Genomic DNA, 228,828 nt, shown 5'->3' with positions numbered 1-228,828 from the left:
TGCACTACCAGCGGGAAATACATCGTCATCGGGTGGAAACCCTCGTCGATCAGCGCCTTGGCGAGGTCGAGCGTGGAGATGTCCTCGGCCAGCGTCTTATCGCTCAGCAGCGCCTCGTGCATGCACGGCCCGCTGCCGCCGAAGGGCGCGTCGAGCACGTCCTCGACGCTGCGCAGCACGTAGTTCGCATTCAGCACCGCGTCTTCCGCAACCTGCGCCAGCCCGTCCGCGCCGTGGCTGAGCATGTAGGTCAGCGCGCGAGTGAACATCCCCATCTGCCCGTGGAACGCGGTCATCCGGCCAAAGGCGTCGCGGTGGTCGAATTCCTCCGCATTCTCCTCCTCGACCAGATGAACCACCCCGTCTTCAGTCCTCGCGGTGAAGGGCAGCGGACCGTAGGGGCACAACGCTTTCGACAGCACCACCGGGCCCGAACCGGGACCGCCGCCGCCATGCGGGGTGGAGAAGGTCTTGTGCAGGTTGATATGCATCGCATCGACGCCAAGGTCGCCGGGACGCACCTTACCCACGATCGCGTTGAAGTTCGCCCCGTCGCAATAGACGAAGCCGCCCGCCGCGTGCACCGCGTCCGACATCGCCTTCATGTGCCGCTCGAACAGGCCGCAGGTGTTGGGGTTGGTGATCATCACCGCCGCCACATCCGGCCCCAGGCGCGCTTTCAGCTTGTCAAGATCGACCCGGCCGTCCTCGGTCGCGGGAATGTCCTCCACCTCGTAGCCCGCAAAGGCAGCGGTGGCGGGGTTGGTGCCGTGCGCGCTTTCGGGCACCAGCACGACCTTGCGCGCATCGCCGCGCGCTTCGAGGGCGGCGCGGATGCACAATATGCCGCACAGCTCGCCATGCGCGCCCGCCTTGGGGCTCATCGCGACACCTTCCATGCCGGTCAGCTTGATCAGCCAGTGTGCGAGCTCGTTGATGACCTCCAGCGCGCCGGGTACGGTCGAGACAGGCTGGAGCGGATGCACGTCGGCGAAGCCCGGCATGCGCGCGACCTTCTCGTTCAGCCGCGGATTGTGCTTCATCGTGCAGGATCCGAGCGGGAAAAGCCCGAGGTCGATGGCGTAGTTCTGGCGACTAAGGCGGGTGTAGTGGCGCACCGCCTCGGGCTCCGACAGGCCCGGCAGGCTGATGGTTTCGGAGCGCGCGAAACCGCCGAGGCGCGAGGAGACCTCGCCGCTCTCTTCGGGCAGATCGACGCCGGTCGTCTCTGTCGTGCCGATCTCGAAGATCAGTGGTTCTTCCAGCATCAGTGCGCGGTTGCCGGTCACGGTCGGCGGGCCGTCATGCGCGCCCTCATGCTGCGCGGGGCTCTGTGGTTTCCAGCCGGATGCGTTGGGATTGCTCATGCCAGTTCCTCCGCCAGCGCGGTGGCGAGGGTCTCGATGTCCTCCTCGCTGGTCGTCTCGGTCAGCGCGATCACCAGCCCGCCCTTCAACTCGTCGTGCGACGGGAAGAGCCGCCCGAGCGACACGCCCGCGAGCACGCCCTTGTCCGCGAGCGAGCGCACGACGGCGCGTGCGTCCGTGCCTGCCCCGGACCCCGATCCGGGGTCGAGCAGGATCGTGAACTCGTTGAAGAAGGTATCGTTCAGGATCGTCACCCCCGGTACCTGCGCCAGCCGGTCGGCCACCTTACAGGCCAGCCGGTGGTTCTCCGCCGCTAGCTGCCGCAGGCCCCGCTCGCCCAGCAGCGTCATGTGGATGGAGAAGGCGAGCGCACACAGGCCGCTATTGGTGCAGATATTGCTCGTCGCCTTCTCGCGCCGGATATGCTGCTCGCGGGTGGAGAGCGTCAGCACGTAGCCGCGCTTGCCCTCGGCATCGACCGTCTCGCCGCACAGGCGACCGGGCATCTGGCGAACGTGCTTGCTGTCGCGCACCGCGAACAGGCCGAGATACGGCCCGCCGAATTGCAGGCCGACGCCCAGCGCCTGCCCCTCGCCGACCACGATGTCCGCGCCCAGCTCGCCCGGCGATTTGATCGCTCCGAGAGCCACCGGCTCGGTATTGACCGCGATCAGTAGCGCGCCCTTCGCATGCGCAGCCTCGGCGATCTCGGCGAGATCGGGAATGCGCCCGAGGATATCGGGATATTGGACCACGACGCAGCTCGTCCGATCGTCGATCCGCGCGATCAGCCCGGCATTGTCGGGCTGCGCCTGGAGCGCCGGGGCGGCACCGGCGATCTCGTCATCGGTGAACTTCGCCATGGTCCGCACGACCTCGGCGTAATGCGGATGGAGCGCGCCCGAGAGCACCACGCGCTTCTTCTTCGTGATCCGCGCCGCCATCGCCACCGCTTCCCAGCACGCGGTCGAGCCATCGTACATCGACGCATTGGCCACCGCGCAACCATACAGGCGCGCGACCTGGCTCTGGAACTCGAACAGCATCTGCAGCGTGCCCTGTGCGATCTCGGGCTGATAGGGCGTGTAGGCGGTCAGGAACTCGCCGCGCTGGATGATGTGGTCGACCGTAGCGGGCACATGGTGGCGATAGGCTCCCGCCCCGATAAAGAACGGCGCATCGGCCGCCGCGAGATTCTTCTTCGAAAGCGCGCGCATGTGGCGCTCGACCGCCATCTCGCCCGCATGCATCGGAAGGCCTTCGATCGGGCCGGACAGCCGCGCCGCCTCGGGCACGTCGGCGAACAGATCGTCGATGGTCTCCGCGCCGCATTTTGCCAGCATCGCGGCGCGGTCGCTATCGGTCAGGGGAAGGTAGCGCATTCGTTCTCCTTATCCCCTCCCGCTGGCGGGAGGAGCAGTGAGACCAAGGTCTGCCCAGCAGACCCTAGTCGCAACGGGGGGGCAACCGGGGGGCAACCCCCGGCCCCACCCGCACGCGGCGAGGGAGGCAGGGATCACAGCCCGTCGCAGAAGCTCTTGTAGGCGGTCTCGTCCATCAGACCGTCGAGCTCGCCCTTGTCGGCGATCGAAAGCTTGAAGAACCAGCCCGCTTCCTCGGGGCTCGAATTGACCAGCGAGGGGTCATCGTCGAGCGCACCGTTCGCCTCGGTCACTTCGCCGCTGATCGGGGCGTAGACGTCGCTCGCCGCCTTGACGCTCTCGACCACCGCGGCGTCCTTGCCCTTGGTCAGTTCCGCGCCGCTGTCGGGCAGTTCGACGAACACGATGTCGCCGAGCTGACTTTGCGCATAATCGGTGATGCCGACCGTGGCGGTGTCGCCATCGACGTCGATCCATTCGTGTTCGTCGGTGAAATAACGGGCCATCGAAATCAGCTCCCTCGGTAATAGTTGTGGGGGACGAAAGGCATTGAGGTGACGCGCGCGGGCAGGCGCTTGTTCCGCACCTCGACCTCCAGCCCTGTCCCCTCATCGGCATGGGCAGCATCGACATAGCCCATCGCGATCGGGTGGCCGAGCGTGGGCGAGAAGCCGCCGCTGGTGACGACGCCGATCTGGTCGTCGCCGGCGAAGATCGGTGCGCCCTCGCGCGCGGGCAAGCGCCCGTCGAGCGTGAGGCCCACGCGGAAGCGTGCCGAACCACCGTCGAGCGCCTTCATCACCGGCGCGTGGCCCATCCAGCCACCGCTCTCGCGGCGTTTCTTAGACAGCGCGAACGTCAGATTGGCGCTGACCGGGTCGATCTCCGCCGTCAGGTCGTGGCCGTAGAGCGGAAGACCCGCTTCCAGCCGCAGCGAGTCCCGCGCGCCGAGCCCGGCGGGCCGTACCTCGATCTCCGCGCAAAGACGATTGGCGAGAATTTCCGCCTGCTCGGCGGGCACCGAAATCTCGAACCCGTCCTCGCCGGTATAGCCGCAGCGCGAGATGCGCAGCGGCAGTTCGCCGAAATCGTAAGTCATCGACTGCATGAAGGTGAGCTCTTCGGGCACGCCGCGCATCGCCCGGCCCAGCGCGTTGGTGGCCGCGGGGCCTTGCAGCGCGATCAACGCCTGGTCTTCCAGGTGGGTTAGCGTGACATCGTCGGGCAGGTGTTCGCGCAGATAGGCGATGTCGTCCCACTTCATCGCGCCGTTGACGACGACGTAATAGGCGGGATCGCCCCATCGGCCCTCGACCACGACGTTGCCATCCTCGTCTTCTTCCGCCGGAATCCACGGCGTGGCGTTGGTGACCATCAGATCGTCCAGCACGCCGCCATCTTCCGCCATCAGCAGGGAGTAGCGGACGCGGCCCGGCTTCAGGCTGGTGATATCGCCCGGCAACACCGCTTCCAGCGCGGACGCGGCATTTTCGCCGGTGACCATCAGCTGGCCCATATGGCTGACGTCGAACAGCCCCGCGTGCTGGCGGGTCCATTCGTGTTCGGCCACGATCCCCTGATACTGGATCGGCATCTGGTATCCGGCGAAGGGCACCATGCGCGCGCCCTGTCGGCGATGCCAGGCGTCCAGCGGCAGCGTTTCGGTGTTGTTATCGTCGCTCATTCAGCGGGTCCCCGACACGGCAGCGCGGCGGCTCCGGGATGAAGCGCCTGCACCTGCCCCCTCTGTCAGGAAACCTGAGAGCATCGCGCGGATTCTCGCCCGCGCTTCCCCCTTCGGTGGCCCGACACGCCGACAGGCATAGCGGACGCTTTCCAGAGTGTCTGCCGTGCCGCGGTCCGCTTGCCTGAGAGATTCCGGGGCGGTTGCTCCTTCGGCGCCGTGCAGTTTCCTGCACGAACTCTCCCGCTGGCACGGCCGGGAATCGCTTCCCGGCGACGTGGCCCGGCACTTGCGCGATTCCGCCGGTCCGGTCAATCCGGCGCGGCGGCTCAACGCATGTTGAGCCACAGGAGATAGCAGGCGGACAAGACGATCCAGGTCCCGTCGAGCGTCTTGAGCCGCTTCGCGCCGAGCTTTATCGCGATCGGACGCGCGAGAAAGCCGCCCAGCGCCGCGCCCGGCCCGGCCAGCAACACGACCTCCCACTGCATGGTGCCCGCCTCGATATGCCAGAGGCTGCCCGCGATCACGCTGACCGAGGAGATGACGCACGCCGCCCCGGTGCACAGCAGGACGGGGTAATGGCGGATAAAGAGATAGAGCGCGACGAGTTCTCCCACACCGACGGAGAAAAGCGCGGTCAGCGCCCCGCCCGGTATCGCCAGCATCATCACCACCGCGAGATCGACAGGCAGCAGCCGACCCTGCTCCGCCCGGACGCGGTTGACCGTCCAGGTGCTGGCGATCAGCGCCAGGCCGAGCGCGATCGAGAACGCCTTGTACGCCATCAGAACGACATGCGGGTCGAATGCCACGGCGCGCTGGACCAGCAGCATGGTCGGCAGCGAAAACGCGAGAGTCGCGACGACCACGGTGGCGTAATCGCGCGGCCTTACCGCCGCTTCGACAGCCTGCGGCGCGATGGCTGGCTGATGCAGCAACCGGTCGGTCCAGCGCAGCGCCCCCATGGTCATGCCGAAACTCTGGATGCCCATCGAGACGCCGACGATCTGGAGCGGGTCGAGCCCCATGACCCCCTGGTCGCGCAAGGCATTGAAGACCGGGACAAAGACGACGCCGCCGCCCGTGCCCGAGGTGTTGGCGATGATCGCGCCGAGCACGCCGATCCCGGGCAGGAACCACAGCGCGCGCAGCAGGTCGAAATCGACCGGGACGATCGCCCACAAGACGAGGTAAAGTACGAGCAGCCCGATCCCACCGAGCCATGGCAGGCGATGCGCCGGTAGCGCGCTCAGTCGAGGTTGGGCCGCAGCCATCGTTCGGCCGTCGCCATATCGACCCCGCGCCGCGCGGCATAGTCCTCCAGCTGGTCGCGGCCGATGCGGGCGACACCGAAATACTGCGACTCCGGGTGCCCGAAATAGAACCCGCTGACGGCCGCGGTCGGCAGCATGGCGAAGTTCTCGGTCAGCGTCAGACCGGTATTCTCCGGCGCATCGAGCAGGTCGAACAGGATCGGCTTGAGCGAGTGATCGGGACAGGCGGGATAGCCCGGCGCGGGGCGGATGCCCCGATATTCCTCCTTGATCAGCGCGGCATTGGTCAGCTGCTCGCCCGGCGCATAGCCCCACAGATCGGTCCGCACATGCTGGTGCAGCCGTTCGGCGAAAGCCTCGGCAAAGCGATCGGCCAGCGCCTTGAGCAGGATATCGGAGTAATCGTCCTTGTCCGCCAGGAAGCGCTGCGAAGGCCCCTCGATCCCGTGGATCGCGACCGAGAAGCCGCCGATCCAGTCGCCCGCCGGGTCGATGAAGTCGGCGAGGCAGAAATCGGCCCGCCCGCGGCTTTTCTTCACCTGCTGGCGCAGGAAGGGGACGCGCGCGCTTTCCTCGTTCGTGCGGTCGAGATCGGGAACCGGCTGGTTGCCGTAGGTCCCGCCATCGGCGCTGACCCGGTCCTGCGTGTGGCGATGGTGGATCACCACGTCGTCGCCATCGCGGTGGCATGGCCACAGTCCCGCGACGCCGCGCGCGGTCAGCCATTTTTCCTCCACGATCCGTTCCAGCATCGCCTGCGCGTCCTTAAACAGGCTGCTTGCTGCCTCGCCCACCACCTCGTCTTCCAGGATCGCGGGGTAGTTGCCGTGCAGCTCCCACGCGCGGAAGAACGGGGTCCAGTCGATGTAATCGACGAGCTCGGCCAGCGACCAGTCGTCATAGACATGCAGGCCCGGCTGCTTCGGGGCCGCGGGCTTGTACGCCAGATTGATCGTCGCCGCGTTCTCGCGCGCCTGATCCAGGGTCAGGAGTTCGGACTGCCCCTTGCCCTCGCGCGCGTCGCGGACCTTGGCATATTCGCCCGCCGTGTCGGACACGAAGCCGTCGCGCTGGGTATCGCTCAGCAGGCGGCTGGCGACGCCGACGGCGCGGCTGGCGTCGAGCACGTGGATCACGGGGCCATCGTACGCCGGGTCGATGCGCAGCGCGGTGTGAACCTTGCTGGTGGTCGCGCCGCCGATCAGCAGCGGCATCGACATCTCCGCCGTCTTCATCTCTTCGGCAACGGTCACCATTTCGTCCAGCGAAGGGGTGATGAGACCCGACAGGCCGATCATGTCGGCCTGGTTCTCGTTCGCCGCCTCCAGGATGGTCGCCCACGGCACCATGACGCCGAGGTCGATCACGTCGTAGCCGTTGCACTGCAAGACCACGCCGACGATGTTCTTGCCGATATCGTGGACGTCGCCCTTCACGGTCGCCATCACGATCTTGCCCTTGGCCTTGCGCTCTTCGGGCGCGAGCTTGTCCTTCTCCGCTTCGATGAAGGGGATCAGATGGGCGACCGCCTTCTTCATCACGCGCGCGGATTTCACCACCTGGGGCAGGAACATCTTGCCGCTGCCGAACAGGTCGCCGACGACGTTCATGCCGTCCATCAGCGGGCCCTCGATGACTTCGATCGGGCGTCCGCCGCTGTCGGCCAGGGCCTGGCGCGCTTCCTCGGTATCGTCGACGACATGCGCGTCGATGCCCTTGACCAGCGCATGCTCCAGCCGCCGCTCGACCGGCCAGCCGCGCCATTCCTGCGCTTCCTTCTCGGCGCGCGGATCCTTGCCCTTGTAGCTTTCGGCCAGCGCGATCAGCCGCTCGGTCGCGTCCGGGCGGCGCATCAGGATCACGTCCTCGCAGGCTTCGCGCAATTTCGGGTCGATCTGGTCGTACACGTCGAGCTGGCCCGCATTGACGATCGCCATGTCGAGCCCGGCGGGGATCGCGTGATAGAGAAACACCGAATGCATCGCGCGGCGCACGGTCTCGTTGCCGCGGAAACTGAAGGACAGGTTGGAAAGGCCGCCACTGGTCTTGGCATGCGGGCAGGCGGCCTTGATCTCTTCCACCGCTTCCAGGAAATCGAGGCCGTAGCGGTCGTGTTCCTCGATCCCCGTCGCCACCGCGAAGATATTCGGATCGAAGATGATGTCCTCAGCGGGGAAGCCGATACCCGTCAGCAGCTCGTAGGCCCGCTTGCAGATTTCGACCTTCCGGTCCTTCGTATCGGCCTGGCCCGTCTCGTCGAAGGCCATCACGACCACCGCGGCGCCGTAGTCCAGGCATTTGCGCGCGTGTTGCAGGAAAGGCTCCTCGCCTTCCTTCATGCTGATCGAATTGACGATCGGCTTGCCGCTCACGCATTTGAGCCCCGCCTCGATCACTTCCCATTTCGAGCTGTCGATCATCACCGGCACGCGCGCGATGTCGGGTTCCGCCGCGATCAGCTTCAGGAAGGTGGTCATCGCGTGTTTCGCGTCGAGCAGCCCCTCGTCCATGTTGACGTCGATCACCTGCGCGCCGTTCTCGACCTGGTCGCGCGCGACCTCCACCGCGGTCGCATAGTCGTCCGCCATGATCAGTTTCTTGAACCGGGCCGAGCCGGTCACATTGGTACGCTCGCCGATATTGACGAAGCGCGAGGAGGCGGATTGGTCGGTCATTCTATCCAGCAAGTCAGGCGGCGATCGTGAAGGGTTCAAGGCCGGCGAGGCGCATGCGGTCCTGCCGCTCCGGGACCTGACGCGGCGCCAGACCCTCGACCGCTTTCGCGATCGCGGCGATGTGTTCGGGCGTATTGCCGCAGCACCCGCCAAGAATGTTGGCGCGCCCGTTTTCCGCCCACTGGCGCACCAGCGCGGCGGTGGTCTCCGGCTCCTCGTCGTATTCGCCCAGCTCGTTTGGCAGGCCCGCGTTCGGATAGGCCATCAGGAGCGTATCGGCGATCTGGCTGAGCAGCTGGACATGGGGGCGCAACTGGTCCGCGCCGAAGCTGCAATTGAGCCCCATGGTTACGGGGTCGGCATGGCGCACGACGTTCCAGAACGCCTCCACCGTATGGCCCGACAGGTTGCGCCCCGACAGGTCGGTCAGGGTCAGCGAGATCATCATCGGCACGTCCTGCCCCAGGTCGCGCGCCAGTTCCTTCACCGCCATGATCGCCGCCTTGCAGTTCAGCGTGTCGAACACGGTCTCGATCAGGATCGTGTCCGCCCCGCCCTCGATCAGCGCCTCGGCCTGCTCGCGATAGACCGACTTCATCGTGTCGAAATCGACTTCGCGAAAACCGGGGTCCTCGACATCGGGGCTCAGCGACAGGGTCTTGTTGGTCGGGCCGACCGCGCCCGCGACGAAGCGCGGCAGGCCGTCCTTCGCCGTTGCCTCGTCGCACACCTCGCGGATGATCCGCGCGGCGGCGCGGTTGATGTCGCCGACCAGATGCTCCGCCCCGTAATCGGCCTGGCTGATGCGGTTCGCGTTGAAGGTGTTGGTCGCCAGCACCCGCGCCCCGGCATCGACGTAGCTGCGACAGATGTCGGCGATCAGCTGACCTTGCGTCAGATTGACGAGGTCGTTGTTGCCCTTCTGGTCGCGGTTCAGGTCGTAGGTGCCGCGATACCCCTCCTCGCCCAGCTTCGCGCGCTGGATCGCGGTGCCGTATGGCCCGTCCTTGATCAGGATCGCCTTGGCCGCTTCGGCCAGCAGGGTCTCGCGAACGGTGGTCATGCCGCTTCCTTCGGACGCAGGCCGAGCATGTGGCAGATCGCGTAGCTCAGCTCGGCACGGTTGAGGGTGTAGAAATGGAATTGCCGCTCGCCCCCTGCATACAGGCGGCGGCACAGTTCGGCGGCGATGGTGGCGGACACCAGCTGGCGCGCAGCGGGACGCTCGTCCAGCCCGTCGAACAGGCCCGCCATCCAGCCGGGGATCGCGGTACCGCACAGCCCGGCCATGCGCTCGACCGCGGCGAAGCTCATCACTGGCATGATGCCGGGCACGATTTCCCCGTCGATACCCGCCGCGGCGGCACGGTCGCGGAAGCGGAAGAAGCAGTCGGGTTCGAAGAAGAACTGCGTGATCGCGCGCGTCGCCCCCGCATCGAACTTGCGCTTCAGATTGTCGAGATCGGCCTGCTCGTCGGCGGAGTCCGGGTGAACCTCGGGATAGGCACCGACCGAAATCTCGAACGGGGCGACTTCCTTCAGGCCCGCGATCAGCTCCGCCGCATTGGCATAGCCACCCGGATGGGGAGTATATCTGCTTCCCCCGTCGGGCGGATCGCCGCGCAGCGCCACGATGTGGCGGATGCCGCTTTCCCAGTAATGGCGCGCGACCTCGTCCACCTCCTCGCGCGTCGCCTCCACGCAGGTGAGATGCGCGGCGGCGGGAATGCCGGTCTCGCGGTTGAGGCGCACGACCTGCTCGTGCGTGCGCTCGCGCGTGGAACCGCCCGCGCCGTAGGTGACCGAGACGAAGCGCGGGCCGAGGGGTGCCAGCGTCTCGACGCTTTCCCACAAGGTCTGCGCCATTTTCTCGGTCTTGGGCGGGAAGAACTCGAACGACACCTCGATATCGCCGGGCAGCCCGGAGAACAGCGGATCGCCATGCGCCGTATCGGTTTCGTGCACGGGATCGAGCGGAGCTGGCGCGCGGGCGGTCATCGTGTGGCTACCTTCCTGTCATGCGGCGCGGCGACCGGCCCGCCCCGGCGGGTGCCGAGCCAGATCTTCACCACCAGCGCGCCGTCTTCCAGCGCCATCGGTTCGGCGGGCTGGAACCCGGCCTGCTTCAGCATCTCGCGCACGACGCGGTCGGTGAAGCCGAGCCGGGCGTGCTGGAACCGCTCGCGCAAGTCCTCCTGACCGTGCGCGGCGAAATCGACGATCGCGATCCGCCCGCCGGGGCGCAAAACCCGCGCCGCTTCCGCCAGCGCGACCTCCGGCTCCTGCGCGAAATGCAGCACCTGATGCAGCAGGACGGTATCGAAACTGCGCGCGGCAAAGGGCAGTGCGGCGAAGTCGCCCTGCACCAGCTCGACGCTTTCGGCGGGCAGATGCTGCAGCTTCGCGCGCGCGACGCGCAGCATCTCGAGGCTCTTGTCAAGCGCGACCATCCGCTCTGCCTCGGGCGCGAAGATTTCGGCCATGCGGCCCGTACCGGTACCGATATCCAGCACTTCGCCCAGCGGTGCGTCGGCGAGCGCGTCGGCCAGCGCGGCCTCGACCGTCGCGTCGTCGCTGTGCCGGCGGCGAAGCTCGTCCCACTCTTTGGCGTAGCTTTCGAACCAGGTCTGCGCCGCATCCTCGCGCGCGGCGCGGATCGCGGCCAGTTGCCGGCGATCCTCTTCGCATTGCACGGCAAAGGCCTCGTCCTCGCGCTCGGCGGTCGCGAGCAGGCGGGCCACGGCGGAACCGAGCGGGAAATCCCCGCTATCGGCAAGCCGCGCACGCAGGAACACCCAACTGCCCTCGCGCCGCCTTTCGGCCAGGCCGCTGTCGCACAGGATCGCCACATGGCGCGAAACGCGCGGCTGGCTCTGCCCCAGCACCTGCGCCAGCTCGCCCACCGCGAGTTCCATCGTGCCGAGCAGTCGCATGGTCCGCAATCGGGTAAGATCGCCCAGCGCGCGCATGATGGCCTCGATCCGCATTCAACGGCACATATAAAGATATCGTTATATGTGCAAGCGAACTTGTCGCCGTGCAGCCAGGCGCGAACACTTCAGGCAGCGGATTTTGTCACGGTCCTGTCACCGGGCGGCGATACGCCATCGCCGTCAGAGGGGCCGGATGATGCGTACCGTCAATATCTTCGTTACCGGGCCGCTGGCCTCCGTCGCGAACGATTTCGAGAGCGACGATGCGCGGTTCCATTTCGCCCCGCTCGACGGGGATGGTCCGCGCCAGCTCGCCGACGGTCCCGTCTTCGCCTTCATCGACTGGGTCCTGCCGACCATGTCCGGCCTGGAGCTGTGCCGCCGGGTCCGCGCCGACCGGCGCCTGCGCGACGCGCACGTCACCATGGTGCTGGAACAGGACGACGAGAACGACCGGCGCAGGGCGTTGGCTGCGGGGGCCGACGACTACGTGGTCGGGCCGCTCGACCGAAACGGGGTGCTGGACCGAATCCTTGCCCTGCAATCGGCGCGGCCCCATCGCTCGGGCAACGAGATCGTGGAGCTCGGGCCGCTAACCATCGACCGGGTCGCGATGATGGCCCGCTGGAACGACACGCGACTGGCGCTGCGGCCCAACGAGTTCCGCCTGCTGCGCTTCTTCGCCGAGAACGCCGACCGGGTACTGACCCGGCGCGAGCTGATAGAGGGGCTGGGCAAGCAGGAACAGCCGCTGGACGAACGCACCGTTGATGTCTGGATCGGGCGGCTGCGTAAGGCGCTTAAGGCAGCCGGTGCGGGCGATCCGCTGCGCACCATCCGTTCGGTCGGGTACGTCTTCGACGCCAGCTAGCCAGGCGTCGCGATCGACCGGGCCTGAGCGGGGAAAGAACCCACTCCGGCGCCGGTCGATGCGCCGGTTTCAGAACTTGGCCGACAGGGACAACGCAAGCCGTGTGCCCACGTCCCAAGAGTTGTACTCTATCCGTGCATCATCGGACTTCTGGAACTCTTCGTGGTCCGTGCCGAAGATGTTGCGTGCCTCGAATTTCGCCTCCAGCTCGGTGCCGAACACGCTGAAGCCTTCGCGCCATACGAAATCGACTTGCAGGCCCGGCTTCTCGATCACGTCGGGCTGGGGCGTGCTGCCGTTCAGCCCGCGCGCAACCACGCGGTTGCTGGCATAGGACAACAGGATCGTCTGCTGAGACAGCCGGTCCTCGTCCTCTAGCCCGAGCTGGAAGTTCACGATGTGATCGGACTGGCCCGTCAGCGGCGAGCCGTCGCGGAAATAGTCCGTCGCATTGCTCGACGCAGCACCGTAAATCGCGGTCGTATCTCCGGCCTCAACCGAGATGTTCGACTGCGTATAGGTGTAGTTGCCGATCACCACCGCACGCCGGGTCGAGAGCATTCCGCCCATCTCGCTGAGGTCGAAATACTTCACCAGCTCCAGCTCGGCCCCGTACAGGTCGGCACTGGGTGCATTGGCGTAAGAGACGACGAAATCCCCGCCGAAGAAGCTGACATAGGCCTCGATCGGGTTCTCGATCCGCTTGTAGAAACCGGACACCGACAATCGCTGCTCCGGCGCGTAATACCATTCGAACCGTGCCTCGGCATTGTAGAGCTGGCTGTCCACCAGCAGCGGGTTGCCGAGATAGGGCTGGTTCGATTCCGGATCGTAGTAGGGCTGCGCGATCAGTTCGCGGAATTGCGGACGGGCGATCGTCTTCGACGCATTGAGACGGATTTGCTTGCCGCCGTCTAGGTCGAAGGTCAACGTCGCGGCCGGCAACCAATAACTGCGATCGAGCTGCGTCGGCGGGATCGAAGGCGGAACCGAAACGAAGGTCTCGACCGGTGTGGTGGTCTGCGTCGCGTCTTCGTAGCGCACGCCGGCGTCGAGCGAGATCGTATCGCCGAACAGGAAGTTGCCCTTCAGGTAACCGGCCGCGATTTCCAGCTCCGCATCGAAGACGGGCGTCCCCGGATCGGTCTCGATCAGTTCCAGCCCGTTCCCGTTATTCGCATCGACGAAGGCGGGATCTGTCAGTGTCGCGACCAGCAGATCGGGCCGCAGCAGCCCGATACCGCTGATGACGTTCGCATCGCCAAGGAAGGTGTTGGGCGCGAGGAGCAGGAAATTGCGGCGCGAGCTGCGGCGCTTCGTATCGGAATAAGCACCGCCCGCCGTGATGGTGACGCTCGGCGCGAGGTTGTAGGTTAGGTCGAGGCCGCCGGAATATAGATCCTCGTTGAGGTCGGAGAAGGCGATCTCGCCATCGCCGCCATTTCCGTTGTTCAACCGGTTAACGAAATACTGCCCGAACGGATCGGCCTCGGCATTCGAACGGTCGTATTCGAAGGTGATCTCGTCCGGCGCTTCGCGCTGCGTGTTAGCGTAGCCGCCGCGAACCTCGAGGCCGAAAATCTCCGAGAGGCGGAATTCGCCGACCAGCTGGGTGTCGATCAGCTGACGCTCGTACCATGCCGTGCGCTGGCGCAGGAAATCGGTGTCGCCGCGCTGGGCCGGTCGCTGGCCGAGGGATAGGCCCGCCTTCTTGATGGTGTCGTGAATATAGAGATTGGTCCAGCGAACGCGGCTGTCGCCGAATTCCAGACCGAAGCCGAGCAGGCCGTTGACCGTCGTCTTCTGATCGGTCGTGACGTTCAGGAAATCGCTTTCGATCGAGGCGAGGTTCGCGCTCGAGGAACGCTGCTGCCGGATCGTACGGGTAAGGAAGGAATTGCTGTATCCCGCAGCCGCGATCACACCGAGGTCCATCGCCCCGACCGGGAAAGTCTTGCCCGCCGACAGGCTGGCGGAGACGTTGACCGGGGTATCGTTCATCTTCTGAACGACGGTATTCTTGAAGGTGATCAGCTGGCGCGCGATGGCGGTGGAATCGACCGGATCGGTGCCGAACAGCAGCCCTTGGTCGAAATAGTCCTGCAAGCCCGGCGGAACCTTGCGGTTGCCGTTGTCGTACCCGGTCCAGTCGCTGTCGCTACCGTAATAGGTATAGCCGAGATTGCCGGTCGTGTAGGTGTCGCCCGATATGCCGCCGCCGATGGTGAGGAAGGGTTCGTCGGGTGTAGCCTTGGTCGTCAGGTTGATGACGCCGCCGCCGAATTCTCCCGGAAAGTTCGCCGAATAGCTCTTCTGCACGAGGGAGGACGCGACGATCCCGGTGGGGAACAGATCGAGCGGGACGACGCGCTTGAGCGGCTCGGGGCTCGGCAGGGGCGAACCGTTGAGCAGGGCCAGCGAATACCGATCGCCCAGGCCACGGACGTAGACGAAGCCGCTGCCGACAACGCTGAGGCCGGTCACGCGGCTGAGCGCGCCCGCGATGTCGCCCTCGCCGGTTCGCGCGATATCCGCACTGGAAAGGATCGAGACCACCTGGTCCGACGAGCGCATGACGTTGCGGTCGCGGCGACCGGTCACGACGATAACGTTACTCTGACCGGGTACGGAAACCTCGACTTCCTCGTCCTGCGGGACAGGCTCGGGCTGGTCGCCCTGATCGGTCGGAATGTCCGCCTGCGGGGCGGAGCTGGTGGTGGCCGGATCGGTCTGCGCGTGCGCAAGAGCCGGACACGTCAAGGCAGTGGTCAGCAGCAGCACGCCCGCGACCCGCGATGTGGTGGACATCTGGTTTCCCCTCATTCGATACGAAAACCGGGGGCAGCCACGCTGGCGGCCGCCCCCGGGGTCAGTGGCGGCTGCCTCAGGTGGTGGGCAGCGAGGTGCAGGCGCTCGAGCTCGTCCCGAAATTCGCGTAGGACGAGCTGCAGGTCCAGCCGGTGTACCAGCTGTTGTTCTCGGCCCAGGCGACACCAATCCGGTACGGAGTCGGCGTGGCGGAGAAGAAGCTCGACCCGCTGAGCGTGGTGTTGAGGGCGGCGGGATCGGTGGTAGTCACGCCGTTTTCGGTCGCGCCGTTCACGAACCCTGTCAGCGAGTTGGTGAAGTCCGAATTGTTGTTGTTCGAACCCGAACCGAATGCCGCTGCCACCTGCGCTGCGGTGTACGGCGCAGCACCGCTGCCATCGCCGATGAACTTGGCGTCACCGGTGCCCGAGCATTGCAGGACCACGGAACGCGCAGTCAGAGTCGCCCGGTTCGCCGCACTGGTGTTCGACGTCAGCCGGATGCACTCGTTGTTCGGCGTGATGATCGCACCGTTGTAAAGCGTCACGTCCGCATTGCCGCGGAACAGCACGCTCGCCTTGTCCGCGCCTTCGTTATTGGCACTCGTCTGCGGTTGGTAGGCGAGGAAGTTCGAGACCCTGAGATCGGTGCGCGGCGTGTCGCCTTCGAGCCCGTTGGAGTCGATTTCCATCAGCGCGTCGCCCTGGCCGGGGCGCTGCCACAGCAGCACGTATTGCAGGTTGGCGCGTGCGCCCGTGTCGACGTCGAGGCTGTCGTCGTCGGCACCGGTGGCCACATAGTACTTCATGTTGACGACGCCGCCGAAGAACTCGGTGCCATCGTCGGAGCTGTTGTGCGACTGGAAGTGGTCGAGCTGCGTGCCCGAGCCGATACCCGACGGGGTCAGCGACTGCAGTTCCTTATCCGCCGACAGGACGAAGCCCGAATAGCGGATCTGGAAGTAGCTCATGGTGCCGGCGTTGTAGGTATCGTCGTTGCCGCCGAAGAGGGCCGGGTTGACCGCACCCTCGGTGCCGCGCTCGCAGGTATTCGAAGCCACCGAACCTTGCGTACAGTCGGTGATTCGACCGCGACCGAGCAGCACCACACCGCCCCACTGGCCGATCGAGGAATCGATGTTGAGACCGGCCACGTTGTCCTGGCTGGTGAAGACGATCGGCTGGGTCGCGGTGCCCACGGCGTTGATCTTGTTGCCGCGGTTGACGGCGATCCACGCCTGGCCGCTGCTGGCGTAAAGGACCACGCCCGGATCGATCGTCAGAGTGACGTTGGTGTCGGCCGTAAGCGGCGCCTGGGTGCAGCCGATCGTGGTCGAGGTGTAGGGCGCAGTCGCGGTCGGAGCGCTGAATCCGCCGTCGCAACCAACATCGACGCGGCCGGGGATCACGTAGAGCAGGCCGTTGATCTTGGGCAGCGTTACGCTCTTCCCGATACGGCTCGGCAGCTCGCACTTGCGATATTCGCCGGTCGGGCCGGTGATCGTGCCGGTATTGGCCAGGACCACGCTGCCATCGTTGGTCAGCGTCGGGCAGGCACCTGCCGGTGTCACCAGCGTGCTGGTGGGCGGCGGCGGCGGCGGCGGCGGTGCGGGCGTGGTAATGTCGATGTCGACATTGCCGGAGGTGCCGGGCGAGGCGACTTCGTCGGCCCCGCACGCGGTCAGGACAGCGAGGCCGCAGCCGAGCACGATAGTGCGTTTGATATGCTTCACGGTTGGATTCCCCTCAATTGGTCGAAGGACTCGACAGGCGCAGCGCTCGCGCCGCATCTCCGTGAACTAGGCGCGGCTTGTGACAGTTTATTTTCCGAATGGACCACACCGCCGAAGATTTTTCCGGCAAAAACATGACATTCGTGACACGCCCGAGTTTCAGCGGGATGGCCGTTACGACCCCGATATTCGGAACGCCCCCGCCAAGTTGCTGGAAACCAAAGCCGAGCCCAGGCGCCATCAATGACGTATTTATGACATCATGACGTTTTTGTTGCAGTTGCGGGTCAGGAGAGTCATTTTCGCTTTCGATAAAGCATGGGAGAAAGATGATGATCACTTCTGTTGTAGCTACGATGCTGCTGGCACAGGCGGCCGGCAGCGGATCCGACCGTATCGAAGTCGCGTATGACGAACTGTCCGCGAACCGGAACGCCACCGCTATCAGAAAGATGGAACGCACCGACGACGGGATGGAAGATAGCGCCGCGCGGCTCATCAACCTCGGCATCGCCTATGCCCGTGCCGGGGATACCGACCGTGCTCGCGACCTGTTCACCCGCGCTGCGCGAGCCGAGCGGTATGATCTGGAAACCGCGGATGGCGAATGGGTCGATTCGCGCAAGCTGGCGCTTCAGGCCCTGGCCTCGCTCGACCGGGGCGATTTTCATACGGTCCGAACCGCGTCGCGCTAATTTGCATTCGCGTGGGCGGTTAACCCGGCGCGCGGCAAATGTGCGCTTTCGGGACTGATACTCGTTTGCTGGTGACGGTCGAGGTACGTATGTGTACCGAACCGGCCCATGCCCGACGCAAGTTTTCCGCGGCCATGACCGCGATCCGGCCGCTCACGCATCTCGAACGCCTCGAAGCTGAGGCGATCCATATCATCCGCGAAGTCGCCGCCGAGGCGGAACGGCCGGTGATGCTGTATTCCGTGGGCAAGGACAGCGCGGTGATGCTGCATCTCGCGCGCAAGGCCTTCTACCCCGCCCCGCCGCCGTTCCCGCTGCTGCATGTCGACACGACCTGGAAGTTCCAGGCGATGTACGAATTGCGCGACCGGATGGCCGAAAAGACCGGGATGGAATTGCTGGTGCACCAGAACCCGGAAGCGAAGGAGCGGGGGATCAACCCGTTCGACCACGGTTCGCTGCATACGGACATGTGGAAGACCGAAGGGCTGAAGCAGGCGCTGAGCATGCATGGCTTCGATGCGGCCTTCGGCGGCGCGCGGCGCGATGAAGAGAAGAGCCGCGCGAAGGAGCGCATCTTTTCCTTCCGTACAGCCAGCCACGGCTGGGACCCCAAAAGCCAGCGCCCCGAATTGTGGAACCTCTACAACGCGCGCAAGAACAAGGGGGAGAGCATCCGCGTCTTCCCGATCAGCAACTGGACCGAGCTGGACGTGTGGCAATACATCCAGCTCGAAGGGATAGAGATCGTGCCGCTCTATTTCGCGGCGGAGCGTCCCACGGTGGAGCGCGACGGCATGCTGCTGATGGTGGACGACGATCGCTTCCCGCTAAACGATGGCGAGGAGCCCGTGATGCGTTCGGTCCGCTTCCGCACGCTCGGATGCTATCCCCTGACCGGTGCTGTCGAAAGCACCGCCGCCACGCTGTCCGAAGTCATTCAGGAAACCCTGCTGACCACCACCAGCGAGCGACAGGGCCGCGCGATCGACAAGGATGCAGGCGGTGCCGGCATGGAAGTGAAGAAGCAGCAGGGTTATTTCTGACATGAGCGAGCCGATCTACCGGACCGACGCGCTGATCGCGGAGGACATCGATTCCTACCTCGAGCGACACCAGCACAAGACCATGCTGCGCTTCATCACCTGCGGCAGCGTGGACGACGGCAAGTCGACCCTGATCGGTCGCCTGCTCTACGATTCGAAGATGATCTTCGAGGATCAGCTCGCCGCGTTGGAGGACGACAGCAAGCGGGTCGGTACGCAGGGACAGGAAATCGACTTCGCCCTGCTGGTCGACGGCCTCGCCGCCGAGCGCGAACAGGGTATCACGATCGACGTCGCCTATCGGTTCTTCAATACGGAGAACCGCAAGTTCATCGTCGCCGACTGCCCGGGACACGAACAGTACACGCGCAACATGGTTACCGGTGCGTCGACCGCGGACCTGGCGGTGATCCTGATCGATGCGCGCAAGGGCGTGCTGGTCCAGACCCGGCGCCACAGCTATCTTTGCCACCTGCTGGGCATTCGCCACATCGTGCTGGCGGTCAACAAGATGGACCTGGTCGACTATTCGCAGGAAACCTTCGAACAGATCCGCGCCGATTACGCCGAATTCGCGCAAGGCATCGGGATCGAGAATTTTACCGCAATCCCGATCTCCGGTTTCCGCGGCGACAACATCACTACCGCACCATCGGACAACACCCCCTGGTATGATGGCCCGAGCCTGATCGAGCATCTCGAAGCGGTGGAGGTCAGTTCCGAGGTGGAAGGGGCGAAGCCATTCCGCATGCCGGTTCAATGGGTAAACCGACCCAATCTCGACTTCCGCGGTTTCGCCGGCCTCGTCGCCTCCGGCACCGTCGCGCCGGGCGACAGGGTACGCGTGCTTCCGTCGGGCAAGACCACCACGGTCGCGCGCGTGGTGGCGATGCCCGATGCCGACAGCTCGGAAGACCGTGACGGAGCGATGGCGGGGGAATCGACCACCATCACCTTCGCCGACGAGATCGACTGTTCGCGCGGCGACGTGATCGCGGATGCGGACGATCCGCCCCAGACCGCCGACCAGTTCGAATCCACTTTCGTCTGGCTGTCGGACGAGGATTTGCATGTCGGGCGCGCCTATTGGCTGAAGCTCGGCACACAGACCGTCTCGGCCACGGTGCAGGAGCCGAAATACGAGATCAACGTCAACACGATGGCGCAACTGGCCGCCAAGACGCTGTCTCTCAATGCGATCGGCGTGGCGGAGATGCATACCGACCGGTCGATCGTGTTCGAGCCTTATCAGGACAATCCGGCGCTCGGCGGCTTCATCCTGATCGACAAGATCACCAATGCGACAGTCGCGGCGGGCATGATCAATTTCAGCCTTCGCCGCGCGCAGAACGTGCACTGGCAGCCGACCGACGTTACCCGGCGCGAGCGCGCCAGCCTGAAGAACCAGACGCCCAAGGTCCTCTGGTTCACCGGTCTTTCGGGCTCGGGCAAGTCGACCATCGCCAACGAGGTCGAGAAGAAGCTCGCGTTGATGAACCGGCACACCTTCCTGCTCGACGGCGACAATATCCGCCACGGGCTGAACAAGGACCTCGGTTTCACCGAGGCGGACCGGATCGAGAACATCCGGCGGATCGGCGAGGTGTCGAAGCTGATGGCCGATGCCGGGTTGATCGTCCTGACCGCCTTCATCAGCCCGTTCCGTGCGGAGCGCGAGATGGTGCGCGACATGCTGCCCGATGGCGAGTTCGTCGAAATCTTCGTCGACACGCCACTGGAAGTGGCCGAGGCGCGCGACGAGAAGGGCCTGTACAAAAAGGCCCGGAGCGGGACGTTGAAGAATTTCACCGGCATAGACAGTTCGTATGAGGAGCCACAGACCCCCGATATCACGGTAAACACGGTCGAGATGTCGGCTGAAGAAGCCGCAGACTACATCGTGCAGCGGCTCATGCCGCTAAAATAGCGGCCGATCACAGGGGGCGACATGTTTCTTTTCAAAGGTAGGGAAGCCCATTCCCGCTCACTGGTCAAGGCGATCAGCTGGCGGTTGCTCGGCAGTCTCGACACCTTCATCCTGGGGTTCATCTTCACCGGCAGCGCACGTGCCGCAGGGGCCATCGCAGGGACCGAGGTGCTGACCAAGATGGTGCTCTACTATCTGCACGAGCGAGCCTGGGCCGGGGTCAATTGGGGGTTCCAGAAACCGGTCGAAGAGGCACCCCCTGCCGATCGCCAGGCGACGCTCCAAGAGGGAACCGGACTGCGATGACCGATGCCGAACTGGCCGCCCATCTCGCGCGCGAGGCGGGTCGCATTCTCCTGACGGTGCGCGAAAGCGGGATGTTCGAAGGCAAGGCGCTGGGCAAGGCGGGCGACCAGACCGCGAACCAGTTCCTGGTCCATGCTTTGCGGCAGCAGCGGCCCGACGACGGACTGCTATCCGAAGAAAGCAAGGATACGCCCGAACGGCTGGATATCGAACGTGTGTGGATCGTCGATCCGGTGGACGGCACGCGCGAATACGGTGAGAAGCGCGCCGACTGGGCGGTGCATGTCGGCCTTTCCATCAACGGTGTAGCAAGCGTCGGCGCGGTCGCGCTGCCGGGTTGCGACGCGGTGCTGCGCAGCGATCAACCGGCGGTGGTTCCATCTGCACCCGAGCGCCTGCGTATGGTCGTCAGCCGGACCCGACCTGCCGCCGAAGCGACGGCGGTGGCCGAACGCCTGAGCGCGGAACTGGTACCGATGGGCAGCGCGGGAGCGAAGGCGATGGCCATCATTCGCGGGGAGGCGGACATTTACCTCCATTCGGGCGGTCAGTTCGAATGGGACAGCTGCGCGCCGGTCGCCGTGGCGCTGGCGCACGGTCTGCACTGTTCGCGTATCGACGGCAGCCCGCTGGTCTACAACCAGCGCGATACTTACCTGCCGGACCTGCTCATCTGCCGCCCCGAACATGCCGAGCGGGTGCTTGGCGAAGTTGCGGGTTTGCCGGCGGACAAGCGCACGGCGTAGCCCCGCGCCGGCGGCTCGACCGGCAACGCCCCACTGCCCTCACTCGGCGTCGGCTGCCTCTCCAGTCACGCGCACCCAATCGACATACATCGCTATGTCGCCATTCTTGATCCGCTCGACCGTCTCCACCGGCAGCCCGTTATAGGGCCGCTCGATGCCGTTGATCTTGGAGGGGTAGGCCCCGCCGAGCGCGAAGTTCAGGATGATATATTCGGGCCGGTCGTAGACCCATTTGCCGTAATGTTCGACCATCGGGCGCGTCACGCGGTAGATCGGCCTGCCATCGATCTTGAACAGCAGCTGGTCGGGCGACCGTTCGACCGAATAGACATGCCAGTCCGTCACGTCGGTGTCGTCGGGAAAGTAGTATTTGTTCACCAGCGGCGTTTCGCCGGAATAGCCAGGTCCGTGCATTGCCACGCCGACCCAGTCCTTCTCGCCGACATATTCCATGATGTCGGTCTCGCCCGAGGCGGGCCAATCGCCATATCCCAGCAACCAGAAGGCCGGCCAAACCCCCGCCGCGTCCGGCATCTTTATCCGCGCTGATGCCGTCCCGTAGGTGAAGTCGAACTTGTCCCGGGTATTGATGCGGCCCGACACGAAATCCGCCGTGCGGCCCGACGGCGTGCGAAACCCCTTGCGGAACTGCGGCTTCAGGACCAGCACCCCGTCCTCGGCTCCGGATATCGCGCCAGCCGGCAGAAGCTGGATCGTATCGGGCGCATCGACATAGGCCTGCTGTTCGTTGTTCACCCAGAACTCCGGCCCCTCGACGTTCCACTTGCTCGGATCGAGCGCGGGGCCGTCGAACTGGTCGACGAACAGAATATCCGCAGCCGAAGCCTCAGCGTCGGCGCGTTGCTGCACAGTCGTGCAACCCGCCACCAGCAATATCGATGCGAGAGACAACGCGGCCCTGCGCAAAGGAGGCACGGTTTCGCTGCACGCTGCGGCGCTCATGGTACCGCCACCGGACAGGCGAGGTCTTCACCCACCGCTTCGACCTTCGCCCCCGCCAGGGTCATGGCGAATCCGCTGTCCGCGGTGATCCGCAGCGCATTGCCGACCTGCGAAAGATCAGCACCGGCATCGGCGAAGCAGCGCAGCGGGATCTTCAACGTCATCGGCTGGCCAATCGGCATGCGTGCCAGCAGGTCGGTAACGTCGAAATTACGGTTACCCAGCGCCACCAGCACGCGCCCGGGCCCCCGCTTGTCGATCCTTCCGTCGATCCGCACCGCGAACGCGTTGTTGAGCTGTCGCGACAGATCCGCCGCGGGCCCGTCGATACTGACTGCCCCCTCGCCCGACCATACGATCGCCTTCGCATCTTCCTGCGCCGCGAAATCGACTGGGCTGGCGACCAAGCTATTGCGGGCACTGGTGGTCGTACCCGGCCCCACCGCGCGCGCGCCACCGGCATCGGTCAGGGTCATGCTCCATGGATCCTGTGCTCGGCCTGCTGCGAAGAAATTGGCGACGTTCAGCGCGGCGGCCACGTCCATTCCGGGGTCTTCCGAAAGTTGGGGAAGGCTGTTCTTCGCAGCGTAATCGAGCCCGTACCCCATGGCGAATAGCGGCTTGTCGATCGGCGAACGAGCGTCGGCGGGCCAAGGAAAGGACAGCCGACCGGTGAAGTCGCGTGCCGCCGTGCCGTCCGCGCGCGCCACCAGCACGTCCGCGACACCCGCGCCCTGCGACCCGGGGAGCCACGCCGCCACGAACGCATCCGAAGCGTTGATTTCCGGGCTGGTGAACATCGGGCGACCGGACAGGAAGACCGAGACGACAGGTATTCCCGCGTCCTTCAGCCTCTTGAGCAGGGCGAGATCGCCAGCCTTTCCGGGCTGATAATCGAGGGTCGGAACGTCGCCCTGGAATTCCGCATAGGGTGCTTCGCCGAGCACGACGATCGCGACATCGGGGGCCTGCTCGAAGCTGCCGTCGGCGGACAGTTTCGCGGTGCCCCCTGCCTGCTTCACGGCCGCGCTAATGCCTTCCCAGATGGTCTGGCCATTGGTGAAGTCGGCATGCGTGACGTCGGTCCCCTGCCAGCTGATCGTCCAGCCGCCAGCCTGCGCCGCCATGTCATCCGCGCCCGGCCCCGCGACCAGTACCCGCGCACCGGGCTTGATCGGCAGAACCGATCCATTGTTTTTCAGGAGAACGAGGGATTTCGCCACTGCCTCGCGCGCCAGTGCGAGATGGTCGGGCGCACCAATAGCGGAATAGTCGCGCCGCTGCGCTGGCGGATTGTCGAGCAGCCCAAGTTTCGCCTTCACGCGCAGGATACGACGAACCGCGTCGTCGAGCCGCTCCGTCGGAATTTCGCCCGCCTGCACCTCGCGCAGGGTGGTGTCGAACAGACCCTTCCAGCTGTCGGGCGCCATGAACAGGTCCAGCCCGGCTTCCAGCGCCTTCGGACAGTCGGTCACGGTGCAGCCGTCCACTTGGCCGTGCCCATTCCAGTCGCCGACAACCAGGCCTTGGAAGCCCATGCGGCCCTTCAGCACGTCCGTCAGCAGCGACCGGTTGCCGTGGTTCTTTACCCCGTTCCAGCTCGAGAAACTGGCCATGACGGTCAATGCCCCAGCATCGATCGCGGCGGGATAGCCCTGCGCATGGGTCGCAATCAGCTCCGCTTCCGAAATCTTTGCATCGCCCTGGTCGCGCCCTCCCTGCGTACCCCCATCGGCCAAGAAATGCTTGGCCGTCGCGGCGACACGGTCACGGGCCAGCTCCTGCCCTTCGCGCAGTTCGCCCTGCAAACCCAGCACCATGGCCCTCGCATAGGAGGCGACGAGCGCGGGATCGGATGAGTAGCCTTCGTAAGCACGGCCCCAGCGCAGGTCCTGCGGAACCGCGAGGGTCGGAGCGAAGGTCCATTCGATTCCGCTGCCGGCAATCTCCGCCGCCGTCGCCGCGCCTATGCGGCGGATCATCTCCGGATCGTGCGCCGCCCCCAGGCCGACATTGTGAGGAAACAGGGTCGCGTTGGGGATATTGTTGTGCCCGTGCACGGCATCGACCCCGAACAGGATCGGAACGGCCACGCCGTCGGCGCGCGGTGCCATGGAGGCGGCGCGGAATTCTCTCACCAAACGATCCCAGTCGGCGGCGCTGGAGCGTTCGTTTTCATACGGGCCGCTGTTTCCGCCGGCGAGGATCGAGCCGAGGGGATAGTCCGCCAGATCAGCCGGTTTGATGGTACTGATATCGGCCTGGATCACCTGTCCGACCTTCTGCCGCACGGTCATCGCGCGCAGGATGCGGTCGATCTTCGCTTCGGTCTCTGGACTGGTGATCGCTTGCGGACTGTGGGCGGCGGGCCATAGTTCCGCGTTCGCCCCAGCCCCGCCCATCGCTTCCTGGGAAGCGCTGGATACAGGGGTTAGCTGGGTGCATCCAGTGGTGGCGAGCAACAGCAGGGCTGCCCCGCCCAATGCCTTACCGATCGTTCGCATGGCCTCTCCCGCCTCTTGCAGTGAACGTTATCATTCACGAAGTTGCACGCGCCGCCGCAAAGTTCAAGCGGATTTAGGAAGGGCTTCGATGCTCATCATCAGGAATGTCGCGAGCCCTGCGAGAAGCGCGAGCAGCCAGAGCAGCGGCGCGAAACCATAGGCGGGGACGATCGCGATCGTCAGCCACGGCATGATCAGCGAGGGGACTGTATTGGCCAAATTGAAGAGTCCGATATCGCGCCCGCGCCGGGTCGGACTGGGCAGAACCCGCAGGGTCTGACTGCTGTGGAGCGCGAGGAACACAGCTGCCGCCACGCCGAACAGGATATATCCGGAAAGCGCGGTGGCGATGCTGTCCGACACCGCCATCAGCGCCAGGCTGGCCGCACCGATACCTGCACTGAGGCGCAGCGGCCGGATCGCTCGACCGCTCTGGTCGGCCCATCGTCCCGCAAACAGCGACAGGGGTATGGAAAGGATGAGTACGGCGCTGGTGATCCGCGCGATATCGACCGCCCGGAAGGACGGGTCGAGCGACTGGAAATAATACAGCAGATAGGCGAACAACGTCGCTTCCGCGATCTGGACCGCGAGGCGCGCAAGCCACATCCGCACGATGGCGCGATCGAGACGGCGCGGTTCGCGGGTTCGTTCGGTTGAGCCTCCGGTCGACACGGGAACGGGACGCGGCTTGCCGAAAAGGAGAAGCGGTCCGACGCAAGCCACGATCATCACTGCGACGATCGACATCTGATCCTGCAGCGGCATGCCACCGCGCGGAATGATGCCGATGAAAGTCGCGAGGGCGCCCGCAGCCGCGCCGGCAGCCGGGGCGAAGGCAAGGAGCCCGCCCAACAGCCCTTTCTGATGGTCGGGCACGCAATCGCCGGCCAGCGCGGCGAGTGGAGATAGCATCATGTTGAGGCCCAATTGCCATATCAGCAATGTCGCCATCAGTAGCCACAGGGTTTCGATCCGGGCCATGACAAGCAAGAGGACGACATTGACTACCACCCCAGCGCGGATCCAACCCCACCGCTTCCCATACAGGTCGCTTAGCCAGCCGAACGCCACACCCCCGATGCTGGCGGCGACCGCTCCGCCGAATGCCATGTAACCCAGCCATTGGACCGCCGCGGAGCCCGAGATCTCGGCCACGCGAACGGGCAGGAACAGGGTGAGGAAGGGAACGTAGGCCACTGCCCCGCCAGCCCAGGCGAGCGCGTAAAGCAACAGGAAACGCAGCGATTGGGCCGGTTCGGCTGCCCTTGTCGGATCAGCTGCCATTCGGGCTGGTCGCTGGCGCTCGCGTGGTGGAATCGCGCTGGACGAGCGATCCAGGGATCACGACCGGCATCTCCGGCAAATCCTTCCGACCCTGTGCCGCGATGATCAGTTCCACGGCGCGCGCGACGGTCTTGGCAACCGGCTGGTCTATCGCGGTGAGAGGCGGGTGGGTAAAGCGCGCGATCGGAGTGTTGTCGAAACTGATGAGCGACAAGTCTTTGGGTACCTCGAGGCCCATCGCTCGCGCGGTTTCCAGGGTCGCCAGCGTCATCTTGTCGCTGCTGGCCACGATCGCGCTCGGCGGCTGAGCCCCCTCCAGCAATTTGCGAGCCGCGACGACACCGGTCTCGAACCCGAAATCACCGGCTTCCAGCAGACCTTCGGTGGGCAATCCGGCAGCGGTCATGGCCTGTCGCCAGCCGTCGATACGCCACGCGCTGAGGCCGTACTCCGGCGGCCCCGCGATCAACCCGATCCGGCGATGGCCCAGTTCGATGAGATGCTCCGTCGCCATCCTCGCGGACCCGGTGTCATCCATGGTCAGCGTGATACCCGTCTCGGTATCGGCCGATCCGATCCGGGCAAACGGAATCTTGCCGTCCTCCAGCAGGCGCAGGATAAGCGGATTGTCCGAGTGCGGCGGTGTCAGGATTACGCCGTCGGGTTGCAAAGCCGCGAGTGCCGCGTCGAGCTCTCGCTCCACATGGTCGCTGTGCGTGTCGACCAGTTCGAACATCAGCCGATAGCCGTGTTCGGCGCATTTCAGCATTCCGCCGAGCAGCATCTGGTCGACCCAGTCGGCACCCTGCCGCTCCTGCCAGTCGGAAATGGTACGTTCGCGGTCGTTCAGCGCCAGGATAATGTAGGACCGGTGGCCGCGCATGCGTTGCGCCGCGATCGAGGGCACGTAGCCCAGCCGGTCGATGGACGCCTGAACCTTTTGCGCGGTGACAGGCCGGACGCTGGGTTCCTTGTTGATGACGCGGCTGACCGTCTGGAGCGAGACACCCGCATCCGCCGCGACATGCTTGATGGTAACCGCGTCCCGCCGCCGGGCCATAATTCAATCCTTAATTCCAGTGCCGCAGCCTCTAGCCGTCTACACCGTCATCCGCCAAGCGCATCTGCATGTGAGCCCGGCGCGGAATCCTGCGCGCCGCAATAGCGCCTGACGTAACTGTCGTGCGAAGGCAGCGAGGCGACCGTTTTCGAAACCCCGGTGCGAAGGGTCTGCAACAGGCGATCGACTTCGTCGTCGGTCAGCTTGCCCGCGATGGGGTGATGGTTCTGCGGCACGATGCCCTGCCCCATCATCACCTGCACCCAGCTGTTCTCGGCGAACAGTTCCTCGTTCTTGCGGAAAACGCGGCCCGTCTCGCGAAACAGGCCGATGCGCTGCACCAGGCTGTCGGGCACGTCCATCGCCCGGCAATAGCGCCAGAAGGCGCTGTCGGTGCGCTCGGTCGCCTTGTAATGCAGGATCAGGAAATCGCGGATCTGCACCATATCCGTCATCTGCTGATCGTTGAATTCGGCGATGTCGCGCTCGCTCACCTCGCGCGCGGGCAGCATCCGGATGAGCCGCAGCACCGCGCGCTGGATCAGATGGATGCTGGTCGATTCCAGTGGCTCCATGAACCCGGCGGAAAGTCCGATCGCCACGCAGTTGCGATACCATTGCCGCCGCCGCGCGCCGGTGAGGAAGCGCAACATGTTGGGCTCGTTCAGGACCTCGCCCTCGACCGTCGATAGCAGCCGGTCGAGCGCCGCGTCCCGCTCCAGATACCGGCTGCAATAGACGATGCCGTTGCCGCCGCGATGCTGCAACGGAATGCGCCATTGCCACCCTGAATCGTGCGCGATCGCCCGCGTGAAGGGCGGCGGGGGGCGAACCGAGCGAGTCTGCACCGCGATCGCCGCATCGCAAGGCAGGTAATGCGACCAGTCGTCGTAGCCCGCGTGTAGCGCCCCCTCGATCAGCAGGGCGCGAAACCCGGTGCAATCGAGGAACAGGTCGCCCTCCACACGCTCGCCACCTTCCATCAAAAGCGCGTGGATGTCGCCGTTTTCGGAATCGAGCTCCACTTGCGCGATCCGCCCTTCGCGCCGGTGCGTCCCGTCCGCTTCCGCCATTCTCCGGAGAAACGCGGCGTACCGTGCGCTGTCGAGCTGATAGGCGTAGTTCATGCGGTCGTCGGGCAGATGCGCGAACTTGCCCGCGTGGGCGGCCATAAGTTCCAAACAATAGTCATCGTAGGGCTCGGAATGGCCGCGCTCGCGCCCTTCCAGCCAGAAGTGCTGGAACCCCGCGGCCCAGTGATCCTTGCCGGTGAGGCCGAAGGAATGGAAATAGCCCTCGCCCTCGCGCAGCCAGTTGTCGAACTGGATACCCAGCTTGAAGGTCGCGCGCGTCTCGCGCATGAAATCGGCTTCGTTGATGCCGAGCAGGCGGTTGTAGGTGACGAGCGGCGGAATGGTGCTTTCGCCAACGCCAACGGTGCCGATCATGTCGGATTCGACCAGCGTCACCTCGGCCGCGCGACCCATGGTCCGCGCAATGGCGGCAGCCGCCATCCAGCCTGCGGTGCCGCCGCCGGCAATCACGATGCGGATAGGCCGGTCGCCCTCGATCTTCATATGCCTCGGACCTTCATCGGCTCAGCGACCGCAGCAGGAACGCCCGGAGCCGCCCTGCGTTCTCCGCGGTCAGCGGATTCAGCACGCTGCGCGCATCCGGCGGGATATGGTCGGTGACCTCCGGTCCGTTCTCAAACACGTAATACGCGAACAGCTGTCGCCACAAATCCTTTTCGGCATCGGGCAAGTCACGCACCGCCAAGATCGCATGGTTGAGTGCGTCCTGCGGCTGCCCCATCCAGCGCGGCGTATCGCGCCACCAGAAATTCACCAGCACGTTGAAGTCGTCCAGCCCCTCGACATGGTGCCACCACATGGAAGGGATGTAGAGCGCGTCGCCCGCTTCCAGTTCCGCCACTACCGCGTGCTTCAGCGCTTCCCGAAATCGCGAGTGTGCGCCGAAATCGGGATCGTGCAAATCGACCATGCTGATCGCTCGGCCCGCCGGGGTGTTGTCGATCGGGCCGAGATAGAGATTGGCGAACTGATCGGGTGGGAACAGCGTGAACCGACGGCGACCGACGGCGCAGCAGGCCAGATTGTGGGGAAAATCGTTGTGCGCCGCGATGCGCGTGCGGGTGCCGATCCAGATGCTGGAGATCAGGGACCGGTCGCCCAGATCGATATGATTGTCTTCGTACAGGCCATCGAAGAATTCATGCATGTCGATCGAGGAGAGATAGACCGTGGCGGCGTCCGGCTTCCCCTCCGCCGCGTCGATTCCTTGAAACACCTCCGGCAAGAGCGCGCGACCGCTCTGGAAATTCATCCGCATCCGCTCGTCGTAGAACAGCCGCCCGCCGTCACCCGGCGCGCCGACCGACACGACGAAGGGCCGGTCCTTTGCCCGGGCGAGCAGATATTCGCGCGCCGCACGGTTCGATTCCCTCCCCGCCGCGACCAGCGGCCACGGAGACGCCAGGCCGCGCACCACGAAGGGCTCGCGGCTGTCCTGCAACAGCCAATCCAGTTCCGCCGCCGTTTCCACGCTGCGCTCCGCGATGGCAGGCAGGCGGTCGTGCAGGCGGGGATCGGCATCAGCCATGATCGATCCGCTGGTTCTTGCGATCGACCAGCGCGCCGATCTGCGCCAGCGATGCGAGAGCCATGAAGATCGGCAGCAAATGGTCCTGCGCGTGCAGTTCCTCCAGCGTCGCCGCATCGAGAGCCCGCAACCGATCTTCATCGATTACGTGGAAGCCGACTAGCCGGTTCTTCGATCCATCCTCCAGTTCCACTTCGAGCGAGAAGGGTTCGAGCAGTTCGTACCGCTGAAGCGCCTCGAAAAACGCTCCGCTTGCGCGATAGCCCTCGTCCAGCGCCCCGAGCAGCTCCGACATTCGCTCCAGATAGGGCGTCGGTTGCCGATCCTCGTCGAACACCCGCACGCCGTCGCCATAGGACACCCGCGGGTGCGCCATGTCGATATGACCTGGGCCGCGTCCCCCTCGGGCGAACGTCCGATCAGGAAAGGTTGCACCGCCATTGCCAAAGGCCGGTAACGCACATCCCAATTGCCCTCGTCCAAGAACAGGTTCTCTCCGGTATCGAACCCGAACAGCGCATGTGCGGTAAAGCTTCGACGTTCGGTATCGAGGCGGAACAGGATGGGATAATGCGCCTGCACCTGCCGGAACTCGTTCGGCATCACCGGGCATGACATGATCGCATCGCCCAACTCGCCTGATGCGTCGGTACGGATGCGCAAATCCGCATGGGTCGCGCTGTCGAGGATTGCGTGACTGCTCATCGATCCGCTCCCGCTACTGCGGCCTCCCTCGGTTCCGCATCGCGGAGCGCGTCGAGATAGGCCCGGTTGGTCGGAAGGGCCGAGGCAAGCGCCCTTCCCCGCTGATGGATTTGCTGCATGGTCCCTTCCATCGCCGCGCCGGCTGGAGTGTGCAAGGTTCGATCGTTCTCCGGGCGCCCGCGCATCCCGTAGAGCACGTACTGATGACTGGCTGCCGGGAAGACTTCGTCCCGTTGGGGAAAGTCGTAACCCGAAGGCGGCTGCTCCCGCCAGAGCACCACGAGGTCGGCTAGACTGGACGTTGTGCTCGCCGGATCACAATGATCGCGCCAATAGGGCTCTTCCCGGCGGCTGAGCACGTAATGCAGCTTCAGGAAATCGACGATCCGGTCCCAGCGATAGCGGAACAGGCGATTGAACCGTTCGGCATGAAGCGACAGCGAAGCGTCGGTCGCGGGGAAATTGTCGAGCAGCATGTCGAGCGAGAGTTCGATCATCACGATGGCCGACGCCTCGAGCGGCTCCATGAAACCGGCCGACTGGCCGATGGCGAGGCAATTGCCTTGCCAGAAACGCCCGCGATGCCCGCTGGAAAAGGTGAGTTGCCTTACGCCCTCAGGCCTAAACGCGACGTCCGGGAGCGCTTGCGCGACATATCGGCGAAGCTGCGCGAGGGCATTGTCGTCGCTCATATGGCGCGAGGAATACACGCAGCCGATCCCGCGCCGCGTGGGCAGGCCGATGTCCCAGGTCCACCCGGCGCTGTGGGCGATCGCCACGGTTTGCGAGGCGATGGGACTACCATCGGACACCGGCACCTGAACGGCGAGCGCGCGGTCGTTGAAGAGCACGTCGCCGCGATCGATCCATGGGACCTGCAAGGCGAAACCAATCAATCGCGCGCTCTGCCCGGTACAATCGATGAACAGGTCGCCCTCGATCGGACCGTTCGCCTTCGTCTCGACGCGCGAGATACCGCCGCTTGCGTCGCATACCACATCGGTCACCCGGTCGCGCACATGCTGCACCCCGAGATCGTCGACGGCCCGCTGCCGCAGCATGGTCGCGAGTTTGCCTGCATCGAGGTGATAGGCGTAGTTCAGCGCGCCGGCGTAGTCGGGCATTCCCGGCTGACGGGGCGCACAATCCAGCCGACAGATGCGCGCCTGCGCGGTCATCGCCTCCGCAAAGGAACGGTCCGGCACGGCGCTCCAGCCTGCGAGGACATCGTCCGCTACGCCATCGGGAGGAGCGGTGAAGGGATGGAGATAGCTGTCGTCGGGTGCGCCCGTCACCCAGCCCTCGAAACGAGAGCCTTGCTTGAACGAGCCATCGCAGGCGCGGAGGAATTCCGCTTCACCGATACCGATCCGGGCAAGCGTACCCCGCATGGTGGGCCAGGTGCCCTCGCCCACGCCGAGTGGGGCGATATCCGGTGCCTCGATCAGCGTCACGGCCGGTGCGGCTTCGCGCCAGGGATGCGCGGCGATCCGGCAGGCGGCCAGCCATCCGGCTGTGCCGCCCCCGACGATTACGATCTGCCGGATCGATCTGGCCAAATCATCACCCCTCGCGTGCGGCGCAGCCGGTGCGGATCGCTCTCACACCGGACGCGCTGAAACCGTTCCGCGTCTTCGGCAGGGAGGGTCGCGCCTCCCTGGTCAGAAGGTGAAACGTACGCCCCCCGAGTAGCGCGCGTAGCCAGGCTGCGCAAAGGTCACGAAGTTGTCCGACCGCCGATGGCCGCGCCGACCCTCCCCGGTCAGGTTGATCGCCTCGAGGAATACCGACAGACCGTTCGTGAATTCGTAACTCGCGCTCGCATCGATCTGCCCATAGGCCTCGACATAGGTCGGATCGAACGAGCCGCCGGCGTAGAATTCGTCGCGCCAATTGTAAGCGACGCGAGCCTGCAACCCATACTTGTCGAAGAACGCGACCGCGTTGGCGCTATCGCTCAGCCCGGTCAGCGCGAACTGCCCGATATTCGGGTTGAGAGCGTTGTCGTAATCGGTATCGCCATCGACGATCGTGTAGTTCAGGATGACGCCGAAGCCCGTATCCCAGAACTGGTGCTGGATCGCGAATTCCCAGCCATGGATATTGGCAGTCCGATCATTGTTGAAGGGTTGCGCGATCTGGAAGTTGAACAGGTCGTCCTCTGGCAGCCCAAAGATGTCGCCCTGCAGGTAGGTTACCCCGTCAATCACAGTCGATCCCGTGACGGTCGATGAGCCCGGATAATTGCGCAGGATGTAATCACGGACTTGGGTAGCATCCGTGGTGCCCAGGGCCGCTACCGCTGCCTGGTAACGCGGCCCATCGGCCGGATTACGCAGGTCGAACGCGGTCCGATTGATCTGGTCGACGCTGATGAAATTCTTCACGTCCTTGTTGAAGAAGCCCACCGAGAGGTAACTGGCACGCCCGTAGTACCATTCGGCCGAGAGATCGATGTTCTTCGACTTGAACGGAACGAGATTGGGATTGCCGAGACTGCCCGTGCCCTGCGAAATGGTAGGGTTCGTGGCCAGTTCCAGCCCACCCTGCAAATCAGCGTAATTGGCGCGTGTAATAGTGTGGCTATAGGATGCGCGCAGCTTCACATTGCGTATCGGTTCAATGTCGAAATCGATATTCGGCAGCCAGTTCTGGTAACTGCCCTTGCTCGTCAGCGTCTGGGTATCGCCAAGAATCAACGCGAATTCGTTGTTGCCCGTCCAGCGCGTTCCTACCGGGATCGGCAGGAGCGAAGACGAAGCGACGGTCGTCTGGTCGTAGCGAAGACCTGCGATGATATGCGCGGGCCGGTCGAAGACGTCGAAGGCGAAATTCGCTTGCACAAACGGGGAGATCGTCTTCTCGCTGATCGTCCGGTCCGTCGTATAGTCGGCCAGACAGGTTCCGGGCTGGACCGATCCCGTCTGCGATTGGCTGCAAACCTGATATAGGCTCTCCAGCAAGTCAGCGTAGTTCGCGAAGTCGAACTGGTACAATGCCGGGATGATGCCGGCATCCGCGCCACTCACCCCGTCGAACTTGTCGGGAATGGTGACAAGGGTGAAGAGATCGTCGGGAATATCCGAAGCCGGTCCGACGCCGCCCCACGTCTCGTTCTGGATGAACCCGTAGGCGGAACGCACCTTGTTATCGACGAAGGAGAATCCGGCGTCGATGCTGTCGAGGATATCGCCCCCGTGGTCGTAATGCCCGGTCAACTGGACCTGGTTGATTTCGTCGCGGAAATAGGCGTTCCGGAACGAGTTGCCGGTCGGAGTGATGAGCGAGGCGTCGAGCGGATCGATGCCCGGATACATGTTGTAGGACAGTACGGGCAGGTCGTTCTCGAAATTGATCGTCTGCGATTGCACGCCAAAGATGGCGTTGCCGATCGACGTGCTGGAGCCGTATTTGTTGGTCGGCTTCGATTCCGCGGTGGAGTGGTGCGCGTCCAGCACCACCGTCACGTTACCGGGCGCTTCCCAGACCAGATTTCCGCCGAGCGACTTGTTCTCGCTCTGGTTCGCGGACAGCGCGCCGCTGTAGGAAAGATCCTTCCCCGGTGCGAAATTCTCCGAATAGAACACCGGACCGGCCACGGGGCCATCGGTCCACTCGCTCGATGTGTCGCCGAAATTGAACCAGATACCCACGCTGCTGTCGCGCACTTCGATCTTGTTGCGCGAATAGGTGTAATCGACCGTGGCGGTCAGGGTATCGGTCGGCCGCGCCTGCAGCACCAACTGGCCGTTGATGCGTTCGCGGTCGATATCGATCAGGTCGTAAGCGGCGCTCTGGGGAATTTCATAGACGTCGTCCGGCCCCGGCCGATTGGTGACGTTTTGCGCCCCCGGCGTGCCGGGCTGCGGCAGCGTCCCCCAATTGTTTTCCGAGCCGATAAATCCGTCGCGAAAGCCCACGCTACCGGAGTTGTTGCTCGCCTTGCGGCGCTGATACGAACCGGTCAGCAGAACGCCGAAGCGCTCGTCGGCAAAGGTATCGGAAATGATCCCCGAAAATTCGGGCGTGACCTCGTCCTTCCCGTTGCGCGAGGTGTCGAGCACGGCCTTGGCGGCGACGCTGCCGCGCAAGCCCATGGTATCGAGCGGGCGCGGGGTCTTGATGTTGATGGTCGAGCCGATGCCGCCCGAGGGAACGGACGCGCGCCCGGTCTTGTAGACCTCCACCCCGGCAACGCCCTCGGACGCGAGGTTGGCGAAATCGAACGATCGCGTGGACGGGGCACTGGCACCATCGCCCAGCGTCGACGTCGGCATCTGCCGACCGTTGAGCAGTACGAGGTTATATTCCGGGCCGAACCCGCGGACCGTGACCGTCGAACCTTCACCGTTCTGCCGATCGATGGAAACGCCGGTGATGCGCTGCAGCGACTCGGCGAGGTTGGTGTCGGGGAACTTGCCGATATCCTCGGCCGAAATCGCATCGACGACGCCCTGCGCGTCACGCTTGATCCGCTGCGACTCGGCGAGGCTCGCGCGAATTCCGGTAACGACGATGACGTTGTCTTCGTTTAGCCCAACTTCGGACGGATCGCCCGCGTCCGCGCCGTTGGGAATGACCTCCTGCGCAAAGGCGGCCTGAGAAAGCCCGAGCAAGGCGAGCGCGGATACGCCGCTCAAGAAGCGGACGGACGCAATTTTCCCGGTGCCAGTCATAGTATCCTCCCTGCAAATCGCCGCCGGTTGTCCGGCGTACGTCAAAATGTGAACGTTCGCTTCACGCTTTCGAGCAAGTTTGTCAAGTCGAATTGGACGGGCTGGAACACGGGAGCCGCATCTGCACGAAGTTTCGCACTATCGATCGGCAGAACTTCTTGGTCCGGCACTCCAGGACGGCCTGGCATCCGGTTTCTACGTCCTTACCGGCTAATTGTGCGGCAAGTCCTAGACCCGCTCGCCTGGCGACTATGATCTCGTAAAGCGGTCGATCCGGTAACGCGGTGCCGGTCGTGTCTCGTCCTGCGCCCAAGGGGCGGCGGTGCGGAAAATTTCCACGGCGTGGCGCCCGTCCACCGGCAAGTCGTTCGGCCCCGTCCAATTGACCAGCAGGCACATGCCCTGCGCGTCCAGGGTCCGATGGGCGAGGCGGGAGACTTCCGCGATCTCCTCTGCACTGAGAAAGTAAAGGACTTCCGAGAAGACCATGAGGTCCCAAGTGCCCTCGGGCCAGTCACCGGGTACCTCCCCGCGCATAAGCCGAACGTTGGGTGTCTCCGCGAGCCGAGCGCGAGCATGGGCTAGCGCCGTTTCCGACAGGTCGAGCCCAAGCAATTCGTCGCAAACGGTCGCCAACTGTGCAGTCAACGCGCCGGTGGCGCAACCGATCTCGACCGCCCTGCCGAAGCGGCGCTGCCCCAGCGCCCGCATCGTGGCCTCGCGCTTGTCATGCTCGTATCGGCTGGTGTCGAAGCGCCATGGATCGGCATCGTCTGTAAACAGCCTCTCGAACCCGCGGCGGCGCTCGGACATGGCTTCAGCCACGGATGAATATCTCAGGATGCGTGGCGAAATGATCGAGTAGCGCAGGCGGCATGATGAAACCGTTCGGATCATCGTCGATGAGAGCGGTCGTCTGCGACGCGTACACGGCCATCGCCGCCCGCTTGCGCATATTCATATCCGGGTCGGCGAAGGTCACCATCCGCTCCGGCAGGCCACGCTCGCCAAAGCGGCCCCATACGGGAAACGACCATGAGGGTATGTCGAGCCGCCGGGCGACCTCCGCCGCAAGGTCGCCCGCGACCTCGTGATCGCAATGGGGGTCCAGCGCCCAGGTTGCCCAGATAGCCCGAACATCGTGCTGGCGCGCGAGCGCGGTCAAACTGTCCAGTGTGCCGGTATCGATCCGGCTGCTCCCGTCGGGAAGGTGCAGCCGCTCGACCGAGACCTGCTGATCGGGGACCAGGATACGCAACGCCTCGGCAAATTCGCGCGCCCGCAAGTCGACCAGGCTGTCGCGCGGAAAGAGCCGCGAGGTGGGGTGCGATCCTTCGCCGTCCGTCAGCAACGCGACGACGATCCGGCGTCTGCTGTCTCCCGCCGCCGCCAGCGCCATACCGCAACCGAACGTCTCGTCATCGGGATGAGGCACCACCACCAGCAGCGCCCCGGGAGGTGCCAGCCGGGCGATGTCGACACGCGACGCATTCGCTGCATGACGCAACAGGGCGCCCTCGGCAGTGGCCGGAACGCTCATAGCGCCTCGATCCGCCTGCACCCGTCGATCAGGGCGCCTGCCGCGCGGGCGCGCTTCGCATCGGGGGCGGCCTGGCACAGGAACAGCGACAGATCCCGGCCGATGCGCTCGACCGGCGTACCCTCGACATGGGCGGCCATGCCCAGCGCCGCATCTACCTCGTGCAGAACGGTGCGGCAGGCAGTCGCGGTGACCTCACGCGCGAGCAGCGACAGGTTGGCCTTGTCCGCACCGGCGCCGGAGGCTTCCACCTCCTCCGCGCAACGTGCGAGCCACAGCCGCGCGGTTTCGATTGCGGTGGCGGCGGAAACCACCCGCACCTGCTGATGCGGATCGTCCGCCCGGTCGCGCGCTACCAGTGCCTCGCACATGGCATGGTACAGCGCCTCCGCCCCGCCCAGGTGCGCGGCGCAATAGCGCCATATGCCCCCTTCGAAGAGCGGCTCGCGCTCGAAGTCACCGGCGTTACCGACCAGGCGGGAACCGGACACCCGCACTCCGCTGAATTCATACCGTCCCGAGCGTGTCGCCCGCATCCCCGCCATCGTCCAGTCGCTGGCGTCGGCGCGCGCGGGATCGTCCACATCGACGACGAGCAATTGCGTAGGCTCGCCGGGCCCACCTGCGGTGACCAGAGCCGCCCCGACCACACCCAGGCCGGACGCGAACCGTTTGGCCCCTTCGAGCAGCAGGCCATCGGCAGTGAAGGTGAAGCGCAAGGCGCAGGCCGGGTCGTCCGCGCCCCATACGCCCAGCAGCAATCCTTCGCCCACCCGTTGCGCAATCTGCGCGCGCAATGCGTTCGAGCCGTAGGCCTCTATCAGCTTGACCGCATTCATGTGCCCTTCGAACAGGCGCGCGACGGAAAGATTGGCACGCCCTATCGCACGCAAGGCCACCAGAGCCGGCAAGGCGCCCGCCGGTTCGCTGCCCCATCCCTGCCCACCGGACGAGCGGGGCAGGCAGGCGACGAGCCAGCCGAGCTTGTGCAAGATCGCGATGTCCGGTGCCAGATCGCCATCCGGCCGGTCCTCTCCCGCCGCGCGCCGCGCAATCGCTTCGAGCGGAGTATTCGGGTCAGGCATCGGCACCCACGTTGTCTGGCATACGCAACATCGTCAGCGCGAGTTCGAGCTCACTTTCAAGCTCACTTGCCCGCATCGGTCGCGAACGGTCGTGGCTGGGCCTGGAGTTCCCCGCAGGATGCAGCCGGGACTCGAGCGATTGGGAGGTCCAGCAAGTGAATGCCAGCGCGCGCTTGCGCAGCGTCGCGATCGGGACGAGCGCTGCATCGCATGGTGGATCTGCCAATCGGGCCCTTTGCGCCAGCGCATCGCCACATCCGCGCGTGGTCCGCCCTTCCAGCCGAGCCGATGTGCGCGTGCCGATATCGGCGAGGCATTCCACTGATAGACCGGCGGCGAGCATGGCGGCGCACAAAGCGCTGTCTTCGCCGCTGACCGGCGTCGGCAGCCGCCCTACTGCCAGATAGGCGGCGGTGCGCATCGCCATGCTCGCTCCCGATGCGCGAATGGCGAAGGGGCCGGCACGGCCCCCGGTCCAGCGATGCCACAGTTGCTCGCTGGCATTGAAATAGGCCCGTTCGATCTCCCCGACGCGGCGAACGGAGTCGGGCAAGCGGGTGAGCTCGTCCTCGTCCAGTCGCACATCTTCGCATACGAAATCGGCCCCCATGGCGAGACGAGTGAGATAGGTATCGACCCACCCGGGCCCGACATGGCTATCGGCGTCGGTCGTCAATAGCATACCTTCGGGGGCGACATAGGCCGCGAGGTCGAGAGCCAGGCGGCGGGCATGGGGTGCATTGCGAATTTCGGGCGCGAATACGGTGTCGACCAGTGCAATCGATATCGCATGCGAACGCGCCCATTGCGTGATCAAGCTTACGGAATCGTCCTGCGTATCGTTTACTACGAATACAGCCGCACCGCGCTGCGGTGCCTGCCTCATCGCGCCGCCCAGCGCCGACAACATCCTGCCGAGCAATGCCGCCTCGTTGCGAACGGGTACCGCCACGGCATAGTCGAACGATCCGGCCAGCGTACAGATCTGCCGTAGGCAGAGAGCCCGGTTCGCAAAAGGAGCCGCTTGCAGGAGTTCGGGGAGTATGGGGAGAGCCGCGACGGCCTCTCCCCTGATCATCTGGGACGATGCCATGAGCGTCGGACCGGATTACCGCGCCTCTAGATTGGCGCTGCGTTCGGCAAGATCGGACATGTTCTCATCCGCGTCGTAGATCGACTCGGTGATCTTATCGAGCTTGGCGACATGATCGCTCTTGCCCAGCGCCTCGGCGAAAGCCTTGGCCGTGCCGAAGCCGCAAATGCCGTAATGGCACATCCGCTGATACTGGGCGATGATCACCACGTCGCGAACGTCGTCGTCCTCGATGTCGGCGTCGAGCGCATGTTTGCGCGCCTCCTTCACGAGGCCCTCCATGCCCTTGCAGTGCTCCTTCTCGTCCTCGCCGCACTCTTCGAGCAGCTTGCGGATCGTCTCGGTGTGCTTCTGGATGCCGTCGGCGGACCTGGACAGGCGGTCGGCCAGCTTCTGGTCCCCGGCTTTTTCAGCAAGGTCGCGCACGACCTTCTCCATCTGGTCGTTCGCCGACCACAGATCGGAAAGCTCTTCGGTGTAGCAGTCCGTGAGATTGGCAGGCGCAGACATATCGGTCTCCCTCGCGAATGTGCGATATCGCATCGCCCGGCGACAGTGACGGGCATTTCCAGAAAGTCCGGTACGGCAAGACGGTTCCGACTAATTCTTCGCGATCACGTTAACTTACGTTAGTTTTACTGCGAAGCGTCATAGCTATTATTCACTTTAGCCGCTCGACCAGGAAGGGGCAGAACTGATGCGTTTGACTTCTACTTCGCCCACCCTCCTGCTCCATTTCTTCGCGAAGATAACATCTGTTAACAAAGGGCTTGATTGGCGGATTCTTTTTCGATGCCATGCAACAAAACTGGAAGTCGCGCCGTTGGGTGATCATCCCCTCGAACGCGGAGCGACCTCATGGCGAAAGAATTTGAACTATCCGAAGGCGGAGCCAACCACCAGAAGCCCAAGGGTGACGACGACATCATGACGACGGCGCAAGGCGCGCCGATCGCGGACGACCAGAACTGGCTCACCGCCGGTCCTCGCGGCCCGCAGCTCCTCGAAGATCACATCGCGCGCGAGAAGATTTTCCACTTCGATCACGAACGGATTCCCGAACGGGTGGTGCATGCGCGCGGCTATGGCGTACACGGCCACTTCGAGTTGAAGAAAGCAATCCCGCAATTTTCGCGCGCGGCGATCTTCAACGAGGTGGGTGAGAAGACGCCGACATTCACCCGTTTCTCCACCGTCGCGGGTAACAAGGGCTCTCCCGATCTCGCGCGCGATGTGCGCGGCTTCGCCACGAAGTTCTATACCAAGGAAGGAAACTGGGATCTCGTCGGCAACAACATCCCCGTGTTCTTCATCCAGGACGCGATCAAGTTTCCCGACCTCATTCATGCCGCCAAACCCGCTCCAGACCGCGGTTTTCCGCAGGCCCAGACGGCACATGACAATTTCTGGGATTTCGTGAGCCTTACGCCGGAATCGATGAACATGATCATGTGGATCATGTCCGACCGCACGATCCCGCGCTCCTTTCGCTTCATGGAGGGTTTCGGGGTCCACACGTTCAAACTTGTGAACGAGAAGTCCAAGGCGACCTTCGTGAAGTTTCACTGGAAGCCCAGTCTCGGGATGCAGTCGGTGGTCTGGAACGAGGCGCTGAAGATCAACGGCGCGGATCCCGACTTCCACCGCCGCGACATGTGGGACGCGATCGACGCCGGCGACTTCCCGCAATGGGATTTGGGCATCCAGACCTTCGACGAGGATTTCGCCGACCAGTTCGAATTCGACGTCCTCGACGCGACCAAGATCATTCCCGAAGAGCAGGTCCCGGTGGAGATCATCGGGACGCTGACGCTCGACGCCAATGTCGACAACTTCTTCGCCGAAACGGAGCAGGTGGCCTTCTGCACCCAGAACATCGTGCCCGGCATCGACTTCACCGACGATCCGCTGCTGCAGGGGCGCAACTTCTCGTATCTGGATACGCAGCTCAAGCGCCTGGGCGGGCCGAACTTCACGCATATCCCGATTAATGCGCCCAAGTGCCCCGTTCGCCATTTCCAGCAGGATGGGCACATGGCGATGACCAATCCCAAGGGCCGCGCCAATTACGAGCCCAATTCCTGGGGTGATGGCACGGGAGAGGATCGCGGTCCGCGCGCCTGCCCGATGAACGGCTTTACCAGCTACGAGGCACCGGTAACCGGGCCGAAGGTGCGCACGCGTTCCGAAACCTTTGCCGACCATTATAGCCAGGCGCGCCAGTTCTATGTCTCGCAAACCCCGGTCGAGCAGACGCATATGGCGAATGCGCTCACCTTCGAACTGTCCAAGGTGGAACGGGCGGACATTCGCGAGCGCATGGTGGGTCACCTCCTGCGGATCGACGAAGGTCTGGCGAAGGAGGTGGCCGACGGTCTCGGCCTGACCGAGATGCCGGACAAGGTCCCGGCCGCGCGCGAGACGATTATGGACCTGCCCGAAAGCCCGGCCCTGTCGATCATCAAGAACGGGCCCGACGGGTTCAAGGGCCGCAAGCTGGGCATTTACATCGCCGAAGGCGCCGACGCCGGTGTGGTGGCGGCGCTGAAGGACGCGGCCGAGGGAGCGGGCGCGATGGCGGAAATCATCGCTCCGCACGTCTCGGGGGCCAAGCTGTCCGATGGCAAGATGATGAAGGCCGACGAGAAGATCGATGGCGGGCCGTCCGTCGCATACGACGCGGTCGCGGTGGTGATGAGCGAGGATTCCGCCAAGCGGTACAATACCGACAAGCCCAGCATCGACTTCGTCAACGACGCCTTCGCCCATGCGAAATTCGTCGCCTACGTCCCGGCGGTGCAGCCGCTGTTCGAAACCGCCGGCGTCTGGAACTGGATGGACGACGGCTTCGTCGATGTGTCGGGTGGCGCTTCCGCGGCGAAGGACTTCATCGAGAAATGCGGCGCGCTGCGTTTCTGGGACCGCGAGAGCGTGAAGCAGGATTGAGGCGCAAAGCTCGAAAGGAACATGCCATGACACGACACGCAAAATCCGGAATTGCCGGTACCCTGGCCGGGGTGGGCCTGACCGTCGGGGGTGTCGCCCTGGGCGCATTGCTGGCGCAGCGCCGCTCCGGCGGTGGAGACGATGCGCCCCGGCGCACGCGCAGGCAGTCCGGGGCGGAGAACGCACTGGTGGGTCGCACCGTGACGATCGGGAAACCGCGCGACGAGCTCTACCGTTTTTGGAAGGATTTCCAGAACCTGCCCCAGGTGATGGAAAACGTCGAACGGATCCGCGCCGAGGGCGATCACCACATCTGGACCATAAAGGCGCCCGCGGGCACGACCGTCGATCTGAAAACGGAGATTGCCGACGATCAACCGGGCAAACGCATCGCGTGGCGCTCGGTCGAGGGATCGGACATCGATACCACCGGCTTTGTCGAATTCGCGGACGCTCCGGGCGATCGCGGAACGCGCGTCTCGCTGGTGATCGAGTATGATCCGCCGATGGGCGAACTCGGGCGGCTCGCCGCCAAGCTGTTCCTGCGCGAACCGGAGGTACAGGCGCGCCATGATCTCAAGCGATTCAAGATGCTGATGGAAACGGGCGAAATCGCCACTTCGGCGCACCGTCGGGATAACACCCGGGCGGCGAAGCAACAGGAGAAGAACTGATGAGAGCCCTTACCTGGCACGGCACCCACGATGTGCGCGTCGATACCGTCGACGATCCTGAAATCATCAACCCGCGCGACGCGATCCTGAAAATCACCTCGACCGCGATCTGCGGCAGCGACCTCCATCTTTACGACGGAGTGATTCCCGGCGTGCAGGCCGGCGATGTCCTGGGCCATGAATTCATGGGCGAGGTGGTCGAGACGGGCAAGGACAGTACGTTGAAGAAGGGGCAGCGCGTCGTCGTTCCCTTCACGATCAGCTGCGGCGGCTGCTTTCACTGCAAGATCCAGCAATATTCCTGCTGCGAGAACTCCAACCCGGTGGAGAAGCAGGACATGTCCGCCACGCTCTACGGCCATCCCATGGCCGGGCTGTTCGGGTACTCTCACCTGACCGGCGGGTATTCGGGCGGACAGGCGGAATATGTCCGCGTGCCGTTTTCCGATGTCGGGCCGATCGTGATCCCCGACCATCTGGAGGACGACAAGGTCCTGTTCCTGTCCGACATCCTCCCGACCGGATGGATGGGGGCGGAGAACGCCGAAATTCAGCCCGACGATACCGTGGCGGTGTGGGGCTGCGGCCCGGTGGGCCTGTTCGCGGTGCAATCCGCCATTGTCATGGGCGCGGGCAAGGTGATTGCGATCGATCACTACCCCAACCGGCTCGCACTCGCGAAGCAGATGGGCGCGGAAGTGATCGATTTCCGCAAGACCGACGTGCGCGAGGCGCTGATGGAAATGTCCGGCGGGATCGGCGTCGATGCCGTGATCGACGCGGTCGGGATGGAGGCGCATGGCTTCGCGCCGGACAACATCCTCGATTATGCGAAGCAGACCATCGGTATCGGTGCCGACCGGGCGGCGGCGCTGCGCCAGGCACTGCTCGCGGTGCGTCCCGGCGGGCGCGTGTCGATCCCCGGCGTCTATGGCGGCATGGCGGACAAGTTCCCGCTGGGCGCGATGATGGAAAAGGCGTTGCAGGTGCGCGCGGGACAGACGCACGTCCAGCGCTATACCAAGCCGCTGCTGGAGAAGATCGAGGACGGCACTCTCGATACCACCTTCCTCATCTCGCACCGCCTTCCGCTCGAAGACGCGGCGCGCGGGTACAAGTGTTTCCACGACGAACAGGACGAATGGACCAAGGTGGTCCTCAAGCCAGGCCAGGATATGCAGGAGAAGGCAGCATGAGCAAGAACCCGATCGACAAACTCTCCGGCTTCTGCATCGTCACCGGTGCATCGAGCGGGATCGGTCTCGAACTCGCCAAGCTGGCAGCAGCCGACGGATGCAACCTGTTGCTGGTCGCCGATCGCGACCTTTCGACGGCTAGGAGCGCGGTGGAAGCGTGCGGCGCGGCTTCGGTCGAAACGCTCGAAGTGGACCTCGGGACCAAGCACGGGATCGATACCGTCGCTGGAACGGTGGGCGAGCGGCAGGTCGATACGCTGATCGCCAATGCCGGACACGGGCTGGGCCATGCCTTCTTCGAACAGGAATGGAACGAGATCGCCCATGTCATCGATACGAATGTGAAGGGCACCGTCTCGCTCGTGCACAAGATCGGCGCGCAGATGGTCCTGCGCGATGCGGGCCGGATTCTCGTCACCGGCTCGATCGCCGGGGATATGCCCGGTGCGTATCAGCTGGTCTACAATTCGACCAAGGCGTTCGTGAACGATTTCTGCGTCGGGCTCGCGAACGAGCTCAAGGGCACGCAGGTGGTCGTATCCTGCCTCATGCCCGGCGTCACCGACACCGAGTTCTTCGACCGGGCCGGAATGGAAGATACCGCTGCGGGCCAGTCCGACAGCAAGGCCGATCCGGCCAAGGTCGCGCGCGACGGATACGACGCGCTGCTGAAGGGCGAAACGCAGGAAGTCAGCGGCTTCATGAACAAGGTGCAGGACGTGTTTGCCGGTATCCTGCCGGACGAACTGGTCGCCCAGATGCACCGCCGCCTTGCCAAGCCGGAGAGGTAGGCGGCGCGGTCCGACACCATCAGAAACGCCTGCGGCGCGATCGATAATCTCGAAGAGAGTCGATTGCGCCGCTATCGGCCAGCCCACGCGAACGACTCTTCGCAGAGACGCGCCCGTCCGACGAGCCGACCAGTATCCGAGCTTTTCGATGCCGAGGTTGAGAATCACCTTTCCGGCGATCTCATAGAATGGTGCCAGAAGAGGCATCACATTCGGTCTCATTTTTTACCTTTTTTCAGATGTTTAGGTAATTCGGTTTGTGCGAAGAGCCCGCAAAAGGCCCGCAAATGCCGTCTAATGCATTGGTTCGATGCCTTTTTGGGGACTCTAGAATGCATTTTTGCGCCCGGGAAACCAGCCAAGATTGATGTCCGCTAAGCGCCCTCCTTTCCGCCATTCAACGGGCTGTGCTCTCTCTCCGAGAGCCGTCGTTCGTTAGGCTCACTTTTAATGTTCGGAATTCGCTCCAGCGTCTCTTCTCCCAGCCCGATAGTCTGGGAGAGGAGGATCTGATGTCATTCCCCTGACCTCGACATCTTCGATTTTCTCTCTGACAGGCCCGAGGTCGCGACTGAGTCCGCGAAAGACCGCTTCCCCTTCGATCAGAGAATTTTCGATCGCCGGAATGCCGCTCTTTGCCTGGGAAAGCTTATTCTCAGCGTTCTGTACCCCTTCGCGGAATTGGCGAAGACGTCTTCGCGCGCTGGTGGAAGCGCTTCCGTCGGAAATTCGGCGATCTGCGTCTCGAAGATCATTTCCCCATCCACCGACCCGTTGCCGCAAGTCCGACAGTCTTCCTTTTGTTGAGGCCAAATCTTCGTCCCATCCTTCCGCGTCCGATGCCAGATCGGCCGTCGTGACTCGAAGCCGGGCAAGATCCGAGGTGATCGCCCGCTGCTTTTCTGGTTCCAGTCCTTCGTTCAAAGCGCGGACACTGTTTGCCACGCTCTCGACGGTAGCGGTCGCATTCCCCCCAAAAAGTCCGGTTCCGTCCGAGGCCGGGATGATCTTCCTTCCTGAATTGTCGGCGTATATGCCTTGACGGCCCCTTCGACCCTCGAGCACCAGCGCGGCCTCGCCGGTTATCAGGTTGGTACTGATTGTCGCTTCAAGGCCGTCAACTTTCGCTGCATCAGGATCGAGAGTCAGCACAACGAGAACGTTTCCCGGTCCATTTTCCGCCAGGCGGACCGATGTTACCCGACCCACAGGAACACCCGACAATGTTACGGTCGACCCCGGCTGAAGGCCTTCCACGGAGCGATCAAACCTGACGAGATATGTTTCCTGATTGGGCGTGGGATCGAGAAGCCACACCGCAAAAGCGATGGTGGCAAGCATCAGAATGCCAACGATCCACCCCACTAAGGAAAAGTTTGCGTTAGTTTCCATCTTGCACGCAAACAGGGATTTTTCCGTCCGGCAGAGGTGCCGAAACATTGAAAGTTCGCGCCCCGCGTGCTCCTAGGGTGTCCGCCACAGTACCTGACCGAGGTTGGCCTTGTGGCGCAATCATTAGGGTCACAGTTTTACAGGGTGAGTTTCGACCAGGAAACGCTGTACTGCGTCGCCGAACGCATCGTTCTCGTCGCCCGCGACCATATGCGACGCACCAGCGATATCGCTGAATTTTGCATGGGGAACCAGTTTCCGGAATTCAGCGGCGCCTTCGGGAGAAACAAGGTCGCTAGATCCACCGCGCACGAGATGGACCGGGAGCGACAGCGCCGACGCAGCCTGAACAAGCTCGGTCGACCCGGCGGAAACGTCGTCGGTAATGGTGCGTCGGCGCGTAACGTTCTCGACGAATGCCGGATCCCAGTGCCAATAATACCGCCCGTCCCGTGCCTTTCGAAGGTAACTCTTCAATCCCGAGGAACTTTGCCGTCTCTCGCGGTGCGGCAGATATGCTGCGATTGAAGCGGAAGCGTGCTCGGGCGATTCGAACCCTTCTCGGGCGTGCTGCGCCATGAAGCCGAGGACCCGCGCGACCCCGTTCGCTTCCATTTGCGGCGTAATGTCTACGAGGGTTAGCGAGGCGAACGTGCCGGGCGCGATCGTGCCCTCGGCCACAAGGCCCGCCAATCCTCCCAGCGACGCACCGATCAGCGCCGGATTGCGCTCGAAACTCTGCGCAACTGCAACGAGATCCCGGCCGAAATCGTGCACATCATAAGCGCCGGTCGGGGACCATGGACTTTCGCCATGCCCTCTGAGATCGAGGGCAATCGCTCGGTATCCGGCCCGGCCCAGGCGAGTGCCGACCTTTCTCCAGGCGCGCCGTGTCTGTCCGCCTCCATGAGCCAGAAGCACAGGGAAACCGTCAGCCGGTCCGAATGTACTTGCGACAAGCGTCAGGCCGTCGGCACCAGGAAGCAACAGGCGATCCTCGTTCACGAGCGCGGCCTCCGGGCAAGAAAAAAGAATGTCAGCGCCGCCAAGGCACAGCCAATGGCTGCAATTATCGATAGGTCTGCCAGGATAGCTGCCGATACGATGAGCGCTGCCGCAATCAGGTCGCTGGAACGCATGGGCGCCGCACCTGACGGCCTTTCCAGTCGCGCAAGATCCTGAGGATCCAACCGGATCGGCAGCTGTCCGCGGCGAGCGATCGACGCCAGGTTCTCGACGATCTCCGGGGTGCCGAGAAGCGCGCGTATCAGCGTCGATGCTGTCCGCCGGGCATTTCCGCGCAGGTTTGCCAGGCTGGCGCGCTCCATCAGCAGTTGTTTGCCGATCGGAGCAAGTTCGGACGTTATGTCGAAGCGCGGGTCAAGACGGCGTACGAACCCCTCGGCGGTGAGCAGCGTGCGCAGCATCAAGGCGAGGTCGCCGGGTAGGGCCAGTTGGTAAGTCCGCAGAAGATCGAATACATCGGCGAAAATGCCAGACAGGTCGATCTGGTCGAGAAGCGTGTTGCGAAACTTGCCGACCAATTGATTAAGCGATGCCTTCAGCGCCTCACGATCGACCGCCGGATTGCCTGCCCACTGAAGGAGAACATCGACCAGATCGTCGATATCTTCTCCGGCGATCGCCAGTGACAGGCGCACCAGTTCGTCCCGCCGCTCTGGCAGCAGAGTGCCTACCGCGCCAAAGTCGATGAACACCAAGGTCCCGTCGGGGCGGATCAGCACATTGCCCGGATGCGGATCGGCGTGGAAGCGACCGTTGAAGATTATCATGCTCAGCACCGCGCGTGAATAGCCGCGCGCGACGGACGTAAAATCCACGCCGGCGTCCCTCAGTGTGGCCAAGTCGGTCGCCGGGATCGCGTCGACCCGCTCCTGGACATTGAGACTGCGCCCGCTCACCTCGTTGTCGAAGTGGGCTGTCTCGATCCCGAACCGTGCAAGATAGCTGCCGATCTCCGCACTCGCGCGTGCTTCAGCGCCCAGATCCATCTCACGATCGAGGCTTTCGGCGAAGAACCGCAACAGCTCATCGGGCCTCTGTCTTTCGACAAGGGGACTGGCGCGTTGTGCCAATCGGGCAATGCGCCGCAGTAAACGCATGTCGGCATCCACGACACTTTCGATTCCCGGTCGCCGGATCTTGACGATGACCGGTACGCCGTCGCTCCGTATTCCTGCGTGCACCTGCGCTATAGAGCCCGCCGCGATCGGCTCCCGATCCAGCTCACGAAAATACTGGCCGGAGTCTTCCCCGAGAGCATGGGTGAGCGGAGCCTCGACACGCTCGAACGGTACACCCGGAACGCGATCGTGCAGCTGCGATAGCGCTGCCGTCCAATCCGGCCCCAAGAGATCGCTTCGCATCGCGAGGATCTGGCCAAGCTTGGTCGCGACTGGTCCCAGTTCGCGCAGTGCCTCGACCAGGGCTTCCGGGCGCGTCGGATGTGCATTGGTTTGAGATCGGCCGGATCCCAACGCGGACACGATGCCGCCCAGCCCGTGACGGCCGAGAATTGCTATGACCTGCGCAAGCCGCTTCCGGTCACTCATGCGCGAAGGCGGCATGTCTGCCATCAGAGAGCATCCCGCCGTACGTTTTCGCTGACCATCTCCAAAAGCGAATGCAAAGTACTCTTCTGTTGCGGCGTCATTCCGCTCCATATTCGCAGGTGGGTCGCGTCTGCGGCCCGTCTGAGGTCAGGGAGTATTTCCTCAACCCGTCTCGTCAGGCCGAGACTCCAAGACCGCCCGTCCGCCGGGTCACGGCGGCGCTCGATAAAGCCTTTCTGGGTCAAGGCGGTGACCGCCAAGCCAATGGTGGCGGATTCGAGTTCGAGGCGCCTGGCGATGTCGGTCTGGTTCAGGGCAGGATCTTTGATGAGCTGCGCCAGCACACGCCACTGCGTACGATTGAGGCCAAGCGGCTGTGCCCGGTCATCGAATGCCTTGCGCGCGGCGCGACTGATCTCGTCCATCATGAAGATCGCTCGATCATCGTCGGTGATGACATTGTCGAGTGCGAGAGTGTCCTCGTCTTCCGTCATGAGTGGGTCCTATCGATCAGGAAAAAATAGTAAAGGACTTTCGTATTTTATTTTGACCGCTATATCGCTCGTGCAACGGGCCAAACGATGGCGAGGAGCGAAATTACCATGGCGGACGAGACAGCAGGCGATAGCGATCAAGGCGAACGTCCGAAGGGGTTGTCCAGTCCGCGGGTCCGGCTTGGTCTGCTGATCGCCGTCATTCTGGTCCTGCTCGCCGGGGGCTACTGGTATTACAATCATCAGACGTACGGCCGATTCCAGCAGTCCACCGACAACGCTTATATCGCCGCCGACAGCGTCATCATCTCCCCCAAAATTGCCGGCTATGTCGAGCGCGTACTGGTGACCGAGAATCAAACGGTTGCGTCGGGCGATGCACTTGTGCAGCTGGACGTGCGGGATTATCGCGCCCAGACCAGCCAGGTCGAAGCCCAGATCGCGGCGTCGCTCGCCGGAGCTGATACGGTTCGCGCACAACAGCGAGAGCAGGATGCGGCTATCGAGCAGGCCCGTGCCCAACTTGCCGCGGCATCTGCGCAGGCCGGTCTGGCTGCGGAGCAGGTTGCGCGTTATCGCCCCCTTGCCGCTTCCGGAGCGGAGCCGCGCGAAAGGCTCGACCAGCTGCAGGCCCAGGCCAGAGAAGCGCAAGCCCAGGTCGCGGCGGCGCGCGCCGCGCTCACGGCTGCACAGCGGCGGCAAGGCACGCTGGGCGAACAGATAGACCAGGCCAATTCGCAAGCCAACGCAGCTCGTGCGCAGCTTGAGGCGGCCCGCCTGAACCTGTCGTCGACCACGCTCAGGGCGAGCATTTCCGGGCGGGTGGGTGACCTCACGGTCCGGCCCGGACAATTTGTCCAGCCCGGCCAGCGCCTGATGAGCGTGGTTCCCACCGACCGTCTTTATGTGACGGCGAATTTTAAGGAAACGCAGCTCGGCCTCGTCCGCCCCGGGCAACCCGTCACCCTGGAAATCGACGCGCTGCCCGATCTCGAGTTATCGGGGAGAGTGGAAAGCATCGCCCCCGGGACCGGGGCGGAATTCTCGATCCTGCCTCCGCAAAACGCGACGGGCAATTTCACCAAGATCGTTCAGCGCGTCCCGGTCCGCATATCCATTCAGGCTTCTTCCGAAGTCCTGCGTCTGCTGGTGCCGGGCATGTCCGTTGTCGCCAGCGTTGATACCCGCGGCGCCAGAGACGAACTCGATTCGATCCGCAACGCGGCCAGAGACTGACCGATGGCAGGTGCCTCTGCTGCGGTTGCTCCGCCGGTCGAGAAGGCCGATGCCACGGCCTGGATCGCCGTAGCCGCCGGTGCACTCGGCGCGATGCTGGCAACGCTCGACATCTCGATCGTCAATTCCGCGCTGCCGACGATACAGGGAGAAATCGGCGCGACCGGAACCGAGGGCACGTGGATTGCGACAGCTTTCCTTGTAGCCGAAATCATCATCATCCCTCTGAGTGCATGGCTGGAAAGACTGCTCGGCCTTCGAACTCTGCTCATCGTCGCCGTTTCCGCCTTTACGGCCTTTTCGGTGTTGTGCGGCATTGCCACCGATTTGACGACCATGATCATCGGCCGCACCGGTCAAGGATTCATGGGAGGCGCGCTGATTCCCACCGCCATGACCATCGTGGCGAAGCGGCTGCCTCCATCGCAGCAACCCATCGGAATGGCGCTGTTCGGGATGACGGTGGTCCTTGGTCCGGTCATGGGGCCGCTCGTCGGGGGCTGGCTTACGGAGAACCTGAGCTGGCACTACGCTTTCTTCGTCAACGTGCCCGTCTGCGCCTTGCTCCTGGCTCTGCTCTTCATCGGGCTGCCCCACGAAAAACCTGACTGGGTCTACCTGCGCGAGGCGGATTGGGCAGGCATCGTGGGTATGATCCTTGGCCTTGGCGGGCTGACCGTCGTTCTGGAAGAAGGTCACCGTGAGGAATGGTTCGAATCCACACTGATCGTGCAGCTCACGTTGATGACGATCGTCGGCTTCGCGCTTCTGACTTACGGACAGCTGTATGCACGCAAGCCAGTGCTCAAATTGCGCCTGATGCTCAGCAGGCAGTTTGCCAGCGTCGTGGTCATGGCGCTGGCACTCGGCATGGTCATGTATGGCTCGACCTACGTGATCCCGCAATTTCTTGCGATAATCTCCGACTACAATGCCTTGCAGACTGGGTTCGTAATCTTCTGGATGGGTGTTCCGGCCTTCCTGCTGATGCCTGTGCTGCCCTTCATGATACGAAGGATTCACATCCGGATTGCGGTCGGCGTGGGCATGTTCATCATGGCGCTAAGCTGCTTCGTCAGCATCAATCTGACAGCGGCATCGGGAGGTGGAGTGTTCACCGAAAGCCAATTCCTGCGAGGCATCGGCATGATCCTCACGATGATGTTCCTCAATCAGGCGACGGTAGCTTCGGTTGCCAAGGAGGATGCCGGCGATGCTTCCGGGATTTTCAACGCTGCGCGAAACCTCGGCGGTTCGTTCGCGCTCGCGGGGCTTGCCTCGTTCCAGGATCAGCGCCTGTGGCATCATAGTCGGCGCATGGAAGAAACCCTCAACGCCAACAGCCCCCGGCTACAGGAATACCTGGACGGCATGACGGCGTCGCTGGGCAGCCCACAGGCCGCGCTGGAGATGCTTTCCGGCATCATTCAGCGCGATGCGTTCGTAATGACCTACAACGATGTGTTTTTCGCCATGGGCGCGATTACCCTGGCCACGGTGCCGCTGGTACTGTTCCTCAAGCCTCTCCCGAAGAACGTATCCCTTTCGATGCACTGAGAACTCTATGCGCAAGACCCTAACTCTCCTCGCTCCCATGGCGCTCCTCACGGGTTGCATGTCCGGTCCCGACTATGCCGGTCCCCCGCAACTTGCGACCGCCGCAAGCGACGCGTTCGCACGGGCCGGCCCCGAAATCGATCCGTCAGCGCCGATTGCCGGCGACTGGTGGACGCTGCTCGGCGATCCGGTCCTCAATGATCTGGAAGCACGCGCGCTGGCCGGCAATCCGGGCGTGGCCGCGGCGCGCGCTCGCATCGAACAGGCAAGGGCTTCTGTCCGCCAGGAGCGCGCCAACCGGCTGCCCGCCGTGGCTGCGCAGGCGACTGCGATCCAGGCGAAGATTCCAGGTCTGGATATCGGCAGCGGCCCGCCCGCGGGATCGCCCGGCGCTCCTGCAGACACCGAAGAGCAGGACAGCCTCAGCGTTTACAACGTCGGGCTCAATGCAAACTGGGAGATCGATTTCGCAGGGGGGCAGGCACGGCGTGTCGAGATGGTCAACGCTCAGGCTGCGGCCTCGGTGGCGAACGCCGAGGATTCGAAAGTTCAGCTCGCCGCTGAAGTCGCGCGGGCTTATGTGAGCCTGCGGGAAGCGCAGGGGCGGCTCGAGCTCGTCCAGCGCGAGCGTGAGTTGCAGCAGCAAACTCTCGAATTGACCTATCAGCGCTATACGCAGGGCGCTCTCGCGCTATTCCCGGTCGGCAACGCGAACGCCGAGCTCGAATTGCTCAACTCGCAGATCGCGGAAGCGCAAGCGGACATCGATGTGTTCAAGGACACGCTCGCGGTGCTTACGGGCGAAGCGCCCGGAGCACTCGACGGGCTCCTGACGGCTCAGGCCGAAATTCCGCTTCCCCCCGAACGGGTCGCGGTGGGTGATCCCGCCGCGCTGATAGCGCGGCGGCCGGATGTTCGTGCCGCGGAACGAACGCTCGCGGCGGCGAATGCGCGCATCGGAGTGGCGGAGGCCGCTCGCTTCCCCAAGCTTTCATTCATGGGCATACTCGGTTTGGGCGGATCGCAGCCGGATGACATCTTTGATCTCGGCAATCTGTCAGCGATCGCCTTGCCGAGGCTACAGTGGAACCTGCTTGATTTCGGCCGCACGGCAGCATCGATCGATCAGGCCGAGAGTGCGCGCGACGAGGCCGAAGCACGCTATGTTGAAGTGGTCCTCGGCGCACTGCGCGATGCCGAACAATCGCTTGCCCGGTTCGGGCAGCAACGAGCCAACGTAGCCGCGCTGGCGCAAATCAGTCGACAGGCCGACACGGCTGCGGAGCTTAACGAGCAACGCCGCGCAGCGGGGGTAATCTCGCAGGGCGAGCTCAACACTTCGATCCGCCAGCGCGAACAGGCCAGAGCAAATCTCGATCGGGCGATCGCCGCCATGACAAATGGCTGGATCGCGATCCAGAAGTCCTTGGGACTGGGATGGGCCAATTTGCCTGCAGGCCAGACCACGGTGGTTGAGTCGGCCACAGTCGATCGAGATAGGGCTGGGCGATCGAACTCAAATTGAGTTCGTCGGTTTGCTTTGGTAGATCTCGGGCGCGCGGTTTCCAAGCCTAGCTGCGGCGAATAGTTATGCTGGTGGTGATGGCGCATTCATCCGATCGTAACGACTGCTATCTGTCTACCTCTTGAGTTGGCTCTTGACCCAAGCAATTATGTCTTCCTCCCCCCATGCGACCGCATAGCCACCCAACTGCACCGGCTTTGGAAACTTACCCTCGCTCATCCAGCGATAGATCGTCGAACGGCCGAGGCCGACACGGTGCTGTACTTCGGGCAGACGAATGAGACGGGTGACCCGGCGGGTTTCGGTCGCTCCCTTGTCGATCTCCTCACCCACGATGGCCTCCTTCGACACCGGCAAAGACATCGCCAAGCAGCGCATCCTTGCGTTCGAGCTCATCGATGTGATCGGAAAGCAGGCGGGCGACACGATGCGCGGTGCCCTTGGCCCAACGCGGCTTCACGTCGTGGACCTGGTTACCCAGGACACGCTCGAGAGCCGAGGGCAGCTCACCGGAAAAGTCCTCGAAGAATTGCGCGAGGTCAGATTGCAGCCACGCGATTGCGTGATCGCCGCTACTGACCAGAAACAGGAGCAAGTGCGCGTGCGGCGCGACGCCGCTTGCGGCGAGAATGCGCAAGGTTTCGCCGAGGCTGGCCGAGCGTTCGCCGGCAAGGACGCGGCGCAGGGCATCCTTATGGATCTGCGCGTCACGCGCGATATCGCAGCGGGCACGGCCGCTGGCTTCGACAGCGGCCAGAAGAAGCCGGGCGAGGTCCGCGCGAACCTGTTGTTCGGCAAAGAGCGCCATGTTGGTCATCGACGAATCCTTATCTCTAGAAGTGAACGACTCACCGGCTAACCGCTAAGGAAGCCTGTAGGAAAACGAAAAGAACATTAAGAGAACATAGAGGAAGGAACGAATCACCTTCCTTCGACGATTCGCGCGAATTCCGGCCGCCGGCGCGCGTATCGAGGCTCGCTTCGCGCAGAAGCCGGCACAGTCGGCGCTGCTCCGCGATCAGCCTGCGCGGATCCCGTCCATCACACCTTCCGATGTCGCATTTCGCTTGGTCGGTAGCCCCAAAATCCAATTCCCGATTTCCTACAGCCCGGCTCCGGGGAGAGGAAAGAACATACAGCGAACGCATCGCTGGCTGATGTTCAATCCCTCGGAGTTTCCATCCATGACCACCAAGACTGCCCTTCCGGCCCAGCAGCGCACGCCCAATCGGGCCCGTGGCCGCGACTACATTCTTCCTGCCTGCGTGGCGCTGGCCTGCGCCGGTGCCGCCTTCGCCGGCGCCGACACCACCTTTGATCCCGCGCTCACCAAGTTCACCGACTTCCTCGAAGGCTCGGGCGGCAAGATCATCACCGTGCTCAGCCTTGCAGGCGGTCTGATCGGTCTCGCCTCCGGACGCTTCTCGCTCGGCCAGGTCGCCGTGCCGGTCGGCGTCGGGATCGGTGTCGGCACCGGCGTTCCGATCGTCACCTCGGTCGTGACCGCGGTCATCTGATCAGCGGATCCGGTCACGACAGGAGGGCGGCATCATGGCTGACAGGTACCTCGTTCCACGGCGGCTCGACGACCCGGAGCTCATCGGCTTCTGGACCATCGACGAGTTTGCAGGGATTCTCATTCCCTTCGCCTGGGGCATCCTCTCGCAGCATATCTTTATCGGTATCGGCCTGGCCGCCGGGGCCTGGCTTGCCTTGCGGAAGGCAAAGGCACGCGGCGCCGGTTCGGCACTGGTGCATGCTGCGTACTGGTACCTGCCCGGGAGCTTTCTCGGGCTGAAAGCCACGCCGCCCTCCCACTGCCGCCTGTTGGCGGGCTGAGGGAGGCGACCCATGCGAGCAGAAATCGCGCACAAACAGGCGCAGACTTACCTTCGGCAACGCAATCGCTTTGCCGTGCTGGCAGGCGTCCTTGGCCTCACCACGCTGGTCAGCCTTGGCGCCGCCGTGACCCGCGACGAGCAGCTTGTGCTGGTGCCGATCACTGCCGAGCGGATCACCGTTTCGAGCGGCGGGATCGACGCGCCCTATCTCGAGCTCGTCACCCGCGACACGGCGCTGATGCTCCTCAACCGGGCACCCGAAAGCCTCGACTACTGGATGGCGAACATTCTGAAGCTCGCCGATCCCGCCGCGCACGGCCGCCTCAAGGCCGAGCTCGTCCAAATCGTCGAGGAACAGCGCGGCTCGGACATCAGCCAGGCCTTCGTGATCGCGGAAATGCATCTCGATCCCAAGGCCCTGACCTCGACCGTCACCGGCACGCTCAAGACCTTCGTCGGCGCGCAGGTGATCGCGAGCCAGCGCCGCTCTTTCCGTTTCCGCTGGTCGAAGCGTGGCCTCAGCCTCGCGCTCGCCGGCTTCGAGCAACTTCCCACCGACAAGGAGGAAACCGGCCAATGAGCCTTCTCCCATCTCCCCTCGCTGCTGCGCTTGCCGGAACCGGCCTTGCCTGTTTCGCGATTGGCGCGACAAGGCGTCCCGATCCCGGGCTCAAGCTGACCGGCCTCGCCGTGCTTGTCTTCGCGCTCGCGCCGGTCCCGGCGCATGCCGACCAGTTCGTCGAAGCGGCCGACAACGCGACCATCGACTGCGAACTCGCCCGCGGCGAACTCACCCGGATCGCGCTCATCGATGACGGCTTTGCCAATGTCTCGAAGATCGCGAGCGGCTTTCCCTACAACGACTTCCAGGTGACGCATGAGCCGGTGCGCGGAGACATCTATATCTCCGTGCCTCCGCAGTTTGCCGCTGCCCGGGTCAGCTTCTTTGCGACCAGCAAGGCGGGCTACGTCTACAAGTTCGCCTGCCGCCTTAGCGGCGAGGAAGCGACCCAGCTTTTCATTACCAATCCGGCGCTGGCTAAAGCCGCGGCTACCGAATGGGAAACCGAGACCGGGCCCGAGGACGCCGCGATCCGCCTGATAGAGGGGATGGCAAGCGATGCCGTCCTGCCCGGCTTCACTGCCCGCGCCCAACTTTCGGCTCCACGCCGTACCGGCGGGATCGAGGTCCAGCTGGTCGCCGAATACCAGGGCGATGAACTCACCGGACAGCGCTTCCTCGTACGCAACCTCGGCCAGGAGAGCCTTGCGCTTGGCTCCGAGCGCGAAGGTCCCGCAGGCGCGCTCGCCTTCGCCTATGGCCGCGATGCACTCGCTCCCGGTGAAGCGACCAGTGCCTTCCTTGTCTTTGCCAAGGGAGGGCTCGACTGATGTCCGAGGCAACACAGAAGGACGCCGAAAAGAGGCCTCTGCCGGGCTCGCCGGAAGCGCGCGAGAGCGGACGGCGCAACCTCAATTCGCAGATCGCGCAGCGCCAGAAGATGCTGCTCGCCGGGATCGGGGCCATCGCGCTCATCGGCGGCGGGATGTTCATTTTCGGCGGCGATGGCGACGAGGGCGGCACCGATGCCAATGGTGCGGCGACAATCGACACCGGCGGCCTCGTCAATCGCAACCTGTCGCAGCGCGAATTCGTCGCGAGCTACGGCAACCGGCTCGATGCACAGGGCCGCGCGATCAAGGATCTGCAGCAGGCCCAGCTGCCACGCCCCGAGATCGAGCAGGAGCTCGAAGCCTTGCGCAGCGAGAACGCGCAGATGCGCTCCGACGGCCAGGCGGCGATCAACGCGATTTCGGCCGAGAACGCCAATCTGCGGTCACAACTGAGCGACGCTGCGAAGGCAACTGCAACCGCTCCACCCTTGCCGCCGCCACCGGCCTATGGTCCCGGCGTCGGCACCGGCGTCAGCACCGGCGGGGCTGTCCAGCCACCGCAAGGAGTGCCGGAAGCGCAGGGCGACCAGCTCAGCCTGATGAGTTTCAGCACGGAGGCAGGCAAGGACGGCAAGCCGCGTGCGGCTGAGACTGCGCCAGCCTTGTTGCTGGAAGCGAGCCGCGATTACCTGCCGCCCAATAGCTACGCACCGGCAACGGTCATCGTGGGTGTCGATGCCTCGACCGGCGTTGCCAGCCAGAGCGATCCGCTTCCCGTGGTGCTCCGGATCACCGGACCGGCCCGCTCGGTGATGCGCGGCAACAAGCTGCTCACCACCGACATTACCGGCTGCCTCGTCAATGGCGCGGCGCGCGGCGATCTCTCGGCCGAGAAGGTCTACGTCAAGCTGGTGCGCATGACCTGCGCGCAGCCCGGTGGCCGCTTCGCAGTGAGCGAGGTCAAGGGGTTCATCTCCTTCGCCGGAAAGTCGGGCGTGCGCGGCCGCGTGGTCAGCCGCGAAGGCAGCCTGGTCAGCCAGGCACTGCTGGCCGGGATCGTTGGCGGCTTCGGTCGCGGATTTTCCGCCAACGCCAACGGCATCTTCACCGGTCAGGTCGGCGCCAACGGTCAGCGCGAAGCGCTGTCGCCGACCGACATCCTCGCCGGTGGCTTCGGGCAGGGTGCCGGCGAAGCCGCCGACACCGTCAGCCGATATCTCATCGAACGCGCCGAACAATACCAACCCGTCGTCGAGATGCCGACCGGCATCGAGGTCGAGATCGTCTTTCTCGACGGCGTCCACGTCAGGAGCCCCTCCAAATGAACTACAATGACTCGCCGCCAAGCCTGAAGGCCCGCGCCGCCCACCTTGCCCTTGCCCTTTCGAGCGCCGCCGCCGTGTTGACGCTCGGAGTCTCTGCCGTCACCGCCATGCCTGCAAGTGCTGCCGGCATGGCAAGCGATGTCGCGCAAGCACTGAAACTGCGGCTGCCCAAGACCCCGATCGATGCGATCAGCTGCGACACGCTCGGCCCCTGGTGCGAAGTCGTCTCGGGCGACACGCTGTTCTACATCGACGAGACCGCCCGCTATCTCTTCGTGGGCCGTCTCTACGACATGGAAGAGCGGCGCGACGTGACCGCCGCCCGCTTGCTCGAACTCAATCCCGACCTGCTCGCGGCCGGTGCGGCGCGCGTAGCCAGTGACGCGCCGGCGGGACGCGACGAAGCGCCTGTCCAGGCGGCCGCCAGCCATGTCGACCTCTCGTCGCTTCCGGCTGCAGGCGCGATCCACTGGGGCAACCCCAAGGGCGAACGCCTGGTCGTCTTCTCCGATTTCCAGTGCGGCTATTGCCAGCGCCTGACCGCCGAACTCGCCAAGGCCAGGGTCCATGTCGAAGAGCGACCGATCTCGATCTTCGGCGCGGCAAGCCGCAAGATTTCCGAGGCGGTACTGTGCGCGAAGGATCCGGCAAAGGCGCTGCATGCGGCCTATGCCGGGCAAGCTCCGGCGAGTGCCAAGACCTGCAAGGACGCCAAGGCGCTCGATGCCAACGAAGCCTTCGCGAAGGCCAACGGGTTTGCCGGTACCCCGGTCATCGTGCGCGCCCGCGATGGGGCGGTGCTTCATGGCTACCGCGATGCCGCGGCGATCCGCCGCTTCGTCGCCGAGGGCAAGGGAGAGGCGCAATGAGCCGGCTTCCTATCCTTCGCGCCGTGGTGCTCGCCGCGCCGCTCCTTTTGGCCAGTGGCTGCGCCAGCCTCGGCGGCAACGTCAAAGGCAGCTTTGCCTGCCGTGCTCCGGAAGGAACCTGCGCGCCGACCTCCGCGATCGATGCCGGGGCGACCGGCATCGAGAAGGCTGCCACGTCAGACGCACATCGGACAGTGCCCCCGACCGGAGAAGCGGTCCGCCGCCTGCAGGTCGTGTTGACGCCCTACCGCGATGCGGCCGGCCGCGACCATGAGGCGCGCGTCGTTCACCTGACGCTGCCCGAACAGGCGGGGACAGGCTGGCGTGCCCCGCAGGGCCGCCGCGAAGTCCTGCGCTCGCTGGCATCGACCATTGCCGCGACGCGCGAGGGCAACCCCGCACCTGAATTCCAAGCGACAGACACATTGCCGGAACAGCTGTTTATCCCCTCGCAGCCCGTTCCGGCGATGCCCGGCGCTGACGCGCCGGAACCCGGGGGACCTGGCTCGTTTTCCCCTCCCCGCGAGCCGGTCCCCCACCCTGAAACACCTGAAGGAGAGAGCCAGTGACGCTATCCCTTTCTGCCGCGCGCGACGCGCTCTCGCGGGGCCTGTTTGCCGACACGGCCCGTCCTGAAAAGCCGCAGGCGCATTTCGGGCTCGACATGCTCTCGGACTGGCTGCCCTACCGGGTCTATGACGAGGGGGCGAAGCTCTACCGCAACGCCCGCTCGAAGGGCTTCGTGCTCGAAGTCACCCCGCTGATCGGGGCCGACGAACGGACCGGCGAGATCCTCGGGCAGTTCTTCTCCGAAGGCCTGCCGCAGGGCGCCTGCCTCCAGGTCCTAAACTTTGCATCGCCGCGGATCGGCAGCGTGGTCGGCCCCTGGTTCGCTCCGCGCTATGAGCAGGGCGGGATCTACGAGGCGATCGCGAGGGCGCGCACCAAACGCCTTTACGATCTCGTCTGGAATTCGGGCTCGGCGCATGCGCCCTTCCACGCGCGCAACGTCCGGCTGATCGTCTCGCTCGGCGTGCCGGTGCCCGGAAGCGTGACCGATGCGGAACTCTCCGAATGCCGCGAAGGGCTGATGGGCATGCTCCATTCGCTCGGCCTCCACACGCAAGAGCTGCGTCCGGGCGGATTGCTGGCGCTGATCGACGAGCTGACCTCGCCGACCACCGCGCACGAGACCGATATCCATGCGTGGAACCCGCACGATACGCTCGACGTCCAGGCCATCCGCCGCGACATCGAGCTCGAGGTCGGCGACGATCGCCTGATCCTCAGGACCGAGCGCTTTCGCGAGACGGGCCGCGACGAGGAGGGCAATCCTGAAGTCGGCGAATGCTATCCCGACCATTTCGATGTGCGGCACTATGCCGTGCGCTCTACCCCTGAGCGCTGGGCACCTTGGGAATGCGCGCGGCTCATCGGCGACATGTTCACCGACAAGCTGCGTTTCCCCTGTCCGACGGCAACCATGCTGTGCCTGGTCTACCCCGACCAGGAAGCTGCTTCGGCGCGCGCGGGCTTCAAGTTCATGCGCACGACCAGTCTCAGCCAGACCAAGAGCGCGCGTTTCTTGCCCAAGCTTGCCGAACAGTCGGCCGAGTGGCGCCACGTCCAGGCCGAACTCCAGGCTGGCAAGAAGCTCGTGAAGCTGTTCTACGGGCTCACCAGCATCTCGCCGCTCGGCCAGGGCGACGCGCATGAACGCATCATCAAGGCGATCTACAAGGCGGCGGGCTGGGACCTTGCCGACGAGCGCTTCCTCCAGCTCCAAGGCCTCGTCGCTGCCTTTCCCCTGTGCCTCGCCGATGGCCTCGCCGACGACATGGCGCGGTTGAAGCGTCTCAAGACCATGCTCTCGACGACAGCGGCACATATCGCGCCGATGCAGGGCGAATATCTCGGCGGCGTAATCCCGCACCTCCTGCTCGTTGGCCGCCGCGGCCAGCCCTTCTGGTGGTCGCCATTCGAGAACGGTGCCGGCAACCACAATATCGCGATCTGCGGCAAGTCGGGTTCGGGCAAGTCGGTGCTGCTGCAGGAACTCTGCGCCGCCCTGCGCGGCGCCGGTGCCAAGGTCGTGGTGATCGACGACGGCCGCAGCTTCGAGCATTCGGTCAAACTGCAGGGCGGACGCTTCGTTGAGTTCACGCTCGCCTCGGGCTTTTCCCTGAACCCCTTCTCGATGGTCGACGATGCCCGCGCACACGAAGACGAGGACTACCGCCTCGACTGCTTCGCCATGATCAAGGCAATCATTGGCCAGATGGCGCGTCCCGGCACCGCGCCGAGCGATACCGAGCGCGGGCTCATCGATCGGGCCGTGACCGCGACCTGGGAGGCACTCGGCAGCGGCGCATCGGTCGACGATGTCGCGCATGCGCTCCATGGATCGGAAAGCGAGGCGGGCCGCGATCTCGCCACCGCGATCGCGCCCTTCTGCCGCGGCGGCAGCTACGGCGGGTTCTTTGCAGGCAAGGCGAGCTTCGCGCTCGACGATGATTTTACCGTCTTCGAGATGAGCGATCTCGCAAGCCGCGAGGAACTGCGCAGCGTCGTCCTTTCGGCGATCATGTTCATGACCAGCCAGGCGATGACCCGCTCGTCGCGAGCAACCAAGAAGCTGCTGCTGATCGACGAGGCCTGGGCCATGCTCAAGGGCGGGTCGATGGGCGAGTTCGTCGAAACCTATGCCCGCACTGCCCGCAAGTACGGCGGCGCGCTCGCCACCGCGACCCAGTCCCTCAATGATTATTACAAGTCCGACGGCGCGCGCGCCGCGCTCGAGAATAGCGACTGGATGCTGGTACTTCAGCAGAAGGCCGAGACGATCGCCGATTTCAGGGCGAACGCGCGGCTCGACATGGACGACCGCACCGAGACGCTGATCCGCAGCCTCAAGCGTTCGGGGACCGAGTACAGCGAGGTCTTCATCAAAGGCCCCGAGACCGAGGCGGTCGGTCGGCTCGTGCTCGATCCCTTCTCGGCGACGATCTACTCCTCCGATCCCGACACCTATGCGGCGATCCAGGACTGCGAGCGGCGCGGGCACAGCCTCGCCGATGCCATCCGGATCGTGGCGGGAGGCGGACAATGATGGTCTCGCATCTCGTCGACCGGACCCCTCCGGCCAATCTCCGCAGCCTGCTGCCGTTCCTGCAAGGGAGCTGTTTCGTCCTCATCGAGACCGCGCGCTTTGCCGCGACTTCACTGCTGATCGTGCTGGGATTGCCGCTCGCGCTGTTCCTGTTCGTTGCGGGCTGGGACCTTGGCGGCCTCTTCACCCAGCTCGCCAATCTGTCGGACCGATATCTCGAAGCCGACGGGCTGCGCCGCAGCCTGTTCAGCCAGGACCTCAAGGGCTGCTTCCTCGCCCTCGCTGGCGCTGTGACGCTGTTTCGCATGCCCCGCTTCCTGAGGCGGCTTGCGGCCGATCTCGACAACCATCCGGCCCGGGAGGCTAAACGTGACTGAGACGCGCAGACTACCATCCTTCAATCGCCCGCTGTTGCTGAGAATTCTCGGCGTGCTCGCGCTCGTGGTCGCATTACTCTGGGCAGCCTGGGTCAGCCGCGAACTGTCCGAGCCGCGCCAGCAGATCGTCACTGTCCGGCTTGCCGAGACCATCGCGGGTTTCGTCGATGCCGAAGCGCGTGGAGCACAGGATCCCGAAGCCAGCCAGGCGCGCGTGCTCGCCTTCCTTCAGGCGTCCCAGCGCGCTGTTGCGGAAATGGGGGCCGATGGCCGCGTGGTGCTGGTCGGCGAAGCAGTGCTCGCGGGCGATGCCCCCGATGCTACCGATGAACTGCGCGTGCGGATCGCTCGCCAGCTTGGGCAGGGAGGCGGCCAGTGACGCGCTTTGCCTCTCGTTTTGTCCGCACGCTCAAACGACCGCTCGTCCTGACCGGTCTGGTGCTGCTGCCACTTGGATGGGGCGCGGTCGACGCCTTCGCGAAAGACCATGCCTTCCTCATCAATGCCAGCCCGAGCCTGCCCAACTGGGCCTTCTGGCTCGACAAGCATGCGCGGATCGAGCGCGGCAGCCTGATCTTCTTCGAGCCGCCGGCGAGCAGACTCGTCGAAGCGCATTTCGGAGAAGGCGCGCAGCTCTTCGGCAAGCGGGTGTTGGGCGTGCCGGGCGATGTCGTGAGCCACCGTGGCCACGAGGTCTTCATCAACGGCCGCAAGATCGCCGCGCGGCTCGATGAGACCCGTCTCGCATTGCGCTTCACAAGGGCCCCGAAGGCCCGATCCCCGACGGCTGCTTCTACACCGGGACCAGCCATCAGCGCGGCCTCGACAGCCGCTACGCCGAGATCGGCTTCGTCTGCCGCGGCCAGATCCTGGGCAGCGGGAGGGCGATCCTGTGAGCAAGCTCAAGGGTCTGACGGACGGCTCGGCAATGACCTGGTCGAGGTCAAGACAATCACGCCATTCAAGAGCAATGACCGGGTCACGCTGAACCTGAAACGGAACTTCAGCATGGTATTTCTGGTCAAGATTACATCTGACTTCGAAGTGCGCGGGAAGCTCATTCCACGCAGGGCCTTGCCCCGTGTGAAGGGTGACAAGCTGGTTCTTGAGTGGACTGATGTTGGGTGCGGGTGAACCCCGAATTCAGCTGTTCTTGTCCTTTAAGGTGCGAGATGCAGAGGGTATCCGGCCAAGTCCGAAAATTGACGAGCGACTGCTTTCGCCTTGGCCTCATCGACATTCATTTCTGCGATGAAGGCCAACTGGACCGCCGGTGCAATCTCTGAGAAGAAAGCGAAAGCAGCGGCATTGTGTGCGTGCGCGCTTGAAGGGTCTGCGATAAGCGCTGCGAGCTGCTGAGCGGATTGCTTGGTCCGATAGGGACCGTTCACCGCTGCCAACACCTGTGCAGTTAGTTTGCTCATCGCAACTCTCACCCAATTTATCCCATAAAGGAAGATGCATCCGGTTGGACCGTCAAGGCAAGGATGGTCCATGAAGTGTGGTTCCAAAGGGCATTTATCCCGCGTTTATTGAAAATTGGAGATTTGCGGGATAAAACTCGCGTATGGCCATCATCCAACCCTTCTCCGCTGAGCAGGAACGAGCGCTCATCAACATGCGCCAGCGCTACGATGTGTGGATCGAAGCCGAGCGCGAACTCTTCGCGATGCCGTACGACCTGAAGCGCAAGAAGATCGGAGAGTACGAGTACCTCTATGAGGTTTTTGATCGCGTAGGAAACGGCAAAAGTCTCGGCGCGTGGGACGACGAAAAGGAAGTCCAGTTTGAGGATTACAAGGCTGCAAAAGCTTCCTTGAAGGAGCGCCGCGACGGCGCACGGGATGCTCTTAATGAGAGCAGCCGGATTGCTCGCGCACTGCGCTTGCCGATGCTTTCAGCGGACGCCGGACCCATTCTCCGTGAGGCGGACAGACGGTCGCTTCTCGGTAGTCACCTGCTTGTTGTCGGCACCAACGCAATGGCAGCCTATGCCATCGAAGCGGCAGGCACGTTTCGCGATGTGCCGGACGAAACAGAGGACTTCGATCTCGCTTGGACGGCTGACGAACCGGAAGACGGAACGCAGCTTTGGGACATGCTCAAAGCGGTTGATCCGACTTTCACGATCAATACCGAACGGGAATTTCAGGCGCGCAACGCGAAAGCCTATGAAGTCGAATTGCTGGTCGCTCCATCGCGTGTCGAAACGCTCGCCGGAAAGGATAGGCCACGACCTGTTCCTCTACCCGAACAGGAATGGCTCTTGCCCGGTCGGCGGGTAGACCAGGTCGTCCCGTGCCGTGATGGCAGCCCGGCACGTATCGTGGCACCTGACCCTCGCTGGTTCGCGCTCCACAAACTCTGGTTGGGTGCTCAGGCAAAGCGGAACCCGCTCAAGCGGCGCAAGGACACGGTGCAGGGAGCGGCACTGCTCGACGCGGTTGCCGAGGCGATGCCTCATTATTCGTTTGGCCACGAGTTTGTGGAAAGCCTGCCTGATGAGCTAGTGCCCTATTGGGAGGAGTGGGCGAAGGCGCGCGGATAGCTCCTGAATTCAGTCACTCGGTTGGGGCAAAATGGCTGGTCTTTCCCGTAAATTTGCTGTAAAGAACGGGCATTGAAATCATTAGATTTTTTCGAGGATGGGACCCAAATCCTCTGGTAAAAATGCAATCTGGGGGCACCGACGGGGGCCTCACTTAAGTAACCAAGGTCAAGATTCTCGCAGTTTTGCGACATTCTGAGAGCGGTTCGAGTCCTCTTCTGGGCACCATTTGTTCTTCTCACGTTCTCCCAAATAATCTATAAAACCCGCAGAAATCCTAGGGATTTGGCCCTTGGATCGTTCCGGATCGTCCCGCCTGTTCTCGGGGGTTCCAGACACTTTTGTGGGCCTTTTGAGGCCGTTTCGCAAAGGCCCAGATGAAAAGGCCCCCACATGCCTCTGACAGATACTCGCCTCCGCGCACTCAAGCCCAAGGATAAGCCGTACAAGGTAACGGATGAGCGTGGCCTGTATGTTGAGGTCACGCCGACCGGCGGCAAGCTTTGGCGATTCCGATACCGGATCGGCGGTGCGCAAAAGAAGCTCTGCATCGGCAGCTATCCCGAAATCAGCCTCAAGCAAGCGCGAGACGCAGCCTACGAGGCACGACGAGCTGTTGCCTCTGGCGGCGACCCGGCCTTTGAGAAGCGGAAGCGGAAAATCCGCGCCGAGTTCCTTTCTGCGCAGACGTTCGAGGCAGTTGCACGTGAGTATATTGAACAGATGATGGTCCAGAATGGCCGTGCCGATGGCACGATCGTCAAGGCCAATTATTTCCTAGACAAGCTTGCGCCTGCCATCGGGAACCGACCCATCAACGAGATCGAGCCGTTCGAAGTCCTGGCTCCTCTTAAACGACTAGAAGCCACGGGTAAGCACGAGACTGCGAAGAAATGCCGCTCGTTCGCAGGCCGCGTGTTTCGCTATGGTGTCGCAACGACCCGTTGCAAATCCGATCCGACCAGTATGCTGAAGGGTGCACTCGTAACGCCGCGAGCCAAGCATTATGCAGCAATTCTCGAGCCCACCGAGCTAGGCGGGTTGCTCCGCGCCATCGACGACTTCACTGGCTACATGGTGACGAAGTTGGCTTTGCAGATCGCGCCGCACGTGTTTGTGCGCCCCGGCGAACTCCGGCACGCCGAATGGCATGAGATCGACCTCGTCGATGGGGTCTGGAAGATCCCTGCCGGTAAAATGAAAGCGCGCCGAGCGCATGCCGTCCCGCTTTCCAAGCAGGTTAGAGGCTATCTCACTGATCTGGCCGAGATGCTCGGCCGCGAAGGATATGTTTTCCCGTCTGCGCGCAGCTCCAAGCGTCCCATGAGTGAAAACACGCTCAATGCCGCATTCCGTCGCATGGGATACTCGAAGGAAGAAGTCACCGCTCATGGACTCCGGGCGACAGCATCGACATTCCTGAACGAGTCGGGCCTTTGGAATCCTGATGCGATTGAGCGTGCCTTGGCACATGGCGACAGCAATGTTGAAGGCTTCGACGCGATCTCGCTTTTCTCTGGGTCTACGACTGCTGACCTTCCCGAGCCGGCCAGCACGCGCAAACCCTCGGCGGCGGCGCTACGGATCTGGCGCGATGCACAGCCACTGCGTGCCAGTCCGGCAAAGGCATACCTTGAGAGCCGCGGCATCCTCGCTGCATCGCAGGCGCTGCGCTTCCATCCACGAACGCCGCTTGGTCCGAAGGGACGCACTCGCTTTTTGACCGCCATGATCGCGGCGGTCAGCCTCGACGAGGGGCCGATCGCCATCCATCGCACGTTCCTTTCGGGCAATGCCAAGGCCGATTTCGAAAAGCCGAAGCGCGCGCTCGGCGCGCTCGGTGAAGCTGCTGTCCGCCTCTTCGCTCCGGTTTCCGGCAAGCTTGGCCTTGCCGAAGGGATCGAGAGCGCGATGTCGGCCTATGCTCTCACCGGCATCCCCGCCTGGAGGTTGGCGATGCTGGTCGTCTTCTGCGGGAAGCGCGTCCAGACATTGCCGAGGCTGTAATAGCCCGCCGACTGTCCTTCGAATGCGCTCGGCCCGGTGACATTGGCCGCAGCGCCCATGTCGTCCATGAAGCGGTCCATGCTGTCGCCGACGTTTGCGGCGACGGGGGACGCGACCATGCTGGCGGCAGCTATGGTGAGCGCCGCATTGCGGATGCTAGTAATCATGTCCGGCTTGCGGCCCTGGCTCTGGTACGAACGCCCGGTCCGCGAGCGGTTTGAGGGGCAAGATTGTTGCCTCACTGTCGAGGGCCCGATTTACAGGAGCCGAGACGGGACCGGGTATCCGCTTGGCAGCCAGCTTCGCACCGAATTCGGGTGGCTGGACCTCACGCCAGAAGAGACCAACCAGCTTGCAGATGATCTTCGATCAGGGATCGACCTAGCCTTGCTTCGCTGGTTTACGCGCTCCGATATGGCGGACCGGCAGTTACCTTCCCGCCAGTCCCGCAACCGTTACTTTGACGACGATGTCGCCCATAATCTGATCCTGTCTGCGACGCCTCCAACGGCAAGCATGGAGCAAGACGCCCATGCCAGTTGACCGGAGAAAAGCTGGAGAAGGAAGGGGCCACGATACTGCGTATCGGACCCGTAATTTTCATACACACCCCACGCACGTGTGCATCAAGGATTTCTGCGGTTTCTGGAGCGCGCGGATAGCGCGCTCCCTGAAACGAAGCGTTCAGACCCTCGCAATTCTGCCATTTCTGGAGCGCGCTTCGAGCGCGCGCGGGAGGTGGTGATGGCGAGCCACATAAAGCGCACCATCCGCCTCAATCCTTCGCAGGCACGGTCGCTGTCCGGCATCGCCGACCGGCGTGGATTGTCGGAGTATGCGATGCTCCTGAAGGTGATCGACGCGGGCTTCCTTTCGGTCCTGCACGGCACCGACAAAGAGACTGATCTTGCCGAACTGGCGCGCGAGATCGGGGCAATATCGGAGCGCCTGGCCGAGGCTGAACGGGTACTCGACCGGACCCTGTTCACTGCCTGTGCGGCCTACGCTTACGCCCGCCATGCCGCGCTGGGCACGAAGAAATCCGACGAGACAATTGCAGCCGAAGCGCGCGCCGCTTTCGAGCGCCAGCGCTCGCTTGCCTTGGAGATTGAGCCATGAACTCCAACATCGATTTTGTCACCCGCGCCCATGCCTTGTGGCGTGTGCGCATGGCGCAATGGCAGCAGCGTTTTCGCTTCTTTTCGACGATCACTCTTGGTGCAGCAGGGGTCGGAGCATTCATCGCCCCGCAGTTCCTGCTGCATGGCCCTGCGATAACAACAGCGGTGCAGTATGCGTGGGCCAACGTACTGACCCTGCGACAGGCTGATTGGTGAAGCGAGAGAGCGAGTTAAAGCCAGCGAAGCTACCGCCAGCCCGGAATTGCTGGCTAGGCAGGCGGTGGCTTGGGCCGCTGCCAAGCTGTCAGAGCGAGAGGCGGTATTCCCGGCCAGCACGCTCGCGCGTGAGGCCGGGGACTTTGCTTTCGGCAAGGCCGGGCACGGTGCGATCAGCGCAGCGATTGCCGAAGCCGGGGAACGCGGCGAGCTCGTCGCGCACACATTCCTCGACCGGCGCGGTGCGGAATTCGCCGGGTTCACAACGCCGCAGGCTATCGCGACCGAGCGCACCATGCTGCGCCTCGAAGAGGCCGGGCGAGGCATGGCGCAGTCACTTTCCAGTCCTTTGGCAGCAGCAAGGACCATCGAGCGCGCTGCGCGGCAGTCAGCCCGATCAGGTTACGCATGGACCGAAGACCAGAAGCGGGCGACCGCAGAATTGCTTACCTCGCGCGACCGCGTCGCTGCCGTCCAAGGCTACGCCGGGACCGCCAAAACCACCACCGTGCTTGCAACCTACGCGCGCGAGGCACGGCGAAACGGACTTGCCGTGACCGCGCTTGCGCCAACCGCATCGGCGGCGACTGTGCTGGGCGAGGCACTCGGCCTGCGCGGCGATACCGTGGCGCGGCACTTATTGGCACCGGAGGCGAAGACGCCAGGCAAGGATGCCGTCTGGCTTGTCGATGAGGCTTCAATGCTTTCGGCGCACGACATGGCGAAACTCTTAACCCGTGCTGACAAGGCCGGTGCGCGGCTCGTGTTGGTGGGCGATGTGAAGCAGCTGGGATCGGTTGGCGCTGGCGCGGCCTTCGCCCAGTTGCAGCAGGCTGGCATGGCGACCGCGAAGCTTGCCGCAGTGGTTCGCCAGACCAATGCCGACACGCGAGAAGCCGTCATGGCCTCGATCGAAGGTCACGCAGGCAAGGCCCTGGCCGCGCTGGAATGTGGCGGCGGCAAGGTGATCGAAGGGACAACGCCGGACGGGCGCCTTGGGGCGATGGCCCGGCACTATCTGGCCCTGTCGCCAGCAGAGCGCGCGCAAACGCTGGTCATCGAGCCATCGCGCGAAGGCCGCGACAGGCTCACCGGTATGATCCGCGAAAAGCTGGCCGAGCGCGGCGAGCTGTCGGCGGAGGCGGTGCGGTTCGATGCTCTGGAGGCGAAGGGCTTGACCCGTGCGGAGGCGCGCGAGGCAGCAAGCTATGCCATCGGCGATATTGTCAGGTTCAGCCGCGACTTTGCCGCGAAGGGCGTGCGTCGGGGCGAGAGCTTCGCAATTTCCGCTGTCGATCCTGTCGACGGGCGCATCGCCCTAGAGGGGCGCGGTGGACGGTCGCTGGACTGGCATCCCCGGCAGTGGGGTGCAGGCAAAGCCGAAGTGTTTGAGCCGAAACCGATGGAGCTCCGCACCGGCGACCGCGTGCAGTTTACCCGCAACGACCGCGAGGCCGGAAGGGTCAATGGCCTTGGCGGAGCTGTTTCACGTATCGATCCTGACCGATGCCACGCAACAGTGAAGCTCGCCAACGCTGGGAAGATGTAGCCCTTGCCGCCGGTAATCGGCTTCAGCTCCCGAAACAGCTCCAACACTTGCCGTGACAGCGGCACCACATGGGTCCGGCGCGCCTTCATCTTGCCTTCGGGAATTGTCCAGGTGGCCTTGTCCCAATCGATCTCGTTCCACTCGCCGTGGCGAAGCTCACCGGGTCGCACAAAAACATGCGGTGCGATCTTCAGCGCGAACTTCGTCGCCGGGTAGCATTCGAAATCATCGATAGCGCGGAGCAGCCCGCCCAATTTCTCGGGCTCGAGGATCGCCGCGTAGTGCCGTGCTCTAGGCGTGACCAGTGCCCCCTGAAGGATTGATGTTGGATCGGTTTGGCACTGGCCAAGCGCGGCTCCATACCGGAACACCCGGCTTGCGAAGGACCGGCATTTCTTCGCAGTTTCGAGATTGCCTTTGGCTTCGAGCTTCTTGAGCGCCGCCAGCATCAACTGCGGATCGACGTCGTTGATTGGCATATTGCCGATTGCGGGCTTGAGCAGGTCAAGGAACCAGCGCGCCTTGCGCAGCGTGGCCTCCGCTCGGCCTTCGGGCACCATCTTCTCATCGATGTACTTATTGGCGATGACCTCGAAAGTGTTCTCTGCGCCCAGCTTGATCCTGGCCTTCTTGCGCTTCCGCTCCAGCATCGGATCGATGCCATCGGAAACCTTGAGCCTTGCTCGGTCGCGAAGCTGTCGCGCTTGCGACAAGCTTACCTCTGGGAACGCGCCGATTGGCAGCTTCTTTTCCTTCCCGCCGAAGCGGTACTTGAAATACCAGAGCTTGGAGCCGTTCGGCTTCACAAGCAGCAGCAACCCCCGCGAGTCGTATTTCTTGTACGACTTGTTCGCAGCCCGGAAGCCTTTGATTTCCTGCACATTGAGGCTCATTTGGGGGCCTCACTTTTGTGCAAGTTGGGGCCTTTTGAGCTGGAGCCCCCAGCCGAGGCCCCCACGGACGTTGGAACAAAGCGGAACAAAACAAGACCTCGCTTTCTGCGCTAGAGGTCAAGAATGGCAGAAATCCGCCATTTCTGCAATGTTTTGGAACGTTCTGATGAGAACAAATGGTGCCCAGAAGAGGACTCGAACCTCCACGCCCTTGCGAGCGCCGCCACCTGAAGACGGTGCGTCTACCAATTCCGCCATCTGGGCACGAAATCGCGATCCGGTCTTCCAACGCCGATCGCGGGTAGGCGCGGGCCACTAGCGAAGGTGACCGGGGGCTGTCAACGTCCTTCGACACGGTTGCCGCAGGTGCTTGCGAGGTTCGACGCCATGCGGCATGGCGCGCAGGCACTCACCGCAGCACGCAGGACCGGCCCATGCCCACACGCGATCCCCTTTACGGCCAGCTCGTCACCGTCTTCGGCGGTTCGGGCTTCATCGGCATCCACCTCGCCCAGCAATTGCTGGAGCGCGGCGCACGGCTGCGCGTGGCTAGCCGGCATCCCGAAGAAGCCTGGTCGCTGAAGCCGCTCGCCAATCTCGGCCAGCTGCAGTTCGTGCGCTGCAACGTGCTGGACGAACGCAACGTGCGCGCCTGCGTAGACGGGGCCTATGGCGTGGTGAACCTGGTCGGCAGCTTCGAGGGCAATCTGGAAAAGCTAATGGGCGATGCGGCCGGCATGATGGCCCGCGCCGCGAAGGAAGCGGGCGCGCGGGCGTTCGTCGAGGTCAGCGCGATCGGCGCCGACATCGAGGCCGAGAGCGAATATGCCTATGCCAAGGGGCTGGGCGAGGAAAAGGTGCGCGCGGCGTTTCCCGAGGCGACCATCATGCGCCCTTCGGTCGTGTTCGGCGAGGATGGCGGGATCGTGAAGATGTTCGCCGATCTGATCCAGATGATGCCCGCCCTGCCGGTGTTCGCGCCCGAAGCGCCGATGCAACTGGTCCATGTGGACGATGTCGCGGAAGGGATCACGGCGGCGCTGGTCGATCCGGGAACGCATGGCGGCAAGATCTACGAGCTCGCCGGACCGGAGAAGGTCACGATGATGCAGCTCAACCGCCGCATCGCGGAGGCGCAGCGCCGCAAGCGGCTGTTCGCGCCGATGCCCGATGCGGTCGGCAGCTTCTTCTCCGCCCTGCCCGGCTCGCCGATGGGGCCGGATCAATGGAAGCTGCTGAAGGCGGGCAATGTCGCCAGCGGCCAGCATCCCGGCCTGGCGAAGCTGGGGGTGGAGCCCAAGCCGCTGTCGCTTTTCCTCGACCGGATGATGGTCCGCTATCGCAAGCACGGTCGTTTCGCCGACCGGACGGGGATCGCGCCCGGCACGAACTGAGCGGGTGCGACCGCGCCGCTAGACCTGCGGCGCGTCCCCCTGGGTGATGAGGTTCACCGGCTCCACCAGCAGCACGGAGCCTTCCGTTCCGGTGATCCGCACGCGCTCGCCCGGCTCCATGTCGACGCCGCGCGCCATCCATTCGCCGTCGGCGTAACGCACCCGGCCGCTGCCGCCTTCGATCGCCTGGGTGACGACCGCGGTCTGCCCCACCATGCGCCCGGTTGGCTTGTTGAGCAGCGGGTCCGAACTGACGATCGGGCTGTCCGACAGGATGCGGCGCGCCGAATAGACGGAGATCAGCGCCAGCGCGACGAACTCCACCACCTGTAACGCGAGGCCGACATCGTAGATGAAGGCAAGCCCGCCGGTGATCAGCGCCGCGACGGCAAGCCAGATCAGATAGACGCCGGGCACCACCAGCTCCAGCGTGGCGAGTACCAGCCCGATCACGATCCAGACGATATAGGGTTCGACCCCGTCGAGCATGGCCGCTTGCCTTTCCTAGCCCCGGTCGCCGGTGCGCGGCACGCTCGCCCGTTCGCGCCCGCGCGGCAGGGGCGTTCCCGCATCGGCGCGCGTCGTGACGTCGCTATCGCCGGTGATCCCCTTCACCAGTTCCCCGATGCCGCCCAGCGATCCGATCAGCTGCGTCGCCTCCACCGGGAACAGGATCGTCTTGGCATTGGGGCTGTCGGCGAACTTGCCGATCGCCTTGGTGTATTCCTGCGCCACGAAGTAGTTGATCGCGCCGTTCCCGCCCGAAGCGATCGCATCGGACACGACTTGCGTCGCCCTGGCTTCCGCCTCGGCGGCGCGTTCGCGCGCTTCGGCATCGCGGAACGCGGCCTCGCGCTTGCCCTCCGCCTTCAGGATGGCGGACTGCTTGTCGCCCTCTGCGCGCAGGATGTTGGACGCCCGGTCGCCTTCGGCCTCCAGGATTTCGGCACGCTTCAGCCGCTCCGCCTTCATCTGCCGCGCCATCGCCTCCGATATGTCGATCGGCGGGCGGATGTCCTTGATCTCGACCCGGGTGATCTTGACCCCCCAAGGGGAGGTGGCGTGATCGACCACGGACAGCAGCCGCGCATTGATCTCGTCGCGCTTCGACAGGGTTTCGTCCAGGTCCATGCTGCCCATCACGGTGCGCAGATTGGTGGTGGTGAGCGCCATGATCGCGTTGTTGAGGCCTGAGACCTCGTAGGCCGCCTTGGCCGCTTCCAGCACCTGGAAGAACACCACCGCGTCCACGCCCACCATGGCGTTGTCCTTCGTGATGATCTCCTGCCCCGGAATGTCGAGCACCTGCTCCATCACGTTGATCTTGTGACCGATGCGGTCGATGAACGGGGTGATGATGTGCAGGCCCGGTTCGGCCGCCTTGGTGAACTTGCCGAAACGCTCGATCGTATAGACGTAGCCCTGTTTCACGACGCGCACCGCCATCAGCAGGAAGATGACCAGCAGCGCGACCAGCGCGATCAGAATATATTCCATTGGAAACCGTCCCTTCTCTCCGTCGCATCGTAGCGCCGGGGGGCGGGCGGGCAAGGAAAACCGGGCCGCGCGACACGCAAAAACGCCAGCCGGATGTAGGGAGATGTTAAGCCGACCCGTCTAGGCGCACGCGACGCGCGTGATGTGCGCCGCGGCGGAAGAAAAAATGATCTGATGGGTCGGGTGTTGCAAATCGTGGACAGGCTGTGGCGCACCGTGTCGATCCCGCGTGCCCTGGTGAGCGACTACGCCGGTTTTCGCGCACGCATCCAGGGCAGTACGGCATTGCCGAAGATGATCATGGCGACGCTGGTCATGTGCGGCCTGGTGCCGATCGACCTGATTGTCATTCCCGACGTGTCCTGGCTCTCGCTTATCGTGCGGTTGGGGATCGCCCTGCCGCTCGGTATCGCCGCATGCATCCTCGTGAACCGGCACCGGCGTTCGCTGGCGATCGTGCAGTCGACCTACTGCGCCGTCTCGATCGCCTACGGCACGCTTGCCTGCATGCTGGTGACCGCTTCAGCCAGCCCCCTCGCCCCGGTCTACATGACCGCCAACAACCTCACGATCGTATTCGCGCTCCTGATCCTGGGCCTGCCCCCGCGCTGGGCGACCGCGCTAGCCGCGTCAATCGTGCTGACGCAGAGCATCGCCCTGGCGCTGGCCCCATTCACCACGCCGAAGCTGTTCCTGTTGGTCACCGGGCTGTCGCTTACCATGGTGGGGGTCGGGCTTTTCGGAAATGTGGTGCTCGATCGCGGCCAGCGGCTGCGCTTCCTGTCCCGCCAGCGCGACGAACGGCGGCTGCACGCGCTGGCATCGCAGAACGCACTGCTGGAGCGACTTTCCGCTCTCGACTTCCTGACGGGCCTGTCCAATCGGCGTGTGTTCGACACCGTTCTGGCTTCCGTCATGGCGGAGACTCCCGCGGGCGAGACGGTCGCTCTGGCCATGATCGACATCGATCATTTCAAGGCGTTCAACGACACGCTGGGCCATCAGGCGGGCGACGTCGCGCTGAAGCATGTCGCAGCCGCGCTCGAGCGGGTTTCGCGCCACAACGACCTGGTCGCCCGCTATGGCGGGGAGGAATTCGCGGTCGTCATACCCGACACGCCCCCGCATTCGCTGGATCTGATCGGTGCGCGGCTACGCGCGGCGGTTGAGAACGCCGCGATCGCCCATCCGGCTAGCCCGTCGGCCCAGTACATCACGGTCTCGGTCGGGATCGCCTATTGCGACGCGCGCGGATCGGTCGAGGCGCTGGTCAGTGCTGCCGACCGTGCGCTGTACCGCGCGAAGAAAGAGGGGCGGAACCGCGTCGCGATCGCTCACTGCGACGGTAGCGAGGCGGCCTCGCCGATCCAGCGGCTCGCCTGAGCGGCGGCGCTTCCCGCATCAATCGCTGGCAATGGTCCCACCGTAGAGGGCCATCAGGCGCGACCACGCCTTCTCCGCCGCCGATTTATCGTAGCTTGGGCTGTCGATCACGGTCCAGCCGTGGTCGGCGGGGTAAACCTCGATCTCGGCCGGCACGTTCGCGGCGGCCGCCGCCTCTCGCAGCGTGGTCTTTGCCTCCGGATCCTTTGCATCGTCGTTCTGCGCAACGGCGAAGAGATAGCTCGCCTGCGTGCGGCCCAACATGTTGTGCGGGCTTTTCGCACCGTCGCGCACCAGTCCGCCGCCGTGGAAGCTGGCGGCGGCGCGGATCCGCTCGGGCACGGCAGCGGCGCTCCACACGGTGAACGGCCCGCCCATGCAATAGCCCTGCGTCCCCGCGCCACGGCCGGTATCGACCGCATCCTGCCGATCGAGCCACGCGATGTACGCACTTGCATCGCGCATTATATTGTCGGCGGTCAGCTTCTCGCGCCATGGCCCGACCTTCTCGAACCCGTTGTCGCCGGCAAAGGCGGAGAAATCGGCGAACTGTTCGCCCGATACGTCGCGGTAATAGGGATTGACCGCGAGCACCGCGTAACCCTCGCCCGCCAGCCGCGCGCTCATGCGGTAGAACGCCTCGCGCAGCCCCGCGATATCGGGCCACAGCAGCACCGCCGGATGGTTGCCCGACGCGGGATGGACGAAGAAGGCGTCGGCCTTCCCGTGGGGCGTGTCGATGGTGACGTTGGAACGGGTGAGTCCGTCCGAACCGCCTGCAGCGGTGCTTTCGCCGTCACCACCCGATCGGTCGTTCATCCCGGTGCAGGCGGCCAGCGCCGCAGTGCCGCCCAGAGCCATGGAACCGGCGCCGAAACGGCGGCGATCGAGGCCCTTCAGCCGGGCAAGATCGGTCTGGTCGCACATGCTCGTCTCTCCTTCGCCTCGTCCGCGCCAGAGCATAGGGACAGGTGCGAACGGCGCAAGGCGTCAGCCGCGAAAGACGACCGTGCGGCTGCCGTTCAGCAGCACCCGCTCCTCCAGATGCAGCCGCACCGCCTCGGCCAGTACGCGCCGCTCTATGTCGCGGCCCTTGCGGACCAGTTCGTCGGGCGTGTCGGCATGATCGATCGGCTCCACGTCCTGGTGGATGATCGGCCCCTCGTCGAGATCGGCGGTGACGTAATGCGCGGTCGCGCCGATCATCTTCACCCCCCGCGCGTGCGCCTGATGGTAAGGCTTCGCGCCCTTGAACCCGGGCAGGAAGGAGTGGTGGATGTTGATGCAGCGCCCCGCGAGATGCGCCGCCTGTTCGTCCGAGAGGATCTGCATGTAACGCGCCAGCACCACCAGCTCGGCCCCCGTCTCCTCCACCAGGGCGCGCACCCGCCCCTCCTGCTGCGCTTTCGTGTCGGCGGTCACGGGCAGGTGATGGAACGGGATGTCGCCGATATTGGCGTGGTCGAGCGCGCTTGCCGGGTGGTTGGAGACGATCGCGACCGGCTCCATCGCCAGCTCGCCGATGCGCCAACGATAGATGAGATCCGCCAGGCAATGATCGAACTTGCTGACCATCAGCAGCACCCGGCGCGGGCGGTCGCGCCCGACCAGCCGCCAGCGCGCGCCGATCCGCTCGGCCAGCGTGGTGAATGCGGCGCGCATCGCTTCCGCGTTTCGCTCGCCGGGGTCGAACTCGACCCGCATGAAGAAACGGTCGGCGGCGCGGTCGTTGAACTGCTGCGCCTCCAGGATATTGCCGCCGCGTTCGAACAGGAAGCCCGCGACCTCGGCGGTCAGGCCCGGCCGGTCGGCGCAGTCGAGCGTCAGGATCAGCGGGCCCGCCATCGCCATCAGCGCCGGGTGAGCGCGTCCTCGCTTTCGCGCATCAGCGTGGCGACGATGTCGGCGACCGGCTCCTCCCCCTTGACCATGCCGACGCTCTGCCCTGCCATCAGCGATCCGTTCTCGACATCGCCGTCGATCACCGCACGGCGCAGCGCCCCGGCCCAGTAATGCTCGACCTGCAATTGCGCCTCGGCCATCGCGATCTCTTCGCGGTCGAGCCGCCCGGCGATTTCGCGCTGGGTGCTGGTGAACGCCTCGGTCCCCTTGTTCTTGAGCGCGCGGACCGGGATCACCGGCAGACGCCCGTCGACCTGCACGCTGGCGATGGCGTCGCGGGCATTGGCGCGGAAGAACGCCTTCTTGAAATCGGGATGGGCGATGCTCTCTGTGGCGCAGGCGAAGCGGGTGCCCAGCTGCACGCCGCATGCGCCCATTTCGAGATAGCCGGCGATCGCCGAGCCGCGACCGATGCCTCCGGCGACGAAGATCAGGTGCTCTTCGGCAAGCTCGGGCAGCATCTCCTGCGCCAGCACGCTGGTGGAAACCGGGCCGATATGGCCGCCCGCCTCCATCCCCTCGATCACCAGCGCGTCGGCCCCGGACCGCAGCAGCTTCTTCGCCAGCGCCAGCGTCGGCGCGAAGCAGATCACCTTGGCCGGGTTCTCGCCGCCCTTGATCGCTTCCACGCTGCCCTTGGGCGGAATGCCGCCCGCCAGCACGACGTGGGTCACGCCATGCCGCTCGCACACCGCGATCAGGTCGAACAGGTCGGGATGCATGGTGATGAGGTTCACGCCGAACGGCTTGTCCGTCCGCGCCTTCGTCTCCGCGATTTCCGTATCGAGCAGGTCGGGTGTCATCGCGCCGCAGGCGATCACGCCGAAGCCGCCTGCGTTGGAGATGGCGGAGACGAGATTGCGCTCCGAAACCCAGCTCATCGCGCCGCACAGGATCGCATGCTCGCTGCCGAGAAATTCCACGCCGCGCGCCATCAGCGCGTCTGTCTTGGGATAGGTGCTCATGGGGTCGCGCCCTATTACGCAGGGCTGCACCCGGCAAGCGGAACCCGCCGCGGTGCGCCCCGTTCGAACGGCATGACCCAGCCCTACGAAACGCTCGACCGCCTGTTCCTCGCCGGTGAATGGACCGCTGGCGAAGGCGACGAAATGACCAATCTGTGCCCGTGGGACGAAAGCACCATCTTCACCGTGAAGGGCGCGAGCGAGGCGCAGGTCGACGCCGCCTGCCGCGCCGCCGCCGAGGCGCAGGCCGAATGGGGTGCCACTCCGCCCGCCGCGCGGGCCGAGGCGATGCAGAAGATCGCCGGCATTCTGGAGGCGCGCAAGGACGAAGTCGCCCAGTGGATCGTGCGCGAGGTCGGCGGCACCCGGCTGAAGGCCGCGCTGGAGCTGCAACTGGCGACCGCGGTGGCCAAGAGCGCGGCGGCCCTGCCCTACATGGTCGAAGGCTCGATCCTGCCCGAGGACATTCCGGGCAAGGAATCGCGCGCCTACCGCCAGCCGGCGGGCGTGGTTGCGCTGATTTCGCCCTGGAATTTTCCACTGCAGCTGACCGCGCGCACGCTGTTCCCCGCGCTCGCCGTGGGCAACGGTGTGGTCGTGAAGCCCGCGAGTGACTCGATCGTCACCGGCGGCACGATCTTCGCCGCGATCTGCCAGGAAGCGGGCCTGCCCGACGGCCTCGTCAGCGTCCTGCCCGGCGGCGGTTCCACCGTTGGCGAAGCGTTGGTAAGCCATCCGATCCCCGCGGTCGTCTCCTTCACCGGCTCCACCCCGGTCGGGCGCGGCGTGGGCAAGGCGGCGCTCGATTCCAAGCGGATCAAGCCGGTGGAGCTGGAGCTGGGCGGCAATTCGCCGATCGTCGTGCTGGACGATGCCGATCTCAACCGCGCGATAGAGGCGAGCGTGTGGGGCAAGTTCATGCACCAGGGCCAGATCTGCATGATCGCCAACCGGATAGTGGTGGAAGATGCGATCTACGACCGGTTCGTGGAAGGGTTCGTGGAGCGGGTGCGGCAACTGCCGGTGGGCAAGCGCGAGGACCCGGCCTGCTTCATCGGCCCGATCGTCAATCGCGACCAGTTCGACAAGGTCACCAACCTGCTTGCCAAGGCGAAGGAAGAGGGCGCTAAGCTCGCGCTGGGCAGCGATGCCGACGGGCTCGTCCTGCCGCCGCACGTCTTTACCGACGTGCCGGAGGACAGCTGCCTCGTCACCGAGGAAATCTTCGGCCCCGTCGCCCCGATCCAGCGAGCGCGGGACGAAGAGCACGCGCTCGAACTCGCCAATGCCACCGGTTACGGCCTGTCGAGCGCGGTCTTCAGTGCCGACGAAGGTCGCGCCTTGGCCTTTGCGAAGCGGGTCGAGGCGGGGATGACTCACATCAACGACCAGACGGTCAACGACAGCGCCTTCGCCCCGTTCGGCGGGGTCAAGAATTCGGGCATCGGGCGTTTCAACGGGCGCTGGGCGATCGACGCCTTCACCACCACGCGCTGGATTTCCGTCCAGCACGAGCCGCGCCCGTACCCCTTCAGCGCGGACGATCTGGGCTGACGCCCCACCCTCGACGGGGAACGGGGTCGCGGCGAAGCGCGTATCTGTTCTCATGGCTGGCAAGCAAAACGGCAACGGCGACGCCGAAGACACCGCGGGTGGCGACGATCACGCGCTCAGCCCCGGCAAGCCCGGATCGCGCCACGACGCCTATGCCCAGCTGGCGGATCGCTTCGCCAGCGGCGCGGCGATCCCATTGCCCACCTTCCTCCACGGCCAGGCCCGGCGCGAGCATGTGCGCGCCTGCATTCTGGAAGATCACGCCACCCGGATCGACGCGCGCGCACAGGGGACGCAGGAGAAGTTCGAGGAACTGGCGGGCGACCTCTACAAATATTTCCGCGGCACCGCGCTCGGCTTCTACCGCGACATGGCGGGCATGGATGCGGCGCGGCCCAAGGTGCTGCTGCTGGGCGATGTGCACCCAGGCAATTTCGGCGTCATGCCCAATGCCGACAACGTTCCGATATTCTCGGTCAACGATTTCGACGAGGTCGCCTACGGCCCTTATAGCTGGGATCTGAAGCGGGGGGCCGCAGGCTTCATCCTCGCCGCCAAATGCGCCGGCGGGCTGAAGCGCAAGCAGCGCCGCCGCGTCGCGAAATGCTTCGCCAAGGGCTATATCGCCGGGATGAAGCACTTCGCCGACGGGGCCGACCCCAACGACGATGTGTTCCGAATGGACAATGCGCCGCCCATAATCTGCGACCTGTTCGACGACGCGATGGAAAACCGGGCGGACTGGCTCGCCGACGATCACCAGAACGAGACCCGCAAGGGCTTCTCACCGAGCAGTTCGCGCGAGCCCGTCACCAGCCGGCGCGACGAATTCCAGGGCTATCTCGACGAGCTGGCGGAGCGCAACGGCATCGAGCCCGGTGGCCGCTTCGGCGAATTACGGGTGAAGGACGTCGCGCATGTCTACGGGAAAGGGTGCGCCTCGCTCGGCCTGACGCGGTTTCACATCATGATCGAGGGGCCGGAGAAGGACGGCACCGACGACATCATCGTGGAATTCAAGCTGTCGCGCCTGTCCGCGCTCGACGGGCTCGCCCCGCACGGCGATCTAGATACCGGTGCGCGGGCTCGCCGCGTGGCCGAGGGGCAGCGGATCCACATCCCCAATGGCGACGTGTTCTACGGCGCGGTGGAGATCGATGGCGAGAGCTACATGACCCGCGAACGCGCGCCGTTCCGCGACGATATCGACCAGAGCGATCTCGATTACGACGGCTGGCGCGACTACGCCCATGCCTGCGGCCGCGCCCTCGCGCTCGCCCACGCGCGCAGCGACGATGCGGGCGCGATCGATTACGACATCGAACCCGCGATCCTGGAGGACATGGCACCGCACCACCTGTTCATCCACGACGTCGCCTGCTTCGCGGAAGAAGCGGTCGACCGGATGAAGCGCGACTGGAAGGCCTATCGCAAGGATTACCGGCGCGGTGCCTTCACCCGCCGGTTCGAGCGCTATGGCTAGCGCCTACCGGCGAGCCGTCGATCAGAAATCGACTGTGACCGATCCTCGGTAGGTGCGCGGCCGCCCTTGCAGAAGGCGCGCGGTGTCGCCCGATGCGAAGGCGCTGTAGGACGAGCTCCAGAACCGCTCATTGGTCACGTTGTCGACGCCGAAGCGCAGGGTGAGCGGGACGCCGCCCGTCGCCAGCACGTATCGCGCGCCCAGATCGAGCGTGGTCCAGTCGTCCAGATAGCTGGTGTTGGTGACGTTCGCCGCCTGCTCCCCGGTGTGGATCACCCGGCCGGTCAGCGTGAAGCCGGGCACGAAGGGCAGGTCCCATTCGACATTGGCGTTGAGGGTATAGTCCGGCACGCCCAGCGCGTCGTTGCCTTCGTTCGCGCCGCCCGGCGTGCGCCGCAGCTTCGCATCGACCACCGATCCGCCCGCGATCAGGCGCAGGCCATCGACCGGCTGCGCGGTCACGAACAGCTCGATCCCGCGATTACGCTGTTCGCCATAGCTGCCGAAGCGCAGGCTTCCCGCCACGTCCGGATCGGCCGCGAGGTAGAAGCTGGGCTGCTCGATCTGGTACAGCGCGAGGCTCGCCTGCAGGCGGTCGAACCCGATCTTCCCGCCGACCTCGTACTGGACCGAGCGCGCGGGCGCGAGCGCCTGGCCGCCATTGGTCACCGGCAATTGCCCCGCCCCGGTATTGTCGGGATCGATCCCGCTAACCGGCGCGCGCGTGCCGGGCTGCAGCCCCTCGATCCGGTTGGCGAACAGCGAGATGCGCTCGGTCGGCTTCACCACAAGGCCGATGACGGGGGTCACCGCGTCACTGCTCAACCGGCTGGTCAGGTCGCCGTTCGCGACATTGTAGCTCTTCTGCGTGATCTCCTGCAGCCGCAGCCCGCCGGTCAGCAGGATGCGGTCGTCCCACAGCCCGATCGTGTCGGAGGCGAAGGCGCTCAACTGGATCGAGCGCGCGCTGGGGTTGGGATCGTCCAGATCGCCGCTGAAGAACGTGCTGGTGCCGGAAATCGGCGCATCGACCGGCGCGTAGAGATTGGTCGCGTAGCCGCTGCGGAAATCGTAGGCGGTGCGGAATTGCTGCCAGTTCATATTGCCGCCGAAATTGAACTCGTGCGTGATCGTCTCGCCCAGGCGGACGCGCAGGCCCGCTTCGACCGCCTCGTTGTTGATGCGCGCGGGAATGATGGAGGGGCTGATCGTGGCCGCGCCGGTCGCGGCGTCGGTCACCGTGATACCGGCATAGGTCCCCTGCTCGTTGCCATCCAGCGCGCCGCCGGTGACGTAGAGCATGGCGTTGTCCGCCACGTCGTACTCGATCCGCGCCAGGCCGAAGATGTCGCGCAGCTCGGTGCTGGCGAAGGCCGGGCCGTAATTGAGATCGGCCTCCGGCACCTCCGGAATGGCGCCGTTGCCGATCACCACCTGCGGGCGCAGCCGGTTGACCTCGTAGCGCTGGTACGCGCCGTCGAGCGTCACGCGCAGATTGTTGGTGCTCCAGTCGAACGACGCGCCGCCCACGATGGTGCGGCGAAACTCGTCGTCCACCGCCACGTCGCCGCTGCGATAGGCGCCGTTGATCCGCACGCCGAATTGCCCGTCCGCGCCGAAGCGGCGAGCGACATCCGCGCTGCCGCCGAAATGCGCGCCCGAGAGATAGCTGGCGGTCAGGCGCGTGATCGGGCGCTCGCCCGCGCGCTTCAATTGCAGCGTCACATTGCCGCCGATCCCGGTGCCGCCCGGCGCCGCTCCGTTGAGGAAGGCGTTCGCCCCGTTCAGCACCTGCACGCCCGAATAGAGCTCCGGCGCGACCAGCTGGCGCGGGGTGATGCCGTACAGGCCGTTCATACCCACATCGTCGCCGTAGAGCGGGAAGCCGCGGATCACGAACTGCTCCGCCGCATTGCCGAAGGCGTAGGTGGTGCGCACCGACGGATCGTTCTCCAGCACCTCGCCCAGCGTCAGCGGCTGCTGGTTCAGGATCAGGCTTTCGTCGAAGGTGCGCACGACGAACGGCACGTCGAGCGAATCCTTGTCCCCCAGCACGCCCAGATCGCCGCTCGCCCTCACCTCGGTCGCGTTGATGCGCTGCGCGATGACGACGATCTCGTTCGGGGTCAGGCCCGGCTCCTGCGCCTCCTGCGCCTGGGCGGGCATGGCGAGCGCGGCGGCGAGGATCGGCAGCGGCAGGGCGTAACGGTGCAGTTTCATCGGTCTCTTTCGGTTCGTAGGGAATGGCTGGGTCGGTCGCGCCGCAGCCAGGCGGCGGCGATGGCGAAGGGGGCGGCGGCGAGCAGGGCGACGGCAAGCACGTCCTCCCACCCGTCGCCGGTCAGGCCGAGCACAAGCCCGGCGAGGCTGGCGGCGAACAGCGCCAGCGGCCAGGCAAACACGCGGGCGAGCGATTGCGGGGCGCGGCGCGCGCGGCTCATGCGGGCGCACTCGTCAGCGCGCGCCAGGTGCGGATGCGATGCTCGCGCCCGCCGCGCCGGGGGCGCAGCCACAGGGCAAGGCCGCTCCACAGCACCCAGATCAGCGCGAGCGTGAGCGCCGCCCACACCAGCTTCAGCGGCAGCCCGCCGTAATCGCCGAAATGCAGCGGTTTCGACAGCATCAGCGCCTGGTTGAGGGCGGGCATGGTGCGCGCGTCGGTCAGCCGCCCGGTGCGCGCATCGACCAGCGCGGGCGTCAGCAGGCTGCGCGTCAGCGGGCGGTCGCCCTGGAAGAAGATCGCGTAGTGATGCCCGCTCGACCAGCCGCCGCCGGGAAAACCGATGAACTGCGGGGATCGGCCCGGCAGCGCGGCTCGCGCGCTCGCCATGGCGGTGTCGAGCGAGCCGTATTCGGCGGGGGCAAGCGGTGCCTCGTCCGCATAGGCGGCGGTCATCGCCGCGACCTCGCCATCGCGCCAGCTGTCGGTCAGCGGGTCGGCGAAGGCGTTGATCGCGCCCGTCACCCCGATCGCCAGCGCCCAGCCGAGCGTCGCGATGCCGACGAGGTTGTGCCGGTCGAGCTGCCGCTTCGCACTGCGCCCGCCCGGGCCGCTCCCGCGCAGGGCCCCGAAGCGCAGCCGCCGCATGAACGGCGCGTAGAGCACCGCGCCCGAGATCAGGCTGACCACGAACAGCACGCCCATCGCGCCCAGGAACCACATCCCCCACTGGCCCAGCAGCAGGTCGGTGTGCAGGCCCAGGATCACGTCCATCACCCCGTCCCCATCGATCGCGCCCAGCGCGCGGCCGGTGACGCGGTCGTAACTGAGCAGCGTCATCTCGCCCGCGCCCGCATCGGGGCGGGGGCCGAGCGTCACTGTGGTGAGCGGGCTGTCCTGGCTGAAGGCCATGAACAGCGGCACCTGCCCCGGATGGCTCGCCAGCGCGCGGTCCATGATCGTATCGAGCGGCAGGCCCACACCGCCCGCATTCGCCGCCATGTCGGCGGATGGCGGCCCGGCCAGCGTCGCGTCGTAATCGGTGCCGAAGGCGGCATCGATCTCGTCATGGAAGATCAGCGGCAGCCCGGTCAGGCACAGCAGCAGCAGGAAGGCGGTGGGCACGAGCCCGCTCCATTTGTGGAGCACAAACCAGAACCGGATTCGCCGCGGAGACATGCCCCGCCGCCTAGGGAGGGAGCGGGCACGGTGTCAATGATAATCACTCGCAATAGCGGGGTATGGCTCGCACTTGTCGGCGGCGTTTATCGCCAGCCTCGATTGCAAAAGCGGAAATGGGACGCCAGAACACGCGGCGAAGGGGGGCCATCGTGACCAACGCGCTTTATTTCGGCGACAATCTGCATGTGCTGCGCGAGCACATCGCGGATGAGAGCGTCGACCTCGTCTATCTCGACCCGCCGTTCAATTCGAACGCCAATTACAATATCCTGTTCAAGGGGCCGGAGGGCGGCCAGTCCGAAAGCCAGATCGAGGCGTTCGAGGATACCTGGCACTGGAACGAGAGCGCGGAGAGCGCCTTCGACGAGGTGATGCGCAGCGGGAATACCGACGCCTACACGCTGCTGCGCGCGATGCGCGAGTTCCTCGGCGACAACGACATGATGGCCTATCTCGCCATGATGGCGGTGCGGCTGATCGAGTTGCACCGAGTGCTGAAGCCGACCGGTTCGCTGTATCTGCACTGCGACCCGACAGCGAGCCACTACCTCAAGCTGCTGCTGGATGGAGTGTTTGGGGCGACAAATTATCGGAACGAGATCGTCTGGAAGCGCACCACAACACACAGCGACAGCAAGACGTGGAGCAAAGTGTCTGACGTCATACTTTTTTACACAAAGTCGAAGAATTTCGTGTGGAATACGCCTCGCGACGCGCATTCAAATGATTATGTCTCGAACAAGTACCGATACGACGATGGCGACGGTCGTGGACTTTACCGTCTTGATAATATGACTAGCCCCAATCCGCGTCCAAAAATGATGTATGATTGGCATGGCTTCCCGTTTCCCCCCAAAGGTTGGCGCTATCAGCGGGACACTATGCAAAAGCTACATCATGAGGGTCGCATACACTACCCAACGCGAAGCGACGGAAGCCTAGACCATTCAAAGCGGCCGCAGCTTAAGCGCTATTTAAATGAGATGGAGGGCGGGGTTATGGGCACAGTTTGGTCGGATATCCGACCGATCAACTCCCAAGCCCAAGAACGCCTCGGCTACCCGACGCAAAAGCCCCTCGCCCTGCTCGAACGCATAATCGCCGCCTCCTCCAACGAAGGCGACGTCGTGCTCGACCCGTTCTGCGGCTGCGGCACGGCGGTCCATGCGGCGCAGAAACTGCGGCGACAGTGGATCGGGATCGACGTCACCCATCTCGCCATCGGCCTGATCGAGAAGCGGATGACCGAAGCCTTCCCCGGCCTGGAATTCGAGGTGAAGGGTCGCCCGCAATCGCTCAAGGCTGCCGAGGACCTCGCCCGGCGCGACAAGCACCAGTTCGAGCTGTGGGCCCTGTCGGTGGTCGAAGCCGATCCATGGAAGGGCGGACGCAAGGGTGCCGATACCGGCATCGATGGCATCGTCTGGTTCAAGCCGGACGGCAAGAAGACCGAAAAGGCGATCGTGGAGGTCAAGGGCGGCGGCGTCGGACCCAAGGATATTGGTCGGCTGGCGCAGGTGATGGAGCGCGAGAACGCCAAGATCGGCGTCTTCCTGACCGCCCGACTGCCCACCCGCGCAATGGAGCGCGACGCCGCTGCGGTCGGCATGTGGGAAAACGAGTATACCGGGCGCAAGCACGCCCGCCTCCAGATTATCACGCTGGCCGAACTGTTCCAGAACAAGCGGCCCGACATCCCGTGGGTCGACACCAGCCTCGCCCGCAAGGCGAAGCGGGAGGACACAACCAAGCAGGGCAAGCTGCTGTAATTGGCTATGAGTGAACCATTCACCTTACGCGTTTTCATTCCATCCGGTGACCCGGAAGGCACCCGGATTATTGACCGCATGAACTGGACGGGACGAGCGTATTACGTCCCCCGCGAAGACTGGCCGAATGTGCGTAAGCGGGCCGAACTCGGGGCACCCGGTGTTTATATTCTGCTCGGGCGCGAAGAGGATGAACTGGGCAACGAATATCCTGTGGTTTATATCGGACAGGCAGAGGACATTAGGAATCGACTGGACCAGCATGATGCCCAGAAGGAATTCTGGGAGCGCGCGATGTTCTTCCTTTCCGCGAACCATGGCCTTAACCGCGCTCACATCCTGTGGCTCGAATGGTCATTGATGAAGCAGGCGAAGGAAGCCGACCGGAGCAAACTCGAAAATGGACTCACTCATACCGAACCTATGCTCAGCGAAAGCGAAAAAGCCGACACACGAGCATTCCTAAATGAGATTTTGCGGCTGATGCCTGTGATGGGCGTCCACATTTTTGAAATGGGCAAGACGATGGTGCCCTCTCACAACGAAATTATTGAGAAGGTCGAGGTAGCGCCGACCATCCCGGACGTGATCGTTGTTCCAGCCAAGCCGGAAGGCTTCCAATCTGCCTTTATAAGCAGCAATGCGTGGTGGGCGATCCGCATCGCCGCCAAGCATTTGCCGAACCTAAAATGGATCGCCGCCTATCAGGTCAGCCCAGTTGCCGCAGTGACTCACATCGCCGAGATCGAACGCTTCGAACCGTATGGAGACGAAGGGAAATACAAGGTCGTATTTAAAGGACCGGCAAAGAAGCTCGATAATCCAATTCCTTTTGCCAATGCTGTGTCTGGCGCGATGCAGGGACCACGTTATTGTACTAAGGGCAACTTCGACGCAGCTGAAACAGTTGCAGATCTTGTTAAATGATGCGGCGGCTTCGATAGAGTCCAAACCGATCGCGGTGTACGCGACATAAAACTCGCCGCTAGACACCTGAACGCGAAAGGATGCCGATGCCTGTCGATCCCTTCTCCGCCCACGAGGCGCTCGATCGCGCCTCTCTCCTGTCCGATATGTGGGATCGCTCGATTACCGAGCATTCCTTCGTGAACGACAACCCGACGCTCAAGGCCGAGGCCGAGCGTATCGGCGAAGCCATCGGCGCGTTCTACCAGATGGTAGGCCAGCAGCAGCCGCTCGACTGATTTTCCTACTCGCCCACCCCGCGCTACCAGCAGGGGGTGACAGGCTCACCCCCTTCCCGCGCGCATGGAGCGATCGGCGCTTTAGCAGGCACGCGCCCTCGCACAGGCGCGCGTTCGCGCGCCGCCCACCTGTCCGTCCGGGGGGGGGCGTGCGGCGAATTGTCGCGCTATGTCAGGCAGATATGCGTCGGCGGCGAAAGTGACGCGCTGTCACCTTCGTCACCCTGACGGCGAATTTCTTGCAGGGTCGGCCTACGCCGCCTCGTCGGCCCCGGCGTCCAGCCCGTATGCGGTGTGGAGCACGCGCACGGCCAGCTCGGTCTCGTCCTCGTCGATCATCACGCTGACCTTGATCTCGCTGGTGGAGATCGCCTGGATGTTGATGCCGCGTTCGGACAGGGCGCGGAACATGGTGCTGGCGACGCCCGCGTGGCTTTTCATCCCCACGCCCACCACGCTGATCTTCGCGATGTGGCTGTCGGTGATGATGCGGTTGAAGCCGATGGTGGGCCGCCGGTCTTCCAGCAGCGCCTGCGCACGCGGCAGATCGGTCTGCGGCACGGTGAAGGTGACGTCCGTCTCCCCCTTGTCGCGGCCCACGTTCTGGATGATCATGTCGACATTGATGCCCGCGCCCGCCAGCGGCTCGAAGATCTCGGCCACCGCGCCCGGCTTGTCCGGCACGCGGGTGAGGATGATCTTCGCCTCGTTCTTGTCGTGCGCGATACCGGTGACCAGCTGGCGTTCCATTTCGCCTCCTTCGATGAGTTCTTCCATTTCGGCTTCCGACACGATCATCGTGCCGGGCAGGTCGTCGGCCGGGACCGCGTCTTCCCCCACGAAGCTGGAGAGGACCTGGACGCGCACCCCCTCCTTCATCGCGAGGCCGACGGAGCGGGTCTGCAGCACCTTGGCGCCGACGCTGGCAAGCTCCAGCATCTCCTCGTACGTCACCGCCTTCAGCTTGCGCGCGCGGGCGACGATGCGCGGATCGGTGGTGTAGACGCCGTCGACGTCGGTGTAGATGTCGCACCGGTCCGCGCCCACCGCCGCCGCGATCGCGACCGCGCTGGTGTCCGATCCCCCGCGGCCCATGGTGGTGACGCGGCCCTCGCCCGACAGGCCCTGAAACCCGGGGATGACGGCGATGGAGCCGCGGCCCATGCTGTCGAGCAGGGCGGCATTGTCGATCGCCTCGACCCGCGCCTTGGCATGGGATTCGATGGTGCGGACGGGGAGCTGCCAGCCGAGCCAGCTGCGCGCCTCCAGCCCCAGGGACTGGAGCGTGAGGGCGAGGAGGCCGGCGGTCACCTGCTCTCCGCTGGCGACGACGACGTCGTATTCCGCCGGGTCGTACAGCGCGTGGGCCTCCCGCGCGAAATTGACGAGGCGATCGGTCTCCCCCGCCATCGCGGAAACGACCACCGCCACCTCGTCGCGCGTACCATCGGGCCGGGGCGCGGCCTGGCGGCGCACGATCTGCGCCACGCGGCGAATGCGCTCCGTCCCCGCCATGGAGGTGCCGCCGAATTTCATCACGATGCGGGCCACGGTCCCTCCGTCATCCTCTCCGCTGGTGCGAGCGCGCCCGCGCTGTTACGAAGCGCGCATGGGCGATGCAACATCTGCTGCGAATAGCAAATCTTCGGACGGCGCAACCATCCGCGCCAGCGAGGCTGAACATTTCGGTCGGCTGGCGGCGGACTGGTGGGACCCGCGCGGTAGCTCCGCCATGCTCCACCGGCTCAACCCGGTGCGGCTGGAATTCGTGCGCGCCGCGATCGACCGGCACTGGGCGAAGGACGTCGCCGGGTTCCACCCGCTGGCGGGCAAGCGCGCGCTCGATGTGGGCTGCGGTGCCGGCCTCCTCGCCGAGCCGCTGGCACGGCTAGGCGCGGAGGTGACGGGCGTCGACGCGGCGGCGGAGAACATCGCGGTGGCGCGCGACCACGCGGCGAAAGCCGGGTTCGACATCGCGTACCATGCGGGCGAACTGGGCGAACTCGAGCTCGGCACATTCGACCTCGTCACCTGCATGGAAGTGATCGAGCACGTCGCGTCCAAGCCTGCGCTGATCGCGGCGCTGCGGCTGGCGCTGGCGGACGACGGGCTGCTGATCCTTTCCACCCCGAACCGCACCCCGCAATCGAAGCTGCTGCTGGTCGAGGGGGCGGAGCTGACGGGCATGATCCCGCGCGGCACCCACCATTGGGACGACTTCGTCACGCCCGAGGAACTGACCGATCTGCTGACCGCAGCGGGGCTGGAAGTGACCGAGACCCGCGGCATCGCCTGGCGTCCGGACAAGGGGCTGCACCTGTCGGACGACAGCTCGGTCAACTACATCCTCGCCGCGCGCCGCGCCTGAAACGCTACTTCGCGGCCCGCGCCGCGATCGCCTGACCCGGTACGTCAGTGAAGATGCCATCGACGCCGGCCGCGATGAGCAGCTTTTGCAGCGCTGCCATATTGCCCGGCGCGGCTTCACCCCCCGGCTGTTGAAGCGCGGGCGGGAGGAAGGCGTTCTCGGGCCGCAGTGTCCAGGCATGAACCTTCAGCCCGGCCGCGTGCGCAGCGGCGACGACGGGCGTCGGGCTGCCGTCGTCTGTGAGCAGCACCCGGATTTCCGCACCTATGCCATCCGCATATTTCGCGATGTCGGCAAGGCCCGCCGGGGTCAGCATCTCGGCATAGGTCGTACCCGGCATGTCCGCCGGCCCGCCGTCGGCCGAGGCGAGCTGGACCAGCCGGTAATCGCTGCGCTGCGCCAGTCGCCTGAGCGGTTCGACCTCGAAGCACTGGATGAAGATCGGGTCGGCGGGTTCGATCCCCTCCTTCTTCAGGGCCAGCAGCAGCAGGTCGACTGTGTCGATACCCGCATCCTGCAACAGGAATTGCGGGTGCTTGAGTTCGGGATAGAGGCCGATCTTGCGCCCCGTTTCCGCTTCCTTCGCGCGGACCAGCTTCACGATCTGGGCGAATGTGGGAATGGGGTAGAGCCCGTCGAACCGCGCATTGGCGGGGCGCAGACCGGGCAGGCGCTCGCGCGCGTGGAGCGTCTGCAGCTCGGCCAGCGTGAAATCCTCCACGAACCAGCCATTGACCAGCTCGCCATCGACCGTCTTCGCGCGGCGGCGATCCGCGAATTCGGGATGATCGGCAATGTCGGTGGTGCCCGAAATCTCGTTCTCGTGCCGCGCGACCAGCACACCGTCCTTGGTCGGCACGAGGTCGGGCTCGATATAGTCCGCGCCCTGATCGATCGCCCGTTCGTAGGATGCGAGCGTGTGCTCGGGCCGCTCCCCGCTGGCGCCGCGATGGGCGATGACGATCGGTGCCCGGTCCTGCGCTTGAGCCTGCGCGACGTGCGCTGTGGCGAGCAGGCCTAGCGCCGCCAGCCATTTCAGCACAGCGCCGCCTCCCACCGATTCTCGGAGAAGCCGACCAGCAGACCGCCAGAATGCTCGACCACAGGGCGCTTTATCATCGCCGGATTGGCGGCCATCACCGCCGCCGCGCCGCCGCCGTCGATCTCCGCCTTCTGCGCGGGGCTGAGCTGGCGATAGGTCGTCCCGCGGGTGTTGAGCACGGTGCCCAGCCCCTTCTCGTCGACCCAGGCATGGATCTTGTACCGGTCCGCGCCGTCCTTGCGAAAATCGTGGAAGTTGTAGGCGAGCCCCTTCGCGTCGAGCCATTTGCGCGCCTTGCGCACGGTGTCGCAGTTGGGAATGCCGTAAAGGGTGATCATGCGGGAAGTCCTACAGGATGGAACACATGGAACAGTGTCCTGGGGGCGAAAAAACCGCCGGTTGGCGGTGCATCGGCCGACGGGTTAGCGGATTGGTGTTGCGCGGTCATGAACCCGCCCTAGCGTCTCGGCGGGACGTAGGACAGGTGCGCGGCGCATTGCGCCACGCAGCCTGGCCTGCTAGCGCCGCCCCGTCATCTGGGGAGTAGCCCGCCACCCGATCATCGGGCGGTGCGCCCGCGTCAACATACTTGGCCGAGAGGTCATGGCGCGGCGGGGACGGTCGGACCGTCCCGGGCGAGACCAATGACATCGCGCTTTCGCCCGGCCGGGCGGGAGGTGCGATGTCGTTGCTGTCTCGTTTCGCCCGGCCCGGAGATCTGTTCATGGAACCCATCCTCACATCCGCCGCGGTGGTCGCGCTCGCCGAGATCGGCGACAAGACGATGCTGCTGGCGATCGTGCTCGCCACCCGTTTTCGCAAGCCCGTGCCGATCATCCTCGGCATCCTGTTCGCAACGCTCGCCAACCACGCGATTGCCGCCTTCCTCGGCCATTCGATCGCGAGCCTGCTGGAAGGGGCGTGGTTCCGCTATGCCGTGGGCGCCAGCTTCGTCGCCATGGCGGCGTGGACGCTCGTTCCCGACAAGCTGGACGAGGACGAGGCACCAAGGCCGTCGCGCCACGGCGCGTTCCTGACCACGCTGGTCGCGTTCTTCCTGGTCGAGATCGGCGACAAGACGCAGGTCGCCACCATCGCGCTGGGGGCGCAATTTGCCAGCGTGACACTGGTCACGATCGGCACGACGCTGGGCATGATGCTGGCGAACGTGCCCGCGGTGCTGCTGGGTCACTCCATCGTGGAACGCGTCTCGCTCAAATGGGTGCGCGCGATCGCCGCACTGCTGTTCCTGGCGGTCGGCATCTGGGTGATCGCTGATACCGCGATGGGCTGAACGGCGGGCCTAGCGGGGGGCCAGGTGCGCATCCGCGATGGCGACGGCGAGCGCGTCGGCGGCGTCGGCGCCGGCTACCTTCACCCCGGGCAGCAGGACCTTCAGCATCGCCTGCACCTGTGTTTTGTCGGCGCCGCCGGTGCCGACGACCGCCTTCTTCACGAGGCGTGCGGCGTGTTCGCGGACCTCCAAGCCCGCTGTGCCGCATGTGGCCAGCACCGCGCCGCGCGCTTGTGCCAGCTTCAGCGTCGATTGCGGGTTCTTGTTGACGAACACCTCCTCCGCCGCCGCACGGTCAGGTCGGTACTCGGCGATCACGGCGCCGAGCGCCGCTTGCAGCGCCGCGAGGCGCTGCGCCATCGGAGCTTTCGCCGGCGTCGGTATCTGGCCGTTGGCGATATGCGCGATGCGGCTGCCCTCGGCGCGGATAACGCCCCAACCGGTGCAGCTGAGCGATGGGTCGAGGCCGAGTATTACCATGGCGAAGCTGCGCTCAGAGCTTCAGCCCGAGCCGCGGTCCGATCGCGCTCATGCCCAGATACAGCACCACGGTCAGCGCGCATCCGGCCAGCAGCGCGATCCAGAAATTGGTCCCCGAGCGAAGGAGTACCGGGATCAGCAGGAACATCGGCAGACTGGGCAGGACGTACCAGAAGGTCGCCTGCGCGTGGATCGCCATATTTTCCGCATCGGGTCGTGCGTGCCACAGGAAGATCATCCCCAGCACCGACACGAGCGGCAACGACGCGACGATCGCCGCGGTCGCGGGCAGGCGTCGACCGATCTCCGCTATGGCTGCGATCATCACCCCGGCGAGCGCCGCCTTGGCGATGAAGCTCCACATTACCCCTCCACCTTCTCCATCACATCGTCGGAGATGTCGTAATTGCCCCATACGGTCTGCACGTCGTCGTCATCGTCGAGCACGTCGATCAACTTCAGCAGCGTGGAGGCACCCTGTTCGTCCATGTCAACGGTGAGGTTGGGCTTCCACGCGAGCTTGACCTCCTGCGCCTCGCCCAGCGATTTCTCCAGGTCGGAGGCGACCTGGTGCAGATCCTCCGCCGCGGTCCAGATCTCGTGGCCATCATCGGTGCTGGTGATGTCCTCCGCGCCTGCTTCCATCGCCGCTTCGAGCACCTTGTCCTCGCCGCCCGCATCGGCGGGGTACATGATGTAGCCCAGCCGCTCGAAGCCGTGGACCACGCTGCCCTCGGTGCCGAGATTGCCGCCATGCTTGCTGAAAGCGGTGCGAATGGATGTGGCGGTACGGTTGCGGTTGTCGGTCAGGGTCTCGACGATGATCGCGCTGCCGCCGGGGCCGTAGCCTTCGTAGCGGACCTCCTCGTAATTGTCGCCGTCCGCCGCGCTCGCCTTGTCGATCGCGCGCTGGATGTTGTCCTTGGGCATGGACTGCGCCTTTGCCGCATTCACCGCCAAACGCAGGCGCGGGTTCATGTCGGGATCGGGCATCCCCATCTTCGCCGCGACGGTGATCTCGCGGCTGAGCTTGGAGAACAGGTTGGAGCGCTTCTTATCCTGCGCCCCCTTGCGGTGCATGATGTTCTTGAACTTGGAATGGCCTGCCATGATTACCCCAAAAAGTGGTACTTTTTGGGGACCCCAACGCGGGGTCCCGCTGTGCGGAGAGCCTTACACCGGGTGATCGGTTGGGGGCAACTACGAGACTATCAACGAATCCAGCGATGCCCGCTCGGCTCACTTCTCAGAGCGAGAAAAGGAGAAGAAAAGGACCAAAAGCGCGACCACTGGCCATTCAGGCAGCGCGGTGATAAATGCGCCGAGACCCGATTGGCCATCTTATGGCGCTCCAGCATATTCGAGCCCGAAGCCAACCAGGAAGATGGCGGCAAAAGTCACGCCGAAAGCTAGCGCACTACGCGGGATAGCCACGCCCAAGCGCGTGGCGATAGTCAAACCCTAACCGCCGTCCCGCTCGCGCTTACCATCAGCATTGAACCGGTATCGCCGATCACCTCGTAATCGAGGTCGACGCCCACCACCGCGTTGCCGCCGCGGCTGCCGCATTCGGCCTGCAGTTCCTGGATCGCCTGTTCGCGCGCGTCGCGCAGGATGCGTTCGTAGCTGCCCGATCTGCCGCCCACGATGTCGCGGATATTGGCGAACAGGTCGCGGAACAGGTTCGCGCCGACGATCACCTCGCCGGTTACGATGCCCAGATAATCCTGGATCGGCTTGCCCTCGATCGTGGGCGTTGTGGTCACGACGATGTCGCGCGCGTCTTTCCAGGGGCCTGCCATGGTGGCTCTCTCCTTCTCAGCCGTTGATCACGGACCCGCCATTGGGATGCAGGACCTGCCCCGACATATAGGACGAGTCGTTGCAGGCAAGGAAGAGGAAGGATGGGGCAACCTCGTTCGGCTGGCCCGGGCGGCCCATCGGCGTGCTCTCGCCGAAGTCGGGAATGTTCTCCTTCGGCTGCCCGCCCGAAGGGTTGAGCGGCGTCCAGATCGGCCCCGGCGCGACGGCGTTCACGCGGATGCCGTCCTCGATCAGGTTCTCCGACAGAGAGCGGGTGAAGGCGGTGATCGCGCCCTTGGTGCTCGAATAGTCGAGCAGGATCGGCTGCCCCTGATACATCGTCACGCTGGTGCAGTTCACGATCGCCGCGCCCTTCTTCAGATGCGGCCGCGCGGCTTGGACCAGATAGAACTGCGAGAAGATATTGGTCTGGAAGGTGCGCTGCAGCTGCTCGGCGGTGATGTCGCGAATATCCTCATCCGGATGCTGCTCGCCCGCGATGTTCACCAGCACGTCGACCTGGCCGAACGTGTCGATGGTCTTCTCGACCAGCTTGGCACCGGTTTCCTGCTTGCCCAGATCGCCGCGGAAGGTGAAGGCACGCGCGCCTTCCGCTTCGCACAGCTCGCGGGTCTTCTCGGCATCGTCGTCTTCGCACAGATAGGCGATCGCGACATTCGCGCCCTCGCGCGCGAACAGCACCGCAGTGGCGCGCCCGATGCCGCTGTCGGCGCCGGTGACGATCGCCACCTTGCCCTTCAGCCGCCCCGAGCCCGGATAGCGCGGGCGCCAGTCGGGCTTGTCGTCCATCTGCGATTCGTGGCCCGGCATGCCGGGCTCTTCGCTGATGGGTTCGATGAAATTGGCGTCGGCGCTTCCGGTAGCCTGTTCAGTCATGGTCGGTCCTTCGATTTTAGGTTCGAAAGATCAACCACTTGGCCTGCGCACCTGTTCCGATGCGCCCGTCGCGGCGGGGCAACGCCTCAACCCATGCCGAGCGCGGCCTTGTAGGTGTCGAGGATCATTTCCTGCTCGCTGCGATCGTCCGGCTTCATCTTACGCAGGCGCACGATCTGGCGCATGATCTTCGGGTCGTAGCCGGTCGCCTTCGCCTCCGCATAGACGTCGCGGATATCGTCGGCGATGCCCTTCTTCTCTTCCTCGAGGCGTTCGATACGCTCGATCAGCAGGCGCAGGCGGTCGTCGGTGGCTTCGGCCATCTTGGGTGTTCTCCGGCAAAAATCAGAATCGGTTGGCGGCTCGATAGCCAGCCGCGCGCGGGCGGTGAACCCTGGCGCTAAGATTAATCCGCCGCGTTCTTCGCGACGCTGGCCTTCATCCGTTCCAGTTGCTCTTCGGTCGCGGGCGACTGGTGCCGCTCTTTCCACTCGTCGGCCGGCATGCCGTGATCAGCGCCCGCGCCTGGGCCTTGTCGCCTTCGTACCCGGCATCGCGGATCCAGTCGGCAAGGCAATTGCGGCAGAAGCCTGACAGGCCCATGAGATCGATGTTCTGCGCGTCGTGCCGGTGGCGCAGATGGCGCACCAGCCGGCGGAAGGCGGCGGCGGCGGTCGCATCGTCCAGCGTATCGAGCGGGTCGGGTGCATTCGTATCCATTCGGGGTCCTTCGGCTTCGTCCTTGAGTTGCAACGCGCCTGTGCCATAGCGTTGCTCCATGCAAAAGCTCGATCCGCCGAAGTTCGATCCGAGGGGCCGCAAGGTCAAGATCCTCGCCACCACCGGCCCCGCCAGCCGCTCCCCCGAAATGCTGCGCAAGCTGTACAAGGCCGGTGCCGACGCCTTCCGCGTCAATATGAGCCATGGCGATCATGCGACGCACGCGGAGACCATCCGGGCGATCCGGCAGGTGGAGAAGGAATTCGGCCGCCCGATCGCGATCTTCTGCGACCTGCAGGGGCCGAAACTGCGCGTCGGCACGTTCAAGGACGGCAAGGCGGTGATCCGCCATTCGGGTCACTTCACGCTCGACCGCAATCCCGAACCCGGCGACGAGACCCGGGTCGAGCTGCCCCATCCCGAACTGTTCGGCCTGTTGGAGAAGGGGCAGCGCCTCCTGATCAACGACGGCAAGATCAAGCTGCGGGTGATCCGCGCGGACGAAAACGAGATACTGTGCTCGGCCGAGGTCGGCGGGGTCATCTCCGACCGCAAGGGCGTGAACGTGCCCGACGCCGAGATTCCCATTCCGGCGCTGACCGAAAAGGACCGGCGCGACCTCGCTTTCGCGGTGGAGCAGGGCGCGGACTGGATCGGCCTCTCCTTCGTCCAGCGGCCCGACGATCTGGCGGAAACGCGCAAGCTGATGGGCGGCGGCGCGCAGATCCCGGCGCTGTGCGCCAAGATCGAGAAACCCATGGCGGTGCGCCGCCTGGCCGAGATCATCGAGCTGTCCGACGGCGTGATGGTGGCGCGCGGGGACCTGGGCGTCGAACTCGATCCCGAAGAAGTCCCACCGCTGCAGAAGCGGATCGTCAACGATACGCGCTTGGCGGGCAAGCCGGTAATCGTGGCGACGCAGATGCTCGAATCGATGATCGAGAGCCCGACCCCGACCCGCGCCGAGGTGTCCGACGTCGCCAATGCGGTTTACGACGGTGCGGATGCGGTGATGCTGAGCGCGGAAACCGCGGCGGGCGACTGGCCGGAGGAAGCGGTGACGATCATGCACCGCATCGCCCGGCAGGTGGAAAACGACGATGCCTATCTCGGCCGCGTGCGCTTCCTCGAAACCGCGCCCGATCCGACCACTGCGGATGCCCTAGCCCATGCCTGCATGACCATCGCCGATACCGTCCCGATCGGGGCCGTCACGGTGTTCACGGGATCGGGCAGCACGGCCCGGCGCGTGGCGCGCGAGCGGCCCAAGGTGCCGATGCTGGTGCTGACTCCATCGACCCGGATCGCCCGTCGGCTCGCCCTGCTGTGGGGCGCACACGCAGTGGCGACGCGCGACATCGGCAGCTTCGAGGAGATGATCGCCAAGGGCAAGCGCATGGCCTTGCGCCATGGGTTCGGCCAAGCCGGCGCGAAGCTGATCGCGCTGGCGGGCGTTCCCTTCGGTACGCCGGGCAGCACCAATCTGCTGCACGTCGTCACCCTGACCGGCAACGAGCTGGACCAGCACGCGGAATAGGGAACGCGCGCCCATCGGCGGGCCGGGCACGATACCGCCCGTCTCCGAGGCTTGACAAGTGTGTCATTCCGGGATCGGCGGCGTTCACGCGCTTGCCGAGCTGGCCGCGTGGATGTAATTGCGCGCGCATCTATGGTTAGCGGGTCGTTCAGGGAGTTTCCAAGCATGCGCAAGATCGCCTTTTCGGCCATGGCGTCCGTCGCCGTCACACTGCTCGCTACGCCAGCCGCCGCAGCCCCGGTCATCACCGGCACCGATGCGATGCGCGAATGGAACCTGATCGTTCTGGGCGACCTGAAGTCCAGCTCGGAAGTCGAAGGGCGCACCTTCGTCGGCGGAAACCTCAACGGAAACTCTTCGAACTATCAGATCAAGCAGGTTGCGCCTTCTAGCAATGGCACGCCCGGCCTGACCGTGGTCGGCGACGTCAATGGCGGCACCAAGAACCTGCAGGGCGGTGCCAATGTCGGCGGAACGGTGAACAGCGGCTTCAACCTGAACGGTCCGGCGCAGACGGTGAACGCGGGCGGCGCGGTCAAGAACACCAATGTCAACCAGAACACCGTGAACCAGAATCTGAACGGAACCAATCCGGCCTTTGCCGCGGGCCTCGCAGCGCAGGGGAATGCGCTGACCCAGTCGCTGGGCGCGCTTTCGACCGACCTGTCCGGCATGACCGCGACCAATATCGCCGATTTCACCTTCAACCGCGGTACCTTCAACGTGCTGCCGGATTCGATGGGGCAGGCGGTCTTCTCGATCACGGGCGATCAGCTCAATTCGATCGGTGAAATCCAGTTCAACCTCAACGGTGCGAAAACCGTCGTCATCAATGTGGCCGGCAAGGACATCGTGTTGAACGACAACTTCCTGGGCAATTCGAATGGCCTGGGCACCAATGTGCTGTGGAATTTCTACCAGGCCACCACCATCCGCAACAGCACCGCCTTCTACGGTTCGGTCCTGGCCCCCAATGCCGCGGCGACGCTGGGCAATTTCATCCAGGGCAGCACCGTCGTGAAGAGCGCGGTGCAGAACGGCGAAGTCCATCTCGGCGCGCTGGGCGGCGAATTCAATCCGACCGCCGGCGGCGTGCCCGAGCCCACGACCTGGGCGATGCTCGTCCTCGGCTTCGGCCTCATCGGCGGCATGATGCGCTCCGCCAAGCGGCGCCCGCGCAAGGCCGCGCTGGCTGCCTGAGCGCTAGCGCGGCGTTCCTAGCCCCATCCGGCCAGGAACGCCGCCACGTTCGATCCCAGCGCGTCGACCGCGTAGCCCCCTTCCATCACGATAAGCGTCGGCACGCCGAGGGCAGCGATCATGCCGGCCATCGCAGTGTAATCATCGCGGTGCAGGCGGAATTGCGAGATCGGGTCGCCTGCGAAGGTGTCTGCGCCGTAGGAGATCACCAGCAAGTCCGGGCCATGTGCGCGGACCGTGGCTAGCGCCTTCTCCAGCGCGGGGGCGTATCCGCTCCATTCGGTGCCCTGCGGCAGCGGCAGGTTGAGCGTCGCGCCCTCTCCCGCACCCGCGCCGCGCTCGTCCGCGTGGCCCCAGTAGAACGGGAAGTCGGTCTTCGGATCGGCATGGATGGAGGCGAACAGCACCTCTCCGTCTTCGTAGAAGATGTCCTGCGTGCCGTTGCCGTGGTGATAATCGACGTCGAGGATCGCCACCCGGCCGGCCCCGCGTGCCTGCGCCGCGCGGGCGGCGATGGCGGCATTGTTGAGGTAGCAATAGCCACCCATGTAATCCGCCCCGGCATGGTGCCCGGGCGGCCGGCACAGCGCGAAGGCGGCCCGGTCGCCCGTCAGCACGGCGTCCATCCCGGTCAGAGCGCTCTGCGCCGCGCCATAGGCGGCGTCCCACGTACCCGCCGCGATCGGGGTCGACGCGTCGGTGGAATAGGCACCGATCTTCGCATCGATCCGCTCCAGCTCCAGTTTTCTACGCGCCACGATCGGAAAGACGTATCCCATCGCATCGCCTTCGCGCCCGGCGGCGCGCCACTGGCGGTACGCATCGCGCAGGAATGCGACATAGGCGGGATCGTGCGCCGCCAGGATCGGCTCAATCCCGAAATCGCGCGCCGGTTCGCCCGGACCGCAGGCATCCAGCACCGAGGTGAGCCGCGCGGGCACCTCCGCATAGTCCATCCATCCGCCATTGTGCAGCTCGCGCGTGGGCGCATGCTCGACCTGCGCGGGATCGGAGAACACTCTCATCGGCTGCCTCCCGCCGCCCGGGCGAGCCGGGCGCGCGCTTCCGCTTCGCCGATCAGGGGGACCAGTTCGCCCATGTCGGGGCCGTGATCCATGCCGGTCAGCGCCTGGCGCAAAGGCAGGAACAGCTGCTTACCCTTGCGTCCGGTGCGCTCCTTCAGCGTGGCGGTGAGCGCTTGCCAGGGATCGTCGGACCACACCAGGGCATCGGCTGCTTCCGACAGGTACACGCGGTCCTCGGCGGAGAAATCGGGTTGCTCGATCGGTCCGGTGACGAGCCGCCACCAGTCGCCCGCCTCGCCGACATGCGACAGGTTGGGCCGGATCGCATGCCAGCCCGCTTCGTCAATCCCGGCGGGCAAGCGGTCCGCGACCTCGGCGAAATCGAGCTTATGCACGATCGCAGCATTGATCCGATCAAGCTCGGCATCGTCGAACTTGGCCGGTGCGCGCCCGAAGGTCGACAGGTCGAAGCTGTCCAGCAAGCGCGCACGGTCGGCGATCGGTTCGACCGGCTGGCTGGTGCCGAGCCGCGCCAGCAGCGCGACCAGCGCCTCGGGCTCGATCCCCCGTTCGCGAAAGGCTTCGCAGCCAAGCGAGCCGAGCCGCTTCGACAGCTTGCCTTCGCTCCCGACCAGCAGCGCCTCGTGCGCGAAACGGGGCGGGCGCGCATTCATCGCCTCGAACATCTGGATCTGCGCGGCGGTGTTCGACACATGATCCTCACCGCGCAGGACGTCGGTCACGCCCATGTTGATGTCGTCGAGCACGCTCGGCAACATATAGAGCCACGAGCCGTCGGCACGGCGGATCACCGGATCGGACAGCTGCGCCGGATCGAATTTCTGGGCCCCGCGCACCCCGTCGTCCCATTCGATCGGGCGGTCGTGATCGAGGCGGAAGCGCCAGTGGGGCGCGATCCCCTCCGCCTCCTTTGCCGCGCGCTCCTTTTCGGTCAGCGCCAGCGCCGCCCGGTCGTAGATCGGGGGCAGGCCGCGGCCCAGTGCGATCTTGCGCTTCAGCTCCAGCTCCTGCGCAGTCTCGTAAGCCGGGTAGATCCGCCCTGCGGAGCGCAGCCGCTCGAACGCGACGTTGTACATGTTCAGCCGCAGCGACTGGCGTTCCTCGCCGTCGGGCGTGAGGCCCAGCCAGGCGAGATCGGCGCGGATGGCATCGACATATTCCTCGCGGCTGCGCTCCGCATCGGTATCGTCGATCCGCAACATGAAGCGCCCGCCATCCTTTCGCGCCAGCATCCAGTTGTGCAGCGCGGTGCGGATGTTGCCGACATGGAGGCGCCCCGTGGGCGAAGGGGCGAAGCGCGTGATGGTCATGCCATGCCGCTTAGCGCGGCGCCCGCCTCATTGCGAGAAGAGCGTGACCGAATGCCCCGCCGTGCGGCGATCGCGCGCAATCGAGCGAGCCCGTGGCGAGGATGAGCGCCCAGGTCGACGGCCCGGAAGCGCCGCCGGCAAGGCCGGTAAGAAAAAGCCCCGCCGGATCGCTCCGGCGGGGCCTTTCATTTCGGTTCGACGGATCGAACGGCTCAGCTGGCGGGGTCGCTCGCTTCGCCCTCGTCGGAGGTCTGGAGGTACTCACCCGCATCGGCGTCGGTGCCGTGGGTTTCGCCCTCCATCCGCGCGATCGGATCGTCGCCGGTGGCTGCTTCCGGACCCTGCTCCAGCTCCGCCTCGTGCTCTTCCGCGGCGGTGTTGGCAGCGATCAGATCTTCCTGCGCCTTCTTCCACTGCGCACGGAGCGCGGCGTCGCGGCTGGAGGCGGTGATGCGCACCCGGTTCATCGCCGCGCCGGTACCGGCGGGGATGAGACGGCCCACGATCACGTTCTCCTTCAGCCCGATCAGCGTGTCCTTCTTCCCTTCGACCGCCGCCTGCGTCAGCACGCGGGTGGTTTCCTGGAACGAAGCCGCCGAGATGAAGCTGCGGGTCTGCAGCGAAGCCTTGGTGATCCCGAGCAGGATCGGCTTGCCCTGGGCCGGGCTCTTGCCCTTGCCCAGCTTCGAGTTGACCGCGTTCATCTCCTCCAGATCGACCTGTTCGCCCGGCAGCAGCACGGTGTCGCCGCTGTCGGTGATCTCGACCTTCTGCAGCATCTGGCGAACGATCACCTCGATGTGCTTGTCGTTGATCTTCACGCCCTGCAGTCGATAGACTTCCTGGATTTCCGTGCAGAGATACTCGGCCAGCGCCTCCACGCCCAGCACGTCGAGGATGTCGTGCGGGTTCGGCGAACCGGAAATCAGGGTGTCCCCCTTCTTCACGAAGTCGCCTTCCTGCACGTCGATCACCTTGGTCTTGGGGATCAGGTACTCGACTGCCTCGCCTTCTTCCGGAACGATCGCGATCTTGCGCTTGGCCTTGTATTCGCGGACGAATTCGATCTTGCCCGAAATCTTGGCGATGATCGCGTTGTCCTTGGGAATACGCGCTTCGAACAGCTCGGCAACACGCGGCAGACCGCCGGTGATGTCGCGCGTCTTGGCAGCTTCGCGGCTGGCACGGGCAAGGATGTCGCCCGCGTCGACCTGCTGGCCGTCCTGGACCGACAGCGTGGTGCCCGGCGCCAGCATGTAGCGCGCGGCCTCCGTCTCGTCGTTCGCATCGTTCAGCAGGGTCAGGCGCGGCCGCAGGTCCTCGTTCTTCTTGCGACCCGTCGCCCGGTTCTCGGTCACGACGCGCTGGGCGATACCGGTGGCATCGTCCACCCGCTCTTCCAGCGTGGTGCCTTCGAGCAGGTCTTGGAAGCGCACGACACCCGACTGCTCGGTGATGATCGGCAGGCTGAACGGATCCCATTCGGCCAGGCGATCGCCTTCCTTCACCTTCTCGCCGTCCTTGTGCATCAGGACGGTACCGTAAGGCACCTTGTGGATCTCGCGCTCGCGACCTTCCGCGTCGATCACCGCCAGTTCGCCGTTGCGGGCGAGCGACAGGATACGACCCTTCTTGTCGTTGATCGTCGGCATGTCGCGATAGACGACCTTACCGTCAGAGACCGACTCGAGGTGGCTCGTCTCGTTGAGCTGCGCCGCGCCGCCGATGTGGAAGGTCCGCATCGTTAGCTGGGTGCCGGGCTCACCGATCGACTGCGCCGCGATGACGCCGACGGCTTCGCCGATGTTGACCGGCGTACCGCGGGCGAGGTCACGACCGTAGCAGGTGCCGCAAACGCCCTGCTCCGCCTCGCAGACCAGCGGCGAACGGATCTTCGCCACCTGCACCTCGGCCTCCTCGATGTCCTTCACCATCGGCTCGTCGATCAGCGTTCCCGCCTTCACGATGACCTCGCCGGTCGCGGCGTGGACGATGTCCTCCGCCGTGGTCCGGCCCAGGATACGCTCGCCGAGGCTGGCGATGACCGAACCGCCCTGCACGATCGCGCGCATTTCCAGCGCGTTCTGCGTCTTGCAGTCCTCCTCGACGATGACGCAGTCCTGCGACACGTCGACGAGGCGGCGGGTCAGGTAACCCGAGTTCGCGGTCTTCAACGCCGTGTCCGCCAGGCCCTTACGCGCGCCGTGGGTGGAGTTGAAGTATTCGAGGACGGTCAGGCCTTCCTTGAAGTTCGAGATGATCGGCGTTTCGATGATCTCGCCCGACGGCTTGGCCATCAGGCCGCGCATGCCGGCGAGCTGCTTCATCTGCGCCGGCGAACCACGCGCACCGGAGTGGCTCATCATGTAGATCGAGTTGATCTGCGCCTGCTTGCCGTCGTCGTCGATCGGTTGCGACTTGATCTTCTCCATCATCGCGTCGGCCACCTGGTCGCCGCAGCGGCTCCAGGCATCGATCACCTTGTTGTACTTTTCCTGCTGGGTGATCAGGCCGTCCTGGTACTGCTGCTCGTAACCGGCCACCAGTTCCTTGGTCTGCTCGATCATCCCGTCCTTCTCGTGCGGGATGATCATGTCGTCCTTGCCGAACGAGATGCCGGCACGGAACGCGTGGCGGAAGCCCAGCGTCATGATGGCGTCGGCGAACAGCACCGTGTCCTTCTGACCCGTGTGGCGATAAACCTGGTCGATGACGTCGCCGATCTCCTTCTTGGTCAGAAGGCGGTTGATGATGTCGTAGGGAACCTTGTGGTTCTTCGGCAGGCATTCGCCGATCAGCATGCGGCCCGGGGTCGTCTCGAACCGCTTCATCACGGTCTTGCCGTCCTCGTCCGCCTGCGGAACGCGGGCGATGATCTTGGAGTGGAGCGAAACCGCCTTCATCTCGAGCGCCTGGTGCACTTCGGCCATGTCGGCGAAGCGCGGCAGCTTCTCGATCTTCGTGCCGTCCTTCTCCTCGATATATTCGGGGGTGTGCTCCTGCCGTTCCATCGACAGGTAATAGATGCCCAGCACCATGTCCTGCGAGGGCACGATGATCGGCTTGCCATTCGCAGGCGACAGGATGTTGTTGGTGCTCATCATCAGCACGCGCGCTTCGAGCTGGGCTTCCAGCGAAAGCGGAACGTGGACGGCCATCTGGTCGCCGTCGAAGTCGGCGTTGAAGGCCGAGCAGACGAGCGGGTGCAGCTGGATCGCCTTGCCCTCGATCAGCACGGGCTCGAACGCCTGGATGCCGAGGCGGTGGAGCGTGGGCGCGCGGTTCAGGAGGACGGGATGCTCGCGGATGACCTCATCCAGGATGTCCCAGACCTCCTTGCGCTCCTTCTCGACCCACTTCTTCGCCTGCTTCAGGGTCATGGACAGACCCTTGGCGTCGAGGCGGGCGTAGATGAACGGCTTGAACAGCTCGAGCGCCATCTTCTTGGGCAGGCCGCACTGGTGCAGCTTGAGCTCGGGACCGGTCACGATGACCGAACGGCCCGAATAGTCGACGCGCTTGCCGAGCAGGTTCTGGCGGAAGCGGCCCTGCTTGCCCTTGAGCATGTCGGACAGCGACTTCAGCGGGCGCTTGTTGGCGCCGGTGATGACACGGCCGCGGCGACCATTGTCGAACAGCGCGTCGACCGCCTCCTGCAGCATGCGCTTCTCGTTACGCACGATGATGTCGGGCGCGCGCAGTTCCATCAGGCGCTTCAACCGGTTGTTGCGGTTGATGACGCGGCGATAGAGGTCGTTGAGGTCGGACGTCGCGAAACGGCCGCCGTCCAGCGGCACCAGCGGGCGCAGCTCGGGCGGGATCACGGGGACGACTTCCAGGATCATCCACTCGGGGCGGTTGCCCGAATCGATGAAGCTTTCGACGACCTTCAGCCGCTTGATAATCTTGGCCGGCTTCAGCTTGGACTTGGTGGTCTCGAGTTCCTCGAGAAGGTCGGCCTTCTCCTGTTCGAGGTCCAGATCCATCAGCATGAACTTGACCGCTTCCGCGCCGATCCCGGCGGAGAAGGCGTCCTCGCCATACTCGTCCTGCGCCTCGAGCAGCTCGTCCTCGGTCAGCAGCTGGAACTTCTCCAGCGGAGTCAGGCCCGGCTCGGTGACGATATAGGCTTCGAAATAGAGCACGCGCTCCAGCTGCTTGAGCTGCATGTCGAGCAGCAGGCCGATACGGCTCGGCAGCGACTTCAGGAACCAGATATGCGCGACCGGCGCGGCCAGTTCGATATGGCCCATGCGCTCGCGGCGGACCTTGGTCACGGTGACCTCGACGCCGCACTTCTCGCAGACGACGCCCTTGTACTTCATGCGCTTGTACTTGCCGCACAGGCACTCGTAATCCTTCACCGGACCGAAGATGCGCGCGCAGAACAGGCCGTCACGCTCAGGCTTGAACGTGCGGTAGTTGATCGTCTCCGGCTTCTTGATCTCGCCGAAGGACCAGCTGCGGATACGCTCCGGCGATGCCAGACCGATCTGGATCTGGTCGAAGGTTTCCGGCTTGGCCAGCTGGTTGGTGAATTTGGTCAGTTCGTTCATGTCTCAAATCCCTTGGGGGGAGAAATCCTGGGCGAAGGTGCGGGCGACCGGAGCCGCCCGCGCCATCGTCATTCAGCCGCTATCGCGAGGCCGTCGCCGTCCTCGTCGTCCTCACCCAGGCTGGTGAGTTCGACGTTGAGGCCGAGGCTGCGCATTTCCTTCACGAGCACGTTGAAGCTTTCCGGAATGCCGGCCTCGAAGGTGTCGTCGCCCTTGACGATTGCTTCGTAGACCTTGGTCCGCCCGACCACGTCGTCGGACTTCACGGTCAGCATCTCCTGCAGCGTGTAGGCCGCACCGTAGGCCTGGAGTGCCCAGACCTCCATCTCGCCGAAGCGCTGGCCGCCGAACTGCGCCTTGCCGCCCAGCGGCTGCTGGGTGACGAGGCTGTACGGCCCGATCGAACGTGCGTGGATCTTGTCGTCGACCAGGTGGTGCAGCTTCAGCATGTAGATGTAGCCGACGGTGACCTGCCGGTCGAACGCCTCGCCGGTGCGGCCGTCGAACAGCGTGACCTGGCCCGATCCGGGCAGGTTCGCCTTCTCGAGCTGTTCGGTCACGTCGCTCTCGCGCGCGCCGTCGAACACCGGAGTGCCCATGGGTACGCCCATGCGCAGATTGCCGGCCAGCTCCACGATTTCCGAAGTCGAACGGGCGTCGATGTCGGCGTGGTACTGGTCGCCATAGACCTCCTTCAGCTTGGCCTTCACCGCTTCGGGCGGCGCGGCGGCTTCGGGGTCCGGATTGGCGCTGCGCCATTCGTCGAGCGCCGCCGTGACCTGCTGGCCGAGACCGCGTGCGGCCATGCCGAGGTGGGTCTCGAAGATCTGCCCGACGTTCATGCGCGAGGGCACGCCCAGCGGGTTCAGCACGATGTCGACCGGGGTGCCGTCCTCGAGGAACGGCATGTCCTCCTGCGGCAGGATGCGCGAGATGACGCCCTTGTTGCCGTGACGGCCGGCCATCTTGTCGCCCGGCTGCAGCTTGCGCTTCACCGCGACGAAGACCTTGACCATCTTCAGCACGCCCGGGGCCAGCTCGTCACCGCGTTCGAGCTTCTCCTTGCGGTCCTCGAACTTGTGATCGATGCCCTTCACGGCCTCGTCGTACTGGGTCTTGACCGCCTCCAGCTGGGCCTGACGGTTGTCGTCGGCCACCGCGAACTTGAACCATTCGTGGCGGTCGATGCCGTCGAGCATCTCCTCGCTGATCTCCGTGCCCTTCTTAACGCCCTTGGGCGCAGCCGAAGCGGTCTGGCCGATCAGCATATCGCGCAGCCGGTTGTAGGTCGCCCGGTTGAGGATCGCGCGTTCGTCCTGGCTGTCCTTGCGCAGACGCTCGATTTCCTCGTTCTGGATCGCGCGGGTACGGTCGTCGATCTCGATACCGTGGCGGTTGAACACCCGCACCTCGACCACCGTGCCGGCAACGCCGGGCGGCAGGCGGAGCGAGGTGTCGCGCACGTCGCTGGCCTTCTCGCCGAAGATCGCACGGAGGAGCTTTTCCTCCGGCGTCATCGGGCTTTCGCCCTTCGGCGTGATCTTGCCCGCCAGGATGTCGCCCGGGTGTACTTCGGCACCGATATAGACGATGCCTGCTTCGTCGAGGTTGCGCAGCGCTTCCTCGCCCACATTGGGAATGTCGCGGGTGATGTCTTCCGGACCCAACTTGGTGTCGCGGGCCATCACCTCGAATTCCTCGATGTGGATCGAGGTGAACACGTCGTCCTTCACGATGCGCTCGGAGATGAGGATGGAGTCCTCGTAGTTGTAGCCGTTCCAGGGCATGAAGGCGACGAGGCTGTTCTTGCCCAGGGCCAGCTCGCCCAGATCGGTGCTGGGACCGTCCGCAATCACGTCGCCCGGCTCCACCGTCTCGCCCACCTTCACCAGCGGACGCTGGTTGATGCAGGTGTTCTGGTTGGAACGCTGGAACTTCTGCAGGGTGTAGATGTCGACGCCGGACTGACCGGCCTCCACATCGCCCTGCGCACGGATGACGATACGGGTCGCGTCGACCTGGTCGACGATGCCGCCGCGCTTGGCGGTGATCGCCGCGCCGCTGTCACGCGCCACGGTCTCTTCCATGCCGGTGCCCACGAACGGCGCCTCGGCGCGAACCAGCGGCACCGCCTGGCGCTGCATGTTCGAACCCATCAGCGCGCGGTTGGCGTCGTCGTTTTCCAGGAACGGGATCAACGAGGCCGCGACCGAGACGAGCTGCTTGGGCGAAACGTCCATCAGCGTGATCTGCTCGCGCGGGGCCATCAGGTTGTCGCCCGAATGGCGCGCCGAAACCAGCTCTTCCACGAAGCTGCCGTCTTCGGTCAGCTCGGCGGAAGCCTGCGCGACGGTGTGCTTCTGCTCCTCCATCGCGGAGAGGTAGATCACGTCGCTGGTGACCTTGCCGTCCTTCACCTGGCGATACGGCGTCTCGATGAAGCCGTACTTGTTCACCCGGCTGAAGCTGGCGAGCGAGTTGATCAGGCCGATGTTCGGGCCTTCCGGCGTCTCGATCGGGCAGATGCGGCCATAGTGGGTCGGGTGAACGTCGCGGACTTCGAAGCCTGCGCGCTCACGCGTCAGACCGCCCGGCCCGAGCGCCGAGACGCGGCGCTTGTGGGTGACTTCCGACAGCGGATTGGTCTGGTCCATGAACTGCGACAGCTGGCTGGAGCCGAAGAACTCGCGCACCGCGGCCACGGCGGGCTTCGCGTTGATGAGATCGTTCGGCATCACGGTCGAGACGTCGACCGAAGACATGCGCTCCTTCACGGCGCGCTCCATGCGCAGCAGGCCGACGCGGTACTGGTTTTCCAGCAGTTCGCCCACCGAACGCACGCGGCGATTGCCGAGATTGTCGATGTCGTCGACTTCGCCCTTGCCGTCCTTCAGGCCGACGAGCTCCTTCACCACCGCAAGGATGTCTTCCTTGCGCAGCGTGGTGACGGTGTCTTCGGCATCGAGTTCGAGCCGCATGTTCAGCTTGACGCGGCCGACGGCCGACAGGTCGTAGCGGTCGCCATCGAAGAACAGACCTTCGAACAGCGCCTCGGCGGTTTCCTTGGTCGGCGGCTCGCCCGGGCGCATCACCTTGTAGATCGCCTCCAGACCCTCTTCACGATTCTCGGCCTTGTCGGCCTGCAGCGTGTTGCGGATCCACGGGCCGGTGTTGACGTGGTCAATGTCGAGCAGCTGGATGCGGTCGATTCCGGCATTGTCCAGCGCCTCGAGGTTTTCGGGCGACACTTCCTCGCCCGCCTCGATGTAGATGCGGCCCGTGGATTCGTCGATCATGTCCGCCGCGGCGTAGCGGGCGAACACTTCCTCGGTCGGCAGCAGCAGCGTGGTGAGGCCGTCCTTGGCCTCCTTATTAGCGGCGCGCGGGCTGATCTTGTGGCCGGCGCCGAACACTTCCTCGCCGGTGTCGGCATTGACCAGGGCGAAGCCCGGCTTCACGCCGCGCCATTGCTCGGGCACGAACGGAATCTTCCACCCGTCCTTGGCCCGTTCCCACGTCACGGTGTCGTAGAAGTGATCGAGGATCGCCTCGCTATCGAGACCCAGCGCGTAGAGCAGGCTGGTGACCGGCAGCTTGCGCTTGCGGTCGATGCGGACGTTTACGATGTCCTTCGCGTCGAACTCGAAATCGAGCCACGAACCGCGATAGGGAATGACGCGCGCGGCGAACAGCAGCTTGCCGGACGAGTGGGTCTTCCCGCGGTCGTGGTCGAACAGCACACCGGGCGAACGGTGCATCTGCGACACGATCACGCGCTCGGTGCCGTTGATGATGAAGGTGCCGTTCTCGGTCATGAGCGGCATGTCGCCCATGTAGACGTCCTGCTCCTTGATATCGAGCACGGAGCGGGTCTCGGTCTCTTGGTCCACTTCGAACACGATCAGGCGCAGCGTCACCTTCATCGGGGCCGCGTAGGTGATGCCGCGCTGGCGGCATTCGGTAGTGTCGTATTTCGGCGGCTCGAGCTCGTAATTGACGAAGTCCAGCTCGGCGGTGCCGGCGAAGTCGCGGATGGGGAACACGCTGCGCAGCGTCTTCTCGAGGCCGGAAACGTAATCGATCTCCTTGTCGGAACGCAGGAACTGCTCGTAGCTCTCGCGCTGGACCTCGATCAGGTTCGGCATCTGCACCACTTCGTGGATGTCGCCGAAAATCTTGCGGATGCGCCGCTTCGCGGTGCCGGTGTTGGCCCGAGCCTTCGCCTTGGTCGCCATGGAGGAGAGTACCTCTTTCTTCGTGTTCCCGGACGCCGCGGGACGCGCGCGCCGGATCGCCGTGATGTTCGCGTGCGGGACAGGCTCCACCGCAGACGCTGCAAGGCCGCAGCGAATCGCCCACCGGTCCGGTGGACAGCTGCAGCCAGTCAGAACGTCGCGATTATGGAGCGCGCCGCTTCCATTCCTAGGTCGATCCCCGCGCAGGACCGTCCTTGCTCGAAGCCGGCGGTTGGGTGCGAGATAGGCGGGAGGCCGCGCGAAGTCAACGGGTGAGGGCGGACACGGGGCGGGCAAATGCGAGCGGTATCAATGGATTATCGTTTTTCGATATTATCGATTGACGATATGGGCGGTTTTGTTTATCGATTAGCGATATCGACATCATCGTGATTCGATACATGAAAGGAACATAATCATGACCGCTCGCCTCTTCGCATTCGCCACCGCCGTGCTGCTGACCTTCGCCACGTTCCAGCAGGTGGCCGCGATCCCCGCCGCGCCTGTCGCGAGCCAGCCCGCCGCCGGGCAGCTTGCCTGAGCCCACCCGCCCCGCCCTTCACCCGGAGTTCGCCATCATGAAAGCCACCAAGTCCGATCCCCTGCTCACCATAGCGCGCATCGTCGTGGTCATCGGGGAAACCCTGATGGCGATCGCGATCCTCGCCATGGGGGTGGTCGCGGCCATCCTGCCCTTCGTCGGCGACACGGTGGAGGAAAAGCTGCGCACCGCCTCCGGCGTGCCGACCGCCGATTTCCCCGTGCTGCCAGCCATCGCCGTGCTGCTGCTGGCGCTGGTCGCGTTCGTGCTGCTCTACCTGTTCCTGCGCAATCTGCGCCGCATCATCGACACGGTGGGCGAGGGCGATCCGTTCCTGCCCGTCAACGCGACGCGCCTCACCAATATGGCGTGGCAGATGCTGGCGGTGCAGTTGCTCGCCCTGCCGATCGGCGCGATCGGGATGCTCTTCGCAGGCGACATGCCCCGGCCGGAGGGTTCGCAGACGGACTGGATCCATGTCGATGCCAGCCTGGACTTCAGCGGCATCGTGATGGTCGTCGTCCTGTTCATCCTCGCCCGCGTGTTCCGGCAAGGTGCCGCCATGCGCGCCGATCTGGAAGGAACCGTGTGATGCCCGCGGAGGAAGGAGCCAACATCATGGTAAAGCTCGACGACCTGCTGCACGAGCGGCGCATGACCCTGACCGAGCTGGCCGATCGCGTCGGCCTGACCCTCGCCAACCTCTCGATCCTGAAGACCGGCAAGGCGAAGGCGATCCGCTTCTCCACGCTCGAGGCGATCTGCCGCGAGCTGGAATGCCAGCCCGGCGACCTGCTGGCCTACGGCCCGGAAAAAGCGTAACCAACCTTTCCATCGGATGAATTTTTCGCTCCCAATTCGGAACGAATCGAATTATGGCCGCATTGAGGCATTGAAACCTCACCTAGGAGATTCGTTATGAAGAAGCTTTTGATCGCCGCCCTGCCCGTCGCCTTCGCCCTCGCCGCCTGCGGCGAGAAGCCGGCCGAAGACACGACCGCGATGGACGACACCACGATGGCGACCCCGACCGAGACCGCGATGCCCGACGCCACGATGACCGACGGCACCATGACCGACGGCGCGATGACCGACACCGCGACCCCGACCGACGGCGCGATGACCGACGGCGCGACCCCGACCGACACGGCTTCGACCGACGCGGCGATGTAAGCCATTCGATCCTTCCCCGTCCCAGCGGCGGGGATCGATCGTCCGGAGAAGGCCCGCCCAATGGCGGGCCTTTTTCGTATGAGGGAACGACAGGTCCGGGCGGCGCATGCCCGCGCCCTGCCTTGACATTCCCCCGCCATTGCGCGAAAGGCGCGCCCGATCGCTTCGGCGGTCATCCGTCCGAGACAGCTGGTGAGGGAAACCTGTCCCTCTTAATTTCCGGCCTAGACGGGGAAACGAGATTTTCGGCCCGCCCTGCCCGGTGCCACCGCGCATCCCTCGGCCATGTCCCGGGATCGCACTCCTCCTTCCCTGATCGAACGGACCAAGCCCCGTGCCGGCTACGGCGCGGGACGTGTGAGCCGGTCGTGCGTGCCCATGCCGGGCAGGTGCGGCCATTAGTGAAGGAGTACGGCATGGATCGTTCGCAGAAAACCGAAGCGGTCGCCCAGCTCAATGCGGTCTTCAAAGAGGTCGGCGTGGTGGTTGTCACCCGCAACCTCGGCCTGTCGGTGGCGCAATCCACCGATCTGCGCAGCAAGGTCCGCGAAGCGGGTGCGACTTACAAGGTTGCGAAGAACCGTCTTGCCACGCTCGCCCTGAAGGACACCGATTACGAAGGGCTGGAGGAATATCTCTCCGGCCCGACGGCGCTGGCCTGGTCGGAAGACCCGGTCGCCGCGGCGAAGGCCACGGTGGATTTCGCCAAGACGAACGACAAGCTCGAAATCGTCGGCGGATCGATGGGCGGGCAGATGCTCGACGAAGCAGGGGTCAGGGCGCTCGCCGCGCTGCCCAGCCTCGACGAGCTGCGCGCAAAGCTGGTGGGTCTCGTCAACGCCCCGGCGACCAAGGTCGCCCAGGTGGTCAACGCCCCCGCCGCCAAGCTCGCCCGCGTGTTCGGTGCCTATGGCGCCAAGGACGCGGCGTAAGCGGTTTTTCCAATACGCAAACATTCAACTGGGGCGCAGCACGCACCCCGCCTAAATTTGGAGTAATGCATCATGGCCGATATCAAGGCTCTCGTTGAAGAACTGTCGAAGCTGACCGTCCTCGAAGCCGCCGAGCTCGCCTCGGCTCTCGAGGAAGAGTGGGGCGTGTCCGCCGCGGCCGCGGTGGCGATGCCTGCCGCCGGTGGCGCGGGCGATGCGCCCGCCGCCGAAGAGAAGGACGAGTTCGACGTCATCCTGACCGGTGACGGCGGCAAGAAGATCCAGGTCATCAAGGAAGTCCGCGCCATCACCGGCCTGGGCCTCACCGAAGCCAAGGGTCTCGTCGAAGGCGCGCCGAAGCCGCTCAAGGAAGGCGTCAACAAGGCCGAAGCCGAAGAGATCAAGAGCAAGATCGAAGCCGCCGGCGGCACGGTCGAGCTCAAGTAACGGATCGGGCGGGCCACAGGCTCGCCACCGTTACCCCGGAGCCGATCCGGGTCTCGCACCAAAAGAAGGGGCGGTACCGCGAGGTGCCGCCCTTTTCTTTTGTGCGAGTAGCCTATTGCGAAAACTGCTCCCGATGGTCCTCGATGAAATCGGTGAAGCTGTGGGGCGGCTTGCCGGTCAGGCGCTCGACTTCGAATGTCGGGTCGATATCGTGGTGCCCGGCGACGACATCGTCGAACTGGACGACCAGCCCCTTCGCCATCCACTGCGAATTGTTGGTCAGGCGCAGGATCGCCCAGAACACCGACGTTGGCAGATCGAGATAGCGGACCTTGTGGCCCAACGCCTTCGACAGGCGGGCGGAGGCTTCCTTCATGTCCAGCGTTTCCGGTCCGGTCAGGAAATAGGTCGCGTCCGCGTGCCCTTCCTCGGTCAGCACCTTGGCCGCGACGAGGGCGATGTCGCGCGTGTCGATCCAGGAAACCGAACCGCTGCCCGTCACCTGCGGCAGAAAGCCCTTAGCGATCGGGTCCTTGAACCACAGGAAATTCTGCATGAACGCGGTCGGCTTCAGGATCGTCCAGTCGATCCCCGACGGGCGCAGATGATGGTCGATCAGCGCATGCGCCTTGGCCCAGGGAACGGGCGAGCGCGCATTGCTGTCGGAGGCGGAGATCTTTACGATCCGGCCGATACCCGCCGCCTTCGCCGCATCGATCGCCGCGGTCTCCTGCGCCACCTGTCGCTGCGTTGGCGGGGTGATGAGGAACATGCTGTCGATGCCCTGCATCGCGGACGGCAGCGTCTCCGGCCGGTCGAAATCACCCAACACAGCGTCCATGCCCCTGTGGCCGAAGTCTTCGACCTGCTGTTCCTTGCGGCAAAGGGCGCGAAACGGCGTCCCCGCTTCCTTGAATATCCGGCAGATTTCACCCCCGATTCCGCCGGTTGCACCTGAGACCAGGATCATGAGATCATTTGCTTTCTACGATTTCGGATGGGGACCGGAGACGCGGTGGCGCTGTCGAGCCACTCGGCAAGGATCGTATTAATGGCTTCCAGCGTTCGCACCATCTCACCAATTCGAGCGGTTCCGACCCGATTGGCGATCTCTGCATCCAGCGCTGCTGCGGCCTGGTCGGCGCTGGTGACGGCTGCGATGCCCGCGTCGGTCAGAACGACGAGCCTGGCGCGGCGATGATGTGGATTATCCCGGAATTCCACCAGCTCGCGATAGGCCAGCAAATCGACGATTCGCTGCACTGCCTGCCGCGTTAGCCCCATGTTCCTTGCGATCGAGGCGATAGGAAGCGGCACCGGCGAGTAGCGCAGTGCAGCTAGGATCTGCCACCAGGCACTGGTCAGCCCCAGTGGCGCGACCAGCTCATTTCCGGTGGCGATCAGCCTTACATTGGTGGCGAATACGGTAAGAGCAAATTCGCGTACGTCGGTTTTCTTGTTCGCCATGGAACAGCGCACCAAATATATGCAGGCATTGTAAAATGTTCCTGGCGTGCGTCGGTTCCTCCAACCGATGGGAGCATTCCGCCGCGGCTACCGAAGAAGTCGCGCAAAGGGGCGGGATGACATAGTCGGGGGTCGGATACGCGCCGAAGCATATCGCTGGCGCATGCTCTTCGTCTAGCCGAGATCGAAGCCACCGAGAGACGATCCAGAACGACGGCAACCTTCCTCCGCGCCCGCGATTTCCTACGTCGCAGCGATCGACTACGCTCGCGTCGCTCTTTCCTATCGTCTGCCTGGCTCGCCACCTGCGGCAACGCTGCTTCGTTCGTAGCGTGCGTGTCGCCGAAGCACGTCGCGGCGCGAGAAACGCGGAAGTTGACCCTTCGCGACGTGAATCGACCGTCAACTCTCTGAAATTACACTTTTTCCCAGCCGCGCGCTATTTTGCAAAGCACCCGCTTCGGTGTTCCACCTTGGTCGTTACCGGGCCGTCATTCCGGGGCCGTCACGCGCAGGGTTCGCTCGTTCCCGGCATGCAGGTCGCCAGCATCGATCTGCGCCGCCAGCCGCGCGGCGTCGTTCTCACGGAAGGTCTGGACCAGCTGGTCGATCTGCTCCCCGCCCAGCCCCACGCAATCGAGCGCGGCGCGGCCCATCGCGATCGAGCCCTCGCGCACCTCGCGCTCCACATGTGCCATCTCGACCGGGGCGAGGCGGATCAGCGTACGCCGGTCGAAGGCGCGTACCATGATCGCGGCATCCGGGAACGCCTCCTTCACCGAGGCGAGGAAATCGGGCTGCAACTGGTCGCCGTCGATACAGAAGCAGATCAGCGCCGCCTCGTCCGCCCCGGCCTGGCGCAGCAGGTCCATGCGCAGGCCGTCGCCGAAGAACACGCGATGGCCGAACTCTTCCGCGACGTCGATCTGGTCCACCTGCCGGTCGATCAGGGAGACCCGGATGCCGCCCAGCAGCAGCATCTGCGCCACCGTCTGCCCGAACCGGCCGAAACCGATCACGAGCGCCCGCGCGCCGTCCGCGCTCGGCCCCTCACGCGTGCGCTCGTCCGCCCCCGCCCGGCGCAGCGGCGCGGTGACCATCATCAGGAACGGCGTGGTCGCCATCGACAGGGTTACGATCGCGCCGAACAGGCTGGCGGTGTCGGCATCGATCACCCCGCCCGTGCGCGCCTGCGTAAACAGGACGAAGGCGAACTCCCCGCCCTGGCTCAGCAGCAGGCCCAGCGCCAACGCACTGCGCCAGCGCATCTTCAGGACCAGCCCGATCGCGGTGATGATCGCGGTCTTGGCCGTCACCAGCGCCAGCGCCATGGCGACCACGAACAGCGGCTGGCGCGCGATCGCCGCCAGGTCCAGCATCATGCCGATGGAAAGGAAGAACAGGCCGAGCAGTATCGACCGGAACGGCTCGATATCCGCCTCCAGCTCGTGCCGGTAGGGGGTGCTCGCCAGCATGACCCCCGCGACGAAGGCCCCGAGCGCGGCGGAGAGGCCCAGCGCCTCCATGATCGCAGCGGCGGCGACCACGGTGAAGAGGCCCGCGACCACGAACATCTCGCGCTCGCCCAGCCGCCCGATCAGGCGGAACAGCGGGCGCAGCAGGTATCGCCCGGCCAGGATCAGCACCGCGATGGCGACCACGCTTTCCACCGCCAGCAGCCAGCCGGGCGGCCCGGTCTCCGCCCCCTGCGCGCCCAATGCCGCGACGATGGTGATGAGCGGGATGATCGACAGGTCCTGGAACAGCAGTATCGCAAAGGCGCGCTCGCCGAACGGAGTCCTCAGCCGTCCCGCACTCTGCAACATCGGCAGCACCTGCGCGGTCGAGGAGAGGCCGAGCGGCAGGCCGAGCGCGATCGCCGCCGTAAGCGGATAGGCCGCCGCGAGCCAGATCACCGCCACCAGCGCCGCGCCGCACAGGGCCACCTGCGCCAGGCCGAGGCCGAAGATCGCCTCCTTCATGCGCCACAGCCGCTTGGGCTCCAGCTCCAGCCCGACAATGAAGAGGAGGAGGACGATGCCGAGCTCGGCAAAGCCGATCATGTCCTCGCCGTCGCCTGCCAGGCCCAGCATCTGCGGGCCGACCACCGCCCCAGCGACGAGATAGCCCAGCGTGGCGCCCAGCCCCAGCTTGCGGAACAGGAGCACGAAGACCAGCGCTGCCGCCAGCAGCACCAGCCCGCTCGCCAGCATCGATTGTTCGCCGTGTTCCATGCGTGCTCTTTCGCCGCTACCCCGCGCCCCGCGGTTTGGCCTTCCTAGCGCGACCCCGTGACGAGGCAAGCGCGCCCGTTACTAGCGGGGTATCGGCCTCGCCATGCGCGCCTGCGCCAGCTGGGTCCAAGCGGCGCGCGCCTGCGGATGGTCCGGCATGATCGCGAGCAGGCGCGCGAGCAGGGTTTCCGCCTCGTCCGCATCGGGCAGTTCCGTGGCCAGCAGGGCCTGCAGTGCGGCGGCATTGTAAGGCGCTTCGTCGAGCACGGCGCGGAACAGCCCAGCCGCGCGTTCGCCCTGACCCAGCATCAGCCGCGCGAGACCCACGCGCAGGCGATCGTCGGGAGAGGGGCTTTGCTCCGCGCGCTCGAGGTGAGGTTCCGCGCGGCGCGCATCGCCCCTGGCCGCGTAATAGGCCCCGTTGATCAGGTCGGCCCAGACATGGTCGGGCGCCTGTCGGGCGATGCGTGCCGCCAGCTCCGGCAATTCAGCCACGCCGTCTTCCAAGGCGACGAGGGCGGAGGCGAGGATGCCGCAGGCGAGGATGTTGTCCGGCTCGTCCGTCAGGATGGCGCGCGCCAGCTCCGCCGCCCGCGCCGGGTCGCGCGCCAGCGCCAGCTCCGCTTCGGCAAGGCGGTAGCGCATATGCCACGCACGCACCTGCGGCTGATGCAGCGGGGCCAGCGCGAGCAAATCGTCGAGGCTGCGGCTGGTGATGGGAGCAGCCGCGCTCTCGTCGGCCCCGGACGATCCGCCGCGCGATGCGTCGAGACCGAACTCGGCAAGGACCAAATCCGGAACCCCCAGCGTGGAGAGACCTGCCGCCCGCGTTCCCGGGGGAAAGCGCTCTCCCCGCGCGATCAGGAAGCCGGCCGATCGCGCTCCGGGCGACAGCACCATCACGGTGCAGTCGTCCGACACCAATTGCAGGATCTGCTGCAGCGTCTGGTCGAACAGAAACCACGCCGCGGGGGGGAGATCGGCGGGGCTTTCGACCCCCAGCGCGGCGCATGCCGCCTCGAACCAGTCCTGGTACAGGAAGATCGCTTCGGCCCCCGCCGTTTCCAGCAGTTCGGTCGCGACCGGATGGAGGGACGCCAGTCGCGCGATCGCGAGTGCGACCTTGCGCTCGCGCGCCGCGCGTTGCTCGGGATCGGCGTCCGCCTCCGTCAGCAGCGGCGCGAGGAGCTGGCGCGGCAGCTCCGCCGGGTGGACGCGCAATTCGCGCAGCGTCTGGCGAAACGCATCCGGCGCGACGTCAAGCGGCAGGGGCCAGTCGTCGCGCCCCAGCCCTTCCGCCTCGCCGAAGCGCGGGTCGATATGCGTCCCCGTCCATGTCGCGCCCGGCAGCGTGCCGGGCCAACCGAGGCTGGCGGTTTGCATACCCGCATCGGACAGCCGCTCCCATACAGGCGCGATCCGCCAAGAAGCCTTGCCAGCCGGCCTGAGCCCGGAGGGACCGGGTTCTTCGGTCAGGAGCAGGCCGTGTTCGTCCGGCATGACGCCGCTCGACAGCGTGGCCCAGGCGGCGATCGAGAGCGGGGGGACGGGCGATACCAGCGGTCGCACCTGCGCCCGCCCGGCCAGCCGGGCCAGGGTGGGCAACGCCCCGCGCCGCATCGCCGCGTCGAGCGTATCGAGATCGAGCCCGGCGAGGCCCATAACGAGGAGTTTTGCGCTCATGACAACCGTGATAGCAGGCGGCGATGAACGATGTCTCGATCGAACGCGCGGGCGATGCTCAGATGCCGGAGATTCTGCCCCTGCTGGCACCGCTTGCCGGAACGCAGATCGTCGCATTCGTCGCGCGCGACGGAAATGGCGCGATGCTGGGTGCTGGCGGCATCGGCTGGCAGAGCTGGGGCGACCCGCCCGGCTTCCCGGCGTGGATTCATGTCATGCCCGATCATCGCCGGGCGGGCGTGGGCCGCGCGCTGGCGCGTGCGCTGATCGAGCGGACGCAGGGGGAGGCACCGGCGCTGTGGGCGATCCGCCCGCTGGTTGAGGGGGAGCCCGCCCCCGCCTTCGCGAAAGCCATGGGGATGGAGCCCCGGTATCGCCAGTTGCGCTTCCGAGGCGATGCGCAGAGGCTGTACGCGCATCTCGTCTCGATTCTCGATCGCCTCCGCCGTCACGACCGCATTCCCGACGGAGCGACATGCGTCCGGCTGGACGGAAACAATGCAGCGGCGGTCGCGGCGCTGGTGCGGCGCGAGGTGCGCGGCGCGTCCCCCGCGATCGGCGGATGGATCGCGCAAGCGCTGAAGGACCCCACGCGGCGCTCGGCGATCGATCTCGACCGCAGCCGCGTACTCGAAATCAACGGTGTGGTCGCGGGCGCGGTGCTCACCCGGCGTCTTGCCGACGGGGACAATAGCGAGATCATCTGTACCGTCGTGTCACCCGAAGTGCGAGGTGGCTGGGCGAATGTCCTGGTGCTGACCGAAACCACCCGCACCGGCGCGGAATCGACCTGCGACTGGTACCTGTTCGATTGCGCGCACGACAACCGCGACACGCTCGGCCTGGCCCGCAGGACCGGGGCCGAGCATCTATCGACGGAAGAGAATTACTATTACGCGATCGCGGGGCGCGGCGCGGCCTGATTGCGGCGACGCATCGCCGCGCCGGCGGCACCCAGGCCCAGGATCATTAGCGCCCAGGTCGCGGGTTCCGGCACACCGCCCGCGCTTAGTGCCTCGTAGCTGATTTGGGTGACCTTGTAGCCAGTGGAGTCCACCGTGGCAGTGCCAGAATAACGGGAAGCGCCGATATCGAAGAGAAGCGAGTAGGTCTTATCGTCCTGCACATAAACACCCCCGCGGTCAGTAGGCTCCCCGGGTAAGCCTATTCTAGCCGTGCCGTTCGCCGCCAGAAATGCTTTTGTAAAACCCCCGGATGGACTAAAAAACGTGTATTGTGCACTTGAAGCGCCGCCGATCGTGATCGGAGTGCCGTCAGGGCTCGCGTCGTAGTCCACGTCGATCGTGGTCGCGGCGTGGGCTTGGCCCGCCATGCCCGCTAATGCGAAGAGAGCGGCCGGCTTGGCGATCGTCGAAGCTTTCATGAAACAGTTCCCCTCTAACTGAATATTGTTACGCGATCGCGGGGCGCGGGGCGACCTGATTGCGGCGGCGCATCGCCGCGCCGGCGGCACCCATGCCCAGGATCATCAGCGCCCAGGTCGCCGGTTCCGGCACGCCGCCTGCACCCAAGGCCTCGTAGCTGATCTGCGAGATGTGGTTCCCCGCGCCATCGACGGTCGCTGTGCCCGAATAGCGGGTATCACCGATATCGAACCGCAACGAGAATTCGCCATTGGTGTAGATCGGGAAGGGAATGCCGTCGCCCCCGTAACCAAAGCCCAGATTGGTCTCGACCGAACTATAGTTCGCGGGTTCCCCGGGAGAACCGATCTTAGCGTTGCCATTGGCGTAGATACGCGTCTTGGTCGGTCCGGCACCGCCGAACTCATCCGGCGTCGGCACATCGAGCTTGAAGGTGTATTGCGGGGCAGCGGCACCGCCGATCGTAATGGGCGTGCCATCCACGGTCGGCGCGTAATCCACATCCACCGTCGTGGCAGCGCTAGCCGGCCCCGCCATACCGACGAGGGCAAAGAGTGACGTGGGTGCGACCGCGTAAGCAAGCTTCATTTCGTTTCCCCTCATCCGCCCGATACTGCCACTTGGTAGTATCGGGAAAAGCCGTCCCAGCGTGGCAGTATAGTTAAACTCCGATTAACCAATAACGGTATTTCCGATGGCTGGATACGGTTTTTTTGGGGGTCCACCAAGAATTGTTCCAAAACAATACATCGAACCGGATGGGTCCAAGAAGTAGGGCCGGCCGCTTCGCTGGAAATGCCGGTTTGCGGGTTCTCAACCTCGCCAGCACGCCCTACCGGACCTGGGCGACGCGCGTCCCGTAGCGGGAACGGGTTGCCCAGCCGATATCGGATCGACCATTGCGACCATCCTCATCCATCGTGGAAACGCCTTCATGGCGCGGCGAGCTCGCGGCGACGCTGCGGCTCGGCTGGCCGCTGGCGGCGGCGAACCTGCTGCAGATGCTGACTTATGCGGTCGACGTGATCTTCATCGGTCGGCTGGGAGAGGCGCCGCTGGCCGCGTCGGCGATCGTGGTGGCGCTGTTCGGCCTGGTGCTGTGGGCGCTGTCCGGCCTGACCGGCGCCGTCGCGCCGCTGATCGCGGAGGCGCTGGGCGCGCGCGCTCCGGCGCTGCGCATAGTGCGCCGGGCGACCCGCATGGCGCTGTGGCTGGCTGTCATCACCGGCGCGCTGGGCATGGCCGCGTGTCTCGCTCTCCCCGCACTGATGCGTGCAACGGGACAGGAGTCCGCGATCATCTCGCTGGCGAACGAGTACAACCGCGTGCTGATCTGGTCGATGATCCCGATGCTGATCGTCAACGTGCTCAGGACATTCGTCTCCGCCCTGGGCCGACCGCTATTCGCGACCGTCATCACCGCGGGCGGGATCGGGGTGAACGCGCTGGCGAATTACGCCTTCATATTCGGAAACTGGGGTGCCCCGGCACTGGGGCTGGCGGGAGCGGCGGTGGCGACGATCACGACGGGTGTCGTGACCGCGCTCGCCTATATCGTTGCCATCCGTTTGGATCCGCGGCTGCATGTCTATCACATCTTCGGCAATGTCTGGCGGCCCGACTGGCAGCGGTTGCGCCAGATCGTGGTCATCGGGACGCCCATCGGGTTGACGATCACGGCGGAGGCGGGGATCTTCGGCGCCGCCGCGTTCCTGATGGGGCGGATCGGCGCGACCGAGCTCGCCGCGCATACCATCGCCCTGCAGATCGCAGCTCTTGCCTTCCAGGTGCCGTTCGGGATCGGCCAGGCGGCGACCATTCGCGTCGGCTATCATTACGGGGCGCGCGATCCGGTCGGGATCCGGCGCGCCGGGTGGAGCGGGATCGCGCTGGGCGCGGGCTTCATGGTGGCGACCGCGCTGGCGATGCTGCTGGCACCCGTGCCGCTGCTGGCGATCTATATCGACCCCTTCGCAGCGGCGAATGCGGGCCTTGTGGTATTTGCGCTGCGATTCCTGAAAGTCGCGGCCGCGTTCCAACTCGTCGACGGCATCCAGGCGGTCGCCGCCGGGGCGCTGCGCGGTCTGCAGGACACGCGCGTACCGATGACGATTGCCGCCTTCGCCTATTGGGTTCCGGGGTTTGGCACGGCGCTGTTCCTCGGCTTCTACACGCCATTGCGGGGTACGGGCGTGTGGATCGGATTGGCGACCGGCCTGGGCGTCGCGGCCGCATTGTTGCTATGGCGCTGGGCGCGACGCCGGGACCTTGGACTGACCGTGACGGACGCGCCCGCCGACCCGGCGTAGAGGAGGCACGACCGGCCCCTAATTTCTTGATGAACACAGCTTGACGACCATGTGGGTCGCACACATATGCGCCCTGCTGGCACTCTCCACCGGTGAGTGCCAACGGATATTCATCAACGTAATCTGAGAGGTCACAACATGGCATTTCGTCCGCTGCACGACCGCGTACTGGTCCGTCGCATCGAAGCCGAGGAAAAGACCGCCGGCGGGATCATCATTCCCGACAGCGCCAAGGAAAAGCCGAGCGAGGGCGAAATCGTAGCCGTCGGTTCGGGCGCCAAGGCCGAAGACGGCAAGGTCACTCCGCTCGACGTCAAGGAAGGCGACCGCATCCTGTTCGGCAAGTGGTCCGGCACCGAGGTGAAGCTCGACGGCGAAGACCTGCTGATCATGAAGGAAAGCGACATCATGGGGATCATCGGCTGAGCCGATCTCTCCGTCTGTACTTCCTCAACTAAACTCAAATTCCAGGAGAAACGAAAATGGCAGCCAAGGACGTGAAATTTTCGCGCGACGCGCGCGAACGCATCCTGAAGGGCGTGGATACGCTCGCCAATGCGGTAAAGGTGACACTGGGGCCGAAGGGCCGCAACGTCGTGATCGACAAGAGCTTCGGTGCCCCGCGCATCACCAAGGACGGCGTTTCCGTCGCCAAGGAAATCGAGCTCAAGGACAAGTTCGAGAACATGGGCGCGCAGATGCTGCGCGAAGTCGCCAGCAAGGCGAACGACAAGGCCGGTGACGGCACCACGACCGCGACCGTGCTGGCGCAGTCGATCGTCAAGGAAGGCATGAAGTCGGTTTCCGCCGGCATGAACCCGATGGACCTGAAGCGCGGCATCGACATCGCGGTGGGCAAGGTCGTCGAGGACCTCAAGGGCCGTTCCAAGGACGTCTCCGGCTCTTCCGAGATCGCCCAGGTCGGCGTGATCTCGGCGAACGGAGACAAGGAAGTCGGCGAGAAGATCGCGGAAGCGATGGACAAGGTCGGCAAGGAAGGCGTGATCACCGTCGACGAATCGAAGGGCCTCGAATTCGAGCTCGAGACCGTCGAAGGCATGCAGTTCGATCGCGGCTATCTCTCCCCCTACTTCATCACCAACCCGGAAAAGATGCAGGTGGAGCTCGATAACCCCTACATCCTGATCCACGAGAAGAAGCTGTCGAACCTGCAGTCGATGCTGCCGGTGCTCGAAGCGGCGGTGCAGAGCGGGCGTCCGCTTCTCATCATCGCCGAGGACATCGAAGGCGAGGCGCTGGCCACGCTGGTGGTCAACAAGCTGCGCGGCGGCCTGAAGGTCGCGGCGGTCAAGGCCCCCGGCTTCGGCGATCGCCGCAAGGCGATGCTGCAGGACATCGCGATCCTGACCAAGGGCGAGATGATCAGCGAAGATCTCGGCATCAAGCTCGAGAACGTCACGCTGGGCATGCTGGGCGAAGCCAAGCGCGTCACCATCGACAAGGACAACACCACCATCGTCGACGGTTCGGGCTCGGCCGAGGACATCCAGGCCCGGGTCGGTGAAATCCGCACCCAGATCGACAACACTTCGAGCGACTACGATCGCGAGAAGCTGCAGGAACGGCTTGCGAAGCTGGCCGGCGGCGTTGCCGTGATCAAGGTCGGCGGTGCCACCGAAGTCGAGGTGAAGGAGCGCAAGGATCGCGTCGACGACGCTCTGCATGCGACCCGCGCCGCGGTGGAAGAAGGCATCGTCCCGGGCGGCGGCACCGCCCTGCTCTATGCCACGAAGGCGCTGAGCGGTCTCGAAGGCGAGAACGACGATCAGACCCGCGGCATCGACATCGTGCGTCGCGCGCTGCAGGCACCGCTTCGCCAGATTGCCGAGAACGCCGGTCACGACGGCGCGGTCGTCGCGGGCAAGCTGCTCGATGGCGAAGACCAGTCGATGGGCTTCAACGCACAGACCGACACTTACGAGGATTTGGTCAAGGCCGGCGTCGTCGACCCGACCAAGGTCGTACGCACCGCGCTGCAGGACGCAGCCTCGGTCGCCGGCCTGCTCATCACCACCGAAGCGGCGGTGAGCGAGATCCCGGAAGAGAAGTCCGGCGGCGGCGGCATGCCCGATATGGGCGGCATGGGCGGAATGGGTGGAATGGGCGGCTTCTAAGCCGACCGTTTATCCGGCCTACCAGCCGACAGACAAGAAGGCCCGGCGGAGCGATCCGCCGGGCCTTTTTTCGCGTTCTTCCGCACATCCGAACCGCTCGCATGGACCCGCGGGGCGTTTCACCCGTTTCCACGACATACCATCCAACAAGAGAGGAGACCTCGATGAAACTACCGCAGAATGCCCATGTCGCACTGGTCGATGGCCAACGTTTCGTGATGTTGCGCAACAGCGGCGCGATCTTCGAACCCAAGCTTACCGCGACCGATACGCCCGATATCGAAGGCACGAACTTCAGCGCTGGCGTGCGACATCAGGATTCGGCCAGCCAGCGGACCGGTGAAACCGATCTCAACGAACTGGCCCATGGGGCAGCTGCGGCCGAATGGCTCAACGGAAAGGTGCTCGAGAACGAGATCAAGGATCTGCTCGTGATCGCCGACCCCAAGACGCTGGGCGAAATGCGACGCCATTATCACAAGGAACTGAAAGCCCGGCTGGTCGGAGAGATCGACAAGGCGCTTACCGGCGAACCCCTTGCCAAGATCGAGCAGGCGATCGTCGCCGCCTGAGCCGATCGATGAGTGATCGTGCCGCCGACGTCTGAAAAGGGCGGCAGATCGAACCCCCAAAAAGTTCGTATATTTCGGCGGCTCGCTCCCATCGGAGCGGGCCGTTCGATCGCCATGGTCGCACCTGTTCCGGCAGTTCGTCGCGTGTATGGAGTCGCCTGTCGCATTGCGGTTGGCCATCCGGGTAAGGAGGCAAAATGATGCGCCTGCGGATCGCGGGGCCGTTAAGGCTCTGACAACCATGCAGGGGTTAGACGGGGATTATGGTTTCGAAATTCTTTTCGCTCGCGGCGGCCGGGATCGCCCTCGCTATCGCGACAGTACCCGCAGCAGCGCAGACCACCAATCTCGAGGCGTCGTTCGACAGCATGCTGGGAACCGAGGTTCGCGCTCCGCGCAGCTTCGAGGCCGTCTACGATACCGATTTCGCGCGTCGCATCGCTCAGCTGGCGAATGCGTCCGACGGGCGTATCGGGGTTGCCGCGGTCGACCTTTCCACGGGCGAGCAGATTTCCGTTCTGGGGGAGCAACGCTTCCCGATGGCGAGCACCAGCAAGATCGCCATTGCTTGCACTTTCCTGGAAGGTGTAGAGCAGGGCAAATGGACGCTCAACAGCGAATTTCCGATGCTCTATCCCGTCAGCTCGGGCAAATATTCCAGTGCCCGCGCCCCCGTGCGCGAGGGGAAGGCCATGCCCGCGATCGACCTGATCGAACAGATGATCACCCGGTCGAACAATTACGCGACCGATGGGCTGTTGCGCGCGGTTGGAGGGCCCGAAGCGGTCAACGCCTGGGTCCGCCGCAACGGGATCCGCGAGTTCAACCTGACGCGCGATATCGCCACGCTGGTGCGCGACGACGGTGAATTCGATCCCGCCTACCAGATCGATGCCCGGGACAGCGCCACCCCGCTTGCCATGATCGATTTGTTGACAGGCTTGCAGCAAGGACGCTTCCTGTCAGACAAGAGCCGCAAGGTGTTGCTCGGCGCGATGAGCCGCACGCGCACCGGTACGCGCCGCATTCCGAAGCTGATCCCGTCCTCGGCACAAGTGCTGCACAAGACCGGTTCGCTCAACAATACGTCGAGTGATGTCGGGATCATCCGCATGCCCGACGGGCGCGCCTTCGCCTTGGCGATTTACGTCACCGGCCAGGGCTCGCGTTCGGCGCGAGAGGCGAAGATCGCCTCCATCGCCCGGGCGCTTTACGATGGCTACGCAGCCCGTTCTCCCGCAACGCACTATACCGCAGCGACTTACGGCGGGCATTGAAACCGGCCTCGGTTCCGCTCCGCGAATCCTGCCAAAGGCGTCAAAAGGCAACCGGACATAAGAAAAGGGCGCGGCCATCGACCGCGCCCTTTCTTTTTGTCGTCCGCCATCCTGCGATGGCGGCAACCGAATTAGTCGGCCTGCGCTTCCGCGGTCGACTCGTCCTGCACGGTCGCTTCTGCAGCGGCACCGGCGTTGTCGGCGGCAGCGGCACCGGTTTCGACGGCTTCGCCGGCATCGGCAGCGGCATTGTCGACGGCGTCACCGGCGGCTTCCATGTTGGCGTTGGTGTCGGCAGCAGCCGAATCGGCGGTCGTTTCGGCGGCGTCCTGGGTCTTTTCCGAGCAGGCGGCGAGGCTGAGAGCGGCGCCGGCAACGGCGGCAGCGAGAACGATCTTACGCATAAAGGCAGTTCCTTGATTGTGAGAACCAAGCCTGGCCCGGGGGCCGAGGCGAAACCCCCTCTCACGGGTCGGCTTCGCAGTCACAAATAATGGCGAGAATGTGGCAGGGCAAGAACTATCTGCCCAATTTCGCCTTAATTGTGCGAAGCCCCCTGCTACCCTTGTAAACAAGTGGCTGTCTTTGCCGCCCGCCGCTGCTAGCAGGACGCATGGCCGATAAACAGCATCTCTACCTGGTGGATGGCTCCGCCTATATCTTCCGCGCCTACCACCGCCTCCCCCCGCTTACGAACCCTCAGGGTACGCCGGTCGGGGCGGTCTATGGCTACACCACGATGCTGTGGAAGCTGGCCGACGATCTCGACAAGGCGGAAGGGCCGACACATCTGGCCGTGGTGCTGGACAAGTCGAGCCATTCCTTCCGCAACGAGCTGTACGACCAGTACAAGGCCAACCGCCCCGAGCCGCCCGAGGATCTGGTCCCGCAATTCCCGCTGATCCGCGACGCCACCCGTGCCTTCAGCCTGCCGATGATCGAGGAACCAGACGTCGAGGCGGACGACATGATCGCGAGCTACGCCCGTGCCGCGACGCGCAAAGGGTGGGACGTCACCATCGTCAGCTCCGACAAGGATCTGATGCAGCTGATCGGCCAATGCGCCGACGACGAGCTGGAGGATGGCGTCAGCGAAGGCGGCTGCATCGACATGCTCGACACGATGAAGAACGCGCGCATCGGGCGCGAGGAAGTGATCGAGAAGTTCGGTGTCCCGCCCGAGCTGGTCGGCGACGTGCTGGCCCTGATGGGCGACAGCGTCGACAACATCCCGGGCATCTACGGCATCGGACCGAAGACCGCATCGAAGCTGATCGCGGAGAACGGCTCGCTTACCGCGGCTCTCGACTCGGCTGCGGACATGAAGAAGTCCAAGCTGAAAGAGCGGTTGCTGGAAAACCGCGCCGATGCGGAACTGAGCCGTGTGCTAGTCACGCTGAAAGAGGATTGCGGCCTGCCGATCCTGCTGGAGGATATGGCGCTGAAATCGGTGCCGCCCGAGCCGCTGGCCGCGTTCCTCGAACAGCACGGGTTCACCAGCCTGCTGCGGCGGCTCGATGCGGGCAGCGGCAGCCCCGACCGGCCGACCCAGCTCAATCCGGCGAAGGCCGAAACGAAGGGTGCGAACGCCGCGCCCGGCGGCGATCGCCAGCCCCTGCCCGATTTTCCGGCGGTCGATCGCAGCGCCTATGAATGCGTCCAGACGCTCGACCGGCTGGAGGCTTGGGTCACACGCGCCTTCGCCGCGCGCCTGGTCGCCGTCGATACCGAAACCAGCGCGCTCGATGCGATGCAGGCCGACCTCACCGGGGTCAGTCTGGCGCTCGGCCCCAACGATGCCTGCTACATCCCTTTCTTGCATTTCAATGTTGGCGGGGGAGGCGACGACATGTTCGCCGAACGGCCCGAACAGATCGCGCGCGAGACGGCGCTGGCAGTCCTCAAGCCGCTGCTGGAAAGCGACGCCGTCCTGAAGGTCGGTCAGAACATCAAATACGACCTCACGATCCTCGCCCGGCACGGCATCCACGTCGCGCCGATCGACGATACGATGATCGTCAGCTTCGCGCTCGACGCCGGGCGCAGCCTGGACGGGATCGGGGGCGGACACGGGATGGACGAGCTGTCCGAGCGACATCTCGGCCATACCACGCTGACCTTCAAGGATATCTGCGGGACGGGCAAAAAGGCGATCCCCTTCGGCGAGGTGCCGCTGGACCGCGCGACCGAATACGCGGCCGAGGATGCGGACGTGACCTGGCGGCTCCACGCCCATCTCCATCCGCGCCTCGCGCTGGAGGGTGGCACGCGCGTGTACGAGCGGGTCGATCGGCCGCTGATCCCGGTGGTCGCGCAAATGGAACGACACGGGATCAAGGTCGACCGTGCGCGCCTCGCCAAGCTGTCGGAAGAATTCGCGGGGGAAACCGCGAGGCTGGAAGGCGAAATCCACGAGATCGCGGGGCAGGAATTCGCGGTCGGCAGTCCCAAGCAACTGGGCGAAATCCTGTTCGACAAGATGGGCTACAAGGGCGGGCGCAAGGGTAAGAGGGCCAGTATTCGACCGACCAGGCGATGCTGGAAAAGCTGTCGAACCAGGGCGCGCCGATCGCCAACAAGGTGCTGGAATGGCGCCAGCTGGCGAAGCTCAAATCGACCTATACAGACGCGCTGCAGCAGGCGATCGACCCCGATACCGGACGGGTCCATACGAGCTACAGTCTGGTGGGCGCGCAGACCGGGCGACTGTCCTCGACCGACCCGAACTTGCAGAACATCCCGATTCGCACCCAGATCGGGCGACAGATCCGCGAGGCTTTCGTGGCCGAGGAGGGCAATGTCCTGCTGGCCGCCGACTATTCGCAGATCGAGCTGCGCCTCGCCGCGCACATGGCGAATGTCGATGCGCTGAAGGAAGCCTTCGCCCAGGGCGAGGACATTCACAATCGCACCGCGCGCGAAATGTACGGGGAGGTCACGCGCGATACCCGCGCGCAGGCGAAGACGATCAACTTCGCGATCCTCTACGGCATCAGCCGCTGGGGCCTCGCCGGGCGCCTGGGCGTCGAGCCGGACGAGGCGCAGGCGATGATCGATCGGTACTTCGAGCGCTTTCCGGGTATCCAGCGCTACATCGTGCAGACCCTGGAGACTGTGCGCGAGCGCGGGTATTCGGAGACGCTGTTCGGGCGCAAGACGTGGTTCCCGCGCATCGGATCGAAGAATCAGGCTGAACGGCAGGGCAGCGAACGCGCGGCGATCAACGCGCCCATCCAGGGAACCAGCGCCGACATTATCAAGCGCGCGATGGTGCGGATGGGCCCGGCGCTGTCCGATGCCGGACTGAAGGAAGTCCGCATGCTGCTCCAGGTGCATGACGAGCTGGTGTTCGAATTGCCGGAAGCCGATATCGCCGCGGCCAGCCCGATCATCGAACGGGTAATGGCCGAGGCCGCGCTGCCTTCCGTCGAGCTCAGCGTTCCGCTGGGTATCGAGATCGGCACCGGCTCCAGCTGGGATGCGGCACACTGATCGGCAAAACATCCCTCGCGATGACCGGGCGGTCGACCCGCTGGCTGGTGCTGGCGCTGGTGGCGCTCGCTCTGTTCGCGTCCGTCTGGCTCATCTTCCAGACCGTTTCTGCCGAAAGGATGGAGCGCGCCCAGGTCGAACGCACGACGCAGACGATGAACGACCTGCGCGATATCGAGCGATTGGCCCTTGCCGCGGAAACGGCGCAGCGCGGCTACTACATCACGCTCGACCGCCGCTATCTCGAACCGTGGACGGGCGCACATGATCGCGCTCGCACCGCCCTCGGCAGGCTGGAGCGCCGCATCGGCCCCACGGCCACTGAAACCGAACGCGAACTGCTGAATCAGATCAGCCTGTCGCTGGACGATAAGTTCGCCGAACTGGACGAAACCATCGGCAAGATGCGCGATCGGGAATTGGCCGACGCGCGCACGCGCATCCTGACCGGCGACGGTATCGAGGCGATGCAACGCCTCGAAAGTGCCATCGGCCAGTTCGAGCGGATCGAAGCGCATGCTTTGGCAGTGCGGGCGGAGAAGACCGCGCAGGTGGAGGCGCGCATGCTTCCGCTGATCGGCGGTCTGCTGGCCTTGCTACTGGTCGCATTGCTGCTGGGCATGCGGTTGCTGGCGCGCGTCGCCGGAGCAGAGGCCGAAGCGGCGCAGGCCCAGGTGCTGGCCGAAGCACGCGATCGTGCCGATCTGCTCGCGCGCGAACTCAATCACCGGGTGAAGAACATTTTCGCCATCGTCCTCGCGCTGGTGCAGATGAGCGGTCGCGACTCGCCGGAGGCGAAGCCGGTGCTGGAAAAGGTCGGCAATCGCGTTCGCGCCCTGCTTTCCGCGCACGAAGTGACCCAGGGCCGGCCGGGGCATCGCCGGGCGTCCTTGCGCGACCTGCTCGAAGTGACTCTGAAACCCTATCGCGACGAGGCGGACCAACCCAAGCTGGATGGGCCCGACGTCAGGCTGTCGCAGCAACAGGTAACCCCGCTCGGCCTGGTACTGCACGAGTGCGCGACCAACGCCGTCAAGTATGGCTGCTGGGCCAGCGAGGGAGAACTCTCGGTTAGCTGGTGGATAGATGGCGAGACCGTACGGATCGAATGGCTCGAGGAATGCGGCACGCCGGTCGAGCCGTCGGAGCGCAAGGGCTTCGGCGGAACGCTGATGGAAGGCTCCGCGCGCCAGCTGGGCGGCACTATCGAGCGCACTTTCACTGGCACCGGCATGTCAATTGCAATCGCGTTCCCCAACGCGGCCGAACACGAACAGGCTGGCACCGCCACGACTTGATCGGGGGCATCGCCATTCGATAGAGGCGCACCATGCTCGACGGTCTCGACCCCCGCAACTGGAACGTCTCGCCCGAACAGGGGGCGATCGCCGCACTGGCGCTCGGGATCGCGGTGGTCGTGGTGCTCGCCCTGCACTGGCTGGCGTTCTCGCTGATGCGGCGTGTGGTGCGAGGGACCCATACTCAAGCCGACAATCTGATCATCGAGCGGCTTTACAAGCCGACCCGCTGGCTTGGCGTGGCGATCGCGGTCGGGATCGTGGCACGGCACGACCGCGTGGTCGCCGTGCCGTGGGAAGCGCTCGCCCGCTTCGTCGTCCCCGCATTGCTCGGCTGGCTGGCGCTGGCGGTGGTGCGCGGGCTGGCGGACGCGATGGAACAGCGGCTGGACGAGCGGGAGGATCCGATCGCGGCGCGCAGCCGCAAGACGAAGATTTCGATCTTCAGCCGGGTCGCGTCGGTGGTGGTCATTATCATTACCCTCGCGCTAGTGCTCATCGGCATACCGGGCGTGCGCCAGGTCGGGGTGACCCTGATGGCGTCGGCCGGCCTTGCCGCGCTGGCCATCGGCGCGGCGGCGCAGCCGGCGCTCAAGTCATTGATTGCAGGGCTACAAATGGCGTTGACCGAGCCGATCCGGATCGGCGACCTGGTGGTGATCGACGGGCATACGGGGCGGGTCGAGGAAATCCGCATGAGTTACGTGCTGGTCCGGACATGGGACGAGCGGCTGGCGGTGGTGCCGACCAACCGGTTCCTGGAAAACACCTTCGAAAACTGGTCGCGCAGCAGCGAGAAGCTGACCGCGCCGATCTTCCTCTATCTCGATCCGATCGCCGATATCGATCCGATCCGCGAAGAATTCCTGCGCTGGGTCGCCACGCACGAATTGTGGGACCAGCGCACCGCGAAGGCGGTGATCAGCGACGCGCGGGCGGAAACGGTCACGCTACGCCTGTCGGTCAGCGCGCTGACCATCGGCGACCTGTTCCAGCTCGGCTGGGACCTGCGCGAGCACATGCTGCGCTGGCTGCGCGAGAACCAGCCCGAGGCGCTGATCCGCCGCCGGATGGAAGTCGAACACGCGAACGAGCGGGCGGACGGGCCAACCATCTAGCAGGCCCGCCCGCCCCAAACCACGGCCCGTCAGCCGTGCTTCTGTTCGCGCGTAGGTTCCACCATGCCTTCCTGAATGAAGCCGATCGGCATAGCTTCCGCCGCGCGCTTCTTCAGCTCGCCGCGCATCTTCTTGTATTCCTCTTCCATCTGCACGGTGACGGTCGCGCGTGAATCCTCCAGCGCCGCGGCAAAGTCGGCCGCGTTCACCTCGCGCACATCCGCCCCCGCGCGGTGCAGCGCGTTGAGCCCCGCCCGGCGCACCACATCCTCCAGATCGGCCCCGGTGAAGCGCTCGGTCTTCTGCGCGATCGACGCCAGCGACACGTCGTCGGCCAGCGGCATCGCATCGGTGTGGATTTCCAGGATCTGCTCGCGCCCCGTCTGGTCGGGCGTGCCGACATAGACGAGTTCGTCGAACCGGCCGGGCCGCAACAACGCAGGGTCGACCAAGGTCGGGCGGTTGGTCGCGCCGATCACGACGACCGATTGTAATTCTTCCAGCCCGTCCATCTCGGCCAGGATGGTGTTGACCACCCGGCCCGTCACCTGCGGCTCGCCAGCACCCGAACCGCGCGCCGGGACGAGCGAATCGATCTCGTCGATGAAGACCACGCACGGTGCCACCGACCGTGCCCGGCGGAACATCCGGGCGATCTGCTGCTCGCTCTCGCCATACCATTTGGACAGCAGATCGGAGCTTTTCATGGAGATGAAGTTCGCTTCCGCCTCGCGCGCGACCGCCTTCGCCAGCAGCGTCTTGCCGGTCCCCGGTGGGCCGTAGAGCAGGAAGCCCTTGGCGGGTCGGATACCCAGCCGATGGAACGCCGCGCGGTTCTTGATCGGAAGCTCGATGCCTTCCTTCAGTTTCTCGATCGATTCGTCGACGCCGCCGATATCGTCCCAGCCGACATCGGGCACCTGCACCATGACTTCGCGCATGGCGGAGGGCTGGACCCGCTTGAGCGCGGAGAGGAAGTCCTCGCGCCCGACATGCAGGTTCTCCAGCACTTCGGGCGGTACGGTCCGCTCGTCGAGATCGAGCATCGGCATTATGCGGCGCACCGCGTCGATCGCGGCCTCGCGCGCCAGCGCCGCGAGATCGGCCCCGACGAAGCCGTGCGTGACCTTGGCCAGCTCCTTCAGATCGACTCTGTCGCCCAGCGGCATGCCGCGGGTGTGGATCGCCAGGATCTCGCGCCGCCCGTTCTCGTCCGGCACGCCGATCACGATCTCGCGGTCGAAGCGGCCCGGACGGCGCAGCGCCTCGTCGATCGCATCGGGCCGGTTGGTGGCGGCGATCACGACCACGTTGGCGCGCGCTTCTAGCCCGTCCATCAAAGTGAGCAGTTGCGCGACGAGGCGCTTTTCCGCTTCACCGGTTACCTGATCCCGTTTGGGGGCGATCGAATCGATCTCGTCGATGAAGATGATCGCGGGCGCGTTCTGGCTGGCCTTCTCGAACACCTCGCGCAGCCGCTTCTCGCTCTCGCCATAGCCGGAACCCATGATCTCCGGCCCGTTGATGATCGAGAATTCGGCGTCGGATTCGTTGGCGACCGCCTGCGCCAGCCGCGTCTTGCCGGTTCCGGGCGGGCCGTGCAGCAACACGCCCTTGGGCGGATCGACGCCGAGCCGGGTGAACAGTTCGGGATAGCGCAGCGGCAGCTCGACCATTTCGCGCAATTGCTGAATGGTCTCGTCGATGCCGCCGACATCGTCGTAATTGACCACCGCGCGGCCCGATTTGGGCTCCTCGAACTCGGCGCGCAATTCGACCTCAGTATTCTCGTCGATATGGACGATGCCCTTGGGCACGGTCGACATCACCCGCAGGCGGATCTGCGTGAGCGCATAGGCCGGGGCGTTGAACATGCGGCGCACCTCCGGCGGCATGTTCTGGACCGGCTGCTGGCCGGTTGTCGCGACCAGATCCCCTGCCATCAGCGGCTTGCGGAAGAAATTGCGCTTCAGCGCCTGCGTCGGTCCCTGCAAGCGCATCTCGCGGCTGGCGGGGGCGAAGACCACGCGCGTGGCAGGCCGCGATTGGGCGGCGACGATCTTCACATGCTCGCCCGATCCGGCTTCGGCATTGCCGCGCTGGAGCCCGTCGAGGCGCACCACCGACAGCGCCTGATCCTCGTCATAGGCGCTCATGGCGATGGCGGCGGTGGTCCGCTTGCCCGTGATCTCCACCACGTCGCCTTCGGTCACGCCCAGGGCCTGGAAGGCGGCGCGGGGCATGCGGGCGATGCCCTGCCCGCTTTCCTCCTGCCGGGCGGCCGCGACCTGCAATTTTACGGTTCGCTCTTCGGTGGCGACGTCGGCTTCGGCCATGGGCGGGAAAACTCCTCGTGCTTGAATGCCATATCGGCTGGGACGAGGTAGGGAGCGCCCGTCCACCATTCAAATGAGCGAGAATGAACATGGGTCCGGCATGGCCGACGATACGGCATCACTTCGCACGTCGCTTGGGCGAACGCGGCAAAGAAAAAGGCCCGGCTGGATAAACCGGCCGGGCCTGAAAAGTTTGGGAGAGGATGCCTGAAAGGCACGCTCTAAGTGCACTGCACAACCGTATCTCGCAAGTGCGAAATAGACACGGAAACTTGCAAGAAACGCAACAGAAACGCAATGCTTTGATATTGCACGTCATATTTTTCGGATAGCGCTACCATTACCATGTTGCGATGCACAAATATGGTCTTTGGCCGACCCCGTATGCGGGCCGGATGCGGATGACAGATGCGTCGAACGGTCCTAAGGCACCCCCGACCAGCCGAACCATACCGATGGAGTCCCATGCAGAAACTCTATTCCGACGCCGCCGCCGCCCTGGACGGGCTGCTCCATGATGGTCTTTTGATAGCGTCGGGCGGGTTCGGCCTGTGCGGCATCCCCGAACGCCTGTTGACCGCGATCCGCGAATCGGGCGTGAAGGACCTGACCTTCGCCAGCAACAATGCCGGGATCGACAACGAAGGCATCGGCATGCTGCTGCGCACGAAGCAGGTGAAGAAGATGATCAGCTCCTATGTCGGGGAGAACAAGGAGTTCGAGCGGCAATTTCTCTCCGGCGAGCTGGAGGTGGAATTCTGCCCGCAGGGCACGCTGGCCGAGCGGATGCGTGCGGGCGGCGCAGGCATTCCCGGCTTCTACACCAAGACCGGCGTCGGCACCCAGGTCGCCGAGGGCAAGGAAGTGAAGCAGTTCGCCGATCGCGATGGGCGAATGGAGGATTACATCCTCGAACACGGCATTTTCGCCGATCTTTCGATCGTGAAGGCATGGAAGGCGGACGAGACCGGCAATGTCCTGTTCCGCAAGACCGCGCGCAATTTCAACGTACCCGCCGCGACCTGCGGCAAGGTGTGCGTGGTGGAGGTGGAGGAGATCGTCCCCGCGGGCGCGCTCGACCCCGACGAGATTCACTTGCCCGGCGTATTCGTGAACCGGATGATCGTGGGCGCGCCCTACGACAAGAAGATCGAGTTCGTGACCACGCGCGAGCGCGAGGCGGCATGATGCGGCGCGCGGTCGTCGCGGCGCTGCTGGCGAGCGCAAGCCTGTCGGGCTGCGTCTCAACCAGCGACAGCCTGATGGCCGACGCGCGCGCGGCGGCGAGCCAGCCGGTTGCGAGCCTGCGCGGGAACGACGCGCTGGGTGGGACGACCGATGGAGCCCGTCCGGAAGCGACGATGGCGACCGATCCGCTCGACCAGCCCGCGCCCGATTCGATGCGCTGGCTCTATGGTTCGGGCGAAGCCGCCGGGGCCTCCATCCAGGCGTATCGCATGCTTGCCGATTACGCGATCGGCGCGGCCGCCGCGAAGCCCGCGCGATCGGTCGAGATGGGCCTGCCCGATGCCGCTGGCGGAACCGGAACGGTGGATTGCCGCAAGCCCGACGGCTCGACCAAGCAGCCCGCCGTGGTGTTCGATGTGGACGAGACGGTGATCCTCAATAGCGGGTTCGAATACTGGACCGCGCTCGGCCATCCCTATGACAGCAAGTCTTGGGATGAATGGGCCGCCAACGGCGCGCCGTTCGTGGCACCCGTCCCCGGCGCGGTGACCGGTCTGCGCCGCCTGCGCGAGGCGGGCATCGCGGTTGTCTACAACACCAATCGCGATGCGCGATATGCGAAGGGAACCGCCGCCGCCATTGCCGCCGCGGGCCTGGGCCCGGCAACGCATTTCGACACGCTGTTCCTGAAGGGTGACGATGCGATGGGCGGGCGCAAGGACGGTCGCCGCGCCACCATCGCCGCACGCTATTGCGTGGTGGCGCTGGCAGGTGACAATCTCGGCGACTTCGCCGACGTCTTCAACGACAGCGGTCTCGCTCCGCAGGCCCGCCGCGAACTCGCCGCGCGGGGGCGCTATGCGCAGTTGTGGGGCAATGGCTGGTTCGCGCTGCCCAACCCCGTTTACGGCGAATCGATCAAGGGGAATGTGGGCGACGTCTTCCCGCCCGACGCGCGCTGGCAGCCGGGCATCGCGGGAGACGCGCCCAACCCATGAGGCTGCGCGCGTCCCTCCTCGCGCTGGCGGTGCTGCCGACGCTGTCGGGCTGCGTCGCCGCGGCGCTGATCCCGGTCGCAGCCGGGGGTGCGATCGCGGGGCGCGAGACCGGCTTGCTCGACGTCGGGAGCTCCACCCGCTCGGCACCCGATACGGCGCGCCCGCGTACCGCTGACAAGGTCGGCCTGGACGAGACTGTGCCGGAGACGCGCATTCCCGCCGTCGCGCCGGGCGGCGCGGGGGCGAGCGACGCGCGACCCGCCATGGCGCAGCCGGTCGGCGGTCGGGCGGATTATGCCGTCCTCGACACCTATCTTGCGGCGCAGACGCGCACCGGCCCGGGCGAGGAGCGTCTGTCCGCGACTCTGGCCGATCCCGGATCGATGGGGACCGAGCGCGCCGATTGCGCCGCGCGCCCGCCTGCGGTGCTGGTCGATCTCGACCCCGCCGGCGAGCCCTTGCGGATGGACCGGCCGCTGGGCGGCGATGGCGCGCTTGCCGATGTTCTCGCCCATGCCCGCGACCGCGGGGCGGATATCGCCTGGATCTCGCGACTCGGCGCGGGTTTCGCGGGCGAGCTTCGCATGGCGCTCGAAGAAAGCGGCCTCGATCCCGCCGGAACCGATACGCTGCTGCTGATGCGCCGCCCGGGCGACAGCAAGCAGGCGCGGCGCGAAGAACTCGCCGCGAGCCATTGCACGGTCGCGATTCTGGGGGATACCCGCAGCGATTTCGACCAGCTGTTCGACTATCTCAAGGATCCGAACGCGGCCCATGCGCTCGATCCGCTTCTCGGGCGGGGATGGTTCCTCGTCCCCCCGCCGCTCCAACCGCAGAAAGACTGACCTATGACCGATACCGCCCCCGGCTGGACCCGCGACCAGATGGCCGCCCGCGCCGCGCAGGAATTGCAGGACGGGTACTACGTCAATCTGGGCATCGGCATCCCGACGCTGGTCGCCAACCACATCCCCGAAGGAATGCAGGTGACGCTGCAGAGCGAGAACGGCATGCTTGGGATCGGTCCCTTCCCCTACGAGGGCGAGGAGGACGCCGACCTGATCAATGCCGGCAAGCAGACCATCAGTGAGCTGCCGCACAGCGCCTATTTCGACAGCGCGACCAGCTTCGCGATGATCCGCGGGGGGCATATCGACCTCACCGTGCTGGGCGCGATGGAAGTGGCCGAGAACGGCGACATCGCCAACTGGATGATCCCGGGCAAGATGATCAAGGGCATGGGCGGCGCGATGGACCTGGTCGCCGGGGTCAAGAAGATCATCGTGGTGATGGACCACACCGCCAAGGACGGCAGCCCGAAATTCATCCCCGAGTGCACCCTGCCGCTGACCGGCACCAATGTCGTCGACATGATCGTGACCAACCTCGCGGTATTCCAGCGACCCGATCACGATAGCCCCTTTGCGCTGAAGGAGCTGGCCCCGGGCGTGACGGCGGAGGAGGTCGCCGCGCAGACCACCGCGCACTACACCGCCTGATGCGCGGGCGGATCGCGCTCGCGGGCCTGGCGATCGCCGCGCTGGCGGCGGGCGTGGTGCTCGCGACCACCTCCCCGCCCAGCCTGCTGTCCGGCTACGACTGGGCCTGGGGCGGCGATCGCGGCGCGACCAAGGTTGCGAAAGCGGTCCCCTTCGGCAGCCACGCCCAGACGCTGGATATCTGGCGACCCGAAGGCACATCCGCCTCCGTCCGCCTGCCGGTGGTGATCTTCTGGTATGGCGGTGGCTGGGTGAAGGGCGACCGGGCCGCCTATGCCTTTGCCGGACGCGCACTGGCCAATGCGGGCTTCCTCGTCGTCATCCCCGATTATCGCAAGGTGCCCGCGGTGCGCTTCCCAGCCTTCCTGCAGGACGGGGCCGAGGCGGTGCGCTGGACGCGGGACAATGCTGCCCGCTACGGCGGCGATCCCGACCGTATCGCCCTCGTCGGGCATTCGGCGGGCGCATACGAGGCGATCATGCTGGCGCTGGACGGGAAATGGCTGCGCGAAGCCCGCGTCGATCCCGCCATCGTGAAGGCCGCCATCGGCCTGTCCGGCCCATACGACTTCTACCCCTTCGACACGAAGCGTTCGATCGATGCGATGTCCCGCTGGCCCCGCCCGCTGGAGACGCAGCCGATCACCTATGCCCGCGCCGACGCCCCGCCGCTGTTGCTGGTGACCTCGAACGGTGACGAGACGGTGCGGCACCGCAATGCCGACAGGCTCGCGGCGAAGCTGCGAAAGCTCGGCGCACCGGTCGAGCTGAAGAATTATGGGCCGATCGATCACGAAGAAGTGGTGATGGCTCTGTCGACGCCGTTTCGCGACAAGGCCCCAGTGCTGGCCGACAGCGTGGCGTTCCTGAAACGCAATCTGGGGCAGGTTTCGCAATGAGCATCGAATGGCTGGACAATCCGCGCAATCCACAGTCACCGCTGGCCGGATTGAAAGTGCTGGAACTGGCGCGGGTACTGGCGGGCCCCTGGGCAGGCCAGATGCTGGCCGATCTGGGGGCCGACGTCATCAAGGTGGAAAGCCCCGGCGGGGACAACACCCGGCAATGGGGCCCACCCTATATCGAGCGCGCGGATGGCACGCCGGAGGCCGCCTATTATCACGCCTGCAATCGGGGCAAGCGCGGGATCGTGGCCGATTTCCGGGACGAGGGTCAGCTGGAAGGGGTCAAGGATCTGGCCGCGGGCGCGGATGTCTTGATCGAGAACTTCCTGCCAGGCAAGCTCGTCCGCTTCGGGCTCGACTACCCGGCCCTGGCGCAAGCGAACGAGCGCCTCGTCTACTGCTCGATAACGGGTTTCGGGCAGGACGGGCCGCGCCGCGACGAGCCGGGTTACGATTTCGTCATCCAGGCGATGAGCGGCTTCATGGCGCTGACGGGGGAGCCCGAGGGCGAACCGATGAAGCACGGGCTGGCGATCTCGGACCTGTTCTGTGGCATCTACGCGGCGAACGCGATCCAGGCGGCGCTGTTTATGCGCGCGCGCACCGGCACCGGGCAGCATGTCGACATGGCGCTGCTCGATTGTTCGGTGTCGCTGCTCGCCAATCAGGCGATGGCGCTGTTCGCCAGCGGCGCAAACCCGCCGCGCATGGGCAACCAGCATCTGCAGGTGAGCGCCTATGGCGTCTATCCGGTCGCCGATGGCGAGGTGGTGCTCGCCCCCGGCAATGACGGTCTGTTCCGCAAGCTGCTGGACGTGCTCGATCGGTCAGACCTGCTCTCGGACGAGCGTTTCGCCACCAACGCCGCCAGGCTCGCCAACCGCGACGCGCTGAACGCGATGCTGGCGGGCGAGACGCGCGGCTGGCAGCGCGCCGAGCTGCTGCGCGCCTGCGCCGCCGCGGGCATCCCCGCCGGACCGATCAATCAGCTGAACGACGTCTTCGCCGATCCGCAGGTTCGCGCGCGCGGGCTGAAGGTGGAGCTGGAGGGCATTCCCGGCGTGCGCAGCCCATTCCGGTTCTCCGACGCCGAACTGGCGCTCGACCGCCCGTCGCCCCGGCTGGGCGAACACGAGGATAACGGCTGAAGCCCGGGCAATGGAAAGACCTGCAATGAAACCGATCGAATGGCTGGCCCCGACCTATCGCCAGATGCTGACCGCGCTGTCCCAATGGCTGGCGAAGGTGGAGCAGCAGTCGGCGGACGATCAAGGCGCGGCCCTTCTCGCCGCGCGGCTCGCGCCGGACATGTTCCCGCTGGCCACGCAAGTCCGCTTCGCTTGCGTGCAGGCCTATGAAGGGGTGTGCCGCCTGCTGGAAACCAATTTTCCGCCGGTGGTCGATATGCTGCTGAACGAAGGGCGCGAGGCGGGCGAGCGACCCGGGACTCTCGCCGAAGCGCAAACCCGCATTGCTGACACGCTCGCTTTCCTGGACGAAGCGGTGCCGGACAGCGCGCCCGATGCACCCGCCGAGATCGCGCACGCGCTGCCCATGGGCATGATCTTCGACCTGACGGGCGAGCAATATGCGCGCGATTGGGCACTACCCCAGTTCTACTTCCACCTGATGACCGCATACGCGATCCTGCGGAAGGAAGGCGTCGAACTGGGGAAGGCCGACTACGTCGCCCACATGTTCGCGTATCTGCGCCCCGGAACCGCGCCCGGCGGCTGACGGGCTCGCCTAAGCGAGCGCCGCCTTCAGCTCGTCGGCGAGGTCGGTCCGCTCCCACGGGAAATATTCGCCGGTCACATCGCGGCCGAAATGACCGTAGGCGGCGCTCTTGCGATAGATCGGCTTGTTGAGGCCCAGATGCGTGCGGATCGCACGCGGGGTCAGCCCACCCAGCTTGCCGATCTTGCGGATCGCCGCCTCAAGCGCCTCGTCCTCCACCGTGCCGGTGCCGTGCGTGTCGACATAGAGCGACAGCGGCTCGCTGACGCCGATCGCGTAGGCGACCTGGATTGTGCAGCGCTTCGCCAGCCCGGCGGCGACCACGTTCTTCGCGAGATAGCGGGTGATGTAGGCGGCGGAACGATCGACCTTGGTTGGATCCTTGCCGCTGAACGCGCCGCCGCCATGCGGGGCCGCGCCGCCATAGGTATCGACGATGATCTTGCGCCCGGTCAGTCCGGCGTCGCCGTCCGGCCCGCCGATCTCGAAAGTGCCGGTGGGGTTGATGTGCCACTTCGTCTCGTCCGACAGGAAGCCGTCGGGCAGGATATCCGAGACCACGCCCTTCACATAGTCGCGCAGCTGGGCTTCCTTTTCGCCCTCGTCGTAGCCGGGCTTGTGCTGCGTGCTCACGACCACTGCGGTGCAGGCCACCGGCTTGTGATCCTCGTAGCGCAGCGTGATCTGGCTCTTGCTGTCGGGCTCCAGGAACGGTGCCGCGCCGCTCTTGCGGTCCTGCGCCATGCGGTGGAGCACCTTGTGGCTGTAATCGAGCGTCGCCGGCATCAGGTCGGGCGTCTCGTCGCAGGCGAAACCGAACATGATGCCCTGATCGCCCGCGCCCTCGTCCTTGTTGGAGCCATCGCTGCCCGCATCGACGCCCTGCGCGATGTCGACGCTCTGGCCGTGCAGATGGTTGTCGAAGGTGAGCGTTTCCCAGTGGAAACCATCCTGCGCGTAGCCGATGTCGCGTACCACCTCGCGCACCGTACGCTCGATCTCGTCCTCGATCCCGGGGGCCCAGTTGCCGTCCGAGTCCATGATGCCCTGGCCGCGGATTTCGCCGGCCAGGATGACGCGCTGCGTGGTCGTCAGCGTCTCGCAGGCGACCCGCGCCTCGGGATCCTTGGAAAGGAACAGGTCGACGATGGCATCGGAAATCTGGTCCGAAACCTTGTCCGGATGGCCTTCCGAAACGCTTTCGGAGGTGAAGATGTAATTGGCGCGCATGGGACCTCTTTGGAGGGATATAACGAAAGCTTTATGTCCCGGTCTGTTAGCGCGGCCTCCGGCGCATGGCAACCAGCGAGGCGAGCAGGAACGCCGCCGCCCATGCCAGTGCCAGCGCGTTGCCGAAGCGGGAGAAGAGCGTGGGTGCCTTCGCCGCGGGGACGAGCCCCGTCAGCCGCCCGGCGACGCCATGCGGCAGATGCTGGCGGACGACGCCGTTCGCGTCGATCACGCCGCTGATCCCGTTCACGGTGGAGCGCAGCACTGGCAGCCCCTCCTCGATCGCGCGCATGCGGGATTGCGCGAAATGCTGGGGCGGGCCCCAGGCGCCGAACCAGCCGTCGTTCGACGGGGTGAAGATGTAATCGGGCCGGTGGGCGCGATCGACGACCTCGCCCGAGAACACGATCTCGTAGCAGATCTGCACCCCGACCTTCCCATAGTCGCCCAGGTCGATCGTGCGCGCGCCCGGCCCGGCGAGGAAATCGAACGCCCCCGCCACCAGGCGCGATGCGCCCAACGGCTCCAGCAGCCAGCGCAGCGGCAAATATTCGCCGTAGGGGACCAGATGCGCCTTGCGATAGCTGCCGACGATGTCGCCGTCCGGATCGAGCGCCGTCACCACGTTGTAGGCACCGATGGCCCGCTGCTGCGCCGGGTCGATCACCAGATCGACATTGCCGGTCAGCAAGCGGCTGTCCGGGCCGATCACCTGGCCGAGACGCTTGCGCGCGAATCGCGGATCGCGCCCGGCGGTCGTCTCGTCGTAATAGCGCTGCGGATAGCCGGGCCGCAGATAGTCGGGCAGTCCGCTTTCCGGCCACAGCACGATCCGGCGGCCGTCATCCTGCTGCCGCGCGGAAAGCCCGGCCATGGTCAGGAAGGCGGGCTCGTATTCACGCGGATCGACGAGCTGGGCCTGGCTGAGATTGGGCTGGACCAGCGTGTAGCGCAGGTCCGTGTCGCGCTGCGTCGGCGCGGGGAAATACATGCCCAGCGCCATGGCGGCGAAAGCGATGGCGGCAGCCACCCAATAGCGCCGCTCCAGTAGTTCGAACAGCAGCCGCCCGATCAGGACGGCGCACGCAGACAACGCATAGGTCCCCATGAATGGCAGCAGCGCCGCCAGCCCGGTCCGGTCCATCGGGCCGAGCAGCAACAGGCTGAAGGGCCCCCAGGCATAGCCGGTGAAGACCCAGCTGCGCAGCCATTCGGCAATGGTCCACAGCCCTGCATAGGCGAGCGCGAAGGGCAGCGTTCGGGTGCGCCCGAACAGCCTTTGCGCCGCCGCGGCGGCAAGTGCGGGATAGACAGCGAGATAAAGGGAGAGCAGCGGCACCGCGAACCAGCCGAGGATGGCGGGCATATTAGACTGGTGCGTGAACGCGGCGGCGATCCAGTTGTCCGCCACGGTGAAATGCGCGACGCCGAACAGCCAGCCGAGCCAGGCGGCCCGCCGCATACTGCCACTGCGATGAAGGATATGGCCCGCCGCGCCCATCGCCAGCAAGGCGACCGGCCACAGGTCGAGCGGCGGAAACCCGGTTGCGGCCAGCGCGCCCAGCGCCAGCATCGACCAGGCCGGATAGCGCAGCAGAATTCGATCGGTCAGCCGGGCCATGATACGGCGCGCCTCGCGGTCGTCGCTCAGCCGACCGCGCTCATCCTGCCATCGTCGCCCTGATCGTCGCTATCCTTGGCTACCTTGCGGGTGCGGCGCGGCTTGCGCGCGGGCGCGGCGTCCCCGTCGGCACCGATCGAGGGCGGCAGGACCGTCGCGTCGATTTCGCCCTCGACACCCTTCTCGCCTTCTTTGGCGCGGGGAGTGCGTGGCTTGCGAGCCTTGCGCGGCTTTTCTTCCCGCTCCGCATCGTCGCCGGAGTTGCGACCGCCAGCACGATCGGCCGAGCGATCGGTATCGTCGGAGCGATTGTCCTCGCCGTCGTCGCCATCCCGGTCGCGGCGCGACCGGCGGCGGGGGCTCTGCTGCTGGTCGTCGCCGTCGTCGCGGCGCTGGCGTGGCTGGCGGCGCGCACTGCGCCGATCGTCGTCCTCGTCGTCGCCATCGCTGTCGTCGTTAGACTGATCGCGATCGTCGCGTTTGGCGCGCTGTTCGTCCTGACGCGCCTTGTTGTCGGCGATTACGCGGAAATAATGGTCGGCGAACTGCAGGTAGTATTCCGCCTGCACGCGGTCGCCATGATGCTGCGCGTCCTGCGCCAGCTTCTTGTACTTGTCGAGCAGCTGGGGAGCGTTGCCGCGCGCCCGGCTGTCGATGCGATTCTGGTTGTTGCCGCCGCCGCTCTGATTGCGATTCCCGCGACCGCGACGCCGATTGTTTCGATTGTTGTTGTTGTTCAAGGAAATATCTTCCTCACACTCGGGCTGATAGAAAAGGGGTGCCCGTCCCGACCCCTCGTCGCGCCGACACCATTCTCAGGGCGCGACCGTCATTTGCGTTGCTGACAAGCGGCTTCCGCCCGAACCTCTGCGCAAATGTTGGATCAAGACCGCGAGAGCGCCACGCGGCTTCCTGCCGGTCTTGACAGCGAAATAGCGCGCCTATTCGCCTTTGCCAAGACCCCAGCGCAGAATAAGCGCGCGGTCCCTGTGGGCAAGGTCGCGCGCCACCTCTACCGTGGCACCGGCGGAAACGGCCAGGTCGGACACCGCCCCCGCCTGCGTCGCGCCGATTTCGAGCACGGCCACGCCCGCTGGGCTCAGCAGCGCATCCAGTTGCCGCACCAATACGCGATAGTCGGCAAGCCCGTCCGCCCCGGCGAACAGCGCAGCTGCGGGCTCGTGGCCGCGGACGCAGGGGTCGAGTGCAGCGTCATCTTCCACATAGGGCGGGTTGCACAAGACAAGTTCGAACATGCCCAGATCGCGCTGCCAGTCGCCCTTGCGCCAGCTGCGCCGCAGAAAGCGGCTCCGCTCCGCCAGTCCCAGCTTCATCGCATTGCACTGCGCCACCCGCAGCGCGGGCATCGACGCGTCTAGGGCCACGCCTTGCGCTTCGGGCCACAGCGACAGCGCCGCCAGCAGCAGCGCGCCCGACCCGGTGCCGAGGTCGAGGATGCGCCGCGGCGATTCGCGATCGGCGAAGTGCTCCCTTGCGGCATCGATCAGCGTCTCGCTGTCGCCGCGCGGGATCAGCACGGCTGGCGTGACCTGCAGCTCCAGCCCATAGAACTCCGCGCTGCCGGTGATGTAGGCGACCGGTTCGTGGCCCAGCCGCCGCGCGAACAGCGGGGCGAAGCCATCGGGCGCAGGATCGCGCATGTGGTGCAGCAGCATGGCCGAACGCGAGACGCCCAGCGCATGGGCCATAAGCAGCTCGGCATCGAGCCGCGCGGTGTCGGAGGTGGCGGACAGGCGCGCCGTGGCAAGGCGCAACGCTTCGCCTACGGTTGTCACGTATCCAGCGCCGCCAGCCGCTTGGCCTCGTCCTCGGCGGTCAGCGCGTCGATCAGTTCGGCGAGGCCCGGTCCGGCGATGATTTCGGGCAGCTTGTGCAGCGTCAGCCCGATCCGGTGATCGGTCACGCGCCCTTGCGGGAAATTGTAGGTGCGGATCCGTTCGGAGCGGTCGCCCGAACCCACCATCGCCTTCCTCGCCTCGGCCTCGGCCCCCTGCGTCGCCTCGCGCTGTTGCTCGTAAAGCCGCGCGCGCAGCACCTGCATCGCCTTCTCGCGGTTCTTGTGCTGGCTGCGCCCGTCCTGGCAGGTGACGACGAGGCCGGTCGGCAGATGCGTGATGCGGATCGCGGAGTCGGTCGTGTTGACGTGCTGCCCGCCCGCGCCGCTCGCGCGATAGGTGTCGATCTTGAGGTCGCCCGCGTCGATCTGCACATCGACCTCGTCCGGCTCGGGCAACACGGCGACGGTCGCGGCGCTGGTGTGGATGCGCCCGCCGCTCTCGGTCTCGGGCACGCGCTGCACGCGGTGGACGCCGCTTTCGAACTTCAATTTCGCGAACACGCCGGTGCCGGTGACGTTGGCGACGATTTCCTTGAAGCCGCCGACTTCGGACGCGCTCATGCTGACCGGCTCGACCTTCCAGCCCTGCTCACCCGCGAAACGTTCGTACATGCGGTAAAGGTCGCCCGCGAACAGCGCCGCCTCGTCGCCGCCCGTGCCCGCGCGGATTTCGAGCATCGCGGGCTTGGCATCGGCGCTGTCGCGCGGCAGCATGGCGAGCGCGAGCTGGCGCTCTTTTTCCGGCAGGCTCGCGCGGATCGCGGCCAGCTCATCCTCCGCCATGGCGCGCATCTCCGGGTCAGCGAGCATATCCTCCAGCCCGGCGATCTCCTCGCGCGCGCCGCGCACCTCGGCGGCGATGCGGGCGACCGGCTCCAGCTCGGCATAGTCGCGGCTCGCCTGCACGAACGCGTCGCCCTCGAGCGTACCCGAAGCCAGCCGCGCCTCGATTTCGGCGAAGCGGTTGGCGATCTGGTCGAGGCGTTCGGGGGGGACTTGCATGACGATTAGCCGCGCAGTTTCATGGCAAATCCGCGCAGGGCATGTCCGACACGTTCGATATCAGCTTCATCGCCTTTCAAACGCGGCGGCTGGAGCTTGCCTTCGCTATCCTCGCTGTAGGCCATGATGACCTTGGCTCCGCTTTTTACGGCCTTGTCGAACCGTTTACGCGGCGATCCAGCGGCAAACGTGTCGACCGTCACGCCTTCGCTTCGCGCCATCATGGCGGTCCGCACGCATACAGTATGAAGCTGCTCGGTTTCGCCCTCCACAACCAGGGCGAGGTCCAGCGCGGATTCTTCCTTCTCCCCCACAAGCATCGCCAGCCGCTCGATCCCGGCTGCCCAGCCGACAGCAGGAGTGGACGGCCCCCCGAGGCTCTCCATCAGCCCGTCGTAGCGCCCGCCGCCCAGCACGGTGCTCTGGCTGCCTAGCTTCGCCGCGGCGTCGCTGCCCTCGTCGGGGACGAACTCGAACGCGGTGTGGCGGTAGTAGTCGAGGCCGCGCACCAGGCTCTCGGCGCGGGTCCATTTCACCCCCGCCGCATCCAGCCCGCTGGTGACGGCATCGAAGAAGGCGCGCGCATCGTCCGACAGGAACTGGTCGATCTTCGGCGCATCGGCGACGAAGCGCTGGTCGCGCCGGTCCTTGCTGTCGAGGATGCGCAGCGGGTTCTTCTCCAGCCGCTCCTGCGAATCCTCCGAAAGCTCGTCCTTCACGGCGCGGAAGTGCTCGACCAGCGCGGCGCGCCATGCCTCGCGGCTGTCGCCATCGCCCAGCGTGTTGAGATGCAGCGTTACGCCGGAGATACCCAGCTCGCGCAGCAACTGGTCCGCCATCGCCAGCAGCTCCACGTCCGCCTGCGGTTCCGCCGCCCCGATGATCTCCGCGTCGATCTGGTGGAACTGGCGATAGCGGCCCTTCTGCGGGCGCTCGTACCGGAACAGCGGCCCGTGGGTCGCCAGCTTGAGCGGCGCGTGCTGCTGCCAGCCATTGGTGAGGAAGGCGCGCGCGATCCCGGCGGTGAATTCGGGCCGCAGCGTCAGCGAATCGCCGCCGCGATCCTCGAACGAATACATCTCCTTGGAGACGATGTCGGTCGTCTCGCCGATCGAACGGGCGAACACCTCGGTCTTCTCGAACACCGGCATTTCGGCGCGGCGGAAGCGGTAGAGCTTGCGCACGCGCTCGAACGTCTCGACCACGAAGGCGAAGCTTTCCGCCTCTGCCCCGAAAATGTCCTGCGTGCCGCGAATGGCCTGCGGTGTGTTCTTGCTCATGCCCAAATCCTGTTCATGGGCGCGCGCTTAGCGCGGCGGGCGGCGAAGCGAAAGCATGATACCCTGTTGCATGGATGCGCCGATCCGCGCATGGGATGCGATCATGAAGCACCTCTCTCTCGGCACCGCGCTCGCCGCTGCCCTCCTCGCCCTTCCTCTCTCCGCCCCCGCATCGGCGCAGGACATTCGCCCCGCGGGCAATTCCGCGCCGGTCGAACAGCAGCTGGCCGACCAGACCCCGCTGCCCAGCGACACGGCGTGGCCGGGCGGCACGATCTCGCTCGACATCGATGCGACCGATACGGTGCGGGGCATCTACCGCGTGACGGAAACGATCCCGGTGACCGGCGGCATGCGCGAGCTGCACCTGCTGTTCCCCGAATGGCTGCCCGGCAATCATGCCGCGCGCGGCCCGATCAACCTCGTCAGCGGGTTCCAGTTCACCTCCGGCGGGAAGACGCTGGAATGGACCCGCAATCCGCTCGACGTGTACGAGATCATCGTCTCGGTCCCGCAGGGGGCGAAGAACGTGGTCGCGAATTTCGTCCACACCTCGCCGGTAGACGGCAGCGAGGGGCGGATCACGATGACGCCCGAAATGCTGAACCTGCAGTGGGAGAAGATGAGCTTCTACCCCGCGGGCCATTACACCCGCCGCATCGCGATCAAGCCGACGGTGAAATTCCCGGCCGGATGGACCGCCTTCACCGCGCTGGACGGGCAGAGGCGCAGCGGCGATACGGTCACCTGGCAGACCGTCGATTACGAAACGCTGGTCGATTCCCCGATCTTCGCGGGCAAATATGCCAAGCAGTGGCAGCTCGATCCGGCGGTGAAGCTCGACGCCATCGCCGACAAGCCGAAATATCTCGAGCTCGCGCCGGAAAACCTCGCGCATTTCGAGAAGCTGATCGACGAGGCCGACGCGCTGTTCAGCGCGCGCCATTTCGACCATTACGACATCCTGCTGGCGATGACCGACACTATGGGCGGGATCGGGCTGGAGCATCACCGCTCGGCCGAGAACCAGTACGAGCCGACCGCGCTGACCGACTGGGATGCGATGGACTGGGACCACAATGTCGTCAGCCACGAACTGGTGCACAGCTGGAACGGCAAGTTCCGCCGTCCGTCCGACCTCTGGACGCCCGACTATCGCACCCCGATGCAGGACACGCTGCTGTGGGTGTACGAGGGGCAGACCCAGTTCTGGGGCTGGGTCCTCGCCGCGCGCAGCGGGCTGCAGAAGAAGCAGACCTTCCTCGATGCCTTCGCGACCTATGCCGCGAACTATGCCGAAGGCCAGCCGGGCCGCGCCTATCGCTCGGTCGAGGATACTACGCACGATCCGATCATCAATTCGCGCGCGCCGCTGCCCTATTCCTCGCTCAGCCGCAGCGAGGACTATTACGTCGAGGGCGCGCTGGTCTGGCTCGAGGCCGACCAGATCATCCGCGAAGGCACGAACGGGGCGAAGGGGCTGGACGATTTCGCCAAGGCGTTCTTCGGCGTGCGCGACGGGGACTGGGGCGAACTGCCCTACGATTTCGACGAGGTCGTCTCCACGCTGAACGGCGTCTACCCCTACGACTGGGCCACCTTCCTCACCACCCGCCTGTACGGGGTCAACCAGCCCGCACCGCTGCGCGGCCTGAACATGGCCGGATACAAGCTGGTCTGGAAGGAAGAGCCCAACAGCTACGACAAGGGGCGCATGGGCGGGTACAACTATACCAGCCTTACCTACTCGCTGGGGGTCAACCTGACTGACAACGGCACGGTCAGCTCCACGTTGTGGGACGGGCCGGCCTTCGATGCGGGGCTGGTCGACGGCAGCCAGATCCTGGCCGTGAATGGCACCGCCTATTCGAAGGAAGCGATCATGGACGCGATCACCGCGGCCAAGGGGACGAAGGACCCGATCGAGCTGATGGTGAAACGCGGCGATGCCTATCGCACCGTGAAAATCGATTATCACGGCGGGCTGCGCTATCCCTATCTGGAAAAGACCGGAGAGGGTGAGCAAGGGCTCGACCGGCTGCTGGCACCGCGCACCGGCGGCTGAGCCCGCCCGACGCAGCGGCGGGGCAGGCTTTGCCGCGCCGCACAAAATGCGTTGCGATGCGCGCGACGGTTGCCTAGGCCCCGTCGCGCGTCCTCGTTTCTAGAGAATACGGAAAAAAAGACCCCCATGCGTATCGACCTGATCCCCACCGGGCCCAACCCGCCCGCGGAACTCAACGTCATCATCGAGGTGCCGACCGGCGGCGAGCCCGTGAAGTACGAGTTCGACAAGGAATCGGGCGCGCTGTTCGTCGACCGCATCCTGCACACCCCGATGCGCTATCCGGCGAATTACGGTTTCGTGCCCCACACGCTCAGCCCCGACGGCGATCCGCTCGACGCGCTGGTGATCGCGCGCAGTCCCTTCATCCCCGGCTGCGTGGTCCGCGCCCGCCCGATCGGCGTCCTCAATCTCGAGGACGAGCATGGCGGCGACGAGAAGCTGGTTTGCGTGCCGCTCGACACCACCTTCCCCTATTATTCCGACGTCGGTGAGACCAAGGATCTGCCGAGCATCATCTTCCAGCAGATCGAGCACTTCTTCACCCATTACAAGGATCTGGAGAAGGAGAAGTGGGTGCGGATCGGGCAGTGGGGCGATGCGGCCGAAGCGCGCCGTGTCGTGCTCGAGGCGATCGAACTGGCGAAGAGCGAGGCGGCGAAGAAGAACGGCTGAGCCGCCGCGCGACGCGGGCGTTACTCGATCGGCCTGCCGCTATCGAGCAGGTCCTTGTCCTTCGTTTCCGCGCGCCGCTCCGCCGCCACCATGCCCGCGATCTCGTCGGCGGGCCTCACATCCTCGTCCGGATGCGCTGACGGCGCGGGTTTCGGCGCCGGTGATGTCGTTGGCGACGCCGCAGCCGTGGACGTAGCTTCTGCCACCTCGGTTTCCAGCGGCAGCTTGGCCGAGCGCGGATCGAAGCGCAGGCGATAGATCGGCTCCGGCAGGCCGAACCCGGCCGCCTCCAGCGCGTCCTTGACCGCAGGGATGGCGTTCGACCGCGCCTTGAAGAAATCCGCCTCGGTCTGGTCGATCCAGGCGAGGAAGCGGATCACGATGTTCGAATCGCCGACCTCCTCTATCCGCGCCTCCGGAGCCGGGTCGGCCAGCACGAAGGGCAGGCCCGCCAGCGTGTCGCGCCCCAGCCGCCGGGCGGCGCGCGGATCGTCGTCCGCATCCACCCCCAGCGCGAAGTCGAAGCGCCGCTGCGGATTGCGCGTGTAATTGACGATCACCGCCTTGAAGACGGTGGAATTGGGAATGCGCAAATGGTTGCCGTCCAGCGTCATCAGCACGGTCGCGCGACTGGTCAGCCGGATGACGCGCCCTTCCAGATCGTCGATCAGGACGTGATCGTTGGCGCGGAACGGCTGGCGCACGCTGAGCATGATCGAGGCGACGTAGTTCTCGATCAGGTCGCGCATCGCAAAGCCCAGCGCGATGCCGATGACGCCCGCGCCGCCCAGCACCGCGCCGAGCAGTGCGCCTGCACCGACCATGTCCAGCGCCACCACGATGCCGAGCAGGACGAAGACGAAACGCACCGCGCTGCCGATCAGTTCGGCGAGGAAGCCGTTTGGCGCGATCCGGTGCCAGAGCCGCCCGAACCCGCCGAGCAGATAGCCCACCATCGCGATCAGCAGGGCCACGGCCAGCGCGAGACCGATCAGCGGGAGCATGTTCACCAGGCCGCGCAGCTTGCCCGACAGCGCGCCGATAGCGTTCAGCCCCTCCCCCAGCGAAGCGTCGCGGGTGAGACCGTTCTCCACCGTGACCACGCCTTCGACCCGGCTGGCGATCGCCTCCGCCCGTTCGATATCGGCAGCATCGGCGACGCTACCGCTCAGCGTGACGACCCCGTCGCTGACCCGTAGCTGCACATTGGTGTAGGCCGGCAGTTCCCCGAAGATACCGCGCAGCCGCTGCGCGATCCGCGTATCGGTATTCGGATCGGTGGATGTATCGATCGCGGGCGCGGCAACCGTGGGGGTCGGCGACGCACTCGCGGTCGGCAATTGCGCGCTGGCAATGCCCGGCAGGGTCACGACCGCGACCAGCGCGGCCAGTGCCGAGAGAAATGTCTTCAGGATAGACCGCGATCCCATCACCCGGTTCAAGCGGCGAACCGGCGTGGAGTTCCGCCTCAAAACAGCGTGTAGGCCAGCTTGAAGGCGAAAGTGATGACGAATGGCAGTCCGATCGCGATCACCCACAAGGTGATGGCATCGCGCACGAACGGTCCCTTCATCGCCGGGTCGGTGGCGGCGGCATCGTCCAGCTTCGCCCAGCGCCGCTCGAACGCGCGACAGGCCGGGATGATGCCCGCGACCAGGATGACCAGCGCCAGATAGGGCAGCATCGACGGCAGCCCCTCGGCCATCGCCTGCACCGTCACGAAAATCTGCAGGCCGGTATAGACCAGCAGCGCGCTGGCGACGTGATCGCTCATCTTCCTGCGCCAGTCGCGTTTCGCCGGAATGGCGGCCTCGTGCCGATTGGCGATCCTGTGCGCTTGTTGATCCATCACGCTCTTCTCCCACCTTCTCTTGGCAAGGTTTATTCCAGAGAGTCCGGTTCGACGCAAGTTTGCGACTATCGTGCGTTGCATGCACGGACCCTGCCAAATCGATCGATCGGGGGTTCAAACCGCGCGATCGGATGCTAGAGGTTGACCCATGAGCGCACAGGATGCCGAATACGACACGCCCGCCGCCGAGGAAGTCGAGCGCAGCGCGGCCCCGCCGATCCCGCAGGGCGGGCTCGAAGTCGTGTCCATCGCCAAGAGCTACGACAAGCGGGCGGTCCTCACCGATATCTCGCTGTCCGTCGGCAAGGGCGAGGTGCTCGGCCTGCTCGGCCCCAACGGCGCGGGCAAGACGACCTGCTTCTATTCCATCATGGGACTGGTGAAGCCCGATTCGGGCCGCATCCTGATGGATGGGGAGGATGTGACCAAGCTGCCGATGTATCGCCGCGCGATTCTGGGCCTGGGCTATCTGCCGCAGGAAACCAGCATCTTCCGCGGGATGACGGTGGAGCAGAACATCAACTGCGTGCTCGAAATGGTCGAGCCCGATGCCGATACGCGCGCCGCCGAGCTCGACCGTCTGCTCGACGAATTCGGCCTGACCCGGCTCAGGACCAGCCCGGCCATGGCGCTGTCGGGCGGCGAGCGGCGCCGGTGCGAAATCGCCCGCGCGCTGGCGGCGAAGCCATCCATCATGCTGCTCGACGAACCCTTCGCCGGAATCGATCCGCTGTCGATCAGCGACATCCGCGACCTGGTAAAGGATCTGAAGACGCGCGGCATCGGCGTGCTGATCACCGACCACAACGTGCGCGAGACGCTGGAAATCGTGGACCGCGCCTGCATCATCTATGGCGGCCAGGTGCTGTTCGCCGGCACGCCCGAGGAACTGGTCGCCGACGCCAATGTCCGCCGGCTCTATCTGGGCGAGGGGTTCACGTTGTGATTATCCGGCCTCTTGCGAAACTATCGCGAGGGGCAAGGGTTGGCGGCCGGACCCGGCACCAGCCCGCTCCGAGGCGACAGCTCCGCTGGAGCCGGGTCACGCACTGATGGCACTCGCGCCCCGCCTCGACCTGCGCCAGTCGCAATCGCTGGTGATGACGCCGCAGCTGCAGCAGGCGATCAAGCTGCTGGCGCTCTCCAATCTCGAGATCGAGACCTTCATCGGCGAGGCGCTGGAGGCCAATCCGCTGCTGGAAGCGGGCGAGGTCCGGCGCGAGGATGGCGGGGACGAGCTCGGCGAAGCGCAGGCCCCGTCCGAATACGAGGCCGACAGCGCAGGTGGCGACGAAGCGCTCGACATCGATCCCGGCGCGCTCGACCGCGATCGGGACACCGGCGACGGCGACTGGGGCACGGCGCTGTCCGCTCCCGGGGGTGCCGCGGACGACCTGCCGGGGATCGAGGAAAGACACGCCAGCGGCGAAACGCTGGCCGAACATCTCGATGCGCAAGTCGGCGCGGTGGCGGGCGATGTGCGCGAGGAATTCCTCGCGCGCCACATCATCGGCCTGCTCGACGAGGCGGGCTATCTGCGCAGCGATCTGGCCGAGGTCGCGCGCGATCTGGGCGTGCCGCTGGCCGAGGCGGAACGCGCGCTCGAAGTGGTGCAGGCGCTGGAGCCGACCGGGGTCGGCGCGCGCAATCTGGGCGAATGCCTCGCCCTGCAGGCGAAGGAGGCGGACCGCTACGATCCGTGTATGGCGCGGCTGATCGACAATCTCGAGCTCGTCGCGCGCGGCGAGGTTTCGCGGCTCAAGCGCATGTGCGACGTCGACGACGAGGATTTCGCCGACATGCTGGCGGAGCTGCGCGCCTACGATCCGCGGCCCGGCCTCGCCTTCGGCGCGGCGGAGGCGGGCGCGGTGGTGCCCGACATCCTCCTGACCCGGGATCGCGCGGGAAGCTGGAAGATCGCGCTCAATCCCGCCAGCCTCCCGCGCGTCGTGGTGAACCGCGAATATGTGGTCGAGCTGCGCGAGGACTGCCGCGACAAGGCGAGCCGCGGCTGGTTGCGCGAAAAGCTGGCCGATGCGCGCTGGCTGGTGAAGGCGCTCGACCAGCGCCAGCGGACCATCCTGGCGGTGGCGGCGCAGATCGTAGAACAGCAGGCCGGTTTCTTCGCCAAGGGGGTCAGCCAGCTGAAGCCGCTGACCCTGCGCCGGGTGGCGGAAGAGATCGAGATGCACGAAAGCACCGTCAGCCGCGTCACAAGCAACAAGTACCTGCACTGCGAGCGCGGGACGTTCGAGCTCAAATATTTCTTCACCAGCGGCGTCGGCAGCGCCGATGGCGACGGGGCGAGCGCGGAATCGGTAAAGGCCCGCATCCGCGCGCTGACCGATGCCGAGGATCCGAAGAAAATCCTGTCCGACGACAAGCTGGTCGACCTGCTGAAAGCGGAAGGGTTCGACATCGCCCGCCGCACGGTCGCGAAATATCGCGAGGCCGCGGGCATCGGATCCAGCGTGGAACGCCGACGCGCGAAAAAGCTGCGCGCGGCCGGATAATCGCCCCGCCTGCGCCGTGTGGCATTAAAGACTCATGAAAAAGCCTTAACGTGTTAAACCGCTTGTTAACCTTTTTCGGTGAGAAACGGGGTGGTTAATAGATAGCAACCGTAGCTGCGATACGGTTACCCGAGCATATCAGGGGCTAACGAAGGGGAGCGCCCATGCGCGTATTGCTGATCGAGGACGAGCCGACGACCGCCAAGGCGATCGAGCTCATGCTGACGACCGAGGGATTCAACGTCTATTCGACCGATCTGGGCGAGGAAGGCCTCGATCTGGGCAAGCTGTACGATTACGACATCATCCTGCTCGACCTGAACCTGCCCGACATGCACGGTTACGATGTGCTGAAGAAGCTGCGCGTCGCCAAGGTGCAGACGCCGGTGCTGATCCTGTCCGGCATCGCCGAAATGGACAGCAAGGTCCGCAGCTTCGGCTTCGGTGCCGACGATTACGTAACCAAGCCGTTCCACCGTGACGAGCTGGTCGCCCGCATCCACGCCGTGGTCCGCCGCAGCAAGGGCCACAGCCAGTCGGTCATCCGCACCGGCAAGCTGGCGGTCAACCTCGATGCCAAGACCGTCGAGGTCGATGGCGCGCGGGTTCACCTGACCGGCAAGGAATACGCGATGCTGGAGCTGCTCAGCTTGCGCAAGGGCACCACGCTGACCAAGGAAATGTTCCTCAACCACCTTTATGGCGGGATGGACGAACCCGAGCTCAAGATCATCGACGTCTTCATCTGCAAGCTGCGCAAGAAGCTCAGCCATGCATGCGGTGGCGAGAACTACATCGAGACCGTCTGGGGCCGCGGCTACGTGCTGCGCGACCCGATGGAAGAGGCCGAAGCGGCCTGATCACCTCTTAAGTGCCCGTCTCTCCTGTTGGGCCAAAGGCGGCCCGCCATCCCCACCGGGTGGCGGGCCGTTTTCTTTCGCGCGCTCAGGACAGCGAGGCGTGGCCCCCGGTGGAGCCGAACCCGTCGCTGCCGCGAGCGGTCGCATCCAGATCGTCGGCTTCCTGCCATACCGCCCGCGTCACGGGGGCGAGCACCAGCTGCGCCACCCGGTCGCCGCGTTCGATGGCGAACGATTCGGTCCCGTGGTTGATCAGGATCGCCTTCACCTCGCCGCGATAGTCGCTGTCGATCGTGCCGGGCGCGTTCGGCACGGTGATCCCGTGGCGCAGCGCCAGGCCGGAGCGCGGGCGCACCTGCACCTCGTACCCAGGCGGAATGGCGATGGCGAAGCCGGTCGCGACCGCGTGGCGCGCGCCGGGCGGAATGATCACGTCCTCCGCGCTGACCACGTCCATGCCGGCCGCACCGTCGGTCGCATAGGCGGGCAGCGGCAGACCTTCTCCGTGCGGCAGCCGCTTCAGCTTCACCGGGACCTCGCTCATTCGCTTTCCTCCAGCGCGGCCGCGATCCGCTGGACAAGCGCGCGGGCGATATCGCCCTTCGCCGCGCGCGGCAGCTCCTCCACCCCATGTTCCGACACGATGTGGACCGCGTTCTCTTCGCCGCCCATGACATCGCCGGAAACGTCGTTGGCGACGATCCAGTCGGCCCCCTTCCGCTCCCGCTTGGCGATGGCATTGGCGAGCACGTCGTCGGTTTCCGCAGCGAAGCCTATCAGCAGGCCGGGCCGCTGCGAGGACTTGGCGAGGCCGGCAAGAATATCCGGGTTTTCCGCCAGTTCGAGCGGGGGCGGCGCCCCGCCCTGTTTCTTGAGCTTGCGCGGATGGCTGTCCGCCGCGCGCCAGTCCGCCACCGCGGCCACCATCACGGCGACATCGGCGGGGAGCGCATCCTCCACCGCCGCCGCCATCTCGCGCGCGCTTTCGACATCGACCCTATCGACGCCGGGCGGCGTATCGAGCGCGACCGGCCCGGCGACCAGCGTCACCCGCGCACCGGCGGCGGCGGCGGCGGCAGCGATCGCGAAGCCCTGCCGCCCGCTGGACCGGTTGGCGATATAGCGCACCGGATCGATCGGCTCGTGCGTGGGACCGGCGGTGACGAGGACGTGGCGACCGTAAAGCGGGCGGTGCCGATCATCGGAAAAGTCCGGCTGTCCCGCCAGTGGATCGGCCCCGCCCAGCGCGCTCTCGATCGCGGACCAGATCGCGTCGGGTTCGGGCAGGCGCCCCGGCCCGAATTCCCCACAGGCCATCGCCCCCTCGTCGGGATCGAGCACGGTGACGCCGCGCTGGCGCAGCGTGGCGACATTCGCCTGCGTCGCGGCGTGGCCCCACATGCGCACGTTCATCGCCGGGGCGGCCAGCACGCGCGTATCCGTCGCGAGCAGCAGCGTGGTGGCGAGATCGTCCGCGATGCCCGCCGTCATCTTCGCCAGCAGATCGGCGGTGGCGGGACAGACGACCACCAGATCGGCCTCGCGGCTGAGCTGGATATGGCCCATTTCGACTTCGTTCTTGAGGTCCCACAGCGTCGTGTGGACGGCGTTCTCGCTCAGCGCGGCGAGCGTCATCGGGGTGACGAAATGGCTGCCCCCCTCGGTCAGCACGCAGGTGACCGTGCCGCCCCGCTTGCGGATCAGGCGCACCAGCTCGCACGCCTTGTAGGCCGCGATGCCGCCGCCCACGATCAGCAGGATATGCGGTCCGTCGGGGGAATGGGTTGCCACGCGCCTGCCTCGCCTCTTGCCTCGTGCCCCGCCTAGCGAGCGGGCGCGCGATAGGCTAGTGCTTCACGCCAGGAGGCATCGTTTCGCCCATGCGCAATCTTCTTCGCATCCTGCTGGGTTTGGCAGGCCTGTTCTTCACCTATCTCGGCCTTGCCTTCCTGTTCGCACCCGAACAGCAGGGCGCATCGCTGGGGCTGGCGGCGGCGGGTTCGCTCGGACGTTCGACATTGCGGGCCGACATGACCGCGTTCTTCGTGCTGGCGGGCGGGGGATTCCTCTACGCCGCGATCCGTCAGCGGGCGCTCGCGCTCGCAGTGCCCATGGCGCTGTTCGGGATCGCGTTCTTCGGGCGGCTGGTCGGCATCCTGGCGGACGGCGCGACCCACGACGTGTTGTTACCGCTGACGGTGGAGGCGCTGATGGTCGCGCTGGGTGCGTTCGGTGCAGCGTGGCTCGCGCGCAAACCGGTAAAGCCGGAAGCAGTCGAGCCGGTCGAGCCGCTCTAGCCTACCCAGCCCAGCGCCATCGCGCCGATCGCGGCCCCGCCGCCGACCAGCGCGGCGAGCAGATAGCCGGGCCAGCGGGCGAGCAGACCGCCCTTGCGGCGGCGGCGTTCCCAGATCAGTTCGACATCGGCCAGCGGCGGCGGCTCGGGCGCGGCCCCCTTCGCCGGGAAGGCGGCATCGATCCGGCGCACCAGATCGGGCAGGCGCAGCAGCGTCTTCGCATCCTCACGCAACCGGTCGGCCAGCGCCGCCTCGGGCCCCAGCTCGTCGCGGATCCAGCCGCGTACGAAGGGGGCGGACACGTCCCACATGTTGATCTCGGGATCGAGCTGGGTCGCGATCCCTTCGACCATCACCATGGTCTTCTGCAGCAGCAGCAGATGCGGCTGGGTCTGCATGTCGAAATCGCGCGTGATCGCGAACAGGCCGTCGAGCATCTGGCCGACTGACAAATCCTTCACCGGCTTGCCCCGCATCGGCTCGCCCACGGCGCGCAGCGCGGTCGCGAATTCGTCCACCGAGTGATAGCTCGGCACGTATTGCGCCTCGAAATGGATTTCCGCCACGCGGCGATAATCGCCCGTCGTCAGGCCGTAGAGGATTTCCGCCAGCCATTGCCGCGCACGCCGGTCGATCCGGCCCATGATACCGAAATCGATCGCCACGATGGTGCCGTCGGGTTCGACGAACAGGTTGCCCTGATGCATGTCGGCGTGGAAGAAACCCGCGCTGATCGCCTGCGTCAGGAACGCGATCACCAGCCGCTCGGCCAGCGCGGGCAGATCGTGCCCGGCGGCGATCAGGTCGTCGCGGCGGCTGATCTTGATGCCGTCGATCCAGTCGATCGTCATCACCCGGCCATTGGTGCGGTCCCAGTCGATCGCGGGGATGCGATACCCCTCGAACCCCTTCATCGCCTCGGCCAGTTCGCTGGCGGAGGCGGCTTCGCGCCTGAGATCGAGCTCGCGTTGGGTCCAGCGCTTGAAATTGGCGATCACCAGCCGCGGGCGCAGCCGCGACGCCTCGCCGCCCATTGCCTCGACATGCGCGGCGGCCCATTCGTAGGTCGCGAGATCGCGCTTGAAATGCTCGCGGATATGGGGCCGCAGCACCTTGATCGCGACTTCCCGGCCATCGGTCGTCACTGCGCGGTGAACCTGCGCGATCGAGGCGGCGCCGACCGGGTCGGGATCGATCCGCGCGAACAGCGTGTCGAGCGGCTGGGCGAAGGTCGCCGCGATGTCGGGCTCGATCTGCGAAAAGGGCACCGGCGGCAGATCGTCCTGCAGCGCCAGCAGATTGTGTGCCGCGTCCTCGCCTACGAGATCGGGCCGCGTCGCCAGCGTCTGTCCCAGCTTGATCGCCGCCGGGCCGATGGCGCGGAAGGCCCCGGCATAGTCGGGCACCGCAGGCTGGCGCGTGCCGAAGCGGGCGAGCCGGACCAGCCGCTGGACCGGCGCGGGCGTATGCGGATCGCGCTCGATCCCGCGCAGCGCGCCATACCGCGCCAGCGTGCGGCCCCATTTCAGGAGCCGCCAGATATGTGTCGCGGGGCGGGTCATGGTTTTTGAAGGCCCCTCAAGCGCCGGGCGCTCACATCCGTTCGCTTGGCTCTCGCCCTACCGGGCGGCGCGCAGTCGCGCTTTGGGTCGCTGCCGCTCCCGTTCATTGTTCAAATCTTCCAGCCCGAATGGATCGCGACCAAGCCACCCATGATCGGCTCCACCTTCGTCTGGGCGAAGCCGGCCTCGCGGATCATCCCCTCGAATTGGGGCATGGGTGGGAAACGGCGGATCGATTCGACGAGATAGCGATAGCTTGCTTCGTCCTTCGCGATCATTTCTCCCAACTTCGGCACCAGATGTTCGGAGTATGCGTCGTACACGTCTTTGAAGCCGGGCCACTCTACCGTACTGAATTCAAGGCAGAAAAACCGCCCGCCGAACTTCAGCACGCGCCGCGCCTCGCGCAGCGCCCGGGGGATGTCGGTGACGTTCCGGATGCCGAAGGCGATGGTGTAGGCGTCGAACACACCGCCCGGATAGCTCAGTTCCTCGGCGTTCTGGCACGACCAGGAAAGCCCGGTGATCCCACGCTCCATCGCGCGCTCGATACCGACGTCGAGCATGTCCTGGTTGATGTCGGCGACCGTCACCTCGGCCCCGCGCGCCGCCATGCGGAATGCGATGTCGCCGGTACCGCCCGCCATGTCGAGCACCGCCTCGCCCGGCTGCGGTTTCACCCGGCGCACGAAGCGATCCTTCCACAATCGGTGCATGCCGCCCGACATCGCATCGTTCATGATGTCGTAGCTGGCCGCAACATTGGAGAAGACTGCGCCCACGCGCCGCGTCTTCTCGTCCGGGGCCACGTCCTCGTAGCCGAAGGAGACCGTTTCGCTCATGGTCGCGAGCCTTAGGTGCAAACGGGCGCAGCGTCCATCGGCATGGGCACGCGTTTTCTCACCCGTTGAGCGCGTTGATCGCCTCCTGCACGCGCGCCTCGATCTCGGCCCGGGACAGGCCCGGCTCGATCGGCGCGCCGAAGCGATAGGTGATCTGGCCGCTACGCTTGATCTTGCGGTGATAGAGCGGGCCGCTGTTCACCGCGACCGGCACCACCGGCAGTCCGATCATCTTGTAGATTCCCGCAAAGCCCGACTGGATCGTGCCGCGTTGGCCATGGGGAACCCGCGTGCCTTCGGGAAAGATGATCAGCGGCCGCCCCTCCGCCGCGCGGTCGCGCGCCTGGCGGATCATGCGGCGCAGCGTCGCGGCCCCCTGGGTCCGCGCGACCGGCACCAATCCATAGGCGGACGCCGCCTTGCCCCAGCCCGGGATGGCGAACAGCTCCTCCTTGGCGAAGGGCACGGGAAGGTCGAACACCATCGGCGCATCGATCGCTTCGAAGAAGCTTTCGTGCCGGATCGCGTAGAGCGCCGGTTCGACCAGCGGCGCACCCTCGGACACGACCTCGATCCCGAGCAAGATGCGCGCGCAGCGGCGATGGAACCGGCTCCAGCCGCGAACCGCCTTCTGGAATAATTTGTCACGGCCAAGCGAGGCCAGGAGCACGGCGGTCAGCACATAGACCACGCTGCCGCCGTAGAAGACGAGGTAGAAGGCCAGGCTGCGAAGGACGGGGATCATGCGCCCGGCAGCCAGTGCGAGACCGTGCTGGCCAGCCATTTGTTGTATTCGATCATCAGGATCGCGAAGGACGGTTCGGTCGCGACCGCATCCTCCACGATCTCGACATTGGTCGGCAGGCGATAGCGCAACTCGCCCGCGGCCCGGCGCATGTGCCAGTCGGAGGTCACGATGCGCAGGCTGCGGATCTTGTTGTCCTCCACCCAGCGGAGCGTTTCCGCCGCGTTGCTGCGGGTATCGACCGCATCGAAGCCCAGCGTGACGCAGCATTCCATCACGTCCATCGGCACGCCGAACCGGTCGCAAACTCCTTCGGCTTCACGTTCGGATCGACCCCGGTGACCAGCATCAGGCGCGCCCGGTCGGAGCGGACGATTTCGAGTCCGCGCCCGATCCGGCCCGCCGCCCCCGTCGGCACGATCACCGCGTCTGTCCGCTCGTCGCCCGCCGGGCGCGGCAGCGTGGTGGCGAACACGAGGAAGCCGAGCGCCCACAGCATGGCGATGGCGGCGAGGATACGACGGATCACAGAAGAGCCTTCAATGCGGCGGTGACGGTCCAGCGCGCGGTAAGCATCGCCAGCCCGATCATTGCAAGGGGAACGAGAGCAAGCAGCAGCCAGTCGAACCAGCGCAGGACGCCGCCTCCGACCAGCCCACTGCCGAGCCCGGCGAACTGGCTGCCGAGCGTCAGGACGATGATGAGGCCGACGAGGAACCCTATGGCGCCTCCGACGGCGGCGTCGAGCCGTACCGAGCGCTGGAACACCCGGGCGATCTGCGTATCGGTGCCGCCCAGCAGATGCACCACCTCGATGGTGGAGCGGTTGCCTCCCAGCGCGCTGCGGGCGGCAAGGAACACCGCCGCCGCGCTGGTCGCGCCCAGCAATGCGATCAGGGCGATCGCCAACCAGCGCAGCGATGCGATGGTATCGACGACCGGTTCCAGCCAGCGCGATGCGGCGTCGATCCGCGCGTCGGGAGCGACGGCGGCCAGTTCCACGCGCAGGCGTCGCAGCCGCTCGCGCGTGGCGGCCCCGCGCAGTGTCACGTCGATCAGGGCCGGGATGGGCACCGATTCGCTGTCCGCGCCGTCCTCGCCCAGCCAGGGGGCCAGCAAACGCTCGACTTCCTGTGCGGGCACGACATGCACCGTGGCGACCTCCGCGCTTCGCGTCAGCGCGTCGCGCGCCGCAACGGCTTGCCGTTCGCGCTGGCCCCTATCTGCCTGCACGATCTGCACCGTCGCGCCCCCCGCGAGATCGCCGCCGACGCGGCCCGCCAGATGCGACAGGGCAAGCGCCGCAGCGGCCGCGACCACCGTCAGCGCGACCATGATGGCGATGACCCATGGAACGGGTCCGGCCAGACGTGTCCGGGGCAGCAACTGCGCCGCCCGCGCGCCGCGAAACCGGGCAAGCCCGGTCACCTTGCGCGTATCGCCGGCCGGGGGCGCTTCCCTCACAGGGTATGCCACGCTTCGGCCTCCGCCTCGCGCTGCCGCCCGGCGCGCGGGGGATAGCGCAGGGCCCCCGTGGGGTCCGACAGCCGCCCGCCGTCGAGCCGCATGATCATCGCCTCCGGCATGCGGGGAAGCAATTGCAGATCGTGCGTCGCCACCACGACCGTCGTCCCCAACCGGTTGAGCGATCCGAACAGGCGCAGCAATCGCTCCGACATTTCCGGATCGACATTGCCGGTCGGCTCGTCCGCGACCAGCAGGTCGGGCCGGCCGATCACCGCCCGCGCGATCGCCACCCGCTGCTGCTCCCCGCCCGAAAGCGTTTCCGGCCGTGCGTCCCCGCGATGGCCCAGCCCGACCCATTCGAGCATGTCGGCGACGGGCTGCGCCAGTTCCTCTTCGGGCACACCCGCGATGCGCAGCGGCAGGGCGATATTGTCGAAGGTGGACATGTGCGGCACCAGGCGAAAGTCCTGGAACACGACGCCCAGCCGCCGGCGGAAACCGGGAAGCCGACTGCGCGGCAGGGTAATCACGTCGCTGTCGAACATGCGGATCGCCCCGCGCGAGGGACGCTGTGCGAGATAGAGCAGCTTGAGGAGCGAGGTCTTCCCCGCTCCGCTAGCCCCGGTGAGGAAATAGAAATTGCCCGGCCACAGCGCGAAGGAGATGTCGCTCAGCACTTCGGGGTCGGTGCCGTAACGCAGACCGACATTGTCGAAAGCCACGACCGCGCGCTCCGAACCGGTGCTGTCCTGCGCCACCCGCTTTATTGCCCTGCCCGATACGCCATCGCGCGAGGGGCTATAGCGACCCTTCCATGTGGAAAAAAGGCGCGATGCGACGCGCGCGCGGCCCCCGCGACTTGCCAGCGATTCGCAGCCGGGCCTACACACCGGCTCACCATGATCATTTCATGCCCCGCCTGTTCGACCCGCTACGCGGTACCCGATACCGCCATCGGGACGGACGGCCGCACGGTGCGCTGCGCCAAATGCCGGCACAGCTGGTTCCAGGACGGCGAACCGTTACCTTCGCGACCGGTCGAGCCCGCCGCCTCCGAGGCGCCAAGCGTCGCTCCGCCGCAACCCGAGCCGGTGCCCTCGCCCGAAACTCCGCCACCACCGAGCCCGGTGGAAGAGGATGCAGTGCCGCAGGATCGGGATTCCGGCGCGCCCGCGACCTCTCGCGATCCGGACTCGCCCGTGCGCAGCGCGGCACCTGACGCTGCTTTCGGAGAGGATGATTTCGACCGAAAGGATTTCGGTCGCGAAGATTTCTCCGGGGACGAACCCTCGCCTTACGATTACGCCCCGCCGTTCCGCCCGCGCCGCAATCCGCTGAAGATCTGGACCATGGCCGCCGCGGCGTTCGCCGTGGTTGCGCTGTGCGGGATCGCCGCGATCAGCTATTGGGGCGTGCCGGACTGGATGCCGGTCAGTCGCCCGACCTTCGGTGTCGACCAGCCCGATCTCGTGCTCGATTTCCCGCCCGGCAAACAGGACCGTGGCACGCTGCCCGATGGCAGCGAATATTTCGGCGTCACCGGCTCCATCAGCAATGTCGGACGCGAGACGCGAACCGTGCCGCCGGTGCTGATCGTCCTGTACGACGAGCGCAATCGCAAGGTGTTCAGCTGGGAGATCCCTCCCACCCGGCGGAGCCTGAAGCCGGGTGAGCGCATCTCCGTGAACGAGGCGATCCGCGACGTGCCGAAATCGGCCAAGTTCGCGGAAATCGGCTGGAGCCCGTCCTGAGCGCTCCCCTCGCCCGCCGCCCGCGCTAAACCGGCTTGCGGCCCGTCCACCGCGCTGCTAGGGGCGCGCTCCTACCGGCGGGGGCCGACGCCCCCGATGCGGACTGTGTGCGGTCGTGGCGGAACTGGTAGACGCGCAACGTTGAGGTCGTTGTGGGCGAAAGCCCGTGGAAGTTCGAGTCTTCTCGACCGCACCAGATATTCTTCGCAAGCTTTCTGGACACGCGACCGGCGCGAGAGTTCGTAAGCCATCCTGCCAGCGGGGATCGCCCCTCCGAGAGGGCAAGCTTGCGGATTTCCCCGAGAACAAGCGGCGAAATTTCCTTTCGACATTCCATCGTCAGCATCTAATCCGGGGCCAGCCTCGGAACGAGACTGCAAGTTTTTGATGGGAGAGACGGGATGCGATCCCCAGTGCCGGGCACCGCCCCGACCTCGCAGCGCAAGCCGTGGTATCGGCAACTCTATCTTCAGGTCGTCGCCGCGATCGTGGTGGGCGCTTTGCTGGGGCATTTTCTTCCCGATGTCGGCACCCAGCTGAAGCCGCTCGGCGATGCCTTCATCGCGCTGGTCAAGATGATCATCGCCCCGGTCATCTTCATCACGGTCGCGACCGGGATCGCGGGCATGAAGGACATGTCGCGCGTGGGCGGCGTCGCGACCAAAGCTCTGGTCTATTTCCTCGCCGTCTCGACACTGGCGCTGATCGTCGGACTTGTAGTCGCAAACCTCGTACATCCCGGCACTGGCCTTGGCATTGATCCCGCTTCGCTGGATGCGGAGTCGGTGGCGCAATATGCCGAAACCGCGCACGAGCAGACGCTCGCGGGCTTCCTGCTGGCGATCATTCCGGAAACGCTTATCTCCGCCCTCACCAGCGGCAGCATCCTACAGGCGCTGCTGGTCGCGATCCTCGTCGGCTCGGCGATCTCGCTCACCCGCCCACATAGCGACCTGCTGCTCGATACGCTCGTCTCTGCCGGCGAGGTGGTGTTCAAGCTCGTCCACATGCTGATGAAACTGGCACCGATCGGGGCCTTCGGCGCGATCGCGTTCACCATCGGCAGTTTCGGGATCGGCACGCTGGCCCAGCTCGCCGGGCTTGTCGCCACGTTCTACCTCACCTCGCTGCTATTCGTAATCGTGGTGATGGGCGCGATCGCGTGGGCAGCGGGTTTCTCGATCTTCGCGCTGATCCGCTATCTGCGCGAGGAGCTGCTGCTGGTGCTGGGCACCTCGTCTTCCGAAGCGGCGCTTCCCAGTCTGCTGGAGAAGCTCGAGATTGCGGGGTGCCGCCGCAACGTCGTCGGGCTCGTGGTGCCGACAGGCTATTCGTTCAACCTCGACGGCACCAACATCTACATGACGCTGGCCGCGCTGTTCATCGCGCAGGCGCTGGGCATAGATCTCTCGCTTGGCGAACAGCTCTCGCTGGTCCTCGTCGCGATGGTGAGTTCCAAGGGGGCGGCGGGCGTGACCGGTGCCGGGTTCGTGATCCTGGCGGCGACCCTGTCGGTCGTGCCGTCGGTGCCGGTCGCGGGGATGGCGCTGATCCTGGGTGTCGACCGCTTCATGAGCGAGTGCCGCGCGCTCACCAATTTCATCGGCAACGCGGTGGCGACCATCGTGGTCGCGAAGTGGGAGAAGGCGTTGGACAAGGACCGCCTCGCCGCCGCCATGGCAGGCACACCGCTGCCTTTGCCGGAGCGCGACAGCGAGCGCCACGAACGCCATTTGCCTGCGAATGGAGCCGAGGAGGACACGACCTGATCGACGGTAGAGCGAGCCTAGTCAGTTCCCTTCGCTTCTCGGGCCTTCTCTCTTTCCGATTTTTCGCAGCTCGCGTCGCGCCGCGCGACGGCGGCTCTTCTCGAACCACTGCTCTAGCGACAGATCGCCCTCGACCAGGTCGGCCAGCACGGCACCGCGCTCTCCGGCCGGAAGAGGCGTGCCGGTGGTCGTGTCGACGGTGGTCTGGCGCTCTATCTCGGCGTTGATCAGCGCGCCCGCCAGCACGGCATAGGCGCTGAGGAACAGCCACATCAGGAATACAACGATGGCTGACAGCGAACCGTAGGTCGCGTTGTAGTCGCTGATATACGCCACATAGAGAGAGAAGCCGAAGCTGATGAGGATCCATAGCAGGGTGGCCAGGAATGCGCCCGGTGCGAGCCAGCGCCAGCGAGCGGGGCTGCGATCCGGCCCGTAGCGCATGATGAGCGCGAACCCCGCGCTGCCGAGGAGGAAGGAGAACGCCCATGCGGCCACCTTCAGCACGAGGTCCAGACCCGCACCGATCAGGTTTCCGGCCTGCGTCTGCAACCACGCGAAGGCGCCTGCGCTGACGATGCCGGTCAGCGCGACGAGGATTGCCGCCAGCGTCAGCGCCGCCGCGCGCAAGGTCAACGGCACGATGCCGCGCGTCTCGTGCTCCTCGTTGATGATGTTGAGCGCCCCGATCAAACCGCTCGCCGCCCGCATCCCGCCGTAAATCGCGAAGAACAGCGCCACGATCAGGGCGAGGCCCGTCACCCCGGAATTCGCCGAGACGACCGATACCAGCTGGTCTTCCAGCAGCGTCCGGGCGTCGGTCGGCAATACGCCGGTGAACGCGCCCATCTGGCGCTGGACCATGCCGACATTGCCCACCAGCCCGTAGATCATCACGGTCGCCGCGATGAGCGGGGTAATGGCGAGGAAGGTAAAGAAAGCGACCCCGGCCCCCAGCAGGGAGAGATTGTGAAATCCCCACATGGTATAGGCGCGCTTCAGTATCTTTTTCCATGCCTTCCACGGCATCGCTAGCGGCGAAGTAGCAGTTGCGCCGGGTGCATTTATCGGCGAATGTCCAGCGTTACCGGTTTGCGCCGCAGACTCAGCGTCTTGGCGGGAGGCAGGTTGGGGTCGTACTTCCGTATTCAAGGGAAGCTCCTTTTTCTGGAAGGTGCATGCGCAGGTCGATGGTAAAGTTAATGCCCTGGGGCGACCTTGGTGCCCTGCTCCCTCATGGATTCAGCGTGGCGAGCGTGCTGGCATTGGCCCTGTCTGCGCAGGCGCTGGCAGCGCAAGACGCCGCTGCCGACAATCTGGCCGGGCAGGACCCTGTCATAGACGAGGTTCCCGCCCCACCCCCGGGTGTCGAGTTGCCCGCTGTCGAGCCGGTGATTTCCAACGAGGAATTCCAGAAAGAGATACCCGAGCTCGATCCGGCGGACGACGCCGAACTCGATGCGCCGCTCGAATCGATCGACGAATTCGAGCGTCGGGTCGCGGCCGAGCAGGCCGATGCAGCTCCCACCGAAGGGCAAGAGGCTCCCTTGGGCGATCCCGCATTGGCGGATCAGGACACGACCGAGGAAATCGGCGACGCGCCGATCCGCGATGCCGAACTGGCCGCGCCCCTGCCTCCGCTGGGCGAGTTCGATGTCCAGCCGGTCCAGATCGCCGAGGACGAAACCGACCAGGAAGTCACCGAGGTGGCTTATTCGGTGCAGGTCAACGGGCTGGAGCAGGCCGACGAGGAAGCCGACACCGATCTGGCGGGCATGTTCAATGACCTGTCCGCGCTACGCGACGCCGACGGTAAGGCTGCCAATGTCGCGCAGGTTTCCGCCCGCTTGACCGAAGACAGTGCTTTGCTCAAACGCATCCTGGCCTCCGAAGGCTGGTACGAAGCGTCGGTGAATACCCGGGTGGATCGGTCCGAGGAGGTGAACGGGCAGCCGCTGACCGCGGTGCTCGACGTCGTGCCGGGCACGCGTTTCACCTTCGCGAAGATCAATCTCGACGCCCCGCCGGTAGAGCCATCCGACCTGCTGGAGAAGAATTTCGCGATTCAAGCGGGCGAACCGATCGTCGCCGAGCGCGTTCAGGGTGCCGAGGCAAAGCTCGCTGTCACCCTGCCGGAGAACGGCTATCCCTTCGCCGAGATCGGGCAGCGCGACATCCTGCTCGATCAGGATACGGGCGATGGCATCTATACCCTCCCGATCGATACCGGACCGCGATCGCGTTTCGGCGGGATCGAAACCACCGGCGACCTGGCCTTCGATGCCGACCATGTCGAAGTGCTGTCACGCTTCGAACGCGGCGAGCTCTACGACAGCCGCGATGTCGACGATCTGCGCCAGGCGCTAGTCGCGACCGGCCTGTTCAACACCGTATCGGTCACGCCCGAGCGCAGCGGCGAGGATGCGGGTGACGGAACCGAATATGCCACCATCCTGGTGGAGCAGGAGGCAGGGCCGCCACGCACCATCGCCGGCAGCGCAGGCTACGGGACCGGTCAGGGCTTCCGGCTGGAGGGCAGCTGGACCCATCGCAACCTGTTCCCGCCAGAGGGCGCACTCATCGGCTCCGCCGTGGCTGGGACAAGGGAGCAGAGCGTTACGGGAACCTTCCGCCGGTCCAACGCGGGGAAGCGCGACCGCACCTTCCAGGTAACAGCGCAGGCGCTGCATAGCGATTACGACGCCTACGAGGCTTTCACGGGTCAGCTCTCCGCTCTGATCAGCTACGATTCGACGCCGATCTGGCAAAAGCCGTTCACCTATGCCTACGGCGTCCGGCTGATAGGCACGAACGAGCAGGACTACGACCCCGCGACCGCCGACCTGCGCCGGCGCACGTTCTTCATCGGCGGGTTGACCGGCCAGGTCGGGATCGATCGCACCGACAGCCTGCTGAACGCGACGAAGGGCTTCCGCACCACCTTGCTGGTCGAGCCGGAGGGTTCGCTGCAGGGCGGGTTCACCCCCTATGTCCGCGCGCTGTTCGACGCATCGGCCTATATCAGCCCGACCGACTCGATCGTGCTGGCGGGCCGGGTACGGTTCGGCACGATCCAGGGGATCGACCGGTTCGACCTCGCCCCGTCGCGGCGTTTCTACGCCGGTGGCGGCGGATCGGTGCGCGGCTTCGGCTATCAGGAACTGGGACCCAAGGCGCAGGTGCCCAATCCCGATTTCGATCCCACCGATCCGGACGAGGAGGATTCGCCCTTCCTGATCCGGCCGATCGGCGGGCGCAGCGTGAACGAGGCAGCGGCCGAGGTGCGCTACCGCTTCGGCGATTTCGGCGTGGTCGGCTTCGTCGATGCGGGGCAGGTCTATGAACAGAGCTTGCCCCAGCTCTCCGACATTCGTTTCGGCGTGGGACTCGGCGCGCGCTACTACACCAATTTCGGGCCGTTCCGGTTCGACATCGCGACGCCGATCAACCGCCAGCCGGGCGAGAGCAAGATCAGCGTCTATGTCTCCATCGGGCAGGCGTTCTGATGGCCGAGATCGAAGATCAGGAGCCGGTCGCGCAGCCCGAAGAGCACAGCGAAGGCGAGCGCCATCGTGGGTCGACCCTGCGCAAGATTGCGAAATGGGCGGCGATCGTCCTTGCCGTGCTGGTGCTGCTGGTTGGCGCCGCACTCGTGTTCCTCGACACCGCACCCGGGCATCGCTTCATCGCCGGTCAGGTGGAGGGGCTAGAGTTCAAGAACGGGATGAAGATCGGCATCGGCGAGATCGAGGGATCGATCTATGGCGAAATGACGGTCCGGAATCTTTCGATCCGCGATCCTAAGGGCGAGTTCCTGTCTTCGCCGCAGGTAAATCTCGACTGGCGACCCTTTGCCTTCGCGCGAAGCCATGTCGATATTCGGTCGCTAACCGCCGGTCTGGTGACGCTGAAGCGCCTGCCCGAGTTCAACCCGACCCCGCCTTCGGACGAGCCGCTGCTCCCCGACCTCGATATCGACATAAACCAGCTCAGGATCGACCGCTTCGTTGCCGAAGCTCCGGTCAGCGGGGAGAGGCGGGTCGCGAGCATCGCCGGAAACGCGCACATTGCCGATGGCCGTGCGCAGGTCGCCCTGAACGGCGCGACGATCGCCGGACAGGGAAGCGCGGGCGGCGACCGCATTGCGCTGAAACTCGATGCGGTGCCGGAAGACAACAGGCTCGCTCTCGATCTCGATCTGAATGCGCCCGGCGACGGCGTCATCGCGGCGCTGGCCGGGCTGACCGATCCGCTGCGCGTACGGATCAACGGGTCGGGCGACTGGAAGCAGTGGAACGGGCGGCTCGACGCCAACCTGGCGGGCAGCGAGTTCGCGCGGCTCCAATTGCTTGCTCGCGACGGCACCTTCGGCCTTCGCGGTCCGACGCGGATCGCGCGGCTGTTCGAAGGGCCCACCGCGACGCTGCTGGGGCCGGTGCTGAATGTCGATCTGACCGCTGCACTGAACGAGCGGCGCGCGAACTTGCGTGGCGGCGTATCCAGCGACGCCTTCCGGCTCGACACGCAAGGGACCGTCGATCTGGGCGAGAGCGCGTTCGACGGTCTGAAGCTGCAATTCACCTTGCTCGAACCGTCGGCAATCGCGCCGAACCTGTCCGGGCGCGGGTTGCAAGCGCGGCTGGCGCTCGACGGCGCGTTTACCACGCCTTCGGTGGATTACGTGATCAACGCCGCGCAAGTGTCGATGAATGACATGGGGCTGGTCGACCTGACCGCCAGCGGCAGCGCCACGGTCAATTCCGACCGCATCCTGATCCCCGTTTCCGCGCGTGTGGGCCGTATCACCGGTCTCGACACCGTGGCTGGCGGGACTTTGGCCAATGTCCGGCTCAACGGTGATGTGGCGATAGACGGCACGCGAATCCTGTCGGACAACATGCGCATCCGCTCGGACCGGATTGATGCCAAGGTCATCCTCCTCGCCGATACCGCGACGGGGCTCTACACCGGGGCGATCGACGGCCGGATCGACAATTATCGCGTCGAGAGCGTGGGCATCTTCAACATCGAGACCGACGTCGACCTGGAAACCGCCGCGAATGGCGGCTGGGCGCTGGCTGGGCGCGTTCGCGTGCGCTCCACCAGCCTGTTCAACGAAAGCGTGCGCAATTTCCTCGGCGGAAATGCGGTCGCCGCGACCAATATCCGCTACGGAACCGATGGGACGGTGCGGTTCACCGGGCTGACCCTGTCCGCCCCGGCCGCGCGGATCACCGGGGGGAGCGGCTCCTATTCCCCCGATGGACGCATCGTGCTGAACGCCGACGGGTTCACGGACGCCTATGGAAGAGTGGGCGTGCGCGTGGCCGGTACGATCAGCGATCCGCAAGCGACCATCACCGCAGAGCGGCCGGGCTTGGGTATCGGGATCGCCAATCTGCGCGCCAGAATCACGGGCGCGCGTAACGGGTATCGTCTCGCTGCGACGGCCGATACCAATTACGGCCCGCTGACCGCCGACGTCGTGCTCGGGACCGGTCGGCAGCTGACGGTCGACATCAACAGCGCCAATCTGGCCGGAATCGATTTCGTCGGCTCGCTGCGCCAGACGCCGGCTGGGCCGTTTGCCGGGCAATTGACAGCCGAGGGGCAGGGTCTGGGCGGCGTCGTCCGGCTGGGTGCGCAGGGGAAGTATCAAGAGGCCCTGGTCAATCTGCGGGCGAAGAATACGGTCCTGCCCGGCCCGGCCCAGCTTTCGATCGGATCGGCGATCGTCGACGCGCGGGTCGTGCTCTACGATACGCCATATGTCGTCGCCGATGCGCAACTGGCGCAGACCACGCTGGGGAGCCTGAACCTCACCGCCGCGCGCGCGCAGGTCGATTATCGTGGCGGTCGCGGCACTGCGAAGGTGCTAGCCGAAGGTGTCAGCGGCGTACCCTTCCGGATCGCCGCAAACGCCGAACTGACGCCGAAACTGTGGCGCGCCGCGCTGAACGGGCGCGCGCGCGGGATCGATTTCCGCACGACCTCTCCGGCCCGGATCATACCGCGCGGCGGCAGCTACGAACTGCTGCCCACCCGGATCGATTTCGGCCAGGGCAATATCCGCCTTGCCGGAACCTACGGCAACGGGATCAAGCTGCAGAGCCGCCTCGACCGGCTCGACCTGTCGCTGGTCAATGCATTCGTCCCGGGCCTGGGTGTTTCGGGGAAGGCGACGGGCAGCCTCGATTTCGCGCAGGCGAGTTCCACCGCATTCCCGCGTGCGGATGCCCGCCTTTCGATCAACGGTTTCACGCGCACGACCGCCGCATCGGTCAGCCAGCCGATCGACATCAACTTCGTCGGGAAGCTGCTGGCCGATGGCGGGGAGGCCCGGGCGGTGATGCGCCGCGGCGGCACCGTGATCGGCCGCCTGGTCACTTCGCTGCGTCCGCTATCCGCCGGTTCGGGAAGCTGGGTCACCCGCGTACTCGAAGCGCCGCTTTCGGGCGGCATCCGTTACAACGGCCCGGCCGATACGCTGTTCTCCTTCGCCGGTCAGGCGGACCAGCGGCTGTCCGGCCCGATCGGGGTCGCCGCCGACTTCTCCGGCCGTGTCAGCCAGCCGCAGCTGTCGGGCATCATTCGCGCGAACAGCCTTACTTACGAGAATCAGACTTACGGCACGCGGCTGTCGAACATGGCCATTCAAGGCCGCTTCTCTGGCGACCGGCTCGAACTGCAGCAGCTCAGGGCGACCGCAGGGGATGGGACGGTAGAGGCGCAAGGCTCTGTCAGTCTGGCATCGAACAGCGGTTATCCAATGGACGTACGGGTAACGCTCGACGATGCAAGGCTGGCGCGCAGCGACGCCCTCTCGGCTACGGCAACCGGCAATTTGCGCCTCCAGAAGACGGCCGGGCAAACCGCCCTGATCTCCGGCCAGATTCGCTTGCCCGAAACCCGCTATCAGATCATCCGGCAGGGCGCGGCGGAAGTGCCCGAGCTGAGCGGCGTGCGGTTCAAGCCGCCGAAGGGTCCCAAGCGGATCACCGGCGACGAGCCGGCCACGCCGTCCGCCGGGCTGTTCGACCAGTTGCGGCTCGATATCGCACTGACCGCGCCCGAACGGCTCTACGTGTCCGGGATGGGGCTTGAAAGCGAGTGGGAAGCCGATCTCAAGCTTGGGGGGACCAGCACTGCGCCGCGCCTGTCGGGTAGCGTCAATCTGGTGCGCGGTACGCTGGGCTTTGCCAACCGCTCGTTCGAGCTGACCGAAGGCCGGGTGCGCTTTACCGGCGGCACCACCATCGATCCCGTCATCGCCCTGACTGCGAGCGACGATATCGAGGATGTGACGGTCAACGTGAACGTGTCCGGCCGAGCCATGAACCCGCAGATCGCGTTCTCAAGCACCCCCGGCCTGCCACAGGACGAGATCCTCTCGCGCATCCTCTTCGGCAGTTCGATCGGCAATCTGTCGACCATCCAGGCCGTGCAGCTCGCCGCTTCGCTGAATTCCTTGCGGGGTTCGGGCGGAGGGCTCAATCCGCTAGGCAAGCTGCGCTCAGCCACGGGCGTCGACCGGTTGCGGATCCTGGGAGGCGACGAAACGCAGGGGCGCGGCACCGCGATCGCAGCCGGCAAATATATCACCGACGACATCTACGTCGAATTCATCACCGATGCGCGCGGCTTCACCGCCACCCAGCTCGAAATCAGCCTGACTCCGGCGCTGTCGATCCTGAGTCAGGCGGGCGGTTCGGGCAGCACGAACGTCAATGTGCGCTATCGGAAGAACTACTGATGCGACGCCTCGCCCTACTTCTGCCTGTGGCATGTGTCGTCTTGTCAGCGTGCCATTCGGAGCCGACCTTCGAGGAACGCTACGAGACGGCGGAAAAGAACATCCGCAGCACCGCCGGGGCGATCGATGCCGAACTGGCTCCCACCGAGCCTTCGCCGACGGAGGGACACTCCGACCCGGCAAGCAGTGGGTCGCAAGCCGGGTCCGGTCGTTCGCGATAAGGTCCGCCCCGTCCGCGTCGACCCGACCGTCCGGACCACTGGCAATACGACGGGCGAACCAGGAGGGCTGGGCTTTATTTTCCTCAGTCCCGGAACCCCCTCCGACCCTACCGCGCTATCGAGCTGCACCCGGCGACAATAAACCAAAGGGAACATGCGATAGCTCTCGACCTCCTGCTCCTCGCCATCGGCGGGATCGTGCTGGTGATGGGTCTGTTGGCCGGCCTCATCAGCAACCGGACATGGATTTCCGAGGTAACCCTGTGCCTGCTGTTCGGGGCCGCGATCGGACCATTGCTGAACTACGTGGCGAAGAGCGAGCTGTTCGGAAACGATCAGTATCGCACCTTGCAGGAGGTCGCGCGTATAACGCTGGGCATCGCGGTCATGGGAACCGCGTTGCGCCTGCCGTTCTCGTTCCTGCGTCGTTACTGGCGAGACCTCGCCGTGGTGTTGATGATCGGGCTGGTCCTCATGTGGCTGACGGGCGCGGCGTTTGCGGCGCTGTTTCTGGGCGTAGGCGTACTGCCCGCCCTTCTCATCGGCGCGATCGTAGCGCCCACCGATCCCGTCGTCGCTGCATCGATCGTCAGCAGCCGAGTGGCGGACGAAAAGGTGCCCGCCCCGCTCCGGCACCTCATTTCGGCCGAAAGCGCCGCCAACGACGGACTGGGATTGCTGTTCGTCATGCTGCCGATCCTGTTGCTGACCAAATCGCCCGACGTCGCGATCAAGGACTGGCTCGTGCACGTTCTTATGTGGGAGGTGGCGGGCGCGATCCTGATCGGCGGGGCCATCGGCTGGGCGGCGGGGAAGCTGTTCGTCTGGGCCAAGAAAAAACCCTATTCGGAAGACGAATCCCTGCTGACCATCGGCGTCGCGCTGTCGCTGACAGTGCTGGCCGGGCTCGAACTGCTCGGCAGCGACGGCATTCTCGCCGTCTTCGTCGCCGGGCTGATGTTCAATCGCGGCATCTCGGAGATAGAGACGCGCCAGCATCACCTCCACGGCGCCATCACTCGTTTCTTCGACCTGCCGGTCTTCGTCCTCATCGGGGTGCTACTGCCGTGGAGCGGCTGGATGGACCTTGGCTGGCGCGGGGTGGCACTGGCCCTGGCGCTGGTCGCGCTCAAGCGGCTACCTTGGTGGTTGCTGCTCAAGCCGTGGATCGCCAGTCTGAAGCGGCGCGAGGAAGCCCTGTTTGCAGGCTGGTTCGGCCCGATCGGCGTGGCTGCCGCGTATTACGCCTTGCTGGGGCAGCGCGATACCGGCCTTCACGACCTCTGGACGATCACCAGCCTGGTCATATTTGTCTCGGTGATCCTGCACGGAGTCAGCGCCACCCCGCTCTCCCAACGGCTCGGAGCCCGCCTCGCAGGCGAGGCGAAACAGCAATAGGCCATTGCGGGTACGCGCGACGAACTGGTCGCGATAATTCGCTTCGGCGCGCGTATGAAACCACCTGCCTCATCACACCGAGAGGATGCTGCGTAACAATCGGCCTTCGCACGTTGATGTCCATCGACGCCTAGAAAGGGTCTTCATGCGCATTGCCCAAATCGCTCCCCTTGCGGAAAGTTGCCCTCCCAAACTCTATGGCGGCACCGAGAGAATCGTGCACTTTCTTACTGAGGAGCTCGTGCGACAGGGTCACGAGGTCACGCTGTTCGCATCCGGCGATTCGCAAACCGCAGCGCAGCTGGTGCCATGCGTTCCGCAGGCCTTGCGTCTGGTCGATGGGGCCCACAACCTCGTCCCCCATCACGTAGGCATGGTGGAGCAAGTTCGTCGCCGGCTGGACGAGTTCGATATCGTCCATTTCCACATCGACCTGTTCCATTATCCCGCGGTGATGGGATGGCATACGCCTACGGTCACCACCCTGCACGGCCGCCTCGACATTCCCGATCTGTATGGCTGTTATGACATGTTCTCGGACGTGCCGCTGGTGTCCATTTCCGACCACCAGCGCTTGCCGCTGCCGCCGGTGAACTGGGTGGACACGGTATATCACGGCCTGCCGCAGCAAATGCTGCCCTTCAACCCAGCGGGCGGCGACTATCTCGTTTTCCTGGGACGCATATCGCCGGAGAAGCGTCCCGACCGCGCGATCGAAATCGCGGTGCGTAGCGACAAACCGCTGAAGATCGCGGCGAAGATCGACCCGGTCGATCAGGAATACTGGGACAGTGAAATCCGCCCCTTGGTCGAAGCGCACGACGCCATCGAATATATCGGTGAGGTCAACGAGACGCAGAAAGCGGAGCTGCTCGGCAATGCCGGCGCACTCCTGTTTCCGATCGACTGGCCGGAGCCGTTCGGTCTGGTGATGATCGAGGCGATGTCCTGCGGTACACCGGTGGTGGCATGGCGTAACGGGTCGGTTCCGGAGGTCATGGAAGATCGCGTTACCGGCCGCATCGTCGACAGCATGGACGAGGCCGTCGCGGCGGTCGACGAAGTGCTCGCTCTCGACCGTGCGGAGGTCCGCGCGCGGTTCGACGCCCGCTTCACCGCAGCGCGGATGGCCGAAAACTACGTTCGGATCTACAGGGAACTGGTGACCGCGAAGCTGCGCCAGGCACCGCCCGTGCCCGGGGGATTACGTGCGGGTCGCGCGCGGGGCGAGCATCCCTACACCCCCGGCAGGGCGAGAGACGTTACAGGTATCGAAACCGCGGCGTGAGCGCCGATGGAGGAACGCGCTATCCTTTCACAACCAGAACCTGCCGGCCCTGAGGATCAACATCAGGTCCAATCGGCAAGCTCGATCCAGGAACAGGAACTCCGTGCGGTCAAGCATGGCGATGCCTTTGCCCTGTTCGACCAGCACGGCGATATCGCAGCCGACGAGACCGCGCCGGAGGGCGTCTATTATCGCGATACGCGTCACCTCTCCTTTTGGCGGATGACCATATGCGGTCGCACGCCGATGCTGCTCGGGTCGGCGATAGACGACCGGGTCGATGCGCTGATCGTGGACCTTACGAACGGCAATCTCACCAACCGCGCCGGGAAACGCATTCCAAAGGAGGTGCTTCATTTCGGCAGGATCAAGTTTCTGCACGACGGCAAGGCATACGAGCGGCTGGCAGTGCGCAATTTCGACGATTGCGAACATCGCTTCAGCATCGAATTCACCCTGGGATCCGATTTCCGCGACATGTTCGAAGTGCGAGGAGCGCACCGGGAAAAGCGAGGAAAGCAGCAGGAACCGCGATGTAATGAGTCATCGGTGGAATATGCCTACACCGGCCTCGACGATATCGTACGCCGTACCGCGCTATCCTTCGATCCGGTTCCCGACGCGGTCAGCTCTCACCGGGTGCGCTTCGAAGTCGTTTTGGCGCCGGGCGAACGAAAGATTTTCTATACGATGGCCGCTTTCGGCGATGCCGAGCTGGAGGAACCGGCCCGCGCGTATCTGGAGGCGTACCGGGCATTGCGCGAAGGACGGCGCGATGCGCTGGAGAGCCGTCCAGTGATCGGCTCTTCCAACACCTCTTTCGACACGATGGTCGCGCGCAGCATCGCGGACGTGACCACGCTGACCACGCAGACACCCCAGGGTCCCGCCGCCTATGCCGGCATACCCTGGTACTGCACGCTGTTCGGGCGGGATTCGCTCATCACGGCGTTGCAGATGCTCTGGTACGACCCCTCTCTGGCGCGCGGGACCTTGCTGCGGCTGGCCGAACTACAGGCAAGGACCGACGATCCGGTGGCCGATGCGGAAGTCGGCAAGATCCTGCATGAAACGCGGCACGGCGAAATGGCGAATACCGGCGAAGTGCCGTTTCGACATTATTACGGCAGCGTCGATTCCACGCCCCTGTTCGTGCACCTGGCGGGGGAATATTTTCGCCGGACGGGAGACGAGGATACGATCGATCGCCTGTGGCCCCATCTGGAGGCGGCCACAGGCTGGATCGATCGATCCGGCGATCGCGATGGCGACGGTTTCTTCGAATACGGGCGCCGTAACGAAAACGGCTTGCGCAATCAGGGGTGGAAGGACAGCCACGACGCGATTTCGCATGCCGACGGCCGCCTCGCCGAGGGGCCTATCGCGCTCGTCGAGATGCAGGCCTATGTCTATGGTGCCTGGCAGGCAATGGGCGACCTCGCGGCTGCCCGCGGTAACGGAACCGCAGCCGGCGAATGGTGGGACAGGGCCGCCGAGCTCAAGAGCCGGTTCGCCGATACCTTCTTCGACAGCGAGATGGGTTGCTATATTCTCGCCCTCGACGGGGAGAAGGAACCGTGCCGGGTGGTTTCCTCCAATGCAGGACATGCATTGCTGACGGGTATTGCGACCAAGGAACATGCCGAGGCGGTGGCCGCGCGGTTGTTGAAATCGGACTGTTTTTCCGGATGGGGCATCCGCACGCTGTCGCGGCGCGAGAAGCGGTACAATCCGATGAGCTACCACAACGGGTCGATCTGGCCGCACGACAACGCCCTGATCGCCGCCGGTTTCGCCCGCTACGGCTTGCAAGAGGCCGTGAACAAGGTGTTCAGCGCGTTGTTCGAGGCATCGTTCTATTTCGACCAGCAGCGTTTCCCGGAACTGTTCTGTGGCTTCGGGCGCAAATTCGGTCGCGGGCCGACGTTATACCCCGTGGCCTGCGCACCGCAGGCCTGGTCGAGCGCCGCGCCGATCTACATGATCCAGGCGATGCTCGGAATGTCGATCGAGGCCCCCGACCAGGTGCGCTTCCGCAAGCCGCGTCTGCCCGAGGTCATGTCGCAATTGTCGCTCGACCGGCTGACCTGCGGCGCGGAAAGCGTCGATCTGGATGTGCGGGAGATGGGTCCGGCGACCAGCGTCTTCGTTCGCCGCGGGGACGAGGCTCTCGATATCTCGGTGATGATCTGACCCTCAGGGCGAAAACCCCGGTGAATTCCCATACGCATTGACATCCAGCTGATGGCGCAGCTTGAGTGCATCGTCGGCTGACGGTATCGCCGAACGCTTCGTGGCGGTCACGATGGGAGAGAAACCGATGAACGCACCCAGCCATACCAGGGCTGCCTTTGCCAGCGTGACCACGCTGTTTTTCGCATTTGGACTGATCACGTCGCTGGTCGACCCGCTGGTGGCGGCGGTGAAGAGCATCTTCACGCTGTCTAATTTCGAGGCGCAGCTGACCGCCTCGGCGTTCTTCATCGCGTATTTCTTCTTTGCGATTCCAGCCTCCCTCCTGGTCGCCCGGTTGCGTGCCACGCCATCGATCATGCTGGCGATCGCCTTCATGATTCTCGCCTGCCTTGTCATCATGGGCTCCGCCAATGTCGCGACCTATGTCGGCGTGCTGGCTGGGCTGTTCGTGCTCGCTGCGGGCATCACAATCCTGCAAGTCGCGGCGAACCCCCTGGCCGCGTCGCTCGGCCCGCCCGAGACCAGCCACTTCCGCCTCACCTTCAGCCAGGCGTTCAACTCGCTCGGCACCGTGGTCGGCCCGCTGCTCGGAGCCAAGCTGCTGCTGGAAGGGGTGGAGACGCACGACACCGTCCTGACCGGCGCGGCGCGAACCATGGCACTGGGGTCGATCACCACCAGCTTCCTGATCATTGCCGCCATGTTGCTGGCCCTGGGCGCATTCATCTTCTGGTCGCGCAAGCGAATCTCCGCCGCCTCTCCCATGCGGCCGAAGGCGCTATCCATCGGCGCAACGCTGTCACAAGTCGCTGGATCGCGCTGGGCGCTCCTCGGCGGGCTCGCGATCTTTCTCTATGTCGGGGCCGAGGTCGCGATCGGCACACAGATGGTGCTGTTTCTGCACGACGATTCCGTGTGGGGCATCCCGCTGCAGGACGCGGGTTATTTCGTGAGCCTGTACTGGGGCGGCGCGCTGGTCGGGCGCTTCGCCGGGTCGGCGCTGTTGCGGGTCGTCCCCGCCCCACGGCTGCTGGCTACCGGAACCGTCGTCGCGGCGGCGCTGTGCCTGTTCGTCCTGTCGATCGGCGGCGTACCGGGCGGCTATGCCGCGCTTGCGATCGGGCTGTTCAACTCGATCATGTTCCCCGTGATCTTCACTATCACGCTCGAACGGTCCACCGCATCGGAGGCCGCAACCTCCGGCTTCCTGTGCACCTGCATTGTTGGCGGCGCAGCGATACCGCCGTTGACCGGCGCGGTCGCCGATGCCGCCGGCTATCAAAGCGCGTTCATCGTCCCCATGATTTGCTATGTGATGTTGACGCTATTCGCGCTGATGGCCGGGCGCGGCCGCACGGATATCACCCCTCCCGCGACCGCATCCGTTCACTGACGGGGTGAGCGTGACGGACAAGCGCGTCACCTCACTGGACGTCGCGGAGGCGGCGGGGGTCAGCCAATCCACCGTCTCCCGCGCGCTTTCCGGCGCCCCCTCGATCGGGATCGCGACGCGCACCCGGGTGGAGGAGATCGCGCGCCAGCTCGGCTACCACGTCGATCGCCGTGCGGCACAACTTCGCAAGGGCGAGACGGGGACCATCGCGATCGTGGTTGTGGGGCGGGCGGGCGAAGACCCGCTGGCGGTAAGCCAGTTCCATTACGCCCTGCTCGGCAGCACCTGCGCCGCCGCCGCCCAGCGGGGGCTGCGTTCGCTGGTATCCTTTCAGAGCGAGCCGGACGATTTTTTCTGGCACTACCGGGCGGAGGGCCAAGCCGACGCGCTGATCGCGATGGGGACCAGCCTCAATCGACCTGCCTGGCTGAACCTCGCCCAGGCGCGCGATGTCGGGTCGCTCGTGACATGGGGCGCCCCCTTCCCCGAACTGCCGTGGGTGCGGGCGGACAATGCGGCGGGCGGCGAAATGGCCACCAGGCACCTGATAGCGCGCGGTCGCCGCCGGATCGCGTTCGTCGGCGCGGTCGACGAACTCCACCCGCAGTTTCGCGAGCGGCTGATGGCCTATCGTTCGACGATGGCGGAGGCCGGACTAGCACCGATCGAGGTATTGGACGCCACCGGTGAGGATCGGCTGGCGCAGGGCCGGATCGCCGCGAAGACGCTGCTCGAAGGCTCTGCGCGACCCGACGCCATCTTCGCCGCCAGCGACGCAATCGCGATCGGCGTGCTGGAGGGGCTGGCACAGGGCGGCGCAAGGGTTCCGGAGGACGTCGCGGTGGTCGGCTTCGACGGGTTGGGAAGCGGGGTGCATACCAGTCCGGCGCTCACCACGATCGAGCCGGATTTCGCCCGAGCAGGTCAAATGCTGGTCTCGCAAGCCCTGGGCGACAGCGGTGCGGGGACACGGGTACCAGTCAATCTGGTGGTTCGCGACAGCTGCGGCTGACGAACCACGATTTTCCTACTTCGCGCCAGCATGGCAAGGCTGCGCGCGGGTCCGGCCTGTTGGATTCGCGTAGCCGCGAAGGAGACAGCCGTGCCGCCCCCCATTCCAGACCGCTTTCGTGGCGCTGCGCGGGCGATGAGCGCCGGCGCGATTTGCGCGACCGCCGCCCGCCTCGATTGCGAAGAAGCCGCGATCCGTGCCGTCATTGCCGTGGAAAGCCGCGGGGGATTCGACTCCTCGAGCCGTCCCGTAATCCTGTTCGAGCGGCACTATTTCCATCGGCTGACCCATGGTCGGTTCGATACGCTCGCGCCCGGTATCAGCCACGCGAGACCCGGTGGCTACGGGCCGCGCAACTTGCAGTACGATCGTCTGGCGGACGCGATGGAACTGGACCGTGCGGCCGCGCTGCGCTCGGCCAGTTGGGGCGCGTTCCAGATCATGGGCGACAATTGCGAAATCTGCGGCTTCCCGAACACCGAAGAATTCGTCGCGGCGATGTGCGAGGGGGATGACGCACATCTCGCGGCATTTGCCGCGTTCGTCGAAAGTAGCGAGCTCGCCATTGCTTTACGACGCCATGACTGGGCAGCGTTCGCACGCGGGTACAACGGACCGGCCTATCGCCGGAACCGGTACGACGAGAAGCTTGCCACCGCTTACGCACGGGAAAGGATGCCGCCGGTGCGGACGTTGGCGATGGGAGCGCGCGGCGACGCGGTCAGGGCGCTGCAGCGTCGCCTTGCCTTGCGGGTCGATGGCGTTTTCGGCCCCGTCACCCGCGCCGCGGTTTGCGCCTTCCAGAAGGCACACGCGCTGAGCGCAGACGGTATCGCGGGCCCGAAAACCTGGAATGCCTTGCGGGGATAGCGCCCTCGCCTCTTACCGCGCGAGAGGGTATGGGCGGGCCATGCAGGATATCCTGGTTATCGGAGGGGGCGTCAACGGGGCCGGGATCGCACGCGATGCGGCGGGTCGTGGCCTCGCCGTCACGCTGGTCGAGAAAGACGATCTGGCCGCTCACACCAGTTCCGCCAGCACGAAGCTGGTCCATGGCGGTCTGCGCTATCTCGAGCAGTACGAGTTCCGCCTGGTACGCGAAGCGCTGGCCGAACGCGAAGTGCTGCTGCGGATCGCGCCGCATATCGTCTGGCCGCTACGCTTCGTGCTGCCGCACGATGCCGGCCTGCGACCGCGCTGGATGCTGCGCGTCGGGCTGTTCCTTTACGACCGGATCGGCGGGAAACGGACCCTGCCGGGCAGCCGCGGCGTCGACCTGAGCAAGCCGCCCCACGGCGGCGTGCTGCAGGACCGGCTGAAGCGCGGCTTCGAATATTCGGACTGCTGGGTCGAGGATAGCCGCCTGACCGTGCTGAATGCGATGGACGCATCCGAGCGCGGCGCGGATATCCGCACGCGCACCGAATGCATCGCGCTGGAGCGGATTGCGGACGGCTGGCACGCGACGCTCTCGACCGGCGAGACAATCGCGGCGCGCGCGGTGGTCAACGCGGCAGGCCCGTGGGTGGACGATGTCGCCGCGATGGGCGGCGTGAACGAGGCGCACCTGCGGCTGGTGAAGGGTAGCCACCTGATCGTCCGGCGTCAGTTCGAGGGCGAGCAGGCCTATATCTTCCAGAACGGCGACGGACGGATCTGCTTCGCCATTCCCTACGAGCACGATTACACGCTGATCGGCACCACCGACCAGTTGTTCGAAGGGGACCGGAACGATCCCGAGATAAGCGCCCGCGAGCAAACCTATCTGCTCGATGCCGTGAACGAATACTTTGCCGACCCGGTCACCCCGGACGATATCGTCTCGACCTATTCCGGTATCCGCCCGCTCTACGAAGACGAATCGGCCAGCAACTCGACGGTCACCCGCGACTATGTTTTCGCGATCGATGCGCCCGATGGCGCCGCGCCGCTGCTGTCGGTCTATGGCGGCAAGATCACCACCTATCGCCGGCTCGCCGAACACGCGCTGGAAAAGCTGGCCGCCCATCTCACCGTTTCGGGGGAGGAGTGGACGGGCAACGCGCCCCTGCCGGGCGGACGCATGCCCAACGGCTTCGACGCATTCGTGGCCGATACGGCCCGCCGTTATCCGTGGATGGGTCCGCGCATGCGGCTGCGGCTCGCCCGCGCCTATGGCAATCGGATGCACCGCTGGCTCGGCGAAACGCATGGCATGGCCGACCTCGGCGCGCGCTTGGGCGGCGATCTCTACGCCGCCGAACTCGCCTATCTGGCGGAGCATGAATTCGCCCGCACAGCGCAGGACGCTCTATGGCGACGATCCAAGCTTGGCCTGCATTTGACGGCCCGCGAGATCGCGCGAGTGGAGCGCTGGTTCCAGGAGCAATATCCAGACTTCGCTTGATTGTGCATGGAACGGGGCCATGTGATGGGGATTGTCAGTGCGACTCCGCACAGCTCCGACCCCATAAGGAATTCATGTCCGCACCCTTGCCGCTCGACCGTACCCGCATCCGCAAAGCATACCGGATGGAAGAGAACGCCTGCATCGAGGAACGGCTGCGACAAGCGCAGGCGGCGCATGAGCGCCATGCCGAAACGTCGAAGCTGGCGGTCGCGCTGGTGGAGAATGCCCGCAGCCGCGATGTCGGTGGAATCGACGCGTTTCTCCATACCTATGGCCTTGCGACCGAGGAGGGCATCGCCCTCATGTGTCTGGCCGAGGCGTTGCTGCGCGTGCCCGACGGCGCTACCGCCGATGCCCTGATCCGAGACAAGATCGGCGAAATCGACTGGCGCGAGCATCTGGGCGAATCGAGCTCTACTTTCGTCAACGCCGCCACCTTCTCCCTCATGCTGACCGGCGAAGTGCTGGAAAAGCCGAAGGTTTCGCAAAAGGGCATGCGCAAGACCCTGCGACAGACGGTCAATCGGCTGGGCGAACCGGTCATCCGCACTGCTACGCTACAGGCGATGCGTATCCTCGGCGGCCAGTTCGTGTTCGGCCGTACGATGGGCGAAGCGTTCAAGCGCGCCGCACCCGAACGCGCAAAGGGCCTGACCCACAGCTTCGACATGCTGGGCGAGGCGGCGATGACATTCGCCGACGCCGAGCGGTATCGCCTCGCTTACCAGGATGCGATCGAGCGGCTGGCGAACGAGAGCGACGGCACCGTCACCGGTAGCCCGGGCATCTCGGTCAAGCTGACGGCACTCTATCCCAAATACGATTTCTTCCACGCCGACGCGGCGCATGATGCGCTGATCCCGATCCTGACCGATCTCGCCAGCCAGGCGCGCGACGCCAACATCCATTTCAATATCGACGCCGAGGAAGCCGAGCGGCTGGAACTGTCGCTCGACGTGTTCGAGACGTTGGCGGCGGACGATGCGCTGTTCGAACGCGAGGACGGCACGCGCTGGGAAGGGTTCGGCCTGGTCATTCAGGCGTACCAGAAACGCGGCGTTCCGCTGTGCGAATGGGTCGCCAAGCTTGCCCGTCGCCATGATCGCCGCTTCATGTGCCGGCTGGTCAAGGGTGCCTATTGGGATACGGAAATCAAGGTGAGCCAGGTCGGCGGCTATACCGATTTCCCCGTTTTCACCCGCAAGATCGCGACCGATGTATCCTACCTCGCCTGCGCCAAGGCGCTGCTGGAGGCGCAGGATGCGATCTACCCTGCCTTTGCCACGCACAACGCCTACACGATCGCGGCGATCAAGACGATGGCGGGCGCAGCCGGACGCCGGAACGAGGACGAGGCTTCCTACGAGTTCCAGCGCTTGCACGGCATGGGGGAAGAACTCTACGCCGCGCTGGCCGAGAAGGAAGGCAATGCACGCACGCCGGTGCGGATTTACGCGCCGGTGGGCAATCACAAGGATCTGCTCGCCTATCTGGTGCGTCGCCTGCTGGAGAACGGGGCCAACAGCTCCTTCGTCAACCGCATGGCGGATTCCGATATTCCGGCCGAGGAGCTGGCGGAGGATCCGGTGGCGAAGCTCGCCGCGATGGAGCCCAAGCGCAATCCCGAAATTCCCCCGCCGCGTGACATCTTCCCCGGCCGGATCAACAGCGCCGGGATCGATCTTTCGGATCCGCTGGTGCGCGAGCCGTTGCTCGACCGGTTGAGGAAGCTGGAGAGCGAACACTGGTTCGCCGGCCCCACCTTCCCCAGCAACGATCCGGGCGAAATGGCACCGATCAACGCGCCGCAGGATTTGGGCGACGAAGTCGGAACGCGGCGCGACGCGACCGAGGGCGAAGTCGCCTTCGCCATCACCGAGGCGCGCAACATCCAGCCCGGCTGGAATGCGCTGGGCGGCGAGAAACGCGCGGTGCTGCTCGAAGCGTGCGCCGACATGTTCGAGGAACACTCCGACGAATTCCTGAGCCTGTGCCGCCGGGAGGCGGGCAAGACCATCCTCGATGCCGTGCTGGAACTGCGCGAGGCGGTCGATTTCCTGCGCTATTATGCCAATCAGGCGCGCGAGAAGTTCGAACATCCGGTGCCGTTCCCCGGCCCTACCGGTGAAGAAAACCGGATGACGATGGCGGGCCGCGGGGTCTTCGCCACCATCAGTCCATGGAACTTCCCGCTCGCGATCTTCACCGGCCAGGCGGCGGCAGCGCTCGCTGCTGGCAATACCGTGGTGGCGAAGCCGGCCGAACAGACGCCGCTAGTCGCGGCGTTCGCGGTCAAGCTGTGTCACGAGGCGGGTATCCCGCCCGAGGCGTTCCAACTCCTGCCTGGCTCCGGCGAAGTGGGCCAGTTCATCACGAACGACGTGCGCCTCGCTGGCGTGTGCTTCACCGGCAGCACCGGCACCGCGCAGGCCATCAACCGCGTGCTGGCAGCGCGCGAGGGGCCGATTGCGACCTTGATCGCCGAGACCGGTGGTCAGAACGCGATGATCGTCGATTCGACCGCCCTGCCCGAACAGGTCACGCGTGACGTCGTCGCCTCGGCGTTCCAGAGCGCGGGTCAGCGCTGCTCGGCCCAGCGGATGCTGTATATCCAGGACGACGTCTACGACGAGATGCTGGAGATGATCCGGGGCGCCTTCGAAGTGCTCGAAGTCGGCGACCCCGCCGAGTTCAGCACCGATGTGGGCCCGGTGATCGACACCGACGCGAAGGCCGCGCTGGAACGCCACGTCGCTCGGCGCAAGAAGGCAGGGCACACGATCTGGCGTCGGCGCCTGCCGCGCAAGCTGTCCAAGGGGTGCTTCGTCGCACCGACGATCATGGAACTGCGCTCGATCTCCGACCTCAGGCGCGAGAATTTCGGGCCCGTGTTGCACGTCGCGCGTTTCCATTCGAGCGAGCTCGGCCAGGTGGTGGAGGATATCAACGACATGGGTTACGGGCTGACGGCCGGCCTCCACAGTCGTCTCGACAGCACGCGCCGGTTCGTCGAGGAGCGGATCAAGGTCGGCAATTTCTACGTCAACCGCAACCAGATCGGCGCGGTCGTGGGCAGCCAGCCCTTCGGCGGTGAGGGTCTGTCAGGGACCGGCCCCAAGGCGGGCGGGCCGCACTATATCGATCGCTTCGCGGTCGAGCGGGTCGTAACCATCGACACCACCGCGGCGGGCGGCAACGCCACGCTGCTGGCGCAAGGCAGCTAATCCATGGCCGATTTGCCCGGTTACAAGCACCGGGCGGATCGGCTATGAAGCGACCCCATGGGACGGGTCTGCAAGCTGCTTTTGGCGATCGTCGCCCTGTGCTGGGCCCAGGCGGCATTCGCGCAGGTCACGATCCATTTCCATTCATTCAACGGCTCGGTGCTGTTCGGGCGCTATCCGCACACTTTCGTCGTGCTCGACGGCACGCTGGAAGAGACGGGCGAGCCGATCGACGAAAACTACGGCTTCACCGCGAAGAGCATCTCTCCCGCGATCCTGGTCGGCCCGGTCGATTCGATGATCTTCGTCGAGAAGCAGGATCAGATCGACCGTACCAATGAACATTTCTCCGTTGCGCTGACCGACGCGCAATATTGGCAGATCAGATCGGAAGTCGCGCGCTGGCGTGCCGATCCGGTCAAATCCTACGACCTGAACAAACGCAATTGCCTGCATTTCGTAGGCGCACTCGCGCAGATCGCCGGTCTGAAGGTCGCCTATCCGCCCAGCCTGATAAAGAAGCCGACGCACTGGCTGAACTATCTCGCACGGATCAATCCGCAGCTTAACGCGCCGCAAATCTGATCCTTCGCCGAGGGGGATAAGGGCGCGTTGCGGATTGCTCCGCCGCGCATGTTGGGGAATCGTCGCACCATGGCGATTCTTTCCGACAAATGGATCCGCGACGCGGCCCGCAACCGCGACATGATCGAACCGTTCGAGGAATCGCAGCGACGCGACGGCTGCATCTCCTACGGCCTGTCGTCCTACGGCTACGACGCGCGCGTGGCGGACGAGTTCAAGATCTTCACCAATGTCGATTCGGCGGTGGTCGATCCGAAGGATTTCGCCAGCAACAGCTTCGTCGACCGGAAGACCGACGTGTGCGTGATCCCGCCCAACTCCTTCGCGCTCGCCCGAACGGTCGAATATTTCCGCGTGCCGGAGGACGTGCTGGTCATCTGCCTGGGCAAGAGCACCTATGCGCGCTGCGGCATCATCGTGAATGTGACTCCGCTCGAACCCGGGTGGGAGGGGCATGTGACCCTGGAGTTTTCCAATACCACGCCGCTGCCTGCGCGCATCTATGCGAATGAGGGCGCGTGCCAGTTCCTTTTCCTGCAGGGCAATGAACGGCCAGAAGTGACCTATGCGGACCGGGCCGGCAAATATATGGGCCAGCGCGGCGTGACCCTCCCCCGGCTCTGACGCACGGAACCGTATCGTCCTTCGAGCGATGAACTGCTCGAGAGCCGTGAGCAAGCGTGCGCGCGGCGGGTGTGGGAGCCCGATCAATGTCCACGATCGCCGCCGTCATCGGACGTATCTTCATCGCCGCCCTGTTCGTCGTGTCGGGAGCCAACAAGCTTCTCGCACCCGAACCGGTGCAGCAATTGCTGCAATCCACCAACCTGCCCGCCAATCTCGCGATGCCGATCGGCATCTTCGAGATCGTCGCCGGGCTGCTCCTGGCGCTTGGCCTGCTGACCCGGCTTGTCGCACTGGTTCTCGCCATATTCACGCTGGGCACCATCTTCTTCGTGCATAACCAGTTCGGCGATTACGAGCAGGGCACACAGGCGCTCAAGAACCTCGCCATCACCGGGGGATTGCTGATGGTGTTCGCCTTCGGCCAGGTACGCGGCTCGCTCGACTACTATCGCGACCGCAACCGTACGCGAGAAGCCGAGCTGCGGGCGGCGCGCGCAGAAGGGCGGGCCGAGGGTGCGGAAGCCGCTCATCGCCACGACTGATACGAGAGCGGGCGCGCACCGGCCTGACCGATGCGCGCCGCAGCGTGACGACAGTCGGACCGATTAGAAGTCGAAGCGGGCCGATACGCGGAAGTCGCGACCCGACAGCGGTGCGTAATCCTTCAGGAATGACGCATGGCGCCGCGCGTTCACATCGAAGATGTTGTTCGCCGACAGGGCCAGGCTGAGCGGGCTACCGGCTCCCCACGGGTGCAGGTTCACCTCGGCGTTGACGAGCGTGTAGCCGTCGGTCGCGGTCTCGAAGTCGGAGATTCGGTCCTGCTCGAACGCATGCTCGACTTCGCCCCGCACGTCGAAATTGCCGGTCTTCACGGTCACGCCGCCCAGCAGGCGGAGCGGCGGGATGCGCGGTGCCGGACCGACGTTTTCGATGGTTGCGTGAACGTAGTCCGCCAGGCCATCGACCGCCACCGAAGTCGTGCCGAACCTTGCGAGTGTCGCCGAACCCTGGATTTCGAAGCCGTAATAGCGCGCGTCCGACTGACGGAACTGATAGACCGGCAGGCCATCTTCGATCTCGCCGGTCTGGTCCTCGTAGATGAAGTCGTTGAACCAGGTGTAATAGGCCGAGGCTTCGAGCGAATAACCGTCGCCGCCGGCCCGCAGGATCCCCTCCACGCCCCATGATTTCTCGAGCCCGAAGTCGGGGTCGCCGACCTCGAACGCCTGCGTGCCCGCGTGCGGGCCGTTGGCGAACAGTTCCTCGGCCGCCGGAGCGCGCTCGTTATGCGAGACGTTCACACCGAAGCGCACGCCGTCCGCGAAGCCATACGATGCGCCGACCGATCCGGAAATGGCATCGAAGCTGCGGCTGCCATCGAAGAATTGCGGCTGATCGGGGAGCGGCTGACCCTGGAGCTTAGTGTGTTCGTAACGCGCACCCGCTTCGAACTTCAACGCCCCGTAATCGAACTGCTGCAGCGTGAAGGCGCCGACCTGCTCGGTGCTGTTCTTGGGCAGGAAAGCCTCCTCGCCCTCGACGTTGAAATCGCGGATGTAGAACTGGCCGCCGGTCACGCCGCGCCAAGCGCCTTTCTGCGCTTGGGTCAGCTCCAGCCGCCCTTCCATGCCCTGGTTGTAGAACGCAGTGCCCACCTCGCCGTCCTCTTCCAGTTCGAAGTGGCGATATTTGGCGTAGCCGAACCGGGCGCCGATCTTGTCCAGCAAGCCGCCGCCGACATTCACTTCCGCCCGCGCGTCCACGCGGTTCTGCTTCAGGTCCAGCCGGGGCCCTTCCTGCTCCTGACCCGGCTCGGTCGCGAAGCGGATCGGCACCCCGTAGAGACTGTCATAGTGCTTGTAGGACAGCGCGAAGCTGCCGCCGTCGTTGATGTAGGCAACGCCGCCGCCTGCCGTCCACGTCTCGGACGCGGAATTGGGCAGCGTGCCCTCGACCGCCGCATTGGCAGCGAAGTCGATCGGCTCTTCCGCGGTGGGATCGGCCGGCAAAGTGGCCGACGCGAGCGCTTGGCGGCGCAGTTCCGGGGTCAACGCATAGCCCCCGATGTCGAGATCGTCGGTCTTGAGATAGCTACCGTCGGCGTGCAGGACCCAGTGATCCGACAGCGCGAAATCGGCCGATGCCCCGCCCGAACGCTCGTTCGCCGCAGAGCCGTAGGTGGCGATGGCGCCCAGTTTGATCCGGTCTGCCGGAACGGTGGTCGGCAGACTGTTGTCGATCACGTTGACCACCCCGCCGATCGCGGAGGAACCGTATAGGAGGGACTGCGGCCCGCGCAGCACCTCGATCCGCTCTGCCGTCAGCGGATTGACGACGACCGCGTGATCGACGGACGTATTCGACACGTCGACGGAACCGAGGCCGTTGGTAAGCACGCGGACCCGCTCGCCCTGCAAGCCGCGCAGCACCGGGCGCGACGCACTCGGGCCGAACGAAGTCGCCGAAACACCCGGCGTGTCGTTCAGCGTTTCGCCAAGGGACGGACGGATCGCCTGCGTCAGCTCTTCTCCGTCCACCACCGAAACGCCGGACAGGAAATCCTGCCGCTGCCGTTCCAGAACGCCGGTGACGATGATTTCTACCTGACGGCTCTGCTCGGATACGTGGCCATAGTCGGTGGCGCTCTCTTCGCTCTGCGCGCTGTCCGAACTGTCGCTTTGCTGAGCGAACGCCGGCGTCGCGGCCAGTCCGGCGGCGAGTGCGAAAAGGGAAAGTGTGCCGGAGCGAGCGATTTGCATCGTGAGCTTAATCCTTGATTCGATGAGTGTGACCGATCGGCGAAGACCAAACGCTCCGCCCTAAATGTTATGTGGTAACATTCCACGGCGCGTTAAACAGACGGCGACCGGAATTGCAACAGCAAATGACCGCCGCGCACACGCTCGTACCCGCAGGTACCGTTTCGACTGGAAGGAAAATGGAGCGGGCGAGGCGATTCGAACGCCCGACCCCAACCTTGGCAACTGCCCCTTGGCGTTTTCGCTACCGTTTCCATATCTAGTAAAATCTGCGATATTCCAAGCAATATCAACTGCTTACTTTTCACTCCGAGTCGCCATCGGTACGCTGCGATTTCCAGCGGTTTCCCACCTACTGCTTCCCCCCTGCTTCCCCGGCCATGCTGCACCTGCGTGGGGAAGCAAATATCATGCGCGTGGGCCACCAGGGCGCAGGAGCAACTTCGAAAGGCACGACAACTCAAATCACGGACAAATCGCATGACCAGATTGACTAAACGCACCGTCGAGGCGCTCAAATCCAACCGAGGGCGCGACGCCTTCCTTTGGGATAGCGAGCTGCGCGGTTTTGGCGTTCGCGTTAAACCCAGCGGCACCAAAACCTTTATCATCCAATATCGAAACCAAGAGGCGAGGACCCGTCGCTGTGCTATAGGCCAATATGGTGTTCTGACTGTCGAGCAAGCCCGCGACCTCGCCCAAAAGAAGCTCGCCGCTGTGATCGACGGGGCCGACCCATCCGCCGAACGGCACTCGGTCCGGACGGGGCTGACCATCGCAGCAGTTTGCGATTGGTATCTTGCCGAGGCCGAAGCCGGTCGGCTGATCGGACGCAACCGCCGCCCTATTAAAGCGTCATCAATCGCAGGTGATCGAAGCCGTATTGAACTCCATATTAAGCCGCTGATCGGCAATCGCGTGGTCAGCCAATTGAAATTGGCAGATATTGAACGCTTGCAAGGTGATATTGCGGCTGGTCGAACCGCCCGAGCGAGGCACACAAGCCGAGGTGGGCAAACGGCTGGCGGCTCAGGCGTTGCTGCCCGCGCCATCAGCACGCTTCGCGCTCTACTCAATCACGCCCGCCGCCTCGGCATTATTGAGGTTAGTCCGGCAACAGGCGTACGCATCATGGCCTCGCAGAAGGTGAAGCGATATCTGAGCGCTGGCGAAATCCGTCACCTTGGCAAGGTGATGACGCAGATGGAACGCGAGGGCGAACACCCGACCGGCCTCGCTGCGATCCGCGTCATGCTTCTCACCGGTTTTCGGCGCATGGAAGTGCTGGCAATGCACAAGGCATGGGTTCAGCCCGACGACAATCTCGTCCGTTTTCCGGATACCAAGTCCGGTCCGCAGATCCGCGTGGCCGGAGACTCAGCAATGCACGTGCTGGAGGCTCAGGCTTTGTCCAGTCATTCGCCCTTCATCTTCCCGGCGGATTGGGGCGATGGGCATTTCATAGGCGTCGTTCGGGTGCTGGGCCGGGTCTGCGCGCGCGCGGGTCTGGACAGCGTGACACCGCACACCCTGCGCCACAGCTTTGCAAGCATGGCAGCGGCACAAGGATTCAGTGAACTGACCATCTCGGGCCTGCTCGGTCATGCCCCGCGCGGCGTAACCCAGCGCTATGTGCACCTGGATACCGCGCTCGTCATCGCGGCGGATCAAGTGGCGGGAGAGATTGCTCGACTATTGGACGGTGGCGAGTTGCGGAGCGTGCGGGAGATCAAGCAAGCGCGCACACTGGCAGCGTTGCGTGCTGTGGCATGATGCCTACTTGTCTAGGTCTGCCCTGAAGCCAGATTGAGAGACTGCGGTAGCTCGTGCTTGTCGCCGCTCCAAATCAAGGCCTGTCTCCAGAAATGGGGATGGGCCTTGTGGATAAGCCTGTGGTCTGTTCGGACTATCAGGAACCGGGGGACACGGACTATCAGGAACTCACAGCTCGGACTATTAGGAACCAAAACAGGCCTCAAACCCGCAGAAATGCTGGGCTCCAGCGCCTCTTAACTATGCTAACGACAATCCTTGTCGGATTGTTGCTAACGCGCAGCATATCAGCGCGCGGCTCCTTAGCGCTTTGGGGTGCGCCGTCGCCGCGCGCCTGTGCACTCGGCCGGTGCAAGCTTCGCGGCTGCTTGCTAGAGATTAGACGATGAAGACCGACCTTGATCATTTGCCCCCGCAAAAGCAGCGCGAACTTGAGCGCGTGGTGCAGCTCATCTTCGAGGAGTTTGATGACGCCTTTGCCCTCGCCAAGCATGAGTGGAAGAAGGCGGGGCGCATCCTCAAGGTGATCCTTTACGGTAGCTATGCGCGCGGCACGTGGGTCGATGAGCCCCACACCGCGAAGGGCTACCGCTCCGACTTCGATCTGCTGATCATCGTCAACGACAAGCGGCTCACCGACAGAGTCAAATACTGGGCGAAGCTAGATGACCGGTTGATGCGCGAATATGGCGTTACCAGTACGCTCAAGACTCCTGTCAACTTCATCGTCCATACCCTGCAGGAGGTGAACGACGGGCTCGCCCACGGGCGGTATTTCTTCATGGACGTGAAGGAGGACGGTGTTGCGCTTTACCAGTTCGATGAGACTGAGCTTCATACGCCTAAGCCCAAGACACCGGTGCAGGCGCTCGCCATGGCGCAGGAGTATTTTGACGAGTGGCTGCCGACAGCGATGGGATTTAAGCGCAATGCTGGTTACGCAGTACGAGACGGAGACCTCAAACTCGCGGCATTCTTGATGCACCAGACAGCAGAGCGACTTTACCACTGCGTGCTTCTGGTCTGCACTTTTTATACGCCGCATAATCACAACTTGGCCTTTTTGCGCACGCAGGCCGAGCGGATCGACCCGCGTCTCACCTATGTCTGGCCCCGCGAAACCAAGCGCGATCGCACCCGGTTCGAAAAGCTCAAGGACGCCTATGTCAAAGCGCGCTATTCGAAGCACTATCGCGTCACCAAGGAAGAGCTTGAATGGCTCGGCGCGCAGGTTGAAGAGCTTGGCCGCGTCGTGCACGAAGTGTGCTCGGAACGCATCTCGAAGCTAAAGGCCGAAGCGAAGGCCAAGCCTGACCAGATTCGGTGATCGAGCGAGGACTTGTTGTCTCCGCTTTCGCCTTTTCTAAGCCGAAAGCAGCCTGTCGGTTTGCGACGCCATTGCCGACACACCAATCCTAAGCTGGAACCACCAATAGCTGCCGTCAATTTAAGATACCTCCATGCAAAAACGCAAGATCGGTCGAGCGACAAATACCGTCACGCGCCTAGGTGATATCGCCACGATGGAGCGGACAGTGACGACAGCACTTCAAAACTACCACGACCGGATGAAGCGGGCGCTCGATTACATCGATCGGCATCTGGACGATCAGCTGGACCTGGAAGCTGTAAGTGCTGTCGCGGCATTGTCGAAGTTTCATTTCCACCGGCAGTTCACGGCGACCTTTGGGCTGTCTTTGCATCGTTACATCCAGCTCTCCCGGATGAAGCGCGCTTCGTTTCGGTTGGCCTATCGTGACGATCAGAGCGTCACGCAGATCGCGATGGATGCTGGCTACGACGCGCCCGACGCCTTTGCCCGAGCCTTCAGGCAACGGTTCGGGCAGTCACCGTCATCGTTTCGGGAAGCTCCCGATTGGGAGCCGTGGCTTGCGGCCTTCGGGCCTCTCACAAACGCGAGGAGCAAACTCATGCAACAGTCCTTCAAGACAAGCGACGTAATCACCCGGCACGTAAAACCCGTCCCGGTGGCGATCATGGAGCATCGCGGGCCGCCAGCCACGATCGGATCGACAATCCAGCGATTCATCGCCTGGCGAAAGGCAAACGGGCTTTCACCGCAGACCAGCGAGACGTTCAACGTCTTCCATTCCGATCCGCGAACTACCGATCCCAGCGATTATCGACTGGACCTGTGCGCAGGAACGCAACGGATCTTCGATGAGGACGAGCAAGGCGTTGTATCAGGCACCATTCCTGGCGGCCGCTGTGCAGTCCTGCGGATTGTGGGGAATACCGACGATTTGGAACCCGCCGCACTATATCTTTACCGCGACTGGCTTCCGGAAAGCGGTGAAGAAGCGCGAGACTTCCCACTCTACTGTCAGCGCATCGCGTTCTTCCCCGAGGTGCCCGAGCATGAGTCTGTGGCGGACCTATTTCTGCCGATCAAATAGTCTTCAGTGCTGGCCGCTTGTCCCCTGATGCATCCGCAAAGCGGACAAGCGGCTTCCCACCCCGTACTTGCCGTTTCTGCCCGACGCGGAGATCACCAAATCCGGACCTTTGGCGGCCGCCGCCATTGCGGCCCTTAATCGTCTCAGGCATCTGTTGTCGAAAATAGTCAGGGAAGCAAAATGAAGATCGAAGTCGGATCAGTCGATTTCTTAGATGATTTCGACGAGAGTGATGCCAACCCCGCCACCTGTCACTGCCTCATCGAAATTGGAGAAAGTCCAGCGCAAGGCTTCGACCTGTTCTTTGCCAATGTTTCCAATCGAAAGTGGGCGAAGAAGCATCTGGAAAACGATCAGCTTGGATTCTGCGGCGGGTTTTTGATTGTCGAGCGATTGGACGAAACGCAGGTCAGGCGGGCAATCCAGTCATCTTTCGGCAAGCGGGACTTTGAGCGGTTTGAAGACTTTGTCGAGATCGTCCGACCATTTTTGCGCTGGGAGTTTGAGGGCTACCATGCTGGGCACAAGGGAGGCTTAGATGAGCGTTGATTTCTACGTAGCAATTCACGCAGACAACTGGCCAAATGTCGAACAAGTTCAGCAATGCGCCTCAGCGCGAGAATATCCTATCGAAGTTCAGAACTTTCCATCTCCTGACCAACCCGATGTAAAGAACGATGGAGTCCAGGTCATAATCGATGGCACGTTGGCCTACCTCGAAGGAGAAGTCATTCCAGCTGCGGTCGCTCCCGAGGACCTCGCGGCAATTAATGAGCAGTTGGCGGCTAGGGACAGTCGTCAAATCACCACCAAGGAAGCGGTGATTTCATTCCGCACCCGGTCGCCGTCCGAAATTCGCGCCGCAAGTTACCTTATCGCGAGTTTGATCGTCTGTTTTGACGGATATGGATTTGAGCCTCAGGGCAATACCAGTGGGCAAAGCGATTTCGCCAAAACTCTGCTTGCCGGTGCCAAAACGCTGGAAGGTCTTTAGTGTCGCCGGGTAGATGTCCGCATTCCACCCCATTCTTGCCGGCATGGCCGAGCGGGGACATTGCCAAGAGCAGCCTTTGCTCTAGCGACGACATCACGGTTATCTATGTAAACGTGAGGATAGCTTTTCGATGGTCGAATACATCTACCTGAAGCCCGACGAGCAAATGCCGGAAATGGCTGACGAGGATGCGTGGCTTGTCGTCGAAGCTAGCGATGATGATCGATTTTTCGGCAGCGGCTACGGCTTCAAAGCGTCAGGTGAGGGTGTGTTTTACGCCTCGCTGCCGAAGAGCGATCTGAGCTTAGAGTCGGCGCTCGACGCTGCAAAACAGTGGGCCGCAAAGTATCAGGTTCCCCGCATATGGGTGCAAGCAACGCCCGATTAGCATAGTCCGCTGACAGCCCCATCCACGACATTAAAGCGTCAAGACTATTGCCCCTAAAGCCGCCCACGATCGTGGCTGCAACCAATCGTCGAGCATCCCGTGTGCGCTCGCAATCCGAATATCTGGCCGTTGGTGTGCGATGATCGCGTTGTTTTGCTGCCATGGCGTGGGATCATTTGGCGACGCTCTTAGGTACTGCCGCTGCAGAAAATTTGCGGTTTGGTTGCAGATCAGAGGCACACTCGCACCGCTATCGCTGCAGGTCGCTGGCCGCGCCGGATGCAGTCGCGATGCAATCCGCTTGCAGGCGTGAGAAGCTCGGGGTATTTGTCCGCAAGCGTCTGATTTGAAGTGTGGAATCTAGGGCGAGATAAAAGCACCGCCGTCGGTCGGGGTGCAGGTGGTTGGTTTTGCTGAGCAATATGCGACGGCACTTAAGTAAGCCGACCGGCGCTCTCCTAACAAAGACGTGTGTTTTCAACTCAGTCAGCGACGGCGCATTGCGTACTCAGATGTCTTTCGAGCCTGATATGCGTCAGCATGCGTACCCATGTCCGTCCAAACAGATATCGGCGCATGCGATAGGATTTTCATTCATCATGTCCTTGGACGGCAGCGCATCAAAGGCGGCCCCAGCGTAGAAACGTCATGTGGCGTGGCAACCCATGATCGAGCGATACTCGGTGTCGATGGCGGGCCGGTCTGCTCCCCTCCATGATCCCCCAGGTCGGTCCGTCATCACCCAAATGAATGAAAGGACCGACCGGCATGCCATCCGCAGGCACGACAGAGCATCTTCGCGAGCAACGACAGCGCCAGACAATAGAACCGATCGTGATGCGTGTCCCCGAGGCCTGCCGCTATCTCGGGATCGGGCGCAGCACGCTCTATGTGCTCATCGGTAAACGTGAGATCGAGATCATCAAGCTGGGCAGTTCGACGCTGGTGCTGACTGCCAGTCTCCGCGCGCTGGTTGAGAGACGGCGGAAGAATTCAGATGAGCCGACTGCAGAAGCTGTGCAATGACCATGCATCCCGATCTCATGAAAGCCATCGTGCTCGCTGCAATCGTCAAGATGCCAAGCCACTCGAAGCGTCAGCTGGTATCGACGGTTCGGGAGCGACGCGAGAAAGCCGAAGATGCATTGGCAGCCAGCGTGGTCGTGGAACTTTCGCGGCGCTTCTAGTGCACAGGAGCAATGTCCGCTTCGCGCCCGCATATTGGACATTTCATCGTTCTCGTCGCGACCCTGATACCTGCCATTGGATTAGGTAGTAGCTTGGGGGCGGCTTCGTGCCCTCAATTCGGAAATCGAAGATACAGATGCCGATCTCGAAAGCCGACATTCTCCAAGTGCAAGGCAGACTGTTCGCGTAAGGCTTTTGACAGCACCAAATCGATGATCTAGGAGTTTGGCTTCGGGCATTTACACCGGCGCCCGATAAGGCAATGCGCCCAAGTCCGGCCCGATGGGTTGTGTGCGAAGGACGCGTTGATGAATTCTCCCGGTAAACAAGTCTCCGTAGATCAAGGTCCGATACCCTTCTCCGAGGCTGTGCGTGTCTGGGCGCGGGTCGCTGCCCTGAGCTTCGGCGGACCGGCTGGCCAGATTGCCGTGATGCATCGCATTCTGGTCGACGAGAAGCGCTGGATTGGCGAGAACCGGTTCCTGCACGCGCTGAACTATTGCATGCTCCTGCCAGGGCCGGAGGCTATGCAGCTTGCGACCTATATTGGCTGGCTGCTTCACGGTGTGCGCGGCGGCATTCTCGCGGGATGCCTGTTCGTTCTTCCCGGCTTTCTCAGCATTCTCGCGCTCAGCGTGCTCTATGCCAGCTTTCAAGACGCCAGTTTCGTCCAGGCGATCTTCTTCGGCATAAAGGCTGCAGTCCTTGCAGTGGTTATCGAAGCTCTGGTTCGCATCGGAAGAAAGGCGCTGAAGACCTGGCCGATGTATCTCATCGCCGCCTCTGCGTTTGCGGCGATATTCGTTTTCAATATCCCCTTCCCGCTGATCATCGCGGCTGCCGCGCTGGTCGGATTTCTTGGCGGCCATTTCGATCCTGCGCGCTTCCTCGTCATCCGCGCCCGAGAGACCTCCGAGGACGGGGAGGGCGAGCCGGAGGCCGTGCTTCATGCTGGGGGAATGGCGACGGCTCGGCCGACATGGCGCGGAGCCGGTCGCACGGTAATGATCTGGGGCAGTATGTGGGCAGCGCCCATAGGCGTGCTGATCTTTCTCGTCGGCCCCGATCACGTGTTCACCCAATTGGCGATCTTTTTCTCGAAGCTGGCGGTCGTCACATTCGGCGGTGCATATGCGGTTCTGGCCTATATGGCCCAGGAAGCAGTGCAAACGCATGGTTGGCTGGCCCCGGGGGAGATGCTCGATGGATTGGGTATGGCGGAAACCACGCCGGGCCCACTGATTCAGGTTGTCCAGTTCGTAGGATTCATGGGGGGATACCGCGAAGGAGATTTGTTGGGCCCGGTAGCTTCGGGTATTGCGGCCTCGGTGATCGTGACTTGGGTCACATTCGTGCCCTGCTTCCTCTGGATTTTCCTTGGCGCACCGTTCATCGAGAAATTACGCGGTGTGAAGCTCCTGACGGCGGCGCTTTCGGGCGTCACGGCGGCGGTCGTGGGCGTGATCCTCAACCTCGCTATCTGGTTCGCGCTGCACGTTGCATTCGCGCGGCTTGACGAGGTCCGAGGCTATGGCGCGCGACTGCTCGTGCCGGATTTGGCGACGATCGACCTCGCGTCGGTTGTCATTGCCGCCGCAGCGTTGGTTGCGATGCTGCGCTTCAAGATCGGGATGTTGCCTGTCCTCTTTGCAAGCGCTCTCATCGGGGCGCTCTACTTTTTTGGAACAACGCCAGGCGCCTGACTTTCCTAGAACAGCCCCGAGCGCCTGAAAACACATCGAAGGAGACCGGAAAATGAAACCTTTCCACAAAACAATGCTTGTTGGCAGTCTGGCTTTATCGGTAGCGGCGATGCCGTCGCATCTGCATGCACAGGACAATTCGGGTAACCTCGAGGCGCTCGTCTTCGAAGCTTCGCATGCAACCGTCACCATGACCGAGGACGGGGTGGCGCGCATTGGCTGGACGCGCGACGACGTCGAGGTGATGGTTGATGGCATGCGCCTCGATCCCCCTGCGGGTCTCGGCTCATGGGCTGCCTTCAAACCCGTTGATGGCGGGGTCATGGTCATGGGTGATACGGTCGTGTTCGAGGACGAAATCACCGCTGCGATGGATGCTGCCCTGGCGAACGGTCTTTCGGTCACCGCACTACACAATCACTTCATTTTCGACGATCCACCCGTGTATTTCATGCACATCGGCGGGCACGGAGAAACAGCCAGGATGGCAGCGGGCGTGAAGGCGGTCTGGGATGCCATCAAGGAAGTGCGCGCCGCCTCCCCGACACCGCGGCGCAGCTTCGGTGGCATGACACCGGATGCTGACGGAACGATAAATGCCGCGCCTCTAAGCGATATCCTAGGCGCCGAGCCCAGCATTGGCGGCGGCGTTGTGAAATACACCTTCGCCCGTCAGGGCCGCATGCACGGCATCGATATCGGAGGGTCCATGGGGCTGACGACCTGGGCGGCATTCTCGGGGACTGACGAACTTGCTGCCGTCGATGGCGACTTCATCATGACCGAGGACGAAGTTCAGCCAGTGCTCCGCGCACTGCGCGAGCGGGATATCCATATCGTAGCGTTGCATAACCACATGATCGGCGGCGAACCGATGTTTTACTTCCTCCACTACTGGGGAGTGGGACCAGCGAAAGAGCTTGCAGCGGCGATTGCTGCTGCCCGTAACGCACAGGCAGAACCTGGATAGGCGCAACCATTCCGATAAAATTCGGTAAGGCGGTGATCGTTTGCACCTCGTTGCGACAGGCATTGTCTTCGAAATGGCAGGGAACGTAAGTTATGTCGCTAACTTGCGGGCTTGCCTTTGAATGAGATGTGGATGTGGCACGCGCCCCGATTTTAATTGCGAACGGATTGTCCGTTTTGTTAGGAAAGCTCCCGAAACCAGACTGTCTCGAAGCGGCCCAATTTAGGTCGAGAAGCTTCGTCGCGTCCGGTTGGCGAACGCTACAAGTGAAAGCATCACCGGCACTTCGACCAGCACTCCGACCACGGTAGCCAACGCAGCACCGCTTCCCAACCCGAACAGTCCGATTGCCACAGCGACGGCCAGTTCAAAAAAGTTTGACGTGCCAATAAGCGCGCAGGGCGCAGCTATGGCGTGCGGGAGCTTCCACGCTTTGGCCCAGCCATAAGCGATGAAAAAGATACCATAGCTTTGGACTACAATTGGCGCAGCAATCAGCGCGATCAGCAGTGGACGCGCGACTATCGTCTCAGCCTGGAAGCCAAACAGCAGCAGCACGGTGAGAAGCAGCCCGATGATCGAAAACGGCTTCATTCGGCCCGTGAATTCGGACACCGCCGCTTCATTGCCGCCATGCGGAGCGAGCAGCCGGTGACGCACCAAGGCACCTGCAGCGAGCGGCACAACCACATAGAGCGCGACCGAAAGCAGTAACGTCTCCCACGGCACCGCAATGTCGGTCACTCCCAGCAGCAGCGCGACGATGGGTGCGAAGGCAACGATCATGATGAGATCGTTGGCTGCGACCTGCACCAGCGTATAGGCCGGATCGCCTTTAGTGAACTGCGACCACACGAACACCATCGCGGTGCAAGGCGCCGCACCCAGCAAGATCAGCCCAGCGATATACTGTTGAGCATCGGCAGGCGCGATCAGGTCAGCAAAGACGACCTCGAAGAACAGCACGCCAAGCGCCGCCATCGTGAACGGCTTGATCAGCCAGTTGACCACCAGGGTGATGATAAGGCCCTTGGGTTTGTCACCGACGCGGCGCACCGCGCCAAAATCGACCGCGACCATCATCGGGAAGATCATCGCCCAGATCAGCACCGCGACGACAAGATTGACCGAGGCGTATTCGATAGCCGCCAGCGAGGAGAACAATTCCGGCGCGGCGTTGCCAAGCGCAATACCGACGAGAATTGCTCCGCCGACCCAGACCGACAGCCATTTCTCGAACAGGCCAAGTCCCGCCGCGCGGGTGTCAATGTCTGCTGTGGTCGCGGTCATTGTTTCTCCGCCTCATGCCCAATGGCTTGCAGCTTTTCACGCAGGGAAATCTGCTCCAGGCTCGCAATCGGCAGTGCAAGCATCAGGTCTATCCGCCGCTTGAGCATGCGGAAGGCATCGAGGAAGGCCGCTGCCTTTTCGGCATCGCTACCCTCTGCCGCCGCCGGATCGGGAATGCCCCAATGCGCCGAGGTCGGGCGACCAGGCCAGACTGGACAGGATTCAGCCGCCGCGCTGTCGCAAACGGTAAAGATGAGATCGAACTCCGGTCCATCGGCAAACTCGCTCCAGCTTTTGGAGGAATAGCCCTGTGCCGGATAGCCCAGTGTCTTGAGCGTATGGATCGCCCAGGGATTTACCGTGCCGGTCGGACTGCTTCCCGCGCTGTAGGCTTTGAAGCGGCCTTGACCGTCATGGTTGAGGATGGCCTCGCCCAGGATCGAGCGAGCGGAATTGCCCGTGCACAGGAACAGCACGTTCAACGGTTGGTCTGACATGGATAGCCTCAGCAGCAGGAGGTCTTGGCCGGAGCCAGTTGTGGCACGCAGCAGGCGCTCGATGCAGCGTTGGCGGAGGCGAGCTGATCGAGATCGGGATTGCCGCCGTAGGTCGTGCTTTCGCCTTCGGTCAGGAAGGCTTCCCAAACGACGCCGTCAGGATCGGCGATCCAGCTCTTTTCCGATTGCGCGTAGCAACAGATCCTCGCGCCTTCTTCCAGCACCGGACGGTCAGCAGCCTTGAGCCGACCATAGACCTCTTCGAGTTCGGCCTTGTCCTCGACCTGCAAGCCAACATGCTCGATGCCCTTGGTCGCATCATCGCGCATCGAGATCGCGAAGTTGATGCGCGGATCCTCGAGCATCCATTTGGCGTAGTCGGACTTCACTACGGCAGGCTCGGCACCGAACAGGCTCGAATAGAAGGTGACGGACTTGTCGATGTCGGTCACGCCGACATGCACATGAAAGCGTTTCATCAGGCGCTCTTTCGTTGGGGAGAAGGGAGGCAAGCTGCATCCTCGGAACAGGACACGCCGTCGCAGCAGTTTTCGGTGAGGTAACCCATCAGGCCGTTCATCGCGGCGTAGTCAGCCGAATAGATGATCGAGCGGCTTTCGCGACGCTGCGTGACCAGCCCTGCATTGGCGAGCTGAGCCAAGTGAAAGCTCATTGAAGACGGAGGCACGTCGAGCTTGTCAGCCAAAACCCCGGCAGCAACGCCTTGCTTGCCTGCCTGAACCAGCAGGCGGAACGCGGCGAGGCGATGTTCCTGCGCCAGGGCGGATAATCCGCGAATTACACCTTCAGCCTGCATTGCTCACTCCAATGATTCGATAACTATCGAACTATGGAAGAGTAGGCCACGCGTCAAGTAGGATCTCCGATGCTATCAATCGTGATCCTCTGCTCACCTGAGTCGGCTTTGAGCAGCTTCAGGCCCAATAGCTGCCGGTCCGCAAGCGGCCCTAATTCCGCCGCTTCAAATGACAAGCGAATTGGGCAATTAGATTGGATACTTTCACCGACCGCACTCCAAGCTGGGCATACGCCAAGCCAACCCTTGCACCTTGGAATCGGGTGGTTCAGAATGCCGCAATGCAAACGCCAGAGTGCGCCACGAAACTCCGAATTGTGCTTCCCCCGTGCTTCCCCGGAGTAACCGACAGACCGGGGAAGCAGGATCCGCCAACTTGCGATCCGCTTAAGCGGTTCAATTTTCGAAAGAAAAATGGAGCGGGCGAGGCGATTCGAACGCCCGACCCCAACCTTGGCAAGGTTGTGCTCTACCCCTGAGCTACGCCCGCTCACTGACGCTCGACCGGGTCTGATGCACAGGCCCGTCGGGGAAGCGCGCGCCTAGCAGCGTGCCGGATTCGCCGCAAGGGCAAAATTCGCGAAGCCTGCGCGCCCCTTCACTTTGTCCGTTCCAGCGCCCACATGGGCAGGGCGATCGAGCCCGCCGGTGCGGGCGCACCGAAAATTGATAGGGGAAGCAAATTGGCCAGCATGGGTCTCAATCTGGACGAACAGAAAGCCGTCGACCGTTTCCGGCAGGACGTGGTCGAACCGAGCATGAAGAAGCTCGTGATCCTCGATTTCTGGGCCGAATGGTGCGGCCCGTGCAAGGCGCTGGCCCCGGTGCTGGAAAAGGTCGCTGCGGATTACGCGGACAAAGGCGTGCTGCTCGCCAAGCTGGACGTGGACAAGGAACAGTTCATCGCCAGCCAGTTCCAGGTCCAGTCCATCCCCACCGTCTACGCGCTGTTCCAGGGCCAGCCGGTGGCCGACCTGACCAGCGCGCGGACCGAGAGCCAGCTGAAGCAGATGCTCGACCAGATCCTCGCCCAATTGCCCATCGAAGCGGGCGATGACGATGCGGCGCCGGGCCAGGCAGGCCGGCAGCAGCAGGATATCGCACAGTTCGTCGCGATGGGCGAGCAGGTGCTTGCCGATGGCGAGGCGGAGCGCGCCGCCGGTATCTTCCAGCAGGTGACCGAGATGGAGCCGGGCAATGTGGCCGCGCAGGCAGGGCTGATTCGTGCGCTGGTAGCGGCCGACCGGGTCGAGGAAGCGCAGGCCGCGCTCGCTGCGCTGCCGGACGACGTGGCCAAGGACCCGCAGATCGATCAGGTGCGCAGCGCGCTCGATTTCGCCGGTAGCGAGGTTGATGAAGTTGAACTCGACCGGCTGCGCAAGGCGGCGGACGTCAACGCTCCGGAAACGCAGATCGAATTCGCCGAGGCCGCCTTTGCGGCGGGGCATCGCGACGAGGCCGCCGATGTGCTGCTGCAGATGATAGAGACCGACCGCGAATGGAACGATGGTGCCGCCCGCACCAGTCTGCTCAAGATATTCGAGGCGATCGGGCTGGAGGATCCCTGGGTGGTGACCACACGGCGTCGGCTTAGCAAGATCCTGTTCGGATAAGCGGGCGCGTGCGTCTTTCGATCTTCCCCCTGTCCGGCGCGATCCTGTTCCCGGGTCTGCAATTGCCGCTCCACATGTTCGAGCCGCGTTACCGGGCGCTGGTCGGCGATGCGCTGGCGCGCGACCGGCGGATCGCTATGATCCAGCCCAACCCGGCGGTGAAGGACGCACCGCTTTTCCAGGTCGGCTGCGTCGGGCGTATCGGCGAGGTCGAGGCGCTCGACGACGGACGCTACAACCTGGTGCTGGAAGGGGAATCGCGCTTTCGGCTCGTGCGCGAGCTCGATGTCACTACCGCGTTCCGGCAGGTGGAGGGCGAACTGATCGAGGATGACGAGGACGCGGTGCTGTCCAGCGTCGAACGGGCAGGGTTCGAGCAGGAGGCGCGCCGTTTCGCCGATTCGCAAGGCTATGCGGTCGACTGGGATTCGGTGGAACGGCTCGACGACCAGTCGCTGATCAACGGCGTCAGCCAGATCGCGCCGTTCGATCCGGCTGCGAAACAGGCGCTGCTCGAGGCACCCGATCTCGGCGCCCGGTGCGAACTGCTGATCCAGTTGATGCACTTCTTCGGCCGCCACGATGGCGGCGACGACCGCGTCACCTTGCAGTAGCGGTTAAATCCCGAACGAGCCCTTCAGGCCGTCGATGACATATTGCGCGGCCAAAGCGGCGAGCAGCACGCCGAGCAGGCGGGTGATGACCGCTTCCACCCGCGCGCCGAAGACCTTCATGATCGGGCCAGCGGCGATCAGCGCGACAGCCGTGATGACCAGCACGGCTGCGAGTGCACTGAGGACCACCAGCGTACCCTGCACCCCCCGGGCATTGTTGGTCAGCAGCATGATCGCAGCGATCGCGCCCGGTCCGGCCAGCATCGGCATCGCCATCGGGAAGATCGAGACGTCCTCCACCTCTGGCGTTGCCAGGACCTTCTCCGCGCGTTCCTCGCGCCGCTGGGTGCGCTTCTCGAACACCATCTCGAACGCGATCCAGAACAGCATCAGCCCGCCCGCGATGCGAAAGCTGTCGAGCTCGATATGCAACGCGCCGAGCAATTGCTCGCCGAACAATGCGAAGACGAGCAGGATGCCTGCCGCGATGACGCAGGCACGGATCGCCATGTTGCGGGCTTCGGTCGCGCTCGCGCCCTTGGTCAGCCCGGCATAGATCGGTGCGCAACCGGGCGGGTCGACGATCACGAACAGCGTGATGAAGGCGGAGATGAAGAGGTTCAGCACGGCGGCGGTCAGTCGTTCGTCGTCACCGCGTCGTCAACCACCGATTGCATCGCGCCATCGGTCAGGAAGCCCACCGTGACCTGCCGGGCACCGGAAGCAGACCCGGCGTAATCGACCACCAGCGTATTGTCGTCCGAAGCGATGCGCGTAGTGGCGGGATCGGCGACGAGCTGCGCCGCAGGCGCACCGCAATCGGCGACCTTGGCCGCAATCATCTCCGGCTTTTCCTCTGCGGCATCCGGATAAGCGAAATCGAGCACCCAACGATAATCGCCGTCCTTCTGGCGATGCCAGACGGTATCGAACGTCCCCTGTACCCCGCCCGGCTCGCTGTAGGTTCCGCGCGTTACTGCCAGCGAACCGTCGCAGCTGCTCCAAACGGCATAGGGTTCCCACGAAACCGCTTGCGCGGGATCGGTCTGCTGTTTGAGCCAAGGCATTGCCGCGATCGCCCCGCCAGGGCCCAGGATCACCGCCCCCTCGCCCGCATATTCGCGGAACGCGGTCCACTGCCCCTCGGTTCGGGCGGCCTGGGCGAAGGCAAGCTCGGTCGCGATCACCTTGCTCGGATTGGCGACATCGCCGACCAGTCGATCGTAGCGGTCGCGCGACATGCCCGAGGTGGCACATGCGGAAAGGCCGAGCGCGGCGGCAAGGCAGGCGAGAGCGGCAATCGGCTTCATGGTAACCCCCGGTTCTAGAGATCCGTCGGCGCGTCGAGCCCGGCATGGGCATATGCGGCGACCAGCGTGTTGCGCAGCAGCACCGCGATCGTCATCGGACCCACGCCGCCCGGCACCGGCGTGATCGCGCCCGCCCGGGCACTCGCTCCTGCGAAATCGACATCGCCGACCAGGCGGCCCTTCTCCTCGCCAGCGGCAGGCGGGAGCCGGTTGATCCCGACATCGATCACGGTGGCGCCGTCCTTCAGCCAGTCGTCCCGCACCATCTCCGCCCGACCGACGGCAGCGACGACGATATCGGCGCGGCGCACGACTGCGGGCAGGTCCTTCGTCCGACTATGCGCGATAGTGACGGTCGCGTTGGCGTCGAGCAGCAACTGCGCCATCGGTTTGCCCACGATATTGGAGCGGCCGATTACAACCGCTTCCAGTCCCGAGAGATCGCCCAAGCGGTCGGTCAGCAGCATCATGCAGCCCAGCGGGGTGCATGGCACGAAACCGGTGCTGCCGGTCGCGAGCCGACCCGCATTGATCACGTGGAAGCCATCCACGTCCTTGTCCGGATCGATCGCGGCGATCACCGCCTGCGCATCGATGTGGGCAGGCAGAGGAAGCTGTACCAGGATACCGTCGACTGCCTCGTCCGCGTTCAGCTTCTCGACCAGAGCGACCAGCGCAGCTTGCGAGGTATCTTCCGGCAAGCGGTGCTCGAAGCTGTCCATGTTCGCTGCCAGCGTCGCCTTCCCCTTGCTGCGGACATAGACCTGGCTTGCTGGGTCCTCCCCCACCAGCACCACCGCCAGGCCCGCCTTGCGGCCCGCCGCTGTCTCGAACTCGGCGGCTACGGCACCGACCCGCTCGCGCACCTTGGCCGCGAATGCCTTCCCGTCGATGATGTCCGCGCTCAAGCGACACCCCCGATGAGACCGCGCAGGACGATGAGGATGATCTGGAGAAGGATGATCAGCACCAGCGGCGAGAAATCGATCGCGCCGGTTGCAGGCATGCGTCGCCGGATGGGGGCCAGCAGCGGCTCGAGCAGTGCGTTGATCGAGTTATAGACCTGCGACATGAACTGGTTGCTCGGGCTGATCACGTTGAACGCGAACAGCAGACCGATCACGAACTGGACGATGATCAGCATGACGAACACGTTCGTCAGCATCGCGACGATATCGTAGAGGGTAAGAAGGGCTTGCATATCGGTTCCTGTATCCGGCGGGCGTCTTGGCGAAGTAATACACCCGCGACGCTCGCTCAAGGGATTGGGCGCTATTTGTGGACCAGCGTCCCTGCCCCACGGCTGGTGAAGAATTCGAGCAACATGGCGTGTGGCACGCGTCCGTCGAGCACCACTGCGGCATCGCACCCTGCTTCGACCGCGGAAACGCACGTCTCCAGCTTGGGGATCATCCCGCCGGTGATGGTACCCTCCTCGCGCAGCGTCGCGATACCAGCCGGGGTCAGGTCGGTCAGCAATTCGCCGTCCCCGCCCAGCACGCCCGCCACGTCGGTCAGCAGGAACAACCGCGCCGCGCCTAGCGCTCCGGCCAGCGCGCCTGCCATGGTATCGGCATTGATGTTGTAGGTCTCGCCACCCTCCCCGGCACCGATCGGCGCGACCACGGGGATCATCCCCGCCGCGCTGGCCGTGTCGAGGATGGTGGTATCGACATGTGTCGGATCGCCCACGAAGCCGAGGTCGAGCACCTGCTCGATCTGGCTGTCGGGATCGCGCGTGGTGCGCTGCACCTTGGTCGCCGTGACGAGGCCGCCGTCCTTGCCGGATATGCCCATCGCCTTGCCGCCCGCCTGCGCGATCCAGCCGACCAGTTCCTTATTGATCGCCCCGGAGAGGACCATTTCCGCGACCTCCGCGGTCGCCTTGTCCGTCACGCGCAGGCCATCGACGAAGGTGCTTTCCACCCCCAGCCGTTTCAGCATCGCACCAATCTGCGGGCCGCCACCATGGACGACCACCGGATTGATGCCGACCGCCTTCAGCAACACGATGTCCTGCGCGAATTCACGCGCGGCCTTGGGGTCGCCCATGGCATGGCCACCGTATTTCACCACGAAAGTGCGACCGGCATAGCGCTGGAAATAGGGCAGCGCGTCGATCAGCACTTCGGCCTTGGCGAGCATGGCCGCGTTCCCGTTCGCATTCATCGCATGCATTCCTTCCGCGTCGCGTCGCCGGCGCGCTTAGCGGTTCGCCGCGATGGGGGAAAGCCGCCGCTTAGTTGCCAGGCGTTTCGGCAGCGGTGACCGGCTGATCCATCTGCTGCTCCGTGGCGTTCGGTTCGCCCGGTTGCGGCAGATCCTGATTGAGCCGCTCCTGCTGCGTCGTCACGGCGGAATCGGCGAGTTCGACATCGTCGGTATCACCGTCGGCATTAAAATAGATCGCGACCGCACCGACCGCGAGCAATACGATCAAGGCAACCCAGATCCAGCGGGTTTTCGGTGTGCTATCGGGGACCGGGTCGGACATGATGAGCTCCTATCGGAATGGTTGGAAAATGGAGCGGGCGCGGTCGGCCCGTTCGATCAATCAACGACAGCGGCACACACCCGTTCCGCGCTCTAGCTGGCCCGCTCAGTTCCGCTTGTCATGGTTCTGAGCCTCAAGAGCCCAAGGATTGGTGGACTGCTTGCTTTCGTGTCTGCCGTGGGCTTCCTTGCCATCGCTCGTGGCCTCATCGAGCGAAGGCATGCTGCAATAGGTAGTCAACAGAACGCCAGCCGCCCAGATCAGCGCCTTCCACCGGCTGCGGAATATGTCCTTTTGCCTCACCAGCATGACAAAGAGGCGTTACGCAGGCGCCGGTTAAAGAAGCGCGAATGCCCCGTGCGGGAACGCTAAGGCACATCGGCAGTCTCACCTCTATTAAGCAGGGGAGTGCCATGACCAGATCCGAAGACCTTCACGGTGCCCAGCGCGGCGGAACAGGCGGAAAGCCTGGTTCGGACGAGAATAGCCATCCCCTCAACCACCCGCAGGATGGGAAGGACGATGAAGGGCAAGAGGGGGAGGATGTGTCCCACCCGCCCGAAGAAGGCGAAGCCGTCTCCGATTACTTTGGCTTTACCGAGATTTTCAAACGTGTTCTTTCGACCGCCGATCACGAATTGGACGTCAGCAATCTCTACCTGTTCTGGAGCGCCCTGGGCGCGGGCGGCGCGCTGGGTCTGACCTTCCTCGCGCGCGTTATCTTCACCGAAAGCGCCGGTGAGATCGAGCCTGGCCTGCTTGGCAACCTGCTCTACCCGGTCGGATTCCTCATCATCGTGCTGGGCCGCTACCAGCTGTTCACGGAGAACACGCTGACTCCGGTGGTGCTGGTCTTGACCCGGTTGGCGAGCCTGCGCGACCTGTTGCGGCTGTGGCTCGTCGTCTTCGTCGGTAACATGGTCGGTGCGATCGCGTTCGCGGCGGCTATCGCCTATTCGAACGTTTTTACGCCTGAACGAGCGGCGAGGGCGATGGAGATCGGCCATCACGCGATCGAAACCGAGTGGCTCGAGATTTTCTACCGCGGGATCATCGCAGGCTGGATCGTGGCCGCGATGGTCTGGCTGGTTCATGCCATGCGCGATTCGATCGGTCGTGCGCTGGTGATCTACGTGCTGATGTACTTCATCGGGGTTGGCACGTTCTTCCACGTCATCACGTCCTCGGTGGAGGCGTTCTATATCGCCTTCGCCGACCCGACAGTGAACTTCTGGGTACTTTGGCCGAACTTCGTCGCCCCGGTCCTGATCGGGAACACGCTGGGCGGCATCATCTTCGTCGCGGTGCTGAACTACGCCCAGTTCGCCGAGCACAAGGATAGCCGGATGTTCGAGCGCTACGAACGGATGAGCATGAAGCAATGGCTCTTCGGCCACCGCGAGCATTATTGAATGCGTAGCGCGGATCGCCGGACGCGGGCGCGGGAACGGCCCGGCCCCCGGAAGGTCCTTACTGCATGACAGATCGCGAGTCCGAGCACGAAAAGCGGCCAAGGGCGCTAAAGAACTCCGAGAGCGACGCCAGGCTCGAAGATCTCGACCGGAACGAGAAGGAGATCATCCGCGATCACGAGGTCGCCAGTGCGAAGCTGGTGCACGAAATCATCCGGTTGCGTGGCATCGCCGAACTGGAGAAACCGTTCTTCGCCCTGCTCTGGTCGGCGCTCGGCTGCGGCTTTGTCATCGGACTCTCCCCGTTCGCGCAAGGCATTCTGGCCGTTTCGCTGCCCGACAGCAGTTACAAGGGCGTGCTGGTCGCGCTGGGATATTCAGTCGGCTTCATCGCCGTGATCGCCGGGCGCATGCAGCTGTTCACGGAGAACACGCTGACCGCCGTGCTGCCGCTGGCGACGACGCGCAACCGGCGCAACCTGCTGCGGACGCTGCGGATGTGGGGCATCGTCATCGCCGGCAATGTCGTCGGCACGCTGGGCTTCGCGCTGTTCAACCACTTCGATTTGGGCGGGATGCCGCAGGTCAGCGCGGCGGTTGTCGCCCATTCCGTGGAGGAGATGCACATCTTGATGCCCGACGCGTTTCGGCGCGGCATCCCCGCGGGCTTCATGATCGCCACGCTGGTGTGGGCCTCGCCCAACCTGGAGCGGCAGGATATCCTGATCATCACCATCATCACCTGGTTGATGGCGCTTGGCAGCGTGGCGCACTCCATCGTCGGGTGCGCGGAGATGTGGATCGCCGTGCTCAGTGGTGCGATCGGACTGGGACAGGGCCTGTTCGCTTTCCTGATCCCCGCGATCCTTGGCAATATCGTCGGCGGGGCGTTGCTGTTCACCCTGCTGGCCCATGCCCCCGTGCGCGCCGAGATCGAGGGGAGCGAAGCCAAGCGGGCTGTGGAGGCCCGCCCGCGCGGCCGGATCAGCGCATCGGCAGGGCGCGGCCGGGGATAATCCGCACCCCGCCCGCGCCACTACCCGTCCTTAGCCCTCCGGCTCGGCTTCGCTATCCGCTTCCGTACCGGCTCCGGCATCCGCCTGCGCTGCGACCGCCGCGTCGAGCTCGGCCTTGGTCGCACCCAGATACAGCGTCTCTACCGCGCCTTCCGCCTCGGCATAGAGATAGCTCATGGGCAGGCGGTAGGTCGCATCCCCGTCGCTCACGGTGACGATGTCGCCGTCGATCGCGGTCACCGTCCCGATCTCCGCCCCGGTGGAATCGGCGACGGACACGCCCGCGGTCACCTGCGCCCGGGTGGCGGCCATCATCTGCGCCGTCTGATCGACCGTATCCTGCGTGGTCTGCATGGTATCCTGCGCCGCGGTGCCCACCGTATCGGTGGTCTGGCCCACGACCTCGCCGGTATCGACCTGCGCGCCTGCCCCGGCATTGACCTGAGCGGCGGCTGGCATGGCGATCGCAGCGCCGGCACTCGCGATGAGAAGTGTTATCTTGCGCATGGGTTCTCTCCTTCCTTGCGTCTGTAGGTGGGCGGGAGAACGCACGATCGCGCGATTGGGGTGCCGGGGGCCGGTCGCGACAGATCTTCGGCTCGTCGCGGAATGTGCGATTTTAGCGTTTCAGAACAAAGTCTTATGCTTACGCCGATCGCTTCTCCGAAAGCGGCGAGCCGCCGCGCCCGTGCGGCAGAGCACGCCCTCGGGCCCTCCCCGATGCCCCGATTGGCGGTTCGTTTACCGCTTGCGGCGCAGATTGTGCGGCGATGGGAAAGCTGCTCCCTTTCCGCCGTACGAAGCGCACGCGCCGCGACTGGACGCGCCCCGCCGCCTATGGCGTGCCGAAGCGGCGTCGCGCGGGTGGCGACGGCTGGCTCGCCGCCGCGCGCGGGCTCGGCCCGATACTGGTCGCCGCGCCGCTGGCCGCCTTCACCGCCGTGTGGCTGCTGAGCGGCCCACCAGAGGCGGAGGCGGGCTCGGGCGCCGATGGCCGCGACGGGGAAAGCGCGCATTTCTCCCGCTGCGCCGGTCCGATCCGCGTCACCTGCGTGATCGACGGCGACACCATCTGGTACCGGGGCGAGAAGATCCGTATCGCCGACATCAACACGCCCGAGGTGAGCGACCCGGACTGCGACTACGAGCGCCGCCTGGGCGAACGCGCCACCGCCCGGATGACCGCGCTGCTGAACGATGGCGCCTTTTCGATCGAGCCCAACCCCGATGGCCGTGATACGGACAAGTATCACCGCAAGCTGCGCATCCTGACCCGCGACGGCAGGAGCCTGGGCGACACGCTGGTGCGCGAGGGGCTGGCCGAGGAATGGCAAGGCTTCCGCCGCGACTGGTGCTGAACGAGGGGGCGCGAAATCCAACAGGATGGAACACATGGAACAGTGTCCTGACGCGGAAAAGCGGACCCGGTCGACGAGGCCGCGCGGGTGACGAAAGTGACACCCCGTCACTTTCGCCTGCGGCGGCAAGCTGTTGGGCGATAAGCGTTTTTCGGTCTGACGTGGCAGGGTGACACCCAGGGGCGAGGCGGGAAAACGCAGACCCTCGCGCCTTCGAGCGATCGGGAGGGCGTCTTTCGCAAGGGAGCGGTGCGCGCGCATCGCCGCCTTTCAAGCAAATCCGCGCGGAGTAGGAAAATCCGCCCGCTCACCCTTTCGCCGGCTCAGACCAAGAAGAACACCACTAGCCCGACGCAGGCCGCCGCTTGCAGCAGGGCGATGGTGTGAAGATTGCCGGAAAACGGCTGCTTGCGTGTCTTGTGTCGGAACAGCGCCCGGCCTGCATAGGCACCGACGGTCCCGCCGAAGAAGGCGAGCTGGAGCAGCGTCGATTCCCGCACCCGCCGGATCCCCTGCTCCGCGCACGCCTTGTCGAGGCCGAATGCCACAAAGGTCGCGAAATTCACCCCGATCAGCGCGTAGAGCGCCAGCAACGCCGGCGGTTGGGCGAGTAGCTCTTCCACCACGCCGCGATAGTGCGGAATTGGTGAGGGAGTGATTAGCGGGCCTGTCAGGAGTTGCGCGGGCGTACAATGTCCAGCCCTGACCGCTGGGGCTTCGCCCCAAGCATCGAGGCAACGAAGATTTCGCGCCCATTTGACGAGCCCAAGCGCACCGCCGAAATGCGCGTACCGCGTGGCTGACCGCATAGCTTAATTCCGGCTGCGTCGAAGTCCGCCGCTATGAAGACTGTTACGGCCGCAAGCTACGCGTCATCGCCCGCGGCGGAACAAGCGCGGTCGAGCCGCTTTCGGTCGAGGGGCCAGCAACAAGATGGGGCGAGGCGCGGCGGCGGTCGTGTTAAGGGGGAAGGAACTCTTTCAAGCTTTGCTGGCAGATTTTCGGTAAGCGCCATCTACCACGACTATCTCAGGTGTTCTGAGCCCCTTCTTTTTTCGCTGTTCTTCTAAAAAGCGCACATCCTTCAATTTATTTCTAAGCTTGCCGACATCTAGGATGAGAAAGTAACTCTTAAAGGGTTTCTCAGCCTCATCATACAGGGCTAGCTGCTTCTCATATCCATGAACGAGCCGCGTATTTGTTGAGAGCTTAATTTCCACGAGAATTCTCTTTTTAAATCCCGATGAGAATTTGAAATGAACCGGGCCTCGGCCCGCGTAAGCCTCAGGCGAGATATCAAGATCGTTCGCTTCGCAATAGGAATGGGCAATCGAATAGAACATCCTCTGAGCGGCCTGCTCCAAGCGAATGGTTTTCGAGTCTACATATAAGTCTTTCCAGAGGTTTCTTTTTTCAATCAGAAATGTATATTGCTCTAGGATCTTTGCGACAACCTTCGCCATCTCCTCCTTTGACGTTGCCTTTGGCTTCGAGATTTTCAGTGGGTAATCGGATGACACTCTCTCACCGATAGTTCTCCAGATAATTTCACCAAGTCTGTCACCGGCAAAATCATAGGGTTTACCGTCCTGCCCGTGCAGCATGTCGAGTAAGTTGCCAAAAGCACCCTCACCCGAAAGCGCCCAAGCTTTAAGCTTCGACTTGCTCTCGAGTGTTTTCTTTGACCACAATTTTGAGATGTCTTCGTTTAGGTTATCTCGGAATTCGGCGTTTCTCGCACTTACCTCTTGTACTCCAGCCCAATCCAGCGCGAGAGGCAGGTCCTGAAGGATATCTTTCGGCAGAAGAATGACAGGAATGTCCGCTTCTGGGAAACACGGATTCTCCGCAAACTTGGCATCGTAACGCTTTCCGTTTCCAAGTTTGATGTTGAATGTCTTTGTCTTTATTCGCAAAGACTCATACACTCTGAGATTGAATGCCATGATTTGCTCGAAACAGACGTTTGTGAACATATCGCCAATCAAGTCAGGCCCAAAGTCCTCCTCAAATAGCCCCATCGCCAGAAATAAATCTGGATCGTCAATTCCTAGTTGCACGATCTCGCTCGCTGTAGCGAGAAGTCGCTGGGTCATCTCATGGCCAACGCCAGAGCCCGCTATCGAGTCAGCGCCGTATCCAAGGCATGTCCCTTTTACCTCCGGAAATTTGAGGAGCTTGTAGGCGGACCGCCAAGCTTTCGTTTTCTCATTTTCGCCACTCGCTGCAACAAGCGTCCGAACTGTCTCGAAATATTGCTCGAAATGCGAGCGTGCCGCTCGCATTTCGGCATGGTCACTATTCTCCAGAAGAAGCGGATCTGGGAATAGCTTCGTATCGATGTTCAGGCTGACATCAAACACGCCCAACTTCTCCAGTACTTTCGGCTTTGCGTCGAAAGCACTGGAGAAAAGAATGGGCGCTTTTGAGCTTTTACTCACTCCGCCGCCTGCACCCCGTCAGCATCATCCCCGAACAGCCCCGGGCCGTCGTCCTCAGCGCCGTCGACCTCGTTCGCGGCCTCGGCCTTGTTGCGCTTGTCGAAGGTGCTCCACACCGTGTTCCAGTCGCCCTTGGTCGCGCCCTTCGAATATTCGGTCGCGCGCTGTTCGAAGAAGTTGGCGTGCTCCACGCCGTTCAGCAGCGGGGCGAGCCATGGCAGCGGGTGCTCGTCGACCATGTAGAGCGGCTGCAGGCCCAGCTGGCCCAGCCGCCAGTCCGCGATGTAGCGGATATACTTCTTGATCTCCTTCGCGGTCATGCCGGAAACCGGCCCCATCTCGAAGGCGAGGTCGATGAAGTTGTCTTCCAGCCGCACCGACTTCTGGCAGATGTCGATGATGTCCTCCTTCACCGCCTTGGTGTAGCAGTCGCGCTCGCGCACGAATTCGTGGAACAGGCGGATGATGCCTTCGCAGTGCAGGCTTTCGTCGCGGACCGACCAGCTGACGATCTGGCCCATGCCCTTCATCTTGTTGAAGCGCGGGAAGTTCATCAGCATGGCGAAGCTGGCGAACAGCTGCATGCCTTCGGTGAAGCCGCCGAACGCCGCGAGGGTGCGGGCGATGTCCTCGTCCGTGTCGACGCCGAACTGCTGCAGGTAATCGTGCTTGTCCTTCATCTCCTCGTATTCGAGGAACATGCCGTATTCGCTCTCGGGCATGCCGATCGTGTCGAGCAAATGGCTGTAGGCCGCGATGTGGATCGTCTCCATGTTGGAGAAGGAGGCGAGCATCATCTTGATCTCGGTCGGCTTGAACACCCGGCCGTATTTCTCGTGGTAGCAGTCCTGCACCTCGACATCGGCCTGGGTGAAGAAGCGGAAGATCTGGGTGAGCAGGTTGCGCTCATGCTCGGTGAGCTTCTGCGCCCAGTCGCGGCAATCCTCGCCCAAGGGCACTTCCTCGGGCATCCAGTGGACCTGCTGCTGGCGCTTCCAGAAGTCGTAGGCCCACGGATATTCGAACGGCTTGTAGGTCTTGCGGGCTTCGAGAAGGGACATGGATTGCGGCTCCGGTTCGTGTGACCCACAACATATAGCGGTTGTGGGCGGAAATGTGAATCGCCGTGTGGCGGGCGGCGCTCTCGCCTGTGGGGGATGAGTCCCATCGGCAACAGCTGCGAATCGGTACGCCCCCGGCGCGTCGGGATCGGATTATGCGGGTGTGTCCCGCGCTGCCAAAATGCCGGCGCGGGATCGGGTGGGGATAATTCATGCCGGCCCCGGAACTGCGGGGGCGGGCGGTGCGCTTTACCTCACACAGGCGAAACGAAAGGAGCCCCGCGATGGGCAAGCTCGAACCCGACAACAGCCCCGATCTCACCCATGCGAAGTCCGACGTGCCGTTCGAACCCGAACGCACCGGCCCGCGCGAGGATGCGGCGCGCGCCAAGGCGAAGCGGCGCGAGGAAGAGGAGCGCAAGGACGATGGCGAAGGATAAGGACGAGGCGCATCGCCACGCGATCGAGAACCCGGTCGGCGACGACGATCCGCGCTACGACCAGTACGCGGTCAACCAGCCGGAAACGATCGACGAGGACGGCGAACTTCCCCCCGGCGCAAAAGGCGGCCCCGGCGATGGGGACCCGATCGCCGCCGATGCCGAGGACGACAGCTACTCCGAATCCGACGGCGATATGGAAGCACCGGGAGCGGACGAGAACAGCAAGGCGAAGGCGGATCGGGGCGCGAAGAACGGCGAGTGATCCTTCCCCGCACCGACCCGTTTCCAACTCGCGACGAGTTGCGGAACGCGCGACGGCGATGGCCGTTGGTATGGTATAAGACGCTTTAAAGGAAGGAAGAATTCATGTTCGAGAAGCTGCGGATCAAGGAGCATATGGAAGTCGCTGACGCCAACGGTCAGCACGTCGGCACGGTAGACGAGGTCAAGGACGATCGTATCAAACTGACCAAATCCGATGCCAGCGACGGATCGCACCACTTCATCCCGCTGGACGACGTCGAAAAGCTCGATGACAACCGCGTCTACCTGAAGCAGGGTGCACGCATTCCGACGGGTACCGGCGCCAACTAATCGGCCAGCATATGCAGAAAGCCCTCGCTTCCATCAGGAGAGCGGGGGCTTTTCTCGTTTAAGGCCTGAAGGCAGGCACACCCGACGCCTGAACGTTGTTTTCGCGAAAGTGGGCTGGTGCCGCTTACGTGACTCGAACACGTGACCCCATCATTACGAATGATGTGCTCTACCAACTGAGCTAAAGCGGCATTGCCGGACCGCGCCTTAATCGCGCGGGCGACGGGTCGCAACGGAATTTGCCGCTGCGACCGGAAGATGGAGGCCCGAGCCGGAATCGAACCGGCGTGCAAGGATTTGCAGTCCTCTGCGTAACCACTCCGCCATCGGGCCGCCGCCCGCGCGGCTGGCGGACAGTCGCGCGGGAACAGCGCCCCTAGCCGACGCCCGATCGCAATTCAACGGTTTTGGATTCGCACTCCCGCAGGCTGGTCCCGCGTGGCGAAGGATGGCATGGCGCTGCGATGTCCGCACTCGACCTGATCGCCCCTGTGACCGACCGCGATGCCACCATCACCCTGCCCGCCGATCCGTGGATGCAGGGGCGCACCCTGTATGGCGGGGCGAGCACGCTGGTCGCCTATACCGCCGCCGTCCGGCGCTTTCCCGATCTGCCCCCCCTGCGCAGCGGCCAGGTCGGCTTCGTCGCGCCGGTCGGGGAAACGGTCACGACGCGGGTCGCGATGATCCGCCAGGGGCGAAACGTGGCGCAGGTGCGCAGCGAATTGCTGGTCGACGAGGAGGTTGCGCTGACTGCATTCTTCCTCTTCGGTACAGCCCGCGAGGCGAATGCGCGGCACAGCGCGCCGTGCGCCGAGCCATGGCCCGGCAGTCCCGAGGAGAACGCCGATTCCGCGATCGATCAGGCACCGGCGTTCCTCGCCAACAATTACGAGGTCCGCCGGGCGCAGGATCGCGGTTGGTCCGGTCCGCCCGTCATCCGCCGCTGGGTCCGGCTGAAGGCAGGCGGCGGACTCGACCCCACCAGCCGGATCGTGCTGATGGGAGACACCCTGCCCCCCGGCGCGATGCGGGCGATGGAGCGGCCCGGCCCGCTCAGTTCGATCAACTGGACCTTCAACCTCCTCGACCCCGCACCGGAAACGCGCGACGGCTGGTTCCTGACGGAGAATGCCAGCGTAGAGGCTGCCGATGGCTACTCGACCGAGCGCCTGCGCATGTGGGATGCCGACGGTCGGCAGGTGGTCGCCGGCCAGCAGCTGGTCGCGATTTTCGGCTGACCGCAGGCCCTTGTCAGAGGGCGCCGTCAGACGTCGCTGAAAACAGGTATCCGCTTGGCCATGCCGGCCAGCACCGCCTCGACCTGGTTGGACGATCGAATGATCGCCGCCTGCTCCTCGCTCTCGCGCAGCAGGAGCGCCGCACCGTCCGTATCGGCCATGGCGTTGGACAGCCGCTTGGCCGCGCGGATCGCATGCGGATTGCGCATGGCGATCGTTCCGGCGAGGTCCAGAGCTCGTGCCAACGGATCGTCGGCGATCTCGGTCACGAGTCCCATCACCTGCGCTTCCTCGCCGGAAATTTCGCGGTTGGTATAGACCAGTTCGCGCAGGACATCGTCGCGCACCAAGCCGCGCCAGTGGCGATAGCCGCCCATGTCGGGCACGATCCCCCAGCGCATTTCCATGATCGCAAGACGAGCGTCGGCGCGTGCGATCCGGACGTCGGCACCGCTGGCGATCTGCAGGCCGCCGCCGAAGCAAACACCGTGAATGGCCGCGACGACCGGCACGGCCAGCTCGCGCCAGGCAGTCGCCACCTGTTGGAACCGGTTGGCGATGCCGTACGTGCGCTCTTCCAGCGGGGGTTCGTCCGGATCGGCCATGTTGGCGAAGCTAGCGGTATCGAGCCCGGCGCTGAACGCCCGCCCTTCCCCCGACAGGACCACGGCGCGCAGCCCGCGCATCTTGTCGAGCGATTCGGCAGCGGAAATGATGCCGTCGAACATCGCCCGATCGAGCGCGTTCATCTTGTCCGGCCGCGTCAGGCGGACCTGAGCCACGCCATCGTCATCCAGCGAAACTGCAACGCGGTCGTTCGTCGAAAGAGGAATGGCCGCCATCGCTTGTGTCTCCTGTAGGGATCGCTCCGTCGCGCAATTCGGGGGCGCTGTCTAGCAGGTGATAATAATATTAATCGAGGTGGTGGCGAAACCCGATGCGGGCGAGCGCTCAACCCGCCGCGCGCCGATCGCCGGTGTTGATTCCCTGCGCGGAAAGATAGCGTTTGATGTTGCGCGCCGCCTGCCGCAACCGCTGTTCGTTCTCCACCATCGCGATGCGGACATAGCCTTCGCCCTCCTCGCCATAGCCAACGCCTGGTGCCACCGCGACCTGCGCATGCGTGAGCAACTGCTTGGAGAATTCCAGGCTGCCCAGATGGGCGAGTGCGGGCGGCAGCGGAGCCCAGGCGAACATGCTGGCGGGCGGCGGCGGAATGTCCCAGCCCGCGCGCGCGAACGCCTCCACCATCACGTCGCGCCGCTTGTGATAGATGCGCCGGTTTTCCTCCACGCAGTCCTGCGGGCCGTTCAGCGCGGCGCAGGCCGCTGCCTGGATCGGGGTGAAGGCACCGTAGTCGAGATAGCTCTTCACTCGCGTCATTGCCGCGATCAGCTGCTGGTTGCCGACCGCGAAGCCGATCCGCCAGCCCGCCATCGAATAGGTCTTCGACAAGGAGGTGAACTCGACCGCCACGTCCTTCGCCCCCGGCACCTGCATGATCGAGGGGGTGGGATTGCCGTCGTACCACAGCTCCGAATAGGCGAGGTCGGACAGGATCCAGACCTGATGCTCCTTCGCCCAGGCGACCAGCCGCTCGTAGAAGGCGAGATCGACCACTTCGGCGGTGGGGTTGGAGGGATAGTTCACCACCAGCACGCTGGGCCGCGGCACGGTGTAGGCCATCGCGCTTTCCAGCTGACGCCAATATTCCTCGTCCGGGGTGGTCGGTACGCTGCGGATCGTCGCGCCCGCGATGATGAAGCCGAAGGTGTGGATAGGGTAGGACGGGTTGGGCGCCAGCACCACATCGCCGGGCGCGGTGATCGCGTTGGCGAGGCTGGCGAGCCCTTCCTTCGACCCCAGCGTCACCACTACCTCGCGCTCCGGGTCGATATCGACCCCGAAGCGATTGCCGTAATAATTCGCCTGCGCTTTTCTGAGCCCGGGAATACCCCGCGATTGGGAATAGCCGTGCGCATCGGGCTTCTGCGCCACCTCGCACAGTTTATCGAGCACGTGCTGGGGCGGCGGGCGGTCGGGATTGCCCATGCCCAGATCGATGATGTCCTCGCCCGAACGCCGCGCCGCGTGCCGCATCGCGTTCACCTCCGCGATGACGTAGGGCGGCAGGCGTTTCATGCGGTAGAATTCGGTTTCCATCGTGGTCCTGAGAATGTGACGGGCGATCGGCGGCGATTCTGAAACATTCCGTCAGCCGCCGCAATTGCCGCGGTAACAAAATATCGATGGGGATATAGCGCGCGCGTCATGTATTGAATACCGGAGAGGAACTGCGAGGAGGGCCCGATGGCCGAAGAGACGCGCCGCGACGATCCGTTCACAGCGATGCTGGAGGCGCAGATGAAGCTGGCGCACGGCATGGCGCAGCCGATGATCGGCGGCACCGATAGTCCGGCGAAGCTGCCCGACCCCGAAGAGATGCGCGAATGGGCGGAGAATGCGGGCAAGCTGCAGGCGATGTGGCTGGAATTTCAGGGCAACCACGCGGTGCCGCAGGCCGCCCCGGAGCTGTCGGGCGATCCGGCGCGCTGGTTCGCGCTGATGGAGAACTGGACCAGGAGCCTCCCCTTCGCGGCCGACATTGAGGCGCAGCAGAAGCTGTGGCAGGACAGCGTCGCGCTGTGGCAGTCGGTGTGGGCCGGAATGTCCGGCGATACCGTCGAGCAACCCGATCTGCCGCGCAAGGATCGCCGCTTCGCCGACGAACGCTGGCGCACCCAGCCCGCCTTCGCGCTGATCCACCAGACCTATCTGCTGCTGGTCGAGCGGATCGAGGCGATGGTCGACGATCTGCAGGGCCTGACGCCGGACAAGCGCGAGCAGCTGAAGTTCGCGACCAGGGCGATGGCCGACGCGCTGAGCCCCGCCAATTTCGCCGCGACCAATCCGGTGGTGCTGGAACGGACCATGGCGACCAAGGGCGAGAACCTGGTCGAGGGTATGCGGCATCTCCTGGCCGATCTCGACAAAGGCCAGCTGACGCATACCGACAGCGGCGCGTTCACGCTGGGCGAGAATATCGCGGTGACGCCGGGCAAGGTGGTGCACGAGACGCCGCTCTATCAGCTGATCCAGTACACCCCGACGACGGAGAAGGTGCTGGCGGTGCCGCTGGTGATCTTCCCCCCATGGATCAACCGGTTCTACATCCTCGATCTCAACCCGAAGAAGAGCTTCATCCGCTGGGCGGTCGAGCAGGGGCTGTCGGTGTTCGTGGTCAGCTGGAAATCGGCCGATGCGAGCATGGCCGACATCGAATGGGACGATTACATCCGCGCGCAGATCGAGGTGATCGACCATGTCCGCGACCGGCTGAAGGTGCCCGCCGTGCATGCGATCGGCTATTGCGTCGCGGGCACCACGCTGGCGGCAACGCTGGCGATCCTGGCGCGACGCGGCGAGGCGGACCGGGTGAAGAGCGCCACTTTCTTTACTGCCCAGGTCGATTTCCGGAAGGCGGGAGAACTGCTGAACTTCGTGGACGATCAGCAGCTCGCCGCGATCGAGAACCTGGAGACCGACGGCTATCTCGACGGGCGCTACATGGCCGCGACCTTCAACATGCTGCGCGGCACGGACCTGATCTGGAACTACGTCGTCAACAATTACCTGCTGGGCGAAAGCTACCCGGCGTTCGACCTGCTGCACTGGAACGGGGACGTGACCAATCTGCCCGCGAAATGGCACCGCGCCTATCTGCGCGACCTCTATCGCGACAACCTGCTGGTCCAGCCCGACGCGCTGTCGGCGGACGGGACCCCGATCGACCTGACGCGGGTCGAGACGCCTGCCTATATCCAGGCCGGGAGGGAGGATCACATCGCCCCGGCCGAGAGCGTGTGGAAGATACGTGAGCATTTCTCCGGCCCGACGCGCTTCGTCCTCGCCGGGTCGGGCCATATCGCAGGTGTGGTCAATCCGCCCGAGGCCAGGAAATACCAGTACTGGATCAACGAAGACGACGGCGTGCGCACCCTGGCGCAGTTCCGCGAAGGCGCGACCGAGCATCCCGGCAGTTGGTGGCCGGACTGGATCGAATGGATCGAGGGGCACGATGGCGAGGAAGTCGCGGCGAAGGGCAAGCGCGTTCCAGGGAAGAACGACGCGGATACGGTGATCGAGGACGCGCCGGGACGGTACGTGATGACGCGCTGACCTTCGGTGCCCCGCTAGCAGTACCGTCTCCTCATTATTGTGCACTGCACAAAAAAGCTTGCGTTTCGCGGTCGCAGCATCTATTTGTGCACTGCACAAGACGATGAGGCAGATTCCATGGCCGATCAGGACGAAGCGAAAGTGAGCGCGAACGAGGCCGCCGAGGCGGCTTCGGCTGAGAAGGCGATCGCGCAGACCTACGAAGCCAAGACGACCGGCAAGCCGGAAGCGCCGAAGCCGACGGCAACTGCGAAGACGGTTGCGGCCAAGCCTAAACCGAAGCCGGTCGCGGCGAAGGACAAGCCTGTTCCGGCGAAGAAGCTGGCGAAGAAATCCCCGACGCAGAAGGCCAAGGCCAAGGCGCCGAAGTTCACCAAACCCGATACGAAGTTCAAGGAAACACCGATCATGGATACCACCACTACCACCACCAAGAAGACCTTCACCGACACCGCCAAGGATGTCGCCGGCACCGTCCAGTCCAAGATGAAGGGTGCCTATGAGAAGGGCACCGAGATGACCGGCGAGATGGTCGCGTTCCAGAAGGCGAATGCCGAAGCGATGATCGAATCCGGCAAGATCTACTACGCCGGTCTGAAGGACATGGGCCAGATGGTCGCCGAAGACGGCAAGAAGGCCACCGAGCAGATGATCGAAGACGCCAAGGACATGGCCAAGGTCACCAGCCCGACCGAACTCGTGCAGCTGCAGGGCGATATCGCGCGCCGCAATTTCGATGCCGCGATCGCGTTCGGTTCGAAGGCGACCGAAAGCTGGATGAAGCTGGCCAACGACACCTTCGCGCCGATCTCCAGCCGCATGAGCGTTGCCGCCGACAAGGTCGCCGCTGCTTAAGCGAACGCTTTCGACGGACCGGGCTCTCCTCTCTCCTCTTTGATCCGATCCGTTAGCAGGGCCGGACGGCATGGCGCCGTTCGGCCCTTTTGCTTGCGGTCGATCGATGCCGAAACCGCCCTGATACCCCCGGCGCACCTTGCCTTTGCGCAGCGCCTTACGATATTGTCGCCATGATGACCCGGACCTGCCCAGCCCCCACCAGCATGACCGCCATCGCCCCGCGTGCGGGCGACGACGACCGGCGCGGGACCGATGGCGACAGCCAGATCGGTATCGCCACCAAGACGCGCACCCGCCCCAAGAAGCCCAGCCAGTACAAGGTGCTGATGCTCAACGACGATTACACCCCGATGGAGTTCGTGGTGATCGTGCTCAAGCGCTTCTTCCGCATGAATATGGAGGAGGCGACGCGGGTCATGCTCCACGTCCATCAGCGCGGCGTGGGGGTGTGCGGGGTCTTCACCTACGAAGTCGCCGAGACCAAGGTGAACCAGGTGATGGATTTCGCGCGCGAGAACCAGCATCCGTTGCAATGCACGCTGGAAAAGGCCTGATATTCGCGCGCGCTCTCAAAGCGGGCATGACCTGACGCCGATTTGCCGTTAAGGCCGGGCACCACAGCCCCAGCGAGCCGTCACGCCCTTGTTCAAATTCCTCCCAGCCATCGACCGCTACATCCTGCGGCTGACCATCGTTCCGATGGCGGGTGTGTTCGCCATCGCCGCCTCGCTGCTGCTGCTCGACAAGATGCGGCGGCTGTTCGACTTCGTGTCGGTGGAGGGCGGCCCGGTCGGGGTCGTGTTCAAGATGCTGGGCGCGATGCTGCCCGAATACGCCGCGCTGGCCATTCCCCTGGGGCTGATGCTCGGCATCCTGCTCGCCTTCCGCAAGCTCGCCACCTCCAGCGAACTCGACGTGCTGCGGGCACTGGGCATGAGCTACGGCCGGATGCTGCGTGTGCCCTACGCGCTGGCGGCGATCCTGATGGCAGTGAACGTCGCGCTGGTGTTCTACATTCAGCCGGTGGCGCGCTACACCTACGAGGAATTGCAGTACGAGCTGCAATCGGGCGCGCTCGGCGCCTCTATCAAGGTCGGCGAATTCACCACGCTGGCGGATCGCATGGCGCTGCGCATCGATCGCAGCGAGGACAAGGGGCGGCGCCTGATGGGCATTTTCGCCCGCATCGCGACGGAGAAGGGGGAGGTGCTGTCGATCGGCGCGCGCGAGGGCGCGTTCATGGCCACCACCGACAATCCCAACACCATCATCCTGCGCCTGATAGACGGCACGATCGTGCAGGACAGCGGCGACGAAACGCCGCGCGTGCTGACCTTCAGCCGCCACGACCTGCCGATCGATCTGCCGCGGGTGGAGGAATTCCGCACGCGCGGGGACGACCAGCGCGAATTCATCCTGCCCGAACTGCTGCGGATCGGCTGGGCCGATACCCAGCCGCCCGATACCCGCGACGCAAGCCAAGCGAGCTTCCACTTCCGCCTGGTGGAGGTGGTGATGATGCTGCTGATGCCGCTGCTGGGGCTCGCCCTGGCAGTGCCGCCCAAACGCTCCACCAGCGCGCTCGGCGTGTTCGTCTCGATCGTGCTGGTGGTCGCCTATCACAAGGTGAACCAGTATGGGGAGGATGTTGCGATGCTCGGCCGGATCGACCCCGTCGTGGCACTGTGGACGCCCTTCGCCATCTTCGCCCTGCTGATCGTATGGATGTACTACCAGCTCGCCCATGTTCCGGGCGGCCAGCCGATCGGCGCGCTGGAGCGTGTCTTCGGCAAGATCTCCAAACGGTTCGGAAAGCTGTTCGGCTGGCGCAAACGGCGCAAGCGCGCGGCAGGGCAGACCATGCTGGGCGAAGAAGAAGAAAACGAAGACGATCTTGCGGAAAGTGGCGCCTAGGATGCAGCTCGATTTCTTCCCCTCACGGCGTCTGACGCTCTATCTCGGCAAGATGTTCGTCACCCGCATCATCGCCATGCTGGCGGTGCTGGTCTTGGTTCTGATGATGCTGGACCTGCTGTCGACCAGCGGCGACATCCTGGCGGTAAAGGGCAACGGTCAGGGGCAACTGCTCTATTACGTCTCGCTGCGCATCCCGCAGCTGGTTCAGACCTTCCTACCCTATTCGGTGTTGCTGGCGACCATCATCACTCTGGTCGGGCTGAACCAGAACAGCGAAGTGATCGCGATGAAGGCGGCGGGTCTGTCGGCCCACCAGGTGCTGGCCCCGCTGTTCCTGACCGCGCTGATCGTGTCCGCCCTCACCTTCGTCTTCAACGAACGGGTCGTGACCCGCGCGACGGCGGCTCTGAATGCTTGGCAGGCGGTGGAATACGGGCCGATCCCGCGCACATCCGACACCCGGTCCAACGTCTATGTCTCCGATGGAGAGAACATCCTGATGGCGAAGACCGTCAGCGGAGCCGGGGCGGCGATGCGCCTGTCCGGCGTGACCTGGTATGCCCGCAATCCCGGCGGCGAGATCAACGATCAGCTGCGGGCGCGGCTGGCCCAGCCGACGCAGGATGGCTGGCGGCTGGTCGATGCGCAGAACTTCGACGTTGCGACCGCGGCAACGACCACCGCGCCTGCCCAGACGATCCGGACCAGTATCACCCCGGCCGAAATCGCCCTGGAAAGCGTGAAGGCCGAAACCCAGAGCCTGTGGGAATTGTCGGATTCCATCGCCGCATACGAGGCGGCGGGCCGCTCCACCGCGGAACTGCGGATGAACTGGTGGCACAAGATTTCCGGTCCGCTCGCCGCCCTGCTCATGCCTCTGCTGGGGGCTATCGCCGCCTTCGGGCTGGCACGATCGGGGCAGCTGTTCCTGCGCGCGGTGATCGCGATGGCTATGGGGTTCGCCTTCTTCCTGATCGACAACGCCGCGCTGGCACTGGGCAATTTCGGCGGCTACCCGCCGTTTCTGGCGGCGTGGGCACCCTTCCTGCTGTTCTTCCTGATCGGGGAAACGGTGCTCATCCGCACCGAAGAATAGCGCCTAGCGCAGCCGCATGGTGCTGCGCGCGATCCGGCCCACGAGCCGGGCCATGCCGGGGTGATTGGCACCGTGATAGGTCGAATCCATGCCGAGTTCGGTCGCGAGCCGCCGGTGCGCCTCGGGCAACGCGTGATAGGGCATGCTCGGCATCAGATGGTGCAGTGCGTGATAGCGCAGGCCGACCGGTGCCCATAGCTCGGCAACCACACCCGGCGGCGGGACGTTCACCGAATCGAGGAACTGGGCCGTCACCGTCATCTGCTCGCCTTCGTTCTCCCACAGATGCGCGACCACGTGCGCAACTGGTTGAGCACCGCGGCAAAGGACACGGTTGCCAGCGCGACCAGCAGCGGATGCCAGCCGAAGGCGAAGACGCTGCCGATCAGGACCCACGACCATGCGAAGCCGCCCAGCTCCTGCCACAGAACACGCGGGCGCAGCTCGCCTTCCGGCGGGCGGCGGCGGAACGCCGGATTGATCGCGAGGGCGGAAAAACGCTGCCAGGTGAGCCGGCGAACCGGCGGCAGGATCGCGCCCAGCGGGACTAGGATCGCGAAGCGCGCGATCAGAGCCACCGGCAGCAACGCTGCAATCAGGACGAAGAGCGGCAGGGACCACGGCTTCATCAGCGCCAGCGGGAGATATTCCGGATCCTCCACCGTACCGTATTGCGTACGCTTGTGGTGCAGCGTGTGCACCCCTTCGTACATGAAGGACGGAGTCAGCATCGGCACACCGACCAGCAGGTTCCAGCCAAGCCGGAAGCCCGGCAGCGCGTCGCGATGGATATGCGACAGCTCGTGGATGAACAGCAGCGCCCGGTAGAGCGCCAGCGCCGCCACGAGGCCGAGGGCGAGCGCGGCGGGCGTGCTATCGACCAGGATCGCGCCCGCGAGCGCCGCGTAACCCAAAAGCGCGGAGCCCAGCATGTCCGGCCAGTAGATAGCCGGGCGCGCCTGGGCGAGATCCTTCGTCAGGTCGCGGGCGGCGCGCAACATCGCCATGTCGTCCGCAACGCGCATGGCGCGCGGCTGCGCGGTGGGCGCGCCGGTCGTGGTGGCGGGATCGAGGGTATGGGACATATCTGTCTTCGGCTGTCTGCTTGCGGGTGGCTATGTAGGGATTGCGCAACCGATCGGCAAATGCAGGCTGTTGGCGAGAGTGATCGACTGGCTTGTTCGTCCGCGCTATTGCGCGCCAACCGCTAATCGCGCCTGAACAGGACCACCCGTGACCAACGAAAAGATCGTGATCGAACCCGTTTCCGGTAAGAAAGGCCGGGCGCAATTCGTCGACCTCGGCCGCCGCTTCGCTGCCAAGGTGCCGAACTCGGTCCCGCAATTGCGCTCCGAACAGCTGGAGCTGGTCGACCCGGACAGGAACCCGTTCTTCGGCCATGCCGAGGCGCAGCTGTTCATCGCCCGGCGCGGCGGGGAGGCGGTGGGACGCATCTCGGCGCAGATCGATCACCTCGCCCTCGCCATTCCCGTCGAACAGGGCATGGGGCCCGGAACCGGCATGTTCGGTTATTTCGATGCGGTCGATGAAGAGGTCGGGAAGGCGCTGCTCGCGGCGGCGGAAGGCTGGTTGCGCGAGCGAGGGATGACCCATGTGTTGGGACCTATCTCGATGTCGATCTGGGAAGAGCCCGGCCTGCTGGTGAAGGGGCACGATCACTCGCCCACCATGATGATGGGGCATCATCCCCCGCATTATCGGGCCTGGATCGAAGCGGCCAGCTACGAGAAGGCGAAATCGCTGCTGACATACGATCTCGACATCACGCAGGAATTCCCGCCGCTGGTGCAGCGGATCGTGCAATCGGGGGAGCGCAATCCGCGCATCACCGTGCGCCCGGTCGACCTCGCCAATTACCAGAGCGAGATGGAGATCATCCTGACGATCCTAAACGATGCCTGGTCGACCAATTGGGGCTTCGTGCCGTTCACGCCCGAGGAAGTCGCCTATGCGGGCAAGAAAATGCGCCCGATCATCCATGCGCCGCTGAACCGCATCGCGGAGGTCGAGGGGCGTCCGGTCGCCTTCATGATGACCATCCCGGACATGAACGCCGTGCTCAAGGATATCGGCGGCAAGCTGTTCCCGTTCGGCTGGATTCGTCTGCTGCGCTGGCTGAAGAAGCCGACCGGCGCCGACATGCGCGTGCCGCTGATGGGCGTGCTGAAGGAGTTTCAGAACTCACGCCTCGCCAGCCAGCTCGCCTTCATGATGATCGAATCGATCAGGCAGGAGGCCACGCGGCGCTATGGCTCGAAGCGGGGCGAGATCGGCTGGATC

At 64.7% G+C, this 228,828-nt stretch carries 205 protein-coding genes, 5 tRNA genes, 6 pseudogenes and 2 riboswitches (2 of these 218 cut by a window edge); of the genes and pseudogenes, 110 read left to right on the top strand and 106 right to left on the bottom strand.

The window, feature by feature from the left end; all coding sequences use genetic code 11:
• The 9 genes from gcvPB to F7D01_RS09590 all read right to left on the bottom strand — a co-directional run.
• Window positions 1–1,367, bottom strand: partial view of an aminomethyl-transferring glycine dehydrogenase subunit GcvPB gene (gene gcvPB / locus F7D01_RS09630; RefSeq protein WP_215227374.1) — the 5' portion only. Its footprint begins 244 nt before the window's first position; the window shows 1,367 of its 1,611 coding nt (coding positions 1–1,367); the start codon lies at window positions 1,365–1,367; its stop codon lies off the left edge, out of view.
• The gene (gene gcvPA, locus F7D01_RS09625; protein WP_215227373.1) at window positions 1,364–2,749 is read right to left on the bottom strand and encodes an aminomethyl-transferring glycine dehydrogenase subunit GcvPA; all 1,386 of its coding nucleotides are present in this window, start codon (window positions 2,747–2,749) and stop codon (window positions 1,364–1,366) included. The genes gcvPB and gcvPA overlap by 4 nt, the downstream gene beginning before the upstream one ends.
• Window positions 2,750–2,883: 134 nt before the next feature.
• Entirely contained in the window at window positions 2,884–3,255 is a 372-nt protein-coding gene (gene gcvH / locus F7D01_RS09620) for a glycine cleavage system protein GcvH (RefSeq protein ID WP_215227372.1), read from the bottom strand.
• 5 nt (window positions 3,256–3,260) lie between these two features.
• Window positions 3,261–4,433, bottom strand: a complete 1,173-nt coding sequence (gene gcvT, locus F7D01_RS09615; protein ID WP_215227371.1) for a glycine cleavage system aminomethyltransferase GcvT — start codon at window positions 4,431–4,433, stop codon at window positions 3,261–3,263.
• A 162-nt stretch (window positions 4,434–4,595) separates the two neighbouring features.
• Window positions 4,596–4,690, bottom strand: a riboswitch (glycine riboswitch).
• A gap of 72 nt (window positions 4,691–4,762) precedes the next feature.
• Window positions 4,763–5,710, bottom strand: coding sequence for a sulfite exporter TauE/SafE family protein (locus F7D01_RS09610; protein ID WP_215227370.1), 948 nt, complete (start codon window positions 5,708–5,710; stop codon window positions 4,763–4,765).
• On the bottom strand, window positions 5,686–8,385 hold the full coding sequence (metH, locus tag F7D01_RS09605; RefSeq protein ID WP_215227369.1) for a methionine synthase: 2,700 nt from the start codon (window positions 8,383–8,385) through the stop codon (window positions 5,686–5,688). Before metH ends, F7D01_RS09610 begins: the two co-directional genes overlap by 25 nt.
• Before the next feature lie 13 nt (window positions 8,386–8,398).
• A complete protein-coding gene (locus F7D01_RS09600; RefSeq protein WP_215227368.1) occupies window positions 8,399–9,448 on the bottom strand; it encodes a homocysteine S-methyltransferase family protein in 1,050 nt (349 codons plus the stop codon).
• Window positions 9,445–10,383: a methylenetetrahydrofolate reductase [NAD(P)H] gene (gene metF / locus F7D01_RS09595; RefSeq protein ID WP_215227367.1), complete on the bottom strand. Its 939-nt coding sequence runs from the start codon at window positions 10,381–10,383 to the stop codon at window positions 9,445–9,447. Before metF ends, F7D01_RS09600 begins: the two co-directional genes overlap by 4 nt.
• Entirely contained in the window at window positions 10,380–11,372 is a 993-nt protein-coding gene (locus F7D01_RS09590) for a metalloregulator ArsR/SmtB family transcription factor (RefSeq protein WP_215227366.1), read from the bottom strand. Before F7D01_RS09590 ends, metF begins: the two co-directional genes overlap by 4 nt.
• Window positions 11,373–11,514: 142 nt before the next feature.
• Between F7D01_RS09590 and F7D01_RS09585 the strand changes: the two genes are divergently transcribed.
• On the top strand, window positions 11,515–12,189 hold the full coding sequence (locus tag F7D01_RS09585; protein ID WP_215229749.1) for a response regulator transcription factor: 675 nt from the start codon (window positions 11,515–11,517) through the stop codon (window positions 12,187–12,189).
• 69 nt (window positions 12,190–12,258) lie between these two features.
• Here the strand turns inward: F7D01_RS09585 and F7D01_RS09580 are convergent, their stop codons facing one another.
• The 3 genes from F7D01_RS09580 to F7D01_RS09570 form a co-directional block, all read right to left on the bottom strand.
• Window positions 12,259–14,997, bottom strand: coding sequence for a TonB-dependent receptor domain-containing protein (locus F7D01_RS09580; protein ID WP_215227365.1), 2,739 nt, complete (start codon window positions 14,995–14,997; stop codon window positions 12,259–12,261).
• A gap of 76 nt (window positions 14,998–15,073) precedes the next feature.
• Window positions 15,074–16,729: a hypothetical protein gene (locus tag F7D01_RS09575; RefSeq protein WP_215227364.1), complete on the bottom strand. Its 1,656-nt coding sequence runs from the start codon at window positions 16,727–16,729 to the stop codon at window positions 15,074–15,076.
• Between the two features lie 13 nt (window positions 16,730–16,742).
• Window positions 16,743–17,069, bottom strand: a complete 327-nt coding sequence (locus F7D01_RS09570; RefSeq protein ID WP_215227363.1) for a hypothetical protein — start codon at window positions 17,067–17,069, stop codon at window positions 16,743–16,745.
• Between F7D01_RS09570 and F7D01_RS09565 the strand changes: the two genes are divergently transcribed.
• The 5 genes from F7D01_RS09565 (at window position 17,059) to F7D01_RS09545 (ending at window position 21,449) form a co-directional block, all read left to right on the top strand.
• Entirely contained in the window at window positions 17,059–17,424 is a 366-nt protein-coding gene (locus tag F7D01_RS09565) for a hypothetical protein (protein WP_215227362.1), read from the top strand. The two genes, F7D01_RS09570 and F7D01_RS09565, sit on opposite strands and share 11 nt — an antisense overlap.
• 134 nt (window positions 17,425–17,558) lie before the next feature.
• Window positions 17,559–18,470: a sulfate adenylyltransferase subunit CysD gene (gene cysD / locus F7D01_RS09560; protein WP_215227361.1), complete on the top strand. Its 912-nt coding sequence runs from the start codon at window positions 17,559–17,561 to the stop codon at window positions 18,468–18,470.
• A 1-nt stretch (window position 18,471) separates the two neighbouring features.
• Complete coding sequence (cysN, locus tag F7D01_RS09555; protein WP_215227360.1) at window positions 18,472–20,397, top strand: sulfate adenylyltransferase subunit CysN; 1,926 nt, start codon at window positions 18,472–18,474, stop codon at window positions 20,395–20,397.
• Between the two features lie 21 nt (window positions 20,398–20,418).
• Entirely contained in the window at window positions 20,419–20,703 is a 285-nt protein-coding gene (locus tag F7D01_RS09550) for a DUF2061 domain-containing protein (protein ID WP_215227359.1), read from the top strand.
• On the top strand, window positions 20,700–21,449 hold the full coding sequence (locus F7D01_RS09545) for a 3'(2'),5'-bisphosphate nucleotidase CysQ (RefSeq protein ID WP_215227358.1): 750 nt from the start codon (window positions 20,700–20,702) through the stop codon (window positions 21,447–21,449). The genes F7D01_RS09550 and F7D01_RS09545 overlap by 4 nt, the downstream gene beginning before the upstream one ends.
• A gap of 39 nt (window positions 21,450–21,488) precedes the next feature.
• On the opposite strand, the gene F7D01_RS09540 is transcribed toward F7D01_RS09545, so the two are convergent.
• From F7D01_RS09540 to F7D01_RS09475, 15 genes and pseudogenes are all read right to left on the bottom strand, one after another.
• Entirely contained in the window at window positions 21,489–22,319 is an 831-nt protein-coding gene (locus F7D01_RS09540) for a family 16 glycosylhydrolase (protein ID WP_251566706.1), read from the bottom strand.
• A gap of 89 nt (window positions 22,320–22,408) precedes the next feature.
• On the bottom strand, window positions 22,409–24,916 hold the full coding sequence (locus F7D01_RS09535) for a glycoside hydrolase family 3 protein (RefSeq protein ID WP_251566704.1): 2,508 nt from the start codon (window positions 24,914–24,916) through the stop codon (window positions 22,409–22,411).
• Window positions 24,917–24,979: 63 nt separating this feature from the next.
• The gene (locus F7D01_RS09530) at window positions 24,980–26,203 is read right to left on the bottom strand and encodes an MFS transporter (RefSeq protein ID WP_215227356.1); all 1,224 of its coding nucleotides are present in this window, start codon (window positions 26,201–26,203) and stop codon (window positions 24,980–24,982) included.
• On the bottom strand, window positions 26,193–27,263 hold the full coding sequence (locus tag F7D01_RS09525) for a LacI family DNA-binding transcriptional regulator (protein ID WP_215227355.1): 1,071 nt from the start codon (window positions 27,261–27,263) through the stop codon (window positions 26,193–26,195). The genes F7D01_RS09530 and F7D01_RS09525 overlap by 11 nt, the downstream gene beginning before the upstream one ends.
• Before the next feature lie 47 nt (window positions 27,264–27,310).
• The gene (locus tag F7D01_RS09520) at window positions 27,311–28,840 is read right to left on the bottom strand and encodes a tryptophan halogenase family protein (protein ID WP_215227354.1); all 1,530 of its coding nucleotides are present in this window, start codon (window positions 28,838–28,840) and stop codon (window positions 27,311–27,313) included.
• Between the two features lie 13 nt (window positions 28,841–28,853).
• Entirely contained in the window at window positions 28,854–29,885 is a 1,032-nt protein-coding gene (locus F7D01_RS09515) for a cupin-like domain-containing protein (RefSeq protein WP_215227353.1), read from the bottom strand.
• The gene (locus F7D01_RS15560) at window positions 29,878–30,261 is read right to left on the bottom strand and encodes a SapC family protein (protein ID WP_371819581.1); all 384 of its coding nucleotides are present in this window, start codon (window positions 30,259–30,261) and stop codon (window positions 29,878–29,880) included. The genes F7D01_RS09515 and F7D01_RS15560 overlap by 8 nt, the downstream gene beginning before the upstream one ends.
• Window positions 30,262–30,341: 80 nt before the next feature.
• Window positions 30,342–30,590 (bottom strand): annotated as a pseudogene (locus F7D01_RS15555) (SapC family protein); the annotation flags it as partial.
• Window positions 30,587–32,149 (bottom strand): tryptophan halogenase family protein, encoded by a 1,563-nt coding sequence (locus F7D01_RS09505; protein WP_215227352.1) that lies wholly within the window; start codon window positions 32,147–32,149, stop codon window positions 30,587–30,589. The pseudogene F7D01_RS15555 and the gene F7D01_RS09505, both read right to left, overlap by 4 nt.
• A 102-nt stretch (window positions 32,150–32,251) precedes the next feature.
• Complete coding sequence (locus tag F7D01_RS09500) at window positions 32,252–35,230, bottom strand: TonB-dependent receptor (protein WP_371819580.1); 2,979 nt, start codon at window positions 35,228–35,230, stop codon at window positions 32,252–32,254.
• Window positions 35,231–35,515: 285 nt separating this feature from the next.
• Window positions 35,516–36,079 (bottom strand): SAM-dependent methyltransferase, encoded by a 564-nt coding sequence (locus F7D01_RS09495; RefSeq protein ID WP_215227350.1) that lies wholly within the window; start codon window positions 36,077–36,079, stop codon window positions 35,516–35,518.
• Window positions 36,080–36,083: 4 nt separating this feature from the next.
• A complete protein-coding gene (locus F7D01_RS09490) occupies window positions 36,084–36,806 on the bottom strand; it encodes a PIG-L deacetylase family protein (RefSeq protein ID WP_215227349.1) in 723 nt (240 codons plus the stop codon).
• Window positions 36,803–37,891, bottom strand: coding sequence for an acyl-CoA dehydrogenase family protein (locus tag F7D01_RS09485; RefSeq protein ID WP_215227348.1), 1,089 nt, complete (start codon window positions 37,889–37,891; stop codon window positions 36,803–36,805). The genes F7D01_RS09490 and F7D01_RS09485 overlap by 4 nt, the downstream gene beginning before the upstream one ends.
• Window positions 37,884–38,843: a glycosyltransferase family 2 protein gene (locus F7D01_RS09480; RefSeq protein ID WP_215227347.1), complete on the bottom strand. Its 960-nt coding sequence runs from the start codon at window positions 38,841–38,843 to the stop codon at window positions 37,884–37,886. The genes F7D01_RS09485 and F7D01_RS09480 overlap by 8 nt, the downstream gene beginning before the upstream one ends.
• 156 nt (window positions 38,844–38,999) lie before the next feature.
• On the bottom strand, window positions 39,000–39,494 hold the full coding sequence (locus tag F7D01_RS09475; protein WP_215227346.1) for a ferritin-like domain-containing protein: 495 nt from the start codon (window positions 39,492–39,494) through the stop codon (window positions 39,000–39,002).
• 348 nt (window positions 39,495–39,842) lie between these two features.
• Here F7D01_RS09475 and F7D01_RS09470 point away from each other — a divergent pair, with 348 nt between their 5' ends.
• From F7D01_RS09470 to F7D01_RS09455, 4 genes are read left to right on the top strand one after another with little or no spacing between them, the layout of a single operon-like run.
• Window positions 39,843–41,930 carry a catalase gene (locus F7D01_RS09470; RefSeq protein ID WP_215227345.1) on the top strand — a complete coding sequence of 696 codons (2,088 nt, stop codon included), beginning with the start codon at window positions 39,843–39,845 and terminating at the stop codon, window positions 41,928–41,930.
• Between the two features lie 26 nt (window positions 41,931–41,956).
• Window positions 41,957–42,604, top strand: a complete 648-nt coding sequence (locus F7D01_RS09465) for an SRPBCC family protein (RefSeq protein ID WP_215227344.1) — start codon at window positions 41,957–41,959, stop codon at window positions 42,602–42,604.
• Window positions 42,604–43,800: a zinc-dependent alcohol dehydrogenase gene (locus tag F7D01_RS09460; RefSeq protein ID WP_215227343.1), complete on the top strand. Its 1,197-nt coding sequence runs from the start codon at window positions 42,604–42,606 to the stop codon at window positions 43,798–43,800. The genes F7D01_RS09465 and F7D01_RS09460 overlap by 1 nt, the downstream gene beginning before the upstream one ends.
• The gene (locus F7D01_RS09455; RefSeq protein WP_215227342.1) at window positions 43,797–44,591 is read left to right on the top strand and encodes an SDR family oxidoreductase; all 795 of its coding nucleotides are present in this window, start codon (window positions 43,797–43,799) and stop codon (window positions 44,589–44,591) included. The genes F7D01_RS09460 and F7D01_RS09455 overlap by 4 nt, the downstream gene beginning before the upstream one ends.
• Window positions 44,592–45,038: 447 nt before the next feature.
• Here F7D01_RS09455 and F7D01_RS09450 read toward each other — a convergent pair whose 3' ends face one another.
• From F7D01_RS09450 to F7D01_RS09435, 4 genes are all read right to left on the bottom strand, one after another.
• Complete coding sequence (locus F7D01_RS09450) at window positions 45,039–45,983, bottom strand: MlaD family protein (protein ID WP_187335530.1); 945 nt, start codon at window positions 45,981–45,983, stop codon at window positions 45,039–45,041.
• Between the two features lie 129 nt (window positions 45,984–46,112).
• Complete coding sequence (locus F7D01_RS09445) at window positions 46,113–46,988, bottom strand: alpha/beta fold hydrolase (RefSeq protein WP_187335529.1); 876 nt, start codon at window positions 46,986–46,988, stop codon at window positions 46,113–46,115.
• Complete coding sequence (locus F7D01_RS09440) at window positions 46,985–48,580, bottom strand: AarF/ABC1/UbiB kinase family protein (RefSeq protein WP_187337189.1); 1,596 nt, start codon at window positions 48,578–48,580, stop codon at window positions 46,985–46,987. Before F7D01_RS09440 ends, F7D01_RS09445 begins: the two co-directional genes overlap by 4 nt.
• Window positions 48,580–49,050, bottom strand: coding sequence for a MarR family winged helix-turn-helix transcriptional regulator (locus tag F7D01_RS09435; protein ID WP_215227341.1), 471 nt, complete (start codon window positions 49,048–49,050; stop codon window positions 48,580–48,582). Before F7D01_RS09435 ends, F7D01_RS09440 begins: the two co-directional genes overlap by 1 nt.
• Before the next feature lie 87 nt (window positions 49,051–49,137).
• Between F7D01_RS09435 and F7D01_RS09430 the strand changes: the two genes are divergently transcribed.
• The 3 genes from F7D01_RS09430 to F7D01_RS09420 are packed head-to-tail and all read left to right on the top strand — an operon-like array spanning window position 49,138 to window position 53,368.
• Window positions 49,138–50,286 carry an HlyD family secretion protein gene (locus tag F7D01_RS09430; RefSeq protein ID WP_187335527.1) on the top strand — a complete coding sequence of 383 codons (1,149 nt, stop codon included), beginning with the start codon at window positions 49,138–49,140 and terminating at the stop codon, window positions 50,284–50,286.
• A 3-nt stretch (window positions 50,287–50,289) separates the two neighbouring features.
• Window positions 50,290–51,843, top strand: a complete 1,554-nt coding sequence (locus F7D01_RS09425; protein WP_215227340.1) for a DHA2 family efflux MFS transporter permease subunit — start codon at window positions 50,290–50,292, stop codon at window positions 51,841–51,843.
• A 37-nt stretch (window positions 51,844–51,880) separates the two neighbouring features.
• Window positions 51,881–53,368, top strand: a complete 1,488-nt coding sequence (locus F7D01_RS09420) for an efflux transporter outer membrane subunit (RefSeq protein ID WP_246449923.1) — start codon at window positions 51,881–51,883, stop codon at window positions 53,366–53,368.
• Window positions 53,369–53,482: 114 nt separating this feature from the next.
• Here the strand turns inward: F7D01_RS09420 and F7D01_RS09415 are convergent, their stop codons facing one another.
• Window positions 53,483–53,701: an AlpA family transcriptional regulator gene (locus F7D01_RS09415; protein ID WP_251566692.1), complete on the bottom strand. Its 219-nt coding sequence runs from the start codon at window positions 53,699–53,701 to the stop codon at window positions 53,483–53,485.
• A complete protein-coding gene (locus F7D01_RS09410; RefSeq protein WP_215227339.1) occupies window positions 53,694–54,185 on the bottom strand; it encodes a hypothetical protein in 492 nt (163 codons plus the stop codon). Before F7D01_RS09410 ends, F7D01_RS09415 begins: the two co-directional genes overlap by 8 nt.
• Before the next feature lie 367 nt (window positions 54,186–54,552).
• Between F7D01_RS09410 and F7D01_RS09405 the strand changes: the two genes are divergently transcribed.
• Genes F7D01_RS09405 through F7D01_RS09355 form a run of 11 tightly spaced genes read left to right on the top strand, consistent with a single transcriptional unit; the run spans window position 54,553 to window position 63,418 of the window.
• Complete coding sequence (locus F7D01_RS09405; protein WP_187335525.1) at window positions 54,553–54,885, top strand: hypothetical protein; 333 nt, start codon at window positions 54,553–54,555, stop codon at window positions 54,883–54,885.
• A 34-nt stretch (window positions 54,886–54,919) separates the two neighbouring features.
• The gene (gene traL, locus F7D01_RS09400; protein WP_006834208.1) at window positions 54,920–55,207 is read left to right on the top strand and encodes a type IV conjugative transfer system protein TraL; all 288 of its coding nucleotides are present in this window, start codon (window positions 54,920–54,922) and stop codon (window positions 55,205–55,207) included.
• Between the two features lie 12 nt (window positions 55,208–55,219).
• Entirely contained in the window at window positions 55,220–55,789 is a 570-nt protein-coding gene (locus F7D01_RS09395; RefSeq protein WP_215227338.1) for a type IV conjugative transfer system protein TraE, read from the top strand.
• Window positions 55,786–56,601: a type-F conjugative transfer system secretin TraK gene (locus tag F7D01_RS09390; protein WP_215227337.1), complete on the top strand. Its 816-nt coding sequence runs from the start codon at window positions 55,786–55,788 to the stop codon at window positions 56,599–56,601. The genes F7D01_RS09395 and F7D01_RS09390 overlap by 4 nt, the downstream gene beginning before the upstream one ends.
• Window positions 56,601–57,929 carry a TraB/VirB10 family protein gene (locus F7D01_RS09385; RefSeq protein ID WP_215227336.1) on the top strand — a complete coding sequence of 443 codons (1,329 nt, stop codon included), beginning with the start codon at window positions 56,601–56,603 and terminating at the stop codon, window positions 57,927–57,929. Before F7D01_RS09390 ends, F7D01_RS09385 begins: the two co-directional genes overlap by 1 nt.
• Window positions 57,926–58,798 carry a DsbC family protein gene (locus F7D01_RS09380; protein ID WP_215227335.1) on the top strand — a complete coding sequence of 291 codons (873 nt, stop codon included), beginning with the start codon at window positions 57,926–57,928 and terminating at the stop codon, window positions 58,796–58,798. Before F7D01_RS09385 ends, F7D01_RS09380 begins: the two co-directional genes overlap by 4 nt.
• A complete protein-coding gene (locus F7D01_RS09375; protein WP_215227334.1) occupies window positions 58,795–59,367 on the top strand; it encodes a hypothetical protein in 573 nt (190 codons plus the stop codon). The genes F7D01_RS09380 and F7D01_RS09375 overlap by 4 nt, the downstream gene beginning before the upstream one ends.
• Entirely contained in the window at window positions 59,364–61,907 is a 2,544-nt protein-coding gene (gene traC / locus F7D01_RS09370) for a type IV secretion system protein TraC (protein WP_215227333.1), read from the top strand. Before F7D01_RS09375 ends, traC begins: the two co-directional genes overlap by 4 nt.
• Window positions 61,904–62,284, top strand: a complete 381-nt coding sequence (locus tag F7D01_RS09365; RefSeq protein WP_050599558.1) for a hypothetical protein — start codon at window positions 61,904–61,906, stop codon at window positions 62,282–62,284. The genes traC and F7D01_RS09365 overlap by 4 nt, the downstream gene beginning before the upstream one ends.
• 34 nt (window positions 62,285–62,318) lie before the next feature.
• Window positions 62,319–62,663, top strand: coding sequence for a TrbI F-type domain-containing protein (locus F7D01_RS09360; RefSeq protein WP_251566683.1), 345 nt, complete (start codon window positions 62,319–62,321; stop codon window positions 62,661–62,663).
• Window positions 62,660–63,418 (top strand): S26 family signal peptidase, encoded by a 759-nt coding sequence (locus tag F7D01_RS09355; protein WP_251566681.1) that lies wholly within the window; start codon window positions 62,660–62,662, stop codon window positions 63,416–63,418. Before F7D01_RS09360 ends, F7D01_RS09355 begins: the two co-directional genes overlap by 4 nt.
• Window positions 63,419–63,444: 26 nt before the next feature.
• On the opposite strand, the gene F7D01_RS09345 is transcribed toward F7D01_RS09355, so the two are convergent.
• Window positions 63,445–63,708, bottom strand: a complete 264-nt coding sequence (locus F7D01_RS09345) for a hypothetical protein (RefSeq protein ID WP_215227332.1) — start codon at window positions 63,706–63,708, stop codon at window positions 63,445–63,447.
• 143 nt (window positions 63,709–63,851) lie between these two features.
• Between F7D01_RS09345 and F7D01_RS09340 the strand changes: the two genes are divergently transcribed.
• Window positions 63,852–64,832: a GSU2403 family nucleotidyltransferase fold protein gene (locus tag F7D01_RS09340; RefSeq protein WP_215227331.1), complete on the top strand. Its 981-nt coding sequence runs from the start codon at window positions 63,852–63,854 to the stop codon at window positions 64,830–64,832.
• Window positions 64,833–65,225: 393 nt separating this feature from the next.
• The gene (locus F7D01_RS09335) at window positions 65,226–66,839 is read left to right on the top strand and encodes an integrase arm-type DNA-binding domain-containing protein (protein ID WP_251566679.1); all 1,614 of its coding nucleotides are present in this window, start codon (window positions 65,226–65,228) and stop codon (window positions 66,837–66,839) included.
• Here F7D01_RS09335 and F7D01_RS09330 read toward each other — a convergent pair.
• Window positions 66,776–67,006 (bottom strand): annotated as a pseudogene (locus F7D01_RS09330) (conjugal transfer protein TraH); the annotation flags it as partial. The gene F7D01_RS09335 and the pseudogene F7D01_RS09330 overlap by 64 nt on opposite strands.
• Here F7D01_RS09330 and F7D01_RS09325 point away from each other — a divergent pair.
• From F7D01_RS09325 to F7D01_RS09310, 4 genes are all read left to right on the top strand, one after another.
• A complete protein-coding gene (locus tag F7D01_RS09325; protein WP_215229851.1) occupies window positions 66,897–67,382 on the top strand; it encodes a hypothetical protein in 486 nt (161 codons plus the stop codon). The pseudogene F7D01_RS09330 and the gene F7D01_RS09325 overlap by 110 nt on opposite strands.
• Before the next feature lie 201 nt (window positions 67,383–67,583).
• Window positions 67,584–67,958, top strand: a complete 375-nt coding sequence (locus F7D01_RS09320; protein ID WP_215227330.1) for a hypothetical protein — start codon at window positions 67,584–67,586, stop codon at window positions 67,956–67,958.
• Window positions 67,955–68,176, top strand: coding sequence for a hypothetical protein (locus tag F7D01_RS09315; protein ID WP_215227329.1), 222 nt, complete (start codon window positions 67,955–67,957; stop codon window positions 68,174–68,176). Before F7D01_RS09320 ends, F7D01_RS09315 begins: the two co-directional genes overlap by 4 nt.
• Before the next feature lie 64 nt (window positions 68,177–68,240).
• Window positions 68,241–69,725, top strand: a complete 1,485-nt coding sequence (locus tag F7D01_RS09310) for an ATP-dependent RecD-like DNA helicase (protein WP_251566677.1) — start codon at window positions 68,241–68,243, stop codon at window positions 69,723–69,725.
• 32 nt (window positions 69,726–69,757) lie between these two features.
• Here F7D01_RS09310 and F7D01_RS09305 read toward each other — a convergent pair.
• Both F7D01_RS09305 and F7D01_RS09300 read right to left on the bottom strand, forming a co-directional pair.
• Window positions 69,758–70,618, bottom strand: a pseudogene (locus F7D01_RS09305) (tyrosine-type recombinase/integrase); the annotation flags it as partial.
• Window positions 70,619–70,795: 177 nt separating this feature from the next.
• Window positions 70,796–70,882 (bottom strand) — tRNA-Leu (locus tag F7D01_RS09300).
• A 170-nt stretch (window positions 70,883–71,052) separates the two neighbouring features.
• Between F7D01_RS09300 and F7D01_RS09295 the strand changes: the two genes are divergently transcribed.
• On the top strand, window positions 71,053–72,012 hold the full coding sequence (locus F7D01_RS09295; protein ID WP_215227328.1) for a complex I NDUFA9 subunit family protein: 960 nt from the start codon (window positions 71,053–71,055) through the stop codon (window positions 72,010–72,012).
• Between the two features lie 18 nt (window positions 72,013–72,030).
• Here F7D01_RS09295 and F7D01_RS09290 read toward each other — a convergent pair whose 3' ends face one another.
• Window positions 72,031–72,501, bottom strand: coding sequence for an NfeD family protein (locus F7D01_RS09290; RefSeq protein ID WP_215227327.1), 471 nt, complete (start codon window positions 72,499–72,501; stop codon window positions 72,031–72,033).
• A 15-nt stretch (window positions 72,502–72,516) separates the two neighbouring features.
• Window positions 72,517–73,509: an SPFH domain-containing protein gene (locus tag F7D01_RS09285; RefSeq protein ID WP_215227326.1), complete on the bottom strand. Its 993-nt coding sequence runs from the start codon at window positions 73,507–73,509 to the stop codon at window positions 72,517–72,519.
• 195 nt (window positions 73,510–73,704) lie between these two features.
• Between F7D01_RS09285 and F7D01_RS09280 the strand changes: the two genes are divergently transcribed.
• Window positions 73,705–74,892, top strand: coding sequence for a GGDEF domain-containing protein (locus F7D01_RS09280; RefSeq protein WP_215227325.1), 1,188 nt, complete (start codon window positions 73,705–73,707; stop codon window positions 74,890–74,892).
• An 18-nt stretch (window positions 74,893–74,910) separates the two neighbouring features.
• Here F7D01_RS09280 and F7D01_RS09275 read toward each other — a convergent pair whose 3' ends face one another.
• From F7D01_RS09275 to F7D01_RS09265, 3 genes are all read right to left on the bottom strand, one after another.
• Window positions 74,911–75,819 (bottom strand): dienelactone hydrolase family protein, encoded by a 909-nt coding sequence (locus F7D01_RS09275; RefSeq protein WP_215227324.1) that lies wholly within the window; start codon window positions 75,817–75,819, stop codon window positions 74,911–74,913.
• 63 nt (window positions 75,820–75,882) lie between these two features.
• Window positions 75,883–76,737 carry a formyltetrahydrofolate deformylase gene (purU, locus tag F7D01_RS09270; RefSeq protein WP_215229744.1) on the bottom strand — a complete coding sequence of 285 codons (855 nt, stop codon included), beginning with the start codon at window positions 76,735–76,737 and terminating at the stop codon, window positions 75,883–75,885.
• 5 nt (window positions 76,738–76,742) lie between these two features.
• The gene (locus tag F7D01_RS09265) at window positions 76,743–77,759 is read right to left on the bottom strand and encodes a nitronate monooxygenase family protein (RefSeq protein ID WP_215227323.1); all 1,017 of its coding nucleotides are present in this window, start codon (window positions 77,757–77,759) and stop codon (window positions 76,743–76,745) included.
• A gap of 72 nt (window positions 77,760–77,831) precedes the next feature.
• Between F7D01_RS09265 and F7D01_RS09260 the strand changes: the two genes are divergently transcribed.
• A complete protein-coding gene (locus F7D01_RS09260; protein WP_215227322.1) occupies window positions 77,832–79,313 on the top strand; it encodes an aldehyde dehydrogenase family protein in 1,482 nt (493 codons plus the stop codon).
• A gap of 52 nt (window positions 79,314–79,365) precedes the next feature.
• Window positions 79,366–80,796 carry a DUF2252 domain-containing protein gene (locus tag F7D01_RS09255; protein WP_215227321.1) on the top strand — a complete coding sequence of 477 codons (1,431 nt, stop codon included), beginning with the start codon at window positions 79,366–79,368 and terminating at the stop codon, window positions 80,794–80,796.
• Between the two features lie 21 nt (window positions 80,797–80,817).
• On the opposite strand, the gene F7D01_RS09250 is transcribed toward F7D01_RS09255, so the two are convergent.
• From F7D01_RS09250 to F7D01_RS09240, 3 genes are read right to left on the bottom strand one after another with little or no spacing between them, the layout of a single operon-like run.
• Complete coding sequence (locus F7D01_RS09250; protein WP_215227320.1) at window positions 80,818–83,016, bottom strand: TonB-dependent siderophore receptor; 2,199 nt, start codon at window positions 83,014–83,016, stop codon at window positions 80,818–80,820.
• Window positions 83,013–83,237 carry a hypothetical protein gene (locus tag F7D01_RS09245; protein ID WP_215227319.1) on the bottom strand — a complete coding sequence of 75 codons (225 nt, stop codon included), beginning with the start codon at window positions 83,235–83,237 and terminating at the stop codon, window positions 83,013–83,015. Before F7D01_RS09245 ends, F7D01_RS09250 begins: the two co-directional genes overlap by 4 nt.
• Window positions 83,234–84,415, bottom strand: a complete 1,182-nt coding sequence (locus tag F7D01_RS09240) for a PepSY domain-containing protein (protein ID WP_215227318.1) — start codon at window positions 84,413–84,415, stop codon at window positions 83,234–83,236. The genes F7D01_RS09245 and F7D01_RS09240 overlap by 4 nt, the downstream gene beginning before the upstream one ends.
• Window positions 84,416–84,531: 116 nt before the next feature.
• Here F7D01_RS09240 and F7D01_RS09235 point away from each other — a divergent pair, with 116 nt between their 5' ends.
• From F7D01_RS09235 to F7D01_RS09225, 3 genes are all read left to right on the top strand, one after another.
• On the top strand, window positions 84,532–86,187 hold the full coding sequence (locus F7D01_RS09235; RefSeq protein WP_215227317.1) for a DNA methyltransferase: 1,656 nt from the start codon (window positions 84,532–84,534) through the stop codon (window positions 86,185–86,187).
• A 6-nt stretch (window positions 86,188–86,193) separates the two neighbouring features.
• Complete coding sequence (locus F7D01_RS09230) at window positions 86,194–87,114, top strand: GIY-YIG nuclease family protein (protein WP_215227316.1); 921 nt, start codon at window positions 86,194–86,196, stop codon at window positions 87,112–87,114.
• Window positions 87,115–87,200: 86 nt separating this feature from the next.
• Window positions 87,201–87,392: a hypothetical protein gene (locus tag F7D01_RS09225; protein ID WP_215227315.1), complete on the top strand. Its 192-nt coding sequence runs from the start codon at window positions 87,201–87,203 to the stop codon at window positions 87,390–87,392.
• A gap of 252 nt (window positions 87,393–87,644) precedes the next feature.
• Here F7D01_RS09225 and F7D01_RS09220 read toward each other — a convergent pair whose 3' ends face one another.
• The gene (locus F7D01_RS09220) at window positions 87,645–88,928 is read right to left on the bottom strand and encodes an aspartate kinase (protein ID WP_215229743.1); all 1,284 of its coding nucleotides are present in this window, start codon (window positions 88,926–88,928) and stop codon (window positions 87,645–87,647) included.
• 73 nt (window positions 88,929–89,001) lie between these two features.
• Between F7D01_RS09220 and ubiG the strand changes: the two genes are divergently transcribed.
• A complete protein-coding gene (ubiG, locus tag F7D01_RS09215; RefSeq protein ID WP_215227314.1) occupies window positions 89,002–89,760 on the top strand; it encodes a bifunctional 2-polyprenyl-6-hydroxyphenol methylase/3-demethylubiquinol 3-O-methyltransferase UbiG in 759 nt (252 codons plus the stop codon).
• A gap of 4 nt (window positions 89,761–89,764) precedes the next feature.
• On the opposite strand, the gene F7D01_RS09210 is transcribed toward ubiG, so the two are convergent.
• Window positions 89,765–90,802: a glycerophosphodiester phosphodiesterase gene (locus F7D01_RS09210; RefSeq protein ID WP_215227313.1), complete on the bottom strand. Its 1,038-nt coding sequence runs from the start codon at window positions 90,800–90,802 to the stop codon at window positions 89,765–89,767.
• A complete protein-coding gene (locus F7D01_RS09205) occupies window positions 90,796–91,140 on the bottom strand; it encodes an ArsC family reductase (RefSeq protein WP_215227312.1) in 345 nt (114 codons plus the stop codon). Before F7D01_RS09205 ends, F7D01_RS09210 begins: the two co-directional genes overlap by 7 nt.
• A gap of 187 nt (window positions 91,141–91,327) precedes the next feature.
• Window positions 91,328–91,435, top strand: a riboswitch (yybP-ykoY riboswitch).
• A gap of 91 nt (window positions 91,436–91,526) precedes the next feature.
• On the opposite strand from F7D01_RS09205, the gene F7D01_RS09200 reads away from it, so the two are divergent.
• Window positions 91,527–92,096, top strand: coding sequence for a TMEM165/GDT1 family protein (locus F7D01_RS09200; protein WP_215227311.1), 570 nt, complete (start codon window positions 91,527–91,529; stop codon window positions 92,094–92,096).
• A gap of 9 nt (window positions 92,097–92,105) precedes the next feature.
• Here F7D01_RS09200 and ruvC read toward each other — a convergent pair whose 3' ends face one another.
• The 7 genes and pseudogenes from ruvC to F7D01_RS09165 form a co-directional block, all read right to left on the bottom strand.
• Window positions 92,106–92,576, bottom strand: coding sequence for a crossover junction endodeoxyribonuclease RuvC (gene ruvC, locus F7D01_RS09195; protein ID WP_215227310.1), 471 nt, complete (start codon window positions 92,574–92,576; stop codon window positions 92,106–92,108).
• Between the two features lie 13 nt (window positions 92,577–92,589).
• On the bottom strand, window positions 92,590–92,940 hold the full coding sequence (locus tag F7D01_RS09190; protein ID WP_215227309.1) for a DUF3147 family protein: 351 nt from the start codon (window positions 92,938–92,940) through the stop codon (window positions 92,590–92,592).
• A complete protein-coding gene (locus tag F7D01_RS09185) occupies window positions 92,940–93,686 on the bottom strand; it encodes a YebC/PmpR family DNA-binding transcriptional regulator (RefSeq protein WP_215227308.1) in 747 nt (248 codons plus the stop codon). The genes F7D01_RS09190 and F7D01_RS09185 overlap by 1 nt, the downstream gene beginning before the upstream one ends.
• 344 nt (window positions 93,687–94,030) lie before the next feature.
• The gene (locus F7D01_RS09180; RefSeq protein WP_251566672.1) at window positions 94,031–94,378 is read right to left on the bottom strand and encodes a heavy metal-binding domain-containing protein; all 348 of its coding nucleotides are present in this window, start codon (window positions 94,376–94,378) and stop codon (window positions 94,031–94,033) included.
• 16 nt (window positions 94,379–94,394) lie between these two features.
• Complete coding sequence (locus tag F7D01_RS09175) at window positions 94,395–95,276, bottom strand: SDR family oxidoreductase (RefSeq protein ID WP_215227307.1); 882 nt, start codon at window positions 95,274–95,276, stop codon at window positions 94,395–94,397.
• 86 nt (window positions 95,277–95,362) lie between these two features.
• The gene (locus F7D01_RS09170) at window positions 95,363–95,599 is read right to left on the bottom strand and encodes a DUF2312 domain-containing protein (RefSeq protein ID WP_215227306.1); all 237 of its coding nucleotides are present in this window, start codon (window positions 95,597–95,599) and stop codon (window positions 95,363–95,365) included.
• A gap of 83 nt (window positions 95,600–95,682) precedes the next feature.
• Window positions 95,683–95,996: pseudogene (locus F7D01_RS09165) on the bottom strand (DUF1244 domain-containing protein).
• Between the two features lie 58 nt (window positions 95,997–96,054).
• Here F7D01_RS09165 and pyk point away from each other — a divergent pair.
• Together pyk and F7D01_RS09155 are read left to right on the top strand one after the other, a co-directional pair.
• A complete protein-coding gene (gene pyk / locus F7D01_RS09160; RefSeq protein ID WP_215227305.1) occupies window positions 96,055–97,533 on the top strand; it encodes a pyruvate kinase in 1,479 nt (492 codons plus the stop codon).
• Window positions 97,534–97,698: 165 nt separating this feature from the next.
• Window positions 97,699–98,733 carry a collagen-binding domain-containing protein gene (locus F7D01_RS09155; protein WP_215227304.1) on the top strand — a complete coding sequence of 345 codons (1,035 nt, stop codon included), beginning with the start codon at window positions 97,699–97,701 and terminating at the stop codon, window positions 98,731–98,733.
• 17 nt (window positions 98,734–98,750) lie between these two features.
• Here the strand turns inward: F7D01_RS09155 and F7D01_RS09150 are convergent, their stop codons facing one another.
• The 4 genes from F7D01_RS09150 to rpoB form a co-directional block, all read right to left on the bottom strand.
• Window positions 98,751–99,758 (bottom strand): histone deacetylase family protein, encoded by a 1,008-nt coding sequence (locus tag F7D01_RS09150; protein WP_215227303.1) that lies wholly within the window; start codon window positions 99,756–99,758, stop codon window positions 98,751–98,753.
• A complete protein-coding gene (gene gltX, locus F7D01_RS09145; protein ID WP_215227302.1) occupies window positions 99,755–101,089 on the bottom strand; it encodes a glutamate--tRNA ligase in 1,335 nt (444 codons plus the stop codon). Before gltX ends, F7D01_RS09150 begins: the two co-directional genes overlap by 4 nt.
• A 212-nt stretch (window positions 101,090–101,301) precedes the next feature.
• Window positions 101,302–105,645, bottom strand: a complete 4,344-nt coding sequence (gene rpoC / locus F7D01_RS09140) for a DNA-directed RNA polymerase subunit beta' (RefSeq protein ID WP_215227301.1) — start codon at window positions 105,643–105,645, stop codon at window positions 101,302–101,304.
• A 68-nt stretch (window positions 105,646–105,713) separates the two neighbouring features.
• Entirely contained in the window at window positions 105,714–109,880 is a 4,167-nt protein-coding gene (rpoB, locus tag F7D01_RS09135; protein ID WP_215227300.1) for a DNA-directed RNA polymerase subunit beta, read from the bottom strand.
• 418 nt (window positions 109,881–110,298) lie between these two features.
• On the opposite strand from rpoB, the gene F7D01_RS15390 reads away from it, so the two are divergent.
• From F7D01_RS15390 to rplL, 6 genes are all read left to right on the top strand, one after another.
• Complete coding sequence (locus tag F7D01_RS15390; protein ID WP_256443704.1) at window positions 110,299–110,421, top strand: hypothetical protein; 123 nt, start codon at window positions 110,299–110,301, stop codon at window positions 110,419–110,421.
• 37 nt (window positions 110,422–110,458) lie between these two features.
• The gene (locus tag F7D01_RS09130) at window positions 110,459–111,013 is read left to right on the top strand and encodes a DUF2975 domain-containing protein (protein WP_215227299.1); all 555 of its coding nucleotides are present in this window, start codon (window positions 110,459–110,461) and stop codon (window positions 111,011–111,013) included.
• The gene (locus F7D01_RS09125) at window positions 111,013–111,243 is read left to right on the top strand and encodes a helix-turn-helix transcriptional regulator (protein ID WP_215227298.1); all 231 of its coding nucleotides are present in this window, start codon (window positions 111,013–111,015) and stop codon (window positions 111,241–111,243) included. Before F7D01_RS09130 ends, F7D01_RS09125 begins: the two co-directional genes overlap by 1 nt.
• A gap of 96 nt (window positions 111,244–111,339) precedes the next feature.
• Window positions 111,340–111,594 carry a hypothetical protein gene (locus F7D01_RS09120; RefSeq protein ID WP_215227297.1) on the top strand — a complete coding sequence of 85 codons (255 nt, stop codon included), beginning with the start codon at window positions 111,340–111,342 and terminating at the stop codon, window positions 111,592–111,594.
• A gap of 416 nt (window positions 111,595–112,010) precedes the next feature.
• Complete coding sequence (gene rplJ, locus F7D01_RS09115) at window positions 112,011–112,526, top strand: 50S ribosomal protein L10 (RefSeq protein ID WP_215227296.1); 516 nt, start codon at window positions 112,011–112,013, stop codon at window positions 112,524–112,526.
• 72 nt (window positions 112,527–112,598) lie between these two features.
• On the top strand, window positions 112,599–112,973 hold the full coding sequence (rplL, locus tag F7D01_RS09110; RefSeq protein WP_215227295.1) for a 50S ribosomal protein L7/L12: 375 nt from the start codon (window positions 112,599–112,601) through the stop codon (window positions 112,971–112,973).
• Between the two features lie 112 nt (window positions 112,974–113,085).
• Here rplL and F7D01_RS09105 read toward each other — a convergent pair whose 3' ends face one another.
• From F7D01_RS09105 to F7D01_RS09090, 4 genes are all read right to left on the bottom strand, one after another.
• Window positions 113,086–113,943, bottom strand: a complete 858-nt coding sequence (locus F7D01_RS09105) for an SDR family oxidoreductase (RefSeq protein ID WP_215227294.1) — start codon at window positions 113,941–113,943, stop codon at window positions 113,086–113,088.
• Window positions 113,940–114,440 carry a MarR family winged helix-turn-helix transcriptional regulator gene (locus F7D01_RS09100; RefSeq protein WP_215227293.1) on the bottom strand — a complete coding sequence of 167 codons (501 nt, stop codon included), beginning with the start codon at window positions 114,438–114,440 and terminating at the stop codon, window positions 113,940–113,942. Before F7D01_RS09100 ends, F7D01_RS09105 begins: the two co-directional genes overlap by 4 nt.
• Before the next feature lie 491 nt (window positions 114,441–114,931).
• The gene (locus F7D01_RS09095; RefSeq protein WP_215227292.1) at window positions 114,932–116,674 is read right to left on the bottom strand and encodes a cation:proton antiporter; all 1,743 of its coding nucleotides are present in this window, start codon (window positions 116,672–116,674) and stop codon (window positions 114,932–114,934) included.
• Between the two features lie 81 nt (window positions 116,675–116,755).
• A complete protein-coding gene (locus tag F7D01_RS09090) occupies window positions 116,756–118,357 on the bottom strand; it encodes an alkaline phosphatase family protein (RefSeq protein ID WP_215227291.1) in 1,602 nt (533 codons plus the stop codon).
• Between the two features lie 23 nt (window positions 118,358–118,380).
• Between F7D01_RS09090 and F7D01_RS09085 the strand changes: the two genes are divergently transcribed.
• Window positions 118,381–119,280, top strand: coding sequence for a GNAT family N-acetyltransferase (locus F7D01_RS09085; protein ID WP_215227290.1), 900 nt, complete (start codon window positions 118,381–118,383; stop codon window positions 119,278–119,280).
• Here the strand turns inward: F7D01_RS09085 and F7D01_RS09080 are convergent.
• The gene (locus F7D01_RS09080) at window positions 119,250–119,741 is read right to left on the bottom strand and encodes a PEPxxWA-CTERM sorting domain-containing protein (protein ID WP_215227289.1); all 492 of its coding nucleotides are present in this window, start codon (window positions 119,739–119,741) and stop codon (window positions 119,250–119,252) included. The genes F7D01_RS09085 and F7D01_RS09080 overlap by 31 nt on opposite strands.
• Window positions 119,742–119,769: 28 nt before the next feature.
• A complete protein-coding gene (locus tag F7D01_RS09075; protein WP_251566670.1) occupies window positions 119,770–120,330 on the bottom strand; it encodes a PEPxxWA-CTERM sorting domain-containing protein in 561 nt (186 codons plus the stop codon).
• Between the two features lie 332 nt (window positions 120,331–120,662).
• Here F7D01_RS09075 and F7D01_RS09070 point away from each other — a divergent pair, with 332 nt between their 5' ends.
• The 5 genes from F7D01_RS09070 to F7D01_RS09050 all read left to right on the top strand — a co-directional run bounded on the left by F7D01_RS09070 (window position 120,663) and on the right by F7D01_RS09050 (window position 126,035).
• Window positions 120,663–122,051 (top strand): MATE family efflux transporter, encoded by a 1,389-nt coding sequence (locus F7D01_RS09070; protein ID WP_251566668.1) that lies wholly within the window; start codon window positions 120,663–120,665, stop codon window positions 122,049–122,051.
• Window positions 122,052–122,189: 138 nt separating this feature from the next.
• A complete protein-coding gene (gene groES / locus F7D01_RS09065; protein WP_215227287.1) occupies window positions 122,190–122,477 on the top strand; it encodes a co-chaperone GroES in 288 nt (95 codons plus the stop codon).
• A 56-nt stretch (window positions 122,478–122,533) separates the two neighbouring features.
• A complete protein-coding gene (groL, locus tag F7D01_RS09060; RefSeq protein ID WP_215227286.1) occupies window positions 122,534–124,186 on the top strand; it encodes a chaperonin GroEL in 1,653 nt (550 codons plus the stop codon).
• Window positions 124,187–124,350: 164 nt separating this feature from the next.
• Complete coding sequence (locus tag F7D01_RS09055; protein WP_215227285.1) at window positions 124,351–124,758, top strand: host attachment protein; 408 nt, start codon at window positions 124,351–124,353, stop codon at window positions 124,756–124,758.
• A gap of 263 nt (window positions 124,759–125,021) precedes the next feature.
• Window positions 125,022–126,035, top strand: a complete 1,014-nt coding sequence (locus F7D01_RS09050) for a serine hydrolase (RefSeq protein WP_215227284.1) — start codon at window positions 125,022–125,024, stop codon at window positions 126,033–126,035.
• 131 nt (window positions 126,036–126,166) lie between these two features.
• On the opposite strand, the gene F7D01_RS09045 is transcribed toward F7D01_RS09050, so the two are convergent.
• A complete protein-coding gene (locus F7D01_RS09045; RefSeq protein ID WP_215227283.1) occupies window positions 126,167–126,439 on the bottom strand; it encodes a hypothetical protein in 273 nt (90 codons plus the stop codon).
• A 209-nt stretch (window positions 126,440–126,648) separates the two neighbouring features.
• Between F7D01_RS09045 and polA the strand changes: the two are divergent.
• The 3 genes and pseudogenes from polA (at window position 126,649) to F7D01_RS09030 (ending at window position 131,943) form a co-directional block, all read left to right on the top strand.
• Window positions 126,649–129,527 (top strand): annotated as a pseudogene (polA, locus tag F7D01_RS09040) (DNA polymerase I).
• A gap of 20 nt (window positions 129,528–129,547) precedes the next feature.
• Window positions 129,548–130,825 carry a sensor histidine kinase gene (locus F7D01_RS09035; RefSeq protein WP_215227282.1) on the top strand — a complete coding sequence of 426 codons (1,278 nt, stop codon included), beginning with the start codon at window positions 129,548–129,550 and terminating at the stop codon, window positions 130,823–130,825.
• 32 nt (window positions 130,826–130,857) lie between these two features.
• Window positions 130,858–131,943, top strand: coding sequence for a mechanosensitive ion channel family protein (locus tag F7D01_RS09030; RefSeq protein ID WP_215227281.1), 1,086 nt, complete (start codon window positions 130,858–130,860; stop codon window positions 131,941–131,943).
• 29 nt (window positions 131,944–131,972) lie between these two features.
• Here the strand turns inward: F7D01_RS09030 and F7D01_RS09025 are convergent, their stop codons facing one another.
• Window positions 131,973–134,279: a CDC48 family AAA ATPase gene (locus F7D01_RS09025; RefSeq protein WP_215227280.1), complete on the bottom strand. Its 2,307-nt coding sequence runs from the start codon at window positions 134,277–134,279 to the stop codon at window positions 131,973–131,975.
• A gap of 465 nt (window positions 134,280–134,744) precedes the next feature.
• Here F7D01_RS09025 and F7D01_RS09020 point away from each other — a divergent pair, with 465 nt between their 5' ends.
• The 7 genes from F7D01_RS09020 to F7D01_RS08990 are packed head-to-tail and all read left to right on the top strand — an operon-like array spanning window position 134,745 to window position 140,606.
• Window positions 134,745–135,467 carry a CoA transferase subunit A gene (locus tag F7D01_RS09020; RefSeq protein WP_215227279.1) on the top strand — a complete coding sequence of 241 codons (723 nt, stop codon included), beginning with the start codon at window positions 134,745–134,747 and terminating at the stop codon, window positions 135,465–135,467.
• The gene (locus tag F7D01_RS09015) at window positions 135,464–136,465 is read left to right on the top strand and encodes a 5'-nucleotidase, lipoprotein e(P4) family (RefSeq protein WP_251566666.1); all 1,002 of its coding nucleotides are present in this window, start codon (window positions 135,464–135,466) and stop codon (window positions 136,463–136,465) included. Before F7D01_RS09020 ends, F7D01_RS09015 begins: the two co-directional genes overlap by 4 nt.
• Window positions 136,462–137,310 (top strand): hypothetical protein, encoded by an 849-nt coding sequence (locus tag F7D01_RS09010; RefSeq protein ID WP_215227278.1) that lies wholly within the window; start codon window positions 136,462–136,464, stop codon window positions 137,308–137,310. The genes F7D01_RS09015 and F7D01_RS09010 overlap by 4 nt, the downstream gene beginning before the upstream one ends.
• A 3-nt stretch (window positions 137,311–137,313) precedes the next feature.
• A complete protein-coding gene (locus F7D01_RS09005; RefSeq protein ID WP_215227277.1) occupies window positions 137,314–137,964 on the top strand; it encodes a CoA transferase subunit B in 651 nt (216 codons plus the stop codon).
• The gene (locus tag F7D01_RS09000) at window positions 137,964–138,863 is read left to right on the top strand and encodes an alpha/beta hydrolase (protein ID WP_215227276.1); all 900 of its coding nucleotides are present in this window, start codon (window positions 137,964–137,966) and stop codon (window positions 138,861–138,863) included. The genes F7D01_RS09005 and F7D01_RS09000 overlap by 1 nt, the downstream gene beginning before the upstream one ends.
• Complete coding sequence (locus tag F7D01_RS08995) at window positions 138,860–140,017, top strand: CaiB/BaiF CoA-transferase family protein (protein WP_215227275.1); 1,158 nt, start codon at window positions 138,860–138,862, stop codon at window positions 140,015–140,017. Before F7D01_RS09000 ends, F7D01_RS08995 begins: the two co-directional genes overlap by 4 nt.
• Before the next feature lie 25 nt (window positions 140,018–140,042).
• Window positions 140,043–140,606: a DUF1993 domain-containing protein gene (locus F7D01_RS08990; protein ID WP_215227274.1), complete on the top strand. Its 564-nt coding sequence runs from the start codon at window positions 140,043–140,045 to the stop codon at window positions 140,604–140,606.
• Between the two features lie 9 nt (window positions 140,607–140,615).
• Here the strand turns inward: F7D01_RS08990 and metK are convergent, their stop codons facing one another.
• From metK to hisS, 6 genes are all read right to left on the bottom strand, one after another.
• A complete protein-coding gene (metK, locus tag F7D01_RS08985) occupies window positions 140,616–141,836 on the bottom strand; it encodes a methionine adenosyltransferase (protein WP_215227273.1) in 1,221 nt (406 codons plus the stop codon).
• Window positions 141,837–141,882: 46 nt separating this feature from the next.
• Window positions 141,883–143,457, bottom strand: coding sequence for an apolipoprotein N-acyltransferase (gene lnt, locus F7D01_RS08980; protein WP_215227272.1), 1,575 nt, complete (start codon window positions 143,455–143,457; stop codon window positions 141,883–141,885).
• Between the two features lie 26 nt (window positions 143,458–143,483).
• Window positions 143,484–144,197 (bottom strand): DUF4167 domain-containing protein, encoded by a 714-nt coding sequence (locus F7D01_RS08975; protein WP_215227271.1) that lies wholly within the window; start codon window positions 144,195–144,197, stop codon window positions 143,484–143,486.
• Between the two features lie 201 nt (window positions 144,198–144,398).
• On the bottom strand, window positions 144,399–145,253 hold the full coding sequence (gene prmC / locus F7D01_RS08970; protein ID WP_215227270.1) for a peptide chain release factor N(5)-glutamine methyltransferase: 855 nt from the start codon (window positions 145,251–145,253) through the stop codon (window positions 144,399–144,401).
• A complete protein-coding gene (prfA, locus tag F7D01_RS08965) occupies window positions 145,250–146,317 on the bottom strand; it encodes a peptide chain release factor 1 (protein WP_215227269.1) in 1,068 nt (355 codons plus the stop codon). Before prfA ends, prmC begins: the two co-directional genes overlap by 4 nt.
• A 5-nt stretch (window positions 146,318–146,322) precedes the next feature.
• Window positions 146,323–147,597, bottom strand: coding sequence for a histidine--tRNA ligase (hisS, locus tag F7D01_RS08960; RefSeq protein ID WP_215227268.1), 1,275 nt, complete (start codon window positions 147,595–147,597; stop codon window positions 146,323–146,325).
• Window positions 147,598–147,667: 70 nt separating this feature from the next.
• On the opposite strand from hisS, the gene F7D01_RS08955 reads away from it, so the two are divergent.
• Both F7D01_RS08955 and ppa read left to right on the top strand, forming a co-directional pair.
• Entirely contained in the window at window positions 147,668–149,662 is a 1,995-nt protein-coding gene (locus F7D01_RS08955; protein ID WP_371819573.1) for a M61 family metallopeptidase, read from the top strand.
• Window positions 149,663–149,788: 126 nt separating this feature from the next.
• Complete coding sequence (gene ppa / locus F7D01_RS08950; protein WP_215227267.1) at window positions 149,789–150,337, top strand: inorganic diphosphatase; 549 nt, start codon at window positions 149,789–149,791, stop codon at window positions 150,335–150,337.
• A 20-nt stretch (window positions 150,338–150,357) separates the two neighbouring features.
• On the opposite strand, the gene F7D01_RS08945 is transcribed toward ppa, so the two are convergent.
• Both F7D01_RS08945 and F7D01_RS08940 read right to left on the bottom strand, forming a co-directional pair.
• Window positions 150,358–151,767, bottom strand: coding sequence for a mechanosensitive ion channel family protein (locus F7D01_RS08945; RefSeq protein ID WP_215227266.1), 1,410 nt, complete (start codon window positions 151,765–151,767; stop codon window positions 150,358–150,360).
• A 38-nt stretch (window positions 151,768–151,805) separates the two neighbouring features.
• Entirely contained in the window at window positions 151,806–152,186 is a 381-nt protein-coding gene (locus F7D01_RS08940) for a hypothetical protein (RefSeq protein ID WP_215227265.1), read from the bottom strand.
• Between the two features lie 151 nt (window positions 152,187–152,337).
• Here F7D01_RS08940 and lptB point away from each other — a divergent pair, with 151 nt between their 5' ends.
• The 3 genes from lptB (at window position 152,338) to ctrA (ending at window position 155,562) form a co-directional block, all read left to right on the top strand.
• A complete protein-coding gene (gene lptB, locus F7D01_RS08935; RefSeq protein WP_215227264.1) occupies window positions 152,338–153,135 on the top strand; it encodes an LPS export ABC transporter ATP-binding protein in 798 nt (265 codons plus the stop codon).
• 106 nt (window positions 153,136–153,241) lie between these two features.
• Window positions 153,242–154,702, top strand: coding sequence for an RNA polymerase factor sigma-54 (gene rpoN, locus F7D01_RS08930; protein ID WP_215227263.1), 1,461 nt, complete (start codon window positions 153,242–153,244; stop codon window positions 154,700–154,702).
• Between the two features lie 164 nt (window positions 154,703–154,866).
• A complete protein-coding gene (gene ctrA / locus F7D01_RS08925) occupies window positions 154,867–155,562 on the top strand; it encodes a response regulator transcription factor CtrA (RefSeq protein ID WP_215227262.1) in 696 nt (231 codons plus the stop codon).
• Between the two features lie 85 nt (window positions 155,563–155,647).
• On the opposite strand, the gene dut is transcribed toward ctrA, so the two are convergent.
• Both dut and coaBC read right to left on the bottom strand, forming a co-directional pair.
• On the bottom strand, window positions 155,648–156,106 hold the full coding sequence (gene dut / locus F7D01_RS08920; RefSeq protein ID WP_215227261.1) for a dUTP diphosphatase: 459 nt from the start codon (window positions 156,104–156,106) through the stop codon (window positions 155,648–155,650).
• On the bottom strand, window positions 156,103–157,353 hold the full coding sequence (coaBC, locus tag F7D01_RS08915; RefSeq protein ID WP_215227260.1) for a bifunctional phosphopantothenoylcysteine decarboxylase/phosphopantothenate--cysteine ligase CoaBC: 1,251 nt from the start codon (window positions 157,351–157,353) through the stop codon (window positions 156,103–156,105). Before coaBC ends, dut begins: the two co-directional genes overlap by 4 nt.
• 89 nt (window positions 157,354–157,442) lie before the next feature.
• Between coaBC and F7D01_RS08910 the strand changes: the two genes are divergently transcribed.
• Complete coding sequence (locus tag F7D01_RS08910; RefSeq protein ID WP_215227259.1) at window positions 157,443–157,859, top strand: DUF4345 family protein; 417 nt, start codon at window positions 157,443–157,445, stop codon at window positions 157,857–157,859.
• On the opposite strand, the gene ubiB is transcribed toward F7D01_RS08910, so the two are convergent.
• From ubiB to ftsE, 7 genes are all read right to left on the bottom strand, one after another.
• The gene (ubiB, locus tag F7D01_RS08905) at window positions 157,856–159,421 is read right to left on the bottom strand and encodes a 2-polyprenylphenol 6-hydroxylase (RefSeq protein WP_215227258.1); all 1,566 of its coding nucleotides are present in this window, start codon (window positions 159,419–159,421) and stop codon (window positions 157,856–157,858) included. The two genes, F7D01_RS08910 and ubiB, sit on opposite strands and share 4 nt — an antisense overlap.
• 110 nt (window positions 159,422–159,531) lie before the next feature.
• Entirely contained in the window at window positions 159,532–160,263 is a 732-nt protein-coding gene (locus F7D01_RS08900) for a class I SAM-dependent methyltransferase (RefSeq protein ID WP_215227257.1), read from the bottom strand.
• A gap of 58 nt (window positions 160,264–160,321) precedes the next feature.
• Entirely contained in the window at window positions 160,322–161,047 is a 726-nt protein-coding gene (locus tag F7D01_RS08895; protein ID WP_251566664.1) for a 1-acyl-sn-glycerol-3-phosphate acyltransferase, read from the bottom strand.
• Window positions 161,005–161,292 carry a YdcF family protein gene (locus tag F7D01_RS15550; RefSeq protein ID WP_371819571.1) on the bottom strand — a complete coding sequence of 96 codons (288 nt, stop codon included), beginning with the start codon at window positions 161,290–161,292 and terminating at the stop codon, window positions 161,005–161,007. Before F7D01_RS15550 ends, F7D01_RS08895 begins: the two co-directional genes overlap by 43 nt.
• Window positions 161,283–161,537 (bottom strand): hypothetical protein, encoded by a 255-nt coding sequence (locus F7D01_RS15545; protein ID WP_371819570.1) that lies wholly within the window; start codon window positions 161,535–161,537, stop codon window positions 161,283–161,285. Before F7D01_RS15545 ends, F7D01_RS15550 begins: the two co-directional genes overlap by 10 nt.
• Window positions 161,534–162,484 (bottom strand): ABC transporter permease, encoded by a 951-nt coding sequence (locus tag F7D01_RS08885; RefSeq protein WP_251566662.1) that lies wholly within the window; start codon window positions 162,482–162,484, stop codon window positions 161,534–161,536. Before F7D01_RS08885 ends, F7D01_RS15545 begins: the two co-directional genes overlap by 4 nt.
• Window positions 162,469–163,233 carry a cell division ATP-binding protein FtsE gene (gene ftsE, locus F7D01_RS08880; RefSeq protein ID WP_215227256.1) on the bottom strand — a complete coding sequence of 255 codons (765 nt, stop codon included), beginning with the start codon at window positions 163,231–163,233 and terminating at the stop codon, window positions 162,469–162,471. Before ftsE ends, F7D01_RS08885 begins: the two co-directional genes overlap by 16 nt.
• A gap of 141 nt (window positions 163,234–163,374) precedes the next feature.
• On the opposite strand from ftsE, the gene F7D01_RS08875 reads away from it, so the two are divergent.
• The 3 genes from F7D01_RS08875 (at window position 163,375) to F7D01_RS08865 (ending at window position 165,995) form a co-directional block, all read left to right on the top strand.
• On the top strand, window positions 163,375–164,226 hold the full coding sequence (locus tag F7D01_RS08875; RefSeq protein ID WP_215227255.1) for a zinc-ribbon domain-containing protein: 852 nt from the start codon (window positions 163,375–163,377) through the stop codon (window positions 164,224–164,226).
• Window positions 164,227–164,335: 109 nt separating this feature from the next.
• Window positions 164,336–164,422 (top strand) — tRNA-Leu (locus F7D01_RS08870).
• Between the two features lie 205 nt (window positions 164,423–164,627).
• Complete coding sequence (locus F7D01_RS08865) at window positions 164,628–165,995, top strand: dicarboxylate/amino acid:cation symporter (RefSeq protein WP_215227254.1); 1,368 nt, start codon at window positions 164,628–164,630, stop codon at window positions 165,993–165,995.
• Window positions 165,996–166,016: 21 nt separating this feature from the next.
• Here the strand turns inward: F7D01_RS08865 and F7D01_RS08860 are convergent, their stop codons facing one another.
• Complete coding sequence (locus F7D01_RS08860; RefSeq protein WP_215227253.1) at window positions 166,017–167,024, bottom strand: YihY/virulence factor BrkB family protein; 1,008 nt, start codon at window positions 167,022–167,024, stop codon at window positions 166,017–166,019.
• A 161-nt stretch (window positions 167,025–167,185) separates the two neighbouring features.
• Between F7D01_RS08860 and F7D01_RS08855 the strand changes: the two genes are divergently transcribed.
• The 13 genes from F7D01_RS08855 (at window position 167,186) to F7D01_RS08795 (ending at window position 188,623) form a co-directional block, all read left to right on the top strand.
• Window positions 167,186–169,501 (top strand): autotransporter assembly complex family protein, encoded by a 2,316-nt coding sequence (locus F7D01_RS08855; protein WP_251566660.1) that lies wholly within the window; start codon window positions 167,186–167,188, stop codon window positions 169,499–169,501.
• A complete protein-coding gene (locus F7D01_RS08850; protein WP_215227251.1) occupies window positions 169,501–173,748 on the top strand; it encodes a translocation/assembly module TamB domain-containing protein in 4,248 nt (1,415 codons plus the stop codon). The genes F7D01_RS08855 and F7D01_RS08850 overlap by 1 nt, the downstream gene beginning before the upstream one ends.
• A 428-nt stretch (window positions 173,749–174,176) precedes the next feature.
• Window positions 174,177–175,367, top strand: coding sequence for a sodium:proton antiporter (locus tag F7D01_RS08845; protein ID WP_215227250.1), 1,191 nt, complete (start codon window positions 174,177–174,179; stop codon window positions 175,365–175,367).
• Window positions 175,368–175,512: 145 nt separating this feature from the next.
• A complete protein-coding gene (locus tag F7D01_RS08840; RefSeq protein WP_215227249.1) occupies window positions 175,513–176,655 on the top strand; it encodes a glycosyltransferase family 4 protein in 1,143 nt (380 codons plus the stop codon).
• A 6-nt stretch (window positions 176,656–176,661) separates the two neighbouring features.
• Window positions 176,662–178,848 carry an amylo-alpha-1,6-glucosidase gene (locus tag F7D01_RS08835; protein WP_215227248.1) on the top strand — a complete coding sequence of 729 codons (2,187 nt, stop codon included), beginning with the start codon at window positions 176,662–176,664 and terminating at the stop codon, window positions 178,846–178,848.
• 112 nt (window positions 178,849–178,960) lie between these two features.
• Window positions 178,961–180,244 carry a glucose/galactose MFS transporter gene (gene gluP / locus F7D01_RS08830; protein ID WP_371819719.1) on the top strand — a complete coding sequence of 428 codons (1,284 nt, stop codon included), beginning with the start codon at window positions 178,961–178,963 and terminating at the stop codon, window positions 180,242–180,244.
• A 10-nt stretch (window positions 180,245–180,254) separates the two neighbouring features.
• Entirely contained in the window at window positions 180,255–181,256 is a 1,002-nt protein-coding gene (locus F7D01_RS08825) for a LacI family DNA-binding transcriptional regulator (RefSeq protein WP_215227247.1), read from the top strand.
• Window positions 181,257–181,346: 90 nt separating this feature from the next.
• On the top strand, window positions 181,347–182,126 hold the full coding sequence (locus F7D01_RS08820; protein ID WP_215227246.1) for an N-acetylmuramidase domain-containing protein: 780 nt from the start codon (window positions 181,347–181,349) through the stop codon (window positions 182,124–182,126).
• A 40-nt stretch (window positions 182,127–182,166) separates the two neighbouring features.
• Entirely contained in the window at window positions 182,167–183,642 is a 1,476-nt protein-coding gene (gene glpD / locus F7D01_RS08815) for a glycerol-3-phosphate dehydrogenase (RefSeq protein WP_215227245.1), read from the top strand.
• 74 nt (window positions 183,643–183,716) lie between these two features.
• Entirely contained in the window at window positions 183,717–186,869 is a 3,153-nt protein-coding gene (gene putA, locus F7D01_RS08810) for a bifunctional proline dehydrogenase/L-glutamate gamma-semialdehyde dehydrogenase PutA (protein WP_215227244.1), read from the top strand.
• A gap of 57 nt (window positions 186,870–186,926) precedes the next feature.
• The gene (locus F7D01_RS08805) at window positions 186,927–187,454 is read left to right on the top strand and encodes a hypothetical protein (RefSeq protein WP_215227243.1); all 528 of its coding nucleotides are present in this window, start codon (window positions 186,927–186,929) and stop codon (window positions 187,452–187,454) included.
• Window positions 187,455–187,523: 69 nt separating this feature from the next.
• Complete coding sequence (dcd, locus tag F7D01_RS08800; RefSeq protein ID WP_215227242.1) at window positions 187,524–188,078, top strand: dCTP deaminase; 555 nt, start codon at window positions 187,524–187,526, stop codon at window positions 188,076–188,078.
• 86 nt (window positions 188,079–188,164) lie between these two features.
• The gene (locus tag F7D01_RS08795; protein WP_215227241.1) at window positions 188,165–188,623 is read left to right on the top strand and encodes a DoxX family protein; all 459 of its coding nucleotides are present in this window, start codon (window positions 188,165–188,167) and stop codon (window positions 188,621–188,623) included.
• A gap of 63 nt (window positions 188,624–188,686) precedes the next feature.
• Here F7D01_RS08795 and F7D01_RS08790 read toward each other — a convergent pair whose 3' ends face one another.
• Window positions 188,687–190,843, bottom strand: a complete 2,157-nt coding sequence (locus F7D01_RS08790; protein WP_215227240.1) for a TonB-dependent receptor — start codon at window positions 190,841–190,843, stop codon at window positions 188,687–188,689.
• A gap of 480 nt (window positions 190,844–191,323) precedes the next feature.
• Here F7D01_RS08790 and F7D01_RS08785 point away from each other — a divergent pair, with 480 nt between their 5' ends.
• From F7D01_RS08785 to F7D01_RS08740, 10 genes are all read left to right on the top strand, one after another.
• Window positions 191,324–192,616 carry a site-specific integrase gene (locus F7D01_RS08785; protein WP_215227239.1) on the top strand — a complete coding sequence of 431 codons (1,293 nt, stop codon included), beginning with the start codon at window positions 191,324–191,326 and terminating at the stop codon, window positions 192,614–192,616.
• A gap of 385 nt (window positions 192,617–193,001) precedes the next feature.
• Complete coding sequence (locus F7D01_RS08780) at window positions 193,002–193,943, top strand: HEPN domain-containing protein (RefSeq protein ID WP_215227238.1); 942 nt, start codon at window positions 193,002–193,004, stop codon at window positions 193,941–193,943.
• 133 nt (window positions 193,944–194,076) lie between these two features.
• Window positions 194,077–195,033: a GyrI-like domain-containing protein gene (locus F7D01_RS08775; protein ID WP_251566658.1), complete on the top strand. Its 957-nt coding sequence runs from the start codon at window positions 194,077–194,079 to the stop codon at window positions 195,031–195,033.
• A 180-nt stretch (window positions 195,034–195,213) separates the two neighbouring features.
• Window positions 195,214–195,582, top strand: a complete 369-nt coding sequence (locus tag F7D01_RS08770) for an Imm8 family immunity protein (protein ID WP_215227237.1) — start codon at window positions 195,214–195,216, stop codon at window positions 195,580–195,582.
• The gene (locus F7D01_RS08765; RefSeq protein WP_215227236.1) at window positions 195,572–196,027 is read left to right on the top strand and encodes a hypothetical protein; all 456 of its coding nucleotides are present in this window, start codon (window positions 195,572–195,574) and stop codon (window positions 196,025–196,027) included. The genes F7D01_RS08770 and F7D01_RS08765 overlap by 11 nt, the downstream gene beginning before the upstream one ends.
• A gap of 130 nt (window positions 196,028–196,157) precedes the next feature.
• Complete coding sequence (locus F7D01_RS08760) at window positions 196,158–196,415, top strand: hypothetical protein (protein ID WP_215227235.1); 258 nt, start codon at window positions 196,158–196,160, stop codon at window positions 196,413–196,415.
• A gap of 750 nt (window positions 196,416–197,165) precedes the next feature.
• Window positions 197,166–197,441 carry a helix-turn-helix domain-containing protein gene (locus F7D01_RS08755; protein WP_251566656.1) on the top strand — a complete coding sequence of 92 codons (276 nt, stop codon included), beginning with the start codon at window positions 197,166–197,168 and terminating at the stop codon, window positions 197,439–197,441.
• Window positions 197,438–197,602, top strand: a complete 165-nt coding sequence (locus F7D01_RS08750; protein ID WP_215227234.1) for a hypothetical protein — start codon at window positions 197,438–197,440, stop codon at window positions 197,600–197,602. The genes F7D01_RS08755 and F7D01_RS08750 overlap by 4 nt, the downstream gene beginning before the upstream one ends.
• A 309-nt stretch (window positions 197,603–197,911) precedes the next feature.
• On the top strand, window positions 197,912–199,306 hold the full coding sequence (gene chrA, locus F7D01_RS08745; RefSeq protein ID WP_215227233.1) for a chromate efflux transporter: 1,395 nt from the start codon (window positions 197,912–197,914) through the stop codon (window positions 199,304–199,306).
• A gap of 52 nt (window positions 199,307–199,358) precedes the next feature.
• Complete coding sequence (locus F7D01_RS08740) at window positions 199,359–200,276, top strand: DUF1259 domain-containing protein (protein WP_251566654.1); 918 nt, start codon at window positions 199,359–199,361, stop codon at window positions 200,274–200,276.
• A 222-nt stretch (window positions 200,277–200,498) separates the two neighbouring features.
• Here the strand turns inward: F7D01_RS08740 and arsB are convergent, their stop codons facing one another.
• The 5 genes from arsB to F7D01_RS08715 all read right to left on the bottom strand — a co-directional run bounded on the left by arsB (window position 200,499) and on the right by F7D01_RS08715 (window position 203,370).
• Window positions 200,499–201,566 (bottom strand): ACR3 family arsenite efflux transporter, encoded by a 1,068-nt coding sequence (arsB, locus tag F7D01_RS08735; RefSeq protein ID WP_215227232.1) that lies wholly within the window; start codon window positions 201,564–201,566, stop codon window positions 200,499–200,501.
• Complete coding sequence (locus F7D01_RS08730; protein WP_215227231.1) at window positions 201,563–202,063, bottom strand: arsenate reductase ArsC; 501 nt, start codon at window positions 202,061–202,063, stop codon at window positions 201,563–201,565. The genes arsB and F7D01_RS08730 overlap by 4 nt, the downstream gene beginning before the upstream one ends.
• Window positions 202,064–202,071: 8 nt before the next feature.
• The gene (locus F7D01_RS08725; protein WP_215227230.1) at window positions 202,072–202,542 is read right to left on the bottom strand and encodes an ArsI/CadI family heavy metal resistance metalloenzyme; all 471 of its coding nucleotides are present in this window, start codon (window positions 202,540–202,542) and stop codon (window positions 202,072–202,074) included.
• Window positions 202,542–202,880: a helix-turn-helix transcriptional regulator gene (locus F7D01_RS08720; protein ID WP_215227229.1), complete on the bottom strand. Its 339-nt coding sequence runs from the start codon at window positions 202,878–202,880 to the stop codon at window positions 202,542–202,544. Before F7D01_RS08720 ends, F7D01_RS08725 begins: the two co-directional genes overlap by 1 nt.
• A gap of 415 nt (window positions 202,881–203,295) precedes the next feature.
• A tRNA-Gly gene (locus tag F7D01_RS08715) sits at window positions 203,296–203,370 on the bottom strand.
• Window positions 203,371–203,572: 202 nt separating this feature from the next.
• Here F7D01_RS08715 and F7D01_RS08710 point away from each other — a divergent pair.
• Window positions 203,573–204,493, top strand: a complete 921-nt coding sequence (locus tag F7D01_RS08710; protein ID WP_215227228.1) for a tetratricopeptide repeat protein — start codon at window positions 203,573–203,575, stop codon at window positions 204,491–204,493.
• An 8-nt stretch (window positions 204,494–204,501) separates the two neighbouring features.
• Window positions 204,502–205,107 (top strand): LON peptidase substrate-binding domain-containing protein, encoded by a 606-nt coding sequence (locus tag F7D01_RS08705; RefSeq protein WP_215227227.1) that lies wholly within the window; start codon window positions 204,502–204,504, stop codon window positions 205,105–205,107.
• A gap of 3 nt (window positions 205,108–205,110) precedes the next feature.
• Here the strand turns inward: F7D01_RS08705 and F7D01_RS08700 are convergent, their stop codons facing one another.
• From F7D01_RS08700 to F7D01_RS08675, 6 genes are all read right to left on the bottom strand, one after another.
• Complete coding sequence (locus F7D01_RS08700; RefSeq protein WP_215227226.1) at window positions 205,111–205,734, bottom strand: MarC family protein; 624 nt, start codon at window positions 205,732–205,734, stop codon at window positions 205,111–205,113.
• Window positions 205,735–205,742: 8 nt separating this feature from the next.
• Entirely contained in the window at window positions 205,743–206,417 is a 675-nt protein-coding gene (locus tag F7D01_RS08695; RefSeq protein ID WP_215227225.1) for a hypothetical protein, read from the bottom strand.
• A gap of 14 nt (window positions 206,418–206,431) precedes the next feature.
• Entirely contained in the window at window positions 206,432–207,325 is an 894-nt protein-coding gene (gene folD, locus F7D01_RS08690) for a bifunctional methylenetetrahydrofolate dehydrogenase/methenyltetrahydrofolate cyclohydrolase FolD (protein ID WP_215227224.1), read from the bottom strand.
• On the bottom strand, window positions 207,322–207,618 hold the full coding sequence (locus F7D01_RS08685) for a YggT family protein (RefSeq protein ID WP_215227223.1): 297 nt from the start codon (window positions 207,616–207,618) through the stop codon (window positions 207,322–207,324). Before F7D01_RS08685 ends, folD begins: the two co-directional genes overlap by 4 nt.
• 71 nt (window positions 207,619–207,689) lie before the next feature.
• The gene (gene argB, locus F7D01_RS08680; protein ID WP_215227222.1) at window positions 207,690–208,586 is read right to left on the bottom strand and encodes an acetylglutamate kinase; all 897 of its coding nucleotides are present in this window, start codon (window positions 208,584–208,586) and stop codon (window positions 207,690–207,692) included.
• A gap of 70 nt (window positions 208,587–208,656) precedes the next feature.
• A complete protein-coding gene (locus F7D01_RS08675) occupies window positions 208,657–208,911 on the bottom strand; it encodes a hypothetical protein (RefSeq protein ID WP_215227221.1) in 255 nt (84 codons plus the stop codon).
• Window positions 208,912–209,324: 413 nt separating this feature from the next.
• Between F7D01_RS08675 and F7D01_RS08670 the strand changes: the two genes are divergently transcribed.
• Together F7D01_RS08670 and F7D01_RS08665 are read left to right on the top strand one after the other, a co-directional pair.
• The gene (locus F7D01_RS08670) at window positions 209,325–210,323 is read left to right on the top strand and encodes a formate/nitrite transporter family protein (protein ID WP_215227220.1); all 999 of its coding nucleotides are present in this window, start codon (window positions 209,325–209,327) and stop codon (window positions 210,321–210,323) included.
• A 65-nt stretch (window positions 210,324–210,388) separates the two neighbouring features.
• Window positions 210,389–211,339 (top strand): formate/nitrite transporter family protein, encoded by a 951-nt coding sequence (locus F7D01_RS08665; RefSeq protein WP_215227219.1) that lies wholly within the window; start codon window positions 210,389–210,391, stop codon window positions 211,337–211,339.
• Between the two features lie 30 nt (window positions 211,340–211,369).
• Here the strand turns inward: F7D01_RS08665 and F7D01_RS08660 are convergent, their stop codons facing one another.
• Window positions 211,370–211,846 carry a hypothetical protein gene (locus tag F7D01_RS08660; protein WP_215227218.1) on the bottom strand — a complete coding sequence of 159 codons (477 nt, stop codon included), beginning with the start codon at window positions 211,844–211,846 and terminating at the stop codon, window positions 211,370–211,372.
• A gap of 263 nt (window positions 211,847–212,109) precedes the next feature.
• Between F7D01_RS08660 and F7D01_RS08655 the strand changes: the two genes are divergently transcribed.
• Window positions 212,110–212,697: a thermonuclease family protein gene (locus tag F7D01_RS08655; protein WP_215227217.1), complete on the top strand. Its 588-nt coding sequence runs from the start codon at window positions 212,110–212,112 to the stop codon at window positions 212,695–212,697.
• A gap of 323 nt (window positions 212,698–213,020) precedes the next feature.
• Here F7D01_RS08655 and F7D01_RS15260 read toward each other — a convergent pair whose 3' ends face one another.
• From F7D01_RS15260 to F7D01_RS08640, 3 genes are all read right to left on the bottom strand, one after another.
• Complete coding sequence (locus F7D01_RS15260) at window positions 213,021–213,320, bottom strand: DUF1294 domain-containing protein (protein WP_251566652.1); 300 nt, start codon at window positions 213,318–213,320, stop codon at window positions 213,021–213,023.
• Between the two features lie 357 nt (window positions 213,321–213,677).
• On the bottom strand, window positions 213,678–215,138 hold the full coding sequence (locus F7D01_RS08645; RefSeq protein WP_215227215.1) for a hypothetical protein: 1,461 nt from the start codon (window positions 215,136–215,138) through the stop codon (window positions 213,678–213,680).
• On the bottom strand, window positions 215,135–216,199 hold the full coding sequence (locus F7D01_RS08640; RefSeq protein WP_215227214.1) for a ribonucleotide-diphosphate reductase subunit beta: 1,065 nt from the start codon (window positions 216,197–216,199) through the stop codon (window positions 215,135–215,137). Before F7D01_RS08640 ends, F7D01_RS08645 begins: the two co-directional genes overlap by 4 nt.
• Window positions 216,200–216,483: 284 nt before the next feature.
• Between F7D01_RS08640 and F7D01_RS08635 the strand changes: the two genes are divergently transcribed.
• The 3 genes from F7D01_RS08635 to F7D01_RS08625 all read left to right on the top strand — a co-directional run bounded on the left by F7D01_RS08635 (window position 216,484) and on the right by F7D01_RS08625 (window position 217,236).
• The gene (locus F7D01_RS08635; RefSeq protein WP_215227213.1) at window positions 216,484–216,639 is read left to right on the top strand and encodes a hypothetical protein; all 156 of its coding nucleotides are present in this window, start codon (window positions 216,484–216,486) and stop codon (window positions 216,637–216,639) included.
• Window positions 216,626–216,904, top strand: a complete 279-nt coding sequence (locus tag F7D01_RS08630) for a hypothetical protein (protein ID WP_215227212.1) — start codon at window positions 216,626–216,628, stop codon at window positions 216,902–216,904. Before F7D01_RS08635 ends, F7D01_RS08630 begins: the two co-directional genes overlap by 14 nt.
• 104 nt (window positions 216,905–217,008) lie before the next feature.
• Window positions 217,009–217,236, top strand: a complete 228-nt coding sequence (locus tag F7D01_RS08625) for a DUF2171 domain-containing protein (RefSeq protein WP_215227211.1) — start codon at window positions 217,009–217,011, stop codon at window positions 217,234–217,236.
• A gap of 115 nt (window positions 217,237–217,351) precedes the next feature.
• Here F7D01_RS08625 and F7D01_RS08620 read toward each other — a convergent pair.
• Both F7D01_RS08620 and F7D01_RS08615 read right to left on the bottom strand, forming a co-directional pair.
• Window positions 217,352–217,427, bottom strand: a tRNA-Thr gene (locus F7D01_RS08620).
• A gap of 68 nt (window positions 217,428–217,495) precedes the next feature.
• Window positions 217,496–217,569 (bottom strand) — tRNA-Cys (locus F7D01_RS08615).
• 131 nt (window positions 217,570–217,700) lie between these two features.
• On the opposite strand from F7D01_RS08615, the gene F7D01_RS08610 reads away from it, so the two are divergent.
• Entirely contained in the window at window positions 217,701–218,477 is a 777-nt protein-coding gene (locus F7D01_RS08610; RefSeq protein WP_215227210.1) for an acyl-CoA thioesterase II, read from the top strand.
• Between the two features lie 26 nt (window positions 218,478–218,503).
• Here the strand turns inward: F7D01_RS08610 and F7D01_RS08605 are convergent, their stop codons facing one another.
• Together F7D01_RS08605 and F7D01_RS08600 are read right to left on the bottom strand one after the other, a co-directional pair.
• A complete protein-coding gene (locus tag F7D01_RS08605) occupies window positions 218,504–219,319 on the bottom strand; it encodes a crotonase/enoyl-CoA hydratase family protein (protein WP_215227209.1) in 816 nt (271 codons plus the stop codon).
• A 109-nt stretch (window positions 219,320–219,428) separates the two neighbouring features.
• Complete coding sequence (locus F7D01_RS08600; RefSeq protein ID WP_215227208.1) at window positions 219,429–220,640, bottom strand: LL-diaminopimelate aminotransferase; 1,212 nt, start codon at window positions 220,638–220,640, stop codon at window positions 219,429–219,431.
• 147 nt (window positions 220,641–220,787) lie between these two features.
• Between F7D01_RS08600 and F7D01_RS08595 the strand changes: the two genes are divergently transcribed.
• From F7D01_RS08595 to lptG, 5 genes are all read left to right on the top strand, one after another.
• Window positions 220,788–222,656: an alpha/beta hydrolase gene (locus F7D01_RS08595; RefSeq protein WP_215227207.1), complete on the top strand. Its 1,869-nt coding sequence runs from the start codon at window positions 220,788–220,790 to the stop codon at window positions 222,654–222,656.
• 117 nt (window positions 222,657–222,773) lie between these two features.
• On the top strand, window positions 222,774–223,511 hold the full coding sequence (gene phaP / locus F7D01_RS15425) for a phasin family protein (protein WP_215227206.1): 738 nt from the start codon (window positions 222,774–222,776) through the stop codon (window positions 223,509–223,511).
• A 206-nt stretch (window positions 223,512–223,717) separates the two neighbouring features.
• Window positions 223,718–224,068, top strand: coding sequence for an ATP-dependent Clp protease adapter ClpS (gene clpS / locus F7D01_RS08585; RefSeq protein ID WP_215229732.1), 351 nt, complete (start codon window positions 223,718–223,720; stop codon window positions 224,066–224,068).
• An 88-nt stretch (window positions 224,069–224,156) separates the two neighbouring features.
• Entirely contained in the window at window positions 224,157–225,428 is a 1,272-nt protein-coding gene (gene lptF, locus F7D01_RS08580) for an LPS export ABC transporter permease LptF (protein ID WP_215227205.1), read from the top strand.
• A gap of 1 nt (window position 225,429) precedes the next feature.
• Window positions 225,430–226,527, top strand: a complete 1,098-nt coding sequence (gene lptG / locus F7D01_RS08575; RefSeq protein ID WP_215227204.1) for an LPS export ABC transporter permease LptG — start codon at window positions 225,430–225,432, stop codon at window positions 226,525–226,527.
• 3 nt (window positions 226,528–226,530) lie between these two features.
• Here the strand turns inward: lptG and F7D01_RS08570 are convergent.
• A pseudogene (locus tag F7D01_RS08570) lies at window positions 226,531–227,552 on the bottom strand (fatty acid desaturase).
• 208 nt (window positions 227,553–227,760) lie between these two features.
• Here F7D01_RS08570 and F7D01_RS08565 point away from each other — a divergent pair.
• On the top strand, window positions 227,761–228,828 hold the 5' portion of the coding sequence (locus F7D01_RS08565) for a GNAT family N-acetyltransferase (protein ID WP_215227203.1). The gene runs 90 nt beyond the window's last position; only the first 1,068 of its 1,158 coding nucleotides appear in the window; its start codon is at window positions 227,761–227,763; its stop codon lies off the right edge, out of view.

The organism is Erythrobacter sp. 3-20A1M (assembly GCF_018636735.1).
Lineage (GTDB): Bacteria > Pseudomonadota > Alphaproteobacteria > Sphingomonadales > Sphingomonadaceae > Alteriqipengyuania.
Note: the sequence above shows the minus strand (reverse complement) of the source record. Positions and strands in the feature narration are given on the sequence as shown.

Bases quoted from the DNA above. Each gene is read 5' to 3' on its own strand.
- F7D01_RS09190 (WP_215227309.1), bottom strand. From the start codon at position 92,940: ATGTGGAGCTTCATCGCCAAGGCGGCGCTCGCCGGGGTGATGATCGCA.
- F7D01_RS09465 (WP_215227344.1), top strand. From the start codon at position 41,957: ATGACACGACACGCAAAATCCGGAATTGCCGGTACCCTGGCCGGGGTG.
- cysN (WP_215227360.1), top strand. From the start codon at position 18,472: ATGAGCGAGCCGATCTACCGGACCGACGCGCTGATCGCGGAGGACATC.
- F7D01_RS08675 (WP_215227221.1), bottom strand. From the start codon at position 208,911: ATGTCCGACCCGGTCCCCGATAGCACACCGAAAACCCGCTGGATCTGG.
- F7D01_RS09180 (WP_251566672.1), bottom strand. From the start codon at position 94,378: ATGGCAGGCCCCTGGAAAGACGCGCGCGACATCGTCGTGACCACAACG.
- clpS (WP_215229732.1), top strand. From the start codon at position 223,718: ATGACCGCCATCGCCCCGCGTGCGGGCGACGACGACCGGCGCGGGACC.
- F7D01_RS08990 (WP_215227274.1), top strand. From the start codon at position 140,043: ATGAAACCGATCGAATGGCTGGCCCCGACCTATCGCCAGATGCTGACC.
- F7D01_RS08685 (WP_215227223.1), bottom strand. From the start codon at position 207,618: ATGCAAGCCCTTCTTACCCTCTACGATATCGTCGCGATGCTGACGAAC.
- F7D01_RS09385 (WP_215227336.1), top strand. From the start codon at position 56,601: ATGTCCGAGGCAACACAGAAGGACGCCGAAAAGAGGCCTCTGCCGGGC.
- F7D01_RS08655 (WP_215227217.1), top strand. From the start codon at position 212,110: ATGGGAAAGCTGCTCCCTTTCCGCCGTACGAAGCGCACGCGCCGCGAC.
- gluP (WP_371819719.1), top strand. From the start codon at position 178,961: ATGGGAGAGAAACCGATGAACGCACCCAGCCATACCAGGGCTGCCTTT.
- F7D01_RS08720 (WP_215227229.1), bottom strand. From the start codon at position 202,880: ATGCAGGCTGAAGGTGTAATTCGCGGATTATCCGCCCTGGCGCAGGAA.
- F7D01_RS09200 (WP_215227311.1), top strand. From the start codon at position 91,527: ATGGAACCCATCCTCACATCCGCCGCGGTGGTCGCGCTCGCCGAGATC.
- F7D01_RS08865 (WP_215227254.1), top strand. From the start codon at position 164,628: ATGCGATCCCCAGTGCCGGGCACCGCCCCGACCTCGCAGCGCAAGCCG.
- F7D01_RS09395 (WP_215227338.1), top strand. From the start codon at position 55,220: ATGCGAGCAGAAATCGCGCACAAACAGGCGCAGACTTACCTTCGGCAA.
- F7D01_RS08770 (WP_215227237.1), top strand. From the start codon at position 195,214: ATGAAGATCGAAGTCGGATCAGTCGATTTCTTAGATGATTTCGACGAG.
- glpD (WP_215227245.1), top strand. From the start codon at position 182,167: ATGCAGGATATCCTGGTTATCGGAGGGGGCGTCAACGGGGCCGGGATC.
- F7D01_RS15390 (WP_256443704.1), top strand. From the start codon at position 110,299: ATGACCGCTCGCCTCTTCGCATTCGCCACCGCCGTGCTGCTGACCTTC.
- F7D01_RS09335 (WP_251566679.1), top strand. From the start codon at position 65,226: ATGCCTCTGACAGATACTCGCCTCCGCGCACTCAAGCCCAAGGATAAG.
- F7D01_RS09205 (WP_215227312.1), bottom strand. From the start codon at position 91,140: ATGATCACCCTTTACGGCATTCCCAACTGCGACACCGTGCGCAAGGCG.
- F7D01_RS08900 (WP_215227257.1), bottom strand. From the start codon at position 160,263: ATGAGCGAAACGGTCTCCTTCGGCTACGAGGACGTGGCCCCGGACGAG.
- F7D01_RS08765 (WP_215227236.1), top strand. From the start codon at position 195,572: ATGAGCGTTGATTTCTACGTAGCAATTCACGCAGACAACTGGCCAAAT.
- F7D01_RS09325 (WP_215229851.1), top strand. From the start codon at position 66,897: ATGTCGTCCATGAAGCGGTCCATGCTGTCGCCGACGTTTGCGGCGACG.
- F7D01_RS09495 (WP_215227350.1), bottom strand. From the start codon at position 36,079: ATGTCCGAGCGCCGCCGCGGGTTCGAGAGGCTGTTTACAGACGATGCC.
- groES (WP_215227287.1), top strand. From the start codon at position 122,190: ATGGCATTTCGTCCGCTGCACGACCGCGTACTGGTCCGTCGCATCGAA.
- F7D01_RS08730 (WP_215227231.1), bottom strand. From the start codon at position 202,063: ATGTCAGACCAACCGTTGAACGTGCTGTTCCTGTGCACGGGCAATTCC.
- rplL (WP_215227295.1), top strand. From the start codon at position 112,599: ATGGCCGATATCAAGGCTCTCGTTGAAGAACTGTCGAAGCTGACCGTC.
- F7D01_RS09020 (WP_215227279.1), top strand. From the start codon at position 134,745: ATGCAGAAACTCTATTCCGACGCCGCCGCCGCCCTGGACGGGCTGCTC.
- F7D01_RS08780 (WP_215227238.1), top strand. From the start codon at position 193,002: ATGAAGACCGACCTTGATCATTTGCCCCCGCAAAAGCAGCGCGAACTT.
- F7D01_RS09155 (WP_215227304.1), top strand. From the start codon at position 97,699: ATGCGCAAGATCGCCTTTTCGGCCATGGCGTCCGTCGCCGTCACACTG.
- F7D01_RS09055 (WP_215227285.1), top strand. From the start codon at position 124,351: ATGAAACTACCGCAGAATGCCCATGTCGCACTGGTCGATGGCCAACGT.
- F7D01_RS15560 (WP_371819581.1), bottom strand. From the start codon at position 30,261: ATGGCGCACCCGCGGGTGTCCTATGGCGACGGCGTGCGGGTGTTCGAC.
- F7D01_RS09050 (WP_215227284.1), top strand. From the start codon at position 125,022: ATGGTTTCGAAATTCTTTTCGCTCGCGGCGGCCGGGATCGCCCTCGCT.
- F7D01_RS09290 (WP_215227327.1), bottom strand. From the start codon at position 72,501: ATGCTCGACGGGGTCGAACCCTATATCGTCTGGATCGTGATCGGGCTG.
- F7D01_RS09585 (WP_215229749.1), top strand. From the start codon at position 11,515: ATGCGTACCGTCAATATCTTCGTTACCGGGCCGCTGGCCTCCGTCGCG.
- chrA (WP_215227233.1), top strand. From the start codon at position 197,912: ATGAATTCTCCCGGTAAACAAGTCTCCGTAGATCAAGGTCCGATACCC.
- F7D01_RS09535 (WP_251566704.1), bottom strand. From the start codon at position 24,916: ATGCGAACGATCGGTAAGGCATTGGGCGGGGCAGCCCTGCTGTTGCTC.
- F7D01_RS09470 (WP_215227345.1), top strand. From the start codon at position 39,843: ATGGCGAAAGAATTTGAACTATCCGAAGGCGGAGCCAACCACCAGAAG.
- F7D01_RS08845 (WP_215227250.1), top strand. From the start codon at position 174,177: ATGGGTCTGTTGGCCGGCCTCATCAGCAACCGGACATGGATTTCCGAG.
- F7D01_RS08835 (WP_215227248.1), top strand. From the start codon at position 176,662: ATGGAGGAACGCGCTATCCTTTCACAACCAGAACCTGCCGGCCCTGAG.
- gcvH (WP_215227372.1), bottom strand. From the start codon at position 3,255: ATGGCCCGTTATTTCACCGACGAACACGAATGGATCGACGTCGATGGC.
- F7D01_RS09365 (WP_050599558.1), top strand. From the start codon at position 61,904: ATGATGGTCTCGCATCTCGTCGACCGGACCCCTCCGGCCAATCTCCGC.
- F7D01_RS09130 (WP_215227299.1), top strand. From the start codon at position 110,459: ATGAAAGCCACCAAGTCCGATCCCCTGCTCACCATAGCGCGCATCGTC.
- metK (WP_215227273.1), bottom strand. From the start codon at position 141,836: ATGCGCGCCAATTACATCTTCACCTCCGAAAGCGTTTCGGAAGGCCAT.
- groL (WP_215227286.1), top strand. From the start codon at position 122,534: ATGGCAGCCAAGGACGTGAAATTTTCGCGCGACGCGCGCGAACGCATC.
- F7D01_RS09375 (WP_215227334.1), top strand. From the start codon at position 58,795: ATGAGCCGGCTTCCTATCCTTCGCGCCGTGGTGCTCGCCGCGCCGCTC.
- F7D01_RS09170 (WP_215227306.1), bottom strand. From the start codon at position 95,599: ATGGCCGAAGCCACCGACGACCGCCTGCGCCTGCTGATCGAGCGTATC.
- F7D01_RS09455 (WP_215227342.1), top strand. From the start codon at position 43,797: ATGAGCAAGAACCCGATCGACAAACTCTCCGGCTTCTGCATCGTCACC.
- F7D01_RS09240 (WP_215227318.1), bottom strand. From the start codon at position 84,415: ATGTCTCCGCGGCGAATCCGGTTCTGGTTTGTGCTCCACAAATGGAGC.
- F7D01_RS08875 (WP_215227255.1), top strand. From the start codon at position 163,375: ATGATCATTTCATGCCCCGCCTGTTCGACCCGCTACGCGGTACCCGAT.
- F7D01_RS08610 (WP_215227210.1), top strand. From the start codon at position 217,701: ATGTCCGCACTCGACCTGATCGCCCCTGTGACCGACCGCGATGCCACC.
- arsB (WP_215227232.1), bottom strand. From the start codon at position 201,566: ATGACCGCGACCACAGCAGACATTGACACCCGCGCGGCGGGACTTGGC.
- F7D01_RS08755 (WP_251566656.1), top strand. From the start codon at position 197,166: ATGAAAGGACCGACCGGCATGCCATCCGCAGGCACGACAGAGCATCTT.
- F7D01_RS09075 (WP_251566670.1), bottom strand. From the start codon at position 120,330: ATGAAGCTTGCTTACGCGGTCGCACCCACGTCACTCTTTGCCCTCGTC.
- F7D01_RS08635 (WP_215227213.1), top strand. From the start codon at position 216,484: ATGGGCAAGCTCGAACCCGACAACAGCCCCGATCTCACCCATGCGAAG.
- F7D01_RS09005 (WP_215227277.1), top strand. From the start codon at position 137,314: ATGACCGATACCGCCCCCGGCTGGACCCGCGACCAGATGGCCGCCCGC.
- gltX (WP_215227302.1), bottom strand. From the start codon at position 101,089: ATGACCATCACGCGCTTCGCCCCTTCGCCCACGGGGCGCCTCCATGTC.
- gcvPA (WP_215227373.1), bottom strand. From the start codon at position 2,749: ATGCGCTACCTTCCCCTGACCGATAGCGACCGCGCCGCGATGCTGGCA.
- F7D01_RS08665 (WP_215227219.1), top strand. From the start codon at position 210,389: ATGACAGATCGCGAGTCCGAGCACGAAAAGCGGCCAAGGGCGCTAAAG.
- F7D01_RS09265 (WP_215227323.1), bottom strand. From the start codon at position 77,759: ATGAGCACCTATCCCAAGACAGACGCGCTGATGGCGCGCGGCGTGGAA.
- F7D01_RS08850 (WP_215227251.1), top strand. From the start codon at position 169,501: ATGGCCGAGATCGAAGATCAGGAGCCGGTCGCGCAGCCCGAAGAGCAC.
- F7D01_RS09090 (WP_215227291.1), bottom strand. From the start codon at position 118,357: ATGAGCGCAAAACTCCTCGTTATGGGCCTCGCCGGGCTCGATCTCGAT.
- F7D01_RS09225 (WP_215227315.1), top strand. From the start codon at position 87,201: ATGCCTGTCGATCCCTTCTCCGCCCACGAGGCGCTCGATCGCGCCTCT.
- F7D01_RS09525 (WP_215227355.1), bottom strand. From the start codon at position 27,263: ATGGCCCGGCGGCGGGACGCGGTTACCATCAAGCATGTCGCGGCGGAT.
- F7D01_RS09515 (WP_215227353.1), bottom strand. From the start codon at position 29,885: ATGGCTGATGCCGATCCCCGCCTGCACGACCGCCTGCCTGCCATCGCG.
- F7D01_RS09125 (WP_215227298.1), top strand. From the start codon at position 111,013: ATGCCCGCGGAGGAAGGAGCCAACATCATGGTAAAGCTCGACGACCTG.
- lnt (WP_215227272.1), bottom strand. From the start codon at position 143,457: ATGGCCCGGCTGACCGATCGAATTCTGCTGCGCTATCCGGCCTGGTCG.
- F7D01_RS09530 (WP_215227356.1), bottom strand. From the start codon at position 26,203: ATGGCAGCTGATCCGACAAGGGCAGCCGAACCGGCCCAATCGCTGCGT.
- F7D01_RS08660 (WP_215227218.1), bottom strand. From the start codon at position 211,846: ATGCGCAAGATAACACTTCTCATCGCGAGTGCCGGCGCTGCGATCGCC.
- prfA (WP_215227269.1), bottom strand. From the start codon at position 146,317: ATGCAAGTCCCCCCCGAACGCCTCGACCAGATCGCCAACCGCTTCGCC.
- F7D01_RS08640 (WP_215227214.1), bottom strand. From the start codon at position 216,199: ATGTCCCTTCTCGAAGCCCGCAAGACCTACAAGCCGTTCGAATATCCG.
- F7D01_RS08860 (WP_215227253.1), bottom strand. From the start codon at position 167,024: ATGCCGTGGAAGGCATGGAAAAAGATACTGAAGCGCGCCTATACCATG.
- rpoN (WP_215227263.1), top strand. From the start codon at position 153,242: ATGGCACTCGCGCCCCGCCTCGACCTGCGCCAGTCGCAATCGCTGGTG.
- F7D01_RS09380 (WP_215227335.1), top strand. From the start codon at position 57,926: ATGAACTACAATGACTCGCCGCCAAGCCTGAAGGCCCGCGCCGCCCAC.
- F7D01_RS09545 (WP_215227358.1), top strand. From the start codon at position 20,700: ATGACCGATGCCGAACTGGCCGCCCATCTCGCGCGCGAGGCGGGTCGC.
- F7D01_RS09235 (WP_215227317.1), top strand. From the start codon at position 84,532: ATGGGACGCCAGAACACGCGGCGAAGGGGGGCCATCGTGACCAACGCG.
- F7D01_RS08695 (WP_215227225.1), bottom strand. From the start codon at position 206,417: ATGAAGCCGATTGCCGCTCTCGCCTGCCTTGCCGCCGCGCTCGGCCTT.
- F7D01_RS09295 (WP_215227328.1), top strand. From the start codon at position 71,053: ATGCCCACACGCGATCCCCTTTACGGCCAGCTCGTCACCGTCTTCGGC.
- metH (WP_215227369.1), bottom strand. From the start codon at position 8,385: ATGACCGACCAATCCGCCTCCTCGCGCTTCGTCAATATCGGCGAGCGT.
- rpoB (WP_215227300.1), bottom strand. From the start codon at position 109,880: ATGGCGACCAAGGCGAAGGCTCGGGCCAACACCGGCACCGCGAAGCGG.
- F7D01_RS08760 (WP_215227235.1), top strand. From the start codon at position 196,158: ATGGTCGAATACATCTACCTGAAGCCCGACGAGCAAATGCCGGAAATG.
- F7D01_RS09080 (WP_215227289.1), bottom strand. From the start codon at position 119,741: ATGAAAGCTTCGACGATCGCCAAGCCGGCCGCTCTCTTCGCATTAGCG.
- F7D01_RS09580 (WP_215227365.1), bottom strand. From the start codon at position 14,997: ATGTCCACCACATCGCGGGTCGCGGGCGTGCTGCTGCTGACCACTGCC.
- F7D01_RS09105 (WP_215227294.1), bottom strand. From the start codon at position 113,943: ATGATCCTGGTCTCAGGTGCAACCGGCGGAATCGGGGGTGAAATCTGC.
- F7D01_RS09340 (WP_215227331.1), top strand. From the start codon at position 63,852: ATGGCCATCATCCAACCCTTCTCCGCTGAGCAGGAACGAGCGCTCATC.
- ruvC (WP_215227310.1), bottom strand. From the start codon at position 92,576: ATGGTAATACTCGGCCTCGACCCATCGCTCAGCTGCACCGGTTGGGGC.
- F7D01_RS08725 (WP_215227230.1), bottom strand. From the start codon at position 202,542: ATGAAACGCTTTCATGTGCATGTCGGCGTGACCGACATCGACAAGTCC.
- F7D01_RS09120 (WP_215227297.1), top strand. From the start codon at position 111,340: ATGAAGAAGCTTTTGATCGCCGCCCTGCCCGTCGCCTTCGCCCTCGCC.
- dcd (WP_215227242.1), top strand. From the start codon at position 187,524: ATGGCGATTCTTTCCGACAAATGGATCCGCGACGCGGCCCGCAACCGC.
- F7D01_RS09025 (WP_215227280.1), bottom strand. From the start codon at position 134,279: ATGGCCGAAGCCGACGTCGCCACCGAAGAGCGAACCGTAAAATTGCAG.
- F7D01_RS09275 (WP_215227324.1), bottom strand. From the start codon at position 75,819: ATGTGCGACCAGACCGATCTTGCCCGGCTGAAGGGCCTCGATCGCCGC.
- hisS (WP_215227268.1), bottom strand. From the start codon at position 147,597: ATGAGCAAGAACACACCGCAGGCCATTCGCGGCACGCAGGACATTTTC.
- ubiG (WP_215227314.1), top strand. From the start codon at position 89,002: ATGGGCGATGCAACATCTGCTGCGAATAGCAAATCTTCGGACGGCGCA.
- F7D01_RS08840 (WP_215227249.1), top strand. From the start codon at position 175,513: ATGCGCATTGCCCAAATCGCTCCCCTTGCGGAAAGTTGCCCTCCCAAA.
- F7D01_RS09100 (WP_215227293.1), bottom strand. From the start codon at position 114,440: ATGGCGAACAAGAAAACCGACGTACGCGAATTTGCTCTTACCGTATTC.
- F7D01_RS08795 (WP_215227241.1), top strand. From the start codon at position 188,165: ATGTCCACGATCGCCGCCGTCATCGGACGTATCTTCATCGCCGCCCTG.
- F7D01_RS09610 (WP_215227370.1), bottom strand. From the start codon at position 5,710: ATGGCTGCGGCCCAACCTCGACTGAGCGCGCTACCGGCGCATCGCCTG.
- F7D01_RS09320 (WP_215227330.1), top strand. From the start codon at position 67,584: ATGGCGAGCCACATAAAGCGCACCATCCGCCTCAATCCTTCGCAGGCA.
- F7D01_RS09095 (WP_215227292.1), bottom strand. From the start codon at position 116,674: ATGGAACACGGCGAACAATCGATGCTGGCGAGCGGGCTGGTGCTGCTG.
- F7D01_RS09485 (WP_215227348.1), bottom strand. From the start codon at position 37,891: ATGCCTGACCCGAATACTCCGCTCGAAGCGATTGCGCGGCGCGCGGCG.
- F7D01_RS08670 (WP_215227220.1), top strand. From the start codon at position 209,325: ATGACCAGATCCGAAGACCTTCACGGTGCCCAGCGCGGCGGAACAGGC.
- F7D01_RS09450 (WP_187335530.1), bottom strand. From the start codon at position 45,983: ATGGAAACTAACGCAAACTTTTCCTTAGTGGGGTGGATCGTTGGCATT.
- F7D01_RS09285 (WP_215227326.1), bottom strand. From the start codon at position 73,509: ATGGAATATATTCTGATCGCGCTGGTCGCGCTGCTGGTCATCTTCCTG.
- F7D01_RS09315 (WP_215227329.1), top strand. From the start codon at position 67,955: ATGAACTCCAACATCGATTTTGTCACCCGCGCCCATGCCTTGTGGCGT.
- purU (WP_215229744.1), bottom strand. From the start codon at position 76,737: ATGGCGGGCCCGCTGATCCTGACGCTCGACTGCGCCGACCGGCCGGGC.
- F7D01_RS09150 (WP_215227303.1), bottom strand. From the start codon at position 99,758: ATGAGAGTGTTCTCCGATCCCGCGCAGGTCGAGCATGCGCCCACGCGC.
- metF (WP_215227367.1), bottom strand. From the start codon at position 10,383: ATGACCGCCCGCGCGCCAGCTCCGCTCGATCCCGTGCACGAAACCGAT.
- dut (WP_215227261.1), bottom strand. From the start codon at position 156,106: ATGAGCGAGGTCCCGGTGAAGCTGAAGCGGCTGCCGCACGGAGAAGGT.
- F7D01_RS09590 (WP_215227366.1), bottom strand. From the start codon at position 11,372: ATGCGGATCGAGGCCATCATGCGCGCGCTGGGCGATCTTACCCGATTG.
- argB (WP_215227222.1), bottom strand. From the start codon at position 208,586: ATGAATGCGAACGGGAACGCGGCCATGCTCGCCAAGGCCGAAGTGCTG.
- ppa (WP_215227267.1), top strand. From the start codon at position 149,789: ATGCGTATCGACCTGATCCCCACCGGGCCCAACCCGCCCGCGGAACTC.
- F7D01_RS09255 (WP_215227321.1), top strand. From the start codon at position 79,366: ATGGCTGGCAAGCAAAACGGCAACGGCGACGCCGAAGACACCGCGGGT.
- F7D01_RS08605 (WP_215227209.1), bottom strand. From the start codon at position 219,319: ATGGCGGCCATTCCTCTTTCGACGAACGACCGCGTTGCAGTTTCGCTG.
- F7D01_RS09045 (WP_215227283.1), bottom strand. From the start codon at position 126,439: ATGCGTAAGATCGTTCTCGCTGCCGCCGTTGCCGGCGCCGCTCTCAGC.
- F7D01_RS09440 (WP_187337189.1), bottom strand. From the start codon at position 48,580: ATGGCAGACATGCCGCCTTCGCGCATGAGTGACCGGAAGCGGCTTGCG.
- F7D01_RS09175 (WP_215227307.1), bottom strand. From the start codon at position 95,276: ATGACTGAACAGGCTACCGGAAGCGCCGACGCCAATTTCATCGAACCC.
- putA (WP_215227244.1), top strand. From the start codon at position 183,717: ATGTCCGCACCCTTGCCGCTCGACCGTACCCGCATCCGCAAAGCATAC.
- F7D01_RS09035 (WP_215227282.1), top strand. From the start codon at position 129,548: ATGACCGGGCGGTCGACCCGCTGGCTGGTGCTGGCGCTGGTGGCGCTC.
- F7D01_RS08955 (WP_371819573.1), top strand. From the start codon at position 147,668: ATGGATGCGCCGATCCGCGCATGGGATGCGATCATGAAGCACCTCTCT.
- F7D01_RS09010 (WP_215227278.1), top strand. From the start codon at position 136,462: ATGAGGCTGCGCGCGTCCCTCCTCGCGCTGGCGGTGCTGCCGACGCTG.
- F7D01_RS09435 (WP_215227341.1), bottom strand. From the start codon at position 49,050: ATGACGGAAGACGAGGACACTCTCGCACTCGACAATGTCATCACCGAC.
- cysD (WP_215227361.1), top strand. From the start codon at position 17,559: ATGACCGCGATCCGGCCGCTCACGCATCTCGAACGCCTCGAAGCTGAG.
- F7D01_RS08790 (WP_215227240.1), bottom strand. From the start codon at position 190,843: ATGCAAATCGCTCGCTCCGGCACACTTTCCCTTTTCGCACTCGCCGCC.
- F7D01_RS09405 (WP_187335525.1), top strand. From the start codon at position 54,553: ATGACCACCAAGACTGCCCTTCCGGCCCAGCAGCGCACGCCCAATCGG.
- F7D01_RS08945 (WP_215227266.1), bottom strand. From the start codon at position 151,767: ATGGGATCGCGGTCTATCCTGAAGACATTTCTCTCGGCACTGGCCGCG.
- F7D01_RS09390 (WP_215227337.1), top strand. From the start codon at position 55,786: ATGAGCCTTCTCCCATCTCCCCTCGCTGCTGCGCTTGCCGGAACCGGC.
- lptB (WP_215227264.1), top strand. From the start codon at position 152,338: ATGAGCGCACAGGATGCCGAATACGACACGCCCGCCGCCGAGGAAGTC.
- F7D01_RS09550 (WP_215227359.1), top strand. From the start codon at position 20,419: ATGTTTCTTTTCAAAGGTAGGGAAGCCCATTCCCGCTCACTGGTCAAG.
- F7D01_RS09490 (WP_215227349.1), bottom strand. From the start codon at position 36,806: ATGAGCGTTCCGGCCACTGCCGAGGGCGCCCTGTTGCGTCATGCAGCG.
- F7D01_RS08630 (WP_215227212.1), top strand. From the start codon at position 216,626: ATGGCGAAGGATAAGGACGAGGCGCATCGCCACGCGATCGAGAACCCG.
- F7D01_RS08740 (WP_251566654.1), top strand. From the start codon at position 199,359: ATGAAACCTTTCCACAAAACAATGCTTGTTGGCAGTCTGGCTTTATCG.
- F7D01_RS08895 (WP_251566664.1), bottom strand. From the start codon at position 161,047: ATGGCTGGCCAGCACGGTCTCGCACTGGCTGCCGGGCGCATGATCCCC.
- F7D01_RS09085 (WP_215227290.1), top strand. From the start codon at position 118,381: ATGAACGATGTCTCGATCGAACGCGCGGGCGATGCTCAGATGCCGGAG.
- F7D01_RS08750 (WP_215227234.1), top strand. From the start codon at position 197,438: ATGACCATGCATCCCGATCTCATGAAAGCCATCGTGCTCGCTGCAATC.
- F7D01_RS08710 (WP_215227228.1), top strand. From the start codon at position 203,573: ATGGGTCTCAATCTGGACGAACAGAAAGCCGTCGACCGTTTCCGGCAG.
- F7D01_RS09230 (WP_215227316.1), top strand. From the start codon at position 86,194: ATGAGTGAACCATTCACCTTACGCGTTTTCATTCCATCCGGTGACCCG.
- lptG (WP_215227204.1), top strand. From the start codon at position 225,430: ATGCAGCTCGATTTCTTCCCCTCACGGCGTCTGACGCTCTATCTCGGC.
- F7D01_RS09345 (WP_215227332.1), bottom strand. From the start codon at position 63,708: ATGAGCAAACTAACTGCACAGGTGTTGGCAGCGGTGAACGGTCCCTAT.
- F7D01_RS08775 (WP_251566658.1), top strand. From the start codon at position 194,077: ATGCAAAAACGCAAGATCGGTCGAGCGACAAATACCGTCACGCGCCTA.
- F7D01_RS09220 (WP_215229743.1), bottom strand. From the start codon at position 88,928: ATGAAATTCGGCGGCACCTCCATGGCGGGGACGGAGCGCATTCGCCGC.
- rpoC (WP_215227301.1), bottom strand. From the start codon at position 105,645: ATGAACGAACTGACCAAATTCACCAACCAGCTGGCCAAGCCGGAAACC.
- F7D01_RS08595 (WP_215227207.1), top strand. From the start codon at position 220,788: ATGGCCGAAGAGACGCGCCGCGACGATCCGTTCACAGCGATGCTGGAG.
- F7D01_RS08995 (WP_215227275.1), top strand. From the start codon at position 138,860: ATGAGCATCGAATGGCTGGACAATCCGCGCAATCCACAGTCACCGCTG.
- F7D01_RS15550 (WP_371819571.1), bottom strand. From the start codon at position 161,292: ATGGACGTGATGGAATGCTGCGTCACGCTGGGCTTCGATGCGGTCGAT.
- F7D01_RS08910 (WP_215227259.1), top strand. From the start codon at position 157,443: ATGCGCAATCTTCTTCGCATCCTGCTGGGTTTGGCAGGCCTGTTCTTC.
- F7D01_RS09000 (WP_215227276.1), top strand. From the start codon at position 137,964: ATGCGCGGGCGGATCGCGCTCGCGGGCCTGGCGATCGCCGCGCTGGCG.
- traL (WP_006834208.1), top strand. From the start codon at position 54,920: ATGGCTGACAGGTACCTCGTTCCACGGCGGCTCGACGACCCGGAGCTC.
- rplJ (WP_215227296.1), top strand. From the start codon at position 112,011: ATGGATCGTTCGCAGAAAACCGAAGCGGTCGCCCAGCTCAATGCGGTC.
- F7D01_RS08785 (WP_215227239.1), top strand. From the start codon at position 191,324: ATGACCAGATTGACTAAACGCACCGTCGAGGCGCTCAAATCCAACCGA.
- F7D01_RS09420 (WP_246449923.1), top strand. From the start codon at position 51,881: ATGGCGCTCCTCACGGGTTGCATGTCCGGTCCCGACTATGCCGGTCCC.
- F7D01_RS09250 (WP_215227320.1), bottom strand. From the start codon at position 83,016: ATGAAACTGCACCGTTACGCCCTGCCGCTGCCGATCCTCGCCGCCGCG.
- F7D01_RS08855 (WP_251566660.1), top strand. From the start codon at position 167,186: ATGGTAAAGTTAATGCCCTGGGGCGACCTTGGTGCCCTGCTCCCTCAT.
- F7D01_RS09425 (WP_215227340.1), top strand. From the start codon at position 50,290: ATGGCAGGTGCCTCTGCTGCGGTTGCTCCGCCGGTCGAGAAGGCCGAT.
- F7D01_RS09460 (WP_215227343.1), top strand. From the start codon at position 42,604: ATGAGAGCCCTTACCTGGCACGGCACCCACGATGTGCGCGTCGATACC.
- ctrA (WP_215227262.1), top strand. From the start codon at position 154,867: ATGCGCGTATTGCTGATCGAGGACGAGCCGACGACCGCCAAGGCGATC.
- F7D01_RS09565 (WP_215227362.1), top strand. From the start codon at position 17,059: ATGATGATCACTTCTGTTGTAGCTACGATGCTGCTGGCACAGGCGGCC.
- F7D01_RS08940 (WP_215227265.1), bottom strand. From the start codon at position 152,186: ATGGATCAACAAGCGCACAGGATCGCCAATCGGCACGAGGCCGCCATT.
- F7D01_RS08625 (WP_215227211.1), top strand. From the start codon at position 217,009: ATGTTCGAGAAGCTGCGGATCAAGGAGCATATGGAAGTCGCTGACGCC.
- F7D01_RS09600 (WP_215227368.1), bottom strand. From the start codon at position 9,448: ATGACCACCGTTCGCGAGACCCTGCTGGCCGAAGCGGCCAAGGCGATC.
- F7D01_RS09410 (WP_215227339.1), bottom strand. From the start codon at position 54,185: ATGACCAACATGGCGCTCTTTGCCGAACAACAGGTTCGCGCGGACCTC.
- phaP (WP_215227206.1), top strand. From the start codon at position 222,774: ATGGCCGATCAGGACGAAGCGAAAGTGAGCGCGAACGAGGCCGCCGAG.
- F7D01_RS09430 (WP_187335527.1), top strand. From the start codon at position 49,138: ATGGCGAGGAGCGAAATTACCATGGCGGACGAGACAGCAGGCGATAGC.
- F7D01_RS09520 (WP_215227354.1), bottom strand. From the start codon at position 28,840: ATGAAGATCGAGGGCGACCGGCCTATCCGCATCGTGATTGCCGGCGGC.
- F7D01_RS09185 (WP_215227308.1), bottom strand. From the start codon at position 93,686: ATGGCAGGCCATTCCAAGTTCAAGAACATCATGCACCGCAAGGGGGCG.
- pyk (WP_215227305.1), top strand. From the start codon at position 96,055: ATGCAAAAGCTCGATCCGCCGAAGTTCGATCCGAGGGGCCGCAAGGTC.
- F7D01_RS08805 (WP_215227243.1), top strand. From the start codon at position 186,927: ATGGGACGGGTCTGCAAGCTGCTTTTGGCGATCGTCGCCCTGTGCTGG.
- F7D01_RS09260 (WP_215227322.1), top strand. From the start codon at position 77,832: ATGACCCAGCCCTACGAAACGCTCGACCGCCTGTTCCTCGCCGGTGAA.
- F7D01_RS09475 (WP_215227346.1), bottom strand. From the start codon at position 39,494: ATGTCTGCGCCTGCCAATCTCACGGACTGCTACACCGAAGAGCTTTCC.
- F7D01_RS08600 (WP_215227208.1), bottom strand. From the start codon at position 220,640: ATGGAAACCGAATTCTACCGCATGAAACGCCTGCCGCCCTACGTCATC.
- F7D01_RS09245 (WP_215227319.1), bottom strand. From the start codon at position 83,237: ATGAGCCGCGCGCGCCGCGCCCCGCAATCGCTCGCCCGCGTGTTTGCC.
- F7D01_RS09015 (WP_251566666.1), top strand. From the start codon at position 135,464: ATGATGCGGCGCGCGGTCGTCGCGGCGCTGCTGGCGAGCGCAAGCCTG.
- gcvT (WP_215227371.1), bottom strand. From the start codon at position 4,433: ATGAGCGACGATAACAACACCGAAACGCTGCCGCTGGACGCCTGGCAT.
- F7D01_RS09030 (WP_215227281.1), top strand. From the start codon at position 130,858: ATGCTCGACGGTCTCGACCCCCGCAACTGGAACGTCTCGCCCGAACAG.
- ubiB (WP_215227258.1), bottom strand. From the start codon at position 159,421: ATGACCCGCCCCGCGACACATATCTGGCGGCTCCTGAAATGGGGCCGC.